We start from the raw sequence: 163,302 nt of genomic DNA on the forward strand, positions 1-163,302 counted from the left end.
GGAAGAGAAACTGCGCTTCGCCATCCGCGAAGGCGGCCGTACCGTCGGTGCAGGCGTCGTCTCGAAGATTCTGAAGTGATTGCGTAGGGTGGGGTTTAACCCCACCTTACCGGACCCATCGGCGCGCGGGGGAAACCTCGCGCGCCGTTTCTTTTGGCCGCTCGTCGCGCGCCACCCGGCACAGCGCAGAACCCGTAGTGCCAACGCGAAGTCGCGCAGCCTCGGTGCGCAACACCCCTGACAGGCAGGGCCGCAGTGCGCGCCCCTAGCGATCATCGGGTCAAGCGGCGCTACCGCCTCTCGCGGGCGTGCCGAGCCTGAAGAAGGGCACCCTCCGTTAACCCTTTCCTAACCGGTCAACGCCGATCCTCTGGCGATGGATGGGGCGAGACACGCAATGCTGGCACGCGCGCGCACCGTGGCCTTCGACGGGATCGAGGCCCGTCTGGTCGAGGCGCAATGCGTCCTCACCCCCGGCCTGCCCGCCTTCCATGTCGTCGGCCTGCCCGACAAGGCGGTGTCCGAGGCCCGCGAACGGGTCCGCGCCGCCCTGTCGTCGCTCTCCATCGCCTTGCCGCCCCGCCGCATCACGGTGAACCTGTCCCCCGCCGACTTACCCAAAGAGGGCTCGCATTTCGACCTGCCCATCGCGCTTGCGCTGCTCGCCGCGCTCGATGTGATCCCCGCCGATGAGCTGGCGGGCAGCGTCTCGCTGGGCGAACTGGCGCTGGACGGCGCGCTGGTTCCGGTGGTCGGCGCGCTTCCCGCCGCCATGGCTGCCGCCAGTGCCGGGCATACGCTGATCTGCCCCCGCGCCTGCGGGGCCGAGGCCGCGTGGGTCGGCGCGGCGCAGGTCTTCGCCCCCGCCACGCTGCAAGACGCCATCCACCATTTCACCGGTCAGACGCCGCTGCCCCGCGCCCAACCCGGCGAGGTCGTCACCGACCCCGGCGCCCGCGACATGCATGACGTGAAGGGCCAGGAACGCGCCAAACGCGCGCTGGAAATCGCCGCAGCTGGGCGGCATCACGTGATCATGGTCGGCGCGCCCGGCTCAGGCAAATCCATGCTGGCGGCGCGGATGCCGGGGCTGTTGCCGCCGCTTTCCCCGATGGAAGCCCTTGAAACGTCGATGATTCACTCGCTCGCCGGATTGCTGGACGAAGGCGGCATCTCGCGCAGCCGCCCGTTCCGCGAGCCGCATCACACGGCCTCGGTCGCGGCCATTGTCGGCGGGGGCAAGGGGGCCAAGCCCGGCGAAATCAGCCTCGCGCACAACGGCGTACTGTTCCTCGACGAGTTCCCCGAATTCCCCCGCACCGTGCTCGAAACCCTGCGCCAGCCGATCGAGACCGGCGAGGTCGTCGTCGCCCGCGCCAATGCCCACACCCGCTACCCCTGCCGCTTCCTGCTGATCGCCGCCGCAAACCCCTGCCGCTGCGGCTATCTGGGGGATGCCAGCCGCGCATGCGCGCGCGCGCCGGGCTGTGGTGAGGATTATCTCGGGCGGATATCCGGCCCGCTGATGGACCGCTTCGATCTGCGGATCGAGGTGCCGCCTGTCGGCTGGTCCGACCTCGACCTGCCTGCCACCGGCGAGACCTCGGCGCAGATCGCAGCCCGCGTCGCGCGGGCGCGCAATCTGCAGGACGCGCGCTTTACCGAGCATCCGAACGTGCATGTGAATGCCGATGCCGAAGGCGCGCTGCTGGACGAGATCGCCGCGCCCGATGCCGACGGGCGCGCATTGCTGGCCAGGGTCGCCGACCGGTTCGGCCTGACCGCACGCGGGTATCACCGGGTGATGCGCGTCGCGCGCACCATCGCGGATCTGGACGCCAGCGCCACCGTCCGCCTGCCGCATGTGGCCGAGGCGGTCAGCTTTCGGCTGTCTGCGGCAGACACTGGCGGATGAACGCGGCGGTCTGATCCAGCGTCTCGCGCGCCTCGGGCAGCCAGCGGTGCAGCATCGGCCAGGCGTGCGGCAGATCGCCCGCGATGCGGATCTCGGCGTTGGGCAGACGGCCCCGCATGCGTTGCGTATCGTCGCGCAGGATCTCGGACTGGGCGGCGTGCAGCATCACCGGCGGCGGTGCGGGAAAGCTGGCCTGCAGTGGCGACAGCCGGGGGTCGTTGGTATCTTGCGGCTTTGCGCTGCCCAGGATCAGATTGCGCGTTTCGGTCAGGCGGTGCGCGGGCAGCACCTGCTCGCGTGAGGCGTTGGTCACCAGCGAGGCCCCGGCAAAGGTCAGATCAGTCCAGGGCGAAAAGGCAAACAGACCAGCCGGGGGCCGACCCTCGCGGCACAGATGCCCAAGCAGCGCCAAAGCCAGCCCGCCCCCCGCTGAATCTCCGCCCAGAACGATGTTTTCAGGCCGCGACCCCAGCGCGACCAGCGCGTCATAGGTTGCGACGGCGTCATCAAAGGCGGCGGGAAACGGATGCTCGGGGGCCAGGCGATAGTCCGGTAAGAACACCCGCGCGCCGGTGCGCAGGGCGATAGCGGCGGCGATGCCGGTGTGGGTCCGCGGGCTGCCCATCACATAGGCGCCACCGTGGAAATAGAGCACGACACTCTCGCCCTGCGGCCTGTTGCTGACCCACAGACCGGGGACGCCAGCGGTGCCCGCAAGCGCCAGCGAGCCGGGCGGCGCGCGGAAAACGCGGCCGGAAAGGCGTTCGAAATCGGCACGGGCGATGGCCGGGTCGCGCTGACGTGCCAGCGCACGGCGCGTCACCTTGCGGGCGACGACACGAACAACCTCGGCCTGCCAACTCATGAGCTGGCCCGCTTTTCCTCAAGGACCTCCCAGATCCGGGCGGCCACGTTGAGTCCGTCGAACCGCTCCAGCTCCTGAATGCCGGTCGGCGAGGTCACGTTGATCTCGGTCAGCCAGTCGCCGATCACGTCGATGCCGACAAAGATCTGACCCTTCTCGCGCAGCAAGGGACCGATGGCCGCGCAAATCTCGCGGTCACGGTCGGTCAGACCGACCTTTTCGGGCCGCCCGCCGACATGCATGTTCGAGCGCGTCTCGCCTTCGGCCGGAACCCGGTTGATCGCGCCAATCGGCTCGCCGTTGATCAGGATCACCCGTTTGTCGCCCTTGGACACCGCCGGCAGGAATTTCTGCACAATGAGCGGCTCGCGTGAAAATCCGGTGAACAGCTCATGCAGCGACGACAGGTTGCGGTCGCCCGCGTCCAGCCGGAACACCCCCGCTCCGCCATTGCCGTAAAGCGGCTTGAGAATGATGTCGCCATGGCGGTGCTTGAAATCGCGGATTTCATCCAGATTGCGCGCGATCATCGTCGGCGGCGTCAGATCCTGAAACTGCAAAACCAGCAGCTTTTCCGGGTAGTTACGCACCCAGAACGGATCATTCGCGATCAGCACCTTGTCGCGCAGCATGTCCAGCAGGTGCGTCGAGGTGATATAGGCCATGTCAAACGGCGGGTCCTGACGCAGCCAGATCACATCCATCGTCGACAGATCCAGCCGTTCTTCCGCGCCCAGCTCGGCATGATCGCCCTGCACGCGCTTCACGCGCAGCGACCGCGCCCGCGCGACGACCCTGCCCTCATCGAACGTCAGCTTGTCGGGCGTATAGACCCACAGCTCATGACCCCGCGCCTGCGCCTCTTCGGCCAGCCGGAAAGAGCTGTCCGCATTGATGTTGACGCCCTCGATCGGGTCCATCTGGAAAGCGACACGCAACGCCATGACATCTCCTGCTTTTCCGCTGGGGGCGGTTTGCCCACGGGGGATAGATGGCGCAGCCGCACGAAAGTTTCAATCACCCAGACCCTGCATTGCAGCAACAGACCTGTGATTACGCGGGAAGACTCAGGCGCAAAGCGCGTTTTCGACGATCTCGATCCGGCCCTGAGCGTCAATCAGCGCCACATCAAACCGGGCCTGTGTGTTCAGCCCTTTGGGACAACCGCCCAGAAACTCTGCCGCCGCATCATAAAGCCGGCGCATCTGCCGTTGTGACAGCCGTTCCGCCGCGCGCGCGTGGCTGCGGCTTTTCTTGACCTCGACGAAAACATAGCCCTCACCGTCCTGCGCCACGAGGTCGATTTCCCCGCCCTTGCCACGCCAGCGATGCGCCGCCACCGGAAATCCCCGCCGCTGATAGTCGCGCGCGACCTGATCCTCAGCCGCGAGCCCTGCATGATACGAAACCGCCCCGCTCATCCGTTCCCGTCCTTTCCGAGCGCCAGCGCCCGTTGATACACCTGCCGCCGGGGCAGCCCTGTTGCCTCGGTCACTGCGGCGACCGCCTCACGCAGGCTCTCACCTGCCAGCGCCGCGCGCAGCATCGCGTCCAGATCCACCGCATCGCCGGTCTCTGCCTCAGCCCGCCCGACCAGCAAAACGATCTCGCCCTTCAGGTCACGCCCCGCAATATCTGCGGCCACGGACCCGAGCGTCCCTCGAATCACCTCTTCAAACCGTTTGGTGAGTTCACGGCACAGCGCCGCCTCTCTCCCTTCATGCTGCTTCAAATCATCTAACAATCGGTGAATGCGCTTGGGCGATTCATACATCACCAGCGTCGCCGGGATCGCCATCACCTCTTCCAGCCAATGCTGTCGTGCCGCCCCCTGCGAGGGCGGAAAACCCAGAAAACAAAAGCGGTCCGTCGGCAACCCGCCCACCGCCAGCGCCGTCAGCACGGCTGACGCGCCGGGCGCGGCCAGCACCGTATATCCCTCGGCAATCGCGGCCCGGGCCAGCTGGAAACCGGGGTCGGCGACCAGCGGGGTGCCGGCCTCGCTGGCGTAGGCGACGGACTTGCCCTCGGCCAGCAGCCCCATGATCCGGGGCCGGGCCTGTGCGCCGTTGTGGTCGTGGTAGGGGATCATCGGGCGGCCGTCGATGCGGATGCCGTGGATCTCCATCAGCCGCCGCAGCGTGCGCGTATCCTCGGCCGCGAGCACATCGGCCTTGGCCAGCAGGTCGAGCGCCCGCAGCGTGATGTCACGCGCGGCCCCGATCGGGGTTGAGAGCAGGTGCAGCCCCGGCAGCACCTTGGCCGGGCCAGCGGCCCAGTCCAGCGGTGCGGGGCCCTGTTCCCCGGCGGAAAGCCGCAGATCGTCATCGCTCGGGTCTTGCGCATCGGTCATATCGGCTCCAGAGACACGTTTACTTCACTGTGTGTGTTCAATACTGTTGCCCGCGGTGCAAGCCGCTGCAACCCGCCCTTGTCAAAACGCCGTTGAGAGGACTTCGATGCGCGCGCAATCCCCCACCCGTCGTTTTGTTTCCCGCCTGTCGCGCCGCGCGGCGCTGGTTGGCCTGATGGCGCTTGCCGCCTGCGGTCCGATCAACCTTGGCGGCATGAGCGGCACGCCGCGCGTTGATCCCAATGCGCCGGTCGTCGTGGCGCTGCTGGTTCCGGGCGGGTCGACCACGCAGGGCAATGACATTCTTGCCACCAATCTGGAAAACGCCGCCCGCATGGCGGTGGCGGATCTGTCGGGCGTTCAGATCGACCTGCGGGTCTATGCCACCCAAGGCGATCCCGCCGTTGCCGCGCAGGTCGCGCAGCAAGCCGCCAGTGACGGCGCGCGGATCATTCTGGGCCCGGTTCATGGCGCCGAAGCCGCGGCGGTTGGCACCGCGGTATCCGGCACGGGCCTTTCCGTGCTCAGCTTCTCGAACAACCCCGCCATTGCGGGCAACAACGTCTTCGTGCTGGGCCTGACGCCCGACAACGCCGCGCGCCGCGTGCTCGATTATGTCGCCGCGCAGGGCCGGGGCCGGGTGATGATCATCGGTGAGCGCACCACGGCTGGCGAGCTGATGCTTGCCGCCGTCAACCGCGCCGCCGCAAGCACCGGCAGCCAGATCGTCGCGACCGAGACCTATGAATTCTCGCAGCAGGGCATCGTCAACGCGCTGCCGACGCTGGCCTCGACCGCCCGCTCGTCGGGCGCACAGTCGCTGTTGTTCACCGCTGACAGCGCCGGGGCCCTGCCGATTCTGGCGCAACTGCTGCCCGACAACCGGATCTCGGGGCCGCAATTCCAGTTCATGGGCGTGACGCAATGGAACGTCCCTGCCGCCACGCTGCAACTGCGCGGGCTGCAAGAGGGCTGGTTCACCCTGCCCGACCCCACCGTCACCCAACAGTTCGAGGCGCGCTATCAGGCCGCTTACGGCAGCACACCGCACCCGATCGCCGGGCTGGCCTATGACGGCATCGCGGCCATCGGCGCCCTGCTCGGCAGCGGCGCACCGGACGCCCTGTCGCGTGAATCGCTGACGCAGGCATCGGGCTTTGTCGGCGTGAATGGCGTGTTCCGCCTGCTGCCGGATGGCACCAACCAGCGCGGTCTGGCCGTGGCGACGATCCGCGACAACGCGGTGGTCATCTTGGACCCGGCGCCGCGCAGCTTCGTCATTCCGGGGACGTAAGAGGCTGATCGTGCCCCACACCGCCCCCGCTGCTGGCCGCACCGCTGCCTTGGCGGTTGAACGTCTCTACGCCCTGCCCCCCGCCCCTGCCCCCGGCGACCTGATGCTGGTCGCCGAGGCCGAGCTGTGCGACCTCGACGCGCTGGACCAGACCTTGACCGAAGGCCTTGGCCCGCTGACCGAGGCCCGCGACATCCGCGCTTTCACTGTCGCCACGCTGGGCGATGTGCTGCGGCAGGGCAACGCCACGCTGCAGGCCGCGTTTGCCAAGGCCCCCCGCGATGCGCGCTCGTATGTGCGTGCGCAGACATGGCTGACCGATGTGGTTGTTACGGCCGCGTTGCAGGTCGCCCAGCTGAACCTGCACAAGAACGGCACGCCGACCAAGGGTCAGCGCATGGCGGTGATGGCCGTCGGCGGCTATGGCCGGGCCGAAATGGCCCCGCAGTCGGATGTGGATCTGCTGTTCCTGACGCCGCACAAGGTCACCGGCTGGGCCGAAAGCGTGATCGAATCCACGCTCTATATCCTGTGGGATCTCAAGCTGAAGATCGGGCATTCCACCCGCACGGTGGAAGATTGCCTGCGCCTGGGCCGCGAAGATTACACCATCCGCACCGCCCTGCTGGAGACCCGCTATCTGACCGGCAACGCCGTGCTGGCGCGCGGGCTGACCTCGCGGCTGTGGAAAGACCTGTTTGCCAATACCCAGTCCGACTTTGTCGAGGCCAAGCTGGCCGAGCGCTCGGAACGCCACCGCAAGCAGGGTGGCCAGCGCTATATGCTGGAACCCAACGTGAAAGAGGGCAAAGGCGGGCTGCGCGACCTGCAAACGCTCTACTGGATCGCCAAATATATCCACGGCGTGCAAAAGGCCGCTGAGCTGGTCGGGCTGGGCTTCTTCACCGAAGCCGAATACCGCAATTTCCGCGACGCCGAGACGTTTCTGTGGGCCGTGCGCTGCCATCTGCACCACCTGAACGGCCGGGCCGTCGATACCCTGTCCTTCGACATGCAGCCCGATGTGGCCGAGCGGATGGGCTATACCGATCACGGCGGCCGCCGCGCGGTCGAGCATTTCATGCAGGCCTATTTCCGCCACGCCACCCATGTCGGTGAGCTGACGCGCATCTTCCTGACCGCGCTTGAGGCCCGGCACGTCAAGCGCGCGCCCGATCTGCTGCGCCTGTTGCGCCGCCGCCGCAAGGTCAAGCCGGGCTACCGCGTCGATCTGAACCGGATCAATCTGGAAGACCCGCAGACCTTTCTGGCCGATCCGCTGAACCTGCTGCGCATCTTTGAAGAAGCGCTGCGCACCGGGTTGCTGATCCACCCCGACGCGATGCGCCTGATCGCCGCCAACCTGCACCGCATCGACGCCGACCTGCGCGAAACGCCCGAAGCCAAGCGCATTTTCATGGATCTGATGCTCAAGCACGGCAACCCAGAGCGGGCGCTGCGGCGGATGAACGAGCTGGGCGTGCTGGGCGCGTTCATCCCCGAATTTGAATCCATCGTGGCGATGATGCAATTCAACGTCTACCACCACTACACGGTGGACGAGCATATCATCCAGTGCATCAGCACCCTTGCCCAGATCGAGCGGAAGGAGCTGATCGAAGAACTGCCGCTGTCGTCCAAAATTCTGGACGCGGGCATCAACCGCAAGGTTCTGTTCGTCGCGCTCTTGCTGCACGACATCGGCAAGGGCTGGCCCGAGGACCACTCGATCCTTGGTGCCCAGATCGCCCGCCGCGTTGCCCCCCGTCTGGGCCTGACCGCCGAGGAAAGCGAAACCGTCGAATGGCTGGTGCGCCATCACCTGCTCATGTCCGACGTGGCGCAAAAGCGCGACATCGGCGACCCGCGCACCATCCGCGACTTCGCCAAGGCGGTGAAGACCCGCAAACGGCTGGACCTGCTGACCGTGCTCACCGTCTGCGACATTCGCGGCGTGGGTCCGGGGACGTGGAACAACTGGAAAGCCATGCTGCTGCGCCAGCTGCACGCCGGGACCGCCGATGCGCTCGAAGGCGGGGCCGAGGCGCTGAACCGCTCGCACCGCGAGAACGAGGCAAAGCGCGCCCTGCGGGATGCGCTGGCCGACTGGCCCCGCGCCGAGCTGCGCGCCGAGACCGCGCGCCATTACGGCCCCTATTGGCAGGGGCTGATGACCGAAACCCATGTCGTCTTTGCCAACCTGTTGCGCGGGATTTCCGACAGCGAGATCCGCATCGACCTGCATCTCGATGACGCCCGCGACGCCACCCGCGCCTGTTTCGCGCTGGCGGATCATCCGGGGATCTTCTCGCGCCTGTCGGGGGCCTTGGCGCTGGTCGGGGCCAACATCGTCGATGCGCGCACCTACACATCCAAGGACGGCTACGCGACCGCCGAATTCTGGATACAAGACGCCGATGGCCGCCCCTATGAGGCCGCGCGCCAGCCCCGGCTGCGCAAGATGATCGAGCGCACCTTTGCCGGTGAAGTCGTCGCGACTCAGGCGCTCAAGGACCGCGACAAGGTCAAGAAACGCGAGCGCGGCTTTCGCGTGCCGACCAAGATCGTCTTCGACAATGACGGCTCGGATATCTACACCATCATCGAGGTCGATACCCGCGACCGCCCCGGCCTGCTCTATGACCTGACCCGCACGCTGGCGGCCAACAACGTGTATATCGCCAGCGCCGTGATCGCGACTTACGGCGTGCAGGTGGTCGACAGCTTCTATGTGAAAGACATGTTCGGGCTGAAACTGCACACCAAATCGCGCCAAGAGGCGCTTGAGAAAAAACTCCACGCCGCGATCGAAGCTGGCGTACAACGGGCCGAACTGGCGTGAGCACGCCGGTTCCTCCGCAGATCTTAACCCAATCTTGACACCCAAGGGGTCATCGTGACGCCAATCCGCCTGATCAAGGGCTTTGCTACCGTCGGCGGCTGGACTCTGGCCAGCCGCGTCCTGGGCTTTGTGCGCGACGCGTGGATCGCCGCCGTGCTGGGCACCGGCCCCGCCGCGCAGGCGTTCATCGTGGCCTTCTCGCTGCCCAACATGTTCCGCCGCTTCTTTGCCGAAGGGGCGTTCAACACCGCCTTCGTGCCGATGTTCTCGAAGAAATACGAGGCGGGCGACGATGCCGAAGGCTTCGCGCGCGACGCTTTTGCCGGGCTGGCCAGCCTCGTTCTGGTCATAACGCTGATCGCCCAGGTGGCGATGCCGTGGCTGGTGCTGGCGATGGCGTCGGGCTTTCGCGGCGACGAGCGCTTTGATCTGGCGGTGCTCTATGGCCGCATCGCGTTCCCGTACATCTTGTTCATCTCGCTGGCCGCGCTGGCCTCGGGCGTGCTGAACGCGACGGGCCGCTTTGCCGCCGCTGCGGCGGCCCCCGTCTTGTTGAACCTGATCTTCATCGGCGCGCTGGCCGGTGCGATGGCGCTGCAATCCGATCCGCTGATGGGCTTTGACCCCGGCCTTGCGATCACCTGGGCAATCCCGGTCGCTGGCATCGCCCAGCTGGCACTGGTCTGGTGGGCGGCGCACCGCGCGGGCATTACTTTGCGACCCCGCCTGCCGCGCTTCACACCCGAGATGAAGCATCTGGCCATCGTCGCCGCGCCTGCCATGCTGGCGGGCGGCGTGGTGCAGGTCAACCTGTTGGTGGGCCGTCAGGTCAGCAGCTATTTCGGCGATGCGGTGGCGTGGCTCTATAACGCCGACCGCCTGTATCAGCTGCCGCTGGGCGTCGTCGCCATCGCGATTGGCGTCGTGCTGCTGCCCGATCTGTCGCGCCGCCTGAAGGCCAATGACACCGCCGGTGCCCGCCACAGCTTCAGCCGCGCGACCGAATTCGCACTGGCGCTGACCCTGCCCTCGGCCGTGGCGCTGGTCGCTGCCGCCGTGCCGCTGACCGCCGTGCTGTTCGAGCGCGGGCGCTTCGGGCCCGAGGATACCGCCGCCACCGCGCTGGCCGTCGCCGTTTACGGCATCGGCCTGCCCGCCTTTGTGCTGCAAAAGACCCTGCAACCGCTGTTCTTCGCGCGTGAGGATACCCGCAGCCCGTTCAACTATGCCCTTATCTCGATGGTGGTGAACGCGGCGCTGGCCGTGGGTCTGGCCTTTGTGGTCGGCTATATCGCCGCTGCGATTGCCACCTCGGTCGCCGCTTGGGTGATGGTCTGGCAACTCTGGCTCGGCAGCCGCTCGATGGGCGAGGCGGCGCGGTTTGACGACCGGTTGCGCAGCCGTGCGCCGCGGATCATCGCGGCGTCGCTGATGATGGGGGCGGTGGTGTGGTTCGCGCAAATCCCGCTTGCCCCGATGATCGGGGCGGCAGGCTGGCGTTATCTGGGTGTGCTGCTGCTGGTGGCGATCGGCGTCGTGTCCTACTTCGGACTCGGCGCGCTGATCGGCGCCTTCAAGCTGTCGGATTTCACCGCTGCCATGAAAAGGCAGCGGTGAAAGCCGTTTAGAAAACCGGGGTCAGAATACCCGTCGGCCGATAAAGATCAGCAGCGACGCGCCGACGAAACCGGCGATGAGGTATCCAAGGATGCCCGAAAAGCTGACGCCGAGCAGGCCGAACAGAAAGCTGGCCACGGCAGCGCCGATGATCCCGAGGATGATGTTAACCAACACCCCAGTGTTTGAATTCATGAACTTGGACGCAAACCAGCCAGCAAAACCGCCGACGATGATCGCGCCGATCCATCCCATACCCATAGTGTGATCTCCTTTTGAACGATCCAACGCCTACTCTACGGCGTCGGTTCCATCGAACAAGTCAGATCATGCGCGAATTTTTGCGCGCAATCGTTGCCAGCTGCCCGGCCCCAGCACCAGCGCCGAGGCGGCAAAGCCCAGGCCGAACGCCGACAGCTCGGCAATCCAGGCAGGTCCGGTCTCGGCGATCAGGCCAAAGGCCAGACGCGCGCCCATCAGCGCTGCGATCAGCGCGAAGGCCCGGCGTTGCTTGTCGCGGTCGCCGCCCGCATCGCGCCAGCGCAGCCATGTCATGCCGCCGACCAGCGCAAAGACCATGGGCATCGCGCCGAACAGCCAGCCCAGCTGGTCATCACCCAGAATGAGCCCGAAGATCGCCGCCGCCACGATGGGCACAACCAGCGCCAGCACCAGAAACCGCAGCGCCCCGAAACGCTCGCCGACCATCTTGCCCAGCGCGGCCAGCAGCACGACGCCAAAGAGCGCGTGCATGGGCGAGCCGTGGATGAAGGGGAAGGTCACATAGCGCAGCAGATGTTGCGGCGGGAACTGCCGGGTCTCCAGCATCCAGCCCTGAATGCCGCTGGAAAAGCCAAAGCGCTGGATCGCCGACAACCGCCAGCCAACGCCCTGCGGCCCGCCGATCAGCCCGTATCCGGCGGCGCTGAGCACCGCCTCGACCCCCAGCACAGCCAGCACCAAGAGCCAGACCACCCCCGGCAACGGGTTGATCGGCGAGGAATTGAGATCGCGCAACAGCTGCTCGTCGGCGTCGTTCTGATCTTGGTCGGTCATGGGGGCTCCTGCGGGGTCGGTTGACGCCCCGCCGTGCCAGCGATAAGCGAACAGGCGTATGTTTTCCACCACGGAGTGACGTCTATGGCTGACACTTCCACGGGCGCCGCAACCCCGAACGCCAAGTTCAAGCCGCGCGTCTTCTCGGGCATCCAACCCTCGGGCGGGTTGACGCTGGGCAATTATCTGGGCGCGATCAAACGCTTTGTCGAAATGCAGGATCAGGGGATCGAGACGATCTACTGCATGGTCGACATGCACGCGATCACCGTCTGGCAAGACCCCGACGCCCTGCGCCGCCAGACCCGCGAACTGGCCGCCGGCTATCTGGCCGCCGGGCTAGACCCAAAGAAGTCGATCCTGTTCAACCAGAGCCAGGTCTCGGCCCATGCCGAGCTGGGCTGGGTGTTCAACTGCGTCGCCCGCATGGGCTGGATGAACCGGATGACGCAGTGGAAGGACAAGACGAGCGGCAAGGACGCCGAGAAAGCCTCGCTCGGCCTGTTCGCCTATCCGTCGCTGATGGCCGCCGACATCCTGCTTTACCACGCCACCCATGTCCCGGTGGGCGAGGACCAGAAACAGCATGTCGAGCTGACCCGCGACATCGCGGCGAAGTTCAACCATGACTACAAGGTCGATTTCTTCCCGATCACCGAGCCGGTGATCGAGGGCGCGGCGACGCGGGTGATGAGCCTGCGCGACGGCACCAAGAAGATGTCGAAATCCGATCCCTCGGACGCCTCGCGGATCAACCTGACGGATGACGCCGATACGATCTCGAAAAAGATCAGGAAGGCAAAAACCGACGCCGAGCCGCTGCCCGACAGTTTCGACGCGCTGGCCGACCGGCCCGAGGCGAAGAACCTCGTCAACATCTACGCGGCACTGGCGGGCATGACCAAGGACGGGGTGCTGGCGGAATACGCAGGCCAGGGCTTTGGCGCGTTCAAGCCGAAGCTGGCGGATCTGGCGGTCGAGTCGCTGTCGCCGATTTCGACCGAAATGGCACGGCTGATGCAGGCGCCCGACGAGATCGACGCGATTCTGGGTCAGGGCGCGGACCGGGCGGATGCGATTGCGCGGCCGATCATGGATCGCACCTATGACATTGTGGGCATGGTGCGCTCACGGCGTTAAAGAGCAGGCGGCGGCGGGCGACCCCATCGAGGGGTCGCCCGCCGCGCGCGCCTTTTGGGCGCGCAGGGGGGCTTTCAGCCCCCCTCGGGCCCGAACGGGCCCTCACCCCCCTGAGGATATTTTCAGACAAATGATGAAGGGACGATTTGAGTAAAGTTGTCCTGACTTGCCCCTGAACGCCTGACCGCTCACAGTGGCCGGGACATGTTACTGCGCCGCAAACCCCGCCCTCCCGACCCCAAAGCGCGCAAACGCCGCCGGGTCGAGCGTGGGATACTGGCGGTGATTGCGGTGATCTCGCTGGGCTGGACCGTCTATTGGGCGCTGGATCTGGCGCGCACGCCGGGGCTGGCGCCGTTTGTCGAGCGTACGGAATCGCAGCTGGCGGCGGCCTATGAGCGCGGGCTGGCGCGCGAAGCGACGCCCGAGGCGGTGATCGCCCGGATCGAGGCACGGCTGGGCGAGGAGCCGCGCGACTGGGTGGTGATCGGCGCGCTGCAGGATCTGGCGGCGGCGCAGGACGTGGTTTTGCCCGCAGCGCTGGCCGAGCGGATTGCGGTGCTGGACGACGAGGATAACGGCTGGATCGCCACCGGCCTCGACTGTGCCGCTTGCGCCTGGGATCTGCGCGACTGCGCGCTGAGCGCGGCGCTGAGTTGCGGCGTGGCGGTGAATGTGACGGTGCTGGGCGATCTGGTCGCGCTGGTGCGCGAGGGCGGGCATTATGTGGCGGGCGATGCGGTGGATCAGATCGACCTGGGGATCGCCTTTGTCGGCATCGCCGCGACCGGGCTGGTCGTTGTTTCGGGCGGGACGTCCTATACGGTGAAGATCGGCTCGGGCCTGCTACGGGTCGCGCATCGGATGGGGCGGCTGGCGCCCGATATTCTGGGCGTGTTCCGCCGCGCCGTAACCTTTGGCGTGGACTGGGGCGGGCTGCGGGCGGTGCGCTCGGCGGACGGGTTGGCAGCACTGGCGCGGCCAGCGGTGATCCGCCCGGCGGTTGAGGTGGCGCAGGATCTGGGGCGGCTCAACACCCGGCTGGGCACGCGGCAGGCGCTGCACCTGATGGGGTCTATCGACACCCCCGGCGACGCGGCGCGGATCGCTCGGGCCTCGGACGCGCTGGGGCCGCGCACGGTGGGGGCGTTCGAGATGCTGGGCAAGTCGCGCTTTCTGCGACTGGGGCTGCGTATGAGCGATGAGGTATTGGCGCTTGTGGCGGGGGTGTTCTCGGTCCTGATGTCGGGGGTCGCGCTGCTCGCACCGCTGCTGGGACGGCTGGGGCGCGGGGGGCTGCGGCTGGGGGTCAGGGCATTGTTGCGGCTGGTGATCCGGTAGAAGACCGCGCTATCGTGGCGCGAACCACAGGAGCACACCATGACCCAGACGAAGATCGACACCCCCTTCGGAACCCTTGCGCTGCGTGATTCCGGCGGGGGCGGGAAGCCGCTGTTGCTGATCCACGGCAACTCGGCCTGCAAGGAGGTGTTCGACGCCCAGTTCGCCGCGCCCGGGCTGAGCGGTTACCGCCTGATCGCGCCGGATCTGCCGGGGCACGGCGCCTCAACCGACGCGCCCAATCCCGAGAGCACCTATACTTTCGCCGGTTATGCGGCGGCAATCGAGGCGGTGCTCAAGGCGCTGGAAGTCACGACCCCGGCGGTGTTCGGCTGGTCGCTGGGCGGGCATGCGGCGCTGGAGATGATCGGGCGTGGCACGCCGGTGGCGGGGCTGATGATCAGCGGTACGCCGCCGGTCGCGCCCTCGGTCGACAGCTTCATGTCGGCGTTCAACATTGATCCCGAAGCCGAGAACCTCACCGCCAAGCGCGACTTCTCAGATGCCGAGGCGACGGGCTATGCGCTGCATACCGGCGGGGTGAACGGTCAGGTCGACCCGCATCTGCTGGCGATGGTCAAACGCACGGACGGGCGCGCGCGGGAAATCATGTTCAACTCGGCGCTGACCCAAGGGTTTATCGACGAGCGCAGCGTGGTTGAAGGCCTGTCGGTGCCCTTCGCTGTGGTGAACGGGGCTGACGATCCGTTCCTGCAGGCGCCGTATTTCGACACGCTCACCGCGCCGACCCTGTGGTCGCGCGGGGTTGTGCGGGTTGAGGGTGCGGGCCACGCGCCGTTCCGCCAGACGCCGGAGGTGTTCAACGCGCTGCTGGCGGAATTTGTCGCGTCCCTCTGACGCTGCGCCCGGCTGAACAGCCGGTGGGGGGCCAGCCCCCCGCCGCGGCAAGGCGCGACTCCCCCCGGGATATTTGACGAGCAAAGAGGGGCGTGGTTAACAAAACCCTAACGCCGCTCTTTGCTCCCTAAATATCCTGGGGGGTGAATGCGCGGCACGCGCAGAGGGGGGCAAGGCCCCCCTGCCCCGGTTGCCAAGCGCGCTGAGGCAGCTTACCTCTGCCCCGCCACAACAGGAGCCCGAGCCATGCCCGCACCGATCCCCGTGACCCTGCTGACCGGCTTTCTCGGCTCGGGCAAGACGACGCTGCTCAACGCCCTGTTGCGCGATCCGGGCATGGACAAGGCCGCCGTGGTGATCAACGAGTTCGGCGAGATCGGGCTGGATCACGACCTCATCGAGTCCACCACCGAAACCATGGTGCTGATGTCTTCGGGCTGTCTGTGCTGCACCGTACGCGGCGATCTGGCCGAGACGCTCAATGATCTGCGCGAGCGCCGCGACGCGGGCGAGATCGCGTTTGACCGCGTGGTGATCGAGACAACCGGCATCGCCGATCCCGGCCCCATCGTGCAGACGCTGGTGATGGACGGCAACCTGTCTTACGATTTCGCGCTCGATGGCGTGCTGACCACCGCGGATGCCGCCACCGGCGGGCACAGTCTGGACAGCCAGTTCGAGGCCGTGCAGCAGATCGCCATGGCCGACCGGATCATCGTCACCAAGGCCGATCTGGTCACACCCAGCCAACTGGCCGCCTTTGAAAAGCGCCTCGCCACCATCAACCCCGGTGCGCCCCGGCACCACGCCGACCACGGCCAGATCGACCCCACGCTGCTGTTTGGCCTCGCCCCGCAACAGGAAAGCAGCGCCGCGCAGACCCTCGCCTGGGTCGCTGCCGCGCCCAAGAAGGCCAGCCTGCCGCCACTGAGTGGCCTCAAGAACACCGACCCCTTCGGCCAATCGCACGGGCTTTTCGCCAGTACCGCCTCTGCCGTGCAGCGCCCCGGCCACGATGGCCGGGTCAGCTCGCAATCGGTCGAGATTGCCGAGCCGATCTCGCCCATCGTCTTCGACTTGTGGCTGGAATCGCTGATGAACTCGGCCGCCGCCGACATCCTGCGCCTGAAAGGCGTGGTGCATGTCGAGGGCATGAAGCACCCCTTCGCCCTGCACGGCGTGCAGCATATCTTCCACCCGCCCGTGCCGCTCAGCCACTGGCCCGAGGATGACAAGACCACGCGTATCGTGGTCATCGGCCGCGATCTGCCCCCCGGCTATCTGGCCGAGAGCCTTGCCTTCCTGCGCTCGAAACCGCCGGTCGAGGAACACAAGATCTGACTCCCGCTGCCCGCAGTCTGAGCGAAAAGCGCAAACCGCAGGCAAAACCCGCGCCAGGCCCCGAGAATTCAGCCTGTCCTTGCGCAGGATCAATCCCCGCTGCCCCACTGTCCGCTATCCTCATACCCGGGCGCGATCCGCGCGTGGTACGAGGAGGGACAGCATGTCCGACGATATTCCCCCGGCCGGGACGTTCACCCCGGTGATCACCTTCTGGACACAGATCTGGCAGGCGCAGGTCGAGCAGTCGCTAAGGGTCTGGGCTGCCTGGGCGCAGATGATGCCGCATGACAGCGCCCGCGCGCTGGCGCAGGAGGCCGAGCAGATGAAACCGGCGATCCCGCGCACAGTGCCGGTGAAACCCGCCGCCTCGGCTTCGGTGACCGCCATCACGTCTGCTGCACCGCGCAAGGCCCCGGCAAAAGCCGCCGCGAAACCGGCAGCGGCCAAACCGGCAACCGCCCCAGCCAAAAAGGCCCCGCGCACCCCGGTCCGCACCCGCAAAGCGGCGCAAGCGACGAAGCCCGCCCTCCACTGACGGGCTTCGCCTGTATTTACTGCGCGGTCCGCACCGCCCAGCCCGCAAAGATCCGCTCCAGCGCGACGACCGCGTAATAGAGAACGATCCCCAGAAACGCGAGCGCCAGCAGCACGGCGAACATCAGCGGGAAGTCACTGTTGGTCTGCGCGCTCTGGAACAGGTGGCCCAGCCCGCGCCCGTGGGGCGTGATGATCTCGACAAGGTTGGTGCCGATAAACGCCAGCGTTGCCGCGACCTTAAGCGCGCCGAAGAACTCGGGCAGCGTTTTCGGCAAGGCGATTTTCCAGAACACCGTAAAGCGCGACGCACCCAGCGACCGCAGGATGTCGCGGTATTCCGGCTCCAGCGTGCTCAACCCAATCGACACCGACACCGCGATCGGGAAGAACGAGATCATGAACGCCATCAGGATGGTGTTGAAGTCATGCTGGCCGACGAACATCAGCGCGATGACCGGCACCACCGTCGCCTTGGGGATCGCGTTGAACCCCACCAGCAGCGGATAAAGCGCGTCGTTCATCAGCTTGCTCAGGCCCATGATCATGCCCAGGAACGTGCCGAACACCACGGCCAGCGCCAGACCGACCACCGTGCGCCACAGGGTCTGCCAGCCATACAGCCAGAACAGGTTCTGATAGCGCAGAAAAGCAGGCCACAGGTCGCTGGGCGAGGCCATCTTGTAATCCGGCCAGCCCATTGCCCAGACCAGCAGCTCCCACAACAGAAGCAGCACGATCACGGCAGCCAGCGGAACGGCGACTTTTTTCCAGTCCATCATGCCACCTCGCGGCCTTGGGCGATTTGGATCTCACGGCGCAGGGTCGCGAGCCGCTGGATCGAATCGGGTCGGTAGAGCATTTCCAAGGGCCGGGGGCCGGGGATATCAACCTGCATCACGTATTGCGTGGTGGCCGGGCGACCCGACAGCACCACCACCTGATCGCCCAGATAGACGCTCTCGCGCAGATCATGGGTGATCAGCAGCGCGGTGAAGGGTTCCTTTTCGCGCAACTGGTGCATGGTCTGCCACAGGTCTTCGCGGGTGAAGGCATCCAGCGCGCCGAAGGGTTCGTCCAGAATGATGATGTCGGGCTTGTGGACCAGCGCCCGGCACAGGCTGGCGCGTTGCCGCATGCCGCCCGACAGCTCAGAGGGGCGCTTGTTCTCGAACCCCTCCAGACCCACCAACGCCAGCAACTCGCGGGCGCGGGCCTCTTTTTGCGCGCGCGGCATGGTCGGCGCGACGATCTCCAGCGGCAGCATCACATTGTGCAGGATGGTGCGCCATTCCAGCAGCACCGGGTTCTGAAACGCCATGCCCACCGTCTTGCGCGGGCTTTTCACCAGCTCGCCATGCAGCCAGACCTCGCCCTGATCGGGGAACATCAGCCCGGCGATCAGCCGGGTCAGCGTGGACTTGCCACAGCCCGAGGGGCCGACAACGGCGCAAAAGCTGCCCTCGGGGATGGAAATATTCAGATCCCTGAGCACCGGGAACGGCCCCGATTTGGTCTTGTAGGCGTGCGTCACGCCCTTGATGTCGATCAGATTCCCCACACGCGTGTCCCTCTTCTTTTTGTCAGAAAAAGCCCGGCCACTGCGGGCCGGGCTTTCCTTTTTCAGTGCGACCCGGCGGTCACTGCATCATCAGGCTGCCATCCGTCGGCAGATAGGCATCGGTGAAATAGCGCGACGCATCGACCGGGTTGGTGAACGTGTAGCTCATCGCGATCTGTTCCAGCGAGGTGGCGAAACGCTCGGCGTCAATGTTGCCGATGCCGTGCTCCATGACCCAGGGGGTCAGGATGTTGTCACGCAGCGCCATGTTCAGACGCGCCACTTCCAGATCGCTGTCCAGCGCCGGGTTGCGCGCGGCAATCGCCGCCACGCCTGCCGCCGGATCGGCAGCAGCGTCACGCACACCCATCGCCACAGCGCGCAGGAAGCCGGTGACCAGTTCAGGGTTGGCTTCGGCCCAGTCGGTGTTGACGATGATCACGTTGCCATAAAGCTCGACACCATAGTCAGCCATCAGCATGACCACGATGTCATCCTCGGGCACGCCCAGTCGCATGGTCGACAGCGACGAGGTGAACGAGAAGCCGGTCACGGCATCGACTTCGCCAGCGGCCAGCATCGGCTCACGCGTCGGGAAGCCGACGGGCTCGATGGTGATCGTGCTCACGTCCAGACCCTGCGCTTCGGCAAAGACCGGGAATTGCGCCCAGGCACCATCGGGCGGCGGAGCGCCCAGCGTGCGGCCTTCCAGATCGGCGGGCGTCTCAACGCCAAGACTGCGGCGGCCGACGATGGCAAAGGCCGGGACGTCATACATCATCATCACGCCGGTGACGGGTGCGTCGGGGTTCTGGTCCAGAAACTTGATCAGGCTGGCCATGTCCGAAAAGCCGATCGGATAGGCACCCGTCGCCACTTTCGGAATCGCATCAAGCGAGCCCTGACCGGGCGAGATTTCGACCTCCATGCCTTCGGCGGCAAAGTGACCGTTATCAACGGCCAGGAAATACGGAGCCGCCGGACCCTCGAACCGCCAGTCCAGCGTGAAGGGCACAGAAGTCTGGGCAACGGCAGGCACGGCAAGCATCGCGCCGAACAGGCTGGCGAGCAGGATGGATCGAGTCACGGTGGGGGCTCCCTTTGAGGACTGTCTGCGACCATTCTGAGTGGCCGCCGGACGGTTGAAACGTGTCTCCACCTGCTTTGCCCTCTCGCGACATAAACCGCGTGAAAAATGTGCAGATTCAGTGGGTCTGTGCCCAGTCTAGCGCCACATCACGGCTCTGGGTTTGCGATTTAGGGCGAAACACTTGTCTCAAAACCCAAAGAATAGGCGGTTACTCAGCGGCAAGATCCAGCGACGCCCCACCCTGCCCCAGATCCAGCGCGGCCAGCTTCTCGATCACCCCGCGCATCACCGCGCGGAAATCTTCGAACCCCGGCAAGGGCTCGACCCGCGCCTCATCCAGATAGAGCGCCCTGTCGATCTCGATCTGCAAAGCATGGATGCCTTGCGACGGCTGGCCATAACGCTGCGCGATATAGGCCCCGGCGAAGGGCGCGTTGCGCGCCACCACAAACCCGGCACCACGCAAAATCTCCTCGACCGCCGCGACAACCTCGCGCCCGGCGGACGAGCCCCAGCGGTCGCCCAGCACCACATCAGGCCGCACGCCCCCGCGCAACACATGCCCGGTCAGCGCCTCATGGGGCATGGAATGCATGTCGCACAGCAGCACCCGCCCGAATCGGTCATGCTGTTGCTGCAACACCTGCGCCAACGCACCGTGATACGGCGTCCAGTAGCGGCGGATTCGCCGCTCGGCCTCGGCCATCGGCAGCTTGCCGCGGTAAATTTCCCGCCCGTTCGCCACGACTCGCGCCAGCACCCCCAGCCCCGAGGCAATCCGCGGGTTCAGCCCGGCCCGCGGCGCGCCGTCGATCAGCGCCGGGTCCAGTTCATCCGCAGCCCGGTTGAAATCGACATAGGCGCGCGGCACATCCGTGGTTAACACAGGCGCGCCGAATCGGGGCGCGTCCTGCAATAAAACATCCACAAACGCATCCTCAGACGAGCGCAGCACCTGCGTCTCTACCCGCGCCATCACCAGAAAATCAGGCGGATAATCGCGCCCGGAATGGGGCGAGGCAAAGACCACAGGCGAGGTGATCGTATCGGGCTGGATCAGTGTGAACGGGATCGGCAATGCTTGGCTCCTTGCCAGCGACTATAGAGGTGAAAAATGTGCTGCGGAAAGCCCTTGAACATGCCTGCGAGTCCTTTTATAGACCGCTCCATTGACGCGGTCTCGCAGTTTTGAGGGACCACAGTCAGGGCGCGTAGCTCAGCGGTAGAGCACTACGTTGACATCGTAGGGGTCACAAGTTCGAACCTTGTCGTGCCCACCATCGCCTCCATGCCGGAGGCAGGTGTGATCACCACGCCCCGAAAGGGACGTAACAGTTTCAAGGCGCCCGGCGCCGCGAAGAGGAGAAGGCCGATGAAGGTCAGAAATTCGCTGCGCTCGCTCAAGCAGCGCCACCGTGATTGCCAGGTCGTGCGCCGCAAAGGCCGCGTGTACGTGATCAACAAGACCCAGAAGAAATTCAAGGCGCGTCAGGGCTAACCCGACCGCCACTCGGTATACCGAGGGACAGTCAAAGGCCGTGCAGCATCGCTGTACGGCCTTTTTCTTTGGGCGCAGTGGCTGCGTGGCGTCTGGTAAGGTGGGGTTAAACCCCACCCTACGCGCGCTCAATCGGCAGCGGTGGCCTCGATCTCGACCATCAGTCCCGGCATCGCCAGCCGCGACACCCCCAGCAACGTCATGGGTGGTGCGTTCCCAGTCGGCCCGAATCGGGCGCCCAGAATGTCAAAATGACTCATCGCCGCGTCGACGTCGGTGGCATAGATCGCCAGACGGGTAACATCGCCCAACCCCATCCCCGCAGCCCTCAGCACGGCCTCAAGATTATCCAGCGCCAGCGCGACTTGCTGGCGCATGTCCGACGGATGCTGCGGCACGCCCTCTGCATCGACCGAGGTCTGCCCCGCACAGATCAGCTGCCGCGTGACGCCCTCAAGGATCTCGCCCTGATGGTAGCCGACGCGCAGCGACCACGGCCATGGATTAACGGCAGTTCGTTTCATCGCTAGTCTCTCCTTATTCTGATGTCGCCGCCCGGCCGGACAGCGCAGCATCAGCCCTAGGGAACCACTCCTGACAGCATGGTGTCAGCAGACTGCGGGTATCCCAAACGGACCCAGAGCAAGGAGAGCGGTAGATGCGGCGCGCAGACAGACTGATCAAGATCGTCCATTTCCTGCGCGGACGCCGCCGGGCTGTCACCGCCCGGCAGATCGCCGACGAATTCGAGATATGCACCCGCACGGTGTACCGCGACATTCAGGATCTGGTCGGCTCGGGCGCGCCGATCACTGGCGAAGCCGGGGTCGGCTATCTGATCGACAAACAGTATTACCTGCCGCCCGTAACCTTCGATGCCGATGAGCTTGAAGCCCTCGGCCTGGGCATCAGCATGGTGCGCCACTGGACCGACCAGCGCCTTGCCGACAAGGCCGAGAGCGCCTTTGCCAAGATCCAGGCGGTGCTCCCGGCGATCCTTCAGGGAGAGCTGGAACAGATCACCACCTATTCAATCCCCGATCAGCCTGCGCTGCCGTGGACGATCAGCTTTTCGGATCTGCGCGAGAGTATCAGGGCACAGCGCAAGATCGACATTCGCTATACCGACGAGGCCGGTCAGCAGACGTCGCGCACGCTGCGGCCCCTTGCCCTGATCTTCTGCAGCCCGGTCTGGCTGCTGGCGGCATGGTGCGAACAGCGTGAGGACTTTCGCAATTTCCGCCTCGACCGGATGCAAAGCATGACGGTCAGCGCCACCCGTTTTGCCCATGAGAGCGACAAGAACCTGACAGCCTATAAAGCGCAGGACGGCGTCTGCTGACGGAGCGCGCCCCGTAGGGTGGGGTTTCACCCCACCCCCGCAGACCCCTTCCCAAAAGGTTAACGCTCCCCGCCAACCCTTTGGAATCACTCAATCAGCTCAAACGTCCCATCGTGGGACACGCCCTCACCGCAAGATATCCAGCACCCCGTCGGCCAGCAGCCGGGCCACAATCGGTTGGGTCAGAAACCCCGTCACCGGCAGGTCCGCGCGGCGCTGGTAGCGGCGGATGGCGCGGCGGGTTTCGCGGTCAAAGTTGCCATCCTCCGGCCCCGGTTCCAGCCCCAGCCGCGACAGACGTTGCTCGATGATCACCCGCGTAAACTGCGGCAGGCTCATCGCCGCTTCCTCGGCCTCGGCGGCGGCCAGATCGGCGTCAGGCCGGTTCGGGCGGCGCAGCTCCTCGATGCGGCCGCGCGCCTGTTCGGCGAACGCTCCGCGCGGGAAGTCGTTCAGATAGCGCTGATAGCTGTCGCGCGTATCCGCCTGCGCCGCCTGATCCCAGGCCGCGCGGTCGCGGGCCTGCGCGGCTGCGCGGCGGTCAGCCTCGATCCGGTCCAGCCGCTCCTGCGCGATGTTGGCGAAGACGCCGTCCGGGAACCGTTCCAGATAGGCGCGCATGCCCACCTCGTCCGTGCCCGACCCGGTATCGCGCCAGTAGGCGCGGTCCTGCCGCTCCTGCTCGGCAGCGCGGGCGCGGGCTTCTTCCTCGAGCTGAGCGGCGCGGCGCGCGCCTTGCTGCGCCAGTTCAAAGATCTGGTCGCGGGTCAGGAAGCTGGTCTGTTGAAAGCGGTTCGCCCCCTGCCACGCCGAAACCGCCGCGCGGGTGCCCCGGCCAAAGATGCCGTCAATACCGCGCGGGTCGAAGTTCAGGATCGTCAGATCCCGCTGGATCGCCCGGCGCTCGTCGCGCGTCAGACCCAGTGCCTGCTCGATCCGCTCGGGCGTGTTCAGCAGGTTCTGACGGGCGCTCGCCGCCTGCTGCGCATAGAGCCCGTTCGGCCAATCAGCGAGATAGGCGTCGTAGCCCTCGACCGTGTTGGCATCGGCGGCGAGCGCCCAGGCGGTGCGGTCCGCACCCGAACGGTCGACAGGAGGCGCAGCCGCGTGATCGGCGGGCAGAAAGCTGAGATGGGGCGGGTTGAAGCCCTCGATCGTCAGGTTGGAATAGTCCGCAACGGCGGTGCCGATGTTGGTGCCCGGCGCGCTGAGATCGCGCAGGAAGCCATTGATCTCACGCGCAGGGCCCCGCACCAGCGTCACGCCCTGCGGCACGGTGATGCCCGGCGGCAGCCCGCCGCGGAACCCGTCGCGCGAGCTTTCGGGAAAGCCGTAATCCGCCAGCGCGACGACGGCGCCGCCCTGCAACTGCCCGGCCAGCGCCAGCAAGGTTTCCAGCCGCACGCCGAAGCCTTCGATCGTGGCAAAGTCCGGGGCGCGCGATTCGGTGCCCATCAGCCAGACGCCTTGCGGCGAGCTGACGGTATAGCCCGCATAGGCGATCACCACGCGCTCATCTTCGCCCGAGCGCAGCTGCTGCGACAGGTTCGAGAGCGCCGCGCGCAGGGCATTGGCGGAGAGGTCCGTGGCAATGTCGACGGTAAAGCCCGCCGCGTTGAAATTGCGTTCGGCCTGCACGATGCCCGCAGCCCCGCGTGCATCGCGGATCGACTGGTAGTCTTCGTTGGCCACAATCAAAACGGCCCCTGTCGTCGCCTGCGCGGGCAGGGTCAGGGTCCACAGAACCGCGACAGCGGTGGAAAAACGGGTTTTCATCAAAAAACCTCCCTTAAGAGCGGAGGCTTTCAGGTTACTCGTAGGACCGCAGATCCTCGATCACCTTGCCGTCATTGGGCAAAGTCCCGGGCGGTACGAGCTCAACCTTGCCCCGCAATTTCAGCGTATTCATCAATGTCGTCTCATACAACGCGGGATTGGACGCTCTGGTTTCAATCCGCACCGTCATCACGTCCTTTTCGCCCTCACGCGTGGCGATGACGCGGGCACGGGCGACCTCGTCGTGGTGGCTGACGAAATCGGCCACCTGCTCGGGGCGCACGAACATCCCCTTGATCTTGGTCGTCTGATCGGCGCGGCCCATCCAGCCCTTGATGCGCAGATTGGTGCGCCCGCAGGGGCTGAGACCGGGCATGATGGCGCTCAGATCGCCGGTGGCAAAGCGCACCAGCGGGTAATCGGCGTTGAGCGTGGTCACGACAACCTCACCCACCTCACCATGCGGCACGGGATCGCCGGTGCCGGGACGGACGATCTCGACCACGACACCATCGTCAATGATCATGCCTTCCATCGCGTCGGTTTCATAGGCGATGTTGCCCAGATCGGCGGTGGCATAGCACTGGCGGCAGGTAATGCCCCGGTCGGCGTAGTACTGACGCAGGCTGGGGAACAGCGCACCGCCGCCGACCACGGCCTTGGTGATCGACAGGCGCTCGCCCATCTCGTCGGCTTTATCCTGAATGATCTTCAGAAAGTCGGGCGTGCCGGCATAGGCCGTGGTGCCGATGTCGCGGGCGGCGCGGACCTGTAGTTCGGTCTGGCCGGTGCCTGCGGGCAGCACGGCTGCGCCGACGGCGCGCGCGCCGTTTTCAAACATCATGCCTGCGGGCACCAGATGGTAGGAGAAACAGTTCTGCACGATATCGCCGCGCCCGATGCCCGAGGCGGTCAGGAAGCGGCCCAGACGCCACCAGTCGGCGGTGGCGCGGCCTGGCTCATAGATCGGGCCGGGGGACTGGAAGATGTGGTCGAACTCCGCGGTCTTGAGCGCGGCAAAGCCGCCGAACGGCGCGGCGCTGGCTTGCGCCGCGACCAGCGCGGATTTGCGCAGGACCGGCAGGGAGGCGAGTGACTCGATCGTGGTGATCGCGCTGGCATCGACCTCGGCCAGCGTCTGGCCCATGCCTGCGGTGGTCTGCGCGCGGGCAATCAGCGCCGGCAGATCGCGGGCCAGATCGGCAGCGCGCTGGTCGGCTGAGCGGGTTTCGAGCGGATCGAAGGTCTTGGTCATGTGTTTCGCGGGGCTACCCGCTCCCTGTTGCCGGAACGGCGGAGGATAGAGGGGCGAAGGGCTCGGCTCATGCCAGCCAACGCTTGCGGCGGCGATAGCTGCGCACGTCGCGGAAACTTTTGCGGCCCTTGTCGGACATGCCCAGATAGAACTCGGCCACGTCCGGGTTTTCGCGCAGGGCCTTGGCGGTGCCGTCCATCACGACGCGCCCGTTCTCAAGGATATAGCCGGTGTGGGCATAGCGCAGGGCGACGTTGGTGTTCTGCTCGGCCAGCAGGAAGGTCACGCCCTGCTCTTCGTTCAGGCGTTTGACGATCTCGAAGATCTGCTCGACCAACTGCGGGGCCAGTCCCATGGACGGCTCATCCAGCAGGATCGTTTCGGGACGGGCCATCATCGCGCGGCCGATGGCAACCATCTGCTGCTCGCCGCCCGAGGTATAGCCTGCCTGACTTTTTCGCCGGGTCTTCAGGCGCGGGAAATATTCGTAGACCATCTCAAGGTCCGCCGCGATGGCGCCACGCCCCTCTTTGCGGGTGTAGCTGCCGGTGAGCAGGTTTTCCTCGACGGTCAGGTGTTCGAAACAGTGACGGCCTTCCATCACCTGAATGACGCCGGACTGCACCAGCTCGGACGGATCGCGCCCGGCGAGGCTTTGGCCGCGGTACAGGACCGAGCCCTTGGTGATCTCGCCGCGTTCGGATTTCAGCAGGCCGGAAATGGATTTCAGCGTTGTCGACTTGCCCGCCCCGTTGCCGCCCAGCAGCGCAGTGATCGCGCCCTTGGGAACGTTCAGGCTGACGCCCTTGAGGACCAGAATCACGTGGTTGTAGATCACCTCGATATTGTTGACCTCGAGAAGCGTCTCGGACTCGGTGCTGTGATCGAACATGGGGTGCGTTCCGTCAAAAGGGCATGGGTCAGGAGTGGCGGGCGCGCATAAGCGCGCCCGCCGGTCTTGGCTTACAGGCAGCCCGGCGTGATGCTGTTCTCTGCCGCATAAGCAGCAGCGTCAGCGGTCGCCAGTTCACCGATCAGCTCGCGGTCGGACTGGATCCAGTCGGTGATCAGGCTCCAGGTCTGCGTGTCCGCATCCCATTGCTGCATCATCGCTGCGCCAGAACCACCGTGGTTCTGACAGCTCACGTCGAACGGGGCCGAGAAGTTCGGCAGGCCCAGCTCGGTCAGGCGCTCTTCGGTGATCGACAGGTGCTCCATACCGGTGCGCATTTCCGCAGCGGTGATCTGGGCGTGACCGGCCAGCTCTTGTGCTGTGCGTGCCGCTTCCACCGCCAGCATCGCCGCGTAGAGACCGCGCGAATAGACAGCCGAGCCGATCTGGTCGCCGTTACCGGCAGCCATGCCGCGATCCACGACATAGGTCTGGATGTCTTCATAGACCGGGTAGTCACGGCCCACGCCATGGAAGGTCAGCGCGGTATAGCCATCGGCGCCAGCGCCAACCGGCACAACGTCGTTCTCAGAGCCCGACCACCAGATGCCGATGAAGTGGTCCATCGGGAAGCGGATGTTGGCGGCTTCCTGAATGGCGACAGCGTTCATCACGCCCCAGCCCCACATGATCACGTAATCCGGGCGTTCGCGGCGGATTTGCAGCCACTGGCTGGACTGCTCTTGACCGGGCGAGTCAACGGGGACTTCGACCAGTTCAAAGCCATACCGCTCGGACAGGTTTTCCAGCGTCGGGATCGGTTCACGACCGTAAGCCGAGTTGTGGTAGATCAGGACGATCTTCTTGCCTTCGAGCGAGTCTTCATTCTGCTCCAGCAGGTAGTTGATCGCGACCGAGGCACCGTCCCAGTAGTTGGCGGGATAGTTGAACACCCAGGGGAAGGTCTCACCTTCCAGCGCCGAGGTGCGGCCATAACCCATCGTGTGCAGCGGGATGCCATCTGCGGTCACGCGGGGGATCAGCTGATAGGTGATCCCGGTCGAGAGCGGCTGCAGGATCAGCGGGTTGTCACCGCGGATCGATTCGTAGCATTCGACGCCACGCTCGGTGTTATAGGCGGTTTCGCATTCCGAGGTACGGATCGGCAGGCCGCCGATACCACCATCGCGCTGGTTGATCAGGGTCAGATAGTCCTGATAGCCATCGGCGAAGGGAATGCCGCCCGGTGCGAAAGGCCCGGTGCGATAGTTGAGCATCGGGAAGTGCAGATCCTGCGCGACAGCAGGCGCTGCCACCAGGGTCGCCGCAAGGACCGCGGCAAGTTTGGTCATCTTCATTGGTTCTCCTCCCAGTCGATGATTGTTTAGGTCTTGGGTCCGTCCCGCACTCCTCAATGCGGGAAGGGCCATAGGCGTAGTTTGTCTTTGATCGTGCGCCACAAGGCGGCAATGCCGTGCGGCTCGGCGATCAGAACGATGATGATCAGCGCGCCGATGATCATGACCTCAAGGTGTCGCGCCAGATCGGCGGGCCAGCCCAGCGTATCGACCAAGAGCAGTTTCAGGATCACCGGCAACACCACCAGAAAGGCCGCGCCCAGGAACGACCCCAGGATCGAGCCTAGCCCACCGATGATCACCATGAACAGCACCAGAAAGCTTTTGTTGATGCCAAAGGCCTCACCCGCCTCGGCCGCGCCCAGATACACGGCGAAGGTCAGGGCACCCGCCACGCCGACGAAGAACGACGACACCGCAAAGGCGCTCAGCTTGGCGATCAGCGGGTTCACCCCGATGATCTCGGCGGCGATATCCATGTCACGGATCGCCATCCAGCTGCGCCCCACCGTGCCGCGCGTCAGATTGCGCGCCAGCCATGCCATGCCGACCACGAAGATCAGGCAGGTGAAATAGACCGCCGTCGAACTGGCCGAGGCCCCGGTGATCAGCACGCCGAACATCGAGCGTTCCGGCATCGAGATCTGCCCGGTGGTCGAGTAGTTGAAGAACCAGCCAACCCGCGTGAACAGCCAGATCAGGAAGAACTGCGCGGCCAGCGTGGCAACGGCCAGATAGAAGCCCTTGATCTTGAGCGACGGCAGGCCGAACAGCACACCGACCGCCGAGGTGATCAGTCCCGAGAGCAGGAACACGATATAAATAGGCATGCCCGGAAACGAGGTGGTCAGCTTGAAGGTGGCATAGGCCCCGACCGCCATGAAAGCCGCCGTTCCCAGCGACAGAAGGCCGGTATAGCCGATCAGGATGTTCAGGCCCAGCGCCGCGATCACGTAGATCAGGAAGGGCACGACGACCGAATTCGCCCAGTAATCGCCCATGATCATGGGCAGCACCAGAAAGGCGAAGGCCATCACGACCCAATAGGCAACGCGGTCAAACCGGATGGGAAAGGTCTGGTTGTCGCTGGCGTAGGACGTCTTGAAATCGCCCGCTTCACGGTAAAGCATGTGTCAGACCCTCTCGATGATCTTTTCGCCGAACAGGCCCTGCGGACGAAACAGCAGGAACACGAGGGCGAGCATATAGGCGAACCAGTTTTCGGTCGCGCCGCCGATGACCGGCTGCATGAAGAAGTCGAACAGCTTTTCGCCGACACCGATCAGCAACCCGCCGACGATGGCCCCGGGGATCGAGGTGAACCCGCCCAGAATGAGCACCGGCAGCGCCTTGAGCGCGATCAGCGACAGCGAGAACTGCACACCCGATTTCGAGCCCCACATGATCCCGGCGACCAGCGCCACGATCCCGGCAATCGACCAGGTCAGCACCCAGATGAAGCGCAGCGAGATGCCGACCGACAGCGCGGCCTGGTGGTCATCGGCCACAGCGCGCAGCGCGCGGCCCTGTTTGGTATATTGCGAGAAGATCACCAGCGCGGTCACCATGATCCCGGCGATCACCAGCGCCCACAGGTTCAGCGTGTCCAGATAGAAGCCATAGCCGAGCCAGTTATAGGTGAAGTCATCCACTGCACCCGACATGCCCTGCGGGATGCCGACGTCCAGCCGCTTGACCTCGGCCCCCCACATGATGTCGCCCAGACCTTCAAGGAAGAACGCCAGACCGATGGTGGCCATGAACAGGATGATCGGTTCCTGATTGACCAGATGCTTGAGCACCAGCCGTTCGATCAGCCAGGCCATGCCGACCATCACCACCACCGTTGCCGGGATCGCCAGCAGGCTGGGCATGTTGAAGCCGAAATCATGCACCGAGGTGCCGAAGATTGCGTTGATCAGCGGCGCGAAGGGCACCTGCCCGTTCTGAAAGCCGACCAGCGTCAGCGCCGCGAACAGCGCCATGACGCCCTGGGCAAAGTTGAAGATGCCCGAGGCCTTGAAGATCAGCACAAAGCCCAGCGCCACCAGCGAATACATGATGCCGACGGTCAAGCCGTTGAGCGCGGCTTCCATCGCGAAAAGGACGGTATCAGACATGGCCGTTGCCCCCGAAATTCACAGCGTCAGTCATGCGTCACCCCCAGATAAGCGTCGATGACGGCTTGGTTGCCCCGCACCTCGTCGGGTGTGCCGTCGCCGATCTTCTTGCCGTAATCCATCACCACCACGCGGTCGCTGAGGTCCATGACCACGCCCATGTCATGCTCGATCAGCACGATCGTGGTGCCAAATTCGTCGTTCACATCAAGGATGAAGCGGCTCATGTCCTCTTTCTCCTCGACGTTCATGCCCGCCATCGGCTCGTCCAGCAGCAGGATCTGCGGCTCGGCAGCCAGCGCGCGGGCCAGTTCCACGCGCTTTTTCAGCCCGTAAGGCAGGCGCGAGACCGGGGTCTTGCGGATGTGCTGGATTTCCAGAAAGTCGATGATCCGCTCGACCGCCGCGCGGTGCTCGTCTTCCTCACGCGCCGCCGGGCCCCACCACAGCGCCTGCTTCAGGAACCCGGTTTTCATCAGGTTCATGCGCCCGGTCATGATGTTGTCGAGCACCGACATCCCCTCGAACAACGCGATGTTCTGGAAGGTCCGCGCGATGCCGGTGCGGGCCACCTGATAGGGGGCCATTTTGGCGCGCTTGTAGCCCTTGTAGATCACGTCGCCCTCTTGCGGGTTATAGAACCCCGAGATGACGTTCATCATCGACGACTTGCCCGCGCCGTTCGGCCCGATGATCGCCCGGACCTCGCCGGTGCGGATGTCAAACGAGATGTCCTTGATCGCCTCAACCCCGCCAAAGCGCAGGGTGATGTTCTTCAGCTCCAGCACCACGGGGCCGATCTGGCGACCATCGGCGGTGAGATAGCCGTCTTGTTGCGTGTCCAGCATGTCCCTGCCCCTTATTCCGCCGCCATCCGCTGCGCTTCGGCGGTATCGAACACCTTGGCGTCGCGCAGCGACAGCGTTGCTTTCAGCACGCCCTTGCGCCCGTCCTCGTAGCTGACCGCCGTTTCGGTCGAGAGGGTGTCGGCCCCGGCATAGAGCCCGTCGATCAGGTCGGCGAATTTGTCGGCGACGATGGCGCGGCGGACCTTGCGGGTGCGGGTCATCTCGCCGTCATCGGCATCGAGTTCCTTGTGCAGCACCAGAAAGCGGTGGATCTGGCAGCCCGACAGCATCGGATCTTGCGCGACCGAGGCGTTGACTTCCTCGATGTGGCTCTGGATCGTGTCCAGCACCTGCGGGTGCCCGGCGAGTTCCTGATAGCTGGAATAGCCGATGTTGTTGCGCTCGGCCCAGTTGCCGACGGCGGCAAGGTCGATGTTGACGAAGGCGACGCAGCGGTCGCGGCCATTACCGAAGACCACCGCCTCAAGGATGTTGGGGAAGAACTTGAGCTTGTTCTCAACATATTTGGGCGCGAACAGGCGGCCATCGGCCATCTTGCCCACGTCCTTGGCCCGGTCGATGATGCGCAGATGCCCGGTGCCTTCCTCAAAGAACCCAGCGTCGCCGGTGGCGACCCAACCCTCGGCATCCTTGGTCGAGGCGGTCGATTCGGGGTTCTTGTAATACTCGACGAACGTGCCGGGCGAGCGGTAGAACACCTCGCCACTGTCGGCAATCTTGACTTCAACCCCGGGGCTGGGCACGCCCACGGTATCCGAGCGGACCTCGCCGTCCGGCTGCTGGGTGATGAACACCGAGGCTTCGGTCTGGCCGTAGAGCTGCTTCAGGTTGATGCCCAGCGAGCGGTAGAAATCGAAGATCTCAGGCCCGATCGCCTCACCTGCCGTGTAAGCGACACGGATATTCGTCAGGCCCAGCGTGTTCTTGAGCGGGCCGTAGACCAGCACCTCGCCCAGACGATAGTTCATCCGGTCCGTAGCACTGACCGGCTTGCCGTCCAGAATCGCCCCGCCAACCCGCCGCGCCAGCGCCATGTAGCGGTCGAACAGACCCTTCTTGGTCTTGCTGGCGTCTTCCATGCGGATCATCACCGTGGTGAGCATCGTCTCGAAGATCCGCGGCGGTGAGAAGAAATAGGTCGGCCCGATCTCGCGCAGGTCCGACATCAGGGTCGTCGCACTTTCGGGGCAGTTGACGCAGAACCCGACCCAATAGGCTTGGCCCACGGAAAAGATGTAATCCCCGACCCAGGCCATCGGCAGATAGGCGACGATCTCGTCGCGGAAGGTCAGGCTGTCGAACGCGGCCGAAGCCTTGGCGGATTCGATGATGTTGCGGTTCGACAGCACGACGCCCTTGGGCTTGCCGGTGGTCCCCGAGGTATACAGCATGATGCAGGTGCTGTCGTAGGTCAGCTCGGCGGTGCGCTTGGTCAGCTCGGCTTCCAGCCGGCTGCGCGCGGCGCGACCTTCGGTCTGCGCGTCCATCAGCCAGTTCATCTTGGCGTGGTCGTATTTGCGCATGCCGCGCTTATCCAGATACAGGATCTGTTCGATGCCCGGCACCGTTTCCTGCACCTCGATCACCTTGTCGACCTGCTCCTGATCGCCACAGATCGCAAAGCGCGCGCCGCAGTGTTCGAGCACATAGGCCATCTCTTCGGCCACCGCGTCCTGATAGAGCGCGACCGGAATCGCCCCGACCCGCTGCGCCGCGACCATCGACCAATAAAGCGCCGGGCGGTTGCGCCCGATGATCGCGACGTAATCACCGCGCTGCATGCCCAGCGCCAGAAAGCCCAGCGCCATCGCCTCGACCTCGGCCGCGACCTGCTTCCAGGTCCAGGACTGCCAGATGCCGAACTCTTTTTCGCGGTAGGCCGTCGAATTGGCGTATTGGACGGCATTGCGCGCCAAAAGCGCCGGCACCGAGGCCAGCGCGCCCTCAGGGGCACGTTGCGTTGCGGTTGTGGTCACCGTCTGTCTCCTCCCATGGCGCGAGGGGGCCCGTCTCCTCCCGGTTCCCCCCGCGCGTTGCCTAGAGTGGTGGCGGCGGAACATTGCCGCAGTTTTTCGCAATCCTTACGAATTGTAACATGACGGGGCCTATCACCGCTCTTGCAGCGCCAGCCGCAGACCCAGCGCGCAATAGACGGTGCCGACGACCTTGCCCTGCCAGCGCTGAATCGCCGGGTTGCCGCGCAGGAACGCCGACACCCGCCCCGCCGCCAGCGCGACGATCATCGTCGCCAGCGTGCCCATGATGATGAACAGCAGGCCCAGCACCGTGAGTTGCAGCGCAACGGTGCCGCGTGCGGGGTCGACGAACTGCGGCAGGAAGGCCAGAAAGAACAGCGCGGATTTAGGGTTCAGCGCCTCGGCCAGCATCGCCTGCCGCAGGGCCTGGCGCGCGGTGATCGGGCGGGCGCGGGTCAGGCCGGTGTCGGGCTTTTCCAGAAAGCTGCGCAGCCCGATCCAGATCAGATAGCCCGCGCCCAGCATCTTGATCACCCAGAAGGCCTGCGCCGAGGCCATCAGCACCGCCGAGATCCCCACCACGGCCAAAACCGTGTGCACCACGTCCCCCAACGCGATTCCCAGACTGGTCGCCACCCCGACGCGGGTGCCCGAGGTCGAGGCCCGCGCCAGTGTCAGCAGGATCGACGGGCCGGGAAAAAACACAAAACCGGTCAACACGGCGAGATAGGTCAAAAGCGTGGTGATTTCGGGCATGGGATCGTCCATTTTGTCCTATGCTGAGCATGCGGGGACACAAGGGACTGAGCAACCCCCCACCCGTGTTGCCCCGACCTATCGGCAGGTCTATATCGCCCCCAAACGGCCAACAGCGACTCGAGAGGGCCGAGAGATGAGCAATCGAAATCATGCGCTGAACGTCTCCGCCGGGATTGCCTCGGTCGTGGTGGCCGTGACGCTGGTCGCGCTCAAGCTTTGGGCGCTGATCGAAACCGGCGCGCTGTCGGTGGCGGCCTCGCTGGCGGATAACGCGCTGGACGTGATGATGTCCGTCGGTGCGCTGGCGGCGATTTCCTATGCGGCCCGTCCGCCCGATGAGGATCACGCCTTTGGCCACTCCTCTGCCGAAGATCTGGTGGCACTTGTGCAATCGGCGCTGGTGCTCTTGTCAGCGGCGGTGATTGGCTCGGTAGCGGCGTCACGGCTTTGGGCGGTGGATGCCGCGCCGGTAAAGTCCGAAACCGCCGGGATCGTGGTGATGATTGTTGCCGTGGTGATGACCGGCGCGTTGGTGCTGTGGCAGCGGTATGTCGCCAAGGCTACTGGCAACCGCGTCGTGGCGGCCGATTCGCTGCACTATCTGGGCGACCTTTTGCCCACCTCGGGCGTGTTGATCGCGCTGGCGGCCTCATCTTGGTGGGAACTGCCGCGCGTCGATTCGGTGATCGCGCTGATGGCGGCGCTCTGGCTGGCGCGCAGCGGGTTGTCGATCGGACGCGGGGCATGGGATGCGCTGATGGACCACGCCGCCGCGCCTGAGGTGCTGGACCAGATCAACGCCATCGCCGCCGACTGGCCGGGGCTGACCGGACACCACGATCTGAAAACGCGCATGGCCGGGTCCAAGACGTTTATCTCGATGCATGTCGAACTGGACGGCCGACAATCGCTGAACGACGCCCATGCCGTCGCCGACGCGCTGGAGCACAAACTGGAAGAGACGGTGCCGGGGGCCGAGGTGATCATTCACCTTGATCCGGTCGGTCCGGGGTCTGGCCGGATCGCGCGCGGCTGAAGCTCAGGGCTGCATGAAATCGGTTTCGGCCAGCGGGACACCAATCTGCCGCAGGATCGCATAGGCCATGGTCATGTGGAAAAAGAACTGTGGCTTGGCGAACAGCTCCATGAACGAAATACCCGAGACCGTCATCGGCCCGCTGGGCACCGTCACCGCAATGCGCTGGTTGCCGACGAAATCGAATTCCTCAGGCTGAAAGCTGGTCAGGTAGACGCAGGCCTTGTCCAGCCGTTGCCCCAGCCCGGCAAAATCGGTTTCGCTATGCGCCAGCTTGCGCGGCGGGCGGCCGACGAGTTCGTCCAGACTGTCGGTGGCAAAATCGCTGGCCAATTGCACGTGCAGGCAGAGTGGTTGCATGTGCGGGGCCAGACGGGCGTTCATGATTTCTTCGGGCGCGCGCCCTGTCTGGGCGCAGAAATCCTCGGCCGTGGTAAGGATGCGCCGAAAGGACCGCAGGTAGTGGGCATAGACGTGGATCGTTCGACGCTGCATTGTTAGCCTCCGCTAACAACAGGGATAACGCAGCAAAATCAAAGATCAACACCTTAGGCATTTCGCCAGTTGCGCAGACAGAACGGCTGAAACTCAGGCGATGCACGCCTGAGTTGTGGTTGTTTCCGAGGCTTGACCAATGGTCAGGCCGCGCGTGCCGCCTGCTCGGCATCCCGCGCCATGGTAGCCGCGGCAGCGGGCCGCGCGTTGCAGCGTTCCACCCACGCGTGAATGGTCGGATAGCCCTCAAGAAGCGACGGCAGCCAGCCAAAAGGCGACGAACACAGGATATCCGCCGCTGAATAACGCTCGCCCAGCAGCCACGGCCCTTGCTCGAGCACCTCGGTCAACCGCGCCATCATTGTATCGAAATCGCGCAATGCCGCGTCGAAGTAGGGATGCGACAGGCCCGACATTTTCAACAGAATGACCGGCTCCATCACCCCTTGGTAATACGACAGCCACGACAGATATGCCCCGCGCCCGGCCTCGCCCGCCAGCGGCCCCATTCCGGCTTTGGGGAACTTGTCGGTCAGATAGAGCATGATCGCGCCGCGCTCGTGCACGTTCTCGTCGCCGTCGGTCAGATAGGGCACCTTGCCTTCGGGATGCGGGTTAGCCGTGTCACGCCCGCCTTTGCCATTCAGCCGCGGGATGCTCACGTCGCGGATCTCGATCTCGGCCCCGAGTTCGTTGACCAGCGTGACAAGCGCCGACGAGCGGGTGTGATAAGCGTGGAACAGAGTCGTCATGGGTTCGTCCTTTGGTTTTCGATGTCGTCGGTATAGGGTCCGCCTCCTGACAGTTTGCGGCAGGAAGTCTCATGGCCAGAATCGACCGATTGATGCGTCTGATGGATGCGCTGCGCCGCTTGCCGCAGCCGGTGACCGCTGCCCGGCTGGCTGCCGAGACCGACGTGTCCGAGCGCCAGCTCTACCGCGACATTGCCACGCTCAGGGCCGGGGGTGCGTTGATCGACGGGGCAGCGGGGCTGGGCTACACGCTGACCGAAGACCCCGCCTTGCCGCCGCAAAGCTTCTCACGGCTGGAGATCGAGGCGCTGGTTCTGGCCATGGGCGGACTGGCTCAGATGGGCGACGCGGCGCTGGTCGAAGCCGGGCGCAACGCCGTGGCGCGCATCGTCGCGACCCTGCCCGACCGGCAGGGGCGGCAAGCGATGCACCCGGTTTTGCACGCGTGGTATCCCCCGGACCCGCGCCCGCCGGTCACTGTGGACCTGAGCCTGCTCAGACAGGCATGCTGGGACGAAACCAGCCTGCGCATCACCTACCGCGACATGCAGGACCGGCTGACCGAGCGCGAGGTCTGGCCGCTGTCGCTGTCTTACAGCGAGCGCACGTTCATGCTGCTGGCCATGTGCCGGCTGCGGATGGATTTCCGCGTGTTCCACGTCAACCGGATCGAACGGGTCGAGCCGGGCGGCGAGAGTTTCCGCCCGCGCCGCGTGGCCCTGATGCGCGAATACAGGGCCACGTGGACGAGCCGTCAGGCTGCGACCAGCCCGCGCCCCTTGAGCAAGGCCTCGACCCCCGGCATCGCGCCGCGGAATTTGAGGTAGAGCGTTTCGGCATCGTCGGAACCGCCTGCCGAAAGGATAAATTCCTCCAGCTTTTTCGCGGTTTCGGGGTCAAACGGACTGCCCGCTTCCTCGAAAGCCTGAAACGCGTCGGCGTCCATCACTTCGGACCACATGTAGCTGTAATAGCCGCTGGAATACCCGTCGCCCGAGAAGACATGCGCGAAATGCGGCGTGGCGTGGCGCATGCGGATGGCGTGCGGCAGGCCGATGGATTCCAGAATCTGCGCCTGTTTCTGCATCGTATCGGCGGGCGGCGCGCCGTCATGGAACTCAAGATCCACCAGCGCCGAGGCGACAAACTCCACCGTGGCAAAGCCTTGATCCCAGGTCGCCGCCCCCTTGAGCTTTTCGCGCAGCTCGGCGGGCATCGGCTCGCCGGTTTGCCAGTGCTTTGCGTGGGTCTCGATCACCTCGGGAACTTCCAGCCAGTGTTCGAACAGCTGGCTGGGCAGTTCGACAAAATCGCGCGCAACCGAGGTGCCGGAAATGAATTTGTAACCCACGTCGGTCAACATGCCGTGCAGCGCGTGGCCGAATTCATGGAACAGGGTACGCGCGTCGTCCCAGGACAACAAAGCGGGGTCGCCCTTTGCGAAGTTGCAGATATTGACCACCACGGGCCGCGTTTCGCCGCCCAGCTTGCTCTGATCGCGGAAGGTGGACATCCACGCGCCCGAGCGTTTGGACGCGCGCGCGAAATAGTCGCCGATGAACACCGCCATGTGGCGGCCATCGCGGGTGACATCCCAGGCGCGGGCGTCGGGGTGGTAGAGCGGGACGTCAAGCGGCGTGAAGCTCAGGCCGAAGAGGCGGTGCGCCACATCAAAGGCGGCCTCGATCATCGCGTCGAGCGACAGATAGGGTTTGAGCGCGGCTTCGTCGAAATCGTGCAGGGCCAAGCGGCGCTTTTCCGAGTAATAGCGCCAGTCCCAGGGTTCCAGCGGGCCGGTGAAGCCGTCGGCGTGCAGCTGAGCCTCCATCGCGGCGGCGTCTTCCAGTGCCTTGGCGCGCGCGGGTTCCCAAACGCGCATCAACAGGTCGCGCACCTTGTCCGGTGAGCCGGCCATTTCCGGCTCGAGCTTGTAGGCGGCGAAATTGTCGTAGCCCAGCAGCGTCGAGCGCTCATGGCGCAGGGCCAGCGTCTCGGCGGCGATGCCGCGGTTGTCGGTCTCACCGCCGTTGGCACCGCGCGCCACCCAGGCCTCATACGCCTTTTCGCGCAGATCGCGGCGGGTGGAGTATTGCAGGAAGGGCACGATCAACGAGCGGTTCAGCGTCACCACATGGCCGTCGAGGCCCCGCTCTTTGGCCGCCCCGGCGGCGGTGTTGATGGCGAAATCGGGCAGGCCGGACAGATCGTCGAGCGGCATGAACCAGTCACGCTCGTCGGCCAGCAGGTTCTGGGTGAACTGCGTGCCCAGACTGGCCAGACGCGATTTCACCGCCGCCATGCGCTTGGAGCCGTCCGCATCCAGCGCCGCACCGGCGCGGACAAACATGCGGTGATAGAGCATCAGAACGCGCTCCTGCTCGGCGCTCAGGCCCAGCGTATCGCGGGCCTCCCACAGAGCGGCGACGCGGGCGAAAAGCGCGGCGTTCGAGGTGATCTCGCTGGAATAGGCCGAAAGCTTGGGGGCCAGATCACGCTGCAGGGCCTCGCGCGCCGGATTGGAATCCGACCCGGAGAGATTGAAGAACACGCCGCCGACCTTGTCGAGCGTGGCATCGGCCTGCTCGAGCGCCTCGATCGTATTGGCGAATGTCGCGGGTTCGGGGTTGGAGGCGATCGCGGCAATGGCGGCGCGGCCCTCGGTCAGGGCGACCTCAAAGGCGGGGGCGAAATCTTCATCGCGGATCGCGTCGAAGGGCGGCAGGCCGAACGGGCCTGTCCAGTCGGAAAGAAGGGGATTGGTCATGGGACGCCTGCGCTGAGAAAAGTTTGCGCAAGCCTACCCCTGTCGCCGGGTGGGCGAAAGGCGGGGCGGATCACAAATCCACCGCCCCACCGGTCTGATGAGCTCAGCCGCCGAGGAAATCGCGTTTGCCGATCTCAAGCCCGTTGCTGCGCAGGATCGCGTAGGCGGTGGTCATGTGGAAATAGAAGTTGGGCACCGCGTAACCGTGCAGATACTGCGCGGCCGGGAAGCTCAGCTCACGCGGACCGGCTTTAACGGTGATGGTCAGCGCATCGGCCCCGTCAAACGCATCGGCGGGCAGCGATTGCAGGAACTCAAGCGTCATGGCGACACGCGCGCGCAGGTCGGTGAGGGTGCATTCGGCGTCGGCATAGACTGGCACATCGACCCCGGCCAGCCGCGCACCCGCGCCTTTGGCATGGTCGCAGGCGATGGCGATCTGACGCCAGAAGGGCAGCATATCCGCGGTCAGGCGCAGATTGGGGATAACCTCGGGCTTGAGGGTCTTGGCGGTCTGCCAGTCCTCGGCCTTGGCCAGAATGGCCGACAGGGCGGTGAGGGAATGGATGAAAAACGGGGTCGGATTGAGCACGGTGGGCCTCCTGTTGCGCGCGGCGCGAGGAGGCCCTTTCCGGCGACAAACCGCAAGGGGTATCAGACGCCCAGACACCAGCGCAGGATGGCTTTCTGGGCGTGCAGGCGGTTCTCGGCCTCGTCCCAGATCACCGATTGCGGGCCGTCCATAACGGCGCTGGTCACTTCGTCTTCGCGGTGCGCGGGCAGGCAGTGCATGAACAGCGCGTCGGGCTTGGCGGCGGCCATCAGGCGTTCGTTCACCTGATAGGGGCGCAGCTGGTTGTGGCGGCGTTCCTTGGTCGACTGGCTGTCATGCATCGACACCCAGGTGTCGGCGACGACCAGATCCGCGCCCTGCACGGCTTCCATCGGATCGCGGATGATCTGCACGTCCGAGCCTTTGTCACGCGCGAAGCGGACCCATTCGTTTTCAGGGTCCAGCGGCGGCGGGCCCGAGAAGGTCAGATCGAACCCGAATTGCCCGGCGGCATGCAGGAAGCTGGCGCAGACATTGTTACCATCGCCGACCCAGACGACCTTCTTGCCCTTAATCGGCCCGCGATGTTCCTCGAACGTCAGGACATCGGCCATGATCTGGCAAGGGTGGGTGCGGTCAGTCAACCCGTTGATCACCGGGACATCGGCGTATTCGGCCATCTCCTGAATCACCGATTCATCGAAGGTGCGCAGCATGATCAGGTCGACATAACGTGACAGAACGCGGGCGGTGTCGGCGATGGTCTCGCCGTGGCCCAGCTGCATTTCGCTGCCCGACAGGATCATCGTCTGCCCGCCCATCTGGCGCACGCCAACGTCAAAGCTGACGCGCGTCCGGGTCGAGGGTTTCTCGAAGATCAGCGCGACCATGCGGCCCTTGAGGGGCTGGTCATCGTCGGGCTCGGCCTTGAAGCGGCCCTTGCGCGCGGCCTTCATGGCGGCGGCGCTGTCAATCATGCCGCGCAATTCGGGCGCGGCGGTGGTGTGGATGTCGAGAAAATGGTTCATGCTAAGCGTCTTTCCGAGGCCGGGGTGAGGGGGCCAGCCCCTCTGGCCGTTCCGGCCATTCACCCCCGGCGTATTTGAGGCAAGATGAATTACTTGGCCTCGTAAGCGGTTGCGGCGGTATCGAGACGGGTCATGGCCTCGGCGATGTCTTCATCGGGGATGTTGAGCGGCGGCAGGATACGCAGCACGTTATCGGCAGCCGGAACCACCAGCACCCCGGCATCGCGCGCGGCGACGGCGAGGTCACCGGCGGGGGCCTTGCACTTGATCCCAAGGATCAGCCCGGCACCGCGCACGGTCTCGAAGCTGTCGGGGTGGGCGGCGACGAGGCCTTCGAGCTTTTGGCGCAGAAGGCCGGCCTTACGGTTGACCTCGGCCAGAAAAGCCGGGTCCGAGACGATCTGCGTGACCTTGAGGCCCACGGCGCAAGCCAGCGGGTTGCCGCCATAGGTGGACCCGTGCGTGCCCGCGACCATGCCCGCCGCAGCGCTTTCGGTGGCGAGCACGGCACCCAGCGGGAAGCCGCCGCCGATGCCCTTGGCGACCATCATCACATCGGGTGTGACGCCCGCCCATTCATGGGCGAAGAGCTTGCCGGTCCGGCCCATGCCGCATTGCACCTCGTCGAATACCAGCAGCGCGCCGGTCTTGTCGCAAGCCTCGCGCAGAATGCGAAGCTCGGTCTCGGACAGCGGGCGGATGCCACCTTCGCCCTGAATCGGCTCGACCAGAACGGCGGCGACGGTGTCATCCATGGCGGCGGCAAAGGCCTCCATGTCGCCCCAGGGAAGTTGCTTGAAGCCGGGCATCAGCGGGCCGAAGCCCTTGACCATCTTTTCCGACCCGGCAGCGGCAATCGCGGCGGTCGAGCGGCCGTGGAAAGCGCCCTCGAAGGTCAGGATCGTCGCGCGCGGCGTGCCTTTGTCGTACCAGTATTTGCGCACCATCTTGACCGCCAGTTCCAGCGTCTCGGTGCCCGAGTTGGTGAAAAACACCGTGTCGGCAAAGGTCTGGTCGACCAGCAGATCGGCCAGCGCCTGTTGCTGCGGGATGGTGTAGAGGTTCGACACATGCCACAGGTTTTGCGCCTGCTCGGTCAGGGTCGCTACCAGCTCAGGGTTGGCATGGCCCAGTGCATTCACCGCAATGCCTGCCCCCAGATCGAGGAATCGGCGCCCGTCTGCTTCAATGAGCCAAGAGCCTTCGCCCTTCACAAAAGACAGGGGCGCGCGGTTATAGGTGGGCAGAACGGTGGTGATCATGGGAAAGACCCTTAAAAGCGAAGGCCCATTCGTGCCGAAGGCAACGGGCCAAGTCAATGCAGGTTCAGGCGGGGGTGGATATGTCGCACGGCTAGCAGCCGCGCGGACATGGGTGATCAGACGCTAAAGCGTCGGCGTCGCAGAGCAGCAGAGGCGAAGCATGTGATCATGGCACGCTCATAGCGTGGCAATGGCGCTGTGTCGAGTCGTCATGAGGCGCGGCGACATGCCGCCGTGCCCCCACCGGTCAGCCGGGGCAGAATGCGTCTTCGTTCGGCGCTCAGGCTTTCAGCGCACTTGCCCAAGATCGAAGCATTCACTATCCCTGATATTTCCTTACCGGACGACCCGATGCCCCAGTGCCCCCCTCTCACTGCCGTGCCCCTGACCACCTCTGTCCGAGGGCTGGCTCAGGCATGATCAGGTGGCTGCACCTTGGGCTTTTTGCCTTGATGCTGCCGCTGGCCGCCTGTTTCGAGACGGAACCCCTGACGCAAGCCGCCACACGCGGGTTGCTGCCCGCCGCAGGCCCCAGTTCCGTACAGGTCTTGCGAGACTCGGTGACGGTCACGGGTCCGGCGGGGTACTGCGTGGATGTCGAAGCGACCAGCGAGAGTGACATCGAGGCCTTCGTGCTGCTGGTCCGCTGCCGCAATACGCTACGGGCCTCGCCGGTGCTCAGCGCGACGATCACCGGGCTGGAATCGGACGGCAACCCCGACAGCCTGCGCCGTCTGACCACCTTCCTGCAGTCCATGCCGGGCCGCGCGCAGCTCAGCCGTTCGGGCGATCCGTCGGATGTCACGGTCGAGGCCGCGAGCTTTGCCGATGGCGTGATCTGGCTGCTGATCCATGACAATGGCAATCCCAGCGCCTTTGACGAGACCTATTGGCGCGCAATCCTGCCGGTTGCGGGACGGATCATCACCCTGTCGGTGCTGGCCGCCGCCGATCACCCGTTCGAGCGCGACAGCGGGCTGGCCATTCTGCGCAACTTTGTGATGCGGATGCGGACGCAGAACGCCGCGCAATAGGCCTCAGGCCAGCAGCACAATCGCCACGATCGACACCGACAACAGCGCGATCCCTGCCAGTTCCACCGCCTTGGGCCGCTCGCGGAACACCAGCGCCGAGATGGCGATGGAGAACAACAGCTCGACCTGCCCGACGCTGCGCACATAGGCGGCGTTTTGCAGGGCGAAGGCGGTGAACCAGCCCAGACTGCCCAGCACGCCGGTCACGCCGACCGGCAGCGTCGAGCGCCAGGTGGACAGCACGCGGCTCATCTCGCCCGGTTCGCGCCAGCGAAGCCAGAGCCCCATCGCGATGACCTGAAACGTGGTGACCATGGCCAGCGCGGCGGTGGCGCGGAACAGGGCGTCAGGGTTGGCAATTTCCAGCGTCGCGCCGCGATAGCCCAGCGCCGACAGGCCGAACAACGCCCCCGCCGCGATACCCAAGACCGTGGCGCGGTTCAGTACCTTGCCGCTGCGCCAGCCTTGTGGCGGGCGCGAGATCAGCACGACACCGGCGGTGCCGATGATGATCGCGACAAGGCCGATGGCCGAGACGCCCTCGCCCAGCACCAGTGCGGAAAAGGCGGCCAGCTGGATCGTCTCGGTCTTGGTAAAGGCGATGCCGACGGCGAAGCTGCGTTCGGAAAACAGCGAGACGGTGCAGAAGGTGGCGATGATCTGCCCCATGCCCCCGAGCACCGCAAAGGCCCAGAAGCGCGCCGACAGGGGCGGCAGCGCGGTCTGGTGCCAGAGCATCAGGGCGATCAGGCCGCTGGCAGCGAGGGGTGCGGCGAAGAGGAAGCGCGAAAACGTCGCGCCGCCTGTCGACAGGCCCAGCCCCTTGAGGCGTTTTTGCAGCATGAAGCGCAGGGTCTGCACCCCGGCGGCGACGATGGTGATGAGAACCCAGGCTTCCATCCCGCCTGTGTCGCGCCGGGCAGGGCCGAGCGCAAGGGCAGTTGGTCAGAGACGGGCGAGCAGTTCGGCCTTTTTCGTCTCGTATTCGGTCTGGCTCAGGATGCCCTTTTCGAACAGCCCCGCCAGACGCTCGATGCGGCTGAAGATCTGGTCGTCGCTCATCGACTCGGGCTGTGTAGTGGGCGCTGACGGCGCCGGGCTTTGCGCGGGGGCGGGCGTCGGCTCCCAGCGTTGCTGAGGGGCCTCGGCAACGGGGTCCGCAACAGGCGTCGCCGCGCCGTCGACCACGCGCAGTTGCGGCACGTCGATCAGGCCGTACTGGCTGTTGAACGACAGGCTCTGCCCGCCGCTCTGCGCCTGACCGAAGCCGCTGATCTGGTGATCGCCGGTGTCATAGAGGGTCATCGTGCCAGCAACATCAATCGCCAGCCGCCGCGCCTGCGGGAACCACGCATAGCGCATGTCGTTCTGGGTGCCGACCGAGGCGGGCTGGCCCAGCTCGGACGGCCAGCTGTTGCCGGCAGGCTGCACATACAGGCTGACGCCCGGCGTGCCATAGTTCCCGCCCTGCGACTGGGTCTGCGACGAGGTCGGCGCGCCAAAGATCGCATGATCGCGCACGATGCCCGACAGCTCGGAACACAGCGCATCGACCCGCGCTTTCAGCCCGTTGTTGAACATGTCGCCGACCATGGTCATGCCGCCCAGCGACCATTGCCCCATGCCGCCCAGCTCGGGGCAGTTGAACTGCGCCTGCGTGCCGTGACCGGCGGCGACGGCATAGAGCATGTGCTCGACCGCAGCCTCGCTCAGCCCGTGCCGCGCGGCAATCGACGCCACCAGAGAGCGGCCTTCCTGAGTCAGTTGTGCCACGATCCGAGTCCCTTGCGTGTGCGTTATCGTTCAGCCCTATCACCACAGCAGGCTAACCGATACCCGCGCCGGGGCCATAGCGTGCAGGCGTTTTTGGCGGGGCGTCTTCTTGGGGCAGGGGCCTGACGCAAGGTTTCGGATGACAATCCGCCGCACGCCGATACGGTAGCGCCAAATCGCCAGACCGGAGGAGTGCCGATGTCCAGCCCCTATCCCCACATGCTTGCCCCGCTTGATCTGGGCTTCACCACGCTCAAGAACCGGGTGTTGATGGGGTCCATGCATTCGGGCCTTGAGGAACGCGGCGACTGGCAGCGGGTGGCGACCTATTACGCCGAGCGCGCGCGCGGCGGGGTCAGCCTGATCGTGACCGGCGGCATGGCTCCCAACCCTGAGGGCGGCGTGTTTCCGGGGGCAGCGGGCCTCTATACGCCGCAGGACATCGCCAACCACAAGGTTGTCACCGACGCCGTGCATGCCGAGGGCGGCAAGATCGCCATGCAGATCCTGCATGCGGGGCGTTATGCGTATGGGCCCGAATGCGTCAGCTCCTCACCGATCAAATCCCCGATCAGCCCCTTTCCGCCCAAGGAACTGGACGAAGAGGGGATCGAGAAACAGATCGCCGATTTCGCCACCGCCGCTGTCCGCGCGCGCGAGGCCGGGTATGATGGCGTCGAGGTGATGGGGTCCGAGGGCTATTTCCTCAACCAGTTCCTGTGCCTTCACGTCAACCAGCGCACGGACCGCTGGGGCGGCAGCTATGAGAACCGGATGCGCCTGCCGGTCGAGGTGGTCAAGCGCGTGCGCGAGGCTGTCGGGCCGGATTTCATCATTATCTACCGGATCTCGCTGCTGGATCTGGTGCCCAACGGGCAGACTTTCGATCAGATCATCCAGCTGGCCAAGGCAATCGAGGCCGCAGGCGCGACGATCCTGAACACCGGCATCGGCTGGCACGAGGCCCGCGTACCGACCATCGCCACCAGCGTGCCGCGCGCAGGGTTTGCCTGGGTTACGAAGAAGCTGATGGGGCATGTCGGCATTCCGATCATCACCTCGAACCGGATCAACACCCCCGACACCGCCGAGGAAGTGCTGGCGGGCGGCAGTGCCGACATGGTCTCGATGGCGCGGCCGTTTCTGGCCGATGCCGATTTCGTCGCCAAGGCGGCGGCGGGCAAGGCCGAGACCATCGCGCCCTGCATCGGATGCAATCAGGCCTGTCTGGACCATACGTTCAGCGGCAAGATCTCGACCTGTCTGGTCAACCCGCGCGCCTGCCATGAGACCGAGCTGAATTACGAGCCGACAGCGGCGGCAAAGACCGTCGCCGTGATCGGCGCAGGCCCCGCCGGGCTGATGGCGGCGCTGGTGGCGGATCAGCGCGGGCACAAGGTGACGCTGTTCGAGAAAGACGCGCAGCTGGGCGGTCAGCTGAACATGGCGCGGGTGATTCCGGGGAAAGAGGAATTCCACGGGCTGGTCGGCTGGTTTGAAACGATGGTCGCGGCCTCGGGTATCGACCTGAAACTGGGGGTTGAGGCCTCGGTCGAGGCATTAGCCGGGTTCGACGAGGTGATCATCGCCACCGGAGTCTCGCCGCGCGATGCGGGTATTCCGGGCGACGACGGCGCCAATGTACTCAGCTACATCGACGTGCTGCGCGGCAAGGCCCCGGTTGGTGACCGCGTGGCGATTGTCGGCGCGGGCGGCATCGGTTTTGACGTGGCCGAATATGTCACGCATCAGGGCGTCTCGCCGACGCTGGACGCCGAAGAGTGGCGCAAAGAATGGGGCGTGGGCGATCCGTCCGAGGTGCCGGGCGGGTTGCTGCAGCCCGACGCCCCCGCCCCGGCCCGCGCCGTGACGCTGCTGCAGCGCAAGGCCGAGAAGCCGGGCAAGCGGCTGGGCAAGACGACCGGCTGGATCCACCGCGCCAGTCTGGCGGCGCGCGACGTCAAGATGGTCGGCGGCGTGACCTACGACCAGATCACGCCCGAGGGCATCGTTCTGGGCGGCGACAAGGGCCCGCAGCTGCTGGCGGTGGACACGGTGGTAATGTGCGCGGGTCAGGTGCCCAACCGCGCGCTGGCCGATGCGCTGGAGGCCGCTGGCACCACGGTGCATGTCATCGGCGGTGCCGATGTCGCGGCGGAACTCGACGCCAAGCGCGCGATTGATCAGGGCGCGCGGCTGGCCGCTGCGCTGTAAGTGATCTTCGCCGCCGTCCTTGCCGGTCTGGTGCCCAGCTTTCTGTTGGTGGGCTTGGGCGGGCTGGTGCGGCGGCGGCTGTCGGAAAATGCCTGGACCGGGCTGGACCGGCTGAATTTCGAACTGCTGTTTCCGGCGTTGCTGTTCACCGCCGCCGCTGCCCGCCCGATGGATCTGGCGCGGGTGGCGGTGATCGGACCGGCGGTCTGGGCAATCCTGACGCTGGGGCTGGTCGCGGGCTTTGCCGCGCGGCGGTTCGGACCTGAGAGCTTTCTGGACTTCGCCGGGGCATGGCAGACCGCGTGGCGCTTCAACACCGCGATGGGGTTTGTCGCGGTTTCGACGCTCAGCCACGCCGACGCCGCCATGATGGCTGTGGTTGCGGGCATGGCCGTGCCGCTGGCGAATATCTTCGCCGTCTCGGCCCTGTCGCGGGGCGGCAATCTGGGGCTCTGGGCAACGGTGAAGCGGGTGGTGCTGAACCCGTTCCTGCTTGCCTCGGTCGCCGGGGTCATGGTGGGGATCAGCGGCTGGATGCCGCCTGCCCTGCTGATGGCCCCGCTGGTGCTGCTGGCGCAAGCGGCGATCCCGGTGGCGCTGCTGTCGATTGGTGCTACGATGGACTGGCGGGCGCTGGCGCGGATGGATGCGTTCAGCGGGGTGTTGGTGGGGGTCAAGCTGGTGCTGCTGCCCGCCGTCACCTTTGCCACTTGCCGCGCAGTCGGGGCCGACCCGGCGCTGACGCAAATCCTGACGATGTTCGCCGCCCTGCCCACCGCATCGGCGGCGCATGTGCTGGCGGCGGGATTCGGCGCGGACCGGATGCTGACCGCGACTGTCGTCGCACAGTCGACATTACTGGCCGCGATCAGCCTGCCATTGTGGATCACCGCTGTCCAATCCGCCCTCTGAGCGCCGCATTAATGCCAAGAAATCGAAACGATCCAAGCATTTATCCGCGATTGAATCGAGAAATGGCACAACTGTCCCATGAAAACCCAAGGTACGCCCATTTGGCGCCGCAATTGGGAGGTGTAACGGAAACATCGAAACAGTGGGCACAGGTGTAGCATGGACCGTCTGACCGAAATGGAAGCTTTTGCTACGGTGGTCGACCAAGGCGGGTTTACCGACGCGGCGCGCAAGATGGGGATTTCCAAATCCGCCGTCTCAAAGCACGTCTCTTCGCTGGAAGCCCGGCTGGGCGCGCGCCTGCTGAACCGCACGACGCGCCGAGTCAGCCCCACCGAGATTGGCCTCGTATACTATGACCGCGCCCGCCGCGTGCTGAATGACGCAGGCGAAGCGGACAGCATTGTCACCGCCATGCAGTCGGCCCCCTCGGGCGTGCTGCGGATGTCGGTTGCCACCGATTTCGGCGTGGGTTTGCTGTCGCCGATCCTGGATGAATTTCTGTCGGAATATCCTGAAATCAGCGTCAACATGGTGCTCAAGAACCGCTATGTCGAGCTGATCTCGGAAGGGTTCGACATGTCGATCCGCGTCGGCGAGATGGAAGACAGCTCGCTGCGCGCCCGCAAGATTACGGAAACGGCGCAGCGCCTGATCGCCTCGCCGCGCTATATTCAGGAGCATGGTCGCCCGGCCAAGATCGACGATCTGAACGAGCATCGCCTGCTGCATTATTCGAATCAATCCAGCGCGAACGTCTGGCGCATCACCGCGGCCTCGGGTGAGGTGCGGCAGGTGCGCGGCAATGGCTGGCTGACGGTCAATGACGGCCACTCGCTGCTCAACGCGGCGGTCAAGGGGCTGGGCATCGCCTATCTGCCGAGCTTTCTGTACCATGACGCGATGGCGCAAGGGCTGGTTGAGGATGTGATCCCCGAGCTGCCGCAGACCACGCTGGGCATCTACGCGGTCTACCCGCCGGGGCGCTTCACGCAGCCCAAAGTTCGCGCGTTCATCGACTTTCTGGTCGACCAATTCGCTGAAAAAGGCCCTGAAATCTGGTGACTTCCCTGCTCTGACCGTTCCCTCCGGTCAGATCCTTAGACTGGCCGGCCCTTCGTGGCCGGCCATTTTTCTTATGCGCGGTTACTTCGAGCCGCCCTTGCTGCCGCCCGTCGGCAGGCCCGAGGTCACCCGGCTTTCTTCGCTGTTGCCGCCGCTGCCTGCAGGCTTTTTCGCGCCGCCCGGCAGCACACCGCTGGCCGATCCCTTGCCGCTGCTTGGTACACCTTTGGTCATAATGTCTCTCCTGAATGGCTCTGGCTGAACCCCGCGCGAGCGCGGGTTCCGATACGATACCGCAAGCGGTGTTTTCGTCAAAACCTAAGCGTTGCGCAGGATCGCGTCCCAGGCGGACTGAAGCTGGGCGGGGTCAAAACGATCCGCCAGACCGACCGCGACCGCCCGCCCCTGCCCCTTCGGCGGCGGGGCCGGGCGACGGTCGGACTGCACCCCCGCGCGGTGAAAGCTGCACCAGCTGCCATCGGTCAGCGGCATCAGACCCTTGAGGCGATACAGGCCGGGGATCGGCGCTTTGATCAGCGCATCCAGCGCCGCCGGGTCGGCAAGGCCGTCACCGCTATACACCCAGCCGCGATATTCGGCCCCGTGGTCGTGGTGATGACCATGGGCGTGCGGCTCATCCCGCCGCAGACGCAGCGCAAGCGGTTCGAGCAGCATCTCGGCCGGCACGCGGCCATAATCGGCGACCAGCCGCACGGCTTCGGGGGCGAGTTCCGCCAACGTGGCGCGCAGCTGTTTCAGCGCACCTTGCGGGGCGATGTCGGATTTGGTGACCAGCACCAGACCCGCCGTGGCGATTTGATTGCGCAGGGTTTCCCCCAGAAACGCGTCGGCCAGCGAGGCACCGAAATTCACCGCATCCACCACGACGACGACGCCCTGCAACGTCAGGTCCGGCTCGGCCAGCGCGACCTGCCCCACCTTGAACGGATCAGCCACGCCCGAGGTCTCGATCACCAGATGCTCGGGCCGCGGATCAAGCCGCAGGATGCGGTCGATCGCGTCATAGAAGTCATCGCCAATGGTGCAGCACATGCAGCCGTTCGACAGTGCCAGCGTATCGCCCGAGCGGTTTTCGATGAGATCGGCATCCAGCGCGATCTCACCGAAATCATTGACCAGAACGCAGATCCGCAACCCGTGGCTGTCGGACAGCAAATGGTTGAGCACCGTGGTCTTGCCCGCGCCCAGATAGCCCGCGATCAGCGTGACGGGGATCGGGCTCATTTCACGAACACGCGCCCGCCCTGCACGGTCCCCAGCACCGGAATATCGCGCAGCGCCTCGGGGGCCAGCGACAGCGGGTCATCGCCCAGCACGGCGAAATCCGCGGCTTTGCCGGGAGTGATCGAACCGACCTCGCGGTCCAGTTTCAACGTGCGCGCGGCGCCCAGCGTGATGGCATGCAGCGCCTCCATCACCGAAAGGCGCTGGTTCGCCCCCAGCACCCGGCCCTTGGGCGTGATGCGGTTGACGGCGCACCACGCGACATGCAGCGGGCCCAGCGGCGTGACCGGGCTGTCCGAGTGGATCGCCAGCGTCACGCCATTATCCAGCGCCGAGCGGCAGGCGTTCATGCGGGCAGCGCGGTCGGGACCGACGGTGAATTCGGCATGCGCATCGCCGTAATACCACAGGTGGTTGGCGAACAGGTTCACACAGACGCCCAGCCGGGCGGCACGGTAGAACTGATCCTCACCGGCCATCTGGCAATGCTGCAGCGTGTGGCGGCTGTCGCCGGTGGGGTGCTCCCACATCGCCTCTTCAAAGCAATCGAGGATGAAATCGCTGGCCTCGTCACCATTGGTGTGAACCTGCATGTTCAGGCCCGAGGCATGCAGCGTCTTCACCAGTTCCTTCAGCCGTGCGGGTTCGAGGTTCCACAGCCCGTTGGGCTGCCCGCCGATATAGCCCGGCCATTTCACCCGCGCGGTGAAGCCCTGGATCGAGCCATCGGTCATCACCTTGCAGATGCCCATGCGCAGCATGTCGGTCGATTTCGCGCGCAGCTCCAGCGCGCGGGCGGCGGCGGCTTTCGGCTCCAACCCGATCACGCCCAGCGCCGGGACCAGCCGCAGCGGATAATCCTTGCGCCCGGTCACGTCGAGCAGGGTGGCCACATCGTCATCGGCCAGATCCGCCATCAGGTCGGTCGCGGTGGTCACACCGGTCTGCACGGCGGCCTTGCCGTATTGCACAATGGCATGCTCACCCTTGGAGATATCGCGGATCGCCATGTTCAGGCGGCGCATCACCGGGAACATCGCGCCCATTTCCTGCAGCTCGCCCATCAGCGAGCCATCGGGCAGGCGCACGACACCCTCGGCGTTGGTGTCAGGGCCATAGCCGGCCATCTCAAGCGCCTTGGAGTTGACCGTCATCAGGTGGAAACTCTGGTGCATCACCGCAATCGGCACCTCGGCCGAGGCTTGGTCCAGATGATGCCGGTTCAGCCGGTCGCCGGCAAAGAACAGCGGATCAAAGCCCCAGCAGACCAGCGGCTGACCAGCGGGCAGCTTGGCGATGGCCCCCTTCATCCGGTCGATCATGTCATCGACCGTATGCACACCGGGCCACAGATTGCCGTCAGGATCGGTCCGATCCACGTTGCCGCAATAGAGATAGGTCCACAGCGCGCCGGTCATCATGTGGCTGTGCGCCTCGACGAAACCGGGCAGCAGAACCTGATCGCGGAACCGCTCATCCAGCCGCGCACCGCCCCAGACCTCGGCAATCTCAGGACCACCGACGGCCAGAATGCGCCCGTCGCGCACGGCAACATGGGTGGCGTAGGGCTGTGTCGGCTCCATGGTGATGATGCGGCGGGCGGCGTAGAGGATTGTTTCGGCCATGATGTTCCCGGTTCTGCGCCCGGATCAGGCCGGGCTTTTTTGACGATGCGGTGTTTTTGAGCAGCGCAGCAAGCGGGTTGCCGTTACTGCTGACACCCTGCGCCCAGAATGCCGCAGCATGGCAGCCACCCTAGCGCCAGATTTCGGAAAGCATAGATCCAGAGGGACTTTAGTCTTGATCGGTTTGAGCACGCTTTCATACTCGCGTCACAACGACCGGAAAACCGGCAGGTCGAAAAGATACACCTCTTTCAACTGGGAGACATGACATGCGTCTGACTCGGAGAACCTTCGTCGGCACCAGCGCCTCGCTGATGGCGCTTGGCCTTGGGCCGGTTTCGGCACAAGAGCGGCGGGGCGGCCAACTGGTGATCGTCACCGGCGAAAACCCGCGCCACCTGAACCCTGCCGTGCAATCGGGCGTGGCCACCGCCATTCCCGGAACGCAGATTTTCGCCTCGCCATTGCGCGTGGACGAGAACTGGGATCTGCACCCCTATCTGGCCGAAAGCTGGGCGCTGGCCGAGGATGGCCTGAGCCTGACGCTGAACCTTGTGTCGAACGCCAAGTTCCACGATGGCATGCCCGTCACCTCCGAGGACGTCGCCTTTTCGATCATGACGATCAAGGCGAACCACCCGTTCCAGACCATGTTCGGCCCGGTCGAGTCGGTCGAGACCCCCGACGCCACCACCGCTATCATCCGCCTGTCGCAGCCGCACCCGGCCTTGCTGCTGGCGCTGACCGGCGCGCTCTGCCCGATCCTGCCCAAGCACGTCTATGATGACGGCCAAGAAATGCCGACGCACCCGGCCAACAACGCACCCATCGGCTCGGGCCCGTTCAAGCTGGCCGAGTATCGCCCCGGCGAACAGATCACCCTGCAGCGCTTTGACGAGTTCTTCATCGAAGGCCGCCCCTATCTGGACGAGATCATCATCCGCATCGTGCGCGATGCCTCGTCGGTCACGCTGTCGCTGGAATCCGGTGAGGCTGACGCCGGGATGATCACCGACTCGACCGCGATCTCGCGCCTGTCGGCGACGGATGGTCTGATGGTCACCCCGCGCGGGTTTGAGGGGATCGGCCCGATTCAGTGGCTGGCCTTCAACACCCGCGTCGCGCCACTGGACGACATGCGCGTGCGTCAGGCGATTGCCTATGCGATGGACCGCGACTTTATCCTGAACGCGCTGATGCGTGGCGTGGCCTCCAGCCAGAAAGGGCCGATCATCGAATCGAGCCCGTTCTTCAACCCCGACATGCCCAGCTACAATCTTGATCTGGACCGCGCCAACGCGCTGCTGGATGAAGCCGGGCATCCGCGCGGCGCCGATGGCACGCGCTTTACCCTGACGATGGAGACGATCCCGGGCCGCGACTCGGCCACCGGCAATATCCCCGAATACCTGCGCTCGCAGCTGCGCGAAGTGGGGATTGAGGTCGAACTGCGCGCCTCGCCCGACTTCCCGACATGGGCGGGCCGTCTGGCCTCGGGCGATTTCATGATGTCGATGGATATCGTGTTCAACTGGGGCGATCCGGTGATCGGGGTGCACCGCACCTATCTGAGCACCAACATCCGCCCGGTGATCTGGTCCAACACCCAAGGCTATGCCAACCCCGAAGTCGACGATCTGCTGGAACGCGCCGGGCGCGAGACCAACTTCGAAGAGCGCAAAGCCCTTTATGGTCAGTTTCAGGATATCGTCGGTGAGGAACTGCCGGTCTACTGGATCAACGCGCTGCCCTATCACAACGTGTTCGACGACCGCATCGGCAACCCGCCCCTGACGATCTGGGGTATGATGCAGGCCATGGATCAGGTCTACTGGACCGAAGACCGTTGATCTGAGACACTTTTCGCGGCCCGCCCCGCGCGGGCCGCGTTCTGTTCTGATGCCCCCTTCCAAGGATTGAAAACCAACCCATGGCAATGATGCGCTATATTCTTCAGCGGCTGCTCTACGGGCTGATCCTGATGCTTGGGGTGGTGGTCCTGAACTTCTTTCTGATCCACGCTGCCCCCGGTGACGCCGCCGAGGTGATCGCCGGCGAAATGGGCGGCACCACCGAAGAGATGATGGCCCAGATCCGCGCGCATTACGGGCTGGATCAGTCGATCATGGTGCAGCTGTGGATCTATCTCAAGCAGATTGCCATGGGGGATCTGGGCACCTCGTACCACTTCAACCGTCCGGTTACCGAGCTGATCCTGCAACGCCTTGGCCCGACGGTCATGCTGGCGCTGAGCGCGCAACTGATCGCGATGCTGCTGGGCGTGGTGCTGGGCGTGCTGTCGTCGCGCCGTCCGCAGGGTATCCTGTCGGGCTTTGTGTCGGTGTTCTCGACCGTGGGCTATGCCGCGCCGGTGTTCTGGACGGGCCTGATGCTGGTCATCCTGTTCGCCGTCTGGATCCCGCTGTTCCCCGTTGAGGGCTACGTCAGCGCGCGGTTCCGGGGCACGGGGCTGGCCTATGCGCTCAACGTCGCGTGGCATCTGGTACTGCCTGCGACCACGCTGGGCATCCTGTTTCTGGCGCAATACGCCCGGCTGTCGCGCACCGCGATGATCGAGGTGCTGGGCGCTGACTATATCCGCACCGCCCGCGCCAAGGGGCTGGGCGAGGGCAAGGTCACTTTCAACCACGCGCTGCGAAACGCGGTGCTGCCGATCCTGACGATCGCCGGTCTGCAATTCGGCAACCTGATCTCGGGCGCGCTGCTGGTGGAAACGGTGTTCAACTGGCCCGGCATGGGGCGGCTGGCCTTCGATTCCGTGCTCAGGCGCGATTATCCGACGCTGCTGGGCGTGCTGTTCTTTGCCTCGGCCTTTGTCGTGCTGGCGAACCTGCTCACCGATCTGAGCTATCGCTTCGCCGATCCCCGCATTCGCACCGGAGGGCGCTGAGATGACCAAAGCCGTCAGCCCCTTGGGCGAAGCCTGGGGCCAGTTCCTGCGCAACAAACCCGCCGTCGCCGGATTGGCGCTGCTCATCGTCATCGTGGGCTTCGTGCTCTACGGCCACTTCCTGTTCAACGCCGATCCCTACCGCATCGTCTGGGGCCCGCTGACCGCCCCCGGAGAACGCGAGGGGATACCGCTGGGCACCGATTTTCTGGGCCGCGACATCTTTGTGCTGCTGCTCAAAGGCGGCGGGCCGACGATGGCGGTGGGTCTGTCGGCGGCGCTGCTGACGGTGGTGATCGGCATCGCCATGGGGGCGCTGGCCGGGTATTTCGGCGGCTGGGTCGATGACCTGCTGATGCGCCTGACGGAATTCTTTCAGGTGCTGCCCGCGCTGTTGTTCGCCATGGTGCTGGTGACGCTGTTCGCGCCCTCGCTGGTGACGATCTCTTTCGCCATCGGCATCGTCAGCTGGCCCGGCACCGCCCGCCTGACCCGCGCCGAGTTCCTGCGCATCCGCGAGCTGGAATACGTCACCGCCGCGCGCTCGATCGGCGCAGGCAACAGCCGCATCATCTGGAAGGTGATCCTGCCCAACGCCCTGCCGCCGCTGATCGTGTCCGCCGCGCTGACCGTGGGCGTGGCGATCCTGTTCGAGGCCGGGCTGTCCTTTCTGGGCCTTGGCGATCCCAACACGATCAGCTGGGGCCAGATGATCGGCCAGAACCGCAACTTCCTGCTCGAAGCCTGGTGGCCGGTGGCGATCCCCGGTCTGGCAATCTTTTTCACCGTGTTTGCCGTGTCGCTGGTTGGCGACGGGCTGAACGATGCCTTCAACCCGAAACTGAGGTCGCGATGAGCCCGTTGATGAGCCTGTCCGACCTGCGGGTCGAATTCGACACCCGCCACGGACGCGTCACCGCGCTGTCGGGGATCAGTCTGGACGTGATGCCGGGCGAAACGCTGGGCATCGTGGGCGAGTCTGGCTGCGGCAAGTCGATCACCGCGCTGGCGATGATGGGGCTGATCCCCAACCCGCCGGGCCATGTGACCGGCGGCGTGATCGAGTTCGACGGTGAAGACATCACCCGCGCCAGCAACCGCCGCCTGCGCCAGTTGCGCGGGCGCGATATTGCGATGATCTTTCAGGAACCGATGACCTCGCTCAACCCGGTGTTCACCGTCGGCGATCAGATCGCCGAGGCGATCCTGTTGCATCAGGACATGAGCCGGGCCGAGGCCGACCGGCAGGTGATCGAGCTGCTGGAAACCGTGGGCATCCCGGAACCCGAGGCACGGGCGAAAAGCTATCCGCACCAGTTGTCCGGCGGGATGCGGCAGCGGGTGATGATCGCCATGGCGATCAGCTGCCGCCCCAAGCTGTTGATCGCCGATGAGCCGACAACGGCGCTGGACGTGACCGTGCAGGCGCAGATCTTCGATCTGATGCGCGACATTCAGGCCAAGTTCGGCGTGGCCATCGTGTTGATCACGCATGACATGGGCGCGATTGCCGAGATGACCGACCGCGTTGCCGTGATGTACGCCGGGCGGGTGATCGAACAGGGCACCTCGGACCAGATCCTCGACACCCCCTTGCACCCTTACACGCGCGGCCTGATCGGCTGCATTCCCGTGCTGGGCCGTGCTGCTGCCAGCACCGACCGGTTGCCACCGCTGGCCGAGATCCCCGGCGTGGTCCCGCCGCTGCACCTGCTCGGCGACGGCTGCGCCTTTGCCGAGCGCTGCGCGCTGGCGGATGACCATTGCCGCGCCGTGCGTCCGCCGCTCGACGACAAGGGCCACCCCGTCGCCTGCCACCACGCGGGGGAAATCGCATGACCACGCCACTGCTCTCTGCCCGCAAGCTGGAAGTCAGCTTCGAGATTGGCCGCAAGGGGTTCTTCGGCAAACCGCGCCTGCTGCGCGCGGTGCGCGGCGTCGATTTCGACCTGATGCCGGGGCGCACGCTGGGGCTGGTGGGCGAATCCGGCTCGGGCAAAACCACCACCGCGATGGCGGCGATCCGGCTGGCCCCGTCAACCGGCGGCTCGGTCAGTTTTGAGGGCACCGATCTGATGACCCTGCCTGCGGAAGCGATGCGCGCCCAGCGCAAGCATCTGCAGGTGATCTTCCAGGACCCCTATTCCAGCCTGAACCCGCGCGAACGCGTTGGTGCCATCGTGCGCGAACCGCTGGATCTGATGAATGTCGGTGACCCGGCAGGCAGGGACGACCGGGTGCGCGAGCTGTTCGGGCTGGTCGGCCTGCGCCCCGACCAGATGTCGCTGTTCCCGCACCAGTTTTCCGGCGGGCAGCGGCAGCGGATTTCCATCGCGCGCGCCTTGGCAACGAACCCCCGGCTGATCGTCTGCGATGAGCCGGTCAGCGCGCTGGATGTGGCGATTCAGGCGCAGATCCTGAACCTGCTGCGCCGGTTGCAGGATGAATTCGGCCTTAGCTATCTGTTCATCAGTCACGATCTGGGCGTCGTGCAGTTCATCTGCGACGACATCGCGGTGATGTATCTGGGCGAGATTGTCGAGTACGCCGACCGCCCCACGCTGTTCTCCAAACCGCGCCACCCGTATACGGCGGTGTTGCTGGAAGCCGCGCCTTCGCTTCTGCGGCGCAAATCGGCGGGCTACAGGCGGGCGGGGATGGTCAAGGGCGACCTGCCCTCGCCGATGAACCTGCCCAAAGGCTGCGCCTTTGCTTCGCGCTGCCCCAAGGCACAAGAGCGCTGCCGGGCCGAAGCGCCCGTGCTGCGCGACGTCGGCGACAGCCGCGTCGCCTGCCACTTCCCGCTGGACTGAAAACGCCCGGCACTGGGTGCCGGGCGCAGGTGGTCGGGGCGTAGATCTGCGCGGTTACTTGCTGCCGCCTTTGCTGGATGACGGCGCGGGACCGCTGCCCTTGCCAGCAGCGCCGCCCTTGGCCGTGGTGCCTTTGGACGACGACGGTGCCGGACCGCTGCCTTTGCCCGGCGCGGCACCCTTGCCAGCGCCGCCTTTGGAATTGTCAGCCATGTTCCCTCCTCCTGATCGCGAAGCCCGAATCCTGCCGGGGAAATCCCGCGCAGGGACGAGTCGCAAAAGAACCGCCGCGGCTCTTCGAGATCAACGATACACCTGAAAATTAAGGCGTCAAAAGAACATTTGCAGGAGGGGCGGCACGGCGTGAGCTTCCGCCGCCCCTTGCGCTGATACCCGCTTACAGGGCCAGATCGAACGATACCCGCAGCGACATCTGCCGGTCATCCGCGTTGCCCGCGTATTCGATCCCGGCGCGCAGCGCGCCCGGCCCGGTCTGCGCGACATAGGAAAGACCGATGCCTGCGTGGCTGTCGTCGAACAGATCCGGCGCGGCAAAACTGGTGCTGCCGCCGCTCAGCCCGAACTGCATCACGCCCTGATCACCCCCGCGCAGCGCGGCAAAGACATAAGGGCGCAGCACGCCGCCGCTGACGGCAACCGGCATGCCCAGATCGCCGCGCAGGCCGTAAGCCGTTGCGTCATGCGCGGCGATAGTCCCACCGCCCAGACCCGAGAGCGTGTAGCCCACGGTGCGATGGTGCACGACATCCGCCTGCAACGCGACATCGGCGAAGGGCGCGTCGGGCTGGCCGCCAAAGCCACGCGCAAAGCGCAGGCTGGCGCCGATCACCGTGCCGTCCATCTGCGCATCGCCCAAGCGATAGGCGGGGCTGGTCAGGTCGGTGTCGGTCCTGCCCAGATAGCCCAGCGCCGACAGCGTGCCTGCATCGCCAAGATCGCTGAGATGCGAGAGGCCGACGAACAGCGCCGTCTGGCGCAAGCGGTGCTCGCCGTCGTCCAGCGTCGCGCGGCCCTGCGTGACGGCCAGAAAGCCCGAGACGGCGCCAAAGCTCTGCCCGGCGACCAGACCGCCGCTGCGCTCGGACAGGCCCTGGTAGCTGCCGCTGGCCGCGATGTCAGAGCCGCCACCGAACACGCCCAGCCATGCGCCGCCCTGCCCTTGACGGTCATGCACCACACCCGCGACCCCAAAGGCCGCGCTGCGTGCCAGACGATCACCCGCCGCCAGCGGCATCGGGTCGATCAGTGCCAGCGCGGTTCCGACCAGCAGACCGGGGCCGTCAAAACTGACCACCTCGGGCAGCGACCCAAAGCGCAGCATCCCGGCCTGAACGCCGTGCACCATCACCGTGTCGGTGCCGTCGCCCATCTCGATCAGCCCGTCGATGATCGAGCCGCGCAGCACCTCCAGCGTGTCGTCGCCCATGCCGAGGTTCAGCGCCACACCGCCGCGGCCCCGGATCGTCCCGCTGTTCACCACGCGCTGCGCGCCAGTGTCGGCACCGTCGGTGTTGATGCCGATGGTGCCCTCGATGGTGCCCGAATTCTGCACCAGACTGTCCAGCGTGCTGGGGTCAAAGTCGATGCCGTCCTCGGCACCGTCGCTGATGATCAGCCCGTCATTGATCACCGTGCCGCTGTCCAGATCCACCCCGTCCTGATCGCCGGTCGACCGGATGGTGCCCGCGTTGTAGATATACGCATCCGTGGCCGCGTTGACCCCGTCATCGCCCGCCTCGATCAGCCCGTAGTTATAGAGCTGCGCGCGGTCGGTGTTGATGTTCACGCCCTCATCCGCCGCCCGGATGATCCCGGTTTCGGTGTTCATGACATAGGCGTTGTCTTCCAGCTGCACGCCATCATCGGCGCCGATGATCGTGCCCGCGTTGACCAGACGGCCATCGTTGTCGATGTTCACCCCGTCGCCATCGCCGGTGATGGTGCCATAGTTGGTGACGCTGACGCCATTGTCACCCTGCACACCATGATCACCCTGACCGGTGATCACGCCGTGGTTGATAAAGGTCACATCGTCGTCGAACTCGAACCCCTGATCGGTGCCGGTGATCTCGGCCCCTTCCAGAACGGTGATCTGCGCGTCATCCAGCCCGTCGTCCAGAATGCCGGTACCAATGCCGGCGCAGGTGACCACGTCGCCATCATTGGGCGCAGCAGGGGTGCAGGCGTCTTGCGCGTTTGCGATGCCAGGCAGCGCAAGCGCGGCCATCAGGGCAAGGGTCGAGGCGGAAAGGCGAAGATCGGGCATGGGGCGGTCCGGCTGTTAGGGGTTCCCCCGGCGCGTAGCGGGGGAATGTAACAGACGGGTGATGCCGGACGGAAACCTGCCGACCGGGCGGTGTTATTCCGGTGGGACCGGACGTTTGACGCCCGAGGAATGCAGCGCAACAAAGGTGAAATCAGCCTCGGTCACCCGCAGGTGCTGCGCGGTTTCAAGCCGCTCGACCCAGGCCTCGACGTGGATGGTGATCGAGGTGGTGCCGACCCTGACGATGCGCGTGTAGACGGTGAACAGATCGCCCACCATCACCGGCGCATGAAAGCGCATGGCGTTGATCGCGACGGTGGCGGTGCGCCCGCGCGCACGGCGCGCGGCGGTCATCCCGGCGGCGATGTCCATCTGGCTGAGCACCCACCCGCCGAAAATATCCCCCGCCCCGTTGGTATCCGCGGGAAAGGGGACGGTTTGCAGGGTCAGCTCGCCTTCGGGTTTGTCGTCCATGTCTGCTCCCTTGCTCGGTCAATTTCCGGGCAAGGTTGCGCATCCATGTCGCAAGGTAAAGGCCTCCTTAGCCACAAACCTCGGTCAAAGCCCCGTCAATGGCGTCGGTGATCTGGTCGATCTGCGCGGCGGTGACGATCAGCGCGGGCGACAGGCAGAGCGTGTTGTTGAAGCCGGGCAGGGAGCGGTTGGTCATGCCGATCTGCACGCCGCGCTTCATCACCGCGGCGACCACGGCGGCCACCTTGCTCTCGGCCATCGGTTCCTTGGTCGCGCGGTCTGCAACCAGTTCGGCACCGCAGAACAGCCCCTTGCCGCGCACATCACCGATGACGCTATGCTTTTCCATCAGCTTGTGCAGGTTGCCCATCAGCCGCTCACCCATCGCGGTGGTGTTCCCGAGCAGGTCTTCTTCCTCGATGATGCGCATGTTCTCGATGGCTGCCGCAGGCCCGGCGGTGCAGCCGCCGAAGGTCGAAATATCGCGGAAATGCGCCATCGGATCGGCGGCGTCCTTGAACATCTCGAACACGGCTTCGGTCGTCACCGTGCAGCTGATCGCGGCATAGCCCGAGGCCAGACCCTTGGCCATGGTCACGATATCGGGCTGGATGTCGTATTGCTGATAGCCGAACCATTTGCCCGTGCGCCCGACGCCGCAGACCACCTCGTCGATGATCAACAGCAGGCCGTATTGCTTGCAGATTTCCTGCACGCGGGGCCAGTAGCCCTCGGGCGGGGTGATGACACCGCCGCCTGCCGTCACCGGCTCAAGGATGATCGCGCCCACGGTATCGGCGCCCTCGCGCAGGATCACTTCCTCGATCGCATTCGCGGCGCGCAGGCCGTAATCGGCCACCTCGCCCCATTGGCTGCGGTACTCAAGGCAATGCGGCACCGGGATGAACCCTTCGGGGAACGGGCCGTACATCGACTTGCGCTCTTCCTGCCCGCCCGAGGCCAGCGCGGCAATAGTGGTGCCGTGATAATCCCGCTCGCGGTAGAGGATCTTCCACTTCTTGCCGCCGTGCTTGGTATGGGCGATCTGGCGGACCATCTTGTAGGCCTTCTCATTCGCCTCGGACCCCGAGTTCGAATAATAGACGCGGGTCAGCCCCGGCATCTTGTCGGTCAGCATCTGCGCAAAGATCGCGCCGGGAACCGAACCCGCCGCGCCGGCAAAGTAGTTCATCTTCAGGAGTTGATCACGCACCGCATTTGCAATGCTCTCGCGGCCATAGCCCACATTGACCGTCCACACGCCGCCCGACACGGCATCCAGCGTCTCGCGCCCGGTCGCATCCCAGACGCGCAGGCCCTTGCCTTCAACCACAACGCGGGGATCGACGGTCTCGAACGCCTTGTGCTGGGTCAGGTGATGCCACACATGGGCGCGGTCGGCTTCGACCACGGCACCGATGTCGTTGAAGGTCGCGGTGTCCATGGGACGACTCCTTGGCGAGATTTGATCATAAAGATTCACTCTGGCTGTAATGCACCTGCGCGGATAGGGCCAGAGACCCCCTATCCATAGCACCAGAAAACGCTAGACTCAGCAAAAAATCGGACCTGATTGATGACCATTTCGGTCGAGTGTTTCCTTCTTGATCCGCAGCACAGCGGAACCCTGCAAAGCCGCATCCGGCAGATGGTGGCCGAGGGCATTCTGGCGGGCCGTTTGCGCCCCGGTGAACGGATGCCATCCAGCCGACGACTGGCCGAGCATCTGAGCGTCAGCCGAATCACCGTGACGCTGGCCTATGCCGATCTGGTCGCCGATGACTATCTGCGCGCGCGGGGCCGGTCGGGGTATTTCGTCTCCGACAGCGCGCCGCAGCCCGGCGATTTCCCGCAGCCCGGCGCGCGCGGCACCGATGCGGTGGACTGGGCGCGGGCGCTGGGGCACCGCCCGGCCAGCGGGCAGCTGAACATGGGCAAACCGCGCAACTGGCGCGAGTTTCGCTATCCGTTTGTCTATGGGCAGGCCGACCCTGAGCTCTTCGACCACGCCAACTGGCGCGGCTGCATGATTCAGGCCTTGGGCCAGCGCGATTTCGCCCGCATGACCGATGACCAGTTCGAGCAGGACGACCCCGGCCTCTTGGAATACATCGCCCGCCACACCCTGCCCCGGCGCGGGATTCTGGCGCGGGGCGATGAGATCCTGGTGACGCTGGGCGCGCAGAACGCCCTGTGGCTGACCGCGCAACTGCTGCTGAACCAGCGCCGCAATGCGGGGATCGAGGAACCGGGCTATCCCGGTCTGCGCGACATCCTGAACCAGACCCGTTGCAAGGTGACCGGCATCCCCGTGGGGCCGCGCGGGCTGGAGCCGGATGCGCTGCCCGAGGGGATGGATGTGCTGTTCTGCACCCCGTCGCACCACTGCCCCACCGGCGCGACCATGCCGCTTGAGGCCCGCCACGCGCTGCTTGAGGTCGCCAATGCGCGCGGGCTTCTGGTGATCGAGGATGACTATGAATTCGAGATCAGCCACGACCGCGCGCCCCTGCCCGCACTGAAATCGCTGGACCGCGAGGGGCGGGTGATCCACATCGGCAGCTTCTCGAAATCCATGTTCCCGGGGCTGCGGCTGGGCTTTCTGGTCGGCCCGGCCGAGTTCATCCGCGAGGCCCGCGCCCTGCGCGCCACGGTGCTGCGCCACCCGCCGGGCCTGCTGCAGCGCGCCGCCGCGCATTTCCTGTCGCTGGGCCATTACGACGCCATGCTGCGCCGCCTGACCCGCGCCTTCGCCGCGCGCCGGGCGGTGATGCTGGAAGCGGTGCGCGCTGAAGGGCTGACGATTGCAGGCGCGGCGGGGGATGGTGGATCAAGCCTGTGGATGCGCACGCCCGACGGCGTCAGCGCGACCGAACTGTCACAGGCCCTGCGCGCGGATTCGGTCCTGATCGAACCGGGCGGGCCGTTCTTTGGCGAATCGCTGGGAAATGACCGGTGCTACCGCATCGCCTATTCCTCGATCACACAGGACCGCATTGCCGAGGGCATCGCCCGCATTGCCCGCCGCACCCGCGCCATGACCCCACAGGGCCAGCGCAAAAGCCGTGCGGGCTGAGTTGCTAAAAAGGAAGACACGGTGAGTTTTGCAGAAAGCTATCTGGGCCAGCTGCGCGCCCATGTCGGCAGCCGTCCGCTGCTGGTGATCGGCGTGCGCGTGCTGATCGAGGATGACGCGGGCCGCATCCTGATCCTGAAACGCAGCGATACCGGCGACTGGGGCCTACCCGCCGGCTCGCTGGAACTGGGCGAGTCGCTGATGGACGCGATCCACCGCGAGGCCAAGGAAGAAACCAACGCCACGCTTGAAGATGTGCAGGTGTTCGGCGTGTCCTCGAACCCGTCGGTTGAATGCTACACCTACCCCAATGGCGACCAGATCCAGAACGTCTCGATTCTGGCCACAGCGCGGCTGGCGGCGGGGACGGTGATTGGCTCGAACGATGGCGAGGCGGATGCGTTCCGCTTTGTGGCGCCCGAGGCCATCGAGCAGGCCAGCTTCAGCCCGCCCGAGTTCCCCGCCTTTGGCTATTTCCGGGCATGGCGGGAAACCGGGCAGTTCCAGTTCGTCTAGGCCGCGTCGCGCTGGGCAAAGACCTCTTTCGCGGCAAAGAGCCCGTTCAGCGCGGCCGGAAACCCGGCATAGACCGCCATCTGCATCAGGATCTCGACGATCTCGTCGCGGGTCAGACCCACGTTCAAACCCGCCGCGATATGCACCTTGAGCTGCGGTTGCGCCGTGCCCAGCGCGGCGAGGGCTGCAATGGTGGCAATCTCCCGCGCGCGCAGGTCCAGACCGGGGCGGGTGTAGATGTCGCCAAAGGGGAACTCCAGCAACAGCGTGGCAAAGTCAGGGGCGATATCGGCCAGCGAACCGATGACCGCCTCACCGGCTTCGCCGTCGATTTGCGCCAGCGCCTGCGTGCCGCGTTCCAGCCGGGTTTGTGGTTGAACGGTCATAGATTTTCAGCCTCTCTTCATCCTCGGCATAGCCGCCGATCTTGGCATCGAGGACGGTCAGACAGGTTTGCAATTCAGCCAGCCGGGCGCGCACGTCGTCACGATGCGCCTCAAGCAGGGCGCGGCGTTGCGGGCCGGTGTGCGGGCCTTCATCGCGCAGGGCCGCATAGCGCAGCATCTCGCGGATTGGCATGCCGGTGGTCTTGAGCCGCGACAGGAACGTGATCCACGTCAGGATCTCGGCGTCATAATCTCGGTGCCCCGAGGCATCGCGGTCGGCATAGGGCAACAGCCCGATCCGCTCGTAATAGCGGATCGTGTGGACACTGAGGTTTGAGAGTCTGGCAAGGTCGGCAATCTTCATGCGTCTGTCTTTCGTCTCGACGCCGGTACAGATACGGGTTCGAGTGTACTCTAGGTCAAGCGCTAAGTTAGCCTGCCAGAAACCGCGCGCGCCAGTCATCACTAACGGCGTCGGCAAGCCGCGCGGTGCCCGGTGCGACGCCGCGCGCGCGGGCGGGGTTCTGGCCGATGTGGCCGAGCACGCGGGCAAGGGTTGCCTGCGGATCGGCGGAGAGGTCTTCATAGCTCAGGCGCAAGGGCACGATGCCCTGCTGTGCGAACCAGTCGTCCCACTCGGCAGTCAGCCGCTCTCCCTGGGCCAAGGCCGCAGCGATGCGGGCGCGGTCAAAGACCGGCTCGGCGGGCGGGGCGAGGCGCTCCAGCTCCGATCCATCCGCCCTGCGGTGCCAGAGCCCGGTCTGCTCGGCCCGCACGCGCGAAATTGCCTGCCCCAGCGTATCGGCCCGGCGCAGATGCACATAGCGCGGCGCGCCGAAGGCCGCGTTGAGGCGGTCGGCATCGGTGGCGTGGCCGGGGAACAGGCGGTCCAGTTGGGTCATGGCGGTGGCAACGCTGCCGCGTTGCAGGCGCAGGCCGAAGACGCCGGTTCCAGCCTCGCCCACGCGCCGGATCGCGGCAAAGACGGTGCGCAGGGTGGGCAGGCTGTCGTCGCCGGGCACCACGTTCAGCCCGACCTCCGCTGCCCAGTCAGAGACCGAAGGCCCGTGAAAATACGACTCGGGGGCGCCTGCGGCCCCGCTGGCGGCCAGCAGACTGCACATAAGGGTGCTGCCGCTGCGCGGCGCGGTGCACAGGATGTACGAGGGCGCGGGTTGCTTCATCCCATAGGAATAGCAAAGCCACCCTGCCAAGAGAACCACCAGCTTCCGCATTCTGGCTCTATTCATCGCCCCCGGCTGGCCCTAACCTTTACCCCTGCCTTCCCGCAGTGTGACCGTTAACCGACGCCGCGCTGCGTTTTTTGATTCAAGGACCATACCGATGCGAATGACCACCGAGGAAGCCTTTGTCAAAGTGCTCCAGCGCCACGGGATCGAGCATGCCTTTGGCATCATCGGCTCGGCCTTCATGCCGATCTCTGACCTGTTCCCCCGCGCCGGGATCACCTTCTGGGATTGCGCGCATGAGGGGTCGGGCGGGATGATGGCCGATGGCTATACGCGCGCCTCGGGCAAGATGAGCATGATGATCGCGCAGAACGGGCCGGGGATCACCAACTTTGTGACGGCGGTGAAAACCGCCTACTGGAACCATTCGCCGCTGCTGCTGATCACCCCGCAGGCCGCCAACAAGACCATCGGTCAGGGCGGCTTTCAGGAAGTCGAGCAGATGGCGCTGTTCAAGGACATGGTCGCCTATCAGGAAGAGGTCCGCGATCCGTCGCGCATCGCCGAGGTGCTCAACCGCGTGATCCTGAACGCGCACCGCCATTCGGCCCCGGCGCAGATCAACATCCCGCGCGATTACTGGACGCAGGTGATCGACATCGAGCTGCCCGCCGTGGTGGACTTCGAGCGGCCGGCCGGCGGTGCCTCGGCTGTCGCGCAGGCCGCCAAGCTGCTGTCGGACGCCAAATTCCCGGTGATCCTGAACGGCGCGGGCGTGGTGCTGGGCGGGGCGATCCCGGCCTCGATGGCGCTGGCCGAGCGGCTGGATGCGCCGGTCTGCGTCGGCTACCAGCACAACGACGCCTTCCCAGGCTCGCACCCGCTGTTCGCCGGGCCCTTGGGCTATAACGGCAGCAAGGCGGGCATGGAGCTGATCGCGCAGGCCGATGTGGTGCTGTGCCTTGGCACCCGGCTGAACCCGTTCTCGACCCTGCCGGGCTATGGGATGGACTATTGGCCCAAGGACGCGAAGATCATTCAGGTCGATATCAACCCCGACCGGATCGGCCTGACCAAGAAGGTCGCCGTGGGGATCATCGGCGACGCCAAGGCGGTGGCCAGCGAGATCCTGGCACAGCTGGGCGATCACGCGGGCGACGCGGGGCGCGAAGACCGCAAGGCGGCCATCGGGCAGAAGAAATCCGCCTGGGCACAGCAGCTGGCCTCGATGGACCACGAGGATGACGACGTCGGCACCAGCTGGAACCAGCGCGCCCGCGACGCAAAACCGGCCTGGATGAGCCCGCGCATGGCGTGGCGCGCGATCCAGTCGGCGCTGCCGAAAGAGGCGATCATCTCCAGCGACATCGGCAACAACTGCGCCATCGGCAACGCCTATCCCAGCTTTGACGAGGGGCGCAAATATCTGGCACCGGGGCTGTTCGGACCCTGTGGCTATGGCCTGCCCTCGATCGTCGGCGCCAAGATCGGCTGCCCCGATGTGCCGGTCGTCGGCTTTGCGGGCGATGGCGCGTTTGGCATCGCGGTGACGGAGCTGACGGCGATCGGCCGGCCCGAGTGGCCCGCGATCACCATGGTGGTCTTCCGCAACTACCAATGGGGCGCGGAAAAGCGCAACTCGACCCTGTGGTACGATGACAACTTCGTCGGCACCGAGCTGGACGAGGGCGTGAGCTATGCGGGCATCGCCAGCGCCTGCGGGCTGCAAGGCGTGCAGGCCCGGACGATGGACGAGCTGACGGCGGCGCTGGCCAAGGCGGTGGATGATCAGATGAACCACGGCAAGACCACGCTGATCGAGGCACTGATCAATCAGGAACTGGGCGAGCCGTTCCGCCGCGATGCGATGAAAAAGCCGGTGGTGGTGGCGGGGATCGACCCGGCGGACATGCGGCCGCAAACGCGATGATCCTGCCGTTCGGCTTGAGCCCCGGGACCGCTGCCTTCATGGCGGCGGTCGTTTTCATCGCCGCCTTTGTGCGCGGGTTCTCGGGCTTTGGCTATCCGGTTCTGCTGGTCGCGGCGGGCGCGCTGGTCACCAATCCGGTGCCCTTGGTGCCGGTCGGGCTGCTGGGCGATATGCTGATCGGCGTCACGCTCTGGCGCTCGGCACGGCCCTATGTGGACTGGCCGACGATGATCCGGCTGATCATCGGCGCGGCGGTCGGGCTGGTGCCGGGGATCTGGCTGCTCGGCCTGATCGACGACGACACGGCGCGGCTGGTGGTCAGCGGCATGGTGCTGCTGGCGGCGCTGGTCATGCTGGGCGGCTGGACGCTGCCGGGCCGCGCCGGGCCGTCGATGACCATCGGTGCGGGTTTCGTGTCTGGGCTGGTGACGCCGGCGGGCGTGGCCGGACCGCCGGTGGTGACGCTGGCGGCGGCGCTGGGGCTGGCACCGCTGGTATTTCGCGCGACCTTGCTGGCGTATTTCATCACGCTCAACGTGTTGGCCATGGGACAGTTCGGACTGGCCGGGCGGCTGGACCGCGAGACCGCGATCGCCGCCGCCCTGTCGGTGCCGCTGGTGCTGCTGGGCAGTTGGTGGGGCGCGCGCAAGGCCGTCGGCGCGAACCCGGCGCGGTTTCGCACACTGACCATCGGGGTGTTGATGGCGATGGCGGTGATCGGGTTGGGGCGGGCGTTGCTATGAGCGGGACCGGCGCAGGGGGGCGTCGCCCCCCTCTTGGCCTGCGGCCAATTCACCCCCCAGGATATTTAGAGACAGATGAGGGCGCGCGGTCAGGGTTTGTTAACCATGGTCAGGGTGACGAGGGTGGCGGCAACAATGTCCGCGACGGTTGCCCCGCGCGACAGGTCGCAGATCGGTTTGGCGAAGCCTTGCAGGAAGGGGCCCAGCGCCTGCGCGCCGCCCAGTTCCTGCATCAGTTTATAGGCGATGTTGCCCGAGTTGAGATCGGGGAAGATCAGCGTGTTGGCCGGGGGCGCGTCATAGCCCTTCTTGGCGGCGATGCTGGCGTTGAGGGCAGCGTCGGCCTGCACGGGGCCGGGAAAGCCGGTGGCCTGCGCCGCCGCGCGGACGGTATCGACGGACGGGCCTGCGCCCGACGCACCGGTGGAATAGCTGAGCAGCGCCACATGCGCTGCGCCGAAAAGCCCGCGCGCGGTGGTGGCACTGGCGCGGGCGATGTCGGCCAGTTGCGCGGCATCCGGACTGGTGTTCACGGCACAATCGGCAAAAACCAGCTCGCGGCCATCCGGCAGCAGCATCAGGAAAAAGCTGGACGGGGTCTGCACGCCCTCGGCCATGCCGACAGCCAGCGCCGCCGCCTCGATCACCCGGCGCGTCGCATTGGCGGCACCCGCGACCATCGTGTCGGCCTCACCGGCCGCGACCATGGCGGCGGCGCGGATCAGGGGCTTGTCCAGCATCCGAAGCGCCAGCGCTGGTTTCAGGCCGGGGCGGTTGGCCAGAAGGTGCTCGACATAGGCCTCGGCCGGGCGCGCGTCGGCCAGCGTCACCACCTGCGCCAGACCCTCGCTCTGCAACCGGGCGGCGGCCTGCGCGATGCGCGGGTCGTCCATCTCGGGCAGCACGACGCGGAACTGCCCGGCGCGCGCCGTAGCAAGGGCCTGATCCAGAACGCTCATTTTATCCTCCACGCCATGTTCACCGGGAGACTGCCGATATGACCGACACCGTCAAGATCAACCGCGGCCTGAAGGGCGTTTACTTTGAACGCTCGCGGATTTCAGACATCGACGGGCGCGCCGGGTCGCTGACCTATCGCGGCTATTCGATCCACGATCTGGCGACGCAGGCTACGTTTGAAGAGGTCTGCTATCTGCTGATCCACGGCGAGTTGCCCGATGCCGCGCAGCTGGCCGACTTCGACGCCGCGCTGAGGGCCGCGCGGGTGCTGCCCGAGCCGGTGTTCGACATCATCCGCGCTACCGCGCATGGCCATCCGATGGATGTGCTGCGCACCGCTGTCTCGGCACTGGCGGCGCTGGAGCCCGACAGTCACGACGCCTCGGACGCCGGGTTCCTGCGCAACGGCATCCGGCTGACCGCGCAGGTGCCGATGATCATCGCCGCGCAAGAGGCGATCCGCAACGGGCGCACGCCGGTGCTTCCCGACATGAGCCTGAGCCACGCGGCGAACTGGCTGTGGATGCTCAAGGGCGAGCGACCCAGCGAGGATGCGGCGCGGCTGGCGGATGTGGATTTCATCCTGCATGCCGAGCATGGCTCGAACGCCTCGTCCTTTGCCGCGCGGGTCACGGTGGGGACTGAGGCCAATCTGCACGGCGCGATGGTCACGGCGCTGAGCACGCTGGCTGGTCCCGCGCATGGCGGGGCGGCTGAGGACGTAATGAAGATGGTGCATGAGATCGGCACGCCCGAGAACGCCGCCGCCTATGTCGCCGCCAAGCGTGCGGCGAAAGAGCCTGTCACCGGGTTCGGGCACCGCGTCTACCGCGCCGAAGATCCGCGCGCGCGCCACATGCGCGAAGGGGTGCGCAAGCTGGGTGAGGAGATGGGCGCGCCGGGATGGTACGCGATCCTGCAAGCCGTGGTCGACGCGATGTCGCCCTATGCGCGCCACGGGCTGAATGTGAACGTCGATTTCTATTCAGGCGTGATCTATCAGCTGCACGAGATCCCGATGGATCTGTATGTGCCGATCTTCGCCATCGGGCGGATGCCCGGCTGGTTGGCGCAGTGTCTTGAGCAGCGGCGCTCGAACATCCTGATCCGGCCGCTGACCCTGTATGATGGCGCGGCCCCGCGCGACTGGGTGCCGTTGGCCGCGCGTTAAGTGATGCGCAGAAAGCCGGTCAGGCCGGTTTTCTGGTGCTCGATCACATGGCAATGAAACGCCCAGTCGCCGGGATTGTCGGCGACGAGGGCGACGTCCATCGTCTCGCGCTCGTGCAGCATGGCGGTGTCGACCCAGTTGCTGGCGATCTCGCGCCGATCCGAGCGCAACGGCAAGAAAGCAAGGCCGTGCAGGTGGATCGGATGGTCGTTGGGGCTCTCGTTGCGCAGGCGCAGGATATAGGTGCGACCGCGTTCGAGGGTAGCAAGCGGCCCGCCATCGGCGGCATCGCCGGGCCACGAGACGCGGTTGATCGACCAGAAGGTATAGCCGAGCGTGCCGCAGAAGCCGTTGTTCACCGCGCCATCGCCGGGCGACCAGCCGAAGACGAATTCCAGCACCTCGGCATTGGCCAGATCGGGCGTAGGCAGCGGGTTGGGGGCGAGCGGGCGCAGATCGGCCAGCGCGCGGCGATTGTCGGTGCCGGTGGCGCGCAGGATGACCAGGGTGCGCAAGCCGCCGGGCTGGTCGTTGAACACGGTGAGGGTCTGACCCTCGCTGGCGGGCATGCGGATGGCGAGATCCGCGCGTTGGCCGGGGCCGAGGATCAGCGGGGCCTCAGCCGTCGGAAAGGCGACGGGGACCAGCAGCGGGTGGCCGTCGAGGGCGATCACCTGCCCTTCGGCCCCCGGCAGTTGCAGGCGGTAGACGCGGGTGGTGTCGGTGGCGACCAGCCGCAGGCGGACCAGCCCGCCGGCGGGCGCGTCATAGACCGGCTCTTGCGCCCAGTTGGCGGTCATCACCGTGCCATGGGTGCCACCGCGCGCCGCGCCGCGCGCGGTGAAGAGGTCGATGAACTGACTGTCCTCGCCCAGCCGCCAATCGCGCAGGTTTACCGGCAGATCGAGGTCGAAACCGGGATCCTCGGCCTCGTCCACGATCAGCACGCCGGTCAGGCCACGGGCCATCTGGGCCATGGTGTTGCAATGCGGGTGATACCAGTAGGTGCCGGCGTCAGGCGGGGTGAAGTCATAGCGGTAGGTATCGCCCTGCCCCATCGGCATCTGCGTCAGATAGGGGACGCCGTCCATCGCGTTGGGAATGCGCAGCCCGTGCCAGTGCATCGCGGTGTAGTCGTCCAGCGTGTTGGTGACATCGGCGACGAAGGGCTGGCCCTGCCGCAAGCGCAACACGGGCGGCGGCGCGTCAGGGGACAGGCTGACCATGGCTTCGGTCGGGTTGGCTTCGAGTGCATAGCGGGCGCTCTGGATCGTCAGCGCGACCGGCGAGGCCTGCGCGCGGCTGGCCAGCCCGAGGCCCGACAAGCCCCCGGCAGCAAAGAGGCCCGAAGTCATCAGAAACTGGCGGCGGTTCATCATGGGGACTCCGGCATCGTTTACCCGAGTCTTTCTATCAATGATGGCCCCGCTCCGCATCCCCGCGTTTTGCCGCAGCGTCCTGTCGCGCCGGGGTTGCGCGGGCTTGCCTTGGTCGCCCTGCCGGGCCTATCCAGTCAACGGGAAGGCGCAGCGCCGCGCCGGGAGGATTTAGCACCATGAACACGACGCAACCCAATCCGCTCAAGGCGGCGATGTGGATGGGCGGGGCGATCGTGTCCTTTGTCTTGATGGCGGTTTCCGGGCGCGCCGTGCAGGTCGAGCTGAACACGTTCGAGCTGATGTTCTGGCGCTCGCTGATCGGGTTCTTCATTGTCGTGGCGATCATCAAGATCCGCACCGGCGACCTGTCGCTGATCCGCACCCAGCACTGGGGCCTGCATGTCACGCGGAATGTGTTCCACTTCTTTGGCCAGAACATGTGGTTCTACGGGTTGATGCTGATCCCGTTGTCACAGCTGGTGGCGCTGGAATTCACCAACCCGATCTGGGTGGTGCTGCTGGCCCCGTTCTTTCTGGGCGAGCGGCTGACCGGCATGAAGATGGTGCTGACGCTGATCGGCTTTGTCGGCGTGCTGGTGGTGGCGCAACCGGGCGTGCAGCCGCTGCATCTGGGACATCTGGCCGGAATTCTGGCAGCGATCGGCTTTGCGATAAATCTGATCTTTACCCGCAAGATCATGCTGCATGATCAGGTGTTGTGCGTGTTGTTCTGGATGACGACCAGCCAGACGATCATGGCGCTGGTGCTGATGCTGGCAACGGGTTTCCAACTGCCCAGCTTGGCCCTGCTGCCGTGGCTGGCGGTGATCGCCGTCACCGGGCTGACCGCGCATTTCTCGCTGACCTCGGCGCTGGGGCTGGCCCCGGCGACCATCGTCGCACCGATGGAGTTCGCCCGGCTGCCCATCGTCGCGCTGGTCGGCGTCTGGTTGTATGGCGAGACGCTGGATCCGATGGTGTTTCTGGGTGCGGCGATTATTTTTTCAGCGAATTTCTTGAACTTGCGCCTCAGCACGCGGCGTCGCGCACAAACGTAGGGCGCGGAAACTTCTGGATCACCTTTGGCCTTGCGTTAGGATGACTCAACCCGACGAGGCACGTCCGCGGCCACAAGAATCGGGTTTGCATGGCGTAAAAGCCGTGTATAAAACTGATCTATTGGTCAAGATATATGACCAAATGTTACAAGTTAGGGAGGACTACATGGATCGTCGCTCATTCCTGCGGACGTCGACTGTCGGCGGCGCCGCTGCGGCAGCCAGCACGTTGGCAGCCCCCGCGATTGCGCAAGGCCGCATCACCTGGCGCATGGTCACGACGTGGCCGCGCAACTTCCCCGGTCTGGGCGTGGGCGCACAGCGCCTTGCCGACCGGATCACCGCCGCGTCGGATGGCCAGCTGACCGTCGAGGTGTTCTCGGCCGGTGAGATGGTGCCTGCGCTGCAATCGCTGGACGCGGTCATCGACGGCACCGCCGAGATGAGCCACGGCGCTGCCTATTACTGGCAGAACAAGTCCACCGCGCTGTCGTTCTTCACCGGTGTGCCCTTCGGCATGACCTCGCGTGAACTGACCGCATGGGTCCGCTATCTGGGCGGTCAGGAACTGTGGGACGAGGTCTATGACCAGTTCGGCGTTCAGGGCTTCCTGTCGGGCGACACTGGCACGCAGACGGGCGGCTGGTTCAAGAACGAACTGACCTCGCTGGCCGACATTCAGGGCATGCGCTTCCGCACGCCGGGTCTGGGCGGTCAGGTCTGGCAGCGCATGGGCGCGTCGGTCACCAACATGGCTGGCGGCGAGATCTTCCAGGCGCTGCAATCGGGTGCGCTGGACGCGGCTGAATTCGTCGGACCGTACAACGATCTGGCGCTGGGCTTCTATCAGGTCTGCCAGCACTACTATACCTCGTCGTTCAACGAGCCGGGTCTGGCCACCGAGATCGTCGTGGACAAGGCCAAGTATCAGGCCCTGCCCGCAAACCTGCAGGCCATCGTCAAGGACGTGGCGCAGGCCGAGTACGATCAGGTTGCCTCGGACTTCTACGCCAACGACCCGCGCGCCCTGCGTACGCTGGTCGAGGATCACGGCGTCATCCTGCACTCGGAATTCCCCGACGACATCATGCAGGCCGCTGCCGATGCCGCCAAGGAAGTGCTGGGTGGCGTGATCAACTCGGATGACGACCTGACCAGCCGCGTCGGTCAGAGCTTCCTTGACGCCGTGCGCCTGCTGCGCACCCGGACCGAGGGCACCGATCAGGTGTTCACCACGGCCCGCTCGCGCTTCATGGACTACTCGGACCTCTGATCCGGGCTTTCCCTTGCTCTTGCACCCGGAGCAATCCGGGTGCAAAGGCCAGCCTTGCGAGGGCCCCGGAACGAGAGATCGCACCGGGGCCCTCGACCGTAACAGGCAAACCTCAGGAGGCCCCCTTGAACGGTCTGTCCGCCCTCATGCGTGCGATCAACGGTGTAAACCGGCTGATCGGCAACGTCTTTTCATGGCTCGCCCTGGCGATTGTCCTCATTTGCTTCTGGGTTGTCGTCGAACGCTATGTGTTTTCGAATACCCGACTCTGGATGCAGGACCTGTACCCTTGGCTGAACGGCGTGATGTTCTGCTCGGTCGCGGCCTATGCGCTTTACGCCAATGATCACGTGCGGGTGGATATCTTCTACCGGCCGGCGTCGAACGTGAAAAAGGCGTGGATGGATCTGGTCGGGGTGCTGATTTTCCTGTTCCCCTTCACCTGGGTGGTCTGGACCTATTGCTACACCTTCGTTGCGCGGTCGTGGGGCTTGCACGAAGGCTCGGCCAATCCGGGCGGCGCACCGGGCCTCTATCTGGTCAAGGGCTTCATTCTGGTCTTTGCCGTGACCGTCGCCTTGCAAGGTCTCTCGATGCTGATCCGTTCGATCCTGATCCTTCGCGGTCGCGAAGATCTGGTACCGCCCGCCTACCGCTATGAACCTGTGCCGGAGTGACCCCCATGGATCCTGTTCTCATTGGTGAACTCCTCGCCGGACTGATGTTTCTGGGCGTCATCGGCTTTCTCATGTTGGGTTTCCCCGTCGCCTTTACGCTGGCGGGCACCTCAATCCTGTTCGGCCTGCTGGGCAACTGGCTGGGCGTGTTCGACATGTCGAACTTCAGCGCACTGGCGGGCCGCTATACCGGCTACATGACCAACGAAGTGCTGGTCGCGGTGCCGCTGTTCATCTTCATGGGCGTGATGCTGGAACGCTCGAACATTGCCGAGCAACTGCTGTCGACCATGGGCAAGCTGTTCGGCAGCCTGCGCGGCGGTCTGGGCATTTCGGTCGTCGTGGTGGGTGCGCTGCTGGCGGCCTCGACCGGGGTTGTGGGGGCCACGGTGGTCACCATGGGCCTGATCTCGCTGCCCGCGATGATGCGGGCCGGCTATGACCCCAAACTGGCGTGCGGCACGATCTGTGCCTCGGGCACGCTGGGTCAGATCATCCCGCCCTCGACCGTGTTGATCTTCATGGGCGACATGATCGCGGGCATGCACGCGCAGGCGCAGATGAGCATGGGCAACTTCGCCCCAAGCGCCGTGTCGGTCGGCGACCTGTTCGCGGGCGCGTTCATTCCGGGCCTGCTGCTGGTCGTGGTCTATATCGTCTACATCCTGTTCAAAGCCTGGTCCGATCCCAAAAGCTGCCCGGCCATCCCGATGTCCGCCGAAGAGCGGGCAGGCCTGCCGCGTGAGATTGTCGTGGCTCTGGTGCCGCCGCTGCTGCTGATCGTCGCCGTGCTCGGCTCGATCCTTGGCGGTGTCGCCACCCCGACCGAGGCTGCTTCGGTGGGTGCCGTCGGCGCGACCCTGCTGGCCACGCTGCGCGGGCGTCTGCACCGCTCGATCTTTCTGGAAACCGTGCGCAGCACCGCCAAGATCACCGCGATGATCTTTGTGATCCTGTTCGGCGCTTCGGTCTTCTCGGTCGTGTTCCGCCAGATGGGCGGCGACGATCTGGTGCACGAGTTCCTGACCGGCATTCCGGGCGGCGCTCTGGGCGCGATGATCGCCGTCATGGTGGTGATGTTCATCCTGGGCTTCATTCTGGACACGTTCGAGATCATCTTCATCGTCCTGCCGATCACCGCGCCGACCCTGCTGATGCTGGGCGTCGATCCGATCTGGCTGGGTGTGATGATCGGGGTGAACCTGCAGACCAGCTTCCTGACGCCGCCGTTCGGCTTTGCGCTGTTCTATCTGCGCGGCGTGGCCCCGGCGACGGTGAGCACCGGCATGATCTACAAAGGTGCCGTGCCTTTCGTGATCCTGCAGATCATCGCCATTGCCGTGTTGTTCGTGTTCCCCGGTCTGGTGACCTGGCTGCCGTCGATCTTGTACTGACACCGGCTCCGGCCCGCCCCTGACCGGGTGGGCCGGGCCCAAAGATCGGAGCGCCATGCTCGCCGTCTTTTCGCAGACCCTTCCGTTCTTTGCCGTGATCGGCCTGGGCTATGGCGCGGGCCGCAGTGGTTTTTTCCCGCCCGAGGCCACGGCCTGGCTGACCAAGTTCGTGTTTTATTTTGCCCTGTCGGCATTGCTGCTCGGTTTCTCGGCCAGCATGTCGATCGGCGACATCTTCGATCCCCGCGCGGCGGCCGCCTATCTGTGGGGCTGCGGGGTCGTGTACCTTATCGCGCTGGCCGTCGCCTTCATCCGCCTGCGCCCGCTGCCCGAGGCCGTGATGGAAGCGCAGACCGCCATCATCGGCAACACCGGGTTTCTGGGCGTGCCGATGCTGGTGCTGCTCTTGGGGCCTGAAGCCGCAGGCACGGTATTGCTGGTACTGTCCATCGACCTGATCGTTTTCTCCAGCCTTCTGACCGTCGTGATCACGCTGGGGCGGGAGGGGCGTGTTTCACCGGCGCTGCCGCGTATCATTCTGATTGGGCTTGCGAAAAACCCGATGGTCGTGGCCATGGCCGCAGGCCTCTTGTGGTCCGCCACCGGCTTTCCCCTGCCCGGCCCCATCGCCGCCACCACTGCCCTGCTGGGTGCCGCTGCGACACCCGGCGCGCTGTTCGCCATCGGCGCGTCGCTGACCGGCAAACGGGCCGAGCGGCTGACCGTTGCCGGCTGGCTGAGCTTTGCCAAACTGGTGCTGCATCCGCTGGCCGTGGGCTTCGCCGCCCTGTGGATTTTCCACGTCGAATCCTTCGCGGCGGGGGTGCTGATCAGCGCCGCCGCACTGCCGGTAGCGGGCAATGTGTATATCCTTGCCCAACACTACGGGGTCGCTGTGGCACGTGTTTCGGCCTCGATCCTGATCTCGACGGCGCTGAGTGTGCTCACTGTTCCGCTGGTGATTGCCCAATTCACGGGCTGAAGCATGAACCTGATGTGAAATTGGCGTGCCACGGGCGCTTGCAGGCCCTTATACCCCTCCCTATATAGCCCTTCGAAGCCGGGACATTGCCCTAGTGGGTGGCCCGGTTCAGGGATCGGGGACGCGAAGCCTGACAGGATCGCCTCTCCACAACATCGCCGAAGGAAAGAGGAAGCATCATGGCTAAAGTCATCGGGATTGACCTCGGGACGACGAACAGCTGCGTGGCCATCATGGAAGGCTCGCAGCCTCGCGTGATCGAGAACGCAGAGGGCGCGCGCACCACGCCGTCGATCGTCGGTTTTACCGAAAGTGAACGTCTCGTCGGCCAGCCCGCCAAGCGGCAGGCCGTCACCAACCCCACAAATACCGTCTTCGCCGTCAAGCGCCTGATCGGTCGCCGTCTGGGCGACGCAGCGGTCGAAAAGGACAAGAGCCTTGTCCCCTACACCATCGCCGACGGTGGCAATGGCGACGCATGGGTCGAAGTGCGCGGTGAGAAATACTCACCCTCGCAGATCAGTGCGTTCATCCTGCAAAAGATGAAAGAAACCGCCGAGTCGTATCTCGGCGAGAACGTCACGCAGGCCGTGATCACCGTTCCGGCCTATTTCAACGACGCTCAGCGTCAGGCCACCAAGGATGCGGGCAAGATCGCCGGTCTGGAAGTGCTGCGCATCATCAACGAGCCCACGGCTGCCGCGCTGGCCTATGGCCTGGACAAGAAGCAATCGCAAACCATCGCGGTCTATGACCTTGGCGGCGGTACGTTCGACATCACGATCCTTGAGATCGACGATGGCCTGTTCGAAGTGAAATCGACCAACGGGGACACGTTCCTCGGCGGCGAAGACTTCGACATGCGCATCGTTCAGTATCTGGCCGACGAGTTCAAGAAAGAGCACGGCGCCGATCTGACCAAGGACAAGATGGCACTGCAGCGTCTGAAAGAAGCCGCCGAGAAAGCCAAGATCGAGCTGTCGTCGAGCCAGCAGACCGAAATCAACCAGCCGTTCATCTCGATGGACAAGAACAGCGGCCAGCCGCTGCACCTGGTGATGAAGCTGACCCGCGCCAAGCTGGAAAGCCTGGTCGGTGATCTGATCGTCAAGTCGATGAAGCCCTGTCAGCAGGCGCTCAAAGACGCAGGTCTGACCAAAGGCGACATCGACGAGGTGGTTCTGGTCGGCGGTATGACCCGCATGCCGCGCGTGGTTGAGGAAGTCACCAAATTCTTCGGCAAAGAGCCGCATAAGGGTGTGAACCCGGATGAGGTTGTCGCGCTGGGTGCCGCCATTCAGGCCGGCGTTCTGCAAGGCGACGTGAAGGACGTGGTGCTGCTCGACGTGACCCCGCTGTCGCTGGGCATCGAGACGCTGGGCGGCGTGTTCACCCGCCTGATCGACCGCAACACGACGATCCCGACCAAGAAGTCTCAGGTCTTCTCGACCGCCGAGGACAATCAGAACGCGGTGACCATCCGCGTGTTCCAGGGCGAGCGTGAGATGGCGGCGGACAACAAGGTCCTTGGCCAGTTCAACCTGGAAGGCATCCCGCCCGCACCGCGCGGTCTGCCGCAGATCGAAGTGACCTTCGACATCGACGCCAACGGCATCGTCAACGTGTCGGCCCGTGACAAGGCAACCGCCAAAGAGCAACGGATCACGATCCAGGCTTCGGGTGGTCTGTCGGACTCGGACATCGAGAAGATGGTCAAGGACGCCGAAGAGAACGCCGACGCCGACAAGGCCCGCAAAGAGCTGGTCGAGGCCAAGAACCAGGCGGAAAGCCTTATCCATTCGACCGAGAAATCGCTGGTCGAATACAAGGACAAGGTCGATCCGACCACGGTCGAAGCCATCGAGCTGTCGATTGCGGCGCTGAAAGACACGCTGGACGGCAACGATCCCGACAAGATCAAGTCGGGTATCAACAACGTCCGCGACGCGTCGATGAAGCTGGGCGAGGCGATCTACAAGGCGCAGCAGGAAGCCTCCGAGGGTGAAGAAGCCTCGGCGGACGACGAGCCGCGCCCGGTCGATGACGACATCGTCGATGCCGACTTCGAGGACCTCGACAACAACAAGCGTCGCGACTGACGCTCGGTGATCCAAGGGGCCCCGGCCGGCAACGCCGGACCGGGGCCCTGCCTTTGAAAGTGAGGTCCATGGATGGCCAAGCGCGATTATTACGATGTTCTGGGTGCGTCCAAAGGCGCCTCGGCTGAAGAGCTGAAGAAAGCCTATCGCACCAAGGCCAAAGAACTTCACCCCGACCGCAACAAAGACGATCCCACCTCGGAAGCGCAGTTCAAGGAAGTGAACGAAGCCTACGAAGTGCTCAAGGACGCCGACAAGAAGGCGGCCTATGACCGCTATGGTCATGCGGCCTTCGAGGGTGGCATGGGGCAACAACGGGGCGCTCGTCCCGGCGGTGCTGGTGGTGATTTCGGCTCCAGCTTCTCGGATGTGTTCGAGGATCTGTTCGGTGATTTCATGGGCGGTCGCAACGCCGGCGGTGCGCGTCAGCGTGCCAGCCGTGGCAGCGACCTGCGCTATAACCTGCGGATAACGCTGGAAGAAGCCTTCAGCGGCTCGCAAAAATCGATCCGCGTTCCGACCCTTTCTGCCTGTGACGAATGCAGCGGCACCGGGGCTGAGGGTGGCGCCGAGCCGGTGACCTGTCCGACCTGTTCGGGCATGGGCAAGGTCCGTGCGCAGCAGGGTTTCTTCACGGTCGAGCGGACCTGCCCGACCTGTGGTGGGCTCGGTCAGATCGTCAAGAACCCGTGCAAGGTCTGCAAAGGTGCAGGCCGGGTCGAGAAAGAGCGCTCGCTCAGCGTCAACATCCCCGCCGGCGTCGAAACCGGCACGCGCATTCGTCTGTCGGGCGAAGGCGAGGCTGGGCTGCGCGGCGGTCCTGCGGGCGATCTTTATATCTTCATCGAGGTGCGCGAGCACCCGATCTTCCTGCGCGACGGGCTGGACCTGCATTGCCGGGTGCCCGTCAGCTTCACCACAGCCGCTCTGGGCGGCGAGGTCGAGGTGCCGACCATCGACGGTGGCCGCAGCCGGGTGAAGGTGCCAGCGGGCTCGCAGGCGGGCAAGCAGATGCGTCTGCGCTCGAAGGGCATGCCGTCGCTGCGCGGTGGCGGGGCTGGCGACATGATGATCGAGTTGAGCGTCGAAACGCCGGTGAACCTGACGTCGCGGCAAAAAGAACTGCTGCGCGAGTTCGAAGGGCTGTCGCAGGACAACCACCCGGAAGGCAGCAGTTTCTTCACCAAGGTGAAAAGCTTTTGGGATGGTATGAAGGGGTGAAACCCGAGGCTCCTGCCGAGGGCCTGTTCCAGGTTTAAGCTTGCACGATCCCAAAACGGCGGCCCCTTCGGGCCGCCGTTTCGCTTTAACCCTTCCTCAACCAGAATCACCGCAGTCTGGGCCCATGTCGCGCCCCGCCTCCTTGTCAGAGCCTCCGCTCCCCCTCTTCACCGCGCCCGAGCCGGTGAACCCTGGCAGGCTTCCCTCGTACATCAAGGACCACCGCAAGCGCCTACGCGCCCGTTTCCTTGAGGGCGGGGCTGCGGCAGTCCCCGATTATGAACTGTTGGAACTGATCCTTTTCGGGGCGATCCCACGCGGCGATGTCAAACCGCTGGCGCGGACGCTGATCGACCGTTTCGGCGGACTGGCGGGCGTAATTACTGCACCGCAAGCGCAGTTGCTGAAAGTCGACGGGGTGGGTGACTGCGTGCTGGTCGCGCTGAAACTGGCCGAGGCTGCGGCGACGCGCCTGACCCGCGCCAAGCTGCTGAATCGCCCGGTGATTTCCTCTTGGGATGCCTTGCTCGACTATTGCCACACCACCATGGCGCATCACCCGGTCGAGCATGTGCGCGTGCTCTATCTGGACCGCAAGAACTGCCTGATCGCGGATGAGGAACAGGGGCGCGGCACCGTCGATCATGTGCCGCTCTACCCGCGCGAGGTGCTGCGCCGTGCGCTGGATCTGGACGCCTCGGCGCTGATCCTGGTGCATAACCATCCGTCGGGCGACCCCACGCCAAGCGCGCAGGACATCGCGCTGACCGACTGCATCCGCACCGGGGCCGAGGCGCTGTCGCTGGTGCTGCACGATCACCTGATCATCGGCAAATCGCGCGAGTTCAGCTTCAAGGCAGAGGGGTTGCTGTAATCCAGCGCGGGTGCGTCGTGCCTCTAGCCGCCCCTTCCAAAGCGAAAGGCCCGGCGCAAAACGCCGAGCCTTGGTACAGCTGTCAGTCGATCATCGGGGCCATGGCCCGGCGGGTCAGTTCAGCGCGATCTCCAGCTCAGGCAAGACACCCGGCAGCACGATAAAACCGCCCGTTCCGTCGCAATCAGGCATGGTGATCTGAACCTGACGCACCTGGGCCGAGGCCGTGCCGTGCAGTTCTACCGTATTGGCCTGAAGCGTCTGGCCGCAGCTGGTGGGGGTGATCGGCGCTTCGATCTCAAGCGAGACCTGACCCGTGCGCGGCGTTTCCCCGCGCGGATAGGAATAGACCTGCGCCAGATGCGCGCCCTCAATATCGGGATCGCCCAGAACCGTCATGAAGCCCTGATCCGGCACACCCGGTTCGCGCGGGGCATTTGCGTTGACATGACCCGGGTCGCCATAGGCCGCGCCGAACTCATAGGCGTTCAGCACCAGCATCGCCGGACCCTGCCACTGCAACACAACGCGCTCCATCGAGGCCAGATCCGGCACGGTGGTGCTATCGGTCTGTACGCGACCGTCGGCGAAAGTGACGCTCACCGTCGCCTCTGACGACAGGGCGGGAAGTTGCAGCATCATCTGTCCGTCGTCGCCCACGCGGCTGTCGAAGGACAGCCCGGCGTGGGTGACCGAAACAGCCGCGCCGTTGTCGCAAGGGGCGTAGACGCTGGCATCCAGCATCGCGCCGGGCGCGGGGGTAACGACCAGCCAGACGGCGCAGGCGGCGAGTTCGGCCTGCAGCTCGGGATCGAGCGGCAGCACGTCATCCGCCACCGGCGTCTGGGCGGGGGACAGATCACTCAGCAGAACAGGGTTGTCGGCCTCAGCCACAGGCAGCGTATCGGCGAAGGATTGCGTGTCAGATTGCGTGTCGGCGGCGACCGGGGCTGGCGCGCCGTCGATCGAGGGCAGGATACTGGCGCGCGACAGGTCCATGTCGGGCTGAGTGCCGGCCTGAGCCGTGACAGGGGCGGCAGGTGCCTGTGTGGGGGCCTGTGCGCCCATCAGGGAGGGCGTCTCGGCCACATCTGCCGGAAGGATGGCCTCGGCGGCCTCAGGGGCTTGCGCAAGCTCAACCACGGGCGCAGGCGCCTCGGATGACAGCGCTGCGAGCGACGGCGCAGTCCCGGTCGGCGCGGGCACAACGGATGCCGAGGTGAGGCTTGGCACCGCAGGTTCGGCGAGAGAAAGCTCGCGCGATTGCTGGAATTTGGTTCCTGCCGTGACAGCCGCCCCGAGGGCGACGGCGGCAATGGCGACGATGCGCACTCTTTTCATGACCGACTCCGACTCAATGTACTGACAGTTGCGTTATCGGGGTCAATCCGGGCAGCTTTGGGGCGGCTGAGCGGTGGTTTGAGGGCCAAATCGGGCCGGAAGTGACTATCATCGTTAACGAATTTGCAACGCCCTGTCCGGCACGGACCACGCAAAAGGGGCCGCGATGCGGCCCCTTGCATAGCGATGAAAGAGCCGTGTCAGGCCAGACTGCCGTGGCAATGCTTGAACTTCTTGCCCGAGCCGCAGGGGCACAGCTCGTTCCGGCCGGGGTTGCCCCAGGTTGCCTGATCGGCCTCATCGAAACCCTCACGCGGGGTGCCCGGTTCGACCGCTTCGGCCGGGGCCTGCGGCGACAGGCGCGGCAGGTCCATCGGCGTGTCCAGCTTGCCGTCACCGCGCGCAGCGGCGGCTTGCAGGGCCATCTGCTGCTGCATCTGCGCCTGCTCTTCGGCGGTCAGCGGACGGATGCGCGACAGTTGCCGCGTGACGTCCTCTCGCAGTTGACCGAGCAGGTTTTCGAACAGCACGAAGGCCTCGGACTTGTACTCGTTCAGCGGATCGCGCTGCGCCAGCCCGCGGAAGTTCACCGCCGAGCGCAGATGGTCCAGCGTCACGATATGCTCGCGCCACTTGCCATCGATCACCTGCAGCAGAACCTGCTTTTCGACCTGACGCATGGTGTCCGAGCTGAACGCGGTTTCTTTCTCGGCCATCATCGTGTCGGACATCGCGATCAGCCGGTCGCGCACAACCTCCTGATCGACGCCATCCTCATTGGCCCAGTCGGTCAGCGGCGGCTCGATGAACAGCTTGTCCTTGAGCACCTCGGCCAGACCCTCGATGTCCCACTGATCGGCATAGCTGCCCGAGGGCATATGCTTGGCGATCAGTTCCTCGATCACCGCGTGGCGCATGTCGCCGACGATCTCGGACAGATCCTCAGCCGCCAGAATTTCGAGCCGCTGCTCGAAGATCACACGGCGCTGGTCGTTCATAACGTTGTCGAACTTGAGCAGCGTCTTGCGGATGTCAAAGTTGCGGGCTTCGACCTTGGCTTGCGCCTTTTCCAGCGATTTGTTCACCCATGGGTGCACGATCGCCTCGCCCTCTTTCATGCCCAGGGTCGAGAGAACCTTCTCCAGACGCTCGGACCCGAAGATGCGCATCAGGTCGTCTTCCAGCGACAGGAAGAACACCGACCGGCCCGGGTCGCCCTGACGGCCCGAACGACCGCGCAGCTGGTTGTCGATACGGCGGCTCTCATGCCGCTCGGTGGCCAGAACAAACAGGCCCCCGGCGTCGAGCACCTTCTGGCGCTCATCGGCAACCTCGGCCTCGATCCGGCTGCGCACGGCGGCGGGATCGGCGGTCGGGTCGGCGTCCAGCGCGTCCATGACCTGCATGTCCACGTTGCCGCCCAACTGAATATCCGTACCGCGACCGGCCATGTTGGTGGCGATGGTCACCATGCCCAGACGCCCGGCTTCGGCCACGATATGCGCTTCACGCTCGTGCTGGCGGGCGTTGAGGACGTTATGCTCCACCCCGGCGGATTTGAGCAGCGCCGACAGCTCTTCGGATTTCTCGATCGAGGTGGTGCCGACCAGAATCGGCTGACCCTTTTCGTTGGCTTCCTTGATCGCCGCCAGAACGCCGTCAAATTTCTCACGCGCGGATTTGTAGACCTGATCGTGTTCGTCAAGGCGCGCGATGGGGCGGTTGGTCGGGATCTCGACAACGCCGAGGTTGTAGATTTCCTGAAACTCTTCCGCCTCGGTCGTGGCCGTGCCGGTCATGCCGCCCAGCTTCTTGTACATGCGGAAGTAGTTCTGGAAGGTGATCGAGGCCATCGTCACCGTCTCGGGCTGGATCTCCAGTCCCTCTTTTGCCTCAACCGCCTGATGAAGACCTTCGGACAGCTGGCGACCCAGCATCATGCGCCCGGTGTGTTCGTCGATCAGAACGATCTTCCCGTCGCGAACGATGTAATGCTGGTCCTTGTGCAGCATCTTGTGCGCGCGCAGGGCCTGGTTGACGTGGTGGACGATCGTCGTCGATTCCGGGTCATAGAGCGTCTGACCTTCGGGCAGGATGCCTTCGGCATAGAGCAGTTGCTCGATATGCTCGTTGCCGTCGTCGGTATAGGTGATCGAGCGGGCTTTTTCGTCCAGCGTGAAATCTTCGTCCACCAGCGACGGGATCAATGCGTTGACGCGGACATACAGGTTCTCGCGGTCCGGCATCGGCCCCGAGATGATCAGCGGCGTGCGGGCTTCGTCGATAAGGATACTGTCGACCTCGTCCACGATGGCAAAGTTATGCCCGCGCTGCATCATCTGACCCAGATCGGTCTTCATGTTGTCGCGCAGGTAATCGAAGCCCAGCTCGTTGTTCGTCGCATAGGTGATGTCAGCGGCATAAGCCTTGCGCTTTTCATCATCCGGCTGATGCGGCACGACCACGCCGGTGGTCAGGCCCAGCTTGGAGAACACCTTGCCCATCCAGTCCGAGTCGCGGCGGGCGAGGTAGTCGTTCACCGTGACGACATGCACGCCCTTGCCGCTGAGCGCGTTCAGGTAGGCCGGGAAGGTGGCGACAAGGGTTTTACCCTCACCGGTCTTCATCTCGGCGATATTGCCCTGATGCAGGAAGATACCGCCGATCAGCTGCACGTCGAAGGCGCGCAGACCCAGCGCCCGGCGGGCACCTTCACGGCAGTTGGCAAAGGCTTCCGGCAGCAGCGCGTCCAGGCTTTCACCCTTTTCCGCCCGTGCCTTAAGCTCTGCGGTCTTGGCCACCAGCCCGTCGTCGCTCAGCGCTGTGTATTCGTCTTCCAGCGCGTTGATCGTTGCGACGAGGGGTCGGACAGCTTTGACCTTTCGATCGTTCGCGGTGCCGAAAACTTTCCGGCTGAGTGTTCCGAGGCCCAACATCTATTCTCCGCTCGCCATTGTGTGACCGGCTGACTAAACCGACGGGGTTGCCGGTCGGCGGCTGCTTTTCTAAACAGGGCGCGGCTGGTCAGCCCTTCAAATATACCGTTCCGGCATGTAAGGGCCGACCATGTTGGTGTCAATCACAGCGGCCCTCAGGGCCGCGATTCAGGAGCCTTGCATGTTCAAAATCGCTCGATTTGCCGCGGTAACCGCGATCTTTACCGCCCTGGCCGTGCCCGCGGTGGCGCAAGATGCCTCGACGGTGATCGCCCGCGTCGGCGGCACAGAGATCACGCTGGGCAACGCTATCGCCCTGCGCGCCCAACTTCCCGAACAATTTGCGCAGGTGCCCGACGCCACGCTCTTCCCGGCCATCGTGCAGCAGTTGATCGAGCAGGAACTGCTCGCACAGGCGCAGGCCGACAACCTGTCGCCGCGCGATCAGCTGATGCTGCAGAACGAAACCCGCAACTTCCTTGCCAATGCCGCGCTGGTCGAGGCCGCCACGGCTGCCGTCACCGATGAAAGCGTGCAGGCCGCCTATGACGCCTTCGCCGCCGAATATGCGCAGGGCGAGCCGGTGACCGAATACAACGCCGCCCACATCCTCGTGCGCACCGAGGAAGAGCGCGATCAGGTGGTCGCCGCGCTGGCCGAAGGCCGTGAGTTTGCCGACGTGGCGCGCGAGTTCTCCATCGACGGCTCGTCGCAACAGGGCGGCGATCTGGGCTGGTTCCCCGCCGGCGTGATGATCCCCGAATTCCAGGCCGCTGTCGAAGGGCTGGAGCCCGGTCAGGTCTCCGAGCCGGTGCAAACCCGCTTTGGCTGGCACGTCATCACCCTGCTGGGCACCCGCACCGCCGAGGTTCCGGCGCTTGAGGATGTCCGCGACGATCTGGTCACCCAGATCCAGCGCGAAGCGACCACCGCCCGCGTCGAGCAACTGCGCGAAGGCGCAGAGGTCGAGAACCTGGCCGAAGGCATGGATCCCGCGCTGCTGAGCCAATCGTCGCTGCTGGACGAGTGACGCGCCAGCGCGTAGCGTAGCGCCGAAACCGGCCCGCACCCTTTCGGGGGCTGCGGGCCGTCTGTCTTTCCAGGAGTTCGGTCCCGATGGCGACGAAGAAGAAGTACAAGCAGAAGATCCAAAAGTGGAAGTCCCGCGCCAAGGCTTTGAAAACGCGCCTTGCCACGGTGCCGGTTGCTGCCCCAGCGACCAAAGTGACCGTCGTCTCGCCGCTGGCCCCCAAGAACGGCTTCCCCATGCTGCCCGCCATCGCCGGCGTCGAGTTCGCCACCGCACAGGCCGGCGTGCGCTACAAGAACCGCACCGATGTGATGCTGGCGCGCCTTGCGCCCGGCTCGGTCGTCGCGGGCACCTTTACCCGCTCGGCCACCCGCTCGGCGGCAGTGCTCGATTGTCAGGCCAAGGTCGGCGTCACCGACGGGGCGGATCAGGGCGCGGCCATTCTGGTGAACTCGGGCAATTCCAATGCGTTCACCGGCGCGCGCGGCTGGACATCGGTCAACGCGCTGTCGGCCTCGGTCGCGGCCAAGCTGGGCCTGCCTGAATCGCGCGTCTTCACGTCTTCGACGGGCGTGATCGGCGAACCGCTGCCGCATGAGCGCATCGATGCGGCGCTGGACGCGCTGGTCGATGGTCTGTCGCCTGACGGTATCCCCGATGCTGCCCGCGCCATCATGACGACCGACACCTACCCGAAGGGCGCGATGGCCGAGGTCGAGATCGGCGGCCAGACCGTGCGCATCGCCGGGATCGCCAAAGGCTCGGGCATGATCGCGCCGGATATGGCGACGATGCTGGTCTATATCTTCACCGACGTGAAGATCGCCCAGAAGGCGCTGCAAACCGTTGTCAGCCGCCTGACCGACCGCAGCTTCAACTGCATCACCGTCGACAGCGACACCTCGACCTCGGACACGCTGCTGATCGCGGCGACGGGTCAGGGTCCGGCGCTGACCAACATGCGCTCGGCCGAGGCCAAGGCCTTCGAGCGCGCGCTCGGCGACGTGATGATGAACCTTGCGCATCAGGTCGTGCGCGACGGTGAAGGGGCAACCAAGTTCGTCGGCATCACCGTCAGCGGCGCCCAAAGCAACGAAGACGCCAAGCTGTGCGCGCTCAGCATCGCCAACTCGCCGCTGGTCAAGACCGCGCTGGCGGGCGAAGATCCGAACTGGGGCCGCATCGTCGCCGCCGTCGGCAAATCCGGCGCGGCGGCTGACCGGGACCGGCTGGGCATCACGTTTGGCGACATCACCGTGGCCTCGGGCGGTCTGGTCGATCCGGGCTACAAGGAAGCCGAAGGCGCGGCCTATATGAAAAACCCCGAGCTTGAGATCGGCGTCGATCTGGGGCTGGGCAAAGGCACCGCCAAGGTCTGGACCTGCGATCTGACCCACCGCTATATCGACATCAACGCCGATTACCGCTCGTAAGCCACGCGGTTAACACCGTGTAAACCGCGCCCCATCATCTTGTCGCAAATACTCTCGGGGGGTCCGGGGGGCTGAAGGCCCCCCGGCCTCTCCACCCGGAGATCCCCTATGAAAATCGTCCTCGTCTCCGCCGTCGCGCTGATCGACGCCGATGGTCGCGTGCTTCTGGCCCAGCGACCGGCGGGCAAATCCATGGCCGGGCTGTGGGAGTTTCCCGGCGGCAAGGTCGAACCCGGCGAGTCGCCGGAAGCCGCGCTGATCCGCGAGCTGCATGAGGAACTTGGCATCAACACCTGGGCATCGTGCCTGGCACCGCTGACCTTTGCCAGCCACGCCTACCCGGAATTTCACCTGCTGATGCCCCTCTTCGCCTGCCGTCGCTGGGAGGGAATCGCCACCCCGCAAGAGGGGCAGGTCCTGAAATGGGTCCGTGCCGACGCGCTGCGCGAGTATCCGATGCCACCGGCAGATATCCCGCTCATCCCCATCTTGCGCGACTGGCTTTGACGTTTTGCGAAACAATTCGCTTAATAGTCACAATTAGTAGACAATGTGGAAACCTGGAAACAAACAGGTTCTGCGATAAAGCGGCGAATTGCGGTGTTTTTCTGGCAAAATCGTCGTGAATGTGTCAATTTCAGGGCATGGGACAAGAGGAATGCACCGTGCTGAAGACCATTATGATCGGCCGTTATTTAAGCATCCAAGGCCAGTTCGTCGGCACCACGCCTACCGGGTTGATGGTGGTCAGGGTTGGCGAAAAGACCTTTGCCGGGCGCCCTGTTCAAAAGCGGATTGCCTGAACGTGTGAGTAGCGAGTAACGGGCGTGTACCCTCAGGGTGCGCGCCCTTTTTCCGGTCATTAATTTCAAACTTGAAACATAAACCGCCGGGCGATAGCCTTCACCCCAACAAGGGAGTCGCCATGCCTACCGATTTCGCCGCCACCCGCGCTCAGTTCGACCTGCCTGAGGGGATCTTGTATCTCGACGGCAATTCTCTGGGCCCCCTGCCGCGAAACGTCGCCGAACGGCTTGCCCGGACAGTGACGCAGGAATGGGGCACGATGCTGATCACCGGCTGGAACAAGGCCGGCTGGATGGACCTGCCCACGCGCATCGGTGACCGCATCGCGCGGATCATCGGCGCCGAAGCCGGTCATGTGGTGCTGGGCGACACGCTGTCGATCAAGGTCTATCAGGCGCTGGCCTCGGCGCTTGAGATGAACCCCAGGCGCAAGGTAATCCTGTCGGACACCGGCAACTTCCCGTCGGATCTTTACATGGCCGAAGGGCTGTGCCGGACGCTGGGCGACGGATATGAGCTGCGCACCGTCGCGCCCGAAGAGGTCGCTGACGCCATCGACGACAGCGTCGCCGTGCTGATGCTGACCGAGGTCGACTACCGCACCGGCCGCCGCCACGACATGCCCGCGCTGACCGCAAAGGCCCACGACGTCGGCGCGCTGGCGATCTGGGATCTGGCGCATTCGGCCGGGGCGACGGATGTTAAAGTCGCCGAGGGCGGCGCGGATTTCGCGGTTGGTTGCACGTACAAATACCTTAATTCCGGCCCCGGTGGCCCGGCCTTCATCTATGTCGCGCCGCGCCATGCCGAGACCGTGCGCCCGGCGCTGTCGGGCTGGATGGGACACGAGGCACCCTTTGCCTTTGACCTGAGCTATCGCCCCGGCAGCGGCATTGAGCGCATGCGCGTCGGCACCCCGCCGATCCTGCAACTGGCGGCGCTGGACGCCGCGCTGGATGTCTGGGAGGGCGTCGAGATCGCCGACCTGCGCGCCCGCTCGATCGAGTTGTGCGAGGCCTTCATCGCCGGTGTCGAGGCGCGCTGCCCGATGCTGACGCTGGGCTCGCCCCGCGATCCGCGGCAGCGCGGCAGTCAGGTGAGCTTCCGCCACCCCGAAGGCTACGCGATCATGCAGGCGCTGATCGCGCGCGGCGTGATCGGCGATTTCCGCGCGCCGGACGTGCTGCGCTTTGGCTTCACGCCGCTCTATATCGGGCTGGACGAGGTCAATGCCGCGGTCGGGATACTGGCCGAGATCATGGCAACGGATGCCTGGGACACGCCGGAATTCAAGACCCGGGCGAAAGTGACATGAGACCGGGCCGGGTGATCGGGGGGGCTGCTCGCCCCCCCGTCGCCATTGTCTCTCGGACCAATGGCGTTCCAATGGCGACCCCCTCGCCCAAGGGGGACGTACGCGCCCCCCTTGGGGAACCCCCCGTGGATATTTTCGGACAGATGATGGTGCTGCCGCCGCTCTGTCGGCCCGGCGGCTGGGTTGTGTTGTGGAAGCGATTGGCGATGATGGGAAAGTTGAACGCGCGCGGCTGGGCTTGAGTCCGCCCCTGTCCCGTTCACCGTACCGGAGTCTGTCTTATGACCGAAGCTTACGATCCCGCCCGCGAAGGCGCGCAAATGGCCTTTGATGGCCGCATGTCTTACACCGATTATCTGGGTCTGGACGCGATCCTGACCGCCCAGCATCCGCGCTCGACCGCGCATGACGAGATGCTGTTCATCATTCAGCACCAGACCAGCGAACTGTGGATGCGGCTGGCGCTGCACGAGATCAGCGCCGCACGCGGTCACTTGCAGGAGGGCAACACCCGGCTGGCGTTCAAGATGTTGAGCCGTGTCGCGCGGATTTTCGAGCAGTTGAACAACGCCTGGGATGTGCTGCGCACGATGACGCCGAGCGAATACACCGAATTTCGCGATGCGTTGGGGGAATCCTCAGGCTTTCAGTCGTGGCAGTATCGGCTGATCGAGTTCACCGTCGGCAACCGCAATGTCGCGTTGCTCAAGCCGCACGCCCATCGCGAAGACCTGACGCAAGCGCTGGAGGCAGAACTGGCGCGGCCGTCGCTGTATGACGTCGCGGTGCGGGTGTTGGCGAAGGCCGGGTTTGCCATCTCTGACGACGTTCTGAACCGTGACCTGCGCCAGCCCTGGCGCGCCGATGAGAGCGTGCAGGCCGCGTGGCGCGAGGTTTATTGCGATCCGCAAAAACACTGGGAACTGTACGAACTGGCCGAGAAACTGGTTGATTTCGAAGACTATTTCCGCCGCTGGCGCTTTAACCACGTCACCACGGTCGAGCGCGTCATCGGCTTCAAGCGCGGCACTGGCGGCACCGCGGGCGTGATGTATCTGCGCCGGATGCTGGAGGTCGAGCTGTTCCCCGAGCTGTGGCATCTGCGGACCGAGCTTTAACTACACGGGGTTTTGGCTGGCACCTTGCGGTCAGGGGCGGCATTATAGGGCAAAGCCCCTGACCTGAGCCTGTGAGTCTGCCATGATTGATCTGTCCCGCCGCGCCGTTCTGGGTGGCCTCGCCCTTCTTCCGGTGTCCGGCTGCGTGTCGAGCAACGCAGACCCGGTGGTCGAGCCGCTTGACTATGGCATGCGGCTGGACGGCGGTTTCACGATCCCGGCGGTTCAGACCGAGGATATCGCGGCCGGGCAGCTGCGTCAGGTCGTCCCCTTCATGATCGACTATCCGCGCGATTCAATCGTGATCATCGCCGACGAGCACGCGCTTTATCTGGTCCTGCGCGGCGGCTTTGCCCTGCGCTACAGCATCGCTGTGGGGCGCGCGGCACTGGGCTGGCACGGTAACGCCGAAATCTACCGGGGACAGCCCTGGCCGGATGCCACAGCTGCGCCCTTGCCAACCCTGGTCGACGAGGGCACAGCGGTCACCGAACCCGCCGGGCCGTCGGCCCCACTGGGCGCGCGCGCGCTTTATCTGCGGTCGCGCGGTACCGGTGCGGACGAAGGGCTGAGCATCCACGGTACGCCGCTTGCCGCGACCGCCGGGCGCGGCGATGCCGCCGGCTATTACCGCATGATCAATCAGGAAATTATCGACCTGTACGAGCGCGTCGGCGAAGGCACGCTGGTGACAATTCTTTAACCGTCACCCTGTCGCGCCTCAGGCCCGCAGACCACGTCCGAACAGCTGCGCCATCCGGTTGAAGGCGGCGCAGAGCGCGTCGTAGCCGCTGGCGCTGGACTTCAGCCCGCTCAGTGCGGCGACGATGGTTTCGGCCAAGGCGTCGGCATTGCCGCCATAGGGGGCAAGGGTGATGCGCCCGGCGTCGGCTTCGGATTGCAGCCACGCGCGCAGCAGGGCGCGGATGCGGGCCTCGCCTTGCTCGACCACATCGGCTGCGACGGCGAAATTTGCATCCAGAAGTTCTTCTCCATGCGGCGAATCGAACAGTATGGCCGTTTCGGGGCCGACCTTGGCCTCGAACACCGCGGCCAGCGCCTGCTCAGGCGCAAGCCCCGGCTGCAAGGCCTGCGCGACCCGGCCAATGGATACCTCGAAATGCACCATGACCAGTGACCGGAAGATATCGGGTTTGTTGCGGTAATGCAGATAGAGCGCGGCGCGCGATACCCCGACGCCGCGCGCGATGTCCTCCATCGAGGTGCGGCGGTAGCCGTAGCGCGCGAAAACCTCAACCGCCCCGGTCAGAATGGCGACGCGGCGCGGGTCGGTTTCGCCAATCTGTAAAACATTGCTTGGCATAGGCTGACCTCTGACAGTCCCTGTCGATTTTGTCAATTTTGCCGATTTACACTATGACACTTTCCGTACATATTGTCACAAACCCGGCTCTGGAGGCTCTCCCATGGCAATACCCCTGACGATCAACGGCATCGCCCGCAGCATCGACGCGCCTGACGACACCCCGCTGCTGTGGGTTCTGCGCGACGAGCTGGGCATGACCGGCACCAAATTCGGCTGCGGCGTCGGCGCCTGCGGTGCCTGCACCGTGCAGATCGACGGCGAGGCGATGCGCAGCTGTCAGGTGACGCTGGCCGATGTCTGGGGCGCGGTGACGACGATCGAGGGGCTGGGCACGCCCGAGGCTCCACACGCGCTGCAGGCCGCATGGGTGCGGCATCAGGTGGCGCAATGTGGGTACTGCCAGTCGGGACAGATCATGCAGGCGGCTGACCTGTTGTCCCATACCCCCAACCCCACCGACGACGACATCGACCAGGCGATGGCGGGCAACCTGTGCCGCTGTGGCACCTATGGCCGGATCCGCGCCGCGATCCATGACGCGGCCAGCGTGATGCAGGAGGAGGCACAATGAGCCGTCTGGGAAAAGTCACCCGCCGGGCGTTTCTGATCGGCAGCGCAGCCGTTGCCGGGGGCGTCGCCTTTGGCGTCTACGCGGTCACGCGCCCCGCCGAGAACCCGCTGCACCCGCGCGAGGGCGCAACACTCAATCCCTATCTGATCATCGACGCTGAGGGCATCACGGTGGTCACTGGCCGGGCCGAAATGGGTCAGGGCGCGCAGACAACGCTGGCGGCCTGTCTGGCGGAAGAGCTGGATGTCGACTGGGATAGCGTCCGACTGATGCACGGGCCTAAGGCGGCGGCCTATTACAACGGGGCGATGCTGGAAGGGGTGCTTCCCGGTCCGGATTACGCGCGACCCGACTGGCAGCGCTCATTGGGTGAGACGCTGGGCGTAATCGCCAAACCGCTGGGCGTGCAGGTGACCGGCGGCTCGACCAGCATGCGTGACGGCTACGAGCGGTTGCGCCGCGCCGGGGCCAGCGCGCGGGAGGCGCTCAAGGCGGTGGCGGCGGACCGGCTGGGGGTCAGCATGGACCGCCTGAGCACCGAGAGCGGCGCGGTGGTTGCGCCCGACGGCACGCGGGTGCCCTATGCCGAGCTGGCCGAAGCGGCGGCGATGATCGACGCGCCGCAGGTCGAGCCGCGTCCGCGGTCCGAGTGGCGGCTGCTGGGCACCGCCCTGCCCCGCCCGGATATGCTCGCCAAGGTCACCGGCACCGCCGGTTTTGGCGTGGATACCCGCCTGCCGGGGATGAAATTCGCCAGCGTCCGGCGCTCGCCCCGGCTGGGTGGGGCGATGACCCGCTATGACCCCGCGCCTGCGCTGGCGATTGCGGGCGTCGAGCAGGTGATCGACATCGGCGATGGCGTGGCTGTGGTGGCGCGCAACACATGGGCGGCGATGCAGGGCGCGCGGGCCGTGATCTGCGAATGGGGAGAGGCACCCTATCCGGCGACCAGCGAGGGGATGACGGAACGGCTGCTGGCCGCGTTCAACGACGACCCCGACAGCACCATGCGCGACGATGGTGATGCCGATGAGGCCGCGGGCACGGTGATCGAGGCCGAATACCGCATGCCGTTTCTGGCCCATTCGACGATGGAGCCGATGAACGCGACGGCGCTGTTTGCGGACGGAAAACTGGAGCTGTGGTCGCCCAATCAGGGACCGTTCGTGCAGGCCCGCGTGGCCGGTGAGGCGATTGGCATCGACGGTGACGACGTGAGTGTGAACACGACCTTCATGGGCGGCGGTTTCGGGCGGCGGATCGAGGCGGATTATGCCGGTATCGCCGCCAAGGTCGCCCATGCGCTGCCCGGCACGCCGGTGAATGTCACCTGGTCGCGCGAAGAGGACATGACGCATGACTTCTACCGCCCCGCCGCGATCACCCGGGTCAGGGGCGCGGTGGTTGACGGGCAGGCGGTGCTCATGGACGCGCAGGTCTCGTCTCCCGGTCTGATGGCGCAGGCGGGCGGACGGATGATGGGCATGGGGATGATGGGGGCGGATCGGTCCATCGTCGAGGGGATGTTCGATCAGCCCTACCGCATCCCCAACTACCGCGTGCGCGGCTACCGGGCGGATCTGGATGTGCCGATGGGTTTCTGGCGCTCGGTCGGCGCCAGCCACAACGGCTTCGCGCATGAAAGCTTCATCGACGAGCTGGCGCGTGCTGCCGGGCGCGATCCGATGGACTTCCGGCTGGAACTGGTGCGCCCGGAAAGCGCCACGGCAGCGGGTGTGCTGGAGGCGGTGCGCGAGATGTCGGGCTGGGACCAGCTGCGCGCGGCGGGAACCGGCATGGGCGTCGCGCTGGTCTGGAGCTTTGGCACCCCGGTCGCTCAGGTGATCGAGGTGGTGCAGGAGGGCGATGCGATCCGCATCGCGCGCGGCTGGATCGCCTGCGATCCGGGCATCGCGCTGGACCCGGGCATCCTGCAGGCGCAGATGGAGGGGGCGATGATCTACGGGCTGTCGGCTGCGGTGCACGGACAGATCACCTTTGCCGACGGGATGGTCGAGCAGCAGAACTTCCCTGATTACGACGCCCTGCGCATGTCCGGCGCGCCGCGTATCGAGACGCGCATCCTGCAGGCCAACCCGCATCTGGGCGGGGCGGGGGAACCCGGCACACCGCCTGCGGCGGCGGCGCTGGCCAATGCATTGTTTTCACTGACCGGCGAGCGGGCGCGCACGTTGCCGCTGGAGGGTCAGTTCCGGTTTGTGCTTTAACGAGTTGAGTCTGTTGGTATCGGGGGGCTGCTCGCCCCCCGAACCCCCTCGCCAAAGGGGACGCACGCGCCCCCTTTGGAAACCCCCGTGGATATTTAGAGACAGAAAATGATCAGGGCGCGCGCAGCAGGGTGATCCAGGTCTCGCCATAGCGGCGTTGGTCGAGGGTCTCGAAGCCTTCGGGGGCGAGCTGCGGGGCGTTTTCTTCCCAGACGATGGTGGCGGCGGGCGCGATCCAGTCATTGGTAAGCGCCGAGGTCAGCGCCTTTGCGCCAAGCCCCATGCCATAGGGCGGATCGAGGAAGATCAGCCCGAACGCCGGGCCCCGGTTGGGGCCCAGATCAGTGGCATTGCGGCGGTAGAGACGCGTGGTGCCCATCGCGCGCAGTTTTTCGATGTTGGTGCGGATCAGGGCGCGGGCGGCGGCGCCGTCATCGACCAGCGTGACGGTGCTGGCGCCGCGCGACAGGGATTCCAGCCCCAGCGCGCCGGTGCCAGCGAAGAGGTCGAGCACGCGCTGGCCCTGCACCAGATCGCCCCATTTGCCCTGCGTGAGCATGTTGAACAGCGCCTCGCGGACGCGGTCCGAGGTCGGGCGCAGATGGGCGGCGGCATCGCCCGCGCCGACCTCGGCCAGCGTCAGGCCCCGGTGCGTGCCGCCGACGATCCTCATGCCAGAAGCGTTTTCAGCTCGGTCGCCGGGTCGGCCAGCGCGGCGGGATCGGGCGTCTTGCCCGCTTCCAGCAGGCGTTTGCCGACCATATAGCCGCGCGGGTCGTTCATCGCATCGACGGCGAGGAAGGTGTCGCCGCGATAGTACCAATGGCTGCGCGCCGCACCGACTTCGCGCGTGACGATGCGGTCATAGCCGGTGTTCAGCCCGGCGATCTGTAGCTTGACGTCATACTGATCCGACCAGAACCACGGGCTGGGCACATAGGCCTTCTCTGCCCCCAGCATGTTGGCCGCGACGGCCTCGGCCTGGTCGATGGCGTTTTGTACGCTCTCCAGACGGATGCGGGTGCCGCGATAGACGAAGCTGGCGCAATCGCCCGCCGACCAGATCGACGGGTCCGAGGTGCGGCCGTGCTCATCGGTGCGGATGCCGTTGTCGATGGTCAGTCCGGCAGCCTCGGCCAGCGCCGCGCCCGGCGTGATGCCGATACCGACGATGGCGAAGTCGATGTCGATGTGGCTGCCGTCGGCCAGATCCGCGCCGTTAACGCGGGTGTCCCCGGTGAGGCGGGTCAGGCCCAGCCCCTCGCGGATCGTCACGCCGTGGGACGTGTGCAGGGCGCGCATGTAATCGGCGGTTTCAGGGGCAGCGACGCGACCGAGGATGCGCGGCGCGGCCTCGATCACCGTGACCTGCAGGCCCTTCTGCGCGGCCACGGCGGCCGCTTCCAGCCCGATATAGCCGCCACCAACGACCAACAGCCGCTTGCCGGGCGCAAATTCGGGGGCCATCGCGTCGATGTCCGACAGCTTGCGCACGCCGTAGACGCCCTCAAGCGCGCCGCCGATGGCGGCGGGCAGGTGGCGCAGATCGGCGCCGGTGGTCAGGGCGAGTTGGGTGTAGGGGATCGCCTGGTCACCCAGCCACACCGTCTTGGTCGCGGGGTCGATGCGCGAGACCGGGGTGCCCAGCTTCAGGGTGATGTTCTGCTCGGCATAATAGGCCTCGGACCGCAGAAAGAGCCGATCCAGCGTCATCTCGCCCAGCAGGTATTTCTTGGACAGCGGCGGGCGTTGATAGGGCGGCGCGATTTCGTCCCCGATCAGCGTCAGCTCATCCGCGTAGCCAAGTCCGCGCAGCTTGGCGACCAGCGACGATCCTGCCTGCCCTGCCCCGATCACGACGATTCCCGCCATTGCCCTCTCCCTCAATTTCATTCCATCGCTTCATACTGGAAGCGGCGCTGGGGTGGTATATATCTTAGGCTGCCGACCAAACCCAGACCCGTTCCGACACATCAGGAGAGACTGCATATGACGATTTCCGTTGGGGATACGCTGCCCGAAGCCACGCTCATCGCGATGGGCGATTCCGGCCCGGCCGAGGTCAGCGTCAAAGACCTGACCGCGGGCCGCAAGGTGGTGATCTTTGCCGTACCCGGCGCGTTCACGCCGACCTGTCATTCGGCGCATGTGCCCAGCTTCATCCGCAGCATGGATGCGCTCAAGGCCAAGGGTGTGGACGAAGTGGTCTGCGTTTCGGTCAACGACGCCTTCGTGATGAAGACCTGGGGTGAGGCAACCGGCGCGACCGAGGCCGGGATCACCATGCTGTCGGACGGCGCGGGCGATCTGACCGGCAAGCTGGGGCTGAGCTTTGACGCCCCCGCGATTGGCCTGATGGGCCGTTCCAAGCGGTATGCGATGATGGTCGAGGATGGCGTGGTCAAAGTTTACCACCCCGAGACCGGCAAGGGCTGCGAAATCTCCGGTGGCGAGGCGATGGTCGAGGCGCTCTGAGCCCTTGACCGCCGTGTGACAAAGGCCGCCCCGAGGGGCGGCCTTTTGCGTTTCGCTCAGCTCTCGGCTTCCAGCATCCTGGGCGCTTCGCCGCCCGCCATCACCAGCGTGCGATAGGGGAAAGGGATCTCGATCCCGGCCTCATCCAGCGCCTCTTTGACCTTGCGCTTCATGTCGGCCTGATAGGCGAAATAGACCGAAGCATCGACCCAGACCCGCACCAGAAAATCGACCGAACTGTCGCCCAGATTGTTCACCTGAATGAAGGGCTCAGGGTCGGACTTGGACCGGGGATCGGCCATGATGGTCTGCAGGATCGTCGTTTCGGCCAGTTTCAGGTCCGAATCATACGACACGCCAAAGGTCCAGTCGGCGCGGCGGGTCGGATAGACCGAGTAGTTCTCGATCGTGTTGCCCCAGACCTCGGAATTGGGAATGATGATCTGCGTGTTGCCGATCGAGGCCAGCTCGGTGAAATTCAGCGAAATGTCTTTGACGGTGCCCATCTTGTCCGAAATCTGCACGAAATCGCCGACCTTGATCGGGCGGAACATGATGATCATCACCCCGGCGGCGATGTTCGACAGCGTCCCTTGCAGCGCCAGACCAATCGCCAGACCGGCAGCACCCAGAGCGGCGACCAGCGAGGTCGTCTCAAGCCCGAAGCGGTTGAGGACAAAGATCACCGTAAAGGCAAGAATCACGTAGCGGACAATGTTGCCCAGAAAGCTGAACAGGGTGAAATCGAGCGTTTTGTGCTTCTCACCCAACCCGCGGATCCGGCGCGAGGCCCAGCCGCCGATGGCAAAACCGATGAACAGGATGGCGACGGCGGCAACCACGCTGCCCAGCACCGACGCCAGGAAATCAACAGTAAGGACATCGCCGACGGTTACCCCGTCGGCGATGCTCAGTGACATGAAGTCTGAAAAATTCATGTAAACGCATCCATTTTTTGTGCCAGTTTCAGATCGAGCTCAGTTAGCCCATCGACGTCATGTGTCGACAGCGTGACCTCTACTGTTTTGTAAACATTCGACCATTCCGGGTGGTGATCCAGCTTTTCGGCCCAGATCGCGGCTTTGGTCATGAAGCCGAAAGCCTCAACGAAATTCTTGAAGGTGAAGGTCTTGCTGATCGCGTCGCGCTTGGCGTCATGGGCCCAGCCTGCGGCGGTCAGTGCCGTCAGCGCAGCGTCGCGCTCGGCCCCCTCCAGTTTGCTCGGTCTCGCCATCAGCTGATCCCTCCCATCACTTTTTTCCACGCCGGACGCGTTTTGATGCGCTCAAAATAGGCCGAAAAGCTGGGCGTTGTGGGCAGCGTTCCAAACTGCATGCCCCAACCAATCTGCGAGCCGGCATAGACATCGACGGCTGTAAAGCGGTCGCCTGCGAAATAGGGGCTCTTCGACAGATGCTGATCCAGCGTTGCGACCACGTCGGCCAGCGAACCATAGCCCGCCGCGCGCTTGCGTTCGTCCGGCACCACGAAGCCCATCGCATTGTTGGTCACAGCGGATTCGACAGGCCCGGCGGCAAAGAACATCCAGCGGTAATAGGCAGCGCGTTCGCTGGCCGTGGGCGCAAGGCCCGCCTTGGGGAATGCCTCGGCCAGATAGGTGCAGATCGCCGCGACTTCGGTGACGACGGCCCCGTCATGCACCAGCGCCGGCACCTTGCCCATCGGGTTGATCGCCAGATAGTCGGGCGATTTCATCGACGTGTGATACTCGAGCACATGCATGGTGTACGGCTCGCCGATTTCTTCCAGCATCCAGTGTGCGATCAGCCCGCGCGATTGCGGGTTGGTGTAAAACTCGATCATTGATCCCCTCCAGACTGCGGCCCGCGCCGGAACGGCGCATAGGCCTCCAAGATGCGCATTTCATCCCCGACTGCGGCGGTTTCCGCCTGCAGATAATCGTCAACCGCCTGCCGGAACCGATCATCGGGGAACCAATGCAGCGAATGCACGGCACTCGGCAGATAGCCGCGCGCCAGCTTGTGTTCTCCCTGCGCGCCTGCCTCGACCCGGCTCAGCCCGTTGGCCAGCGCCCAGTCAATCGCCTGATAGTAGCACAGCTCGAAATGCAGACAGGGGTGATCCTCGGTGCAGCCCCAGTAGCGGCCAAAGAGCGTTTCCGAGCCAATGAAATTCAGCGCCCCGGCAATGGGTTGGCCGTCACGCTCGGCAAGGATCAGCAAGGTGTCGTCGCGCATCGTCTCCTGGATGCGGTCAAAGAACGCGCGGGTCAGATAGGGCGTGCCCCATTTGCGGCTGCCGGTGTCTTGATAAAATTCCCAGAAGGCATCCCAATGCTCGGGCCGCAACGCGTCGCCGGTCAGCGCGCGGATCTCGCCGCCAAACGCCTGCGCCTGCGCGCGTTCGCGGCGGATCGTCTTACGCTTGCGCGAACTGAGCGCGGCCAGAAACCCGTCGAAATCGCCGTAGCCCTCATCCTGCCAATGGAATTGCTGGGTCAGGCGGTGAAGCCAGCCCTCCTCGACGCCGACCGCTGCCTCATCCTCGGTGCAAAAGGTGATGTGGGCCGAGGACAGGTTGTTCGCCCCCGTCACCTCGGCAAGGGCGCGCAGCAGGATCGGGCGCAGTTCCTCAGCCCCCAGCAGCCTCGCACCCGTCGCAGGGGTGAAGGGGACTGCCGATTGCAGCTTGGGATAATACCGCCCACCCGCGCGCTGCCAGGCATCGGCGAAGGCATGGTCAAAGATGTATTCGCCCTGACTGTGGCCCTTGGCGTAAAGCGGCATCGCGGCCAGCAAGCGGCCATCCTGCCGGATCGTCAGGTGTTTTGCTTCCCAGCCACTGCGGCCCCCGACCGAACGTGAGTCCTCCAGCGCCGCCAGAAAGCGATGCGTGGTAAACGGGTCAAGCGGGCGGGCGCCGTCTTGTGCGCACAGCCCGTCCCAGTCTTCCGCTGCGACTTGGCTGATGGCGTCGATGATCGCGATATCCACGGCGTCTCCTTGGCCTTTGGCCAAAGCTGGGCGACGGAGGGCCGGAGTCAAGTCCGGCCCCGGTCGCATTTAGGACTGCGCGGCGGGGTATCCCTCAAAGGTGATGTTCTGGGCGATGCGCCGCGCCGCCGCCTCTTCCTCGGTCGAGCGGATGGTCCAGCACAGCACCGCAGCCCCCTGGACTTTCAGCGCGGCCACGCGCGGGCGATCCAGATCGCGCCAGTGGTGCGAGATGAAGCTGGCCTCGACCGCGTCGAAATCGGCAATCGCGGCCAGCGCTTCGCGGTGCGCGTTCAGCTCTGGCCCCATGTCGGCCGGGAAATCGGACGCCGGGAAGGCATAGGTGGTCAGCCCGCGCGGGATTTCAGGCGCCAGCCGCGCCATATGCGCCACGGACGAGGGATTGAACGACATCAGCGCAACCGGCCCGTCGTAGCCTTGCAGCGCATTGGCGGCAGCGGCTTCGAGCACGCCATCGGTCGGCCCCATGACCCCGGACTGATCCTTGATCTCGATCAGCAGCGGCACGCGACCGGCAACCTCAGCCAGCACCTGACGCAGGGTCGGGATCGGCTCGGGCGACGAGCGCACGCGGATGCGCTGAAGCTCGGCGGCTGAACGGCCCGCGACGGGGCCGGTGTCATAGGTCAGCCGGTCCAGATCGTCGTCATGAAACACCATCGCCTGACCATCGGCGCTGGGTTGCAGGTCGATCTCGATGCCATAGCCCTCACGGATCGCCGCCCGGATCGCGGGCAGCGAGTTTTCGGGGCGGCGCGATCCTGCGTCATGGAACGCGCGATGCGCGATTGGCAGGCGCAGGAAGTCAGGGTGCAAGCTGGGGCGCATCAGGCGATCTCGAAAATCGCCTCGATCTCGACCGCGACCCCCATTGGTAGCGACGGGGCACCGACGGCGGCGCGGGCGTGGCGACCGGCCTCTCCCAGCACCGCGACCATCAGGTCCGACGCCCCGTTGATCACCTTGGGCTGGTCGGTGAAATCGGCGGTGCAATTGACGAAACCGGTCAGCTTGACCAGACGGCTCAGCCTCGACCAGTCGCCGCCCAGCGCGGATTTCGCCTGCGCCAGCAGTGACAGCGCACAGGCGCGCGCGGCCTGGGCACCCTGTTCGGTGCTCAGATCGGCGCCCAGTTTGCCTGTGATCAGGCCGCCTTCGGACTGGCTGATCTGCCCCGAGACGAAAATCTGGTTACCGCTGATAACCCACGGCACGTAATTTGCGGCGGGGGCTGGGGCTGATTTCAACTCGAGACCCAATTCGGCAAGGCGAGCTTCGATGGCATGGGGCATGGCGCGGTCTCCTGATGGGATGCGCGGACAAAAGCACGTTTATCGCGCAACGGAAAGCCCCGGACAGCGCATGGGCGCCATGACAGGGATCGCGCGCCTCACCCCCATCGAGGGGGTTCGGCGCGCGCGGGGCCAGCCCCGCGCCCCGCCCAAGGGGCCTTGGCCCCCTTGGGAAACCCCGTCACCGCAAGAGTGCCAACGCCGCACAGGCCGCGATGTCTTCCTTTCAGGGTTCGCGCAGGGCCCGGGCAAAATGCTCACGAAGGGGGTCGATCAGATAGGCCAGCGGCGTCCGTTCGCCGGTGGTGAGGAATGCCTGAACGGACATCCCCGGAACGAGTTCGCGGTCCGCAAGGATCTCCAGCGATTCCGCCGTAGGACTGAGGGAGACGCGGAAATGGCGGATGCCCGTCCGTTCGTCGATGAACGTGGCGGCGGAAACATTGGTCACGACGGCAGGCAGATCGGGCAGGTTCCGCTCGGCAAGACCCGGAAAGCGCAGGGTGGCGGTCTGACCTATCACCACATGGTCGATCTCATCCGGGCTGACGCGCACCATCAGACTGGGCGGCGCGGAATGGGCAAAAATCTGCATGACCACCTCTGCCGGGCGAACCACCGCCTCGGCTGCCGGGACGGTGAGATCATGCACCACACCTGCGGTCGGCGCGCGAAGATCCAGGGCGTCAAGCCGGGCGCGCAATGCCGACCGGCGCGCCTGAAGTTCGATAAGCTGCATGCCGGTATCGGCGAAGGCCTGCTCTGCCTCTTCCCGCCGGACGGCAGCCAGGGCACCCGTTTGCAGAGCAATCTCCGAAATCTGCCCGCGCAGCTCGGCATCCCGCGCGACCATGGCGGCCCGCGACCCCGCCAGCCGCGCCGCCGAACGGGCCAGAGCGCTGACCTGTTCGGCCCGAGCCAGACCGCTGGCGCGCAGGGTGCGCAGCGTCTGCAACTCTTCGTTCAGCAAGGCTTGCTCGGTATCCATCTGCGCGCGGCTCTCGGTCAGGCCGGTCAGCTCAGCCTCGGTCTGGTGGCGGCGTTGGACCAGCTGGGCCTGTTGGCGCTCAAGCGTGTCCCGGCGCGCATCGAACAACCGCCGCTGCGCTTCCAGAGCCGCAATAAACGCGCGGTCCTGCATCCGGTCAGGCGGAACCTGCGGAAAGCTGCCTGTATCGCGTTCGGCGCGCAGGCGCATCAGGCGCGCTTCGAGCTCGCGCACCTGCGTGTCGATGAAGCGCAGCTCATTGCTCAGAGGTTCGCCGTTCAACCGGATCAGAAGCTGCCCGGCGGTGACGGCGTCACCTTCACGGACCAACAGTTGCGCCACCACACCGCCATCGGGATGCTGAACCGGGTGCCGGGCCGGGGTTGAATCCACCTCACCATTGGCGACGACAGCCGACGAAATGGACGCCCGCGCAGCCCAGCCGAAAATACCGACCAGCAGCATCAGACAGGCCATGCCCCCCAAGGCGATCGCACGCCCTGCCCCCAGTTCCGAAACCGAGGCGCTCATGACTCTCTCCCAGCTGGCACGACCGCGACATGGTTGCGGACCATTTGACGAAGAATGATGTCGCGCGGGCCAAAGCCGGTCTGCACACCACCATCGAGCACCAGAAGGTCATCACATTCCGAAATCGAGGCGGGGCGAAGCGCGGTGATAACAATCACCGCGCCGCGCGCCTTCAGCTCACGAATTGCGGTGTTGAAGGCGGCCTGCGCGTCGGCATCGAGATGGGCATTGGGTTCGTCCAGCACCACCAGTGCCGGGTCGCCATAATAGGCGCGCGCCAGCCCTATGCGCTGCAGCAAGCCGCCCGGCAGGTGCGCCGCGTCCGGCTCGGCCGGAGTTTCATAGCCCGAGAACAGGGCGGCGATGCCCGGATGCGCGCCAGCCAAGCGGGCCGCGGCTTCGATCCGGGTCGGGTCCGCATCGGGCGCGTGACGCGAGATCGTCTCGGCCAGCGTGCCCGGCAAGAGCCCGAAGCGCTGAGGCAGGAAGCCGATGCGGTTAATGGGCACCTTGGACAGTGGCACCTGCCCCAGCCGCAACACGCCGGCGGAAGGCGGGACCGATCCGGCCAGCACGCGCGCGAACAGGCTCTTGCCCGAGCCGCCCGGTCCAATCACACCGAGCGCGCGGCCCGGCGACACTTCGAACCCGTGGAGGCGCAGCACGGCTTCTCGCCGGCCCTGCGGCACCACGACCAGACCACGCACGCTGAGCGCGCCTTCAAAAGGCCCGAGCACCGGCTCGACCGGGCGCCCCGTGGCGCGCAAGAACGCGTCAAGGCGCCGCCATCCGGTCAGGGCGGCGTGCAGCGTGCTCCAATGGGCCGCCAGTTGCTCGACCGGGGCCAGCGCCCGGCCCAGCAGGATCGACGCACCGACCATCAGCCCCGGTGAGAGCTGCTCATGCAGGACCAGCCAAGCCCCCAGCGCCAGCGTTGCCGATTGCAGGAACAACCGGAACGTCCGCGCCAAAGCCGACGAGCGCACCGAGCCATCCGCCGTCCGCAAAAGCGCCGCCAGCGCGTGATCGCGGTGGCCGAGCCAGCGGGCGATGACATCGGGGGTCAGGCCGGCAACGCGATCACTGCCCTCATTCTCAATCGCGGATTGCAGCTGGTCGGCGGCGGCCCCCTCATGCCGGGCGTCGCCAAGCAGTCGGCGCTGGGCAAGATGCCCGGCAAAGGCCTGAACGGCCAGCACGACACTGCCGCCCACCGCCAGCCAACCCAAGGCCGGATGCACGGCATACAGGATGGCCAGAAACACCAGCGTCCATGGCAGATCAAACGCCGCCTGCGCCACGGTCGAGCCCAGGACGCGCTGCACCGTATCCAGATCCTGCATCGCCATAGCTGCGCGGGGATCGGGCGGGTCGCGCAGGCGGGCACGCAAGCTTGCTTCGAACACGCGTTGTTCCAGCGCATGCCGGGTGCGCGCGCCGATGCGGACCATCACCTGCGCACGCGCCGTGTCGATCCCGGCCATCATCGCATACACAAAGGCAACCAGTGCAAAGAGTACGATCAAGGTGGCGGTCGAGCGCCCGGTCAGCACGCGGTCATAAACCTGCAGCATGAATATCGGACCGGTCAGGATGAGCAGATTTGACACCGCGCCGAAAACCAGCACCGCCAGCCAGAGCCCGCGCAAGTCTGCTGTCCAGTTACCGGCTGTGATCCGGTTCGGCATAACGCACCCCAACTGACGGGGATGCGAGGTTGCCCTTGCCGTTGTCCCCTTTTACACCAACGTTGCGCACAAAGTGCTAGTATTCGGTAAACACCGGCAGGAGAACGCGATGGCGATGGCGATGGCGACACGCGAACATGGGGGGCTGATGGCTCTGGTGCTGGTCGGGCTGGTTGCCGGCTGCGCCAGCCCAACGGTCGCGCCCGGTTTCAACGATCCGTTCGAGAGCACGAACCGCGCTTGGTTCGAGCACAACATGGCCCTGAGTGGCGCCCTGACCGGCGGCGACGAACCGGCACCGGCCGTCGCTCCTGTCACGGACGCGACCACCGTGGTCGCCCCGGCGCCGCCCCGCTCGAGCCGGTTTCGCCGCATCGTCGGTAATTTCGGCGGGAATCTGGGCCAACCCTCGGTGATCCTGAACGATCTGCTGCAAGTGCGCCCGGACCGGGCCTTCGAAAACACCGTCCGCTTTGTGATCAACACCACCGTGGGTCTGGGCGGGCTGTTCGACCCTGCCGGGCATATGGGCATCCATGGTCGCAGCACCGATTTCGGCGAAACGCTGCACCGGTGGGGTGCCGGAGAAGGGGCCTACATGGTGTTGCCGCTCTTTGGTCCCTCGACCGAGCGCGACACCGCCGGGCTGGTCGTCGACGCCTTCATCAACCCGCTGCGGTTTGTCCTGCCTCAGCCCGAATCGAGCCTGACCTCGATCGCGCGCATTGGCGGCAGACTGGCCGATGCGGCCGAGTATTCGGACATACTCGACGCGAATGTGATCAATACCGCCGACCCCTATGCCCAGGCGCGGCTTCTCTACTTGCAGACGCGGCGGTATCATCTTGGGATTGAAGCTGAGGACGAGATCATTGACCCCTATGCCGACTTTTAAGCCAACCCGCCGCTCGTTGCTGGCCGCTATGGCCGCAGCCACCGCGCTGCCCTTGCTGCCCCGCACCGCTGCGGCGATGACCCAGGGACAGGCGAGCGAGCTGATCACCAGCGTGATGCGCGACGTTCACGGGATCATCAACTCGGGCGCGTCGGAAGCACGGATGATCGGGCAGTTTGCTGATCTGTTCGACCGTTACGGCGACGTGCCGGTGATTGCGCGCTCGGTTCTGGGGCCGCCCGCGCGCAGCGCCAGTGCGGCGCAGATGGCGGCGTTCACCACGGCGTTCCGCGACTACCTGTCGCGCAAATATGGCCGTCAGTTCCGCCGGTTCGTCGGCGCCTCGGTCGAGGTGACGGGTGCGCGCGCGGTGCAAAGCTTTTATGAGGTCATCACCACGATGACCATGCGCGGCGACGCCCCGTTCGAGGTGCGTTGGCAGGTGTCAGACCGCAGCGGGCGCGACCTGTTTTTCAACCTGATCATCGAGGGCGTGAACCTGCTGGCGGCTGAGCGGCAGGAAATCGGCACCATGCTGGAACGGCGCGGCGGCAATATCGACCAGATGATCGCGGATCTGCGTCAGGCAGGCTGAGGCCACAGTCAGAAATGAAAAACGCCGGGGTCACGCAGACCCCGGCGTTTTCGTGTCAGTTCCCGCCGAGAATGCCGTTCAGGATCCCCAGGACCGCATCGCCCAGATTGCCGTTGCCGCCTTGCGTGGCACCGGGCGCGCCACGGGTTGTAGGCGGCTCCAAGGCGGGCGGTTGCGGCACGACCATAGGTAGCGGGTGCAGCGGCATGCCGTCGTTGATGCGCACCATGGTCTCGCGCCAGATCTCGGCGGGCAACCCGCCGCCAGTCACGCCTGCAAGCGGGGTGTTGTCGTCATTGCCCATCCAGACGCCGACGACGTAGTCAGCGGTAAAGCCGACGAACCACGCATCGCGCGCCGAGTTGGTGGTGCCGGTCTTGCCCGCCGCCTGCCGCCCATCGGGTAGCCGCGCACGGCGACCGGTGCCATAGGGCGCTTCCAGCACCTGCGTCATCATCCAGACCAGACGGTGCGCCGCGTCTTCGCTGATCACCCGCTCACCGATGCCCGAACCGATGGTCATCAGCGGCGCGCGCTCTCCGGCCAGTGTGAGAGAGGTGAAGCCATACGGCCTGACCGAATTGCCCCCGTTCAGAATCCCTGCAAAGGCCGAGGTCATGTCGAGCAGCGTCGCTTCACTGGCCCCCAGCGCCAGTGCCGGTCCTTCGGCCAGATCCGAGTGCAGGCCAAAGGCGTTCGCCGCCTGTCGCACCCGTTCGCGTCCCATGGCTTCGGAAATCCGCACGGCGGGGATGTTCTCGGACCGCGCCAGCGCCTCGGCCAGCGTCATCATCCCCAGGAACCGGTTGGAATAGTTGCGCGGCGACCACGGACCGGACCCGGGCACGGTGATCGTCAGCGGCGCGTCCTCAACCATGTCATAAGGCTGATAGCCGTCATCCATTGCCAGCGCATAAACGAAGGGTTTGAACGCCGAGCCGGTCTGTCGCTGCGCTTGCGTGGCGCGATTGAAGCCCCCGGTTATATAGCTGCGCCCGCCCACCATGCCGCGCACGGCGCCATCGGCAGACATGACGAGCACGGCTGCCTCGGCCTCGGACCCGTCGCGCACGCGGTCGGCGAAGACCTGCCGCACCGCCTCTTCGGCGGCTTGCTGGATGCGCTGGTCCAGCGTCGTCTGGATCGTCACATCCTCGGTTGTGTCGCGGGTCAGCCAGGCGGGGCCGGATTGCATCACCCAATCAGCAAAGAACCCGCCCGTCGGGCTTTCCGCCGCCTCGTGCAGGGTCGCCGGATTGGCGCGGGCGTCGGCGTATTGCGCGTCGGTGATGTAGCCTTGTTCATGCATCAACCCCAGCACGATACCGGCGCGGGCCTGCGCACGCTCAAGGTTGCGGGTCGGCGCATAGTAGCTGGGTGCGACCAGCAGACCGGCAAGCATCGCCCCCTCAGCCGGGCGCATCTCGCTGGCGGAATGGCCAAAATACCGCTCGGAAGCCGCCTCGAACCCGCGCGACCCGGCGCCAAGGAAGGCGCGGTTGATATAGATCGAGAGGATTTCGTCTTTGGTATAGCGCAACTCCAGCGCAAAGGCGTAGGGCAGCTCCTGGATTTTGCGCCAGACCGTGCCTTCGCGGCAGTCGGATTCGTATTCGGCCTCGGTCGGCCAGATGTCGGGATCATAGGCGCGGCCCAGGCACAGCAGCTTGGCGACCTGCTGCGTGATCGTCGACCCGCCCGCACCCTGAAACGGCCCGCGCCCGGCGGCGATGTTGCCGGCGATGGCCCCGGCAATCCCGCGCGGGCTGACGCCGAAGTGCCACCAGAAGCGCCGGTCCTCGGTCGCGACGATGGCGTTGCGCAGGTTTGGTGACACCTCGGTCGACGGGGTGAAGCCGCCGAAATTTTCACCACGCCAGGCAAAGACCTGACCGTCGGCATCCAGCATCGTCACCGAGCCGCGCGCACGACCATCCATCATCGCGACGACGTCGTTCGGCATGGTGGTGTAGAAATAGAAGGTCGCGGCGGCCATCACCAGCACGCCCAGCGCGGTAACACGCCAGGTGAAACCCCAGATGACGCGCCAGATCAGGCGCAGCAACCCGCCGAACACCCGTGTGAACCAGTTGCCCCCGCGTTTAGGCGCCCGACGCGGCGGGCGGCGTTTTCCGCCACCGCCACCACCCCCGCCCGAGCGACGCTGACCGCCGTTTTGTGCCCGGGGTGCCGGGGTCCGCTGATCCGCCACCAGAGGGGGACGTCGAGTGCCGTTGCCTGCCATGCCTGGATCTGCCTGCTGCCGTATCGTTTCTGGTTGGTGGGTTAACATACAGGCAGCGCTGGCTGTTGTGGAGGGTCAGAAGACAGCCGATTCGCCTTCGTGATGCGCTTAATCTTTCATCAGACATGCCTATTTGGTGAATTTTTCAGCAGAAGTCTGGGATTCATGGCGAGTCCTTGCCTACCGCAACATTGCGGTTTGAGCCCGCAGAACCCCGTATGGGCGCAGGACGCGCCCTCATCGGGGCGCCCCTGGGACCGTTATAAGGGGGCACACGTGAAGTACATCATTGCAGCAATCAAGCCGTTCAAGCTGGAGGAGGTGCGCGAGGCGCTCACCGCCATCGGCGTTCGCGGGTTGATGGTTACCGAGATCAAAGGCTTCGGCACTCAGTCGGGTCACACGGAAATCTATCGCGGCGCCGAATACGCCGTGAACTTTGTTCCGAAAGTTAAGCTCGAAATCGCCGTGCCTGACAGCCTGGCCGAGCAAGTCGTCGAGACGCTCTCGCGGACCGCACGCACCGGCAAGATCGGTGACGGCAAGGTCTTCGTGCTGGATCTGGAACAAGCAACTCGTGTGCGCACCGGCGAAGCCGGCGACGACGCGCTCTGAGTGGCTAGGGAAATAGGGAACAACCTGAGATGAACCTGAAGAAAATCCTTCCCCTGGCGGCTCTGGTGGCGGTTGTGCCGCTGGCGCTGTATGCCCAGGATGCTGCGGTTGTCGACGTCGACATGACTCCGCCGAACGAAGAAATCGGCTATATTTTCACCACCTTCATGTTCCTTGTGACCGGCTTCCTGGTCATGTGGATGGCCGCTGGCTTCTCGATGCTGGAAGCGGGTCTGGTGCGGTCCAAGAACGTCACCATGCAGTCGCTCAAGAACGTCGCGCTCTTCGCGATCGCCGCGATCATGTACTACCTCGTCGGCTATAACCTGATGTACCCAGGCGACGGCTGGACCATCCCCAACATGCTCGGCGCCTTCTCGATGGCCGTTATGGAGCCCGTCGGCGGCAGCGCAGATACCGACCTGACCTACGCGTCGGTAGGTTCGGACTTCTTCTTCCAGCTGATGTTCTGCGCCACGACCGCCTCGATCGTTTCGGGCACCCTGGCCGAGCGCATCAAACTGTGGCCGTTCCTGATCTTCACGGTCGTGCTGACCGGCTTCATCTACCCGATCCAGGCGTCGTGGAAATGGGGCGGTGGCTTCCTGGATGCGGATTACGGCTTCCTCGACTTCGCAGGTTCGACCGTCGTTCACTCGGTCGGTGGCTGGTCGGCTTTGGCCGGTGCGCTGATCCTCGGCCCGCGTCTGGGCAAATACAAGGACGGCCGCGTCAACCCGATGCCCGGCTCGAACCTGACGCTCGCCACCCTGGGTACGTTCATCCTGTGGCTCGGGTGGTTCGGTTTCAACGGCGGCTCGCAGCTGTACATGGACACCGCTGGCAACGTTGCTGACATCTCGCGCATCTTTGCGAACACCAACACGGCTGCTGCCGGTGGCGCGCTGGCCGCGCTGATCATGACCCAGCTGATGTACAAGAAGCCTGACCTCACCATGGTGCTGAACGGCGCGCTGGCTGGTCTGGTGTCGATCACCGCCGAGCCGCTGACCCCCGGTCTGGGTGCTGCAACGCTGATCGGTGCCTTCGGTGGTATCCTGGTCGTCCTGGCCGTGCCGCTGCTCGACAAGCTGAAGATCGACGACGTCGTCGGCGCGATCCCGGTTCACCTGGTCTGCGGCATCTGGGGTACGCTGGCCGTGCTGATCACCAACCCCGATGCGACCGTCACCGGTCAGGTCGTTCCGATCATCATCGTGGGTGTCTTCACCTTCGTGGTGGCGGCGGTTGTCTGGTTCATCCTGAAGGCGACCATGGGCCTGCGCGTCTCGGAAGAAGACGAGATCCTCGGTCTCGACAAAGCCGAGCTGGGCATGGAAGCCTATCCCGAGTTCTACCGCGGCTGATCTCTCCTCATCCGCATGACGGCGAAACCCCGGGCCTTGCGCCCGGGGTTTTTCGTTGCCCTTCAGCGCTCATGAAAAAACGCGCCCGTTGCGGGGCGCGTTTTTCCTGTCTTGGCGGCTGCCGGTCAGCGGCGGATCGTGTCGCCCGGCTCCAGCCGCGGGGTCAGCTCGATCCGGTGGCCACCGATTACCCCGTCATCATAGCCCTTGCCCGCGATGATATTCGCCGCCTTCTCGCCGATCTCGCGGCGGCAGGCGTCGATGGTCGCCAGCTTCATCGGCAGCCCGTCCAGAAAATCGGTGCCGTTAAAGCCTGCCAGACCCAGCTTGCCGGGGATGTCATAGCCTTTTTCAAGGCAATAGAGCAGCCCGCCCGCGCCGATCATGTCATTCGAGTAATAAAGGAAATCCAGATCCGGGTTGCGCGTCAGGATCGCCTCGGTCAGCTCACGGCCCTTTTTCAGCGCCGAGCCGCCCGAATAGAACTCGGTATCCACCAGCTCGATGCCATGTTCGGCCAGCCCTTCGGTCAGCCCCTCAAGCCGTTTGCGGGCGCGGTGGTCGTCGGTCATCTTGGTGCCCAGGAAACCGATCTTGCGATACCCCGCCTTGACGATCGCCTCGGCCATCTGCCGCCCGGCCCCACGATGCGAGATGCCGACGACCGAGTCGATCGGCTCGCCGTCGCTGTCCATGATCTCGATGATCGGGATGCCCGCATTCTCCATCATGGCGCGCGCCGCATCCGTATGCTCCATTCCGGCGATGATCACGCCCGTGGGCCGCCACGAGAGCATCTCGTAAAGGACGTTCTCCTCTTTCTCGACCGAGTATTGCGTCACGCCGAACACCGGCTGCAGCCCGCTGTCCTCCAGCGCGGCCGAGATCCCGCCCAGAACTTCGGGGAACACCATGTTCGACAGCGAGGGCACGATCACCGCCACCAGATTGACCTGCTGCGAGGCCAGACCTCCGGCGATCTTGTTGGGCACGTAACCAAGCGCCCGCGCCGAGGCGAGCACCTTTTCGCGCGTCGCAGGTGAGACATCTTCGCGGTTGCGCAGCACGCGGCTGACGGTCATCTCACTGACTCCGCACGCTTCTGAGACGTCTCGCAGCGTCAGGGGGCGCCGATGGTCGGCATTGCGCGGTGGGATCATAAATCGGGGGCCTCCCTCCCCGGGGCGCGTGGCGAGAGGGCCCGCGGCGGCACTAACAGATGACGAATGCTTCACTTCTAAAGCGCCGCTTGTGCAAGTGTCAAAGTTTCCCTGATATCGCGAACAGGTCCCTTTGCTCGCGCCAAGGCTTGCCATGCCCGACGCAAGACGCCAAAGAGAAGAGACGGTGGTCCCGTGGCTCAACTGGATAGAGCAGCCCCCTCCTAAGGGGCAGGTTGCAGGTTCGAATCCTGCCGGGGTCACCAATCACCATGGTGTTCCGTCGTGTGCCATGCAGGGCTAGGTGGGCACCGTTTGGTCACTGGTACCGGCCGGGACTACGACGATCTGCGCGGGGTCTAGGGTTTCGATGCCTTGCAGCAGCGCGACTGGTTCGCCATCGATGAACACACGCAACCCTCCCGCCTGAGCGTCGTACGCGGTGTCGATCACCGGGGCGGGGCCGTCGGCGTCATAGGCGACGGCGAGATGATCCGCGCCGGTGTCGAAATCGCTGATGATCGCGGGCGCAGCGGCGTCCATCCATTCGCCCAGTACAAACCTGTCCGCCCCGGCACCACCGCTCGCGATATCGCCCGCGCCCAGAATCAGCACATCGTCGCCGTCGCCGCCGTTCAGAAAGTCCGTTTCACCGTGGTCATTGCCGCCGGTGAGTGTATCGTCGCCGTCGCCGGCCATCAGCAGATCGCTACCCTCGCCGCCGTCGAGACGGTCACCGCCCGCGCCGCCTTCGAGTGTATCGGCACCCTCACCGCCATTGAGACGATCCGCGCCGTCGCCCGCAGTGAGCGAGTCGCGACCCGAACCGCCGTCAAGAATGTCATCGCCCGTGCCCGCGATCAGGTGATCATCGCCATCGTCGCCGATCAGCGTATCGTCGCCCGCACCGCCAAGGAGCGTGTCGTCCCCCCCGGCGCCATCGAGCTGGTCAGCGCCCGCGAACCCCTCCAGCCACTCATCGCGCCAGCCGCCGATCAGCGTGTCATTGCCTGCACCGCCTTCAAGGGGCGCCCCCCCGTCACCCCCGTCAATCACCATATCCTTGGGCGGTACCGGCGGGGTGTCAGTGCTCATATATTCGCGGTCATCCGCATCAAGGCCTTCATATCCCTCGCGGATCTGCATGGGGCCGATGTCGGCAGCGACGTCGTCATCTGGGAGATCAGGTGGGGCGTCGTCAGCGGCAGGAACAAGATCACCGTCAGCCATGGGCGCGGCATCATCGGGGGCGTGGTCCAGCAGATTGCCGTGCTGCGCCTGAGCGGTGTCATCCGCCCCGTCTTGCGGCAGATCGTCGGGCGACCCGGTGTCATCCTCGGCCCGCGTATACAGATCGGTTGCGCCCGCAGCGACGGCGACCCCGATCAATCCCAAGAGCAGCCACATCGAGACCCCCTGCCGCACAAGCGGCCGTTCCGCTATCTGGGCCCCATTGAACCCCGATTTCCTGAACAAACAGCGACCAGCGCCTTTGGGAAAGCCAGATTCTGCAACTGTGGTTAACACCGCAGGAACCCCGGGCCTTGAATCCATTTGCTCTGGCGGCGGGGATCGCCTATATGCGCGCATCCTTGGCCGTTTTGGGCAAGGAGCCTCCATGGGCTTGTGCTGGACGACATCCCGGCCTGCGCCTTAACCCTTTTACACAGGAGATCCCGATGTCGATCACCGTCGAAGAAAAACAACGCCTGCTGAAAGAATTCGCGACCAAAGAAGGCGACACCGGTTCGCCCGAAGTCCAGGTTGCGATCCTGACCTCGCGTATCACCACCCTGACCGAGCACTTCAAAATGCACAAGAAGGACAACCACAGCCGTCGTGGCCTTCTGATGATGGTGGCCCAGCGCCGTAAGCTGCTGGACTACGTGAAGGGCAAGGACGAGGCTCGCTATCAGTCGCTGATCCAGCGTCTCGGCATCCGCCGCTGACCTGATCCGACCTTGCGTCCAAGAGCGCCCGCTGGCAACAGCGGGCGTTTTGCGTCCCCCTTTCCGGCCCTTGACTAACGCAGCGCCGCAGCGCAGCGTCACGCCGAAAACGGGGAGAGAAACCTCATGACCAAGAGTTCGCGTAGTTTTGCCGTTGTCGGACTGGGGGCCTTTGGCAGCACCGTTGCTGCCGAGCTGGCGCGCTTCGGCAACCGGGTGATCGGCCTCGATCTGGACGAAAGGCGCGTGGCGCAGATGTCCAACACGCTGTCGAGCGCGCTGATCGTGGACACCACCGACGAAGGCGCTTTGCGCGAGGCCGGGATCGACCGCTATGACGTGGCGCTGGTCGCCGTCGGGCGGGACATTCAGGCCAGCATCCTGACGGTGATGAACCTCAAGCTGTTGGGGATGGAAACCCTCTGGGCCAAGGCGTCGAACAAGACGCATCACCGCATTCTGGTCAAACTGGGCGTCGACCGGGTGATCCTGCCGGAACAGGAGATGGGCCGGCATATCGCGCAGATGCTCAACAACCCGGTGTTGCAGGATTATGTGAGCCTGGGCAACGGGTACAGCGTGGTGAACGTGGTGATCCCGCAGCGCATGGACGGGCGCGAGCTGGCCTCGCTGGGCATCGGCACCACGCATGATCTGCGCCTGCTGGGCCTGATGCGGGGCAGCGAGTTCTGCCATCCGACCGCTGACATGATGCTCGCGCCCGAGGACAAGCTGATCCTGCTGGGCAAACGCGCCGAGCTGCGCCAGTTCGGGGACAGCCTGTGAAACCCCGCAAACCGCGGCACAGGCCCCTTTCCGGGCCGCTGCGACGTCTGTCGCGGCGCCTCTCGCGTGTGCCGCCGCCGCTGATTCTGGCGGCGCTTTATGCCACGCTCATTTCGCTGGGCGCGATGGCGCTGAAACTGCCGATCTCGCACCACGTCCCGATCAGCTGGAGCGACGCGATCTTTACCGCGACCTCGGCTGTCACGGTGACCGGGCTGGTGGTGTTCGACATCGGCACCACGCTGACGTGGTTTGGTGAATTCGTCGTGGCCTTCCTGATCCAGCTGGGCGGGCTGGGGCTGATGACCTTTGCCGTGCTGGTGCTGGCTGCGCTGGGCATGCCGATGGGGCTGACCGGACAGGTCTATCTGCGCGAGGATCTTAACCACAATTCCATGGATCAGTTGATGAAGCTGGTCACTACGATCCTGAAAGCCGTGCTGATCTGCGAAGTCGCCGGGGCGCTGCTGCTGTCGTTGACCTTTGTGCCCCGGCTGGGATTGCTGGACGGGCTGTGGACGGCGGCGTTTCACTCGGTCTCAGCCTTTAACAACGCCGGGTTTTCCACCTTTCCTGACGGGCTGATCGGCTATGCCATCGACCCGCTGGTCAATACGGTGATCCCCGCGCTCTTTATCATCGGCGGCATTGGCTATGTGGTGCTGCATGACGTGCTGAGCGGCAAATCCCCGCGCGCGTGGTCGCTGCACACCAAGATCATGCTTCTGGGCACGGCGATCCTGATCCCATGGTCGATGGCAGCTTTTGCGGCGCTGGAATGGAACAACCCCGGCACTCTGGGCCAGTTCGACAGCGTCCCGGCGCGGCTGGTTGTCAGCTGGTTTCAAGGCGTGACCACCCGCACCGCCGGGTTCAACACTACCGATATTGCGGCGATCCATGACAGCACGACGCTGCTGTTCATCTCGCTGATGCTGATCGGCGGTGGCCCGGCCTCGACCGCCGGGGGGATCAAGGTGACCACCTTTGTGGTGATGATCCTCGCCACGGTCGCCTTCTTTCGCCGCCAGACACAGCTGCACGCTTTTGGCCGGTCAATCGGGCTGGATCAGGTGCTCAAGGTCATGGCGCTGACCGCGATCAGTGTGATCGTGGTGTTCTGCGGCGTGTTCCTGATGACGGTCTCGCATGACGGGCATTTCATCGACATCGCGTTCGAAGTGGCCTCGGCCTTTGGCACGGTGGGCCTGTCGCGCGGCTTCACGGGTGAGTTGAACGAATTTGGCCGCGCGGTGATCGTGGTGATCATGTTCCTTGGCCGGGTCGGACCGCTGACGCTGGGCTTCTTTCTGGCCACGCGCACGGTGCCGCGTGTTCGCTATCCCGAGGCGCAGGTGCATCTGGGTTAGGCAAGCTGTTGCGCAAGCAACGCATTAACGCTGATTAGGACTTCTGGCGCAGCGGCTCGCATGGTACCGACTCGATAAAATGCCACACAATGATACGCCTTCGTCCGACCTGTCCTTCCCGTCCGCGACTCCTGAGGGGCATCGCGAACGGCTGAACGCGTCGTCGCGACTGACCGCCCTCGCCCGCAGCGAGCTGATGGACAGTATGCCCGAAGCCGTGTTTGACCGCGCCGCCCGGCTGGGCAGCCGTATTCTGGGCGTGCCGGTGGTGCTGTTCTCACTGGTCGACGACAACCGCCAGTATTTCAAGGCGGCGACCGGGCTGTCAGAAGGCCTGAACCAGACCCCGCTCAGCCACAGCTTTTGCCAGTATGTCGTGACCGCCGAAGCGCCGCTGGCGGTGCCGGACGCGCGCGAACACCCGCTGCTGCGCGACAATGGCGCGGTGCACGATCTCGACGTGATCGCGTATCTGGGTGTGCCGGTACGCGGGAACGATGGGGCCGTGCTGGGCTCGTTCTGCGCGATTGACGGAAAGCCGCACGACTGGACCGCCGAGCAGCTCAGCGACCTGCGCGACCTTGCCGCCGGGGTCGAGACCGAGCTGGCACTGCGTCAGGCGCTGGCCGACGGGCAGCTATTGGTCGAAGAGCTGCACCACCGGGTCAAGAACCTGTTCACCGTGGTCAGCGGCATCGTGCGGATGAGCCAGTCGGCCGGGGAAACCCCGGCAACGCTGCAAAATCGCCTCAAGGCGCTGTCGAGCGCGCATGCCCTCATCGCCCCCGCGATTCACGCCAACCGACCGACGGAACTGGGCACCGATCTGCAAACGCTGATCGAAACGCTGCTCTTGCCGCATGTCGCGACGCAAGACCGCGCAACCCTGCGCGGCCCCGAGCAGCAGGTGGGACCGACCGCCGCCACGCCGCTGACGCTGGCGCTGTATGAGATGGTCACCAACGCCGCCAAATACGGCGCGCTGGCCGATGCCGATGCGCGTCTGACCATCGGCTGGGTCGATGATGGTGAACAGCTGACAATTCAGTGGGAAGAAAGCGGCCTGCACAAAAGCTCTGAGGGCGAAACCGGCAGCGGCTTTGGCTCGCGCCTGCTGGGGCTGACCGTCGAGGGGCAACTGGGTGGCAAGCTGAACAGTGTCTGGACCGAGGGCACGCTGGCGCGCACGATCCAGATCCCGCTGACCACGCTGCAACGCTGAGGGCGCAGCAAGGGGCCTTTGATACGCCCCCTTCCCACAAGTCGGTTTTTCCTGTATGGCCCGGCCATCTGAGACGTGACGCTTCGACCCCGGCGTGATGCGAAGGATAGGGGTCGGCGGCAATGGGGCCGCCATAGAACGGGAGACCCGGAGGGCCGGGAGTGCTCCCTTGAGGAAACTGAATGTTCAATATTTCTAAGAAGTCGATCCAGTGGGGCCAGGAAACCCTCACGCTGGAATCGGGCCGAGTGGCCCGCCAGGCTGACGGCTCGGTCATCGCCACGCTGGGCGAGACCTCGGTCATGGCCAACGTGACGTTCGCCAAGTCGCCCAAGCCGGGTCAGGATTTCTTCCCGCTGACCGTCCACTACCAGGAACGCACCTATTCCGCAGGCAAGATCCCCGGTGGCTTCTTCAAACGCGAAGGTCGTCCCAGCGAAAAAGAAACGCTGACCTCGCGCCTGATCGACCGTCCGATCCGTCCGCTGTTCGTCGAAGGCTTCAAGCACGAAGTGCTGGTTGTCACCACCGTGCTGTCGCATGATCTGGTGAATGAGCCCGACGTCGTCGCGATGATCGCCGCCTCGGCCGCGCTGACCATCTCGGGCGTGCCCTTCATGGGTCCGATCGCCGCCGCGCGCGTGGGCTTTGTGAACGGTGAATACGTTCTGAACCCCGAATGCGACGACATGGTCAAGCTGCGCGACAACGCCGAGCAGCGCCTCGATCTGGTTGTGGCCGGCACCGCCGACGCCGTGATGATGGTCGAATCGGAAGCCTATGAGCTGACCGAAGCCGAGATGCTGGGCGCGGTGAAATTCGCCCATGAAAGCTATCAGCCGGTTATCGACCTGATCATCGACTTCGCCGAAGAATGCGCCAAAGAGCCGTTCGATTTCGCCGCTCCGAACTACGGCCCGATTCTGGCCCGTATCAAGGAACTGGGCGAGACCCAGATGCGCGCCGCGTTTGCCATCAAGGACAAACAGACCCGCGTCAACGCGATCTCGGAAGCCCGCGCTGGTATCAAAGCGCAGCTGAACGAAGCCGAGCTGGCCGATCCGACGCTGGATTCGGCGATGAAAAAGCTCGAAGCCTCGATCCTGCGTGGCGACGTGATCAACGGTGCCCCGCGCATCGACGGTCGCGACACCACCACCGTGCGCCCGATCTTCACCGAGACCTCGGTGTTGCCGCGGACCCACGGGTCGGCGCTGTTCACCCGTGGCGAAACGCAGTCGCTCTGCGTCGCAACCCTGGGCACCGGCGATGACGAACAGTTCGTTGACGCGCTGACCGGCACCTACAAAGCCAACTTCATGCTGCACTACAACTTCCCGCCGTATTCGGTCGGTGAAGTGGGCCGCATGGGCTCGCCGGGTCGTCGCGAAATCGGCCACGGCAAACTGGCATGGCGCGCGCTGCAGGCCGTGCTGCCCGCCGCGACCGACTTCCCCTACACCATCCGCATCGTGTCCGAGATCACCGAGTCGAACGGCTCGTCCTCGATGGCCACCGTCTGCGGCAGCTCGCTGTCGATGATGGATGCCGGTGTTCCGCTGAAAGCGCCGGTTGCCGGTGTGGCCATGGGCCTGATCCTGGAAGAAGGCGGCAAGTTCGCCGTTCTGACCGACATTCTGGGCGACGAGGATCACCTCGGCGACATGGATTTCAAGGTCGCGGGTACCGAGAACGGCATCACCTCGCTGCAGATGGACATCAAGATTTCGGGGATCACCTTTGAAATCATGGAGAAAGCCCTGGCGCAAGCCAAGGACGGCCGCCTGCACATCCTGGGTGAAATGTCCAAAGCGCTGACCGCGCCGCAGGGCTTCAGCCAGTACGCGCCGAAGATCGAAACCATGACCATCCCCACCGACAAGATCCGTGAAGTGATCGGCTCGGGCGGCAAGGTCATCCGCGAGATCGTTGAAGTGTCGGGTGCCAAGGTCGACATCAACGACGACGGCGTGATCAAGATCGCGTCCTCGGACGCGGATGCGATCAAGAAGGCTTACGACATGATCTATTCGATCGTGGCAGAGCCGGAAATCGGCAAGGTCTACACCGGCACCGTGGTGAAGATCGTCGATTTCGGCGCTTTCGTGAACTTCTTCGGCAAGCGTGACGGCCTCGTCCACGTCAGCCAGATCGCCAACAAGCGCCTGAACCACCCGTCCGACCTGCTCAAGGAAGGCCAGGAAGTGAAGGTCAAGCTTCTGGGCTTCGACGATCGCGGCAAGGTCCGTCTGGCGATGAAGATGATCGACCAGGAAACCGGCGAAGAAGTCGCCGAGACCAAAGGCGAAGGCGCCGAGTAATCGGCCTGAGTTAAGTGTTTCGGCAGCCCCGGTCGCAAGATCGGGGCTGCTGTTTTCTTCTGGCAACCGGACGGCACATGTCTGATCTTCCCACGACCTACACCTTCTACCAGAGCAACATCGACCCGCAGCTGGTCGAGGCGCAGGCGGCGGTGTTCCACCACCTCGGTATTCCGCTGGTGCAAGAGCTGGATGACAAGATCGACCATTCCGGCTGGCTGACGCGGACCTTCCGCAACGACGACCTTGGTCCGCTGGCCGTGGTCGCCGATATCGACGCCTTTCCACTCAGCCTTGCTGGTTATCAACACCTGATCGCTGCCGCCGAGGCGGGCAGTGTGGCGGGACTCGCCCAGGTGGCAAACCACAAGAATCCCGATCATATCTATGCCGCGCCGATGTTTCTGGCCGCGCGTCGTGACGTCTACAAACGTGCCGGTGCGCCCGAAATGCGGCGCACCGAGCGTTCGGATGTGGCGCAGATCCTGACCCTTTGCGCCGAAGAGGCGGGCATTCCGATAGCGCTGATCTACCCCAAGTTCTGCATCGCGCCCCGCTGGAGCCTTGCGCAATACGGCGTCTATGGCATCGGCACATTTTATGGCGAGAACGCATTTTTCCACCTGTTCGAGGCGCGCCGCCAGCAATCCCGCGATCTTTTCCTTGCAGTGGCACAAGGCGTGATCAACGGGCATCATGACTTTGATCGCTACATGGCGATCCTCGATCTCGTCCCGCCCAAACGGAAAAAATTCCTTGGTCTGTTCTGACGCCAGTTTCCGATCACAAGGAAGACGCAAGGATGCGTGACGACATCACCGTTTGCATGACCATGGGACGCAGGCCGGATCTGCTGCGTCGCACGCTCGACAGCCTGCGCCCGGATATCGACGGATTGGCGGTTCTGGCAATCAACGATTTCGGCGACGAGGCGACGAACGAGGTTTTCGCCGAGATCTGCCCACAAGGGCGGCGGCTCGACCTGGGTGGTCGGGTAGGACACCACCGCGCGGTCGATGCCCTGTATTCAGCGGTGACGACTCCCTACATCTTTCATCTGGAAGACGACTGGTTGTTCACCCGGCATGGATTTCTTCCTGAAGCGCGGCGCCTGCTGGATTCTGATCCCTCCCTTTCGGCCGTCTGCTTTCGGGGCATGACCGAGTTCGCAGAGCACGCCGCGCGCGACGAGAGCCGACGCCGCGTGGTAAGCGACGCGGGTGCCTATGTGCGTCTGGACGATCTGCATCGCGAGTGGCACGGCTTTACGTTCAATCCCCACCTTGCGCGGAAGGCTCTGTGGCAGAGCCTTGGCGGGTTCTCAGGGTTCAAGAAAGAGCGCCACGTCTCGCGTCACGTCCGGTCGTTGGGACAGGTCATCGCCTATGCCTCGCCCGGTGCCTGCGCGCATATCGGCGAGGATGACAGTGTCTCGGTGGCGAAGGTGCCGATTGAGAAGCGGCTTAAAAACTGGTTTCTGCGCAGCTGAGGGCCACCTTTACCGGGCTGCGCGTCGCCGCCTGCGACTGAAAACAAATCCCGGGGCTTTTCTGATGCCGACACCGCCGGTCTATGTCATCAACCTCGACGGCTCAGCCGACCGTCTGGCCTCGGCCTCGGCGCAGCTGCATGCTGCGGGACTGACCTTTGAACGCGTCCCTGCTTTCGACGGCCGCGGCCTGACAGTGGCCGAGTTCCCCGACTATGACGCGGCGCGCGCGCGGGCCTATATGGGCCGACCGCTGCGCGGGGGAGAGATCGGGTGCTACCTCAGCCACTTGCGTGCCGCTCGCCGTGTCGCTGAAAGCGGCGCACTGGTTGGCATCGTGCTTGAGGACGACGTGCAATTATCGCCGGATTTCGCATCCGTATTCCCGCAGCTGCTGGATTGGCTGGCGGCGCAGCCGCGAGATTGGGATCTGATCAATCTAGGTGCCAACAAGCATCGGATCTACACCGTTCTCGACCAGATTACGGGGCGCGACGGCAGCTATCAGATCACCCGCGCGCACTATTTTCCGATGATGGCATCGGCCTTGCTCTGGAGCCGTGAAGGGGCGCAGGCCTTTGTCGACGGGCATGACCAGATCTTTGCCCCGGTCGACAATTACTTTCGCCACTGGCTGACGCGCAGTGATCGCGGGTTGGCCGTCTGGCCACCCCTGACGGCCACAACCGGCGTCGTTAGCGACATCATGCCCAATGCCAAGCGTTCTGCCGAAGATCGCCACACGTTCTACGGCCTGATCAAGCAGCGCCGGTTGTTGGTGAATAAGCTGCTGGCCCTGCGCCACAAACGCGCGCTGGCCCGCCGGTGATAGACAAGCCACGGCGGGATGCCCCGCCATGGCCCTGTTCGCTCAGAACGGCAGCGGTGCGCCATTCACGGTGATCGCGCCGCCCGGACGGATCGCCACTTCGGATTGCAGGTGATCCTCGCCGATCGAGCGGCCCAAACCGTTGATCATCATGCGCACAAAGAACAGCTGGTCAGCGGGCACCAGACCCATCGACTGCAACCGGTTCAGCAGGCGCTCGCCACCGACCAGGTCGAAGGTGAAATCGCCATCGGCATTGGGACGGTCGCGACCGATCTGGCCCATCAACCCGCCCAGCAGCGTCACCGCACCGTCGCCGGTGAACTCGGAATCCCCGACAGCAAGCCGCAGATCGTCCAGACGCACGCGCGAGATATCCAGCGGCGGCGTGTCACCCTCGCCGAAATCGGGGCCGATTTCGCGGGTCAGATGGCCGTCTGCACTCAGATCGACGGTCATGGTCACCGCATCCCCGGCAAACTGGCTTGCGCCCACCATCGCCAGCAGCTCAGGCGAGGGCTGCAACCCGTCCAGCGAAACCATGTACCGGAACAGCTGGTCATCCGAGGTCACCACCAGTGGCGCACCAAAGGCCATGGTCATCCCGGCAAGCTGCGCCGCGCCCTGCATCGGACCGAAGTTGCCCGACAGCGCAAAAGCATCTGCCGAGCCGGTGATGTCCGCGCGTCCGTCGGCCACGGTGATCGTGAAGTCGCTGGCGCCGCCCTGCGTGTTCATCGCCAGCGGGGTGGTGCCCATCGACTGGCGCGAGCTTTGTTGCGACGCCTGCACGGTAAAGTTCAGCGACATCGCCATGCCCGCGTCAAAAGCCGCGCGCAGCATGCCGTCATCGCCCGACAGCATATCCAGCTCGGTCCCGGTGAAGGTCAGATGCGGTGCGGTCTGCACGCCCGATTGCGTGATCATGCCGCCGGTCTCGTTGGCCGGATCGGGGTAGACCAGATCATAGCTCACGCTTGCCGCATCAATCGTCAGCTCTGCCGTACCCTCACGCGCGGCGCGCAGCGACGCGTCGAGCGCGTTGATCGTCACGTCAACCCGCATGGGGTCAGCCGAGGCCTGCGGCGTGCCCTTGATGGTCGCCGGCGGCGCTGCCGACGGCACCAGATGCGCCGTCAACGTCGGAAAATTCAGATCCAGCGCGGCGTTCTGTTCGGTCAGCATGCCCAGAATCTCGCCGTCATGCGTGACTTCGACGGTGCGGGTCTGGTTGCCGCCGGTCTGGGTGGTAACCTGAAACATCGGCGAGGGGATCAACGCCATCAGCTCCCCACGCGGCTGCAACGTCAGCGTATCCATGCTGACGACCACGCCGTTGGGGTCATTGGTCGGGAAAATCCGCACACCCGATGCCGTCACAGTGTCACCGTTGTTGGCAACCGAGCCCGAGGTGATCGACAGCCCGGCACCCAGAGCCAGTGAATTCAGCCCGGCCCAGGCCGCTGCAGCAGACATGGTCTGGGCGCCAGCCGGGGCGGTTACGGTCAGAGCCAGCAGAATGGCGGTTGCGGCGACCCGGGGGCGGCCAGTGTAATCGAGCATGATAAAAACTCCCTTTGAGCCTCGCGGCAAAACAGGGCTGGATTCTGGCGGTGTGCCCGCAACCGTCAAGTGAAAAGCCGTGGCTCGGCGGGCTCCCGCGTAAAACAGCGCGTTACCCGGGTGAAACATGGCAGGGCGCACGCCGGGTCACAGGCGCACCGCCCGATTCAGGGCTCGTTTCAGGGCCCGATTCAGGGATGGTCACGCGGAAATCAGCGCGCTACCAAAGTGGCAAAATCAGGAGATCCGCATGACCAGCAAAACCGACCGCGATGCCGCCGTGCGTGGCAAATCCGTTCTCATCACCGGCGCCAGCCGCGGCATCGGTGCCGCCACCGCCCGCCGCTTTGCCGCCGCCGGGGCCAAGCTGGGGCTGGCCGGGCGGCCCTCAGCCGAGCTGCAGGCCGTCGCGGATGAAACGGGCGCGACGCTGATCCCCTGCGACGTGGCCGAGGCGGCGCAGGTCACCGCAGCGGTGCAGGCCATGGTCACCGCCCACGGTCGTCTGGATGTGCTGATCAACAACGCCGGTCTGATCGACCCGATCGCCTTGATCGCGCAGGCCGACCCCGACGCCTGGGGCCGCCAGATCGACGTGAACCTCAAGGGCGTGTTCTACGGCCTGCACGCCGCGCTGCCGGTGATGCAAAAGCAGGGCGGCGGCACAATCCTGACCGTCGGCTCGGGGGCTGCCTATAACGCGCTTGAGGGTTGGAGCGGCTATTGCGCGTCCAAGGCCGGGGCGATCATGCTGACCAAAGCGGCGCATCTGGAGGCGGGCGCGAAGGTGCGCGTGCTGTCGCTGTCGCCGGGCACGGTGGCCACCGACATGCAGCGCGCGATCAAGTCCTCGGGCGTCAATGCGGTCAGCCAGCTGGACTGGGAGGCGCATATTCCCGCCGAATGGCCCGCCGAGGCGCTCATCTGGATGTGCACCAGCGATTCCGACACCTATCGCGGGGCCGAGGTATCGCTGCGCGACGAGGGTATCCGCAGACGGCTGGGCCTGATCGCATGATCCGGCGCGAGGATGACGGCGCGCTGACCGTCCTGACGCTGGACCGCCCGGACAAGGCCAACTCGCTGACCCGCGCGATGATGGTGCAGCTGGTGGCCGAGCTGAAGGACGCAGGCACGCGGCAGCAGGCGGTGATCCTGACCGGCGCGGGCAAGGTGTTCTCGGCGGGCGCGGATCTGGACGAGGCCCGCGCGGGCCTCGCCACCGATGGCATCTGGGAAGAGCTGAGTGGCACCCTCGCCGCGCTGCCCTGCCTGACGATTGCCGCGCTCAACGGCACGCTGGCGGGCGGCGCGTTCGGGATGGCGCTGGCCTGCGACATCCGGCTGGGGGTGCCGGGGGCCAAGTTCTTTTACCCGGTGATGAAGCTGGGCTTTCTGCCGCAACCCTCAGACCCGGCCCGGATGGCCGCCCTGATCGGACCCGGGCGCGCCCGGATGATCCTGATGGGCGGGGCCAAGGTCGAGGCGACCGAGGCGCTGAGCTGGGGCCTGATCGACCGCCTTTCATCGCCCGACACCCTCCTCGACGACGCCCGCGCCCTGACCGCAGACGCGTGCGCCGCACCCGCCGGGCACGCGGGCAGGATCAAGGCGCTGATCCCGCGCGATTGGTCGCACTAGCGCCCGGCGCAGCCAGGCCCTAGATTGACCGTCATGAACCTCTCGCGCGCCCTTACCCTTTTCGGACTGGTGCTGGTGCTTGTCACCGGCTCGGTGGCAATGGCCACAGCGCGCCACCAGTTGCGCACGGTGGGTGAGGTGGTGATCTGCTCGGGCTACGGCCTGACCTCGATCAGCATTGACGCGAATGGCAACCCGACGGGGCCACGCATCCTATGCCCCGATTGCGTCCCGGCCTTTGCAGCACTGACCGACCCGGCTTTGCCCATCGCCGAGCGCGCCGGAACGCTGAACCCGATCCGCTTTACATCACGCGAGATCGCGGCCCCACCGCCCCCGGCCCCCGTGCATAGCTGGTCACGGGCTCCGCCTGTCGCAGCCTGAAAACCAATCGTTTTTCAGACCTTTCACAGACAGGATACGCTATGTTCCGCACTCTCTCTCTTGCTGCCGCTGCAGCAATCTTCGCCATGCCCGCCTTCGCCTGCGAGGGGGTCACCGTTTCCGACCCTTATTTCCGTACCTCGGGCGCCATGGCCCGCAGCGGCGCTGCCTTTATGGTCCTCAACAACGCCGGCGACAGCGACTGCCAGCTGGTCGGCGCGCGCTCGGACCTCTCGTCACGGCTGGAACTGCACACGCATATCCAGATCGGTGACGGCATCATGCAGATGCGCGAAGTCGAAGACGGCTTCCGCATCCCGGCCCACGGCAGTCACGCGCTCGAGCGCGGCGCGGATCATGTGATGTTCATGGGCCTCACGCATGTGCCCGAGCAAGGCGACGACGTCGAGGTTACGCTGATCTTCGCGGACGGCTCGGAACTGCCGGTCACCGTGGTGGCCGACAACGAACGGACGCCGATGCAGGGCCAGATGCAAATGGGCGGCCACGACATGTCGCACGGCGCGTCGAACTGAGGTCGGGAGGCCAGCAAGGGGGGCCTTGCCCCCCTCTTGGCCTGACGGCCAATTCACCCCCCAGGATATTTAAGGACAGATGATAAGGTTTCGTTAACCCTGTTTCATTTTCTGTCTGCAAATATCCACAGGGGGTTCCCCAAGGGGGGAGCGTGCTTCCCCCTTGGGCGAGGGAGCGCGAGGGGCGAGCAGCCCCTCGCCACCCGCCGTCAGCTTGCCGGACGCAGCCGCCGGATCACCGGCTCCTCCGCGCGCGCTTCCACAATGGCCAGATCTTCTTCGGTCACCGCCATATGATGCGCATTGGCGTGAATCAGATGGCCCGGCCCAGAGATCAGCCCGACGTGGCCGCCCCAGAAAATCAGATCGCCGGCAAGCTCGTTGCCCGGCACCACCTCGACCCCGGCCATCGTGCTTTGCAGATCGCTGTCGCCCGGGCAGTCGCGGCCCTGTGCTCGGAACACCGCCTGCACCAGCCCCGAGCAGTCGATCCCTGCTCTGGAGTTGCCGCCCCACAGATAGGGCGTGCCCAGATAGCTGCGGGCGACGCTGACCGGATCGGCGCTCCAGTCGCCCAACGGGCGCACGTGACCGGCCGGGACATAACCTGCAGGTGTCACCGCGAAGCGCCCGACCTCGCCCGTGACGCACAGTCGCGCGCCCATCGACAGGGCGGCGCGCTCGCGTTGCTTGATGTCGGGTGCGGCGTAGAGATGCGTGGCCGGTGCTGTCACCCAATGGGTGACGGCGGTATCGTCGCCCAGCGCGCTCTCGGGGATCCAGCCGCAATACCCCTCATCCTCGTCGAAGCCAAAGGCGTAGCCATCGCATTCGGTGATCACGCAGAACCGCGTGCCCAGCAGCATCTGCCGGTCGCGCGCGCCGCCCGGCGTGGCGCAAAGATCCGCCAGCGCCTCCGTCACGCGGAACCAGCGGCCGGGCACAAACAGCACCCCGTCCAGCGCGCCGCGCAGGCTTTCATGCGCCATGCCCCCGGCGGCGCGCAGATAGCGGCGGTCGGTCATTCGCGGTTCTCGATGTCGGGCCCCAGCACTTCGGGCAGCGCCCAAAGCACGGCGCGTGCGCCCTGCCCTTGCCCGCCCTTGGGGCGGCCGGGCATGGCGCTCGGCTGCCAGCCATAGATGTCGAAATGCGCGAAGCGGCGGGTTTTCTGCACGAACCGGCGCAGGAAGAGGGCGGCGGTGATTGATCCGGCCATCCCGCCCGATGGCGCGTTGTCCAGATCGGCGATACCCGGCTCGATCAGCGGCTCATAGGGCGCGTGGAAGGGCAGACGCCAAAGCGGATCAGCCTCGACCATGGCACCATCAGACAGGGCCAGCGCAAGGTCTTCGTCGTCAGTGTAGAACGGCGGCAGATCGGGTCCCAGCGCGACGCGCGCCGCCCCCGTCAACGTGGCCATGCAGATTAGCGCGTCCGGGTTTTCCTCATCCGCCAGAGCCAGCGCATCGGCCAGAACCAGACGCCCCTCGGCGTCGGTGTTGTTCACCTCGACCGTCAACCCGTTGCGCGCGGTCAGGATGTCGCCGGGGCGCATCGCGCTGCCGGAAATCGAGTTCTCAACCGCCGGGATCAGCACGCGCAGCCGGACCTTCCAGTCCAGGGCCATGATCATCATCGCCAGCCCGATCACCGTGGCTGCGCCGCCCATATCCTTTTTCATCAGGCCCATCGAGGCACCGGGCTTGATGTTCAGCCCGCCAGTGTCAAAGCAGACGCCCTTGCCGACCAGCGTGATACGCGGGCCTTCGTGGCCCCAGCGCAGGTCCAGCAGACGGGGAATGCGGTCCGAGGCGCGGCCAACCGCGTGGATCAAGGGCAGGTTTTCATGCAGCAGATCGTCGCCATAGGTGACCGAGACCTGCGCGTCGAATTCATCGGCCAGCGCCAGCACGCTGGTTTCCAGCTCTTCCGGCCCCATCTGCGAGGCCGGGGTGTTGATCAGGTCGCGGGTCAGCCATTCGGCGGCGGCGAGCACCTCGATGCGGCGCGCCTCGGCCCGGGGTGGGGCCTTGAGCGCCGGGATATCGGCATCACCGCCGGTTCGGTGGCGGAAGCGGTCAAAGCGATATCCGGCCAGCAGCCATCCGAGCAATTGTTCGGGCAGTTCGTCATCCTCGAACCCCGAGGCCAGATGGTAGATCCCGCGTGGCAGTTTACCGCGCGCGGCACCCAGCGCCATCCGCCCACGGATGCGCGCCTGCGCATCGCCCAGACCAAAGACCGCCAGCGCCAAGCCGCCTGCGGCGTCAGGCACGCAGACCGTCTGTCCGGTCTTTGCGGTGAAGCCGACGGCATCAAGCCAGGTGCGCACCCGTTCAGGTTGGGTATCGAGCCAGGCTGTCAGCCCCTCACTGCCGACGACATGAAGGGGAATTGAGGCGCTCTCGGGCGCGGCGAAGGCGGCATGGCTTTGGCGCATGGTCAATCTCACGGCTGGTTCGCCCCACCCTAAAGCGCATCGCGCCGAAAACGGAAGGGGCTTGCCGCTGTTTACCGCTCAACGCACTGTTTGCGCGCCGGACACCGCCACCCTGAATTCAGAGTGACAGCTCAGGCACTTCCCAGACCTGCGCCAACGAGCGGTCGCCAATGCGGACCAGACGTTCCCAGACCGCGCGATAGGCGACCACGTCCTTGCGTTGCGCGGTGACACCCATATCGCGTGAGACCCGAGCGAGCGACGACAGCCCGATTTCGGCGCTCAGCCGCGACACGCGTTGCAGATGGGGGGCGACGCCGGCCATCTGTCCCTTGCGAACGCGCGCGTCCACTTCAACGAGACAATCGGAAATCGCTTCAACTGTTTGCATCACATGGGCCTCAGCCCCGCGATACCCTAAACGCTGAAACAGCGCATCCAGTGTTGCGGTATCGATAACGATCCGCTCACTGGGTCTGATCTCAAGAACCCGTGACATACCAGCACCCTTTTCTGCCTCACATGGAAACCCTTGCACCCGTCATCAGGATGTTGGATCCGGGCTAACAAAGTGTTGCCCCGGGCGCGGGTTCACGCTCGATTTTTCGATAAATTCAGACTAGCACTGAGTTTGGTCCGAATTAAGGCAAATTAGCGATGACCTACGCACGAAAGCTTCCAGGCTACCTGATAAATCGATTTCGTGGCTGGCGCGCCACGCACTACACGGAAAACAAGAGCTGGTTCCGCCATCTGGCACAGGAAGGACAGCATCCGCGGTCGATGCTGATCGCCTGCTGTGACTCTCGCGTCCATGTGACGGCGATCTTCAACGCCGATCAGGGTGAGTTCTTCATTCACCGCAACATCGCCAATCTGGTGCCGCCCTACACACCCGATGGCGATCATCACGGCACCTCAGCCGCCATCGAATACGCGGTCACGGCCCTTAAAGTCGCGCATTTGCTTGTGGTTGGGCATTCCAACTGCGGGGGTGTTCGTGGCTGTCACGATATGTGTGCGGGCAAGGCGCCCGAACTCAGCTCGGGCTCCAGCTTTGTCGGCAACTGGATGGAAATCCTGCGCCCCGGCTACGAGCGCACCGCCGATATTGCCGACGCGGAAGCCCGCATCAAAGCGATGGAGCTGGAAGCTGTGCGCATCTCGCTTTCGAACCTGATGACCTTCCCGTTCATCAAGGAAGCGGTCGAAGCCGAGCGCCTGACCCTGCACGGATTGTGGCACGATATTGGCGAAGGCGGATTGTCGGTTTATGATTCGGATACCGACCGTTTCGAGCCGGTAGCCTGACCCGGCGCGGCACAACGGCCCGGCGAAAGGCATTGCACCTGTGAAGAATGGCGCGCTAGGGTCGCGCCATTCACTGTGAGCAGGTAACTTTCATGCCATCGTCCGACCGGCTGGTACCCGCCCTGGCGCGCGTTCTGCGTGAGGGCTACACGTTCGATCACCTCAAGCGCGACGCCATCGCCGGGCTGACCGTGGCGATTGTCGCGCTTCCGTTGTCAATGGCGATTGCCATTGCCTCGGGCGGGACGCCCGCGATGGGGCTCTATACGGCGATTGTCGGCGGGTTCTTTATCTCGGCCCTTGGTGGCAGCCGGTTCCAGATCGGCGGCCCGGCGGGGGCGTTCATCGTGCTGGTCGCCGCGACGGTGCATGATTACGGCATCGCGGGCATGATGCTGGCCACGATGATGGCGGGGGTGATGATGGGGGCGCTGGGGTTGTTCCGGCTTGGCTCGTACATCCGCTTTATCCCCTATCCGGTGACCGTTGGCTTCACCAGCGGCATCGCGGTGATCATTTTTTCCAGCCAGATCAAAGATCTGCTGGGCCTGACCCTGACGGGACCAGAACCCGGACCGCTGTTGGAAAAGCTGCCGGTGATCTGGGACAGCCTGCCCAGCGCCAACCCTGAGACGATTGCACTGGCGGCAGTGACGATTGCGCTGATTGTCGGGCTCAAGCGGTTTGCGCCGCGTCTGCCCAACCTGCTGATCGCCGTGGCCGGAACCACGGTTGCCGTCTGGGCGCTGGGGCTGAACACGCCGACCATCGTGTCGACCTTTGGCGACGTCCCTGCGATGCTGCCGCTGCCCAGCCTGCCGCCCTTTGATACCACTCTGGCGCTGGCCGTGTTGCCCAATGCCATCGGCTTCACGCTGCTGGGCTCCATCGAGGCGCTGCTGTCCGCCGTCGTCGCCGACGGGATGAGCGGCAAGCGGCACAATTCCAACATGGAGCTGCTTGCGCAGGGGGTGGCGAATATCGCGTCAGCGATCATGGGCGGGATGGTGGCCACCGGGACCATCGCGCGCACCGCCACGAACGTGCGCGCGAATGCCCATAGCCCGGTGGCCGGGATGCTGCATGCATTGTTCATCCTGCTCTTCATGATGGTTGCCGCCCCCCTGGTCGGCATGGTGCCGCTGGCCGCGCTGGCCGGGGTGCTGGCCACGGTTGCGTGGAACATGATCGAGCGTCACGCCATCGCCACACTGTTCCGCTCGTCGCGCGGGGATGCGGCGGTGGTGCTGGTCACGCTGCTGCTGACCATCTTCCGCGATCTGACCGAGGCGATTGTCGTCGGCTTTTCGCTGGGTGCGGTGCTGTTTATCCACCGCATGTCCAAGGCGGCCGAAGTCTCGACCCTGATGCCGGACGATGACACCGACGACGAAGCCCCCGACGTTACCCGAAGCGACGAAATCCTGATCTACCGCATCCGCGGCGCGTTCTTCTTTGGCGCGGCGGCCTCGGTCGGGGCGGTGCTGGAGCGGATCGCCGATACGCACCGGGTGATGATCATCGACTTCGCCGACGCGGCGCTGGTGGACTCCACCGCGCTGCACACGGTCGAGGGGCTGGTCACCAACGCCAGTCGCCGCAACGTCGCGGTGATCCTGACCGGGGCGTCGCAGGAAACCCTGACGCAATTCGCCGCACATGGGTTGCAGCCCCCCATGGTCGAGATTGCAGGCACCGTTCAAGAGGGCGTCACACTGGCGCGCGAGAGGCTCGGCCGCCCTGCCCCCCTCGCCGCCGAGTTGACCTGAGACCCGCCACAGCCTATGCACCGCAAAGATACGACCATGCCGACCCGCTGCCTGCGTCGTCATGGTTCTGACCGATTGGCCCTCAGCAGGTCCGCGCTGCATCAAGGCACCGTCTGACCCTGCGCTGAACAGAGGAAATCCATGTCCCATATCGTTACAATCGGCGACATCGCCATCGGCGGATCGAACCCTTTCGCGCTGCTCGCCGGACCCTGCCAGCTGGAAAGTCTGGACCACGCGCGCGCCATGTGCGCCGGGATACTCGAGGCCTGCGCCCCGACCGGAACCAAGCTGATCTTCAAGGCCAGCTATGACAAGGCGAACCGCTCGTCCATCGGCACCGAGCGCGGGCTGGGGATGGACGCGGGGCTGGAAATTCTGGCCAAGATCCGCGACGAATTCGGCGTGCCGGTTGTCACCGACGTGCACGAGCCGTGGCAGTGCGAAAAAGCCGCACAGGCCGTTGACGTGCTGCAAATCCCCGCCTTCCTGTGCCGCCAGACCGATCTGCTGCTGGCCGCCGGTGAGACGGGCAAGGCGATCAACGTCAAGAAGGGCCAGTTTCTGGCCCCCTGGGACATGCGCCACGTCGCCGCCAAGATCGAAAGCACCGGCAACCGCAACATCATGCTGTGCGACCGGGGCACCTCGTTCGGGTACAACACGCTGGTGACGGATTTCCGGGGCCTGCCGACCATGGCGCAGACCGGCTATCCGGTGGTTTTTGACGCCACCCATTCGGTGCAGCAGCCCGGCGGACAGGGCGCAACCTCGGGCGGGCAGCGCGAATTCGTGCCGGTGCTGGCCCGTGCCGCCTGCGCCGTGGGCATCTCGGCGCTGTTCATCGAGACGCATGAAGACCCCGACAACGCCCCCTCGGACGGCCCCAACATGGTGCCGCTGGACCAGATGAAGGCCCTGATCGGCCGGTTGCGCGCCTATGATGCGCTGACCAAGGAGAACTTCGATGCGTGATGCTGTGATCGTCATACCGGCGCGCTATGCGTCGACGCGCTATCCTGCGAAACCACTGGCCACGCTTAAAGGCGTCTCGGGCATCGAGCGCACGCTGCTGGAACGCTCGGTGATGGCCGCCCGCGCCGCCGCCGTGTCCACGCGCGGCGTGACCGGCCTGTTCGTTGCGACGGATGACGAGCGCATCGCGGCCGAGGCCAAGCGCGTGGGTGCCGAGGTCATCATGACCGACCCGGCCTGCGCCAATGGCACCGAGCGCGTTGCACAAGCCGTTGAGCGCGCCGGACTGGGCCAGCCGATCATCGTCAACCTGCAGGGCGACGCGCCGCTGACACCGCCGCATTTCGTCTCGACCCTGATCAATGCGATGCGCGAGGATGAGACGCGCATGGTCGCGACGCCCGTTCTGCGCTGCGACCGCGAGTCGCTGGACAATTTCCGCAACGACCGGCGGCTCGACCGCGTCGGGGCAACGACGGTGGTGCGCGACCTCAAGGGCAACGCGATCTATTTCTCGAAAGAGGTGATCCCCTTCACCGGCACGCTGAAGGCTGACGGTCCGATCCCGGTGTTCCACCATGTCGGCCTTTACGCCTATACGCCCGAAGCGCTGCGGCTTTACGCCAGCCTGACGCCTGGTGAGCTGGAACAGCTGGAAGGGCTGGAGCAACTGCGCTTCATCGAGCACGGACACAAGATCGCCGCCGTCGAGGTCAGCGCGCCGGGCGCGGCCTTCTGGGAGCTGAACAACCCGTCAGATGTGCCGTTGATCGAAGACTACCTACACCGGATGGGCATGGAGTAACGGGTAACGGGGGCGTCGCCCCCCTCTGTGGCAGCCAGAGTTTTTCAGACAAGATGATGAGGCGCGGATTGGCTCAACAGCGTGAGTATCTGGTTGTCGGAGCAGGGCTTTCAGGCGCGGTTTTGGGCCGTGAGCTGGCAGAGGCCGGGCACCGGGTGCGCATCATCGAGGCGCGCAACCACATCGCCGGGAATTGCCATACCGAACGCGACGCTGAAACCGGCGTTCTGGTCCATGTCTATGGCCCGCATATCTTTCACACCAACGATGCCGAGGTGTGGGAATACGTGTCGCGGTTCGAGCAGTTCCGCCCCTACAAGAACCGCGTGAAGGCGCAGACCGGTGGGCGGGTGTTTTCACTGCCGATGAACCTGCTGACCATCAACCAGTTCTTCGGCAAGACCCTGCGCCCCGACGACGCCCGCGCCTTTGTCGAAACACAGGCGGATCTCAGCATTACCGATCCGCAAAGCTTTGAAGATCAGGCGCTGCGCTTTGTCGGACCCGCGCTGTATGAAGCCTTCTTCAAGGGCTATACCCAAAAGCAATGGGGCTGCCACCCGCGCGAACTGCCCGCCTCGATCCTCAAGCGCCTGCCGGTTCGCTTCAACTATAACGACGACTATTTCGCACACCGGTTTCAGGGCATCCCCGAAGGCGGCTACACCGCGATGGTTGCGCGCATGCTGGATCATCCGGGGATCACCGTGACGCTCAACACGCCCTATGAACCGGCGATGGCCGACACGGTCGACCATGTCTTCTGGTCCGGCCCGCTGGATGGCTGGTTCGGCTATGACATCGGGCGGCTGGGCTACCGCACGCTGGATTTCGAGCGTTTCACCGCGCCGGGCGACTGGCAGGGTTGCGCCGTGATGAACTATTGCGACGCGGATGTGCCGTGGACGCGGATCACCGAGCACAAGCATTTCGCGCCGTGGGAAACGCATGAAGGATCGGTCCTGTACCGCGAGTTTTCGCGCGCCGCCGCGCCGGGGGATACGCCGTTCTATCCGATTCGGATGGTCGAAGAGAAAGCCTTGCTGGGCCAATACACCGCGCGCGCGCAGGCTGAGCGTGGGGTAACCTTCATGGGGCGGCTGGGCACGTATCGTTATCTCGATATGGATGTGACCATCCGCGAAGCGCTGGACGCGGCGCGGGGCGTCCTGACATGCCTCAACCAAGACACGAGGATTCCGGCGTTTTTCAGTCAACCGGCCTGAATTGCTGCATCGCGGCATAACGCTGCGCCCCTTGCCGCGCTGCCACTCGAACAGGCAAAGACTGGCACGAAGTCGCCATTCGATCAAATTTGACGGTAAATCTTGGTGCTTTTTGGCGGAAAATCGCCCATTCTGTGCTTAGGGATGTTCATTTGAATCCCAAGGCTCCATTTGATCCTCTCGATTGAATACTGCAGTTGCATTGGTAAACGCATGCTCGAACGCCTAACCACTCTTTCGCGGTCGGCCAAACAGACGATTCTGTTGGTTCTGGATATTGTCCTGGTTCCGGTGTCACTGTTGGTGTCGATGGCGATCTTGTCGGGCTATCTGCCGAGCGCGGCGGCAATCGTGGCAGAAGCCCCCGCGCTGATCCTGCTCACCACGGCCTCGGCGTTTTTGTCGATCGCTCTGGGTCTGCCCCGTGTTCAGCTGAAATCGTATGAGCTTTCGGCACTGGGGCGCTCGGCCGCATTGGCGGCTGTGCTGGCCGGGATCCTGGGCATCATGGTGATGGCCGGATTGTCCGATGTCGAAGTCGGCGCGCCCGTGGTTCTGGCGCTGATCTATACGGTGTTCAGTGCGGCTTCGCGGCTGTTTTTGCTGCAAATCCTGATCTCGGTCTATCGTCAGACCGGGGCCGAAACCCGCGTGATGATCTACGGCGCGGGCGTGACGGGGGTTCAGCTGGCAATGGCGCTGAAATCCTCGCAGGATGTGCGGTTGCTGGGCTTTCTGGATGACAACACGGTGCTGCATGGAATGACCGTTGCCGGGCAGACGGTTTACCCTGCCCAGCGCATCGAAATGCTGCTTGAGACGCACAAGATCGACAAGGTTCTGCTGGCGATGCCCTCTCTCAGTCAGCCGCGTCTGGCTCAGATCGCCCGCCGCGTGTCCAGACTGAAGGTCGAAGTGCAGACCCTGCCGTCCTTTGCGCAACTGATCGGTGAAGAGGCTATCGTCGACAAACTGGCCCCGGTCTTGCCGCAGTCGGTGCTGGGGCGCGAACATTTCGCGGACGCGCTGGACGGTGGCTGCGGGGCGTATGAGGGGCGTGTGGTGATGATCTCAGGCGCTGGGGGCTCGATCGGGTCCGAGCTGTGCCGCCAGATCCTGCACTGCAATCCCACCAAGCTGGTTTTGCTGGAAGTCACCGAATTCACGCTGTTCTCGATCGAGCGGGAATTGCGCGCACTTGCCGAAGAGACCCTGTGCCAGATTGTCCCCGTGCTGGCCTCGGTCTGCGATGCCCGCGCGGTGACTGCGACAATCCGCGCGCATGGCGTCAACGTCATCCTGCACGCCGCAGCCTACAAACATGTGCCGATGGTCGAACGCAATCCCATCGCCGGGATCAGCAACAACATCTTTGGCACGCTGACCATGGCGCAGGCGGCTGCCGACACCGGGATCGAGCGTTTCGTTCTGGTCTCGACCGACAAGGCCGTGCGCCCGATTGGCGTGATGGGCGCGACCAAGCGTCTGTCGGAAATCGTCGTCGGCGATCTGGCGCGGCGCAACAGCACAACGATCTTTACCATGGTGCGGTTTGGCAATGTCCTGGGCTCGTCTGGCTCGGTCGTGCCGATCTTTTACGAGCAGGTCAGCCGGGGCGGGCCGGTCACGGTCACCGATCCTGACGTCACGCGATATTTCATGACCGTCCAGGAAGCCTGTCGCCTTGTGCTGTGGGCCGGAACCCTGGCTCAGGGCAGCGGTGAAATCTTTGTGCTGGATATGGGCAAACCGGTCCGCATCGTCGAACTGGCGCGTCAGGTCATCGAAGGCTCGGGCTATTCCGTCCGAAATGCAAGCAACCCTGACGGGGATATCGAAATCATCACCACGGGCCTGCGCGACGGCGAAAAGCTGCACGAAGAGCTGTCGATTCATCAAAAGCTGGCACCCACAGCCCATCCCAAGCTGTCGCGCGCGCGCGAGGTTGCCTTGTCCGAGTTCGAGATTGCGCGCGCGCTGCAAGGGTTGCGAAGCGCGGTGGACAAAGGCGACGCGAATGCCGCGGTCGAGGAAATGATGCGCTGGGTCAAGCGGGATCTGGTCGCCAACACCGCCCCCGGCGTTGCCACCGGCGACCTGTGACCGCGGCCATCCTTACATGATCTCGATATAGTCGGGCAGGTTGTCCAGGTCATCGAACCCGTTCAGGATGACCACATTGCCACCGACGTCGCTGAAGTCGAGCACCACATTGCCTTGATCATCCAGCGAGCCGAACCGCTCGACGACCTGTTCTGCCGTCAGATCGCCAAGGGGGAACCAGATCCAGTCATCCAGACGGATCAGGTCGCCGTCATCGGGGTTGAAGTCCATCAGCCTGCCGGTGTCGTGATCGCGGAAGAACTCGAACACATCCGCCCCGCCGCCGCCCCAATACAGGTCATAGCCAGAACCACCGCGCAACGTGTCGTTACCGGCGCCACCACTGATCTCGTCGTCACCCTCACCACCCACGAGCCAGTCATCGCCCGCACCGCCCTGGATCGTGTCGTTACCCGCATCCCCCCAGACGCGATCATTACCACTGCCCGCATCAATACTGTCGTTACCTTGCTTGCCATACAGCAGGTCGTTCCCGTCGCCGCCAGCGACCAGATCGTCGCCTTTGCCGGCCATGATCTGATCGTCGCCGTCGCCGCCCAGCATTGTATCGTCACCGACCCCGCCCCAGAGGGTGTCGCGACCGGTGCCGCCATCCAGAACATCATTACCACCGGCACCAAAAAGCACGTCATTGCCGCCACCGCCGCGCACGGTGTCCTCGCCCCGGCCGCCGCCGGCGGCATCATCGCCGTCCCCGGCATCAATCAGGTCATTCCCCCAGCCGCCAAAGATAAGGTCGGTGTCGACGCCCCCCATCGCCGTGTCATCGCCGTTGCCGCCGAACATCCAGTTGCGTCCGCCTGTGTCGGAAAGATAGTCGTCGCCATCGGCACCCCCCAGAGTGTCGGCCCCGCCGCCCCCGAAGATGGTGTCATTCCCGGCCCCGGCCATGAGCAAATCCTTGCCACCGCCGCCGTCGATCCAGTCATTGCCAACGCCGCCAAGGACGGTGTCCTTGCCGCCCCCGCCGATCAGCGTGTTTTCGCCATCGATGACCTCGATCGAATCCTTGCCATCCCCGCCGTCGATCCAGTCATTGCCGACGCCGCCAAGGATGGTGTCTTTGCCGCCCCCGCCGATCAGCGTATTATCGCCATCGGTGACCTGTATCGAATCCTTGCCACCCCCGCCGTCGATCTGGTCATTGCCGTCGCCGCCGGACAGAATGTCATTGCCATGGCCACCCTCGATGGTGTCGTCGCGCTCGGTGCCCGTCAGCACATCGCGCAAATCGCCGCCGATCAGATGCACGCCATCATTGGGCGGCGGTGCTTCCTGAGGTTCCTCAGGCTCGACATAGGCGAAATGATCGCCCCAATCGAAGCCCTCGGGGAACAGATCCTGAAGCGACAGCGGCCGTCCGTCCGCGGCCGTCAGAATGATGAAATGACCGCGATACTCAAGGATCATGCCATGCGACGTTGTGGTCACCGTCAGTTGCGACGCATCGCGCAGCATCGGCAGATCGGACAGGTCCAGCCGGTCCATACCACGCTGAAAATCGGTGATTTCGGTCGTGCCACTGCCATTGCGGATCACGAACACATCCTGTCCGCCACCGCCCGACATCTGTGTCCCACTGTCGCCGCTAACCAGAATATCCGAGCCCGCGCCACCCACCAGCGTATCATTCCCGCCCAGCGCCATAAGAATATCGTCGCCGCTGGTGCCCGTCAGCCTTTCGGGAGTGTTCGTGCCGCCCTGCACTGTGCCCAGCGATGACAGGTCCAGCGTGAACTGCGTCACACCGCTTTCATTCTGCGCGCCGACGAAGATATGCAGCGTCGTTCCTTCGACCACCATCGAGATCGCGCTGACCTTGTGCATCGAGGTATCGCTGGTGTCGCCGACGGTCTGGATCGCCACCAGCGAGCCATCCGGCAGCATCTGGAAAAGCGTCACCCCGTTATCTGCACCGCCCGCAACGACAAAGACATGGTCGCCCACCTGCACCACATCCATCGCCTGCACACCCTCAAACCGGGTGTTGCCGGTGTCGACCACGTGGTCAACCGGCACCAGAGCGCCGCTTTCGGTCAATCGCATCACCGACAGCGACGAGGTTCCGGCGCAGGCAAGGATGACATAGGTCATCCCGCCGATCTGCACGACCTCCATCGCGGTCGGCGCGTCAATGCCAAGACCCTGCTCGACTCCTATGGTGCCGGTTTCGGTCATCCGGCCATCGGCCTGATCGACCCGGAACGCCGTAACCCCGTCCGTATCCCCGCCCAGCGCTGTCAGCACATAGCTGTGGCCCCCGACCGTGACGCCGACAAGGTCCACCAAGTGCGACCCATCAAAGCTTTGCGGGAACAGCGCGCTGGTGCCGTTGGTCATGGTGAGCAGGGCTTCAAGATGGCCCGTGCTGCCGTGCTCGGCGGCATTATCCGCATGCCACCAGCCGGTCGTTGTCTGTCCACCTATGGTGCCATCGGCGCGCAGTTCATAACCGATCAAGCCCTGCGCACGGGTGCCGATCAACAGCGTGAGACCGTCGCCGGTTTCGGCGAGGATGATTTCGTCGTTGACGGTGCTGGTGATATTGTCGGGAAAGATCACCTGCGTATTCAGATGCGCCTGACCGTCGCCGCCGATGACGTAATCGACCAGTCCGCCATTGCGGCCTGTGCTGGAATACAGATGCACCTGCCCACCGACGAGCACCGCTTCGAGATCGGTGATGCCCGCATCGAGCATTTCCGTCCCTGACCCGATCACGCCCTGCAACTGTAGCCGCATGATGACACCCTTAATCCACCGGGGACCAGCCTGCCGCGACCGCATGGCACCCGGCGCCCGAGATTACGGCGAAATCATGGCGTTCATTTTGCATTCGACTCGATTTGCGCCGGGACTTTGGGCCGTCCGTACGGCAGGATTTGACAGCATCGGCCCGGCGGCCTAGCTGGGCTGCGGCGAAGGGGAACAGGATGCACAACTCAACAGGGGCCGGAAACGGGCGGGTCGTGGCGGTGGTCGTGACCCATCAGCGGCTGGCCCAGCTGCGCGTCACGCTGCCCGCCCTGTTGGCCTGCGACCCGCAGGCGCTGGCAGCCGTGCTGGTGGTCGACAACGCGTCGGACGACGGCACGCCTGAGTGGCTGACCGCGCAATCAGATCCCCGCCTGAGCGTGCTGCGTCTGGATGAGAACCGCGGCGGCGCGGGTGGGTTTGAAGCGGGCATGCGCCGCGCGATGCGCGATTTGTCGCCCGACTGGATCGTTGTGATGGACGATGACGCACGGCCCGAACCGGGTGCGATGGCCGCGTTTCAGGCGCTCGACCTGAGCGGCTATGACGGTTTCGCCGCCGCCGTGCGTCACCCGAACGGTGCGCTCTGCGAGATGAACCGCCCGACCTATAACCCCTTTTGGCACAAAGGGATTTTGCTGCGCACCCTGCTGGGCGGCGGGCGCGGCGCGTTCCATCTGGGGCCCGAGGATTTCGCCACCCCCGGCCTGCGCGCGATCGACGGCGCGTCCTTTGTCGGTTTCTTCGTCCGCGCAGCCACCGTGCAACGGCGCGGCTATCCTGACCCCGCGCTGTTTTTGTATGGCGACGACGCAATTTATACGATGGGGCTGTCCAAGGCCGGGCACCGGCTGGGTTTTGACCCCTCGGTGCGGTTCGAGCATGACAGCAGCACCTATTCCGCTGCCGATCCCCGGATCAAGCCACTGTGGAAGGTGTATTACTACCACCGCAATCTGCTGATCCTGTACCGCATCGCCACCGGCATCTTCTTTGTGCCGGTGCTGTGCCTGTACCTGCCCAAATGGCTGCTGCGCCTGCGCCACCACCGGGGCGAACGCGGGCGCTTCCTGCGGCTGTTCGGGCTGGCTCTGATCGACGGCCTGCGCCGCCGCACCGACCGCGCGCGGGCCGAGGTGTTGCGGATCGCCGAGGGTCGCCGCTGACAGCCGCGTCAGCGGTTGAGCAGATAGAGGTGATGCTTGCGCAGCAGCATCAGACCCACGACCAGCGGAATCAGTGAAAAGAGCACCACATAGGTGACCGAAATGTAGTTGGGCTGATACGTGGAATAGAACGCCTCGCGCATCATGCCGGTGATGTGAATGAGCGGATTATACCACATATAGCCCTGCGCTTCGCTGGGCAGATCCTCGTACAGCAGAATGACGCCCGAAATGATCATCAGGGGCGCTGACATGATGCCCCAGATATTCGACCAGATCACGACGCGCTCGAACAGGTAGCAGTTCAGCACACCGATGCCGAACCCAAGCAGCGCCGACAGCGCCATCGACAGGATGGCCATCGGCCAGTCAATGATCAGCGTCAGGCCTTCGTAGAGGATGATCCCGGTCAGGATCAAAACCGTTACCGCAACGGTAACCAGTGTGTTCAGGATCAGCCGCGCCAGCACGGCATCCATCCAGGTCACGCCGGGGTAGGAAAGCAAGGCCTTGGAATAGCTCAGACTTTTCGCGATCATGCCCGAGTTGCTTCTGAACATGGTGAAGGGCATGATCCCCGTCGCCTTGAAGAAGATAAAGCTGGTCCCCAAGGATGGTGACCGGGCGATCAGCGAAAACGCCAAACCCAGAATGATGATCGTCGCCAGCGGCTGCATGATGGCCCAGGCAAAGCCACCGGGTGTGCGGCCAAAGCGTGTCGTCATCTCGCGCAGGACCAGTGCTGTAATCGTCCGCACCGACCGGAAATTGCGTGACAACGCCACGTCCGGGATGCGCCCGGCTGGCAGACGTGGCCCTGAAATGTCGCTCGCCACCTGTACGTCCTTTTTCTGGCCTTTGGCGCGGGGACTATGTAGAAATCACGCCGACAAGGCAAATAACCTTTGGAGAGCCGCGTGAACGACGACACACCCGCAAGGGGCAAGCGGCAACTGGACCCCGGCAACCCTCAACTGGCGCGACAAGCGGAACGACAGGCGGCGCGCAAGGCCCGCGCTGCCTCGGCGCTTTCGGGGGACAATGACACGGACCAGAGCGAGCCTGCCGCCGAAATGCGGGTGCGCCCCGTCGCCGCGCCCGCCCGGATCCGGCGGCGCCATCGGGGGCTCTTTTTGTCGTTCGTCATGATGGTGATCCTGCCGGTCACGCTGGCAACGGCCTATCTGTACGTTCTGGCGCATGACCAATACGCCTCAACCACCGGCTTCACCGTGCGCAGCGACGATTCCGCGTCGGCATCGGAAATGCTGGGGGGATTGAGCGCGATCGTCGGCGGCGGCTCGTCGTCGAATACCCATGTTCTGTATGCCTATATCAAGAGCCAGCAACTGGTCGAACGCGTGCAGGAACAGGTCGACATTCGGTCGCTCTATTCGCAAAACTGGGACTCGGATCCGCTGTTTTCCCTGTGGCCCGATGCCACCATCGAAGATCTGCTGTGGTTCTGGCAACGGATGGTTATCATCTCGTATGACATGAACTCGGGCCTGATGGATGTTCAGGTCAAAGCGCATACCGCCGAAATGGCGCAGCGGATCGCGCGGATCATCGTCAGCGAGAGCGAACAGATGATCAACGCGCTGAACGAACAGGCGCGCTCGGACGCGATGTCCAACGCCGAGTCCGATCTTGAGGCCGCTCTGGCGCGCCTGCGCAGCGCGCGTGAAGACATCGCCAGTTTTCGCGCCCGCACGCAGATTGTCGACCCGCAGGCCGATATCGCCGGACGGATGGGCGTGATCAACGGGCTGCAGGAGTCGCTGGCGACGGCGCTCGTTGACTATGACCTGCTGTTGCAGACCACCGCGGAAAGCGACCCGCGCGTGCGTCAGGCCGAGCGCCGCATCGAAGTGATCCGCCAGCGCATCGGCGAAGAACGGCGCAACTTTGCCACACAGGACGTGACTGTCTTTGATACCGATTATCCGCGTCTGATCGCCCAGTTTGAAAGCCTGACGGTGAATCAGGAATTCGCCGAGCGTACCTATACCGCCGCTCTGACCGCGCTGGACGCCGCACGGTCGACCGCCCAGCGCCAGAGCCTGTATCTGGCAACCTATGTGCAACCGACACTGGCGCAGCGGGCAGAGTATCCTCAGCGGGCACTTCTGGTGCTCCTGACGCTGATCTTTGCCGGGCTCATCTGGTCGGCTTTGGCGCTTATCTACTACAGCCTTCGCGACCGGGGTTAACAAGGCGGCGACCCGATGATCCAGTTCGACCACCTGACAAAGGGATTTTGGGTCCGCGGCGAATATTCGCCCGTGATCCGAAATCTCAACCTGACGTTGCCGACGGGCAAGTCTCTGGCGCTGTTGGGCGGCAACGGCGCGGGCAAATCCACCCTGCTCGAGCTGATCGCCGGCACCATGCAGCCGGACCGTGGCGGCGTGTGGAGCGACGGCAGCATCTCATGGCCAGTCGGCTTTGGCGGCAGCTTTCACCGCGACCTGACCGGCGCGCAGAATACCCGGTTTCTGGCCCGGGTGTATGGCGTTGATACCGACGAGCTGATGGACTTTGTGCAGGACTTCGCTGAGATCGGACGTCACTTTCACATGCCGCTGCGCACGTATTCTTCGGGCATGCGATCGCGCCTGACCTTTGGCATCTCGATGGGCATCCCGTTCGACACCTATCTTGTCGACGAAGTGACCGCCGTCGGCGACCAGCGGTTCCGCAGCAAAAGTCAGGCGCTGTTTCGCGACCGGATGAAGCGATCCAGTGCTATATTGGTGAACCACAACCTCGAAGAGCTGCGCTCGTTCTGCGATGCCGCCATCGTGCTTGAGAACGGCACGCTTGCCTATTTCAACGACCTCGACGAAGCCGTAGAGCAGCACAAGCGGAACATGGCCGCGCCCTTGAACAATGCCTGACCGGAGCGAAGCAACGGGACCGATGAGCACCGCACGCGAACTGATCCTGCATATCGGTCATTACAAGACCGGGACAACGGCGCTGCAGGTTTTTCTGGAAAGCAACCGCGCGCTGCTGGCGCAGCAAGGGCTGAACTACGCCGACGCACCGGTCAAGTTTTCCAAGCATTCGGCGCTGGCGTTTTCGTTGCTGCGGGCGGCGGGCGTGACCGAGCTGATGCATGACTTTCGCAACAAGCACTCCGCGCAGGAGTTGTGGCAACAGCTGTTCACCGCCACCCGTGCCCTGCCCGAAGGCGCGTCGATGCTGGTCTCCTCGGAAGAATTCATCCGTCTGGGTGCCCATCCCGCCGCTGCCGCGCTGCTGCGCGCACAGATCGACACCGCGCGCGATCTGCGTTTTCGGGTGGTCGTCTATCTTCGCCCCCCGCAAGAGCATCTGAAAAGCTGGTACAACCAACTGGTCAAGATGGGCATCGATGTCGGCAGCTTTGACGCCGCCGTGCGCGCGCAGATGGAGGCGGTGCATTGGGATTACGCACTGGCGCTCAAGCCGTGGATCGAGATCTTCGGCCCCGAGGCCATCGTACTGCGGAGCTTCGAGACATCGCTGCGTGTCGGCGACGGACTGTTTGAGGACTTTCTCGCCGGTCTGGGCCATGGCCTGCCGCTGGCGGCGGTTACCGGCTCTCGTGATCCCAATCCGCGCATGGATGACCGCCTTCTGGGCATTCGCCGGGCGCTCAACCGCTCCGGCCTGTCGGCGGACATGGCCCGGCAGGTTATGGACCGCGCCCAATCCAGTCTGGACGCCGAGGCCGCGAGCGATGCCCTGACCGATGCACCCGGTTTCGACACCATCCGCCAGCGTGCCGAAGACGCTATCGCTGCGCTGGCCGCCTTGCCCGGGGCGGAGGGGCTGGATGCAACGGTGCTGCGCGCCGCCCTGCCCGCGCCGCAGGACGCAACCGAACGACAGCTGGAACAGACGGTCGCTGTGCTGAGCTTCGAACTGGCGCAGATGCGCACAATCCAGTTGCGGCAGGCCTTGAGGCTCAACCTGCTGGAAAAGCGCCTGGACAAGGCAGAGGCCGCCGGCACCGGCGCCCCTGCGAAGCCGGACGACGAGGCGTGAGAGTTCTTTTTTACAACTGGGCCGATCACCGTGACCCAGAGCAACGCGGCGGTGGCGTCAGCGTCTATCAGCGCAACATCATCAAGGGCTTGTCCAAGGTTGACGGCGTGGAAACCGCGTTCCTGTCCTCGGGACTTGCGCACACGCTGCTGCGGCGAAAGCCGCACGTCATCACGCTGGAGCGCGGCGAAAGCCCGCGTTATGCGCTGGTCAATTCGGGTCTGGTTGCCCCCTCTCATGCCGATTTCGCGGGCGTGGCACAGCTTGAGCACGCCGAAACCGAGGCCGCCTTTGCCGAATTCGTCGAGCGGACCGGCCCATGGGATGTGATCCATTTCAACAACCTCGAAGGGCTGCCCGCCAATGTGCTCAGCCTGAAAAAGCGCTGGCCCGGCACCCGCTTCGTGCTGTCGCTGCACAACTATTATCCGTTCTGTCCGCAAGTGAACCTGTGGTTCGCCGAGCGTGAGACCTGCACCGATTTTCACGGCGGCGCCAGTTGCACCCGATGCCTGCCCGCCCAGCCCGAGCCGCGCTCGATCCGGGCTGCCTATGCCATTGCCTGGTCCTTGTCGCGCTGGCGGCTGGGGCCGGGAACCGGTTTTTATGAACGGTTCTTTCGCCCGGTGATGGGCGCGGCATGGCGCGGCCTGCGCCGCGTCCTGCGCGCGCGCCACATGCGCCGCAATGCCGCGCTTGAGACGGCACTGGTCACGGTGGCAGAACCTGCCGCCCTGTCGCCCGCCTCTGCCAATGTTCCCCCGATCGCCGCTGCCGGGACACATCACGCCCCCGCGGAACCGCGCCCGCAACCGCCTGCGGCTGCCGCCCCCTTGGCCGCAGCCTTTGCCCGCCGCCGCGCGCGGATGGTGGCGCTGATCAACGCCCATTGCGACTCGGTGCTGGCGGTGTCCGACCGGGTGCGCCAGATCGCGCTGACGTATGGTGTACATACCTCGCGGCTGAGCACGCTCTACATCGGCTCGGCCGAGGCGGGCGAATGGCACTACAGCCAACCGCGCCCGGCCTTTCTGCGCGCCGATGGCACGATCCGGCTGGCCTATCTGGGCTATATGCGGCGCGACAAGGGCTATCATTTCCTGATGCGCGCGCTGGCGTCGTTGCCCGAGACGCTGGCCAAGCGTGTTCATCTGACCGTCGCCGCCAAATCCGGCGATGCCGAAGCCATGGCGCTGCTGAACGCCCTGCGCGGTCATCTTGGGGCTGTGCAGCATAAGAACGGCTACACCCACGACACGCTGCCGACGCTGCTGGCCGATGTCGATCTGGGCGTGGTTCCGCCCGTGTGGGAGGACAACCTGCCACAAGTCGCCATCGAAATGCACGCCCGCCATATCCCGCTGATCACCTCGGATCGTGGCGGCGCGCAGGAGCTGGGGCGCTGCAATGATCTGGTGTTCCGCGCCGATGACAGCGACTCGTTCCGTCACGTCCTTGAGCGGATCCTGGACGGCAGCACACTGCCCGCGCAGTATTGGGCCAATGCCATGGCACCCGTCGGCCTGCCCGAGCATATCGAGGCGCTGGTCAAGATCTACCGCGAGACGCCATGAAAGCCATTATCCACATCGGCACGCAAAAGACCGGCACGACCACGATCCAGTCTTTTCTGAACCTGAACCGGTCTGCCCTGTCGTCGCAGGGGATCCGGTTCGAGCCCTTCACGCCGCGCAACATCGCGCAGATGGAGCTGGGCCTTGCCGCCATCGTGCGCGCCGGGGACACATTGGACGTGATGGGCAAGCGCCACGCAATCGGGGTGCGGGGCCGGGAAAGTCAGGCCGCCTTTGTCGACCGGCTTGAGGCGCGGCTGCGCGCGGGCGTGGCGGAATGGCCCGAGCATACCTTTCTGGCCTCGAGCGAGCAGATCCATGCGTGGTGCTATAATCCGGCGCGGATCACGGCGCTGCACACGTTTCTGAGCGGCATTTTCGACGACGTCCGCTATGTCGTCTATTACCGCAGTCAGGAAGACTTCATGCTCTCGACCTATTCCGAGAACATCCGCCGCGGTGAGATGCTGACGCTCGATGAACATATCGACGACATGATCGGCAAGATGAACTTCAACCGCCGGGTGCGGATGTGGAGCGATGTTGTCGGGCGCGACAACCTCACGGTGCGTCTGTTCGATCCGGCGCTGATGCCGAACCGCGACCTGCTTGATGACTTCTGTGCCCAGACCGGCGTGAACCGCGCGCCGCTTCAAACCCCGCCGCGCAAGAATGAATCGCTGAGCGTCGAAGAGATCGCGCTGTACCGCGACCTGAACCGCCGGATTCCGATGATGCTGCGCAACGGCGCGGCGAACCCGCTGTTCTTTCTGCTGGTCCGCCTGATGCGCCGTCGCCTGCCGCAGCCCGGCACACGCGTGCAACTGAGCGAGGCCCAGCGCGCCCGCATCCACGCCCAGAATGCCGAGAGCAACGAACTGCTGCGCCAACGCCACTTCCCCGAACTGCCAACGCTGTTTGGCCCGCGTCAGGCCCCGGCGCAGACCCTGCGCACGAACTCGGACTGATCCCACGGCACCGAGACCTCGGGATCATAGATCACGTCGCGTCCTTCAGACACCAGCGCCAGATACTTGCGGTATTCCTCGGCGTTGTTGAAATGCTGGCGGCGGGCAACTTCGGCCAGCGCTTTGGCGCGGAACGCCGCGTTGTATTTGAAATGCGCAAAGATCAGCGCGCGCCGCGCCAGCTTTGTGTCTGCCACAAAATGCAGCCCCGCCGACAGCCGCATCCACGGCCTGTATTTCAGCAACGCGATCTTTTGCGCGACGAACAACTCTGCGCGAGAGCCGGGCAGCAGCCGGTGACGCAACGCGCTGGTCCAGATCGGCGAATCCGAATACGGCCCGCGCGCGGCTGACGCGGCCAGAAACGGGTCGCGGTCCACGAAACCGGCCTGCGCAAAGGGCGTGTCGCTGACGAAATCGGCCTGCGCCAGCGAGCCTTGGGGATACATGTCCAGCATGAAGATCCGCGCCGCATCGGCCCCGGCGAAATCCTCGCTTTCAACCAGATCCGGCAGGTTGCCCGTCAGATCGGTGTTCCACAGCAACAACTCATCCGCATCCGCCATCAGCGACCATCGGCCTGAACGGAAGTTGGCCATCAGCGCCTGTTGCCACGCCACACCGTAATGCGACTGGTTGTAAGGGGTATCGACCGAAAACAGCGCCACATCAGGTTGCTCGGCCAGATACTCAAACGTTCCGTCATCCGAGCCGTTGTCGGCCATCAGGAACCCTTGCACACCCAGCGCCCGGTAGTGGTCGAAGAACCGGGGCAACATGAACATCTCGTTGCGCAGACAGGCGACAACGGCGACCGGGGCCGCGTTCACCGCGCGCAACTGCGCATCCGACGAGATCAGATCCAGCGTGTTCGACCGCCCGCCCAGCCGCACCGGCTGAAAGCTGGGCCAGATCTTGGACGGGCGCGGCAAGGGGTCGGACAACCCGGCCAGCACCTCGGCCATGCGCTCGTGCCCGTCCAGATGCGCCAGTTTCACCCCACTGCCGGCGAACGGCAGAAAGCCGTTCTCCCACGCCGCGACCAAGGGCCCGCCCGGCTTGGTCCGCCGCAAGACGCTGACCCGGTAGTCCGTGCCATCGACCCAGATATCACCTTTGGCCAGCAGATCGCCGACCAGCTTGTCCTCCATAAAGGACAGGTGGATCAGCTCTTGCCCCTCGGGACTGGCGGCAGCGGAAACCAGACGATCCATCGCGTGTCGTGACAAGGCATAGCCCGAGCCGCCATCGGCATAAACCGACGGTTCGGGTGACTTGTCCAGTTCAAGCCGCCCGCGCGCGCTGCGCGACTTGGGCATGTGCCAGCTGCGGTCCATCTGACCACGCACACGCGTCAGACGGCGGCCATAATAGTCCACCCCCCGATGCGCCAGATCCCCGAACCATGCCGCCGGGTCCAGAAAGCAATCGTCATCGACCTTGACCAGATGCGCAAAGCGCGTGTGGTCACGCACCCAGCGCGCCATCGCCAGCGACTTTTGCGGCAGGCCTTCATAATCGTCGGGCGCGTCCAGATAGACCACATCTCCGTCCCGCCGCCCGTCGCCGCCACCGACAAAGATCAGCGCAGGCACGCCCATCCCGGCGAGCAGCGGCAACCACGTTTCGCGGATTGTCTGCACGCGGGTGCTCAGGTTGGGCTGGCAGGAATACAGGCACAAAAGCGTATCCTGCACCGGATCCGCCTGCGCCCAGAGATCGGCGGTGCGATCGTCGCGCGGCTCCGACAGGTCCGGCCCCAACAGCGGGTCAAGCACGGCGGCGATCCGCGTCACCGCCGGGTGTGCACCCTGCGCGTGCAGCAGGCTTTGCAGCGCCTGTCGCGGCGCGGCCTGCGTCGCCAGAGCCGCCCGTTCATCGTGTTTGGCCAGCGTTTCCGCCAGCGCCTCTACCCGCTCAAGCAGCGCCTGCGCCTCGGCGGTGCGCTCTTGCGCCAGCAGACCACGCGCCAGCGACAAGCCCAGAGTCAGGCCGAGAAAATTGGCATAAGCGCCACCAAGAGGGACCAACCGGTTCAGAACCTGCGCCAGATGCGCCGGCTCGGAGGGGTCAGCCAGCATCGCACTAGCTGCGGATCGCAGAGCGCTTTTCAAGCGGCCAAAGGGCGAGCGCGTCACATCGGGATTCGCCGTGAGCAAGCCCTGACGGGCCAGAACCAGCGTCGCCGGGTCGCGCGGCAGCGCCGCCCTGGGAAAAGCGAGCCCCCGTAACGCCGCTTCGCTCGGATCAAGCCCCTCGACCAAGGCTGCCAGCGCCTCGGCCGTGTCATCCTCAGCCACACCGCCCGCGCCGAACAGGTCGCGGCGATACCGGGCCAGATCACAGGCTCCAAATTGGCGGAAGAGGTTCAGCGCCTGATTCAACACAACGCGCCCTTCGGGCGTGGTCTGGGCATCCGCCTCGATCAGCGCGTTGATCTGCGAAAAGGCCGATTGCACGGTTGCCAGCTCTGAAGGCAGGCTCCAGCCGTCCCGGGCCTGCGCGTCACGGACCAACGCCCAGAAAGCCCGGCTAAGAGCGTACACATGACCGGTTACCCTGATCGCGCGTTCACGCAGCCATGCAGGCAGCGTCTCAGAGGCCGCCAGAACAGCGATCATACCCTGCATCAGGCTCTTGCAACTGACCCTGTCCCAATATTCTGCCGACCGGCTCTCCAGCAGGTCCAACGCCGCATTGATTATGTAATCGCGCCCGTTGTCCAACGGCAGGCGACCCTGCAAATCAGGAGCCGAGACCGCTGCTTGCTCAAGCACCCAGCCCACTGCCGGTGTCGATATCCATCCGGGCCTTGGGGGCGCCAGCCGCCAGATTGACGTCGAAACCTTGTCGAACCGACCTTCCTCATAATCATACGGAAGCAGAATAGACGTCGTCCACAGGTCGTCCTCGCTGGCCGGTTCCGGCGGAGGCAGTGCCAGTTCACGGCGCAACGCCATCAAATCGCGAACGCGGTCATGCAGGCAGAACCATTCGGTCACCCGCGTGATCAGCGCAGCGCGTAGCGGGCCGGAGTGTGGCAGGGCCGCAAGCTCGGCGCGCAGCAGGGCGAGCGGGTCACTGTCAGGCGCGCCACGCATCTGCGCGCCGAAGCGATCGGCGATCAGGGGCGTCGGGTCATCCGGTTCCTCGGATGGCGGCATCAGCACCGTCTCCGCCGCGCCCTCGGCGCGCCCCTCGGCCAGATAGCGGCTCAGCCCGAACAGGTCCGCAGCTGCGCCCAGCGCCGCGCGCGCCTTTGGCGTGAGCTGTGCCAGCACGCCTGCGTGGCGCGCGTGTTCGATCGCCTGCAAGGCTGCCCGGTCATCCAGAGCAAAGCCGCCCGACTGCGCCAGCGCCTCGATCCGGGCGGCGACCTGCGCACGCTCCAGCGTGAAGCTGCCCAGCGCGCGCCCGTTGGCATCGCTCAGGGCCAGGTCCAGCGCCTCGGCCCCGCCGTCCCAGACGCGGCCGGGCAGGACAGCCGCCAGCGCGTATTCCGGCTGACCGCTGCGCATCGGAAAGGGCAGTCTGCGCAAGACGGCGGGAATATCCTCGGGGAAACCGGAAACGCGCAGGGTTCCGGCAGCGGTATGGGTGGCGGGCAGCCCGCGCAGAAGAACCTCGAACGCCTCGCTCAGATGCACGCCCGGCTGCGCATCGGCGCTGCGTTTGAGCTCGACAAGGCGCACACTGTCCTGAGCCAGCGCACCAGCGGTTTCCACCCACGCGATCTGCTTCAGCGCGGGAAAGCCCCGACGCAGAAACAGCCGCCCGTTCCGGTCAGGCCGGGGCAGCGCATCAAAAATACCCACCAGTGTGTGGTCGACCCTGACCTCGACACGCCCGGCCGAAAAATGCAGATCAACGCTCAGGGGCCGCGGGGCAAACCGCCACGGCAGCCTCACCTCACGCCGCCACCCCGCCGCATCGCGGCGGTTGACCACGATCAGCTTTTCCGAGGCCCGGATCGACAGGTGAAACGGAATCGTCTGGCGTTGTTCGTCATAGAAGTTGAGGTTCAGGACCGCTGCCATCGAAAAATCAGCGAAACACTGAAACCGGGCACCTTGAGCGGTTCGGAACGGGAACATAACAGTCCTTGCTCAAATCGGAGTCACAAAGCCTGCTTATCGCCTGTCACCCCCGGCGTTGCAACGTCGCGTCACCGGGCGCGGCGAAAGAGCCGCAGAGCTGCGTGCACCCAGCGCGGCGTTTCAGGGTCGGCGCGGACATCCTGCTCAGCGGATAGCCATCGTGCGAACAGGGCAAGGGCCAGCGCCAGCGGCCACCGCAAGACACCCCTGCCCCGGCGCAAACGCACCAGCCGCAAAAACAACACCCCCCGCCAGCCACGCGGCAGCGCGGGCTCGCCGGGGAACGCGGCGATCTGGCGGCGGGCGCGCAGCAAGCCCGGCACCGCGACGGGGCGATCCGGAGCGCCCGCGACTGCCAGCCGTGTATAGCCCGCCTTGTGCGCTACCAGAGCGCTGGACAGGACCACGGCCTGCACGGCGGCAATGCCCGCCGGGACACGCAGATCCGGTTGCATTCCGGCCAACAGATCGCGCCGGATCACGCGGTTCGCCAGTAAAGGATACAAGAACAGCGCCGGGCGCGCGCCCAGCGGGATCAGGCCGCCGTGCACTGGCAGCGCATCCAGATCAGTCGCGACCCGCGTGTTGTCGGTCCAACCGTCGTGATAGCCCAGCGTTGCGCGCTCAAACCCGCCCATCGCCAGCCGAGCCTTGCTGGCCTCGCCAAGATTGACCAGCCGCATCGCGCCGTCGGGCAACAGTGTCTCGCCCGCACCGAGCAGCAGCACCCAGCGGCCTTGCAGCGCTTCGGCAAGCGCGGCCAGCGTCACCGGCGCTTCCAGATGCTGCACCGGCAGGTCCGGTGGCAGCCCGGCAGGCAGCGTGCGGCCCACCACCACAAGCTCGAAATCCGCCATTGTCTGCGCCAGCACGCCCGGCAGGGCGGCCTGCGCGTCCCCCAACAGGACCACCGACAGCGGTATCTCTCCGGCCAGCGCCAATCCCAGACCCCGGCTGATCTCAGGATCCCAGTCTGGCGACCAGAGCACCCCCAGCCGTTCGAACAACGCCACAACGCCGGTCAGAAACTGCGCGCGCCGCCTGCGGTCGCGCAGCGCCAGCGCGCGTTCGTGAACCAGCCGCGTTGCCAGCCGGGCGTAGCCCTCATGCGGGTTGGACATGCCGCTGGCCATGATCAACGGGTACAGGCGATCCAGCACCCTGAGTTGCTCGAACACCCGGTCGCTGTCGGCACCGGTGATCTGACCCATCCGCTCGCGACGGTGGCGGTACAGCGGCTCGGGCACATAGGCCAGCGCCGGCGCCCGCGCGGCAAGTGCCCAGAACACCTCGTGATCCTCGAACCAGCTGCCCTCGGGATAGGCCAGCCCGTCGAACAGTGCCCGGCGATAGAGCTTGTTCCACGCCGACGGGAACTGGCGCGCAACCTCTCGGGCATCGGTAAGCGCGATGGTCCGCGCCGTTTCCGGCCCGGTGCTGGCGTGGATCGCCGGATGCATGCGCGCGCTTTCGTCGGGATAGGTCAGCAACACGGCGCAGGCGGCCCAGTCGGTGCCCTCACGCTCGATCGCGGCGTGCAGGTCGGCCAGAAAACGCGGCTCAAACGCGTCGTCACCGTCCAGAAACGCGACAAACGCCCCACGCGCCAGCGCCAGCCCGGCGTTGCGCGCGCCGGAAAGCCCGCGATTGGCCTGACGAATGAAGCGAAACCGCGCATCGCCGGCCACCGCGGTCTCGGCCACCGCGCCCGACCCGTCGGTCGAGCCGTCGTCGATCACGATCACTTCGAAATCGGTCAGCGTCTGGCCCAGCAGACTGGCCATGGCCGCGCCGATCTGCTCCGCGACGTCGAACACCGGCACGATGACCGAAATCAGAGGAGAAGCGGTGCCATTCATGCCTCTTGTTCCCGCGCGCGGACGCGACTGTAAAGCCCTCTCAGTGGCGTTTCACAACAGCGGAGCCTGAGCAGGAATTGGTTGTCCCCTTCTGGGTAGCACGCTATTCGTGACAAAGTGTGTAGAAAGATCAGGGTTCCCACGACGTGACAGAGTCCAAACCGAAACCGGCCGGGATCGAGGGGCACGTCTTCGTTGTCACCTATGGCCGGTCAGGCTCAACCTTGGTGCAGAACCTGCTCAACGCTATCCCCGGCTACTGCATCCGGGGCGAAAACAACAACACACTGGGACTGATGGCGCGCTCGTGGCACGAAGTGCAGGGCAACACCATTCTCAACAACCTCGCGCGCAACGGCGTCGAAACCTCGCCCGAGCATCCGTGGTATGGCGGCGAAAAGATCAACGCGAAGCGCTATGGCCGGTCGCTGGCTCAGGTGTTCTCGCGTGAAATCCTGTCGCCGCCGCCGGGCACCCGCGTCGCCGGGTTCAAGGAAATCCGCTGGGCCAACGAAGGCACGCCGCTGCCCATTTCGCTGAACTTTCTGGCCGGCTTCCTCAAGAACAGCCGCTTCATTTTCAACACGCGCGACCATGACGAGGTGGCGCGCTCGGGGTGGTGGGCCACGATGGACCCGGACAAGGTCAAGGCCCGGCTGGCCAAGGCCGAAGCCGCCTTTACGCAATACCGGACGCGCCATCCTGAGCGGTGCCTGCACATTCATTACAACGACTACGTCAGCGATCACACCAAGCTGAAGCCGATGTTCGATTTCCTTGGCGAGCCGTTTGATCTTGACCGTGTCGACGCGGTGATGAGCCGCGAACTGACGCATCTGAAAGAAGACGACGCATGATCCCGGCCCGGACTGCCATGCGGTTCGGTCCGGTTACCCAGATCGCCCGCGCGATCCGTCTTTGCAAAGCAGGAACACGACCATGCCGTTGATCATCCGCCGAAAGAATCTGGCCTATTTCTCGGTTCCCAAGGTCGCCTGCACGTCGATCAAGAACATGCTGCACGAAATGAAGACCGGCGAGCCCTTCAAGCCGTGGACCCGGCCGAACGGCAAGACCGTTTTCGTACACAACCTTTACAGCTCGATCCATTTTGACGAGCTGCCGCATGAAGAGCTGGCGCCGCTGCACAAGATCACCATCATCCGGGATCCGATCACCCGCTTCCTGTCGGCCTATTCCAACCGCGTCGTTCACCACCGCGAGCTGTCCAAGGAAAAATGCGGTGGCAAACTGGCCAAGGCCGATCTGCCGCCCGATCCGGATCTCAGCCTGTTCATTGACCGGTTCGAAGACTACGTGCGGACGGTGCCCGTCATCAATCACCACACGCTGCCGATGGTGACGTTTCTGGGAACCGATCCGGGCTACTTCAGCCGGGTTTATGATTTTTCGGAACTCAAACAGCTTGAGACCGACATGCAGGCGCTGACCGAAACCACCGTGCCCCTGCCGCGACTGCAGACCGGTGGACCGAAGCTGCGCAAAGAAGACCTGACCCCGGCCCAGATCGACCGCCTCAACGCCTATTACGCCGCCGATTACGCGACCTTTGGCGATATCCTGCAACCGACCTGACCGGCTTGCAGCCCGACCAGGCCGGGCCGCAGGATCAGTTATTTGGGCGCTGCATCAGTCCAGCAGGCCCGACGCCCCGGCAATCGAGTGGAAGCCCTGAAACTGCGTGACGCCCTCATAGCCGAAATTGCGCCCGATGCCGGATTTCTTGAACCCGCCGAACGGCGCGTTGCCATCATTGGCCGAGGGGCCATGAGCGTTGATGAAGGTGTAGCCAGCCTCGATCCGGCGGGCCATGGCAATGGCGCGTTCGGTATCGGCGGACCAGACGGACGAGGCCAGACCGAACTGGTCGTCATTGGCCAGCGCCACGGCTTCGTCCTCGCTGTCAAACGTCAGGATCGGCAGCACCGGGCCGAATTGCTCTTCGCGCACCACTGACAGCGTCGGATCGGCCCCGACCACCAGTGTCGGGCGCTGGAAATAGCCCTGCGCGTAAAGTTCAGGATCGGGGATCTGGCCCAGCTCCAGCACGCTGGCACCCTGCGCGCGCGCTTCGCCGATCATGTCAGTAACGGTCTTGAGCTGCTTGGCGTTGTTCATCGGGCCCATGGTCGTCTCGGGCAACAGCCCATCCCCGACAACCTGCGCATCCACGACGGCGCGCAGCCCGTCGACCACCTCGTCAAAGCGCGAGCGGTGGACGTAGAGTCGCTTGAGCGCATAGCAGATCTGGCCCGTCGACATGAACGCAGCGCGGTAAAGGCTGTCGAACGTATCGCGCGACAGCGCCGCGTCGTTCAGGATCAGCCCCGCGTCATTGCCGCCCAGTTCCAGCGTGACGGGGGTGATGTTTTCGGCGGCGACCTTCATCACATGGCGGCCCACATCAACCGAGCCGGTAAAGTTCACGTAGCGCACCAGCGGGTGCCCGATCAGCGCGTCGCCGATCCGCCCGGCCGAGCCGGTGACGATATTCACCACCCCCGGCGGCAGCAGCTCGGCGATGCGGTGCAGGCTGATCGTCGGGGCCAGCGCGGAATTGGCCGAGGGTTTGACCACCACGGTATTGCCCGCCATCAGCGCCTGCGGCAGCTTCGCGCCCAGAATGGCCAGCGGCCAGTTCCACGGCACCACCAGCGCCGCCACGCCGCGCGGCTGGCGCGTAACGATGGTGTCGTTGCGCGGCGCGCGGATGATCTCGTCGCGTGCCAGCCGTTCGGCATAGTCCGCCGATTGCACGAAACGTTCGCCCAGACGGCTGATCTCCAGATGCGTCTCGCGCAGGACCTTGCCGTGCTCGCGGGTGAACAGACGCGCGCGGGCATCGACAAGGGCGCTGTCCTCGGTCAGCGCGGCGGCGACCTTGCGCAGGATCGCGCCGCGCTCGTCATAGCTCAGCGCGGCCCATGCCGGGAAGGCGGCATGCGCGGCACGCACCGCCCGGTCGACATCCGCAACTGTGCCAGCGGCAGCGCGACCGACCAGTTCCGAAGGGCGCGCGGGGTTGTAGATCTCATAGCTGCCGCCGTCCGAGGCAGGGCAAGCCGCCCCATCGATGTACAGATGGGTTTCGACAGGTTCGGTCATGGTCAGGCTCTTTCTTAGCGCATCGCGTCCGGCAGAAACGTGGCGATCTGCGGGATGAGAAGGATCAGCACGCCGCCCAAAACCATGGCGACGATATAGGGGGTCACGCCCAGAAAGATCGCGCTCAGCGGGATTTCGGGGGCGACGGATTTGACGGTGAAGACGTTCATGCCGATGGGCGGCGTGATCAGGCCCAGTTCGATCACGATGATCACCAGAATGCCAAACCAGATCAGGTTCACGCCCAGCGATTCCAGCGACGGCAGGAAGACCGGGATGATCAGCAACAGGATGCCGATGGATTCAAACACCGTCCCCAACAGCACGCAGATCGCGCAGATCATCAAGACCAGACCGGTCGGCCCCAATCCCATGTCCAGCACCAGCGCGCGCAGCTCATACGGCATGCCGGTCAGGTTGACGAATTGCGCAAGGATCAGCGCGGCGAAGACAATCGCGAAGATCATTGCCGTGGTGCTCACGGTTTCCTCGATCACACCGAAGATGCTGGCGCGGTCCAGAAAGTGCCCACGCATCACGCCCATGATGAACGCCCCGGCGCAGCCGACACCGGCGGCCTCGGTCGGGGTGAAGATGCCGGCATAGATGCCCAGCAGCACGATGCCGAAGAGGATGATCACCGGCCAGGTAGAGTACGAGGCGCGCAGCGTCTCGATCAGGCTCATCGCGCGGCCTTTGGGGCCGAAATCGGGGCGGATGGCGGTGACGATCAGCACGGCCGCCATGAACAGGACAACCAGCATCAACCCCGGCAGAATGCCCGCGATGAACAACTGGCCGATGTCCTCACCGGCGACGATGCCATAGATCGCCAAGGGAACCGAGGGCGGGATCATGATCCCTAACGTCCCCCCGGCAGCGATGGTCCCGGCCGAGAAGCCCTCATTATACTTGAACTTGCGCATCGACGGCACGGCAACGCGGGTCATCGTGGCCGCGGTTGCCAGTGACGAGCCACAGACCGCCGCGAACCCGGCGCAGGACAGCACACCCGCCAGCGCCAGCCCGCCGCGAAACCGCCCGAGCCACGCGTAGGAGGCTGCATAGAGGTCGTTGCTGATGCCGGATCGGTGGATCAGCGCGCCCATGAAGACGAAAAGCGGGATGATCGAGAAGTTGTAGTTGGTCGATGTGTCCACGATCCACTGCGACGAGGCGGCAAAGGCCGCGTCGAAGCCGCGCAAATACATCAGGCCAAAGAACCCGACGGCGAGCGTGGCGAAGGCCAGCGGCACACCGACAAAGGCCAGAAACAGCAGGATCGCGAAACCGATCAGGGTGAGGGTCATGGCTTTATTCTCGGGGTTCTTGGGGCGCGCGCATCGCGGCCAGCGCGGCGAGGATCGCGAGGGCGGCCAGCAACGTCATGCCGCCGACGATCCACAGCATCGGCAGGCGCAGGACGACCGTGGTCTCGGGGTAAGACAGCAGATCCCACACGCGCCAGCCCAGAATGACAGCAATCGCACTGACACCCAGCAGGCTCATCGCGTTGAAAACGAAGCGATAAAGCCGCGGGACGTGGCGCAGGAAGAACGGCTCGAACAGCGATACCGTCACATGCGACCGCTCGCGCGCCACGGTGAACATCCCGGCAAAGACCAGAATGCCCAGCACCATCTGGACCATTTCCGCCGAGCCAAAGATCGGATGGCTGAAGGCATAGCGCATCACCACTTCGGCGCAGGTGATCAGCGCCATGGCGATCAGACAGATCCCGCCCAGCAGGACCGTCAGTTTCTGGATCGGTCTCATGCGTCCCTCCCGGTGGCAGTCGGGGCGGCGCGCCATCGCGCCGCCCCTGTCCGCTGTCACGGCTGCGAGGCTGCGGCGACGCGAGCGCGGGTCGCGTCGATGATCGCGCGACCGTCCAGCCCATAGGCCGCTTCGATCTGATCGACCCAAAGCTGCGCCACCCCGTCCGAGGCGTCGTGCATCGCGGCCAGCAGGTCGGGATCGACCGGCGCAAAGGTCACACCCATCGCCTCAAGCTGTGCGCGGGCCTCGTCATCGGCGACGTCGGTTGCGGCCCCCAGACGACGGGCAAGCGCCGGGCCCGAGTATTCGGTGATCACCGCGCGGTACTCTTCCGGCAGCCGGTCCCAGACGCGCTGGTTGAAGAAGATCGAGAAGCTGGCCGACAGCATATGCGGAGACATCTCGACGCAGGATTTGGTGTAGGGCCCGATCCCGAACGCAATCGTGGTTTCCATCGTCTGCCCGTAATGCGCATCGACCGTGTTGCGCGAGACCAGCTCTTGCAGGTTGACGGCGGGCGAGGCGGTGATCGCCAGATCCATCGCCGCGAAGGTATCGGCAATCGTGCCCGGCAGCGCCCAGATGCGGCGGCTGCGCAGATCCTCAAGCGTGGTGATCGGCGTATCGGTGGTCGAGCACAGATAGGTCGGGCCCAGATGGAAGCCCGAGACCAGCTCGACGCCCCGGATCTGCTCGACCCCGGCGAAGAATTCCTGATAGCTCTCCCAGAACGCCACCGACATCGCCTCGGAATTGCCAAGGTCGATGAAGGGCATCTGCGTCAGCATGGTGCCCGGCGCGGATTGGGCGAGAAAGCCGTTAAAGATGAATCCGCCGTCCGCCACACCGTTGCGCACGGCATCGACGATACCCGGCGGCGGGGCGACGGATTGCGGCGGAAAGGTAATGCGGACGTCTCCATCAGTCGCGGCGGCAATGTCCGCCGCCCAGGCCTCGAACACGGGCCAGGCGAAATGGTTCTGCGGAATGAACAGGTTAAAGGTCAGATCGGTTTCCGCGATCACCGGCGAGGCAAAAGCGGCGGCGGCAAACAGCGTTGCCACGAATGGTTTCTTCAGTGTCATCAGGTCCTCCCACGGGCCGGTAGCCAGGCTACTGAAGCGTTCGTAGCGCCGTGCCGCGATAATGAGCAGCGCCATTTTATAAATCGCGATAGGCAGGATGTATCACCTACAGCGATGTCACGCGGCGCCGGATACACATTGCCAGCGCATCGGCAGCGGGGGTCAGCGGGTGCCCAGCGCGGGTCATCAACGAGATGCGCAGCGGCTCAATGGTCTCACGGATCGGGATCGGCGCGATGCGCCATGTCTTCTGCACATCGTCCAGCAGCAGCGCGGGAAAGGTGCAGACCGCGCCCAGACTCTCCACCAGCGACAGCGCGCCGTAATAGGATTCCGACGTGGTCGTCGCATGCGGCGGGGTAAAGCCGTGGTCCAGAAACGGTTTGCTGAAAATATCCCCCGGCCCGCCGGGCGCGCCAATCATGATCCATTGCGCCTGCTCCAGCTCACCCAGCGACCGCGCCTTCAGCATCGGCGAGTCCGACGCTGTGATGATGTGGATCGGGCCCTCCATTAGGAACTCCACGGCGATCTCGCGCGCCAGATCGGCGGGCGGGGCGGGGCCGATGACGATGTCGGTGCTGCCTTCGCGCAGGGGTTTGAGCGCGCCGGGGAACAGCCCGCTGGACAGGTGCACGTCGATATTCGGATGCGTCTTGCGAAACGCGGCCAGTGCACGGGGCATGATCCGCGCGGCGGCAAAGGGCGAGACGCAGACATGCACCGCGCCGGTCAGCTCTCCGCGCAGCTGGTTGACCTCTTCGTCCAGCCGGTTGATTTCCGAGGTGATCGTGCGGGCGCGCAGCAGCACGCGCTCGCCAATCGGCGTCAGCACCACCCCGCGCGAGGTGCGCATGAAGATGGGCAGGCCCAGCTCATCCTCGGCCTGCCGCAGCGCCTGGGTCAGCCCGGGCTGCGATTTCCCCAACGCTTTGGCCGCCGCGCGCAGGCTGCCATGCTCGGCGATGGCCACAAGGACCTGAATGTGTTGTACCTTCATGGTGATACTCAGAACTTATACGTCACGTTTTTTCAAGACTGTTCGTGATCACCCGCCTGCGCCATGGATCGCCCCTGTTGCGGGAGGAACTGACATGACACAGCGGACGTATGCCGTCACCGGCGTGGCAAGCGGGATCGGCGCAGAATTGGCGCGCATCCTTAAAGAGCAGGGTCACCGGGTGATCGGGTTCGACATCCATGAAACCCACGCCAATCTGGACCGTTTCATCGCGCTGGATCTGAATGACGCCGCCTCGATCACCGCCGCTGCAGCGCAGGTTGACGAGCCGCTGGACGGGCTTTGCAACAACGCCGGGCTCCCCCCGCGCGAAGGGCTGCAAGCGACGATTCTGCAGGTGAATTTTCTCGGCACCCGCGCTTTTACGCACGCCCTGCTGCCCCGGTTGCGGGCGGGCGGCTCAGTCGTGAACATGGCCAGCCGCGCGGGTGCGCAATGGCGTGAGAACGTCGCGCAGATCAAACGGTTCGCGGCAGTGTGCGGGCGCGAAGACCTCGCTGCCTTCATCGCCGCCGAACAAATCGACGCGACGCGTTGCTACAATTTGACCAAAGAGGCGATCATCCTGTGGACGATGGCCGAGGCCGAAGCGATGATCCAGCGTGAGCTGCGCATGAACACGCTCAGCCCGGGCGGCACGGCGACGGGCATCTTTGGCGACTTCCAGCGTGCGTTCGGCGCTGCGGTGGACCGCAACATCAAGCGCGCGGGCCGCGCCGGAAAGCCCGAAGAGATCGCCCAGATCGCCGCCTTTGTTCTGTCGCCCGCCGCCAACTGGCTGAAAGGCGCCGATATCGCCATCGACGGCGGCATGGGTGCTTTCAACCTGACCGACGCTATGGACCTGCAAGGGCTGCGCTTGGCGTAACCATCGCGGGGGCACCGAGAGCACGGTTGATCTCTCAGGGCCTTTGCGGACGTTCGCTGAGGTTGGCCGCGCTGCCTTGATCCTGGTCTTTGGGCCTGAGTGCCACGTCATGCTGGTCGTTCGCCACCAGCGGGGTAGCGGTCAACGCAAATCAGCAGGTCATCAGATCCGTGTCGCCTTCGACGATCCCACCCGGGTCAGAACGAGGAGCGCTAGTTTCCGTCTGCAATCAACTTCGCAACACGCTGCACGTGCTCAATCGTAAGCGGTTTGTTGATGAAGTCTTTCACGACGCCAAAAGTCTCGGCACGCTCGCGGTCAGCCGGATTCAGGGAGGTCGTCAGCATCACAACGACCCCTTTGACAAACCTTCCGCCAATCTCGCTGACCGCGGCTTCGATGAATTCAAACCCGTTCATGCGGGGCATGTTGATGTCCAGGAAGATCACATCGACCTCACGGTCCGGGTTCGTCTTGAGAAAGGCCAAAGCGTCGTCAGCATAGGTGAAACTGATGATCTCACCGATCAGACCCGATCGGCTCAGCACCCTTTTGTACTGCCGCTGATCGATTTCCTCATCATCGACAAGAAGGGCAAGTTTGATCACAACGCTCATAGCAAAGTCTCCGGAAAGGTCATGGCGAAGGCCGTGCCACCGTCAATGCCGGGGCCAATGGTGATCCGACCCTGATGGTTGGACATAACCCGTTGGCAGATCGTCAAACCCAACCCGGTGCCGTCATAGGCAGACGGCGCATTCAGGCGCTGGAACAGGCCGAAGACCCGGTCGCGAAACTTCTCGGGGATGCCGATACCGTTGTCGGCAATGACAATTTGCAGACCTTCGGGCGCCCTCTCTGATGTGATCTCTATCTTTGGTACGCGGTCAGGCGCACGAAACTTGACGGCGTTGGAGATCAGGTTCTGAAACAGCATTCTCAGTTGCATCTGGTTGCCCATCAGGTTTGGCAACGCACTGGTCGAAACCGTTGCTTGTGACTGGGCAATCTCGCTGGCCAGATCGGCTTTGACCTCTTTGATCAGGGCGGTCAGGTCGACCGGCTCCACTGTCATGGGTTTGTCCACGATCTGCGAGTATCTCAGGACATCGTCAACCAGCCGGCACATGCGCTGGTTGGTCGCCATCATATCCGCCAGCACCTCGCGCCCCTCAGGTGTCAGAGTTTCAATTTCTGCAAGCTCGTCGATCAGCATGCCGATCGTATTGGACGGCGATTTCAGGTCATGCGACATCGCATAGGTGAACTCGGCCTGCTCTTTGTTCGCCGTTTCGAGCCGGGTTAAGAGTGTCCCAATCGCTTCCGCATGCGCCTTTTCCTGCGCCAATTCAACGCGTTGCCGTTCGTATGTAAGCAGAAGCTTTCGTTCCCGTTGCCAGCCCAGATAGATGATCGCTGCAATAAGGGAGCAAATGAGCAGGAAAAGAGCAGCCAGGCCGATCGACAGCAACTGCGCGGCGGCGCGTTGGCGCAGATCGAGAAGGCCGTCGATCTCCCGGTGCAGACTGATCAGCGCTGACTGCGCGCCTGTGTCATCGATGCGCACCAGACGATCAACATCGGCGATCGCAGTCCCGGCCGCATGCGCTGCACGGATCGCATCGAGCGCCTGTCCATAGGCGTCGATGGTCGAGCGAATTTCCGATATATCAATGGTGAGCTCTGCCTGAAGAAGAAGCGCCTGCACCCGCGCCATTTCGGCGACAGCGGTGGCATAGGCTTGCGCGCCGAGATCAAGGTAGACAGGTTCATCCGGCCGCAAAACCGCGTTCTTGAAGTAATGGATCAAGCCCGAATAACCAATCGCACGCTCAAGGCCCAGAAAGGCGTCCGCGATCTCGCTGGTGACTGTTTCCGTCGTTTCGACTTTGCCCCTGAGTTCAAGGACAAACAGGCTGGCGATCATGACCATGATCAACGAGATCAACACCGCTGCGCGTATCTTCAGCCGAGCGGTCATGGCCCAGCACCGCTGTCCGCGCACTCGACGATATGGCGGAATGAGGGGGGCAGATCACCAACCTTGGTGTTCGCTGCGGACCACCAACCCGCCCCTACCAAAGCAGATTGCGAATAGCTGTTTGGAGTGTTCAAGAGCCTGTCCACGGTCCGCCGGTCCCTCACTGCCCGTACCGACCTTGGGGCCATACATTTTACAATTCGTGAATGCTTTGCGGACGCCCCGGATCGGATCCATCCGGCAGCCAGCACAGGCCTCGCGCAGCGACATATATGAGGGGATGGCTAGGTTTGAGCTCAGGGCTTGTTCGCTTGGTCGTTGCCATGCTGCCACGCCCGAGACTGACGCTGTGCTTGCAAGGCACTCACACGGAGTTCCCAACGCAAGCAGCCCCACGTTTCCGCAGGGCTTAACTATCTGACAATGAACAAGTATCTGGTTGCGGGGGTAGGATTTGAACCTACGA

The 163,302-nt window shown here is 64.8% G+C and carries 148 protein-coding genes and 2 tRNA genes; 79 read left to right on the forward strand and 71 right to left on the reverse strand.

Annotation, left to right across the window (positions count from 1 at the left end; genetic code table 11):
• Together EAE28_RS17920 and EAE28_RS17925 are read left to right on the forward strand one after the other, a co-directional pair.
• A partial coding sequence (locus EAE28_RS17920) for an EF-Tu C-terminal domain-related protein (protein WP_164736703.1) occupies positions 1-79 on the forward strand: 79 nt, incomplete at its 5' end.
• 318 nt (positions 80-397) lie between these two features.
• Positions 398-1,915 carry a YifB family Mg chelatase-like AAA ATPase gene (locus EAE28_RS17925; RefSeq protein ID WP_127108841.1) on the forward strand — a complete coding sequence of 506 codons (1,518 nt, stop codon included), beginning with the start codon at positions 398-400 and terminating at the stop codon, positions 1,913-1,915.
• On the opposite strand, the gene EAE28_RS17930 is transcribed toward EAE28_RS17925, so the two are convergent.
• The 4 genes from EAE28_RS17930 to rsmI all read right to left on the reverse strand — a co-directional run bounded on the left by EAE28_RS17930 (position 1,878) and on the right by rsmI (position 5,133).
• On the reverse strand, positions 1,878-2,780 hold the full coding sequence (locus EAE28_RS17930) for an alpha/beta hydrolase (RefSeq protein ID WP_127108843.1): 903 nt from the start codon (positions 2,778-2,780) through the stop codon (positions 1,878-1,880). The genes EAE28_RS17925 and EAE28_RS17930 overlap by 38 nt on opposite strands.
• Positions 2,777-3,718 carry a glutathione synthase gene (gshB, locus tag EAE28_RS17935; protein WP_127109105.1) on the reverse strand — a complete coding sequence of 314 codons (942 nt, stop codon included), beginning with the start codon at positions 3,716-3,718 and terminating at the stop codon, positions 2,777-2,779. The genes EAE28_RS17930 and gshB overlap by 4 nt, the downstream gene beginning before the upstream one ends.
• Before the next feature lie 129 nt (positions 3,719-3,847).
• Positions 3,848-4,201, reverse strand: a complete 354-nt coding sequence (locus tag EAE28_RS17940) for a YraN family protein (protein ID WP_127108845.1) — start codon at positions 4,199-4,201, stop codon at positions 3,848-3,850.
• Entirely contained in the window at positions 4,198-5,133 is a 936-nt protein-coding gene (rsmI, locus tag EAE28_RS17945) for a 16S rRNA (cytidine(1402)-2'-O)-methyltransferase (RefSeq protein WP_127108847.1), read from the reverse strand. The genes EAE28_RS17940 and rsmI overlap by 4 nt, the downstream gene beginning before the upstream one ends.
• Before the next feature lie 106 nt (positions 5,134-5,239).
• Here rsmI and EAE28_RS17950 point away from each other — a divergent pair, with 106 nt between their 5' ends.
• From EAE28_RS17950 to murJ, 3 genes are all read left to right on the forward strand, one after another.
• Positions 5,240-6,427 (forward strand): penicillin-binding protein activator, encoded by a 1,188-nt coding sequence (locus EAE28_RS17950; RefSeq protein WP_127108849.1) that lies wholly within the window; start codon positions 5,240-5,242, stop codon positions 6,425-6,427.
• A gap of 103 nt (positions 6,428-6,530) precedes the next feature.
• On the forward strand, positions 6,531-9,269 hold the full coding sequence (locus EAE28_RS17955) for a [protein-PII] uridylyltransferase (protein ID WP_127109107.1): 2,739 nt from the start codon (positions 6,531-6,533) through the stop codon (positions 9,267-9,269).
• A 54-nt stretch (positions 9,270-9,323) separates the two neighbouring features.
• A complete protein-coding gene (murJ, locus tag EAE28_RS17960) occupies positions 9,324-10,886 on the forward strand; it encodes a murein biosynthesis integral membrane protein MurJ (protein WP_127108851.1) in 1,563 nt (520 codons plus the stop codon).
• Between the two features lie 21 nt (positions 10,887-10,907).
• Here murJ and EAE28_RS17965 read toward each other — a convergent pair whose 3' ends face one another.
• Both EAE28_RS17965 and EAE28_RS17970 read right to left on the reverse strand, forming a co-directional pair.
• Positions 10,908-11,147, reverse strand: coding sequence for a GlsB/YeaQ/YmgE family stress response membrane protein (locus EAE28_RS17965; protein ID WP_127108853.1), 240 nt, complete (start codon positions 11,145-11,147; stop codon positions 10,908-10,910).
• A gap of 66 nt (positions 11,148-11,213) precedes the next feature.
• Positions 11,214-11,942 (reverse strand): rhomboid family intramembrane serine protease, encoded by a 729-nt coding sequence (locus EAE28_RS17970; protein WP_127108855.1) that lies wholly within the window; start codon positions 11,940-11,942, stop codon positions 11,214-11,216.
• Between the two features lie 84 nt (positions 11,943-12,026).
• Between EAE28_RS17970 and trpS the strand changes: the two genes are divergently transcribed.
• The 5 genes from trpS to EAE28_RS17995 all read left to right on the forward strand — a co-directional run bounded on the left by trpS (position 12,027) and on the right by EAE28_RS17995 (position 17,160).
• The gene (trpS, locus tag EAE28_RS17975) at positions 12,027-13,082 is read left to right on the forward strand and encodes a tryptophan--tRNA ligase (protein WP_127108857.1); all 1,056 of its coding nucleotides are present in this window, start codon (positions 12,027-12,029) and stop codon (positions 13,080-13,082) included.
• A gap of 204 nt (positions 13,083-13,286) precedes the next feature.
• Positions 13,287-14,423, forward strand: coding sequence for a hypothetical protein (locus EAE28_RS17980; RefSeq protein WP_127108859.1), 1,137 nt, complete (start codon positions 13,287-13,289; stop codon positions 14,421-14,423).
• A 39-nt stretch (positions 14,424-14,462) separates the two neighbouring features.
• Positions 14,463-15,281, forward strand: a complete 819-nt coding sequence (locus tag EAE28_RS17985) for an alpha/beta fold hydrolase (RefSeq protein ID WP_127108861.1) — start codon at positions 14,463-14,465, stop codon at positions 15,279-15,281.
• Positions 15,282-15,527: 246 nt separating this feature from the next.
• The gene (locus EAE28_RS17990; protein ID WP_127108863.1) at positions 15,528-16,622 is read left to right on the forward strand and encodes a CobW family GTP-binding protein; all 1,095 of its coding nucleotides are present in this window, start codon (positions 15,528-15,530) and stop codon (positions 16,620-16,622) included.
• 163 nt (positions 16,623-16,785) lie between these two features.
• Entirely contained in the window at positions 16,786-17,160 is a 375-nt protein-coding gene (locus EAE28_RS17995) for a hypothetical protein (protein WP_127108865.1), read from the forward strand.
• A gap of 16 nt (positions 17,161-17,176) precedes the next feature.
• On the opposite strand, the gene EAE28_RS18000 is transcribed toward EAE28_RS17995, so the two are convergent.
• From EAE28_RS18000 to EAE28_RS18015, 4 genes are all read right to left on the reverse strand, one after another.
• The gene (locus EAE28_RS18000) at positions 17,177-17,941 is read right to left on the reverse strand and encodes an ABC transporter permease (protein WP_425466779.1); all 765 of its coding nucleotides are present in this window, start codon (positions 17,939-17,941) and stop codon (positions 17,177-17,179) included.
• Positions 17,938-18,720, reverse strand: coding sequence for an ABC transporter ATP-binding protein (locus tag EAE28_RS18005; protein ID WP_127108869.1), 783 nt, complete (start codon positions 18,718-18,720; stop codon positions 17,938-17,940). The genes EAE28_RS18000 and EAE28_RS18005 overlap by 4 nt, the downstream gene beginning before the upstream one ends.
• A 79-nt stretch (positions 18,721-18,799) precedes the next feature.
• Positions 18,800-19,768: an ABC transporter substrate-binding protein gene (locus EAE28_RS18010; RefSeq protein WP_127109109.1), complete on the reverse strand. Its 969-nt coding sequence runs from the start codon at positions 19,766-19,768 to the stop codon at positions 18,800-18,802.
• Positions 19,769-20,018: 250 nt separating this feature from the next.
• On the reverse strand, positions 20,019-20,888 hold the full coding sequence (locus tag EAE28_RS18015) for an N-formylglutamate amidohydrolase (RefSeq protein ID WP_127108872.1): 870 nt from the start codon (positions 20,886-20,888) through the stop codon (positions 20,019-20,021).
• A gap of 127 nt (positions 20,889-21,015) precedes the next feature.
• On the opposite strand from EAE28_RS18015, the gene EAE28_RS18020 reads away from it, so the two are divergent.
• Both EAE28_RS18020 and ykgO read left to right on the forward strand, forming a co-directional pair.
• Positions 21,016-21,090: transfer RNA gene (locus tag EAE28_RS18020), tRNA-Val, on the forward strand.
• A 92-nt stretch (positions 21,091-21,182) separates the two neighbouring features.
• On the forward strand, positions 21,183-21,308 hold the full coding sequence (gene ykgO, locus EAE28_RS18025) for a type B 50S ribosomal protein L36 (RefSeq protein WP_127109111.1): 126 nt from the start codon (positions 21,183-21,185) through the stop codon (positions 21,306-21,308).
• Positions 21,309-21,436: 128 nt separating this feature from the next.
• Here the strand turns inward: ykgO and EAE28_RS18030 are convergent, their stop codons facing one another.
• Positions 21,437-21,832 (reverse strand): RidA family protein, encoded by a 396-nt coding sequence (locus EAE28_RS18030; protein WP_127108874.1) that lies wholly within the window; start codon positions 21,830-21,832, stop codon positions 21,437-21,439.
• 134 nt (positions 21,833-21,966) lie between these two features.
• Here EAE28_RS18030 and EAE28_RS18035 point away from each other — a divergent pair, with 134 nt between their 5' ends.
• The gene (locus EAE28_RS18035; RefSeq protein WP_127108876.1) at positions 21,967-22,650 is read left to right on the forward strand and encodes a helix-turn-helix transcriptional regulator; all 684 of its coding nucleotides are present in this window, start codon (positions 21,967-21,969) and stop codon (positions 22,648-22,650) included.
• A gap of 126 nt (positions 22,651-22,776) precedes the next feature.
• On the opposite strand, the gene EAE28_RS18040 is transcribed toward EAE28_RS18035, so the two are convergent.
• From EAE28_RS18040 to EAE28_RS18080, 9 genes are all read right to left on the reverse strand, one after another.
• Positions 22,777-24,426 (reverse strand): peptidoglycan-binding protein, encoded by a 1,650-nt coding sequence (locus EAE28_RS18040; RefSeq protein WP_127108878.1) that lies wholly within the window; start codon positions 24,424-24,426, stop codon positions 22,777-22,779.
• A gap of 34 nt (positions 24,427-24,460) precedes the next feature.
• Positions 24,461-25,681: a phenylacetate--CoA ligase family protein gene (locus tag EAE28_RS18045; RefSeq protein ID WP_127108880.1), complete on the reverse strand. Its 1,221-nt coding sequence runs from the start codon at positions 25,679-25,681 to the stop codon at positions 24,461-24,463.
• 67 nt (positions 25,682-25,748) lie between these two features.
• On the reverse strand, positions 25,749-26,573 hold the full coding sequence (locus tag EAE28_RS18050) for an ABC transporter ATP-binding protein (protein ID WP_127108882.1): 825 nt from the start codon (positions 26,571-26,573) through the stop codon (positions 25,749-25,751).
• 71 nt (positions 26,574-26,644) lie between these two features.
• Positions 26,645-27,931 (reverse strand): ABC transporter substrate-binding protein, encoded by a 1,287-nt coding sequence (locus EAE28_RS18055; protein WP_127108884.1) that lies wholly within the window; start codon positions 27,929-27,931, stop codon positions 26,645-26,647.
• A 53-nt stretch (positions 27,932-27,984) separates the two neighbouring features.
• Positions 27,985-29,061 (reverse strand): branched-chain amino acid ABC transporter permease, encoded by a 1,077-nt coding sequence (locus tag EAE28_RS18060; RefSeq protein WP_127108886.1) that lies wholly within the window; start codon positions 29,059-29,061, stop codon positions 27,985-27,987.
• A gap of 3 nt (positions 29,062-29,064) precedes the next feature.
• On the reverse strand, positions 29,065-30,051 hold the full coding sequence (locus EAE28_RS18065) for a branched-chain amino acid ABC transporter permease (protein ID WP_127108888.1): 987 nt from the start codon (positions 30,049-30,051) through the stop codon (positions 29,065-29,067).
• Between the two features lie 26 nt (positions 30,052-30,077).
• Positions 30,078-30,899 (reverse strand): ABC transporter ATP-binding protein, encoded by an 822-nt coding sequence (locus EAE28_RS18070; protein WP_127108890.1) that lies wholly within the window; start codon positions 30,897-30,899, stop codon positions 30,078-30,080.
• Between the two features lie 11 nt (positions 30,900-30,910).
• Entirely contained in the window at positions 30,911-32,896 is a 1,986-nt protein-coding gene (locus EAE28_RS18075; protein ID WP_246022440.1) for an AMP-binding protein, read from the reverse strand.
• Between the two features lie 132 nt (positions 32,897-33,028).
• Positions 33,029-33,664, reverse strand: a complete 636-nt coding sequence (locus EAE28_RS18080) for a LysE family translocator (RefSeq protein WP_246022442.1) — start codon at positions 33,662-33,664, stop codon at positions 33,029-33,031.
• A gap of 124 nt (positions 33,665-33,788) precedes the next feature.
• Between EAE28_RS18080 and EAE28_RS18085 the strand changes: the two genes are divergently transcribed.
• On the forward strand, positions 33,789-34,691 hold the full coding sequence (locus EAE28_RS18085; RefSeq protein ID WP_127108896.1) for a cation diffusion facilitator family transporter: 903 nt from the start codon (positions 33,789-33,791) through the stop codon (positions 34,689-34,691).
• 3 nt (positions 34,692-34,694) lie between these two features.
• On the opposite strand, the gene EAE28_RS18090 is transcribed toward EAE28_RS18085, so the two are convergent.
• Positions 34,695-35,186: a DUF1993 family protein gene (locus EAE28_RS18090; RefSeq protein ID WP_127108898.1), complete on the reverse strand. Its 492-nt coding sequence runs from the start codon at positions 35,184-35,186 to the stop codon at positions 34,695-34,697.
• A 143-nt stretch (positions 35,187-35,329) separates the two neighbouring features.
• Positions 35,330-35,938 carry a glutathione S-transferase family protein gene (locus EAE28_RS18095; protein ID WP_127108900.1) on the reverse strand — a complete coding sequence of 203 codons (609 nt, stop codon included), beginning with the start codon at positions 35,936-35,938 and terminating at the stop codon, positions 35,330-35,332.
• A gap of 71 nt (positions 35,939-36,009) precedes the next feature.
• On the opposite strand from EAE28_RS18095, the gene EAE28_RS18100 reads away from it, so the two are divergent.
• Positions 36,010-36,765: a helix-turn-helix transcriptional regulator gene (locus EAE28_RS18100; protein WP_127108902.1), complete on the forward strand. Its 756-nt coding sequence runs from the start codon at positions 36,010-36,012 to the stop codon at positions 36,763-36,765.
• Here the strand turns inward: EAE28_RS18100 and EAE28_RS18105 are convergent.
• The 4 genes from EAE28_RS18105 to EAE28_RS18120 all read right to left on the reverse strand — a co-directional run bounded on the left by EAE28_RS18105 (position 36,693) and on the right by EAE28_RS18120 (position 41,545).
• Positions 36,693-38,702, reverse strand: a complete 2,010-nt coding sequence (locus EAE28_RS18105) for a M3 family metallopeptidase (RefSeq protein ID WP_127108904.1) — start codon at positions 38,700-38,702, stop codon at positions 36,693-36,695. The two genes, EAE28_RS18100 and EAE28_RS18105, sit on opposite strands and share 73 nt — an antisense overlap.
• A 103-nt stretch (positions 38,703-38,805) precedes the next feature.
• On the reverse strand, positions 38,806-39,294 hold the full coding sequence (locus EAE28_RS18110; RefSeq protein WP_127108906.1) for a DUF1993 domain-containing protein: 489 nt from the start codon (positions 39,292-39,294) through the stop codon (positions 38,806-38,808).
• A 62-nt stretch (positions 39,295-39,356) separates the two neighbouring features.
• The gene (gene argF, locus EAE28_RS18115) at positions 39,357-40,283 is read right to left on the reverse strand and encodes an ornithine carbamoyltransferase (RefSeq protein WP_127108908.1); all 927 of its coding nucleotides are present in this window, start codon (positions 40,281-40,283) and stop codon (positions 39,357-39,359) included.
• Between the two features lie 89 nt (positions 40,284-40,372).
• The gene (locus tag EAE28_RS18120; RefSeq protein ID WP_127108910.1) at positions 40,373-41,545 is read right to left on the reverse strand and encodes an aspartate aminotransferase family protein; all 1,173 of its coding nucleotides are present in this window, start codon (positions 41,543-41,545) and stop codon (positions 40,373-40,375) included.
• Between the two features lie 416 nt (positions 41,546-41,961).
• Here EAE28_RS18120 and EAE28_RS18125 point away from each other — a divergent pair, with 416 nt between their 5' ends.
• Entirely contained in the window at positions 41,962-42,579 is a 618-nt protein-coding gene (locus EAE28_RS18125) for a hypothetical protein (RefSeq protein WP_127108912.1), read from the forward strand.
• A gap of 3 nt (positions 42,580-42,582) precedes the next feature.
• Here the strand turns inward: EAE28_RS18125 and EAE28_RS18130 are convergent, their stop codons facing one another.
• Both EAE28_RS18130 and EAE28_RS18135 read right to left on the reverse strand, forming a co-directional pair.
• Complete coding sequence (locus EAE28_RS18130; RefSeq protein WP_127108914.1) at positions 42,583-43,479, reverse strand: DMT family transporter; 897 nt, start codon at positions 43,477-43,479, stop codon at positions 42,583-42,585.
• Between the two features lie 45 nt (positions 43,480-43,524).
• Positions 43,525-44,352: an SHOCT domain-containing protein gene (locus tag EAE28_RS18135; RefSeq protein ID WP_127108916.1), complete on the reverse strand. Its 828-nt coding sequence runs from the start codon at positions 44,350-44,352 to the stop codon at positions 43,525-43,527.
• Positions 44,353-44,550: 198 nt separating this feature from the next.
• Between EAE28_RS18135 and EAE28_RS18140 the strand changes: the two genes are divergently transcribed.
• From EAE28_RS18140 to EAE28_RS18150, 3 genes are all read left to right on the forward strand, one after another.
• A complete protein-coding gene (locus EAE28_RS18140; RefSeq protein ID WP_246022443.1) occupies positions 44,551-46,566 on the forward strand; it encodes an NADPH-dependent 2,4-dienoyl-CoA reductase in 2,016 nt (671 codons plus the stop codon).
• A complete protein-coding gene (locus EAE28_RS18145) occupies positions 46,567-47,478 on the forward strand; it encodes an AEC family transporter (RefSeq protein WP_246022445.1) in 912 nt (303 codons plus the stop codon). It begins immediately after the preceding gene.
• A 159-nt stretch (positions 47,479-47,637) separates the two neighbouring features.
• Entirely contained in the window at positions 47,638-48,543 is a 906-nt protein-coding gene (locus tag EAE28_RS18150) for a LysR family transcriptional regulator (protein WP_127108918.1), read from the forward strand.
• Between the two features lie 81 nt (positions 48,544-48,624).
• Here EAE28_RS18150 and EAE28_RS23845 read toward each other — a convergent pair whose 3' ends face one another.
• From EAE28_RS23845 to EAE28_RS18160, 3 genes are all read right to left on the reverse strand, one after another.
• Entirely contained in the window at positions 48,625-48,777 is a 153-nt protein-coding gene (locus EAE28_RS23845; protein WP_164736694.1) for a hypothetical protein, read from the reverse strand.
• A gap of 84 nt (positions 48,778-48,861) precedes the next feature.
• Positions 48,862-49,788, reverse strand: a complete 927-nt coding sequence (locus tag EAE28_RS18155; protein WP_127108920.1) for a CobW family GTP-binding protein — start codon at positions 49,786-49,788, stop codon at positions 48,862-48,864.
• Entirely contained in the window at positions 49,785-51,413 is a 1,629-nt protein-coding gene (locus tag EAE28_RS18160) for an amidohydrolase (protein WP_127108922.1), read from the reverse strand. The genes EAE28_RS18155 and EAE28_RS18160 overlap by 4 nt, the downstream gene beginning before the upstream one ends.
• A gap of 269 nt (positions 51,414-51,682) precedes the next feature.
• Here EAE28_RS18160 and EAE28_RS18165 point away from each other — a divergent pair, with 269 nt between their 5' ends.
• From EAE28_RS18165 to EAE28_RS18185, 5 genes are all read left to right on the forward strand, one after another.
• Complete coding sequence (locus EAE28_RS18165; RefSeq protein ID WP_127108924.1) at positions 51,683-53,263, forward strand: ABC transporter substrate-binding protein; 1,581 nt, start codon at positions 51,683-51,685, stop codon at positions 53,261-53,263.
• 80 nt (positions 53,264-53,343) lie between these two features.
• Entirely contained in the window at positions 53,344-54,324 is a 981-nt protein-coding gene (locus tag EAE28_RS18170; protein WP_127108926.1) for an ABC transporter permease, read from the forward strand.
• Between the two features lies 1 nt (position 54,325).
• On the forward strand, positions 54,326-55,180 hold the full coding sequence (locus tag EAE28_RS18175) for an ABC transporter permease (protein ID WP_181954505.1): 855 nt from the start codon (positions 54,326-54,328) through the stop codon (positions 55,178-55,180).
• Between the two features lie 8 nt (positions 55,181-55,188).
• On the forward strand, positions 55,189-56,163 hold the full coding sequence (locus EAE28_RS18180; protein WP_246022447.1) for an ABC transporter ATP-binding protein: 975 nt from the start codon (positions 55,189-55,191) through the stop codon (positions 56,161-56,163).
• On the forward strand, positions 56,160-57,137 hold the full coding sequence (locus tag EAE28_RS18185) for an ABC transporter ATP-binding protein (protein WP_127108929.1): 978 nt from the start codon (positions 56,160-56,162) through the stop codon (positions 57,135-57,137). The genes EAE28_RS18180 and EAE28_RS18185 overlap by 4 nt, the downstream gene beginning before the upstream one ends.
• Before the next feature lie 54 nt (positions 57,138-57,191).
• On the opposite strand, the gene EAE28_RS23850 is transcribed toward EAE28_RS18185, so the two are convergent.
• From EAE28_RS23850 to EAE28_RS18200, 4 genes are all read right to left on the reverse strand, one after another.
• Positions 57,192-57,350, reverse strand: coding sequence for a hypothetical protein (locus tag EAE28_RS23850; RefSeq protein ID WP_164736695.1), 159 nt, complete (start codon positions 57,348-57,350; stop codon positions 57,192-57,194).
• Positions 57,351-57,534: 184 nt separating this feature from the next.
• Entirely contained in the window at positions 57,535-59,424 is a 1,890-nt protein-coding gene (locus EAE28_RS18190; protein ID WP_127108931.1) for a hypothetical protein, read from the reverse strand.
• Between the two features lie 93 nt (positions 59,425-59,517).
• Positions 59,518-59,898, reverse strand: a complete 381-nt coding sequence (locus tag EAE28_RS18195) for an acyl-CoA thioesterase (RefSeq protein WP_127108933.1) — start codon at positions 59,896-59,898, stop codon at positions 59,518-59,520.
• A 67-nt stretch (positions 59,899-59,965) separates the two neighbouring features.
• Positions 59,966-61,342 (reverse strand): aminotransferase family protein, encoded by a 1,377-nt coding sequence (locus EAE28_RS18200; protein WP_127108935.1) that lies wholly within the window; start codon positions 61,340-61,342, stop codon positions 59,966-59,968.
• Positions 61,343-61,474: 132 nt separating this feature from the next.
• Here EAE28_RS18200 and pdxR point away from each other — a divergent pair, with 132 nt between their 5' ends.
• Together pdxR and EAE28_RS18210 are read left to right on the forward strand one after the other, a co-directional pair.
• Complete coding sequence (gene pdxR / locus EAE28_RS18205) at positions 61,475-62,974, forward strand: MocR-like pyridoxine biosynthesis transcription factor PdxR (protein WP_127108937.1); 1,500 nt, start codon at positions 61,475-61,477, stop codon at positions 62,972-62,974.
• A 21-nt stretch (positions 62,975-62,995) separates the two neighbouring features.
• Positions 62,996-63,490 carry an NUDIX domain-containing protein gene (locus EAE28_RS18210; RefSeq protein ID WP_127108939.1) on the forward strand — a complete coding sequence of 165 codons (495 nt, stop codon included), beginning with the start codon at positions 62,996-62,998 and terminating at the stop codon, positions 63,488-63,490.
• Here the strand turns inward: EAE28_RS18210 and EAE28_RS18215 are convergent.
• The 3 genes from EAE28_RS18215 to EAE28_RS18225 all read right to left on the reverse strand — a co-directional run bounded on the left by EAE28_RS18215 (position 63,487) and on the right by EAE28_RS18225 (position 65,111).
• Positions 63,487-63,876: a carboxymuconolactone decarboxylase family protein gene (locus EAE28_RS18215; protein ID WP_127108941.1), complete on the reverse strand. Its 390-nt coding sequence runs from the start codon at positions 63,874-63,876 to the stop codon at positions 63,487-63,489. The genes EAE28_RS18210 and EAE28_RS18215 overlap by 4 nt on opposite strands.
• Positions 63,803-64,240 (reverse strand): MerR family transcriptional regulator, encoded by a 438-nt coding sequence (locus EAE28_RS18220; protein WP_127108943.1) that lies wholly within the window; start codon positions 64,238-64,240, stop codon positions 63,803-63,805. The genes EAE28_RS18215 and EAE28_RS18220 overlap by 74 nt, the downstream gene beginning before the upstream one ends.
• Before the next feature lie 67 nt (positions 64,241-64,307).
• Positions 64,308-65,111: a Stf0 family sulfotransferase gene (locus EAE28_RS18225; RefSeq protein WP_220443965.1), complete on the reverse strand. Its 804-nt coding sequence runs from the start codon at positions 65,109-65,111 to the stop codon at positions 64,308-64,310.
• Between the two features lie 109 nt (positions 65,112-65,220).
• Between EAE28_RS18225 and xsc the strand changes: the two genes are divergently transcribed.
• Together xsc and EAE28_RS18235 are read left to right on the forward strand one after the other, a co-directional pair.
• Positions 65,221-66,996 (forward strand): sulfoacetaldehyde acetyltransferase, encoded by a 1,776-nt coding sequence (xsc, locus tag EAE28_RS18230; RefSeq protein ID WP_127108945.1) that lies wholly within the window; start codon positions 65,221-65,223, stop codon positions 66,994-66,996.
• The gene (locus EAE28_RS18235) at positions 66,993-67,739 is read left to right on the forward strand and encodes a sulfite exporter TauE/SafE family protein (RefSeq protein WP_127108947.1); all 747 of its coding nucleotides are present in this window, start codon (positions 66,993-66,995) and stop codon (positions 67,737-67,739) included. Before xsc ends, EAE28_RS18235 begins: the two co-directional genes overlap by 4 nt.
• A gap of 89 nt (positions 67,740-67,828) precedes the next feature.
• On the opposite strand, the gene EAE28_RS18240 is transcribed toward EAE28_RS18235, so the two are convergent.
• Positions 67,829-68,698, reverse strand: coding sequence for a phosphate acyltransferase (locus tag EAE28_RS18240; RefSeq protein WP_127108949.1), 870 nt, complete (start codon positions 68,696-68,698; stop codon positions 67,829-67,831).
• A gap of 38 nt (positions 68,699-68,736) precedes the next feature.
• On the opposite strand from EAE28_RS18240, the gene EAE28_RS18245 reads away from it, so the two are divergent.
• Entirely contained in the window at positions 68,737-69,870 is a 1,134-nt protein-coding gene (locus EAE28_RS18245) for a citrate/2-methylcitrate synthase (RefSeq protein ID WP_127108951.1), read from the forward strand.
• On the opposite strand, the gene EAE28_RS18250 is transcribed toward EAE28_RS18245, so the two are convergent.
• The gene (locus tag EAE28_RS18250) at positions 69,867-71,249 is read right to left on the reverse strand and encodes a multicopper oxidase family protein (RefSeq protein WP_342773116.1); all 1,383 of its coding nucleotides are present in this window, start codon (positions 71,247-71,249) and stop codon (positions 69,867-69,869) included. The two genes, EAE28_RS18245 and EAE28_RS18250, sit on opposite strands and share 4 nt — an antisense overlap.
• A 176-nt stretch (positions 71,250-71,425) precedes the next feature.
• On the opposite strand from EAE28_RS18250, the gene EAE28_RS18255 reads away from it, so the two are divergent.
• From EAE28_RS18255 to radC, 8 genes are all read left to right on the forward strand, one after another.
• Entirely contained in the window at positions 71,426-72,307 is an 882-nt protein-coding gene (locus EAE28_RS18255; RefSeq protein ID WP_127108953.1) for a DMT family transporter, read from the forward strand.
• 166 nt (positions 72,308-72,473) lie between these two features.
• Positions 72,474-73,580, forward strand: a complete 1,107-nt coding sequence (locus tag EAE28_RS18260) for a TRAP transporter substrate-binding protein (protein ID WP_127108955.1) — start codon at positions 72,474-72,476, stop codon at positions 73,578-73,580.
• A 125-nt stretch (positions 73,581-73,705) separates the two neighbouring features.
• Complete coding sequence (locus EAE28_RS18265) at positions 73,706-74,257, forward strand: TRAP transporter small permease subunit (RefSeq protein WP_127108957.1); 552 nt, start codon at positions 73,706-73,708, stop codon at positions 74,255-74,257.
• A gap of 5 nt (positions 74,258-74,262) precedes the next feature.
• Complete coding sequence (locus EAE28_RS18270) at positions 74,263-75,651, forward strand: TRAP transporter large permease (protein WP_127108959.1); 1,389 nt, start codon at positions 74,263-74,265, stop codon at positions 75,649-75,651.
• A 55-nt stretch (positions 75,652-75,706) separates the two neighbouring features.
• Complete coding sequence (locus tag EAE28_RS18275; RefSeq protein ID WP_127108961.1) at positions 75,707-76,633, forward strand: AEC family transporter; 927 nt, start codon at positions 75,707-75,709, stop codon at positions 76,631-76,633.
• 179 nt (positions 76,634-76,812) lie between these two features.
• Positions 76,813-78,732 carry a molecular chaperone DnaK gene (gene dnaK, locus EAE28_RS18280; protein ID WP_127108963.1) on the forward strand — a complete coding sequence of 640 codons (1,920 nt, stop codon included), beginning with the start codon at positions 76,813-76,815 and terminating at the stop codon, positions 78,730-78,732.
• Positions 78,733-78,804: 72 nt separating this feature from the next.
• A complete protein-coding gene (gene dnaJ, locus EAE28_RS18285) occupies positions 78,805-79,953 on the forward strand; it encodes a molecular chaperone DnaJ (protein WP_127108965.1) in 1,149 nt (382 codons plus the stop codon).
• 124 nt (positions 79,954-80,077) lie between these two features.
• The gene (radC, locus tag EAE28_RS18290; RefSeq protein ID WP_127108967.1) at positions 80,078-80,827 is read left to right on the forward strand and encodes a RadC family protein; all 750 of its coding nucleotides are present in this window, start codon (positions 80,078-80,080) and stop codon (positions 80,825-80,827) included.
• Positions 80,828-80,941: 114 nt separating this feature from the next.
• On the opposite strand, the gene EAE28_RS18295 is transcribed toward radC, so the two are convergent.
• Both EAE28_RS18295 and secA read right to left on the reverse strand, forming a co-directional pair.
• On the reverse strand, positions 80,942-82,168 hold the full coding sequence (locus EAE28_RS18295) for a hypothetical protein (protein ID WP_127108969.1): 1,227 nt from the start codon (positions 82,166-82,168) through the stop codon (positions 80,942-80,944).
• A 200-nt stretch (positions 82,169-82,368) separates the two neighbouring features.
• Positions 82,369-85,104, reverse strand: a complete 2,736-nt coding sequence (gene secA / locus EAE28_RS18300) for a preprotein translocase subunit SecA (protein ID WP_127108971.1) — start codon at positions 85,102-85,104, stop codon at positions 82,369-82,371.
• A 181-nt stretch (positions 85,105-85,285) separates the two neighbouring features.
• On the opposite strand from secA, the gene EAE28_RS18305 reads away from it, so the two are divergent.
• From EAE28_RS18305 to EAE28_RS18330, 7 genes are all read left to right on the forward strand, one after another.
• Complete coding sequence (locus EAE28_RS18305) at positions 85,286-86,134, forward strand: peptidylprolyl isomerase (protein ID WP_127108973.1); 849 nt, start codon at positions 85,286-85,288, stop codon at positions 86,132-86,134.
• 86 nt (positions 86,135-86,220) lie between these two features.
• Positions 86,221-87,567 (forward strand): bifunctional glutamate N-acetyltransferase/amino-acid acetyltransferase ArgJ, encoded by a 1,347-nt coding sequence (gene argJ / locus EAE28_RS18310; protein ID WP_127108975.1) that lies wholly within the window; start codon positions 86,221-86,223, stop codon positions 87,565-87,567.
• A gap of 108 nt (positions 87,568-87,675) precedes the next feature.
• Positions 87,676-88,074, forward strand: a complete 399-nt coding sequence (locus EAE28_RS18315; RefSeq protein ID WP_127108977.1) for a (deoxy)nucleoside triphosphate pyrophosphohydrolase — start codon at positions 87,676-87,678, stop codon at positions 88,072-88,074.
• 158 nt (positions 88,075-88,232) lie between these two features.
• Positions 88,233-88,370 (forward strand): hypothetical protein, encoded by a 138-nt coding sequence (locus EAE28_RS23855; protein WP_164736696.1) that lies wholly within the window; start codon positions 88,233-88,235, stop codon positions 88,368-88,370.
• 122 nt (positions 88,371-88,492) lie between these two features.
• Positions 88,493-89,689: a kynureninase gene (gene kynU / locus EAE28_RS18320; protein ID WP_127108979.1), complete on the forward strand. Its 1,197-nt coding sequence runs from the start codon at positions 88,493-88,495 to the stop codon at positions 89,687-89,689.
• A gap of 281 nt (positions 89,690-89,970) precedes the next feature.
• The gene (kynA, locus tag EAE28_RS18325; RefSeq protein ID WP_127108981.1) at positions 89,971-90,807 is read left to right on the forward strand and encodes a tryptophan 2,3-dioxygenase; all 837 of its coding nucleotides are present in this window, start codon (positions 89,971-89,973) and stop codon (positions 90,805-90,807) included.
• Positions 90,808-90,889: 82 nt separating this feature from the next.
• Positions 90,890-91,510 carry a L,D-transpeptidase gene (locus EAE28_RS18330; protein WP_127108983.1) on the forward strand — a complete coding sequence of 207 codons (621 nt, stop codon included), beginning with the start codon at positions 90,890-90,892 and terminating at the stop codon, positions 91,508-91,510.
• A gap of 18 nt (positions 91,511-91,528) precedes the next feature.
• Here EAE28_RS18330 and EAE28_RS18335 read toward each other — a convergent pair whose 3' ends face one another.
• Entirely contained in the window at positions 91,529-92,131 is a 603-nt protein-coding gene (locus tag EAE28_RS18335) for a TetR/AcrR family transcriptional regulator (protein WP_127108985.1), read from the reverse strand.
• 103 nt (positions 92,132-92,234) lie between these two features.
• Here EAE28_RS18335 and EAE28_RS18340 point away from each other — a divergent pair, with 103 nt between their 5' ends.
• On the forward strand, positions 92,235-92,705 hold the full coding sequence (locus EAE28_RS18340; protein ID WP_127108987.1) for a (2Fe-2S)-binding protein: 471 nt from the start codon (positions 92,235-92,237) through the stop codon (positions 92,703-92,705).
• Positions 92,702-94,933, forward strand: coding sequence for a xanthine dehydrogenase family protein molybdopterin-binding subunit (locus EAE28_RS18345; RefSeq protein ID WP_127108989.1), 2,232 nt, complete (start codon positions 92,702-92,704; stop codon positions 94,931-94,933). The genes EAE28_RS18340 and EAE28_RS18345 overlap by 4 nt, the downstream gene beginning before the upstream one ends.
• A 112-nt stretch (positions 94,934-95,045) precedes the next feature.
• On the opposite strand, the gene rsmD is transcribed toward EAE28_RS18345, so the two are convergent.
• Positions 95,046-95,606: a 16S rRNA (guanine(966)-N(2))-methyltransferase RsmD gene (gene rsmD / locus EAE28_RS18350; RefSeq protein WP_127108991.1), complete on the reverse strand. Its 561-nt coding sequence runs from the start codon at positions 95,604-95,606 to the stop codon at positions 95,046-95,048.
• A complete protein-coding gene (locus EAE28_RS18355; RefSeq protein ID WP_127108993.1) occupies positions 95,603-96,805 on the reverse strand; it encodes an NAD(P)/FAD-dependent oxidoreductase in 1,203 nt (400 codons plus the stop codon). Before EAE28_RS18355 ends, rsmD begins: the two co-directional genes overlap by 4 nt.
• A gap of 117 nt (positions 96,806-96,922) precedes the next feature.
• Here EAE28_RS18355 and EAE28_RS18360 point away from each other — a divergent pair, with 117 nt between their 5' ends.
• Complete coding sequence (locus EAE28_RS18360; RefSeq protein WP_127108995.1) at positions 96,923-97,408, forward strand: peroxiredoxin; 486 nt, start codon at positions 96,923-96,925, stop codon at positions 97,406-97,408.
• 56 nt (positions 97,409-97,464) lie between these two features.
• On the opposite strand, the gene EAE28_RS18365 is transcribed toward EAE28_RS18360, so the two are convergent.
• The 8 genes from EAE28_RS18365 to EAE28_RS18400 form a co-directional block, all read right to left on the reverse strand.
• Entirely contained in the window at positions 97,465-98,346 is an 882-nt protein-coding gene (locus EAE28_RS18365) for a mechanosensitive ion channel family protein (protein ID WP_127108997.1), read from the reverse strand.
• A complete protein-coding gene (locus EAE28_RS18370) occupies positions 98,343-98,642 on the reverse strand; it encodes a 4a-hydroxytetrahydrobiopterin dehydratase (protein ID WP_127108999.1) in 300 nt (99 codons plus the stop codon). Before EAE28_RS18370 ends, EAE28_RS18365 begins: the two co-directional genes overlap by 4 nt.
• Positions 98,642-99,232: a glutathione S-transferase family protein gene (locus tag EAE28_RS18375; protein ID WP_127109001.1), complete on the reverse strand. Its 591-nt coding sequence runs from the start codon at positions 99,230-99,232 to the stop codon at positions 98,642-98,644. The genes EAE28_RS18370 and EAE28_RS18375 overlap by 1 nt, the downstream gene beginning before the upstream one ends.
• The gene (locus tag EAE28_RS18380) at positions 99,229-100,407 is read right to left on the reverse strand and encodes a GNAT family N-acetyltransferase (RefSeq protein WP_425466780.1); all 1,179 of its coding nucleotides are present in this window, start codon (positions 100,405-100,407) and stop codon (positions 99,229-99,231) included. Before EAE28_RS18380 ends, EAE28_RS18375 begins: the two co-directional genes overlap by 4 nt.
• A gap of 45 nt (positions 100,408-100,452) precedes the next feature.
• The gene (locus EAE28_RS18385) at positions 100,453-101,232 is read right to left on the reverse strand and encodes a glycerophosphodiester phosphodiesterase family protein (protein ID WP_127109005.1); all 780 of its coding nucleotides are present in this window, start codon (positions 101,230-101,232) and stop codon (positions 100,453-100,455) included.
• Complete coding sequence (locus tag EAE28_RS18390) at positions 101,232-101,696, reverse strand: RidA family protein (RefSeq protein WP_127109007.1); 465 nt, start codon at positions 101,694-101,696, stop codon at positions 101,232-101,234. The genes EAE28_RS18385 and EAE28_RS18390 overlap by 1 nt, the downstream gene beginning before the upstream one ends.
• Positions 101,697-101,922: 226 nt before the next feature.
• Positions 101,923-103,215 carry an HlyD family type I secretion periplasmic adaptor subunit gene (locus EAE28_RS18395; RefSeq protein ID WP_127109009.1) on the reverse strand — a complete coding sequence of 431 codons (1,293 nt, stop codon included), beginning with the start codon at positions 103,213-103,215 and terminating at the stop codon, positions 101,923-101,925.
• Positions 103,212-104,903, reverse strand: a complete 1,692-nt coding sequence (locus EAE28_RS18400; RefSeq protein WP_127109011.1) for a type I secretion system permease/ATPase — start codon at positions 104,901-104,903, stop codon at positions 103,212-103,214. Before EAE28_RS18400 ends, EAE28_RS18395 begins: the two co-directional genes overlap by 4 nt.
• A gap of 109 nt (positions 104,904-105,012) precedes the next feature.
• Between EAE28_RS18400 and EAE28_RS18405 the strand changes: the two genes are divergently transcribed.
• Together EAE28_RS18405 and EAE28_RS18410 are read left to right on the forward strand one after the other, a co-directional pair.
• Positions 105,013-105,798, forward strand: coding sequence for an MlaA family lipoprotein (locus EAE28_RS18405; protein WP_246022451.1), 786 nt, complete (start codon positions 105,013-105,015; stop codon positions 105,796-105,798).
• Between the two features lie 28 nt (positions 105,799-105,826).
• On the forward strand, positions 105,827-106,393 hold the full coding sequence (locus EAE28_RS18410) for an MlaC/ttg2D family ABC transporter substrate-binding protein (RefSeq protein WP_246022453.1): 567 nt from the start codon (positions 105,827-105,829) through the stop codon (positions 106,391-106,393).
• 55 nt (positions 106,394-106,448) lie between these two features.
• On the opposite strand, the gene EAE28_RS18415 is transcribed toward EAE28_RS18410, so the two are convergent.
• On the reverse strand, positions 106,449-108,638 hold the full coding sequence (locus tag EAE28_RS18415) for a transglycosylase domain-containing protein (protein ID WP_127109015.1): 2,190 nt from the start codon (positions 108,636-108,638) through the stop codon (positions 106,449-106,451).
• Between the two features lie 276 nt (positions 108,639-108,914).
• Between EAE28_RS18415 and EAE28_RS18420 the strand changes: the two genes are divergently transcribed.
• Together EAE28_RS18420 and EAE28_RS18425 are read left to right on the forward strand one after the other, a co-directional pair.
• Entirely contained in the window at positions 108,915-109,253 is a 339-nt protein-coding gene (locus EAE28_RS18420) for a P-II family nitrogen regulator (RefSeq protein WP_127109017.1), read from the forward strand.
• 29 nt (positions 109,254-109,282) lie between these two features.
• Positions 109,283-110,620, forward strand: a complete 1,338-nt coding sequence (locus tag EAE28_RS18425; protein WP_127109019.1) for an ammonium transporter — start codon at positions 109,283-109,285, stop codon at positions 110,618-110,620.
• 125 nt (positions 110,621-110,745) lie between these two features.
• Here EAE28_RS18425 and EAE28_RS18430 read toward each other — a convergent pair whose 3' ends face one another.
• Positions 110,746-111,780, reverse strand: coding sequence for a LacI family DNA-binding transcriptional regulator (locus EAE28_RS18430; protein WP_127109021.1), 1,035 nt, complete (start codon positions 111,778-111,780; stop codon positions 110,746-110,748).
• Positions 111,781-111,969: 189 nt separating this feature from the next.
• On the opposite strand from EAE28_RS18430, the gene EAE28_RS18435 reads away from it, so the two are divergent.
• A tRNA-Arg gene (locus tag EAE28_RS18435) sits at positions 111,970-112,046 on the forward strand.
• 34 nt (positions 112,047-112,080) lie between these two features.
• Here EAE28_RS18435 and EAE28_RS18440 read toward each other — a convergent pair.
• Positions 112,081-113,187 (reverse strand): calcium-binding protein, encoded by a 1,107-nt coding sequence (locus tag EAE28_RS18440; RefSeq protein ID WP_164736697.1) that lies wholly within the window; start codon positions 113,185-113,187, stop codon positions 112,081-112,083.
• A gap of 272 nt (positions 113,188-113,459) precedes the next feature.
• Here EAE28_RS18440 and rpsO point away from each other — a divergent pair, with 272 nt between their 5' ends.
• The 8 genes from rpsO (at position 113,460) to EAE28_RS18480 (ending at position 121,746) form a co-directional block, all read left to right on the forward strand.
• Positions 113,460-113,729, forward strand: a complete 270-nt coding sequence (gene rpsO, locus EAE28_RS18445; RefSeq protein WP_127109025.1) for a 30S ribosomal protein S15 — start codon at positions 113,460-113,462, stop codon at positions 113,727-113,729.
• 126 nt (positions 113,730-113,855) lie between these two features.
• On the forward strand, positions 113,856-114,515 hold the full coding sequence (locus EAE28_RS18450) for a potassium channel family protein (RefSeq protein WP_127109027.1): 660 nt from the start codon (positions 113,856-113,858) through the stop codon (positions 114,513-114,515).
• Between the two features lie 68 nt (positions 114,516-114,583).
• The gene (locus EAE28_RS18455; protein ID WP_246022457.1) at positions 114,584-115,885 is read left to right on the forward strand and encodes a TrkH family potassium uptake protein; all 1,302 of its coding nucleotides are present in this window, start codon (positions 114,584-114,586) and stop codon (positions 115,883-115,885) included.
• Positions 115,886-115,964: 79 nt separating this feature from the next.
• Positions 115,965-117,107 (forward strand): sensor histidine kinase, encoded by a 1,143-nt coding sequence (locus tag EAE28_RS18460; protein ID WP_127109029.1) that lies wholly within the window; start codon positions 115,965-115,967, stop codon positions 117,105-117,107.
• Positions 117,108-117,289: 182 nt separating this feature from the next.
• Positions 117,290-119,428 carry a polyribonucleotide nucleotidyltransferase gene (gene pnp / locus EAE28_RS18465; RefSeq protein ID WP_127109031.1) on the forward strand — a complete coding sequence of 713 codons (2,139 nt, stop codon included), beginning with the start codon at positions 117,290-117,292 and terminating at the stop codon, positions 119,426-119,428.
• Between the two features lie 77 nt (positions 119,429-119,505).
• Positions 119,506-120,198 carry a Clp protease/crotonase-like domain-containing protein gene (locus EAE28_RS18470; protein ID WP_127109033.1) on the forward strand — a complete coding sequence of 231 codons (693 nt, stop codon included), beginning with the start codon at positions 119,506-119,508 and terminating at the stop codon, positions 120,196-120,198.
• Positions 120,199-120,230: 32 nt separating this feature from the next.
• On the forward strand, positions 120,231-120,917 hold the full coding sequence (locus tag EAE28_RS18475) for a glycosyltransferase (protein WP_127109034.1): 687 nt from the start codon (positions 120,231-120,233) through the stop codon (positions 120,915-120,917).
• 64 nt (positions 120,918-120,981) lie between these two features.
• Positions 120,982-121,746 carry a glycosyltransferase family 25 protein gene (locus EAE28_RS18480; RefSeq protein WP_164736698.1) on the forward strand — a complete coding sequence of 255 codons (765 nt, stop codon included), beginning with the start codon at positions 120,982-120,984 and terminating at the stop codon, positions 121,744-121,746.
• A 42-nt stretch (positions 121,747-121,788) separates the two neighbouring features.
• On the opposite strand, the gene EAE28_RS18485 is transcribed toward EAE28_RS18480, so the two are convergent.
• Positions 121,789-123,309, reverse strand: a complete 1,521-nt coding sequence (locus tag EAE28_RS18485) for an AsmA family protein (RefSeq protein WP_127109039.1) — start codon at positions 123,307-123,309, stop codon at positions 121,789-121,791.
• Positions 123,310-123,559: 250 nt separating this feature from the next.
• Between EAE28_RS18485 and EAE28_RS18490 the strand changes: the two genes are divergently transcribed.
• From EAE28_RS18490 to EAE28_RS18505, 4 genes are read left to right on the forward strand one after another with little or no spacing between them, the layout of a single operon-like run.
• Positions 123,560-124,327 (forward strand): SDR family oxidoreductase, encoded by a 768-nt coding sequence (locus tag EAE28_RS18490; protein ID WP_127109041.1) that lies wholly within the window; start codon positions 123,560-123,562, stop codon positions 124,325-124,327.
• Positions 124,324-124,950 carry an enoyl-CoA hydratase/isomerase family protein gene (locus EAE28_RS18495; RefSeq protein WP_127109043.1) on the forward strand — a complete coding sequence of 209 codons (627 nt, stop codon included), beginning with the start codon at positions 124,324-124,326 and terminating at the stop codon, positions 124,948-124,950. Before EAE28_RS18490 ends, EAE28_RS18495 begins: the two co-directional genes overlap by 4 nt.
• Before the next feature lie 33 nt (positions 124,951-124,983).
• Positions 124,984-125,334, forward strand: a complete 351-nt coding sequence (locus tag EAE28_RS18500; protein ID WP_127109045.1) for a hypothetical protein — start codon at positions 124,984-124,986, stop codon at positions 125,332-125,334.
• Positions 125,335-125,375: 41 nt separating this feature from the next.
• The gene (locus EAE28_RS18505; protein WP_127109047.1) at positions 125,376-125,870 is read left to right on the forward strand and encodes a copper chaperone PCu(A)C; all 495 of its coding nucleotides are present in this window, start codon (positions 125,376-125,378) and stop codon (positions 125,868-125,870) included.
• Positions 125,871-126,079: 209 nt separating this feature from the next.
• Here the strand turns inward: EAE28_RS18505 and EAE28_RS18510 are convergent, their stop codons facing one another.
• The 3 genes from EAE28_RS18510 to EAE28_RS18520 all read right to left on the reverse strand — a co-directional run bounded on the left by EAE28_RS18510 (position 126,080) and on the right by EAE28_RS18520 (position 128,812).
• The gene (locus EAE28_RS18510) at positions 126,080-126,895 is read right to left on the reverse strand and encodes a C40 family peptidase (RefSeq protein WP_246022459.1); all 816 of its coding nucleotides are present in this window, start codon (positions 126,893-126,895) and stop codon (positions 126,080-126,082) included.
• Positions 126,892-128,313 carry a leucyl aminopeptidase family protein gene (locus tag EAE28_RS18515; RefSeq protein ID WP_127109049.1) on the reverse strand — a complete coding sequence of 474 codons (1,422 nt, stop codon included), beginning with the start codon at positions 128,311-128,313 and terminating at the stop codon, positions 126,892-126,894. Before EAE28_RS18515 ends, EAE28_RS18510 begins: the two co-directional genes overlap by 4 nt.
• Before the next feature lie 118 nt (positions 128,314-128,431).
• On the reverse strand, positions 128,432-128,812 hold the full coding sequence (locus EAE28_RS18520; protein ID WP_127109051.1) for a hypothetical protein: 381 nt from the start codon (positions 128,810-128,812) through the stop codon (positions 128,432-128,434).
• Between the two features lie 158 nt (positions 128,813-128,970).
• On the opposite strand from EAE28_RS18520, the gene EAE28_RS18525 reads away from it, so the two are divergent.
• The 6 genes from EAE28_RS18525 to EAE28_RS18550 all read left to right on the forward strand — a co-directional run bounded on the left by EAE28_RS18525 (position 128,971) and on the right by EAE28_RS18550 (position 136,502).
• A complete protein-coding gene (locus EAE28_RS18525) occupies positions 128,971-129,624 on the forward strand; it encodes a carbonic anhydrase (RefSeq protein WP_127109053.1) in 654 nt (217 codons plus the stop codon).
• 92 nt (positions 129,625-129,716) lie between these two features.
• Positions 129,717-131,393 carry a SulP family inorganic anion transporter gene (locus tag EAE28_RS18530; protein WP_127109055.1) on the forward strand — a complete coding sequence of 559 codons (1,677 nt, stop codon included), beginning with the start codon at positions 129,717-129,719 and terminating at the stop codon, positions 131,391-131,393.
• Between the two features lie 141 nt (positions 131,394-131,534).
• On the forward strand, positions 131,535-132,368 hold the full coding sequence (kdsA, locus tag EAE28_RS18535; RefSeq protein ID WP_127109057.1) for a 3-deoxy-8-phosphooctulonate synthase: 834 nt from the start codon (positions 131,535-131,537) through the stop codon (positions 132,366-132,368).
• Positions 132,361-133,173 (forward strand): 3-deoxy-manno-octulosonate cytidylyltransferase, encoded by an 813-nt coding sequence (locus tag EAE28_RS18540; RefSeq protein WP_127109059.1) that lies wholly within the window; start codon positions 132,361-132,363, stop codon positions 133,171-133,173. Before kdsA ends, EAE28_RS18540 begins: the two co-directional genes overlap by 8 nt.
• A 68-nt stretch (positions 133,174-133,241) precedes the next feature.
• Positions 133,242-134,399: a UDP-galactopyranose mutase gene (gene glf / locus EAE28_RS18545; protein WP_246022469.1), complete on the forward strand. Its 1,158-nt coding sequence runs from the start codon at positions 133,242-133,244 to the stop codon at positions 134,397-134,399.
• Positions 134,400-134,612: 213 nt separating this feature from the next.
• Positions 134,613-136,502, forward strand: a complete 1,890-nt coding sequence (locus EAE28_RS18550; protein ID WP_127109064.1) for a polysaccharide biosynthesis protein — start codon at positions 134,613-134,615, stop codon at positions 136,500-136,502.
• 12 nt (positions 136,503-136,514) lie between these two features.
• Here EAE28_RS18550 and EAE28_RS24375 read toward each other — a convergent pair whose 3' ends face one another.
• Entirely contained in the window at positions 136,515-139,265 is a 2,751-nt protein-coding gene (locus EAE28_RS24375; RefSeq protein WP_164736699.1) for a calcium-binding protein, read from the reverse strand.
• 191 nt (positions 139,266-139,456) lie between these two features.
• Here EAE28_RS24375 and EAE28_RS18560 point away from each other — a divergent pair, with 191 nt between their 5' ends.
• Positions 139,457-140,443, forward strand: a complete 987-nt coding sequence (locus tag EAE28_RS18560; RefSeq protein ID WP_127109068.1) for a glycosyltransferase — start codon at positions 139,457-139,459, stop codon at positions 140,441-140,443.
• An 8-nt stretch (positions 140,444-140,451) separates the two neighbouring features.
• On the opposite strand, the gene EAE28_RS18565 is transcribed toward EAE28_RS18560, so the two are convergent.
• On the reverse strand, positions 140,452-141,279 hold the full coding sequence (locus EAE28_RS18565) for an ABC transporter permease (RefSeq protein WP_127109069.1): 828 nt from the start codon (positions 141,277-141,279) through the stop codon (positions 140,452-140,454).
• Positions 141,280-141,360: 81 nt separating this feature from the next.
• Between EAE28_RS18565 and EAE28_RS18570 the strand changes: the two genes are divergently transcribed.
• The 5 genes from EAE28_RS18570 to EAE28_RS18590 are packed head-to-tail and all read left to right on the forward strand — an operon-like array spanning position 141,361 to position 147,020.
• Complete coding sequence (locus EAE28_RS18570; RefSeq protein ID WP_127109071.1) at positions 141,361-142,656, forward strand: KpsE/RkpR family capsule polysaccharide export protein; 1,296 nt, start codon at positions 141,361-141,363, stop codon at positions 142,654-142,656.
• 15 nt (positions 142,657-142,671) lie between these two features.
• Positions 142,672-143,343 (forward strand): ABC transporter ATP-binding protein, encoded by a 672-nt coding sequence (locus tag EAE28_RS18575; RefSeq protein ID WP_127109073.1) that lies wholly within the window; start codon positions 142,672-142,674, stop codon positions 143,341-143,343.
• A gap of 22 nt (positions 143,344-143,365) precedes the next feature.
• Positions 143,366-144,478, forward strand: a complete 1,113-nt coding sequence (locus EAE28_RS18580) for a hypothetical protein (RefSeq protein ID WP_127109075.1) — start codon at positions 143,366-143,368, stop codon at positions 144,476-144,478.
• Complete coding sequence (locus tag EAE28_RS18585; protein WP_127109077.1) at positions 144,475-146,052, forward strand: glycosyltransferase; 1,578 nt, start codon at positions 144,475-144,477, stop codon at positions 146,050-146,052. The genes EAE28_RS18580 and EAE28_RS18585 overlap by 4 nt, the downstream gene beginning before the upstream one ends.
• Complete coding sequence (locus tag EAE28_RS18590) at positions 146,049-147,020, forward strand: hypothetical protein (protein WP_127109079.1); 972 nt, start codon at positions 146,049-146,051, stop codon at positions 147,018-147,020. Before EAE28_RS18585 ends, EAE28_RS18590 begins: the two co-directional genes overlap by 4 nt.
• Here EAE28_RS18590 and EAE28_RS18595 read toward each other — a convergent pair.
• Both EAE28_RS18595 and EAE28_RS18600 read right to left on the reverse strand, forming a co-directional pair.
• Positions 146,981-151,057 (reverse strand): glycosyltransferase family 2 protein, encoded by a 4,077-nt coding sequence (locus EAE28_RS18595; RefSeq protein WP_164736700.1) that lies wholly within the window; start codon positions 151,055-151,057, stop codon positions 146,981-146,983. The two genes, EAE28_RS18590 and EAE28_RS18595, sit on opposite strands and share 40 nt — an antisense overlap.
• A gap of 128 nt (positions 151,058-151,185) precedes the next feature.
• Positions 151,186-152,976 carry a glycosyltransferase family 2 protein gene (locus EAE28_RS18600; RefSeq protein ID WP_127109083.1) on the reverse strand — a complete coding sequence of 597 codons (1,791 nt, stop codon included), beginning with the start codon at positions 152,974-152,976 and terminating at the stop codon, positions 151,186-151,188.
• Positions 152,977-153,122: 146 nt separating this feature from the next.
• On the opposite strand from EAE28_RS18600, the gene EAE28_RS18605 reads away from it, so the two are divergent.
• Positions 153,123-153,833: a sulfotransferase gene (locus EAE28_RS18605; protein ID WP_127109085.1), complete on the forward strand. Its 711-nt coding sequence runs from the start codon at positions 153,123-153,125 to the stop codon at positions 153,831-153,833.
• A gap of 82 nt (positions 153,834-153,915) precedes the next feature.
• Positions 153,916-154,572 (forward strand): sulfotransferase family 2 domain-containing protein, encoded by a 657-nt coding sequence (locus EAE28_RS18610; protein ID WP_127109087.1) that lies wholly within the window; start codon positions 153,916-153,918, stop codon positions 154,570-154,572.
• A gap of 54 nt (positions 154,573-154,626) precedes the next feature.
• Here the strand turns inward: EAE28_RS18610 and EAE28_RS18615 are convergent, their stop codons facing one another.
• The 5 genes from EAE28_RS18615 to EAE28_RS18635 form a co-directional block, all read right to left on the reverse strand.
• Entirely contained in the window at positions 154,627-156,102 is a 1,476-nt protein-coding gene (locus tag EAE28_RS18615) for an aldehyde dehydrogenase family protein (RefSeq protein WP_127109089.1), read from the reverse strand.
• Between the two features lie 14 nt (positions 156,103-156,116).
• Positions 156,117-157,412, reverse strand: coding sequence for a TRAP transporter large permease (locus tag EAE28_RS18620; protein WP_127109091.1), 1,296 nt, complete (start codon positions 157,410-157,412; stop codon positions 156,117-156,119).
• A gap of 4 nt (positions 157,413-157,416) precedes the next feature.
• Entirely contained in the window at positions 157,417-157,878 is a 462-nt protein-coding gene (locus tag EAE28_RS18625; protein WP_164736701.1) for a TRAP transporter small permease, read from the reverse strand.
• Between the two features lie 56 nt (positions 157,879-157,934).
• The gene (gene dctP / locus EAE28_RS18630; RefSeq protein ID WP_164736702.1) at positions 157,935-158,966 is read right to left on the reverse strand and encodes a TRAP transporter substrate-binding protein DctP; all 1,032 of its coding nucleotides are present in this window, start codon (positions 158,964-158,966) and stop codon (positions 157,935-157,937) included.
• Positions 158,967-159,072: 106 nt separating this feature from the next.
• Complete coding sequence (locus tag EAE28_RS18635) at positions 159,073-159,966, reverse strand: LysR family transcriptional regulator (protein WP_127109097.1); 894 nt, start codon at positions 159,964-159,966, stop codon at positions 159,073-159,075.
• 94 nt (positions 159,967-160,060) lie between these two features.
• Between EAE28_RS18635 and EAE28_RS18640 the strand changes: the two genes are divergently transcribed.
• Positions 160,061-160,855, forward strand: a complete 795-nt coding sequence (locus tag EAE28_RS18640; RefSeq protein WP_127109099.1) for a coniferyl-alcohol dehydrogenase — start codon at positions 160,061-160,063, stop codon at positions 160,853-160,855.
• Positions 160,856-161,067: 212 nt separating this feature from the next.
• Here EAE28_RS18640 and EAE28_RS18645 read toward each other — a convergent pair whose 3' ends face one another.
• Both EAE28_RS18645 and EAE28_RS18650 read right to left on the reverse strand, forming a co-directional pair.
• On the reverse strand, positions 161,068-161,472 hold the full coding sequence (locus EAE28_RS18645; RefSeq protein ID WP_127109101.1) for a response regulator: 405 nt from the start codon (positions 161,470-161,472) through the stop codon (positions 161,068-161,070).
• Positions 161,469-162,836: a sensor histidine kinase gene (locus tag EAE28_RS18650; RefSeq protein ID WP_127109103.1), complete on the reverse strand. Its 1,368-nt coding sequence runs from the start codon at positions 162,834-162,836 to the stop codon at positions 161,469-161,471. The genes EAE28_RS18645 and EAE28_RS18650 overlap by 4 nt, the downstream gene beginning before the upstream one ends.
• Between the last annotated feature and the right edge of the window lie 466 nt (positions 162,837-163,302).

Source organism: Pararhodobacter zhoushanensis (assembly GCF_003990445.1).
Lineage (GTDB): Bacteria > Pseudomonadota > Alphaproteobacteria > Rhodobacterales > Rhodobacteraceae > Pararhodobacter > Pararhodobacter zhoushanensis.

Excerpts from the sequence above, each read along its gene's own strand:
- EAE28_RS17925 (WP_127108841.1), top strand. The coding sequence starts at position 398 with ATGCTGGCACGCGCGCGCACCGTGGCCTTCGACGGGATCGAGGCCCGT.
- EAE28_RS17930 (WP_127108843.1), bottom strand. The coding sequence starts at position 2,780 with ATGAGTTGGCAGGCCGAGGTTGTTCGTGTCGTCGCCCGCAAGGTGACG.
- EAE28_RS17940 (WP_127108845.1), bottom strand. The coding sequence starts at position 4,201 with ATGAGCGGGGCGGTTTCGTATCATGCAGGGCTCGCGGCTGAGGATCAG.
- rsmI (WP_127108847.1), bottom strand. The coding sequence starts at position 5,133 with ATGACCGATGCGCAAGACCCGAGCGATGACGATCTGCGGCTTTCCGCC.
- EAE28_RS17950 (WP_127108849.1), top strand. The coding sequence starts at position 5,240 with ATGCGCGCGCAATCCCCCACCCGTCGTTTTGTTTCCCGCCTGTCGCGC.
- EAE28_RS17955 (WP_127109107.1), top strand. The coding sequence starts at position 6,531 with ATGCTGGTCGCCGAGGCCGAGCTGTGCGACCTCGACGCGCTGGACCAG.
- EAE28_RS17965 (WP_127108853.1), bottom strand. The coding sequence starts at position 11,147 with ATGGGTATGGGATGGATCGGCGCGATCATCGTCGGCGGTTTTGCTGGC.
- EAE28_RS17970 (WP_127108855.1), bottom strand. The coding sequence starts at position 11,942 with ATGACCGACCAAGATCAGAACGACGCCGACGAGCAGCTGTTGCGCGAT.
- trpS (WP_127108857.1), top strand. The coding sequence starts at position 12,027 with ATGGCTGACACTTCCACGGGCGCCGCAACCCCGAACGCCAAGTTCAAG.
- EAE28_RS17980 (WP_127108859.1), top strand. The coding sequence starts at position 13,287 with ATGTTACTGCGCCGCAAACCCCGCCCTCCCGACCCCAAAGCGCGCAAA.
- EAE28_RS17985 (WP_127108861.1), top strand. The coding sequence starts at position 14,463 with ATGACCCAGACGAAGATCGACACCCCCTTCGGAACCCTTGCGCTGCGT.
- EAE28_RS17990 (WP_127108863.1), top strand. The coding sequence starts at position 15,528 with ATGCCCGCACCGATCCCCGTGACCCTGCTGACCGGCTTTCTCGGCTCG.
- EAE28_RS17995 (WP_127108865.1), top strand. The coding sequence starts at position 16,786 with ATGTCCGACGATATTCCCCCGGCCGGGACGTTCACCCCGGTGATCACC.
- EAE28_RS18000 (WP_425466779.1), bottom strand. The coding sequence starts at position 17,941 with ATGATGGACTGGAAAAAAGTCGCCGTTCCGCTGGCTGCCGTGATCGTG.
- EAE28_RS18010 (WP_127109109.1), bottom strand. The coding sequence starts at position 19,768 with ATGCTTGCCGTGCCTGCCGTTGCCCAGACTTCTGTGCCCTTCACGCTG.
- ykgO (WP_127109111.1), top strand. The coding sequence starts at position 21,183 with ATGAAGGTCAGAAATTCGCTGCGCTCGCTCAAGCAGCGCCACCGTGAT.
- EAE28_RS18030 (WP_127108874.1), bottom strand. The coding sequence starts at position 21,832 with ATGAAACGAACTGCCGTTAATCCATGGCCGTGGTCGCTGCGCGTCGGC.
- EAE28_RS18035 (WP_127108876.1), top strand. The coding sequence starts at position 21,967 with ATGCGGCGCGCAGACAGACTGATCAAGATCGTCCATTTCCTGCGCGGA.
- EAE28_RS18040 (WP_127108878.1), bottom strand. The coding sequence starts at position 24,426 with ATGAAAACCCGTTTTTCCACCGCTGTCGCGGTTCTGTGGACCCTGACC.
- EAE28_RS18045 (WP_127108880.1), bottom strand. The coding sequence starts at position 25,681 with ATGACCAAGACCTTCGATCCGCTCGAAACCCGCTCAGCCGACCAGCGC.
- EAE28_RS18050 (WP_127108882.1), bottom strand. The coding sequence starts at position 26,573 with ATGTTCGATCACAGCACCGAGTCCGAGACGCTTCTCGAGGTCAACAAT.
- EAE28_RS18055 (WP_127108884.1), bottom strand. The coding sequence starts at position 27,931 with ATGAAGATGACCAAACTTGCCGCGGTCCTTGCGGCGACCCTGGTGGCA.
- EAE28_RS18060 (WP_127108886.1), bottom strand. The coding sequence starts at position 29,061 with ATGCTTTACCGTGAAGCGGGCGATTTCAAGACGTCCTACGCCAGCGAC.
- EAE28_RS18065 (WP_127108888.1), bottom strand. The coding sequence starts at position 30,051 with ATGTCTGATACCGTCCTTTTCGCGATGGAAGCCGCGCTCAACGGCTTG.
- EAE28_RS18070 (WP_127108890.1), bottom strand. The coding sequence starts at position 30,899 with ATGCTGGACACGCAACAAGACGGCTATCTCACCGCCGATGGTCGCCAG.
- EAE28_RS18080 (WP_246022442.1), bottom strand. The coding sequence starts at position 33,664 with ATGGACGATCCCATGCCCGAAATCACCACGCTTTTGACCTATCTCGCC.
- EAE28_RS18085 (WP_127108896.1), top strand. The coding sequence starts at position 33,789 with ATGAGCAATCGAAATCATGCGCTGAACGTCTCCGCCGGGATTGCCTCG.
- EAE28_RS18090 (WP_127108898.1), bottom strand. The coding sequence starts at position 35,186 with ATGCAGCGTCGAACGATCCACGTCTATGCCCACTACCTGCGGTCCTTT.
- EAE28_RS18095 (WP_127108900.1), bottom strand. The coding sequence starts at position 35,938 with ATGACGACTCTGTTCCACGCTTATCACACCCGCTCGTCGGCGCTTGTC.
- EAE28_RS18100 (WP_127108902.1), top strand. The coding sequence starts at position 36,010 with ATGGCCAGAATCGACCGATTGATGCGTCTGATGGATGCGCTGCGCCGC.
- EAE28_RS18105 (WP_127108904.1), bottom strand. The coding sequence starts at position 38,702 with ATGACCAATCCCCTTCTTTCCGACTGGACAGGCCCGTTCGGCCTGCCG.
- argF (WP_127108908.1), bottom strand. The coding sequence starts at position 40,283 with ATGAACCATTTTCTCGACATCCACACCACCGCCGCGCCCGAATTGCGC.
- EAE28_RS18120 (WP_127108910.1), bottom strand. The coding sequence starts at position 41,545 with ATGATCACCACCGTTCTGCCCACCTATAACCGCGCGCCCCTGTCTTTT.
- EAE28_RS18125 (WP_127108912.1), top strand. The coding sequence starts at position 41,962 with ATGATCAGGTGGCTGCACCTTGGGCTTTTTGCCTTGATGCTGCCGCTG.
- EAE28_RS18130 (WP_127108914.1), bottom strand. The coding sequence starts at position 43,479 with ATGGAAGCCTGGGTTCTCATCACCATCGTCGCCGCCGGGGTGCAGACC.
- EAE28_RS18140 (WP_246022443.1), top strand. The coding sequence starts at position 44,551 with ATGTCCAGCCCCTATCCCCACATGCTTGCCCCGCTTGATCTGGGCTTC.
- EAE28_RS18150 (WP_127108918.1), top strand. The coding sequence starts at position 47,638 with ATGGACCGTCTGACCGAAATGGAAGCTTTTGCTACGGTGGTCGACCAA.
- EAE28_RS23845 (WP_164736694.1), bottom strand. The coding sequence starts at position 48,777 with ATGACCAAAGGTGTACCAAGCAGCGGCAAGGGATCGGCCAGCGGTGTG.
- EAE28_RS18155 (WP_127108920.1), bottom strand. The coding sequence starts at position 49,788 with ATGAGCCCGATCCCCGTCACGCTGATCGCGGGCTATCTGGGCGCGGGC.
- EAE28_RS18160 (WP_127108922.1), bottom strand. The coding sequence starts at position 51,413 with ATGGCCGAAACAATCCTCTACGCCGCCCGCCGCATCATCACCATGGAG.
- EAE28_RS18165 (WP_127108924.1), top strand. The coding sequence starts at position 51,683 with ATGCGTCTGACTCGGAGAACCTTCGTCGGCACCAGCGCCTCGCTGATG.
- EAE28_RS18170 (WP_127108926.1), top strand. The coding sequence starts at position 53,344 with ATGGCAATGATGCGCTATATTCTTCAGCGGCTGCTCTACGGGCTGATC.
- EAE28_RS18175 (WP_181954505.1), top strand. The coding sequence starts at position 54,326 with ATGACCAAAGCCGTCAGCCCCTTGGGCGAAGCCTGGGGCCAGTTCCTG.
- EAE28_RS18180 (WP_246022447.1), top strand. The coding sequence starts at position 55,189 with ATGAGCCTGTCCGACCTGCGGGTCGAATTCGACACCCGCCACGGACGC.
- EAE28_RS18185 (WP_127108929.1), top strand. The coding sequence starts at position 56,160 with ATGACCACGCCACTGCTCTCTGCCCGCAAGCTGGAAGTCAGCTTCGAG.
- EAE28_RS23850 (WP_164736695.1), bottom strand. The coding sequence starts at position 57,350 with ATGGCTGACAATTCCAAAGGCGGCGCTGGCAAGGGTGCCGCGCCGGGC.
- EAE28_RS18190 (WP_127108931.1), bottom strand. The coding sequence starts at position 59,424 with ATGCCCGATCTTCGCCTTTCCGCCTCGACCCTTGCCCTGATGGCCGCG.
- EAE28_RS18195 (WP_127108933.1), bottom strand. The coding sequence starts at position 59,898 with ATGGACGACAAACCCGAAGGCGAGCTGACCCTGCAAACCGTCCCCTTT.
- EAE28_RS18200 (WP_127108935.1), bottom strand. The coding sequence starts at position 61,342 with ATGGACACCGCGACCTTCAACGACATCGGTGCCGTGGTCGAAGCCGAC.
- pdxR (WP_127108937.1), top strand. The coding sequence starts at position 61,475 with ATGACCATTTCGGTCGAGTGTTTCCTTCTTGATCCGCAGCACAGCGGA.
- EAE28_RS18215 (WP_127108941.1), bottom strand. The coding sequence starts at position 63,876 with ATGACCGTTCAACCACAAACCCGGCTGGAACGCGGCACGCAGGCGCTG.
- EAE28_RS18220 (WP_127108943.1), bottom strand. The coding sequence starts at position 64,240 with ATGAAGATTGCCGACCTTGCCAGACTCTCAAACCTCAGTGTCCACACG.
- EAE28_RS18225 (WP_220443965.1), bottom strand. The coding sequence starts at position 65,111 with ATGCGGAAGCTGGTGGTTCTCTTGGCAGGGTGGCTTTGCTATTCCTAT.
- xsc (WP_127108945.1), top strand. The coding sequence starts at position 65,221 with ATGCGAATGACCACCGAGGAAGCCTTTGTCAAAGTGCTCCAGCGCCAC.
- EAE28_RS18235 (WP_127108947.1), top strand. The coding sequence starts at position 66,993 with ATGATCCTGCCGTTCGGCTTGAGCCCCGGGACCGCTGCCTTCATGGCG.
- EAE28_RS18240 (WP_127108949.1), bottom strand. The coding sequence starts at position 68,698 with ATGAGCGTTCTGGATCAGGCCCTTGCTACGGCGCGCGCCGGGCAGTTC.
- EAE28_RS18245 (WP_127108951.1), top strand. The coding sequence starts at position 68,737 with ATGACCGACACCGTCAAGATCAACCGCGGCCTGAAGGGCGTTTACTTT.
- EAE28_RS18250 (WP_342773116.1), bottom strand. The coding sequence starts at position 71,249 with ATGATGAACCGCCGCCAGTTTCTGATGACTTCGGGCCTCTTTGCTGCC.
- EAE28_RS18255 (WP_127108953.1), top strand. The coding sequence starts at position 71,426 with ATGAACACGACGCAACCCAATCCGCTCAAGGCGGCGATGTGGATGGGC.
- EAE28_RS18260 (WP_127108955.1), top strand. The coding sequence starts at position 72,474 with ATGGATCGTCGCTCATTCCTGCGGACGTCGACTGTCGGCGGCGCCGCT.
- EAE28_RS18270 (WP_127108959.1), top strand. The coding sequence starts at position 74,263 with ATGGATCCTGTTCTCATTGGTGAACTCCTCGCCGGACTGATGTTTCTG.
- EAE28_RS18275 (WP_127108961.1), top strand. The coding sequence starts at position 75,707 with ATGCTCGCCGTCTTTTCGCAGACCCTTCCGTTCTTTGCCGTGATCGGC.
- dnaK (WP_127108963.1), top strand. The coding sequence starts at position 76,813 with ATGGCTAAAGTCATCGGGATTGACCTCGGGACGACGAACAGCTGCGTG.
- dnaJ (WP_127108965.1), top strand. The coding sequence starts at position 78,805 with ATGGCCAAGCGCGATTATTACGATGTTCTGGGTGCGTCCAAAGGCGCC.
- radC (WP_127108967.1), top strand. The coding sequence starts at position 80,078 with ATGTCGCGCCCCGCCTCCTTGTCAGAGCCTCCGCTCCCCCTCTTCACC.
- EAE28_RS18295 (WP_127108969.1), bottom strand. The coding sequence starts at position 82,168 with ATGAAAAGAGTGCGCATCGTCGCCATTGCCGCCGTCGCCCTCGGGGCG.
- secA (WP_127108971.1), bottom strand. The coding sequence starts at position 85,104 with ATGTTGGGCCTCGGAACACTCAGCCGGAAAGTTTTCGGCACCGCGAAC.
- EAE28_RS18305 (WP_127108973.1), top strand. The coding sequence starts at position 85,286 with ATGTTCAAAATCGCTCGATTTGCCGCGGTAACCGCGATCTTTACCGCC.
- argJ (WP_127108975.1), top strand. The coding sequence starts at position 86,221 with ATGGCGACGAAGAAGAAGTACAAGCAGAAGATCCAAAAGTGGAAGTCC.
- EAE28_RS18315 (WP_127108977.1), top strand. The coding sequence starts at position 87,676 with ATGAAAATCGTCCTCGTCTCCGCCGTCGCGCTGATCGACGCCGATGGT.
- kynU (WP_127108979.1), top strand. The coding sequence starts at position 88,493 with ATGCCTACCGATTTCGCCGCCACCCGCGCTCAGTTCGACCTGCCTGAG.
- kynA (WP_127108981.1), top strand. The coding sequence starts at position 89,971 with ATGACCGAAGCTTACGATCCCGCCCGCGAAGGCGCGCAAATGGCCTTT.
- EAE28_RS18330 (WP_127108983.1), top strand. The coding sequence starts at position 90,890 with ATGATTGATCTGTCCCGCCGCGCCGTTCTGGGTGGCCTCGCCCTTCTT.
- EAE28_RS18335 (WP_127108985.1), bottom strand. The coding sequence starts at position 92,131 with ATGCCAAGCAATGTTTTACAGATTGGCGAAACCGACCCGCGCCGCGTC.
- EAE28_RS18340 (WP_127108987.1), top strand. The coding sequence starts at position 92,235 with ATGGCAATACCCCTGACGATCAACGGCATCGCCCGCAGCATCGACGCG.
- EAE28_RS18345 (WP_127108989.1), top strand. The coding sequence starts at position 92,702 with ATGAGCCGTCTGGGAAAAGTCACCCGCCGGGCGTTTCTGATCGGCAGC.
- rsmD (WP_127108991.1), bottom strand. The coding sequence starts at position 95,606 with ATGAGGATCGTCGGCGGCACGCACCGGGGCCTGACGCTGGCCGAGGTC.
- EAE28_RS18355 (WP_127108993.1), bottom strand. The coding sequence starts at position 96,805 with ATGGCGGGAATCGTCGTGATCGGGGCAGGGCAGGCAGGATCGTCGCTG.
- EAE28_RS18360 (WP_127108995.1), top strand. The coding sequence starts at position 96,923 with ATGACGATTTCCGTTGGGGATACGCTGCCCGAAGCCACGCTCATCGCG.
- EAE28_RS18365 (WP_127108997.1), bottom strand. The coding sequence starts at position 98,346 with ATGAATTTTTCAGACTTCATGTCACTGAGCATCGCCGACGGGGTAACC.
- EAE28_RS18370 (WP_127108999.1), bottom strand. The coding sequence starts at position 98,642 with ATGGCGAGACCGAGCAAACTGGAGGGGGCCGAGCGCGACGCTGCGCTG.
- EAE28_RS18375 (WP_127109001.1), bottom strand. The coding sequence starts at position 99,232 with ATGATCGAGTTTTACACCAACCCGCAATCGCGCGGGCTGATCGCACAC.
- EAE28_RS18385 (WP_127109005.1), bottom strand. The coding sequence starts at position 101,232 with ATGCGCCCCAGCTTGCACCCTGACTTCCTGCGCCTGCCAATCGCGCAT.
- EAE28_RS18390 (WP_127109007.1), bottom strand. The coding sequence starts at position 101,696 with ATGCCCCATGCCATCGAAGCTCGCCTTGCCGAATTGGGTCTCGAGTTG.
- EAE28_RS18395 (WP_127109009.1), bottom strand. The coding sequence starts at position 103,215 with ATGAGCGCCTCGGTTTCGGAACTGGGGGCAGGGCGTGCGATCGCCTTG.
- EAE28_RS18400 (WP_127109011.1), bottom strand. The coding sequence starts at position 104,903 with ATGCCGAACCGGATCACAGCCGGTAACTGGACAGCAGACTTGCGCGGG.
- EAE28_RS18405 (WP_246022451.1), top strand. The coding sequence starts at position 105,013 with ATGGCGATGGCGATGGCGACACGCGAACATGGGGGGCTGATGGCTCTG.
- EAE28_RS18410 (WP_246022453.1), top strand. The coding sequence starts at position 105,827 with ATGGCCGCAGCCACCGCGCTGCCCTTGCTGCCCCGCACCGCTGCGGCG.
- EAE28_RS18415 (WP_127109015.1), bottom strand. The coding sequence starts at position 108,638 with ATGGCAGGCAACGGCACTCGACGTCCCCCTCTGGTGGCGGATCAGCGG.
- EAE28_RS18425 (WP_127109019.1), top strand. The coding sequence starts at position 109,283 with ATGAACCTGAAGAAAATCCTTCCCCTGGCGGCTCTGGTGGCGGTTGTG.
- EAE28_RS18430 (WP_127109021.1), bottom strand. The coding sequence starts at position 111,780 with ATGATCCCACCGCGCAATGCCGACCATCGGCGCCCCCTGACGCTGCGA.
- EAE28_RS18440 (WP_164736697.1), bottom strand. The coding sequence starts at position 113,187 with ATGTGGCTGCTCTTGGGATTGATCGGGGTCGCCGTCGCTGCGGGCGCA.
- rpsO (WP_127109025.1), top strand. The coding sequence starts at position 113,460 with ATGTCGATCACCGTCGAAGAAAAACAACGCCTGCTGAAAGAATTCGCG.
- EAE28_RS18450 (WP_127109027.1), top strand. The coding sequence starts at position 113,856 with ATGACCAAGAGTTCGCGTAGTTTTGCCGTTGTCGGACTGGGGGCCTTT.
- EAE28_RS18460 (WP_127109029.1), top strand. The coding sequence starts at position 115,965 with ATGCCACACAATGATACGCCTTCGTCCGACCTGTCCTTCCCGTCCGCG.
- pnp (WP_127109031.1), top strand. The coding sequence starts at position 117,290 with ATGTTCAATATTTCTAAGAAGTCGATCCAGTGGGGCCAGGAAACCCTC.
- EAE28_RS18470 (WP_127109033.1), top strand. The coding sequence starts at position 119,506 with ATGTCTGATCTTCCCACGACCTACACCTTCTACCAGAGCAACATCGAC.
- EAE28_RS18475 (WP_127109034.1), top strand. The coding sequence starts at position 120,231 with ATGCGTGACGACATCACCGTTTGCATGACCATGGGACGCAGGCCGGAT.
- EAE28_RS18480 (WP_164736698.1), top strand. The coding sequence starts at position 120,982 with ATGCCGACACCGCCGGTCTATGTCATCAACCTCGACGGCTCAGCCGAC.
- EAE28_RS18485 (WP_127109039.1), bottom strand. The coding sequence starts at position 123,309 with ATGCTCGATTACACTGGCCGCCCCCGGGTCGCCGCAACCGCCATTCTG.
- EAE28_RS18490 (WP_127109041.1), top strand. The coding sequence starts at position 123,560 with ATGACCAGCAAAACCGACCGCGATGCCGCCGTGCGTGGCAAATCCGTT.
- EAE28_RS18495 (WP_127109043.1), top strand. The coding sequence starts at position 124,324 with ATGATCCGGCGCGAGGATGACGGCGCGCTGACCGTCCTGACGCTGGAC.
- EAE28_RS18500 (WP_127109045.1), top strand. The coding sequence starts at position 124,984 with ATGAACCTCTCGCGCGCCCTTACCCTTTTCGGACTGGTGCTGGTGCTT.
- EAE28_RS18505 (WP_127109047.1), top strand. The coding sequence starts at position 125,376 with ATGTTCCGCACTCTCTCTCTTGCTGCCGCTGCAGCAATCTTCGCCATG.
- EAE28_RS18510 (WP_246022459.1), bottom strand. The coding sequence starts at position 126,895 with ATGACCGACCGCCGCTATCTGCGCGCCGCCGGGGGCATGGCGCATGAA.
- EAE28_RS18515 (WP_127109049.1), bottom strand. The coding sequence starts at position 128,313 with ATGCGCCAAAGCCATGCCGCCTTCGCCGCGCCCGAGAGCGCCTCAATT.
- EAE28_RS18520 (WP_127109051.1), bottom strand. The coding sequence starts at position 128,812 with ATGTCACGGGTTCTTGAGATCAGACCCAGTGAGCGGATCGTTATCGAT.
- EAE28_RS18525 (WP_127109053.1), top strand. The coding sequence starts at position 128,971 with ATGACCTACGCACGAAAGCTTCCAGGCTACCTGATAAATCGATTTCGT.
- EAE28_RS18530 (WP_127109055.1), top strand. The coding sequence starts at position 129,717 with ATGCCATCGTCCGACCGGCTGGTACCCGCCCTGGCGCGCGTTCTGCGT.
- kdsA (WP_127109057.1), top strand. The coding sequence starts at position 131,535 with ATGTCCCATATCGTTACAATCGGCGACATCGCCATCGGCGGATCGAAC.
- EAE28_RS18540 (WP_127109059.1), top strand. The coding sequence starts at position 132,361 with ATGCGTGATGCTGTGATCGTCATACCGGCGCGCTATGCGTCGACGCGC.
- EAE28_RS18550 (WP_127109064.1), top strand. The coding sequence starts at position 134,613 with ATGCTCGAACGCCTAACCACTCTTTCGCGGTCGGCCAAACAGACGATT.
- EAE28_RS24375 (WP_164736699.1), bottom strand. The coding sequence starts at position 139,265 with ATGCGGCTACAGTTGCAGGGCGTGATCGGGTCAGGGACGGAAATGCTC.
- EAE28_RS18560 (WP_127109068.1), top strand. The coding sequence starts at position 139,457 with ATGCACAACTCAACAGGGGCCGGAAACGGGCGGGTCGTGGCGGTGGTC.
- EAE28_RS18575 (WP_127109073.1), top strand. The coding sequence starts at position 142,672 with ATGATCCAGTTCGACCACCTGACAAAGGGATTTTGGGTCCGCGGCGAA.
- EAE28_RS18580 (WP_127109075.1), top strand. The coding sequence starts at position 143,366 with ATGAGCACCGCACGCGAACTGATCCTGCATATCGGTCATTACAAGACC.
- EAE28_RS18590 (WP_127109079.1), top strand. The coding sequence starts at position 146,049 with ATGAAAGCCATTATCCACATCGGCACGCAAAAGACCGGCACGACCACG.
- EAE28_RS18595 (WP_164736700.1), bottom strand. The coding sequence starts at position 151,057 with ATGGCAGCGGTCCTGAACCTCAACTTCTATGACGAACAACGCCAGACG.
- EAE28_RS18600 (WP_127109083.1), bottom strand. The coding sequence starts at position 152,976 with ATGAATGGCACCGCTTCTCCTCTGATTTCGGTCATCGTGCCGGTGTTC.
- EAE28_RS18610 (WP_127109087.1), top strand. The coding sequence starts at position 153,916 with ATGCCGTTGATCATCCGCCGAAAGAATCTGGCCTATTTCTCGGTTCCC.
- EAE28_RS18615 (WP_127109089.1), bottom strand. The coding sequence starts at position 156,102 with ATGACCGAACCTGTCGAAACCCATCTGTACATCGATGGGGCGGCTTGC.
- EAE28_RS18620 (WP_127109091.1), bottom strand. The coding sequence starts at position 157,412 with ATGACCCTCACCCTGATCGGTTTCGCGATCCTGCTGTTTCTGGCCTTT.
- EAE28_RS18625 (WP_164736701.1), bottom strand. The coding sequence starts at position 157,878 with ATGAGACCGATCCAGAAACTGACGGTCCTGCTGGGCGGGATCTGTCTG.
- dctP (WP_164736702.1), bottom strand. The coding sequence starts at position 158,966 with ATGACACTGAAGAAACCATTCGTGGCAACGCTGTTTGCCGCCGCCGCT.
- EAE28_RS18635 (WP_127109097.1), bottom strand. The coding sequence starts at position 159,966 with ATGAAGGTACAACACATTCAGGTCCTTGTGGCCATCGCCGAGCATGGC.
- EAE28_RS18640 (WP_127109099.1), top strand. The coding sequence starts at position 160,061 with ATGACACAGCGGACGTATGCCGTCACCGGCGTGGCAAGCGGGATCGGC.
- EAE28_RS18645 (WP_127109101.1), bottom strand. The coding sequence starts at position 161,472 with ATGAGCGTTGTGATCAAACTTGCCCTTCTTGTCGATGATGAGGAAATC.
- EAE28_RS18650 (WP_127109103.1), bottom strand. The coding sequence starts at position 162,836 with ATGACCGCTCGGCTGAAGATACGCGCAGCGGTGTTGATCTCGTTGATC.